General features: G+C 63.0%; 213 protein-coding genes and 2 riboswitches (1 of these 215 cut by a window edge). Of the genes, 102 read left to right on the top strand and 111 right to left on the bottom strand.

All coding sequences use genetic code 11. The annotated features are described in order from the left end of the window. Nucleotides 1-55 precede the first annotated feature (55 nt). The 3 genes from EL191_RS08175 to EL191_RS08165 form a co-directional block, all read right to left on the bottom strand. Nucleotides 56-289 carry an anti-sigma factor family protein gene (locus EL191_RS08175; protein ID WP_041977963.1) on the bottom strand — a complete coding sequence of 78 codons (234 nt, stop codon included), beginning with the start codon at nt 287-289 and terminating at the stop codon, nt 56-58. Next, complete coding sequence (locus EL191_RS08170) at nt 283-885, bottom strand: RNA polymerase sigma factor (protein ID WP_041977961.1); 603 nt, start codon at nt 883-885, stop codon at nt 283-285. The genes EL191_RS08175 and EL191_RS08170 overlap by 7 nt, the downstream gene beginning before the upstream one ends. A 72-nt stretch (nt 886-957) precedes the next feature. Continuing rightward, complete coding sequence (locus tag EL191_RS08165; protein WP_041978189.1) at nt 958-2079, bottom strand: beta-ketoacyl-ACP synthase III; 1122 nt, start codon at nt 2077-2079, stop codon at nt 958-960. Nucleotides 2080-2316: 237 nt separating this feature from the next. Here EL191_RS08165 and EL191_RS08160 point away from each other — a divergent pair, with 237 nt between their 5' ends. Then, entirely contained in the window at nt 2317-3927 is a 1611-nt protein-coding gene (locus EL191_RS08160; protein ID WP_041977959.1) for an FMN-binding glutamate synthase family protein, read from the top strand. Here EL191_RS08160 and EL191_RS08155 read toward each other — a convergent pair. Then, on the bottom strand, nt 3924-4961 hold the full coding sequence (locus tag EL191_RS08155) for an AAA family ATPase (protein ID WP_041977957.1): 1038 nt from the start codon (nt 4959-4961) through the stop codon (nt 3924-3926). The two genes, EL191_RS08160 and EL191_RS08155, sit on opposite strands and share 4 nt — an antisense overlap. Nucleotide 4962: 1 nt before the next feature. Next, nucleotides 4963-5529, bottom strand: coding sequence for a nicotinamide riboside transporter PnuC (gene pnuC / locus EL191_RS08150; protein WP_013714744.1), 567 nt, complete (start codon nt 5527-5529; stop codon nt 4963-4965). 140 nt (nt 5530-5669) lie between these two features. On the opposite strand from pnuC, the gene EL191_RS08145 reads away from it, so the two are divergent. Further along, entirely contained in the window at nt 5670-6422 is a 753-nt protein-coding gene (locus EL191_RS08145) for a tetratricopeptide repeat protein (RefSeq protein ID WP_013714743.1), read from the top strand. An 11-nt stretch (nt 6423-6433) separates the two neighbouring features. Here the strand turns inward: EL191_RS08145 and EL191_RS08140 are convergent, their stop codons facing one another. Continuing rightward, entirely contained in the window at nt 6434-7717 is a 1284-nt protein-coding gene (locus EL191_RS08140) for an FAD-dependent oxidoreductase (protein WP_041977955.1), read from the bottom strand. Between the two features lie 144 nt (nt 7718-7861). On the opposite strand from EL191_RS08140, the gene lepB (EL191_RS08135) reads away from it, so the two are divergent. Next, complete coding sequence (gene lepB, locus EL191_RS08135; RefSeq protein WP_017361553.1) at nt 7862-8431, top strand: signal peptidase I; 570 nt, start codon at nt 7862-7864, stop codon at nt 8429-8431. Between the two features lie 25 nt (nt 8432-8456). Here the strand turns inward: lepB (EL191_RS08135) and EL191_RS08130 are convergent, their stop codons facing one another. Further along, the gene (locus EL191_RS08130; RefSeq protein WP_013714740.1) at nt 8457-8882 is read right to left on the bottom strand and encodes a PQQ-binding-like beta-propeller repeat protein; all 426 of its coding nucleotides are present in this window, start codon (nt 8880-8882) and stop codon (nt 8457-8459) included. A gap of 185 nt (nt 8883-9067) precedes the next feature. Here EL191_RS08130 and EL191_RS08125 point away from each other — a divergent pair, with 185 nt between their 5' ends. Beyond that, the gene (locus tag EL191_RS08125) at nt 9068-9334 is read left to right on the top strand and encodes a DUF2790 domain-containing protein (protein WP_013714739.1); all 267 of its coding nucleotides are present in this window, start codon (nt 9068-9070) and stop codon (nt 9332-9334) included. A gap of 125 nt (nt 9335-9459) precedes the next feature. Here the strand turns inward: EL191_RS08125 and EL191_RS08120 are convergent, their stop codons facing one another. After that, nucleotides 9460-9897 (bottom strand): HIT family protein, encoded by a 438-nt coding sequence (locus EL191_RS08120; protein WP_041977952.1) that lies wholly within the window; start codon nt 9895-9897, stop codon nt 9460-9462. A gap of 176 nt (nt 9898-10073) precedes the next feature. Here EL191_RS08120 and EL191_RS08115 point away from each other — a divergent pair, with 176 nt between their 5' ends. Beyond that, complete coding sequence (locus EL191_RS08115) at nt 10074-10775, top strand: glutathione S-transferase N-terminal domain-containing protein (protein ID WP_013714737.1); 702 nt, start codon at nt 10074-10076, stop codon at nt 10773-10775. 43 nt (nt 10776-10818) lie between these two features. On the opposite strand, the gene EL191_RS08110 is transcribed toward EL191_RS08115, so the two are convergent. Both EL191_RS08110 and EL191_RS08105 read right to left on the bottom strand, forming a co-directional pair. Continuing rightward, nucleotides 10819-12123 carry an NTP/NDP exchange transporter gene (locus tag EL191_RS08110; protein ID WP_041977949.1) on the bottom strand — a complete coding sequence of 435 codons (1305 nt, stop codon included), beginning with the start codon at nt 12121-12123 and terminating at the stop codon, nt 10819-10821. 46 nt (nt 12124-12169) lie between these two features. Beyond that, a complete protein-coding gene (locus tag EL191_RS08105; RefSeq protein ID WP_041977946.1) occupies nt 12170-13219 on the bottom strand; it encodes an SDR family oxidoreductase in 1050 nt (349 codons plus the stop codon). 293 nt (nt 13220-13512) lie between these two features. On the opposite strand from EL191_RS08105, the gene EL191_RS08100 reads away from it, so the two are divergent. The 3 genes from EL191_RS08100 (at nt 13513) to EL191_RS08090 (ending at nt 16335) form a co-directional block, all read left to right on the top strand. Next, nucleotides 13513-14436, top strand: a complete 924-nt coding sequence (locus EL191_RS08100; protein WP_041977943.1) for a LysR family transcriptional regulator — start codon at nt 13513-13515, stop codon at nt 14434-14436. Between the two features lie 76 nt (nt 14437-14512). Then, the gene (locus EL191_RS08095) at nt 14513-15712 is read left to right on the top strand and encodes an MFS transporter (RefSeq protein WP_041977941.1); all 1200 of its coding nucleotides are present in this window, start codon (nt 14513-14515) and stop codon (nt 15710-15712) included. 65 nt (nt 15713-15777) lie between these two features. Further along, nucleotides 15778-16335, top strand: coding sequence for a COG3904 family protein (locus EL191_RS08090; protein WP_041977939.1), 558 nt, complete (start codon nt 15778-15780; stop codon nt 16333-16335). A 325-nt stretch (nt 16336-16660) separates the two neighbouring features. Here the strand turns inward: EL191_RS08090 and EL191_RS08085 are convergent, their stop codons facing one another. Both EL191_RS08085 and EL191_RS08080 read right to left on the bottom strand, forming a co-directional pair. Continuing rightward, a complete protein-coding gene (locus EL191_RS08085; RefSeq protein ID WP_041977936.1) occupies nt 16661-17962 on the bottom strand; it encodes an SLC13 family permease in 1302 nt (433 codons plus the stop codon). A 40-nt stretch (nt 17963-18002) separates the two neighbouring features. Then, nucleotides 18003-18824: an amidohydrolase family protein gene (locus EL191_RS08080; protein ID WP_174447348.1), complete on the bottom strand. Its 822-nt coding sequence runs from the start codon at nt 18822-18824 to the stop codon at nt 18003-18005. Nucleotides 18825-19003: 179 nt separating this feature from the next. Here EL191_RS08080 and EL191_RS08075 point away from each other — a divergent pair, with 179 nt between their 5' ends. After that, nucleotides 19004-19741: a GntR family transcriptional regulator gene (locus EL191_RS08075; RefSeq protein ID WP_013714729.1), complete on the top strand. Its 738-nt coding sequence runs from the start codon at nt 19004-19006 to the stop codon at nt 19739-19741. 66 nt (nt 19742-19807) lie between these two features. Here the strand turns inward: EL191_RS08075 and EL191_RS08070 are convergent, their stop codons facing one another. From EL191_RS08070 to EL191_RS08050, 5 genes are all read right to left on the bottom strand, one after another. Then, entirely contained in the window at nt 19808-21118 is a 1311-nt protein-coding gene (locus tag EL191_RS08070; RefSeq protein ID WP_041977932.1) for a CitMHS family transporter, read from the bottom strand. Nucleotides 21119-21277: 159 nt separating this feature from the next. Next, nucleotides 21278-22021, bottom strand: coding sequence for an SDR family NAD(P)-dependent oxidoreductase (locus tag EL191_RS08065; protein ID WP_041977930.1), 744 nt, complete (start codon nt 22019-22021; stop codon nt 21278-21280). A 60-nt stretch (nt 22022-22081) separates the two neighbouring features. After that, complete coding sequence (locus tag EL191_RS08060) at nt 22082-22429, bottom strand: hypothetical protein (protein ID WP_017361564.1); 348 nt, start codon at nt 22427-22429, stop codon at nt 22082-22084. A 176-nt stretch (nt 22430-22605) separates the two neighbouring features. Beyond that, nucleotides 22606-23130: a DUF3087 domain-containing protein gene (locus EL191_RS08055; protein WP_026041972.1), complete on the bottom strand. Its 525-nt coding sequence runs from the start codon at nt 23128-23130 to the stop codon at nt 22606-22608. 111 nt (nt 23131-23241) lie between these two features. Next, nucleotides 23242-24063: an AraC family transcriptional regulator gene (locus tag EL191_RS08050; RefSeq protein ID WP_174447352.1), complete on the bottom strand. Its 822-nt coding sequence runs from the start codon at nt 24061-24063 to the stop codon at nt 23242-23244. A 128-nt stretch (nt 24064-24191) separates the two neighbouring features. Between EL191_RS08050 and EL191_RS08045 the strand changes: the two genes are divergently transcribed. The 3 genes from EL191_RS08045 (at nt 24192) to EL191_RS08035 (ending at nt 26822) form a co-directional block, all read left to right on the top strand. Beyond that, nucleotides 24192-24710 (top strand): carboxymuconolactone decarboxylase family protein, encoded by a 519-nt coding sequence (locus EL191_RS08045; protein ID WP_013714723.1) that lies wholly within the window; start codon nt 24192-24194, stop codon nt 24708-24710. 18 nt (nt 24711-24728) lie between these two features. Continuing rightward, a complete protein-coding gene (gene grxC, locus EL191_RS08040; protein ID WP_013714722.1) occupies nt 24729-24983 on the top strand; it encodes a glutaredoxin 3 in 255 nt (84 codons plus the stop codon). Nucleotides 24984-25175: 192 nt separating this feature from the next. Then, nucleotides 25176-26822, top strand: a complete 1647-nt coding sequence (locus EL191_RS08035; protein ID WP_013714721.1) for a methyl-accepting chemotaxis protein — start codon at nt 25176-25178, stop codon at nt 26820-26822. Between the two features lie 3 nt (nt 26823-26825). Here EL191_RS08035 and EL191_RS08030 read toward each other — a convergent pair whose 3' ends face one another. Further along, nucleotides 26826-28274 (bottom strand): alpha/beta hydrolase, encoded by a 1449-nt coding sequence (locus EL191_RS08030; protein WP_013714720.1) that lies wholly within the window; start codon nt 28272-28274, stop codon nt 26826-26828. 151 nt (nt 28275-28425) lie between these two features. Here EL191_RS08030 and EL191_RS08025 point away from each other — a divergent pair, with 151 nt between their 5' ends. The 4 genes from EL191_RS08025 to arsH are packed head-to-tail and all read left to right on the top strand — an operon-like array spanning nt 28426 to nt 31261. Further along, nucleotides 28426-28782: a metalloregulator ArsR/SmtB family transcription factor gene (locus EL191_RS08025; protein WP_041977925.1), complete on the top strand. Its 357-nt coding sequence runs from the start codon at nt 28426-28428 to the stop codon at nt 28780-28782. A gap of 9 nt (nt 28783-28791) precedes the next feature. Continuing rightward, entirely contained in the window at nt 28792-30075 is a 1284-nt protein-coding gene (locus EL191_RS08020; RefSeq protein WP_041977923.1) for an arsenic transporter, read from the top strand. Nucleotides 30076-30090: 15 nt separating this feature from the next. Beyond that, complete coding sequence (locus EL191_RS08015) at nt 30091-30561, top strand: arsenate reductase ArsC (protein ID WP_041977921.1); 471 nt, start codon at nt 30091-30093, stop codon at nt 30559-30561. Nucleotides 30562-30571: 10 nt separating this feature from the next. Next, nucleotides 30572-31261: an arsenical resistance protein ArsH gene (gene arsH / locus EL191_RS08010; RefSeq protein ID WP_013714716.1), complete on the top strand. Its 690-nt coding sequence runs from the start codon at nt 30572-30574 to the stop codon at nt 31259-31261. A 57-nt stretch (nt 31262-31318) separates the two neighbouring features. On the opposite strand, the gene EL191_RS08005 is transcribed toward arsH, so the two are convergent. Beyond that, nucleotides 31319-31681 (bottom strand): hypothetical protein, encoded by a 363-nt coding sequence (locus EL191_RS08005; protein WP_036994515.1) that lies wholly within the window; start codon nt 31679-31681, stop codon nt 31319-31321. Next, nucleotides 31674-32141, bottom strand: a complete 468-nt coding sequence (locus EL191_RS08000) for a hypothetical protein (RefSeq protein ID WP_041977919.1) — start codon at nt 32139-32141, stop codon at nt 31674-31676. Before EL191_RS08000 ends, EL191_RS08005 begins: the two co-directional genes overlap by 8 nt. A gap of 225 nt (nt 32142-32366) precedes the next feature. On the opposite strand from EL191_RS08000, the gene EL191_RS07995 reads away from it, so the two are divergent. Further along, complete coding sequence (locus EL191_RS07995; RefSeq protein ID WP_041977916.1) at nt 32367-32921, top strand: nucleotidyltransferase family protein; 555 nt, start codon at nt 32367-32369, stop codon at nt 32919-32921. 98 nt (nt 32922-33019) lie between these two features. On the opposite strand, the gene cyoE is transcribed toward EL191_RS07995, so the two are convergent. The 8 genes from cyoE to hrpA all read right to left on the bottom strand — a co-directional run bounded on the left by cyoE (nt 33020) and on the right by hrpA (nt 43845). Beyond that, complete coding sequence (gene cyoE / locus EL191_RS07990) at nt 33020-33976, bottom strand: heme o synthase (RefSeq protein ID WP_041977914.1); 957 nt, start codon at nt 33974-33976, stop codon at nt 33020-33022. Then, nucleotides 33976-34311: a cytochrome o ubiquinol oxidase subunit IV gene (cyoD, locus tag EL191_RS07985; RefSeq protein ID WP_041977911.1), complete on the bottom strand. Its 336-nt coding sequence runs from the start codon at nt 34309-34311 to the stop codon at nt 33976-33978. The genes cyoE and cyoD overlap by 1 nt, the downstream gene beginning before the upstream one ends. Beyond that, nucleotides 34312-34938, bottom strand: coding sequence for a cytochrome o ubiquinol oxidase subunit III (cyoC, locus tag EL191_RS07980; protein ID WP_041977907.1), 627 nt, complete (start codon nt 34936-34938; stop codon nt 34312-34314). 2 nt (nt 34939-34940) lie between these two features. Further along, nucleotides 34941-36929: a cytochrome o ubiquinol oxidase subunit I gene (gene cyoB, locus EL191_RS07975; RefSeq protein ID WP_041977904.1), complete on the bottom strand. Its 1989-nt coding sequence runs from the start codon at nt 36927-36929 to the stop codon at nt 34941-34943. Between the two features lie 2 nt (nt 36930-36931). Continuing rightward, nucleotides 36932-37849, bottom strand: a complete 918-nt coding sequence (gene cyoA, locus EL191_RS07970) for a ubiquinol oxidase subunit II (protein WP_041977902.1) — start codon at nt 37847-37849, stop codon at nt 36932-36934. A gap of 1012 nt (nt 37850-38861) precedes the next feature. Continuing rightward, nucleotides 38862-39437, bottom strand: a complete 576-nt coding sequence (locus tag EL191_RS07965) for a DUF6436 domain-containing protein (RefSeq protein ID WP_041977899.1) — start codon at nt 39435-39437, stop codon at nt 38862-38864. Further along, a complete protein-coding gene (locus EL191_RS07960; RefSeq protein ID WP_041977897.1) occupies nt 39434-39703 on the bottom strand; it encodes a hypothetical protein in 270 nt (89 codons plus the stop codon). The genes EL191_RS07965 and EL191_RS07960 overlap by 4 nt, the downstream gene beginning before the upstream one ends. Nucleotides 39704-39801: 98 nt before the next feature. Further along, nucleotides 39802-43845: an ATP-dependent RNA helicase HrpA gene (gene hrpA, locus EL191_RS07955; RefSeq protein WP_041977895.1), complete on the bottom strand. Its 4044-nt coding sequence runs from the start codon at nt 43843-43845 to the stop codon at nt 39802-39804. A gap of 391 nt (nt 43846-44236) precedes the next feature. Here hrpA and EL191_RS07950 point away from each other — a divergent pair, with 391 nt between their 5' ends. Beyond that, the gene (locus EL191_RS07950) at nt 44237-45547 is read left to right on the top strand and encodes a DUF5677 domain-containing protein (RefSeq protein WP_041977892.1); all 1311 of its coding nucleotides are present in this window, start codon (nt 44237-44239) and stop codon (nt 45545-45547) included. Nucleotides 45548-45678: 131 nt separating this feature from the next. Here EL191_RS07950 and EL191_RS07945 read toward each other — a convergent pair whose 3' ends face one another. Beyond that, nucleotides 45679-47832, bottom strand: a complete 2154-nt coding sequence (locus EL191_RS07945) for an AAA family ATPase (protein WP_041977889.1) — start codon at nt 47830-47832, stop codon at nt 45679-45681. An 894-nt stretch (nt 47833-48726) separates the two neighbouring features. Here EL191_RS07945 and EL191_RS07940 point away from each other — a divergent pair. The 3 genes from EL191_RS07940 to EL191_RS07930 all read left to right on the top strand — a co-directional run bounded on the left by EL191_RS07940 (nt 48727) and on the right by EL191_RS07930 (nt 49904). Next, nucleotides 48727-48969, top strand: a complete 243-nt coding sequence (locus EL191_RS07940; RefSeq protein WP_041977887.1) for a hypothetical protein — start codon at nt 48727-48729, stop codon at nt 48967-48969. After that, nucleotides 48962-49264 carry a LasR-specific antiactivator QslA gene (locus EL191_RS07935; protein ID WP_041977884.1) on the top strand — a complete coding sequence of 101 codons (303 nt, stop codon included), beginning with the start codon at nt 48962-48964 and terminating at the stop codon, nt 49262-49264. Before EL191_RS07940 ends, EL191_RS07935 begins: the two co-directional genes overlap by 8 nt. Nucleotides 49265-49454: 190 nt before the next feature. Continuing rightward, nucleotides 49455-49904 carry a carboxymuconolactone decarboxylase family protein gene (locus EL191_RS07930; RefSeq protein ID WP_041977881.1) on the top strand — a complete coding sequence of 150 codons (450 nt, stop codon included), beginning with the start codon at nt 49455-49457 and terminating at the stop codon, nt 49902-49904. A 50-nt stretch (nt 49905-49954) separates the two neighbouring features. Here the strand turns inward: EL191_RS07930 and EL191_RS07925 are convergent, their stop codons facing one another. After that, complete coding sequence (locus EL191_RS07925; RefSeq protein ID WP_041977878.1) at nt 49955-51121, bottom strand: MFS transporter; 1167 nt, start codon at nt 51119-51121, stop codon at nt 49955-49957. Between the two features lie 95 nt (nt 51122-51216). On the opposite strand from EL191_RS07925, the gene EL191_RS07920 reads away from it, so the two are divergent. Both EL191_RS07920 and EL191_RS07915 read left to right on the top strand, forming a co-directional pair. Continuing rightward, nucleotides 51217-52110 (top strand): LysR family transcriptional regulator, encoded by an 894-nt coding sequence (locus tag EL191_RS07920; RefSeq protein WP_041977875.1) that lies wholly within the window; start codon nt 51217-51219, stop codon nt 52108-52110. 263 nt (nt 52111-52373) lie between these two features. Next, nucleotides 52374-53615 (top strand): flavin monoamine oxidase family protein, encoded by a 1242-nt coding sequence (locus tag EL191_RS07915; protein WP_041978187.1) that lies wholly within the window; start codon nt 52374-52376, stop codon nt 53613-53615. Between the two features lie 214 nt (nt 53616-53829). Here the strand turns inward: EL191_RS07915 and EL191_RS07910 are convergent, their stop codons facing one another. The 3 genes from EL191_RS07910 to EL191_RS07900 form a co-directional block, all read right to left on the bottom strand. Beyond that, nucleotides 53830-54564 carry a DUF6683 family protein gene (locus EL191_RS07910; RefSeq protein WP_041977872.1) on the bottom strand — a complete coding sequence of 245 codons (735 nt, stop codon included), beginning with the start codon at nt 54562-54564 and terminating at the stop codon, nt 53830-53832. 266 nt (nt 54565-54830) lie between these two features. Further along, entirely contained in the window at nt 54831-55700 is an 870-nt protein-coding gene (locus EL191_RS07905) for an AraC family transcriptional regulator (RefSeq protein ID WP_041977870.1), read from the bottom strand. A 309-nt stretch (nt 55701-56009) separates the two neighbouring features. Then, entirely contained in the window at nt 56010-56513 is a 504-nt protein-coding gene (locus EL191_RS07900; protein ID WP_041977868.1) for a MarR family winged helix-turn-helix transcriptional regulator, read from the bottom strand. Nucleotides 56514-56598: 85 nt separating this feature from the next. On the opposite strand from EL191_RS07900, the gene EL191_RS07895 reads away from it, so the two are divergent. Together EL191_RS07895 and EL191_RS07890 are read left to right on the top strand one after the other, a co-directional pair. Further along, complete coding sequence (locus EL191_RS07895; protein WP_041977865.1) at nt 56599-57501, top strand: DMT family transporter; 903 nt, start codon at nt 56599-56601, stop codon at nt 57499-57501. Then, nucleotides 57498-58670 carry a cyanate transporter gene (locus EL191_RS07890; protein ID WP_041977862.1) on the top strand — a complete coding sequence of 391 codons (1173 nt, stop codon included), beginning with the start codon at nt 57498-57500 and terminating at the stop codon, nt 58668-58670. Before EL191_RS07895 ends, EL191_RS07890 begins: the two co-directional genes overlap by 4 nt. Nucleotides 58671-58682: 12 nt before the next feature. On the opposite strand, the gene EL191_RS07885 is transcribed toward EL191_RS07890, so the two are convergent. The 5 genes from EL191_RS07885 to EL191_RS07865 form a co-directional block, all read right to left on the bottom strand. Beyond that, on the bottom strand, nt 58683-60368 hold the full coding sequence (locus tag EL191_RS07885) for a methyl-accepting chemotaxis protein (protein WP_013714695.1): 1686 nt from the start codon (nt 60366-60368) through the stop codon (nt 58683-58685). 272 nt (nt 60369-60640) lie between these two features. Next, entirely contained in the window at nt 60641-61915 is a 1275-nt protein-coding gene (gene glyA / locus EL191_RS07880; protein ID WP_041977861.1) for a serine hydroxymethyltransferase, read from the bottom strand. 19 nt (nt 61916-61934) lie between these two features. Continuing rightward, entirely contained in the window at nt 61935-63116 is a 1182-nt protein-coding gene (locus tag EL191_RS07875) for an aspartate aminotransferase family protein (RefSeq protein WP_041977858.1), read from the bottom strand. A gap of 37 nt (nt 63117-63153) precedes the next feature. Continuing rightward, on the bottom strand, nt 63154-63957 hold the full coding sequence (locus EL191_RS07870) for a YggS family pyridoxal phosphate-dependent enzyme (RefSeq protein WP_041977856.1): 804 nt from the start codon (nt 63955-63957) through the stop codon (nt 63154-63156). After that, a complete protein-coding gene (locus EL191_RS07865) occupies nt 63957-65198 on the bottom strand; it encodes a benzoate/H(+) symporter BenE family transporter (RefSeq protein WP_041977854.1) in 1242 nt (413 codons plus the stop codon). Before EL191_RS07865 ends, EL191_RS07870 begins: the two co-directional genes overlap by 1 nt. A gap of 107 nt (nt 65199-65305) precedes the next feature. Between EL191_RS07865 and pdxR the strand changes: the two genes are divergently transcribed. Beyond that, nucleotides 65306-66787 (top strand): MocR-like pyridoxine biosynthesis transcription factor PdxR, encoded by a 1482-nt coding sequence (pdxR, locus tag EL191_RS07860; protein WP_041977850.1) that lies wholly within the window; start codon nt 65306-65308, stop codon nt 66785-66787. Nucleotides 66788-66887: 100 nt separating this feature from the next. Here pdxR and fadD1 read toward each other — a convergent pair whose 3' ends face one another. Together fadD1 and fadD2 are read right to left on the bottom strand one after the other, a co-directional pair. Beyond that, entirely contained in the window at nt 66888-68576 is a 1689-nt protein-coding gene (gene fadD1 / locus EL191_RS07855) for a long-chain-fatty-acid--CoA ligase FadD1 (RefSeq protein ID WP_041977847.1), read from the bottom strand. Nucleotides 68577-68966: 390 nt separating this feature from the next. Then, the gene (fadD2, locus tag EL191_RS07850) at nt 68967-70655 is read right to left on the bottom strand and encodes a long-chain-fatty-acid--CoA ligase FadD2 (RefSeq protein WP_041977845.1); all 1689 of its coding nucleotides are present in this window, start codon (nt 70653-70655) and stop codon (nt 68967-68969) included. A gap of 217 nt (nt 70656-70872) precedes the next feature. Between fadD2 and EL191_RS07845 the strand changes: the two genes are divergently transcribed. The 5 genes from EL191_RS07845 to codA all read left to right on the top strand — a co-directional run bounded on the left by EL191_RS07845 (nt 70873) and on the right by codA (nt 76239). Further along, nucleotides 70873-71823, top strand: a complete 951-nt coding sequence (locus EL191_RS07845; RefSeq protein WP_041977843.1) for an alpha/beta hydrolase — start codon at nt 70873-70875, stop codon at nt 71821-71823. Continuing rightward, the gene (locus tag EL191_RS07840) at nt 71820-72290 is read left to right on the top strand and encodes a MaoC family dehydratase (RefSeq protein ID WP_013714686.1); all 471 of its coding nucleotides are present in this window, start codon (nt 71820-71822) and stop codon (nt 72288-72290) included. Before EL191_RS07845 ends, EL191_RS07840 begins: the two co-directional genes overlap by 4 nt. A 210-nt stretch (nt 72291-72500) precedes the next feature. Continuing rightward, complete coding sequence (gene codB / locus EL191_RS07835; protein ID WP_041977840.1) at nt 72501-73772, top strand: cytosine permease; 1272 nt, start codon at nt 72501-72503, stop codon at nt 73770-73772. Next, nucleotides 73769-74992 (top strand): PucR family transcriptional regulator, encoded by a 1224-nt coding sequence (locus EL191_RS07830; RefSeq protein ID WP_041977838.1) that lies wholly within the window; start codon nt 73769-73771, stop codon nt 74990-74992. The genes codB and EL191_RS07830 overlap by 4 nt, the downstream gene beginning before the upstream one ends. An 11-nt stretch (nt 74993-75003) precedes the next feature. Next, nucleotides 75004-76239, top strand: a complete 1236-nt coding sequence (gene codA / locus EL191_RS07825; RefSeq protein ID WP_041977836.1) for a cytosine deaminase — start codon at nt 75004-75006, stop codon at nt 76237-76239. A 270-nt stretch (nt 76240-76509) separates the two neighbouring features. On the opposite strand, the gene EL191_RS07820 is transcribed toward codA, so the two are convergent. From EL191_RS07820 to EL191_RS07800, 7 genes are all read right to left on the bottom strand, one after another. Next, nucleotides 76510-77361 (bottom strand): efflux RND transporter periplasmic adaptor subunit, encoded by an 852-nt coding sequence (locus EL191_RS07820; protein ID WP_041977834.1) that lies wholly within the window; start codon nt 77359-77361, stop codon nt 76510-76512. Nucleotides 77362-77372: 11 nt separating this feature from the next. Next, on the bottom strand, nt 77373-77576 hold the full coding sequence (locus EL191_RS07815; RefSeq protein ID WP_041977832.1) for a DUF1656 domain-containing protein: 204 nt from the start codon (nt 77574-77576) through the stop codon (nt 77373-77375). A gap of 75 nt (nt 77577-77651) precedes the next feature. After that, complete coding sequence (locus tag EL191_RS07810) at nt 77652-79694, bottom strand: FUSC family protein (RefSeq protein WP_232005514.1); 2043 nt, start codon at nt 79692-79694, stop codon at nt 77652-77654. Nucleotides 79695-79920: 226 nt separating this feature from the next. Next, the gene (gene ccoM, locus EL191_RS24695; RefSeq protein WP_017361612.1) at nt 79921-80037 is read right to left on the bottom strand and encodes a cytochrome c oxidase subunit CcoM; all 117 of its coding nucleotides are present in this window, start codon (nt 80035-80037) and stop codon (nt 79921-79923) included. 200 nt (nt 80038-80237) lie between these two features. Then, a complete protein-coding gene (locus tag EL191_RS24395; RefSeq protein ID WP_013714679.1) occupies nt 80238-80399 on the bottom strand; it encodes a hypothetical protein in 162 nt (53 codons plus the stop codon). Then, nucleotides 80396-80995: an alpha-ketoglutarate-dependent dioxygenase AlkB family protein gene (locus tag EL191_RS07805; protein ID WP_013714678.1), complete on the bottom strand. Its 600-nt coding sequence runs from the start codon at nt 80993-80995 to the stop codon at nt 80396-80398. The genes EL191_RS24395 and EL191_RS07805 overlap by 4 nt, the downstream gene beginning before the upstream one ends. Before the next feature lie 34 nt (nt 80996-81029). Continuing rightward, entirely contained in the window at nt 81030-81323 is a 294-nt protein-coding gene (locus EL191_RS07800) for a hypothetical protein (RefSeq protein ID WP_041977829.1), read from the bottom strand. Nucleotides 81324-81485: 162 nt separating this feature from the next. Between EL191_RS07800 and rapA the strand changes: the two genes are divergently transcribed. Next, nucleotides 81486-84329, top strand: a complete 2844-nt coding sequence (rapA, locus tag EL191_RS07795) for an RNA polymerase-associated protein RapA (RefSeq protein ID WP_041977827.1) — start codon at nt 81486-81488, stop codon at nt 84327-84329. Nucleotides 84330-84403: 74 nt separating this feature from the next. Here rapA and EL191_RS07790 read toward each other — a convergent pair whose 3' ends face one another. Further along, nucleotides 84404-85639 carry an RNA polymerase sigma factor gene (locus EL191_RS07790; RefSeq protein WP_041977825.1) on the bottom strand — a complete coding sequence of 412 codons (1236 nt, stop codon included), beginning with the start codon at nt 85637-85639 and terminating at the stop codon, nt 84404-84406. A gap of 152 nt (nt 85640-85791) precedes the next feature. On the opposite strand from EL191_RS07790, the gene EL191_RS07785 reads away from it, so the two are divergent. From EL191_RS07785 to cmoB, 3 genes are read left to right on the top strand one after another with little or no spacing between them, the layout of a single operon-like run. Further along, nucleotides 85792-86433: a lysoplasmalogenase gene (locus EL191_RS07785; protein ID WP_041977823.1), complete on the top strand. Its 642-nt coding sequence runs from the start codon at nt 85792-85794 to the stop codon at nt 86431-86433. 57 nt (nt 86434-86490) lie between these two features. Beyond that, nucleotides 86491-87234 carry a carboxy-S-adenosyl-L-methionine synthase CmoA gene (cmoA, locus tag EL191_RS07780; protein WP_041977821.1) on the top strand — a complete coding sequence of 248 codons (744 nt, stop codon included), beginning with the start codon at nt 86491-86493 and terminating at the stop codon, nt 87232-87234. Continuing rightward, a complete protein-coding gene (gene cmoB / locus EL191_RS07775) occupies nt 87231-88199 on the top strand; it encodes a tRNA 5-methoxyuridine(34)/uridine 5-oxyacetic acid(34) synthase CmoB (RefSeq protein WP_041977818.1) in 969 nt (322 codons plus the stop codon). The genes cmoA and cmoB overlap by 4 nt, the downstream gene beginning before the upstream one ends. A 280-nt stretch (nt 88200-88479) precedes the next feature. On the opposite strand, the gene EL191_RS07770 is transcribed toward cmoB, so the two are convergent. Next, nucleotides 88480-88746: a hypothetical protein gene (locus EL191_RS07770; RefSeq protein WP_041977815.1), complete on the bottom strand. Its 267-nt coding sequence runs from the start codon at nt 88744-88746 to the stop codon at nt 88480-88482. A gap of 115 nt (nt 88747-88861) precedes the next feature. Between EL191_RS07770 and EL191_RS07765 the strand changes: the two genes are divergently transcribed. Continuing rightward, complete coding sequence (locus EL191_RS07765) at nt 88862-89746, top strand: LysR substrate-binding domain-containing protein (RefSeq protein ID WP_041977813.1); 885 nt, start codon at nt 88862-88864, stop codon at nt 89744-89746. Nucleotides 89747-89825: 79 nt separating this feature from the next. Here the strand turns inward: EL191_RS07765 and pdxJ are convergent, their stop codons facing one another. From pdxJ to rpoE, 12 genes are all read right to left on the bottom strand, one after another. Continuing rightward, entirely contained in the window at nt 89826-90572 is a 747-nt protein-coding gene (pdxJ, locus tag EL191_RS07760; protein WP_041977810.1) for a pyridoxine 5'-phosphate synthase, read from the bottom strand. Continuing rightward, entirely contained in the window at nt 90565-91254 is a 690-nt protein-coding gene (recO, locus tag EL191_RS07755) for a DNA repair protein RecO (protein WP_041977807.1), read from the bottom strand. Before recO ends, pdxJ begins: the two co-directional genes overlap by 8 nt. A gap of 57 nt (nt 91255-91311) precedes the next feature. Next, nucleotides 91312-92211, bottom strand: coding sequence for a GTPase Era (gene era, locus EL191_RS07750; RefSeq protein ID WP_041977805.1), 900 nt, complete (start codon nt 92209-92211; stop codon nt 91312-91314). Next, nucleotides 92204-92893, bottom strand: a complete 690-nt coding sequence (rnc, locus tag EL191_RS07745; RefSeq protein ID WP_013714666.1) for a ribonuclease III — start codon at nt 92891-92893, stop codon at nt 92204-92206. The genes era and rnc overlap by 8 nt, the downstream gene beginning before the upstream one ends. Further along, on the bottom strand, nt 92890-93267 hold the full coding sequence (locus EL191_RS07740) for a DUF4845 domain-containing protein (protein ID WP_013714665.1): 378 nt from the start codon (nt 93265-93267) through the stop codon (nt 92890-92892). The genes rnc and EL191_RS07740 overlap by 4 nt, the downstream gene beginning before the upstream one ends. 91 nt (nt 93268-93358) lie before the next feature. Further along, nucleotides 93359-94213, bottom strand: coding sequence for a signal peptidase I (gene lepB, locus EL191_RS07735; RefSeq protein ID WP_013714664.1), 855 nt, complete (start codon nt 94211-94213; stop codon nt 93359-93361). Nucleotides 94214-94219: 6 nt separating this feature from the next. Beyond that, nucleotides 94220-96019 carry a translation elongation factor 4 gene (gene lepA, locus EL191_RS07730; RefSeq protein WP_013714663.1) on the bottom strand — a complete coding sequence of 600 codons (1800 nt, stop codon included), beginning with the start codon at nt 96017-96019 and terminating at the stop codon, nt 94220-94222. 150 nt (nt 96020-96169) lie between these two features. Further along, on the bottom strand, nt 96170-97594 hold the full coding sequence (locus EL191_RS07725) for a DegQ family serine endoprotease (RefSeq protein ID WP_041977802.1): 1425 nt from the start codon (nt 97592-97594) through the stop codon (nt 96170-96172). A gap of 35 nt (nt 97595-97629) precedes the next feature. Continuing rightward, complete coding sequence (locus EL191_RS07720) at nt 97630-98085, bottom strand: SoxR reducing system RseC family protein (protein ID WP_013714661.1); 456 nt, start codon at nt 98083-98085, stop codon at nt 97630-97632. Then, nucleotides 98082-99029: a MucB/RseB C-terminal domain-containing protein gene (locus tag EL191_RS07715; protein WP_017361623.1), complete on the bottom strand. Its 948-nt coding sequence runs from the start codon at nt 99027-99029 to the stop codon at nt 98082-98084. Before EL191_RS07715 ends, EL191_RS07720 begins: the two co-directional genes overlap by 4 nt. A gap of 16 nt (nt 99030-99045) precedes the next feature. After that, on the bottom strand, nt 99046-99618 hold the full coding sequence (locus EL191_RS07710) for a sigma-E factor negative regulatory protein (RefSeq protein WP_013714659.1): 573 nt from the start codon (nt 99616-99618) through the stop codon (nt 99046-99048). A gap of 30 nt (nt 99619-99648) precedes the next feature. Further along, entirely contained in the window at nt 99649-100230 is a 582-nt protein-coding gene (rpoE, locus tag EL191_RS07705; protein WP_003245473.1) for an RNA polymerase sigma factor RpoE, read from the bottom strand. A 548-nt stretch (nt 100231-100778) separates the two neighbouring features. Here rpoE and nadB point away from each other — a divergent pair. Then, complete coding sequence (gene nadB, locus EL191_RS07700; RefSeq protein ID WP_013714658.1) at nt 100779-102410, top strand: L-aspartate oxidase; 1632 nt, start codon at nt 100779-100781, stop codon at nt 102408-102410. Here nadB and EL191_RS07695 read toward each other — a convergent pair. Both EL191_RS07695 and EL191_RS07690 read right to left on the bottom strand, forming a co-directional pair. Beyond that, nucleotides 102364-102831 carry a protein YgfX gene (locus tag EL191_RS07695; protein ID WP_013714657.1) on the bottom strand — a complete coding sequence of 156 codons (468 nt, stop codon included), beginning with the start codon at nt 102829-102831 and terminating at the stop codon, nt 102364-102366. The genes nadB and EL191_RS07695 overlap by 47 nt on opposite strands. Continuing rightward, on the bottom strand, nt 102815-103069 hold the full coding sequence (locus EL191_RS07690) for an FAD assembly factor SdhE (protein WP_013714656.1): 255 nt from the start codon (nt 103067-103069) through the stop codon (nt 102815-102817). The genes EL191_RS07695 and EL191_RS07690 overlap by 17 nt, the downstream gene beginning before the upstream one ends. Nucleotides 103070-103214: 145 nt before the next feature. Here EL191_RS07690 and ygfZ point away from each other — a divergent pair, with 145 nt between their 5' ends. The 3 genes from ygfZ to EL191_RS07675 all read left to right on the top strand — a co-directional run bounded on the left by ygfZ (nt 103215) and on the right by EL191_RS07675 (nt 105932). Next, nucleotides 103215-104156 (top strand): CAF17-like 4Fe-4S cluster assembly/insertion protein YgfZ, encoded by a 942-nt coding sequence (gene ygfZ, locus EL191_RS07685; protein ID WP_041977799.1) that lies wholly within the window; start codon nt 103215-103217, stop codon nt 104154-104156. Between the two features lie 46 nt (nt 104157-104202). After that, complete coding sequence (locus EL191_RS07680) at nt 104203-105039, top strand: HDOD domain-containing protein (protein WP_013714654.1); 837 nt, start codon at nt 104203-104205, stop codon at nt 105037-105039. A 137-nt stretch (nt 105040-105176) separates the two neighbouring features. Continuing rightward, nucleotides 105177-105932, top strand: coding sequence for a substrate-binding periplasmic protein (locus EL191_RS07675; RefSeq protein WP_041977798.1), 756 nt, complete (start codon nt 105177-105179; stop codon nt 105930-105932). Here EL191_RS07675 and EL191_RS07670 read toward each other — a convergent pair. Both EL191_RS07670 and EL191_RS07665 read right to left on the bottom strand, forming a co-directional pair. Further along, nucleotides 105915-107312, bottom strand: coding sequence for a sensor histidine kinase (locus EL191_RS07670; protein WP_041977796.1), 1398 nt, complete (start codon nt 107310-107312; stop codon nt 105915-105917). The genes EL191_RS07675 and EL191_RS07670 overlap by 18 nt on opposite strands. Then, nucleotides 107309-108001 (bottom strand): response regulator, encoded by a 693-nt coding sequence (locus tag EL191_RS07665; RefSeq protein ID WP_013714651.1) that lies wholly within the window; start codon nt 107999-108001, stop codon nt 107309-107311. The genes EL191_RS07670 and EL191_RS07665 overlap by 4 nt, the downstream gene beginning before the upstream one ends. A 246-nt stretch (nt 108002-108247) precedes the next feature. Here EL191_RS07665 and EL191_RS07660 point away from each other — a divergent pair, with 246 nt between their 5' ends. From EL191_RS07660 to EL191_RS07640, 5 genes are all read left to right on the top strand, one after another. Beyond that, nucleotides 108248-109513: an OprD family porin gene (locus EL191_RS07660; RefSeq protein ID WP_041978180.1), complete on the top strand. Its 1266-nt coding sequence runs from the start codon at nt 108248-108250 to the stop codon at nt 109511-109513. 32 nt (nt 109514-109545) lie between these two features. Beyond that, nucleotides 109546-110526 (top strand): Bug family tripartite tricarboxylate transporter substrate binding protein, encoded by a 981-nt coding sequence (locus tag EL191_RS07655; RefSeq protein ID WP_013714649.1) that lies wholly within the window; start codon nt 109546-109548, stop codon nt 110524-110526. Nucleotides 110527-110616: 90 nt separating this feature from the next. After that, on the top strand, nt 110617-111060 hold the full coding sequence (locus EL191_RS07650; protein WP_017361630.1) for a tripartite tricarboxylate transporter TctB family protein: 444 nt from the start codon (nt 110617-110619) through the stop codon (nt 111058-111060). 1 nt (nt 111061) lies between these two features. After that, entirely contained in the window at nt 111062-112582 is a 1521-nt protein-coding gene (locus EL191_RS07645; RefSeq protein WP_013714647.1) for a tripartite tricarboxylate transporter permease, read from the top strand. Continuing rightward, nucleotides 112566-113588 carry an AbrB family transcriptional regulator gene (locus EL191_RS07640; protein ID WP_041977794.1) on the top strand — a complete coding sequence of 341 codons (1023 nt, stop codon included), beginning with the start codon at nt 112566-112568 and terminating at the stop codon, nt 113586-113588. The genes EL191_RS07645 and EL191_RS07640 overlap by 17 nt, the downstream gene beginning before the upstream one ends. A 148-nt stretch (nt 113589-113736) precedes the next feature. Here EL191_RS07640 and EL191_RS07635 read toward each other — a convergent pair whose 3' ends face one another. After that, complete coding sequence (locus tag EL191_RS07635) at nt 113737-114618, bottom strand: RluA family pseudouridine synthase (protein WP_041977792.1); 882 nt, start codon at nt 114616-114618, stop codon at nt 113737-113739. Nucleotides 114619-114744: 126 nt separating this feature from the next. Here EL191_RS07635 and EL191_RS07630 point away from each other — a divergent pair, with 126 nt between their 5' ends. The 3 genes from EL191_RS07630 (at nt 114745) to EL191_RS07620 (ending at nt 118518) form a co-directional block, all read left to right on the top strand. Further along, a complete protein-coding gene (locus tag EL191_RS07630) occupies nt 114745-115416 on the top strand; it encodes a COG3650 family protein (RefSeq protein ID WP_041977789.1) in 672 nt (223 codons plus the stop codon). A 208-nt stretch (nt 115417-115624) separates the two neighbouring features. After that, nucleotides 115625-116752, top strand: coding sequence for an MFS transporter (locus EL191_RS07625; RefSeq protein ID WP_013714643.1), 1128 nt, complete (start codon nt 115625-115627; stop codon nt 116750-116752). Nucleotides 116753-116913: 161 nt separating this feature from the next. Beyond that, nucleotides 116914-118518, top strand: coding sequence for an NAD(P)/FAD-dependent oxidoreductase (locus EL191_RS07620; RefSeq protein WP_017361635.1), 1605 nt, complete (start codon nt 116914-116916; stop codon nt 118516-118518). Nucleotides 118519-118521: 3 nt separating this feature from the next. Here the strand turns inward: EL191_RS07620 and EL191_RS07615 are convergent, their stop codons facing one another. The 13 genes from EL191_RS07615 to EL191_RS07555 all read right to left on the bottom strand — a co-directional run bounded on the left by EL191_RS07615 (nt 118522) and on the right by EL191_RS07555 (nt 130635). Beyond that, a complete protein-coding gene (locus EL191_RS07615; protein WP_041977785.1) occupies nt 118522-118935 on the bottom strand; it encodes a hypothetical protein in 414 nt (137 codons plus the stop codon). Continuing rightward, complete coding sequence (locus EL191_RS07610) at nt 118932-119444, bottom strand: GNAT family N-acetyltransferase (protein WP_041977783.1); 513 nt, start codon at nt 119442-119444, stop codon at nt 118932-118934. The genes EL191_RS07615 and EL191_RS07610 overlap by 4 nt, the downstream gene beginning before the upstream one ends. A gap of 98 nt (nt 119445-119542) precedes the next feature. Continuing rightward, complete coding sequence (locus EL191_RS07605; protein ID WP_041978177.1) at nt 119543-119881, bottom strand: Na+/H+ antiporter subunit G; 339 nt, start codon at nt 119879-119881, stop codon at nt 119543-119545. Between the two features lie 12 nt (nt 119882-119893). Then, nucleotides 119894-120163: a K+/H+ antiporter subunit F gene (locus tag EL191_RS07600; RefSeq protein WP_013714638.1), complete on the bottom strand. Its 270-nt coding sequence runs from the start codon at nt 120161-120163 to the stop codon at nt 119894-119896. Beyond that, the gene (locus EL191_RS07595) at nt 120148-120645 is read right to left on the bottom strand and encodes a Na+/H+ antiporter subunit E (RefSeq protein WP_013714637.1); all 498 of its coding nucleotides are present in this window, start codon (nt 120643-120645) and stop codon (nt 120148-120150) included. The genes EL191_RS07600 and EL191_RS07595 overlap by 16 nt, the downstream gene beginning before the upstream one ends. Then, complete coding sequence (locus tag EL191_RS07590; RefSeq protein WP_041977779.1) at nt 120642-122153, bottom strand: monovalent cation/H+ antiporter subunit D; 1512 nt, start codon at nt 122151-122153, stop codon at nt 120642-120644. The genes EL191_RS07595 and EL191_RS07590 overlap by 4 nt, the downstream gene beginning before the upstream one ends. After that, nucleotides 122150-122479 carry a Na+/H+ antiporter subunit C gene (locus tag EL191_RS07585; RefSeq protein ID WP_013714635.1) on the bottom strand — a complete coding sequence of 110 codons (330 nt, stop codon included), beginning with the start codon at nt 122477-122479 and terminating at the stop codon, nt 122150-122152. The genes EL191_RS07590 and EL191_RS07585 overlap by 4 nt, the downstream gene beginning before the upstream one ends. 1 nt (nt 122480) lies before the next feature. Further along, the gene (locus tag EL191_RS07580; RefSeq protein ID WP_041977777.1) at nt 122481-125273 is read right to left on the bottom strand and encodes a monovalent cation/H+ antiporter subunit A; all 2793 of its coding nucleotides are present in this window, start codon (nt 125271-125273) and stop codon (nt 122481-122483) included. Between the two features lie 294 nt (nt 125274-125567). Continuing rightward, nucleotides 125568-126029, bottom strand: coding sequence for an outer membrane lipoprotein (locus tag EL191_RS07575; protein WP_013714633.1), 462 nt, complete (start codon nt 126027-126029; stop codon nt 125568-125570). Nucleotides 126030-126143: 114 nt separating this feature from the next. Then, nucleotides 126144-127277, bottom strand: a complete 1134-nt coding sequence (locus EL191_RS07570) for a glycerate kinase (protein WP_041977775.1) — start codon at nt 127275-127277, stop codon at nt 126144-126146. Between the two features lie 56 nt (nt 127278-127333). Beyond that, nucleotides 127334-128701: a GntP family permease gene (locus tag EL191_RS07565; RefSeq protein WP_013714631.1), complete on the bottom strand. Its 1368-nt coding sequence runs from the start codon at nt 128699-128701 to the stop codon at nt 127334-127336. A 180-nt stretch (nt 128702-128881) separates the two neighbouring features. Beyond that, nucleotides 128882-130012: a sugar diacid recognition domain-containing protein gene (locus EL191_RS07560; RefSeq protein ID WP_013714630.1), complete on the bottom strand. Its 1131-nt coding sequence runs from the start codon at nt 130010-130012 to the stop codon at nt 128882-128884. A 95-nt stretch (nt 130013-130107) separates the two neighbouring features. Then, nucleotides 130108-130635 (bottom strand): ProQ/FinO family protein, encoded by a 528-nt coding sequence (locus EL191_RS07555; protein WP_013714629.1) that lies wholly within the window; start codon nt 130633-130635, stop codon nt 130108-130110. A 369-nt stretch (nt 130636-131004) separates the two neighbouring features. On the opposite strand from EL191_RS07555, the gene EL191_RS07550 reads away from it, so the two are divergent. Then, nucleotides 131005-131490, top strand: a complete 486-nt coding sequence (locus tag EL191_RS07550) for a hypothetical protein (RefSeq protein WP_041977773.1) — start codon at nt 131005-131007, stop codon at nt 131488-131490. Between the two features lie 268 nt (nt 131491-131758). Here the strand turns inward: EL191_RS07550 and pdxH are convergent, their stop codons facing one another. The 3 genes from pdxH to EL191_RS07535 all read right to left on the bottom strand — a co-directional run bounded on the left by pdxH (nt 131759) and on the right by EL191_RS07535 (nt 134368). Next, nucleotides 131759-132406 (bottom strand): pyridoxamine 5'-phosphate oxidase, encoded by a 648-nt coding sequence (pdxH, locus tag EL191_RS07545; RefSeq protein WP_017361645.1) that lies wholly within the window; start codon nt 132404-132406, stop codon nt 131759-131761. A gap of 81 nt (nt 132407-132487) precedes the next feature. Next, nucleotides 132488-133141, bottom strand: coding sequence for an OmpA family protein (locus EL191_RS07540; RefSeq protein ID WP_013714626.1), 654 nt, complete (start codon nt 133139-133141; stop codon nt 132488-132490). A gap of 81 nt (nt 133142-133222) precedes the next feature. Next, the gene (locus EL191_RS07535; protein ID WP_041977770.1) at nt 133223-134368 is read right to left on the bottom strand and encodes an EstA family serine hydrolase; all 1146 of its coding nucleotides are present in this window, start codon (nt 134366-134368) and stop codon (nt 133223-133225) included. Between the two features lie 239 nt (nt 134369-134607). Between EL191_RS07535 and mbhE the strand changes: the two genes are divergently transcribed. Genes mbhE through mnhG form a run of 6 tightly spaced genes read left to right on the top strand, consistent with a single transcriptional unit; the run spans nt 134608 to nt 140362 of the window. Next, complete coding sequence (mbhE, locus tag EL191_RS07530) at nt 134608-137328, top strand: hydrogen gas-evolving membrane-bound hydrogenase subunit E (protein WP_041977768.1); 2721 nt, start codon at nt 134608-134610, stop codon at nt 137326-137328. Then, nucleotides 137328-137726: a Na+/H+ antiporter subunit C gene (locus EL191_RS07525; protein WP_013714623.1), complete on the top strand. Its 399-nt coding sequence runs from the start codon at nt 137328-137330 to the stop codon at nt 137724-137726. Before mbhE ends, EL191_RS07525 begins: the two co-directional genes overlap by 1 nt. Continuing rightward, on the top strand, nt 137723-139219 hold the full coding sequence (locus EL191_RS07520) for a proton-conducting transporter transmembrane domain-containing protein (protein WP_041977766.1): 1497 nt from the start codon (nt 137723-137725) through the stop codon (nt 139217-139219). The genes EL191_RS07525 and EL191_RS07520 overlap by 4 nt, the downstream gene beginning before the upstream one ends. Continuing rightward, nucleotides 139219-139716, top strand: coding sequence for a Na+/H+ antiporter subunit E (locus EL191_RS07515; RefSeq protein WP_013714621.1), 498 nt, complete (start codon nt 139219-139221; stop codon nt 139714-139716). Before EL191_RS07520 ends, EL191_RS07515 begins: the two co-directional genes overlap by 1 nt. Further along, nucleotides 139713-140024, top strand: coding sequence for a monovalent cation/H+ antiporter complex subunit F (locus EL191_RS07510; RefSeq protein WP_041977764.1), 312 nt, complete (start codon nt 139713-139715; stop codon nt 140022-140024). The genes EL191_RS07515 and EL191_RS07510 overlap by 4 nt, the downstream gene beginning before the upstream one ends. Further along, on the top strand, nt 140021-140362 hold the full coding sequence (gene mnhG, locus EL191_RS07505) for a monovalent cation/H(+) antiporter subunit G (RefSeq protein ID WP_041977761.1): 342 nt from the start codon (nt 140021-140023) through the stop codon (nt 140360-140362). The genes EL191_RS07510 and mnhG overlap by 4 nt, the downstream gene beginning before the upstream one ends. Before the next feature lie 5 nt (nt 140363-140367). Here mnhG and dinG read toward each other — a convergent pair whose 3' ends face one another. Beyond that, the gene (gene dinG, locus EL191_RS07500; protein WP_041977758.1) at nt 140368-142512 is read right to left on the bottom strand and encodes an ATP-dependent DNA helicase DinG; all 2145 of its coding nucleotides are present in this window, start codon (nt 142510-142512) and stop codon (nt 140368-140370) included. Between the two features lie 139 nt (nt 142513-142651). Here dinG and EL191_RS07495 point away from each other — a divergent pair, with 139 nt between their 5' ends. After that, complete coding sequence (locus EL191_RS07495) at nt 142652-143116, top strand: CopD family protein (RefSeq protein ID WP_013714617.1); 465 nt, start codon at nt 142652-142654, stop codon at nt 143114-143116. A gap of 51 nt (nt 143117-143167) precedes the next feature. Here the strand turns inward: EL191_RS07495 and EL191_RS07490 are convergent, their stop codons facing one another. The 3 genes from EL191_RS07490 to EL191_RS24735 form a co-directional block, all read right to left on the bottom strand. Continuing rightward, nucleotides 143168-143929 carry a hypothetical protein gene (locus tag EL191_RS07490; protein WP_041977756.1) on the bottom strand — a complete coding sequence of 254 codons (762 nt, stop codon included), beginning with the start codon at nt 143927-143929 and terminating at the stop codon, nt 143168-143170. Next, nucleotides 143922-144227: a DUF1145 domain-containing protein gene (locus tag EL191_RS07485; RefSeq protein WP_013714615.1), complete on the bottom strand. Its 306-nt coding sequence runs from the start codon at nt 144225-144227 to the stop codon at nt 143922-143924. The genes EL191_RS07490 and EL191_RS07485 overlap by 8 nt, the downstream gene beginning before the upstream one ends. Nucleotides 144228-144442: 215 nt before the next feature. Continuing rightward, nucleotides 144443-145075: an OmpA family protein gene (locus EL191_RS24735; RefSeq protein WP_013714614.1), complete on the bottom strand. Its 633-nt coding sequence runs from the start codon at nt 145073-145075 to the stop codon at nt 144443-144445. Nucleotides 145076-145238: 163 nt separating this feature from the next. Here EL191_RS24735 and EL191_RS07475 point away from each other — a divergent pair, with 163 nt between their 5' ends. The 3 genes from EL191_RS07475 to EL191_RS07465 all read left to right on the top strand — a co-directional run bounded on the left by EL191_RS07475 (nt 145239) and on the right by EL191_RS07465 (nt 147406). After that, nucleotides 145239-145736, top strand: coding sequence for a DUF6231 family protein (locus EL191_RS07475; protein WP_017361656.1), 498 nt, complete (start codon nt 145239-145241; stop codon nt 145734-145736). A 4-nt stretch (nt 145737-145740) separates the two neighbouring features. Then, nucleotides 145741-146223: a YchJ family protein gene (locus EL191_RS07470; RefSeq protein ID WP_041977754.1), complete on the top strand. Its 483-nt coding sequence runs from the start codon at nt 145741-145743 to the stop codon at nt 146221-146223. Between the two features lie 67 nt (nt 146224-146290). Beyond that, nucleotides 146291-147406 carry a hypothetical protein gene (locus EL191_RS07465; RefSeq protein WP_041977752.1) on the top strand — a complete coding sequence of 372 codons (1116 nt, stop codon included), beginning with the start codon at nt 146291-146293 and terminating at the stop codon, nt 147404-147406. Nucleotides 147407-147470: 64 nt separating this feature from the next. Here the strand turns inward: EL191_RS07465 and EL191_RS07460 are convergent, their stop codons facing one another. After that, complete coding sequence (locus EL191_RS07460) at nt 147471-148031, bottom strand: hypothetical protein (protein WP_017361659.1); 561 nt, start codon at nt 148029-148031, stop codon at nt 147471-147473. A 192-nt stretch (nt 148032-148223) separates the two neighbouring features. Here EL191_RS07460 and EL191_RS07455 point away from each other — a divergent pair, with 192 nt between their 5' ends. From EL191_RS07455 to EL191_RS07440, 4 genes are all read left to right on the top strand, one after another. Beyond that, nucleotides 148224-148721 (top strand): LEA type 2 family protein, encoded by a 498-nt coding sequence (locus tag EL191_RS07455; RefSeq protein WP_085982455.1) that lies wholly within the window; start codon nt 148224-148226, stop codon nt 148719-148721. A 17-nt stretch (nt 148722-148738) separates the two neighbouring features. Then, entirely contained in the window at nt 148739-148933 is a 195-nt protein-coding gene (locus EL191_RS07450) for an SEC-C metal-binding domain-containing protein (protein ID WP_013714608.1), read from the top strand. Nucleotides 148934-148940: 7 nt separating this feature from the next. Continuing rightward, the gene (locus EL191_RS07445; protein WP_041977750.1) at nt 148941-149405 is read left to right on the top strand and encodes a DUF2489 domain-containing protein; all 465 of its coding nucleotides are present in this window, start codon (nt 148941-148943) and stop codon (nt 149403-149405) included. 98 nt (nt 149406-149503) lie between these two features. After that, nucleotides 149504-152017, top strand: coding sequence for a penicillin acylase family protein (locus tag EL191_RS07440; protein ID WP_041977748.1), 2514 nt, complete (start codon nt 149504-149506; stop codon nt 152015-152017). 267 nt (nt 152018-152284) lie between these two features. On the opposite strand, the gene EL191_RS07435 is transcribed toward EL191_RS07440, so the two are convergent. Continuing rightward, complete coding sequence (locus tag EL191_RS07435; RefSeq protein ID WP_041977745.1) at nt 152285-152977, bottom strand: NUDIX domain-containing protein; 693 nt, start codon at nt 152975-152977, stop codon at nt 152285-152287. 142 nt (nt 152978-153119) lie between these two features. Between EL191_RS07435 and EL191_RS07430 the strand changes: the two genes are divergently transcribed. Genes EL191_RS07430 through nadE form a run of 3 tightly spaced genes read left to right on the top strand, consistent with a single transcriptional unit; the run spans nt 153120 to nt 155798 of the window. Continuing rightward, nucleotides 153120-153764, top strand: coding sequence for a nicotinamidase (locus tag EL191_RS07430; RefSeq protein ID WP_041977743.1), 645 nt, complete (start codon nt 153120-153122; stop codon nt 153762-153764). Then, entirely contained in the window at nt 153761-154960 is a 1200-nt protein-coding gene (pncB, locus tag EL191_RS07425; RefSeq protein WP_017361665.1) for a nicotinate phosphoribosyltransferase, read from the top strand. The genes EL191_RS07430 and pncB overlap by 4 nt, the downstream gene beginning before the upstream one ends. 10 nt (nt 154961-154970) lie before the next feature. Beyond that, nucleotides 154971-155798 carry an ammonia-dependent NAD(+) synthetase gene (gene nadE, locus EL191_RS07420; RefSeq protein WP_041977741.1) on the top strand — a complete coding sequence of 276 codons (828 nt, stop codon included), beginning with the start codon at nt 154971-154973 and terminating at the stop codon, nt 155796-155798. Nucleotides 155799-155854: 56 nt separating this feature from the next. Here nadE and EL191_RS07415 read toward each other — a convergent pair whose 3' ends face one another. The 3 genes from EL191_RS07415 to dcd all read right to left on the bottom strand — a co-directional run bounded on the left by EL191_RS07415 (nt 155855) and on the right by dcd (nt 157356). After that, nucleotides 155855-156088 (bottom strand): hypothetical protein, encoded by a 234-nt coding sequence (locus EL191_RS07415; RefSeq protein ID WP_013714601.1) that lies wholly within the window; start codon nt 156086-156088, stop codon nt 155855-155857. Nucleotides 156089-156155: 67 nt separating this feature from the next. Beyond that, a complete protein-coding gene (locus EL191_RS07410) occupies nt 156156-156578 on the bottom strand; it encodes a hypothetical protein (protein WP_041978174.1) in 423 nt (140 codons plus the stop codon). Nucleotides 156579-156789: 211 nt separating this feature from the next. After that, on the bottom strand, nt 156790-157356 hold the full coding sequence (dcd, locus tag EL191_RS07405) for a dCTP deaminase (protein WP_013714599.1): 567 nt from the start codon (nt 157354-157356) through the stop codon (nt 156790-156792). Nucleotides 157357-157658: 302 nt separating this feature from the next. Between dcd and EL191_RS07400 the strand changes: the two genes are divergently transcribed. Then, a complete protein-coding gene (locus EL191_RS07400) occupies nt 157659-157868 on the top strand; it encodes a cold-shock protein (protein ID WP_013714598.1) in 210 nt (69 codons plus the stop codon). A gap of 301 nt (nt 157869-158169) precedes the next feature. Here the strand turns inward: EL191_RS07400 and apbC are convergent, their stop codons facing one another. After that, nucleotides 158170-159258: an iron-sulfur cluster carrier protein ApbC gene (gene apbC, locus EL191_RS07395; RefSeq protein WP_013714597.1), complete on the bottom strand. Its 1089-nt coding sequence runs from the start codon at nt 159256-159258 to the stop codon at nt 158170-158172. 160 nt (nt 159259-159418) lie between these two features. Between apbC and metG the strand changes: the two genes are divergently transcribed. The 10 genes from metG to EL191_RS07345 all read left to right on the top strand — a co-directional run bounded on the left by metG (nt 159419) and on the right by EL191_RS07345 (nt 169562). Further along, a complete protein-coding gene (gene metG, locus EL191_RS07390) occupies nt 159419-161455 on the top strand; it encodes a methionine--tRNA ligase (protein WP_026041981.1) in 2037 nt (678 codons plus the stop codon). A 21-nt stretch (nt 161456-161476) separates the two neighbouring features. Continuing rightward, nucleotides 161477-162244, top strand: a complete 768-nt coding sequence (locus tag EL191_RS07385) for a DUF4349 domain-containing protein (RefSeq protein WP_041977739.1) — start codon at nt 161477-161479, stop codon at nt 162242-162244. 123 nt (nt 162245-162367) lie between these two features. Further along, nucleotides 162368-162952 carry an electron transport complex subunit RsxA gene (gene rsxA, locus EL191_RS07380; protein ID WP_013714594.1) on the top strand — a complete coding sequence of 195 codons (585 nt, stop codon included), beginning with the start codon at nt 162368-162370 and terminating at the stop codon, nt 162950-162952. Then, nucleotides 162949-163524, top strand: a complete 576-nt coding sequence (gene rsxB, locus EL191_RS07375) for an electron transport complex subunit RsxB (RefSeq protein ID WP_017361671.1) — start codon at nt 162949-162951, stop codon at nt 163522-163524. Before rsxA ends, rsxB begins: the two co-directional genes overlap by 4 nt. Further along, a complete protein-coding gene (gene rsxC / locus EL191_RS07370) occupies nt 163521-165965 on the top strand; it encodes an electron transport complex subunit RsxC (protein ID WP_041977736.1) in 2445 nt (814 codons plus the stop codon). Before rsxB ends, rsxC begins: the two co-directional genes overlap by 4 nt. A 297-nt stretch (nt 165966-166262) precedes the next feature. Beyond that, a complete protein-coding gene (locus tag EL191_RS07365) occupies nt 166263-167294 on the top strand; it encodes an RnfABCDGE type electron transport complex subunit D (RefSeq protein ID WP_013714591.1) in 1032 nt (343 codons plus the stop codon). A 2-nt stretch (nt 167295-167296) separates the two neighbouring features. Next, the gene (rsxG, locus tag EL191_RS07360; protein ID WP_041977734.1) at nt 167297-167932 is read left to right on the top strand and encodes an electron transport complex subunit RsxG; all 636 of its coding nucleotides are present in this window, start codon (nt 167297-167299) and stop codon (nt 167930-167932) included. Further along, nucleotides 167929-168636: an electron transport complex subunit E gene (locus tag EL191_RS07355; protein ID WP_041977732.1), complete on the top strand. Its 708-nt coding sequence runs from the start codon at nt 167929-167931 to the stop codon at nt 168634-168636. The genes rsxG and EL191_RS07355 overlap by 4 nt, the downstream gene beginning before the upstream one ends. Next, nucleotides 168633-169271, top strand: a complete 639-nt coding sequence (gene nth / locus EL191_RS07350; RefSeq protein WP_013714588.1) for an endonuclease III — start codon at nt 168633-168635, stop codon at nt 169269-169271. Before EL191_RS07355 ends, nth begins: the two co-directional genes overlap by 4 nt. A gap of 111 nt (nt 169272-169382) precedes the next feature. Beyond that, nucleotides 169383-169562: a PA3496 family putative envelope integrity protein gene (locus EL191_RS07345; RefSeq protein ID WP_003245600.1), complete on the top strand. Its 180-nt coding sequence runs from the start codon at nt 169383-169385 to the stop codon at nt 169560-169562. Between the two features lie 56 nt (nt 169563-169618). Here the strand turns inward: EL191_RS07345 and gloA are convergent, their stop codons facing one another. From gloA to EL191_RS07325, 3 genes are all read right to left on the bottom strand, one after another. Continuing rightward, nucleotides 169619-170011, bottom strand: coding sequence for a lactoylglutathione lyase (gloA, locus tag EL191_RS07340; protein ID WP_017361675.1), 393 nt, complete (start codon nt 170009-170011; stop codon nt 169619-169621). A gap of 214 nt (nt 170012-170225) precedes the next feature. Further along, nucleotides 170226-171443 (bottom strand): argininosuccinate synthase, encoded by a 1218-nt coding sequence (locus tag EL191_RS07330; protein WP_041977727.1) that lies wholly within the window; start codon nt 171441-171443, stop codon nt 170226-170228. A gap of 106 nt (nt 171444-171549) precedes the next feature. Continuing rightward, nucleotides 171550-172491 carry a flagellar protein MotY gene (locus EL191_RS07325; RefSeq protein ID WP_041977724.1) on the bottom strand — a complete coding sequence of 314 codons (942 nt, stop codon included), beginning with the start codon at nt 172489-172491 and terminating at the stop codon, nt 171550-171552. 152 nt (nt 172492-172643) lie between these two features. Here EL191_RS07325 and pyrC point away from each other — a divergent pair, with 152 nt between their 5' ends. The 3 genes from pyrC to EL191_RS07310 all read left to right on the top strand — a co-directional run bounded on the left by pyrC (nt 172644) and on the right by EL191_RS07310 (nt 175501). After that, complete coding sequence (gene pyrC / locus EL191_RS07320; protein ID WP_041977721.1) at nt 172644-173690, top strand: dihydroorotase; 1047 nt, start codon at nt 172644-172646, stop codon at nt 173688-173690. Next, nucleotides 173687-174361 (top strand): ribonuclease T, encoded by a 675-nt coding sequence (rnt, locus tag EL191_RS07315; protein ID WP_013714583.1) that lies wholly within the window; start codon nt 173687-173689, stop codon nt 174359-174361. The genes pyrC and rnt overlap by 4 nt, the downstream gene beginning before the upstream one ends. A 921-nt stretch (nt 174362-175282) precedes the next feature. Further along, the gene (locus EL191_RS07310; protein ID WP_013714582.1) at nt 175283-175501 is read left to right on the top strand and encodes a bacterioferritin-associated ferredoxin; all 219 of its coding nucleotides are present in this window, start codon (nt 175283-175285) and stop codon (nt 175499-175501) included. Nucleotides 175502-175571: 70 nt separating this feature from the next. Here the strand turns inward: EL191_RS07310 and EL191_RS07305 are convergent, their stop codons facing one another. Both EL191_RS07305 and EL191_RS07300 read right to left on the bottom strand, forming a co-directional pair. Continuing rightward, entirely contained in the window at nt 175572-175943 is a 372-nt protein-coding gene (locus tag EL191_RS07305) for a DUF5064 family protein (RefSeq protein ID WP_013714581.1), read from the bottom strand. 95 nt (nt 175944-176038) lie between these two features. Next, on the bottom strand, nt 176039-176356 hold the full coding sequence (locus tag EL191_RS07300; RefSeq protein ID WP_041977719.1) for a DUF2288 domain-containing protein: 318 nt from the start codon (nt 176354-176356) through the stop codon (nt 176039-176041). Between the two features lie 295 nt (nt 176357-176651). Between EL191_RS07300 and EL191_RS07295 the strand changes: the two genes are divergently transcribed. The 6 genes from EL191_RS07295 (at nt 176652) to EL191_RS07270 (ending at nt 182633) form a co-directional block, all read left to right on the top strand. After that, nucleotides 176652-177770, top strand: coding sequence for a branched-chain amino acid ABC transporter substrate-binding protein (locus EL191_RS07295; protein ID WP_013714579.1), 1119 nt, complete (start codon nt 176652-176654; stop codon nt 177768-177770). 193 nt (nt 177771-177963) lie between these two features. Next, nucleotides 177964-178887, top strand: coding sequence for a high-affinity branched-chain amino acid ABC transporter permease LivH (gene livH / locus EL191_RS07290; RefSeq protein ID WP_041977716.1), 924 nt, complete (start codon nt 177964-177966; stop codon nt 178885-178887). Next, the gene (locus EL191_RS07285; RefSeq protein ID WP_017361681.1) at nt 178884-180143 is read left to right on the top strand and encodes a high-affinity branched-chain amino acid ABC transporter permease LivM; all 1260 of its coding nucleotides are present in this window, start codon (nt 178884-178886) and stop codon (nt 180141-180143) included. Before livH ends, EL191_RS07285 begins: the two co-directional genes overlap by 4 nt. Further along, nucleotides 180140-180907, top strand: coding sequence for a high-affinity branched-chain amino acid ABC transporter ATP-binding protein LivG (gene livG, locus EL191_RS07280; protein ID WP_013714576.1), 768 nt, complete (start codon nt 180140-180142; stop codon nt 180905-180907). Before EL191_RS07285 ends, livG begins: the two co-directional genes overlap by 4 nt. Nucleotides 180908-180910: 3 nt before the next feature. Further along, entirely contained in the window at nt 180911-181612 is a 702-nt protein-coding gene (locus EL191_RS07275; protein ID WP_013714575.1) for an ABC transporter ATP-binding protein, read from the top strand. A 160-nt stretch (nt 181613-181772) separates the two neighbouring features. Then, complete coding sequence (locus EL191_RS07270) at nt 181773-182633, top strand: DUF6279 family lipoprotein (protein ID WP_013714574.1); 861 nt, start codon at nt 181773-181775, stop codon at nt 182631-182633. A 9-nt stretch (nt 182634-182642) separates the two neighbouring features. Here EL191_RS07270 and ung read toward each other — a convergent pair whose 3' ends face one another. Further along, the gene (ung, locus tag EL191_RS07265) at nt 182643-183332 is read right to left on the bottom strand and encodes a uracil-DNA glycosylase (RefSeq protein ID WP_013714573.1); all 690 of its coding nucleotides are present in this window, start codon (nt 183330-183332) and stop codon (nt 182643-182645) included. A gap of 140 nt (nt 183333-183472) precedes the next feature. Here ung and EL191_RS07260 point away from each other — a divergent pair, with 140 nt between their 5' ends. Further along, the gene (locus EL191_RS07260; RefSeq protein WP_017361684.1) at nt 183473-184285 is read left to right on the top strand and encodes an HDOD domain-containing protein; all 813 of its coding nucleotides are present in this window, start codon (nt 183473-183475) and stop codon (nt 184283-184285) included. Between the two features lie 8 nt (nt 184286-184293). Here the strand turns inward: EL191_RS07260 and EL191_RS07255 are convergent, their stop codons facing one another. Next, the gene (locus EL191_RS07255; protein WP_017361685.1) at nt 184294-185175 is read right to left on the bottom strand and encodes an AraC family transcriptional regulator; all 882 of its coding nucleotides are present in this window, start codon (nt 185173-185175) and stop codon (nt 184294-184296) included. Between the two features lie 124 nt (nt 185176-185299). On the opposite strand from EL191_RS07255, the gene EL191_RS07250 reads away from it, so the two are divergent. The 6 genes from EL191_RS07250 (at nt 185300) to mmsB (ending at nt 192350) form a co-directional block, all read left to right on the top strand. Beyond that, a complete protein-coding gene (locus tag EL191_RS07250) occupies nt 185300-186796 on the top strand; it encodes a CoA-acylating methylmalonate-semialdehyde dehydrogenase (protein ID WP_041977713.1) in 1497 nt (498 codons plus the stop codon). A gap of 93 nt (nt 186797-186889) precedes the next feature. Beyond that, on the top strand, nt 186890-188137 hold the full coding sequence (locus EL191_RS07245; protein WP_013714569.1) for a substrate-binding protein: 1248 nt from the start codon (nt 186890-186892) through the stop codon (nt 188135-188137). A 6-nt stretch (nt 188138-188143) separates the two neighbouring features. After that, nucleotides 188144-189307, top strand: coding sequence for an acyl-CoA dehydrogenase family protein (locus EL191_RS07240; RefSeq protein ID WP_041977710.1), 1164 nt, complete (start codon nt 188144-188146; stop codon nt 189305-189307). 53 nt (nt 189308-189360) lie between these two features. After that, nucleotides 189361-190179, top strand: coding sequence for an enoyl-CoA hydratase (locus tag EL191_RS07235; protein ID WP_013714567.1), 819 nt, complete (start codon nt 189361-189363; stop codon nt 190177-190179). Nucleotides 190180-190232: 53 nt separating this feature from the next. Further along, nucleotides 190233-191336 carry an enoyl-CoA hydratase/isomerase family protein gene (locus EL191_RS07230; protein WP_041978171.1) on the top strand — a complete coding sequence of 368 codons (1104 nt, stop codon included), beginning with the start codon at nt 190233-190235 and terminating at the stop codon, nt 191334-191336. A 132-nt stretch (nt 191337-191468) separates the two neighbouring features. Then, nucleotides 191469-192350 (top strand): 3-hydroxyisobutyrate dehydrogenase, encoded by an 882-nt coding sequence (gene mmsB / locus EL191_RS07225; protein ID WP_013714565.1) that lies wholly within the window; start codon nt 191469-191471, stop codon nt 192348-192350. Between the two features lie 158 nt (nt 192351-192508). Here the strand turns inward: mmsB and EL191_RS07220 are convergent, their stop codons facing one another. The 3 genes from EL191_RS07220 to EL191_RS07210 all read right to left on the bottom strand — a co-directional run bounded on the left by EL191_RS07220 (nt 192509) and on the right by EL191_RS07210 (nt 197477). After that, complete coding sequence (locus EL191_RS07220) at nt 192509-193846, bottom strand: HlyD family type I secretion periplasmic adaptor subunit (RefSeq protein ID WP_013714564.1); 1338 nt, start codon at nt 193844-193846, stop codon at nt 192509-192511. Between the two features lie 10 nt (nt 193847-193856). Further along, nucleotides 193857-196013 (bottom strand): type I secretion system permease/ATPase, encoded by a 2157-nt coding sequence (locus EL191_RS07215; RefSeq protein ID WP_013714563.1) that lies wholly within the window; start codon nt 196011-196013, stop codon nt 193857-193859. A gap of 111 nt (nt 196014-196124) precedes the next feature. Beyond that, the gene (locus EL191_RS07210; RefSeq protein ID WP_041977705.1) at nt 196125-197477 is read right to left on the bottom strand and encodes a TolC family outer membrane protein; all 1353 of its coding nucleotides are present in this window, start codon (nt 197475-197477) and stop codon (nt 196125-196127) included. A 338-nt stretch (nt 197478-197815) separates the two neighbouring features. Here EL191_RS07210 and EL191_RS07205 point away from each other — a divergent pair, with 338 nt between their 5' ends. Together EL191_RS07205 and EL191_RS07200 are read left to right on the top strand one after the other, a co-directional pair. Further along, nucleotides 197816-212248, top strand: a complete 14433-nt coding sequence (locus EL191_RS07205; RefSeq protein WP_126403469.1) for a retention module-containing protein — start codon at nt 197816-197818, stop codon at nt 212246-212248. Nucleotides 212249-212376: 128 nt separating this feature from the next. After that, complete coding sequence (locus EL191_RS07200; RefSeq protein WP_013714560.1) at nt 212377-212718, top strand: hypothetical protein; 342 nt, start codon at nt 212377-212379, stop codon at nt 212716-212718. 46 nt (nt 212719-212764) lie between these two features. Here the strand turns inward: EL191_RS07200 and lapD are convergent, their stop codons facing one another. The 4 genes from lapD to EL191_RS07180 all read right to left on the bottom strand — a co-directional run bounded on the left by lapD (nt 212765) and on the right by EL191_RS07180 (nt 217688). Continuing rightward, nucleotides 212765-214732, bottom strand: coding sequence for a cyclic di-GMP receptor LapD (gene lapD, locus EL191_RS07195; RefSeq protein ID WP_041977692.1), 1968 nt, complete (start codon nt 214730-214732; stop codon nt 212765-212767). Between the two features lie 8 nt (nt 214733-214740). Beyond that, complete coding sequence (gene lapG, locus EL191_RS07190) at nt 214741-215367, bottom strand: cysteine protease LapG (RefSeq protein WP_232005531.1); 627 nt, start codon at nt 215365-215367, stop codon at nt 214741-214743. A 206-nt stretch (nt 215368-215573) separates the two neighbouring features. Continuing rightward, the gene (locus tag EL191_RS07185) at nt 215574-215819 is read right to left on the bottom strand and encodes a DUF1145 domain-containing protein (protein WP_041977687.1); all 246 of its coding nucleotides are present in this window, start codon (nt 215817-215819) and stop codon (nt 215574-215576) included. Nucleotides 215820-215900: 81 nt separating this feature from the next. Next, nucleotides 215901-217688 carry an alkyl/aryl-sulfatase gene (locus tag EL191_RS07180; protein WP_041977684.1) on the bottom strand — a complete coding sequence of 596 codons (1788 nt, stop codon included), beginning with the start codon at nt 217686-217688 and terminating at the stop codon, nt 215901-215903. Nucleotides 217689-217784: 96 nt separating this feature from the next. Between EL191_RS07180 and EL191_RS07175 the strand changes: the two genes are divergently transcribed. Continuing rightward, nucleotides 217785-218705, top strand: a complete 921-nt coding sequence (locus EL191_RS07175; protein WP_017361693.1) for a LysR family transcriptional regulator — start codon at nt 217785-217787, stop codon at nt 218703-218705. A gap of 9 nt (nt 218706-218714) precedes the next feature. On the opposite strand, the gene EL191_RS07170 is transcribed toward EL191_RS07175, so the two are convergent. From EL191_RS07170 to EL191_RS07165, 3 genes are all read right to left on the bottom strand, one after another. After that, nucleotides 218715-219152, bottom strand: a complete 438-nt coding sequence (locus tag EL191_RS07170; protein ID WP_041977681.1) for a hypothetical protein — start codon at nt 219150-219152, stop codon at nt 218715-218717. A 75-nt stretch (nt 219153-219227) separates the two neighbouring features. Next, nucleotides 219228-219380, bottom strand: coding sequence for a hypothetical protein (locus tag EL191_RS24535; protein ID WP_017361695.1), 153 nt, complete (start codon nt 219378-219380; stop codon nt 219228-219230). After that, nucleotides 219380-219640, bottom strand: coding sequence for a hypothetical protein (locus EL191_RS07165; RefSeq protein WP_232005513.1), 261 nt, complete (start codon nt 219638-219640; stop codon nt 219380-219382). Before EL191_RS07165 ends, EL191_RS24535 begins: the two co-directional genes overlap by 1 nt. Before the next feature lie 281 nt (nt 219641-219921). Beyond that, nucleotides 219922-220022, top strand: a riboswitch (guanidine-I (ykkC/yxkD leader). Nucleotides 220023-220207: 185 nt separating this feature from the next. On the opposite strand from EL191_RS07165, the gene EL191_RS07160 reads away from it, so the two are divergent. Continuing rightward, nucleotides 220208-221023 (top strand): ABC transporter permease, encoded by an 816-nt coding sequence (locus EL191_RS07160; protein ID WP_041977679.1) that lies wholly within the window; start codon nt 220208-220210, stop codon nt 221021-221023. Between the two features lie 41 nt (nt 221024-221064). Then, nucleotides 221065-221880, top strand: coding sequence for an ABC transporter ATP-binding protein (locus EL191_RS07155; protein ID WP_041977696.1), 816 nt, complete (start codon nt 221065-221067; stop codon nt 221878-221880). A gap of 244 nt (nt 221881-222124) precedes the next feature. Here EL191_RS07155 and EL191_RS07150 read toward each other — a convergent pair whose 3' ends face one another. Continuing rightward, the gene (locus EL191_RS07150) at nt 222125-223057 is read right to left on the bottom strand and encodes a hypothetical protein (protein ID WP_041977677.1); all 933 of its coding nucleotides are present in this window, start codon (nt 223055-223057) and stop codon (nt 222125-222127) included. Continuing rightward, complete coding sequence (locus EL191_RS07145; RefSeq protein WP_041977674.1) at nt 223054-224079, bottom strand: isopenicillin N synthase family dioxygenase; 1026 nt, start codon at nt 224077-224079, stop codon at nt 223054-223056. The genes EL191_RS07150 and EL191_RS07145 overlap by 4 nt, the downstream gene beginning before the upstream one ends. Before the next feature lie 333 nt (nt 224080-224412). Then, nucleotides 224413-224510, top strand: a riboswitch (guanidine-I (ykkC/yxkD leader). A 68-nt stretch (nt 224511-224578) separates the two neighbouring features. Between EL191_RS07145 and EL191_RS07140 the strand changes: the two genes are divergently transcribed. The 4 genes from EL191_RS07140 to uca all read left to right on the top strand — a co-directional run. Beyond that, entirely contained in the window at nt 224579-225646 is a 1068-nt protein-coding gene (locus EL191_RS07140) for a putative urea ABC transporter substrate-binding protein (RefSeq protein ID WP_041977672.1), read from the top strand. Nucleotides 225647-225725: 79 nt separating this feature from the next. Next, nucleotides 225726-226454, top strand: a complete 729-nt coding sequence (locus EL191_RS07135) for an urea amidolyase associated protein UAAP1 (protein WP_041977670.1) — start codon at nt 225726-225728, stop codon at nt 226452-226454. A gap of 10 nt (nt 226455-226464) precedes the next feature. Continuing rightward, on the top strand, nt 226465-227100 hold the full coding sequence (locus EL191_RS07130; RefSeq protein ID WP_041977668.1) for an urea amidolyase associated protein UAAP2: 636 nt from the start codon (nt 226465-226467) through the stop codon (nt 227098-227100). Nucleotides 227101-227311: 211 nt separating this feature from the next. Continuing rightward, nucleotides 227312-229640, top strand: partial view of an urea carboxylase gene (gene uca / locus EL191_RS07125; RefSeq protein WP_126403468.1) — the 5' portion only. Its footprint extends 1355 nt past the window's final position; only the first 2329 of its 3684 coding nucleotides appear in the window; it begins with the start codon at nt 227312-227314; its stop codon lies beyond the right edge, outside the window.

Here is a 229640-nt window from a genome sequence, read left to right as displayed (position 1 = left end):
CTACGCAGTGACTTGCCAGGAGGGCGACGCCGAGCCATCCCAGCAAGCACACGGCTCACCCCTGATTACGCCGGTCTTGCGCCAGGCGCTCGGCCAGGGCGTCGAGTTCGGGTAACTCCTCATCCGGCATCTGCCGGATCACCGCCTGGGTCAGTTTCATCTGGCGGATAAAACGTCGGCAGTTGCCGCACATGGCCAGGTGCGCGCGTACGGCCAGGCGCTGGCGCAGGGTCAGTTGGCCGTCGAGATAATCGCTGGAGTGAGCGACCAGTTCCTTGCAGGTCAGCATTGGCCTGTCTCCTCGAAATGTTCCAGGGTGGCGAAGACTTTCAGGCGTGCCCGGTGCAGCAGCACACGGGCATTGGAGAGGGAGATGTCGAGAAGATTACAGATCGCCTCCAACTCCAGCCCCTGACGCTCACGCAGCACCAGCACGCTGGCCTGCAGCTCGGACAGGCTGGCCAGCGTGTGTTCCAGACACTGGCGCAGTTCGTCCTCGGTGAGCAGGGCTTCGGGGCTGTCCTGATGCCAGGCATGGGGTGCCAGCAGCCAGTGGCCGTCATCGGCGAAGCGCTCGTCACCCACCGTGCCGTGGGGCGCGGGCAGGTCGTCAAGCAGCAGCTCGCGGCGGTTGTGTTTGAGGCGGGTCTTGGCGGTGTTGGCGGTGATGGTCAGCAGCCAGGTCTTGAGGCTGGCGCGGCCTTGAAAACCTGCCAGGCTGCGCACCACGGCGAGCCAGGCATCCTGCACCACCTCGTCGGCGTGGCGGCTACCGACGATGGCGTAGGCCACCGCGCGCATCGCGCCCTGGTAACGCGCGACCAGCTCGCGGTAGGCCTTCTGCTCACCGGCGAGCAGGCGGCCCAAGAGATCGGAATCGGACATAGCACTCCCATAGGTGATGCCTGCGCACAGGTGTGAACACTCCCGTGCGTCTCAGGCATTCCTACAGAGAGTTCAACGCTTGCGCAAAATTACACTGCCGATCGAATAACCGGCGCCAAAGGAGCTTAGAACACCCAGGCTGCCCGCCGGCAGGTCGTCCTGATTCTTGTGCAGGGCGATCACCGAGCCGGCCGAGCTGGTGTTGGCGTAGGTGTCGAGAATCACCGGCGCCTCGTGCGGCTCGGCGTCGCGGCCTAGCAGCTTGCGCGCGATCAGCAGGTTCATGTTGAGGTTGGCCTGGTGCAGCCAGAAGCGCTTCACATCTGCGACGTTGAGCTGGTTTTCCGCCAGGTGTGCGGCGATCAGCTCGGCGACCATCGGGCAGACATCCTTGAACACCTTGCGGCCTTCCTGGACGAACAGCTTGTCGCGCGCGCCCACGCCCTCTTCCGCCGCGCGGTTGAGGAAGCCGAAGTTGTTGCGGATGTTGTTGGAGAACTGGGTCAGCAGCTTGGTGCCAACTACATCGAACTCGTGCTTGGAGGTGGCCTGGTCGGCACGCTCGATGATCACCGCAGTGGCGGCGTCACCGAAGATGAAGTGGCTGTCGCGGTCACGGAAGTTGAGGTGGCCGGTGCAGATTTCCGGGTTGACCATCAGGATGGCGCGGGCCTGGCCAGTCTGGATCGCGGTGGTTGCAGCCTGGATACCGAAGGTGGCCGAGGAGCAGGCCACGTTCATGTCGTAGCCCCAGCCCTGAATGCCCAGCGCAGCCTGCACTTCGATGGCCACCGCCGGGTAGGCGCGCTGCAGATTCGAGCAAGCGACGATCACCCCGTCGATATCGGCGACGGTCTTACCGGCACGCTCCAGCGCCTGCTTGGCGGCGCCGACAGCCATCTCGCAGAGGATGCCCCACTGCTCGTTATCACGTTCGGGAATGCGCGGCACCATGCGCTGCGGGTCGAGGATGCCGTCCTTGTCAATGACGAAGCGGCTCTTGATGCCGGAGGCCTTCTCGATGAAACCACTGCTGGATTCGCTCAGCGCCTCGACCTCGCCACGGGCGATGGCCTCGGCGTTGTCGGCGTTGAACTGCTGCACGTAGGCATTGAAGGACGCCACCAGCTCGTCGTTGGAAATGCTGTTGGCCGGGGTATACAGGCCGGTACCACTGATCACGACGTTATGCACGGTCATTCCTCTTCTTGGCCGCTGGCGGCCTCAGGCAGTAGGCCGGCGACAATGGCACCGGCCGAAAATCGGGGGACTAGGGCCAAGCTCTGACGATGGTTGGCTCCGGGCCACTGAGTGTGCCACAGGGCAATGGGGTTCGTCCTCAGCCCTCACGAGTGTCTATATGGACAGAACATGACCCGATATAGCCGTTTGGTCTAAAGTCTTATCTCGATCTACCTACCTGGAGCTTGAATGAACCTTTCTCTGCTCAGCCGCTATGCATTTTTTGCGTTCTGCGTGCTGTTCACCCTGGCCAGCCTGCCCTTCCTCGCTCATGAATGGATATGGCCGTTCACCCTGCTCGGCGTCGTGCTCAGCCTGATCGGTATCGGCGATCTGTTGCAGACCCGCCATGCGGTGCGCCGCAACTACCCGATCCTGGGCAATATCCGCTATCTGGTCGAAGGCATCCGCCCGGAGATTCGCCAGTACCTGCTCGAAGGCGATGCCGAACAGCTGCCCTTCTCCCGCGCCCAGCGCTCGCTGGTCTACGCCCGCGCCAAGAACGAAGGTTCGGACAAACCCTTCGGCACCCTGAGCGACGTGTACCAGAACGGTTTCGAGTTCATCAGCCATTCCATGCGCCCGGCGCCGCTGACCGACCCGTGCAGTTTCCGCGTGGAGATCGGCGGGCCGCAATGCAGCCAGCCGTACTCGGCCTCTCTGTTCAACATCTCGGCGATGAGCTTTGGCTCACTCAGTGCCAATGCGATTCGCGCCCTCAACGAAGGGGCGAAGCTCGGCGAGTTCTACCATGACACCGGAGAGGGCAGCATCAGCCCTTACCATCGCGAGCACGGCGGAGATCTGGTGTGGGAACTGGGCAGCGGCTACTTCGGCTGCCGCGCCTCGGACGGCCGCTTCGACCCCGAGCGTTTCGCCGCGCAGGCAGCCAGCCCGCAGGTGAAGATGATCGAGATCAAGCTCAGCCAGGGCGCCAAGCCGGGCCACGGCGGCATCCTGCCCAAGCACAAGGTCACCGAGGAAATCGCCAACACCCGTGGCGTGCCCATGGGCGAGGACTGCATCTCGCCGTCACGCCATAGCGCCTTCTCCACGCCGACCGAGCTGCTGCAGTTCATCGCCCAGTTGCGTGAGCTTTCAGGCGGCAAGCCGGTGGGGTTCAAGTTCTGCCTGGGTCACCCCTGGGAGTTCATGGGTATCGTCAAGGCCATGCTGGAGACTGGCATCCTGCCAGACTTCATAGTCGTTGATGGCAAGGAAGGCGGTACCGGCGCAGCGCCGCTGGAGTTCACCGATCACCTCGGCGTGCCGCTGCGCGAAGGGCTGCTGTTCGTGCACAACACCCTGGTCGGCAGCAACCTGCGCGACAAGATCAAACTCGGCGCCAGCGGCAAGATCGTCAGTGCCTTCGATATCGCCCGGGTATTGGCCATCGGCGCCGACTGGGCCAATTCGGCGCGCGGCTTCATGTTCGCCATCGGCTGCATCCAGTCGCAGTCGTGCCACACCAACAAGTGCCCGACCGGTGTGGCGACCCAGGACCCACTGCGCCAGCGCGCACTGGTGGTCGAGGACAAGGCCCAGCGCGTCTACAACTTCCACCGCAACACGCTCAAGGCACTGGCCGAGATGCTCGCCGCCGCCGGCCTCGATCATCCGTCGCAGATCGACGCCAAGCATCTGGTGCAGCGCATGTCGGCGACCGAAATCAAATTGTTCGCCCAGCAGCATGTGTTCCTCGCACCGGGGGAACTGCTCAGCGGTGAGATCAGCGGCGAGTTCTACCAGCGCATGTGGCAGATGGCCCGCGCCGACAGTTTCGAGCCGGCACCGGCTTAAAACCGGCGACGGGCCAGATAACTCCGCACCTGATCGACGCGCTGCTGCAGCGAGCCGGTCAGGCGGGTGAAGCCCCAGCCGCGCCTCAGCAGTTCCTGCTCGTACCACTGGTTCTGCCGGCGGCGAAAGGTCTCGTCCTGGCGGGTGCCGTCCTGCACGAAGGGGAAGTCATCGGCGCACAGGAACAGGTGGTGATAACGCCGCTCGGCCAACTGTTCCAGCTCGGTCTCGGCCCGGCCGAACAGCTCGCGACAGTAGAACAGCGTGGTCAGCGGCGTGGTGTCGCAAACCAGGTAGCGCCGGCACTGCCCGGCCAACGCCTGCTCACGTGCGACCTGGGTACGGCCGATGCGCAGCAGATCGTCATAGGCGAGCACACCGCCCTGCTCTTCCCAGAGTTCGCGGCCGTATTCCGCGGCATGTCGCGTGTCCAGTGCCTCGCCCAGCGCCAGGGCGAGGCTGCTCTTGCCGGTGGACTCGCCGCCGAGCAGGGCGATGCGCTCGACGAAATCGCCGTAAACCGCAGGCGCCAGGTAGTGACGCAGGCCATGGATATCGGCGCGCAGGCGTGTAGCCGAGATAGGCACCTGCTGGCGCGCCCGGTCCACTTCGACATGCGCCACAGGCCGCTGGAAGCACGCCGTCAGGTGCGCAGCGAAACCGTCGCCATAGGCCTCGCTGGTGAATACCGCATCCACCGGTTGGCCCAGCACGGCGAGGCAGAACGCGGCGACGAATTCGCGCTGCGCGGCATCCGCCTCGGACTCGTGGGGCAGTTCCGGCAGCCTCAGACCTGCCTGCCGTTGGGCAATCACCCATTCGGGCGTCACCACCCAGCTGCGCAGTTCGGGAAAGCGCAGCCGCAACCAGTTCGCCCGCCGTTCAGGCTCACAACCTGCCAGTTCGGGGCGCGCCCAACTGAGCAGCACCACTTGCTCGCACTGGGCCTGAGCCTGCTGGATCAGCCATTCATGACCCAGATGCAACGGCGCGAACTTGCCCACCACCAGACCAACGGCGAATCGCTTGCTCATGTCAGGCCATCTCAGCCTTCAGTTCCCAGCGCCAGCGGTACAGGCCATACCAGGCATTGCACCAGAACAGCAGGTAGATGAAGGCGGTCAGGTACAACTCACGCGAGGCGAACAGCGGCACCGCGAGGGTGTTGACCAGCAGCCAGCCGTACCAGGTTTCCAGCTTGCGGCGCATCAGCAGTAGCTGCGCCAGTACGCTGAAGGTCAGCACCAGCGAGTCGATGAAGGGCGCGTAGGCATCGGTGAAGTAATGCAGCAAGGCCCCATAGGCCAGTGCCACCAATACCGCCAAGGCGAGCGCCAGGGACAACCCTGGCCAGGCCGTACGGCTGATCGGCATGGCGTCGCCGCCACGGCCACGCATCCAGCTCCACCAGCCGATCAGACTGGTCAGGATGAAGAAGCCCTGCAGGGTCACGTCGGCATACAGCTGCACGCTGAAGAACAGCCAGCCGAACAGCACGCAACCGACCAGCCCGACCGCCCAGGTATGCACCGAGTTGCGCGCCGCCAGCAGCACCGAAACCAGGTAGAAAAGGTTGGCGAATATCTCCAGCGACGATGGCATGCACGCATCCTTATGGACATGGAATCAGCCGCGCAGCCTATCACGTGACGCATGCCACAGCCGTGCATGGCTCACCTGACAAGCAGGCCGATCCGTGCTCTCATGGGCGCCCTTCGCACTCCAAAGGACTGGACCGCACCATGCCCCTGCTCGCCCTCCTCGTCATCGCCTGCCAAGTCACCTGCGGCCTGCATGTGGTTCGCAGTGGCCAGGATCGCTACTGGCTGTACCTGATCATCGCCCTGCCGGGCCTTGGCTGCCTGATCTACTTTCTCGGCATCATGCTGCCTGAGCTGCTCGGCAGTCGCCGCGGGCGTAGCACGCTCAACCGCCTGCACGACAGCATCGACCCGCAGCGCCATCTGCGCACCCTGCGCGATGAGCTGGAAATCCGCGACACGCGCGATACCCGCGTCAACCTGGCCGACGAGCTGCTGCGCATGGGGCAGGCCGAAGAAGCGGCCCAGCACTATCAGGCGGCTCTGCGGGGTATCCACAGCGATGCCCCGGACATCCTCCTCGGCCTGGCCAGGGCGCGTTTCGCCCTGGGCGATTTCGCCGGTTGCCAGGCAAGCCTCGACCAACTGATCGCCCACAATCCCGACTTCCGCTCCACCGAGGGTCACCTGCTGTATGCCCGTGCGCTGGAAGGCCAGGGCAACGACCTCAAGGCCGAGGAGGAATACCGCACGCTTGGCAGCTACAGCGCCAGCCCGGAAGCCAATTACCGCTATGCCCTGCTGCTGCGCCGGCTGGGGCGCCAGCGCGAAGCCATCGAACTGTTGCAACAGATCCATACCCACGCCCGCCGCTCCGCCCGGCATTACCGGGTTCTGCACAAGGAGTGGCTGGATCTGAGCCAGAAGGCGCTGCTCGACCTGCAGCGCAGTTGAACGGCGTCAGGTTATTCCCACGCCTCCCGCTCCCCCGTCCAGGCATGCAGCTCGCGCTTCTGCGCGCCGGACCATAGCCAGCCGCTGCGCGCACCGACCAGGGTGCTGACCGCATGCCGGCGCCCGAAGCGGTTATGCCGGGCGAGCATCAGGGCAATATCGCGCAGCACGGCGAGGGTGTTACTGTTGGACTGGAACAGCGGCGTCAACAGCCGGCTGGCCTGGCGGTAGTAACGCAGATGGTCACGCCGAGCTTCGCCATAGCGGGCGAAGATGGCGCTCCAGTCGAGCGCATGCTGTTGTTCGTCACCCGCATTGCCGAGCGCATCGGCGAGCGCGGCGGCATCCACCAGCGCCATGTTGGCACCCTGGCCCAATTGCGGGCTCATGGCGTGGGCACAGTCTCCGATGGCCAGGACGCGACCATCGCTCCAGTGCTGCATGCGCACGTCGGCATAGGCCGCCAGGGTTAATTGCGCGGGATCATCGATCTGCTGCAGATAGGCCTCCGACGCTTCGCCAGCCAGGTTGCGCACACGGGTTTTCCAGGCATCCAGGCCACTCGTTCGCCAACTCTCGTGCTCACTGAGCGGCAGGCTCCAGAACAGGCTGGTCAGAGGCAGATCGCGTGCCTGATGGGTGCAACCGGTGGGCATCAGCCCGAACATTTCCCGGCAGCCGCGATACCACTGGCGCAGCTCGCCGCTCTCGGTCGATGCCGCAGTCGGCAACATGCTCCACAGAGCGCCCCAGGGATAAGGCCGCGCCCATTGGCGCACCTGCATCTGCGCGCGCAGGGTCGAACGCGTACCATCGGCCAGGATCAGCGCGGCGAAATCCCCCAGAGGTTGCTCAACACCCTCTTCGTCCTGATGCAGCAGGCGGACATGACCGCCTGCCTGTTCGAAACGGCTGACGCTCACCCCGGTTTGCACCTGCACGCCAATGCGCTGCGCCGCATTGAGCAGCGCCGTCATCAACACACCGCGATGAATGCCAAGGCCAAAGCTGCCGGGCTGCCAGTCGTGATAGCGGGTATCGAGGATCACCCGCCCCTGGCAGCTGGTACCGAACAGTCGGCTGACCGGTGCGCCGAGTGCGGTGCATTCGGCCAGCAGGCCCAGGCGCTGCAAGACGGCCAGGCCGGAAGGCTGCAAGAGGATACCGGCGCCCACTGGTTGCAGCCGTTCGACCCGCTCCAGCAGTCGCACCGCATAGCCCTGACGGGCAAGGAATATGGCAGTGGCGAGGCCGGCGGTCCCCGCTCCTACTATTGCGATTGGCAATCCATTCACAACTACTCTCCCTCTTCGACACGGCGATTCTAAACGCGATACCCCCGGGCTGCGCTTGATCCGGTACGCACTTGAACGACATGGCTTGCAGGCGCGTCGCTCGCTCACCTATGGTGTCGCACTCCATCGGTACAAGGATCGACCATGCGCTGGAATTTCTGGACAGGCTTCATCGCGCTAGCCCTGCTGATACTCGGCTTCTATCTGCTCAATCCGCTGGGCCCAGCCACTCTCGATCCGCGGGCACGCATCGCGGGCTACGTGCCCTACCAGGTGCCGGCCAACTCGATGGCACCTACCCTGCAAACCGGTGACTACATTCTCAGCAATGTCTGGGCCTATGTCGGCAGCGAGCCGGAACGTGGTGATGTGGTGGTCTTCGTGAGCCCGGTAAATGACATCGTCTACGTCAAGCGCATCATCGGCGTTCCCGGCGACCGCCTGGCGATGCGTGATCATCGTGTCTACATAAACGGCCAGTTGCTGGACGAGCCCTACCTCCAGCCTGCCCCAGCCCAAAACGTGCCGGATCGGAACTATGGCGACCTAAGCGAAACACCTATCGCCGATGGCGAGTTGTTCATGCTCGGCGACAATCGCCACAACTCCGCTGACAGCCGACTCTGGGGCAGCGTGCCGCGAACCAACCTGATCGGTCGCGTCGAGCGCATCTGGTGGGCCGAGGACCCGCAGCGAACAGGCAAAGTGCACTGATAAACATCCTCAGCCAGCCCGATGTTCAGGGTTTGTCCGGGCGGATATCGAATCCGCCCTTGTTCTGGCTGACGATGCGCAGGTGCTGGACTTCCCCGCTTTTCACCGGCACCGCCACTTCGCGCAGCAGGCGGCCCATGCCACACAGGGTGTCGTCCATACGATCAGGGGTGATGCCGACCACGCGGGTGCCCGGGCGTACCTGGAAGGTTGCGACCTCACCGACGCCGATGCGCGCGGCGACCTTGCGATCCACTTCGATGGCCACGTAGCAGCCGCCGCCCATCATGCCGAAATCGCGGTTGACCACGATCTGCGCGCCATTTTCCTGCGCCTCCTGAAAGGCCAGCAGGCGGTCCTCCGGTACCGGCTTGATATCCTCGGGGTTACCTCGAAACGACGAACAGCCAGCCAGCAACACCAAGGGTAGAGCGATGAGGATCGAACGCATGAAGCCCTCCATGGGCAGATGAGTGCCGGCTGAGTATTGGGCTTGGCGCGCCTGTGAGCAAGGTATCGATGGCAGCGATTTTCGCTAGCAGAAGCATCGATTTCTGCAATGAAGGGCGCAGTGTTTTCATCTCTTCCGAACCCGGCGCCAACCTTTCCAGGCGCCACAGATCGGAGATACGCAAGATGAAATTCGCAGCCTTCAACGCCACCCTCCTCGCCGTTCTGGCCCCCTTGGCCATCGCCAGCGAGAAAGCACCTGCCACTCCCAAGGTCGAAGTGCAGGAATACCAGTACGGCATGCAGCTGGATATCGACCAGGTCCTGCAGCGCACCGACAACAGCCGCAAGAGCGGTGTGGTACCGAGCGTTCTGGTCTACCGCGACAGCCAGGGTGAAGTGCACGCCGTGCGGTTCATGGAGTGGGGCGGGCTGAGCAGCCAGAACGGCTAAGCATCCGTTGAACGCCTGCTGCGCGTCGGCTGCCAGGCGATACTTCGCTTCAGCCCACCGACCAGTCAACCGAAACGAACTACAGCAGTGCCCCGGTCGTATCACGCGACCGGGGCACTGTCGCTTCAGCCTTGCAGACGTTTGACCAGGCGTGCCTGCAGCGCTTCCAGCTCGGCCGGATCGGCCTTGTTGGCCGCGTGAATGCCCAGGCCTTCCCCCTCGAAGCGCGGGATCACATGCATGTGGATATGAAACACCGTCTGCCCGGCAGGGGCGCCATTGAACTGCGCAACCTGCACGCCAGCCGGCTGCAGTTCGTCGACCACCGCCTGGGCGACCTTCTTCACCACGGCCATGACCTTGGCCAGGCTGGTTTCGTCGATTTCCAGGATATTGCGGGCGGCTGCGCGCTTGGGAATGACCAGGCTGTGGCCCTTGGACTGTGGAAACAGATCGAGGAACGCCAGCACATCGTCGTCCTCGTAGAGTTTGTAGCAAGGCAGGTCGCCACGAATGATCTGGGCGAAGATGTTCTGGGAATCGTAGGTACCGTGCAGGCTCATGCCGATGGGCTCCGTGCCGGGTGGATGAAAACCCGCACCATACCGCCTCGGTCGCGCACAGGGAACCAGGCAGGATCGCCCGAGTCGATGACTACTAGCAGCTGGATCGATTTCCTGCGTACCTGCCACTCGTGTTCTGATCGCCACTTCTTCGACCCATTCGACCTGGAATTCACATGACTGACCTCAGCCCGTTCCATATCACCCGCAAATGGCCCGCGCAGCATCCCGAGCGCCTGCAGCTCTATTCGCTGCCCACGCCCAACGGCGTCAAGGTCTCGATCATGCTGGAGGAGATCGGCCTGCCCTATGAGCCGCACCTGGTCAGCTTCGACAGCAACGACCAGTTCAGCCCCGAGTTCCTCTCACTGGCGCCGAACAACAAGATTCCGGCGATCCTCGATCCCGACGGACCGAATGGCCACCCGCTGCCGCTGTTCGAGTCAGGGGCGATTCTGATCTACCTGGCGGAGAAGACCGGCAAACTGCTGCCACAGGACGCCGCAGCCCGCTACGAGACCATTCAATGGCTGATGTGGCAGATGGGCGGCCTGGGGCCGATGTTCGGCCAGCTCGGCTTCTTCCACAAATTTGCCGGCAGCCAGTACGAAGACAAGCGCCCGCGTGATCGCTACGTCGCCGAATCCGCTCGCTTGCTCGGCGTGCTCGACCAGCACCTGCAGGGGCGTAACTGGATTGCCGGCGAGTACAGCATCGCCGACATCGCCGTGTTCCCCTGGATTCGCAACCTGGTGGGTTTCTACGAGGCCGGTGATCTGGTGCAGTTCGAGCGCTTCGCCAACGTGCGCCGTGTACTCGATGCCTTCCTCGCTCGCCCGGCCGTGCAGCGTGGCCTGAATATCCCCGCGCGCGGCTGACCACCTTGCGGGAGCCGTGCCAGCGGCTCCCGCATAACCCAGTCTATGTCACCCGCTTCTGCTCGGCTGCCTTGCGATCCGCCTGGGTTCCCAGGTACCAGCCGAGCAGCCCCCACAGCGCCGCGCTGGCCGCGCCCACCAGCGCCACCAGCCAGGCGCCCTGGGCGAGCATGTCCAGCAGGCTCTTGAGCCAACCACTGATGGCATCGCCGGCGCGATAGACCACGGTGTCGATAAAGTTCTTCGCCTTGTATTTGCTCTCGGCGTCCAGCGGCGCGAAGAGCATCTCCCGCCCTGGCCGCACGAAGGCGTACTCACCGATACGGCGCACGATCATCAGTGCCGCCAGCATGGCGAAAGTCGGCATCAACGCCAGGCCGAGGAAACCGACGCATACCAGCAGCGGCACACAGGCCAGCAACACGCGCACACCCAGACGCCGCGCGATACGCCCGGTGATGAACAGCTGGGAGACCAGCGCACCGGCCTGCACCACGAAGTCGATCACACCGAACACCCGCACCTGTGCGGCGCGATCCGGGAACAGCTCGGCCACCAGGCGGGCCTGCTCGAAGTAGAGAAAGGTACTGGCAGTGGCCAGCAGGATCACGAACCCGGCGATGCCCAGCAGGTACGGCGAAGTCAGCACACGCATCAGGCCACTAAAGGGATTGCCCGGCACCGGCCGCCGTGGGCTTTCCGCCCGCACGGCACCGGCACGCCCTGCGCCGCCCAGCTCGCGCCAGCGCATCAGCACCTGCTTGAGCGACAGCGCCACGGCCAGCAGCACCGCAGCCAGCAGGATCAGCCCGCTCTGCCCTAGCGTGCTCACCAACAGGGCACTCAGCGCCGGGCCGACCAGGCCGCCGACACTGGCACCGGCGGCAATGAAGGCGAACAGGCGCTTGGCCTGTTCGCTGTCGAACACGTCGGCCATTAGGCTCCAGGCCACCGAGACGACGAACAGGTTGTAGACCGAAATCCACACGTAGAAGCTGCGCGCCAGCCACACGCTTTCATCCGCACGGAAGAAAAACAGGGCGAACAGCGCCAGGTTCAGGGTGAAGAAGCCATACACCCAATCGATGAAATGGATCCGCGGCACCCGCGAACTCAACCAGGCGAACAGCGGCACCGCGATCAGCATCACCACGAAGGTGGCAGTGAACAGCCACTGCAGGTTTTCCACGCCGGAGACGATGCCCATGGCCTCGCGGATCGGCCGCAGCATGAAGTAGCCCGAGAACAGACAGAAGAACAAGGCAAAACCGGCCAGAGCCGGCCACAGCTCGTTGCGCTGCGCATTGATGGCCACGGCCACGCGCTGCGCCATCGTTGACGATGACATGGCAAATTCCTCGAAGGGGCGCGCCTGCACGGCGCGCCGGCATGGCTCAGCCGTACTTCACGCCCGTCAGGCGCTCGGCTACCGACCACAGGCGCGTCGCATCATCGGCGTCCACCGCAGCCTCCGGCACCTTGGCCAGACCCAGCGGGCCGCGCTTTTCCTCTTCGCCGGTGGGGCCGTAGTAGCGGCCGCCCTCGGCCTCGGCAGCCGTTGCCGCGAACAGCGACGACAGCGCGCCCTGCGCCGCCGAGTGATAGACATCGCGATCCTTCGCCCACTGCTGAGCGAACTCACTTTGCAGTCCTGGCCCGCGCTCGACCAGTTCGGTGACGGCCACACCCGGATGCGCAGCCACGCTGCGCACGCCCCAGTCATTGGCCTGGCCGCGCCGTTGCAGCTCAAACGCCATCATCAGGCAGGCCAGCTTCGACTGGGCGTAGGCAGCATAAGGGTTGTAGTCGCGCTCGGACTGCAGGTCATCGAAGTTGATACGGCCGCGATTCGCCGCAATGCTCGACAACGTCACCACCCGCGGGTCGGACGACTTGAGCAGCGATGGCAGGAGCAGGCCGGTCAGGGCGAAATGACCGAGAAAGTTGGTCGCCAGCTGCATCTCGAAACCATCGCGAGACTCGCCGCGCTGCGGCGGCGCCATGATCGCCGCGTTGTTGATCAGCACATCCAGCACCTCGCCCTCGGCATTCAGGCGCTGGGCCAGGCTGCGCACCGAGGCCAGGTCGGCCAGGTCCAATTGTTCGAAGCGCAGACGCGCATCCGGCACCTGGGCTCGAATACGTTCGATACTCTCGGCGCCGCGCTGTCCATTACGCGCGGCGATGATCACCTGCGCACCGGCCCGGCTCAGCGCCAGGGCATCCTCGAAACCCATACCACTGGTACCGCCGGTGACCAGCATGCGCTTGCCGCTCAACGACGGCATGTCGCTCACCTGCCAGCCCGGAGCGCTACTGGCCCAGGCGAAGGTCGGCACACCACCCAACACACCTTGCAAGGCAAGACTGCCGCCTACCACGCCAAACAGTTTCAGGGCATCACGACGCGTATGGCCTCGCCCCACAGCATGCTTCTTGTCCATCGGCTGATTCCTCGTGTCCGTTGACTCGATGCGCCAGAGCAGGCGCAGTTACAGGACATAGGGTGCGGGCAGAGAGCGCGTACGATAAGCCGTCCAAAGCCGAACAGCGCATACGCCCAGGCGGACAGTTACCTGGTGTTTCAAAGGTGCGAAGCGTAGCCCGGATGCAATCCGGGGCCGTTGGTATGCCTTCCCGGATTTCATCCGGGCTACATCCCTGCTTCCCCCCAGGATTGGCAAAGCGGGCGCTGCGCCGCATTATCGGACCTCCGTCATTTCCCAGCCGGACGCCCATGCGCCAACCGAATCTGTCCGATATCGCCCTGTTCGCCGCCGTGGTCGAGGCCGGTGGTTTTCGTGCCGCCGCGCAGCGTCGCGGCACATCGGCGTCGTCACTCAGCGACTGCATACGCCGCCTGGAAAAGGAGCTGGGCGTGCGCCTGCTCAATCGCACCACGCGCGGCCTGACGCCGACGGAGATCGGTGCGCGCCTGCTGCAGCGGCTGCGCCCGGCGTTGGACGAGATCAACACCGCACTCAATGATCTGCAGGAAGACCCGGAGCATCCGGTCGGCTCGCTGCGCCTGCATGTGCCCGGCGTAATCGCCCGGCACATCCTGCCGGCCTTGCTCGATGGCTTCCTTGCGCGTTACCCCGGCATCGCGCTGGAGGTGAACATGGACAACACCTTCATCGACGTCATCGGCGCCGGTTACGACGCCGGCATTCGCTACGAGGAAAGCCTGGCCAAGGACATGATCGCCATCCCCATCGGGCCGCGTCGGCAGTGCTTCATGGCCGTCGCCGCGCCCAGCTATCTGCAGCGCCACGGTACGCCACAGCATCCCGGCGAACTGAACGAGCACCGCCTGCTCGGCTACCGCTTCGCCAGTGGCAAGCTCGGAGTCTGGGAATTCGAGCAGGATGGACGCACCTTGCGCATCGCCCCGGAGGGCAGATTGGTCAGCTCATCGCAGGATCTGCTGATCGCCGCGGCCTGCGCCGGCCACGGCATTCTCTATACCTTCGAGGAGTACATCGCGGCGCATCTTGCCAGCGGCCAGTTGCAACCCATCCTGCACGACTGGTGGCAACACTTCGAGGGGCCCTATCTCTACTACCACAGCAGGCGCAACGTGCCGGCGCCGCTACGCGCCTTCGTCGACTACGTGAAAGCCCTGAACAACGCCGACCATTCGTCTCAAAGCCCGACATAGAGCGGTCGCCAATACCCAAGCAAGGCGCTGGGAGATTATAATTCCGCGCTTGCTTTCCCCCCCTTCCAGGTCACTCATGAACACGTCTTCCCCCAGCGCTGCGACGCATCTGTCGCCGGGCGCGATCCTTCTCATTCAACTCGCCCTGGCCCTCGGCGGCTTCGCCATCGGCACCGGCGAGTTCGCCATCATGGGCCTGATGCCCAATGTCGCCGCCGACCTTGGCGTCAGCGAGCCGCAAGTCGGCCACGTGATCAGCGCCTACGCCCTCGGCGTGGTGGTCGGTGCACCGGTGCTGGCCCTGCTCGGTGCGCGCCTGCCACGGCGCATCCTGCTTCTGCTGCTGATGGGCTGCTTCGCCCTCGGCAACTTCGCCAGCGCCCTGGCGCCGAGCTACGAGCCGCTGCTGATCTTCCGCTTCATCGCCGGCCTGCCACACGGCGCGTACTTCGGCATTGCCATGCTGGTGGCGGCGTCCATGGCTCCGCCGCACAAGCGCGCCAAGGCGGTGAGCCGGGTACTGGCCGGCCTGACCGTGGCCATCCTGATCGGCAACCCGCTGGCCACCTGGCTCGGCCAGTTCATGAGCTGGCGCTACGCCTTCGCCCTGGTCGGCATCATCGCCATCACCACCATCGCCATGGTGGCGATCTTCCTCCCGGCCGACCCGCACGAGCAGCGCAGCAGCCCCTCGGGCGAGCTGCGCGCCTTCAACCGCGCGCCGATCTGGCTGGCGCTGGGCATCGGCTCGATCGGCTTCGCCGGAATGTTCTGCGTGTTCAGCTACATGGCGCCGACCCTGCTTCACGTCACCCAGGTCAGCCCTGGCTGGATTCCCCTGGCCATGGGCGTGTTCGGTGCCGGCTGCATCGTCGGCAACAGCGCCGGCGGCTGGCTGTTCGACCGCCTGCGCCTGCGCGCCGTGGCCTGGATTCTGGCCTGGAGCACACTGGTACTGCTGGTCTTCCCCTTCGCCGCGCACAGCCTGTGGACGATCCTGCCGGCGATCTTCGCCCTTGGCACCATGATCGCCCTCGGCCCGGCACTGCAGACCCATCTGATGGACGTCGCCACTGGCGCGCAAACCCTGGCGGCCGCCTCCAACCATGCCGCCTTCAACATCGCCAACGCCCTCGGCCCCTGGCTCGGTGGCATGGCCATCAGCGCCGGCATGGGCTGGACGGTGACCGGCTATATCGGCGCCGCCACCGCCATCGGCGGCCTGCTGTTGTTCGTCTGGGCGTGGCAGGTGCAGCAGAGAAACGCAGCGATCTGAACAGGTGCGTGAGGTGACTCGGGCAAGGTATCTTCTACCTCCCGAGCCACCAACGAACCCGCCCGATGATTGTTCAGCGTTTACGCTTCGCCCTGATCGCGACCACCTTGTTCACCGCCCTGAACGCCCACGCACAGGTGGAAGTCGAAGCCAATGCCGGCATGCTGGCGGCAAAGATTTCCGAAGAGATCGTTCCAGGCGACTACGAAAAACTGCTGCAGGGTTTGCGTGCCAATCCAGGCCAGCACAAACGCAAGATCGTCCTGCTCGACAGCATCGGCGGCAGCGCGCCGGAGGCCATTCGCATGGGTCGCCTGCTGCGCGAAACCGGCTTCGAGGCGCTGATCCCTTCCGGCGGCATGTGCCAGGGCAGTTGCATCTACTTGCTGGCGGCTGGCAACAAACGCACGGTCAATGGCCACGTTGCCCTGCGCCGCCCACCCTTCCCTGCTGGCGACTCGGCACTGGCTCAGGCTGCCCATGGCCGCCAACCGTTCAGCCCGGCCAAGTACTTTCGTGACATGGGCGTCGATGTGCGCCTGGCGGAAGACATCTACCAGGTCGCACCTGGCAGCCTGCGCCTGCTGAGCCAGGACGATTTGCGACGCTATCGGCTGAAATAGCGATACGAACTTGCGGGGAAAAAGCCCGGCATCGCGCGATGCCGGCTTTTTTAGGTTCTTCGCATTCTCGGGATACGCATGACGCCAGGCTGGCAAGCTTGTGTGCGTATCGCTTACTGACTCAGCACTATCCGTTACCGCATGCGCTGAGTGTTTGGGTTGCGCCCCTTACGGGCGCCACACCTTGACTCGCCCGTAAGGGGCGAAACCCAGCAGATCAGACGGCGTGTTAATGGAGAGTGCCAAGTCCTAGACAGCTAGCACCTTATTGCCAGTCCAGTGTCACCTCGCACTTCCCCCAAACTATGCGAAAAACCTTTTTCCATCAGAACAGGAACGTCAGCGCCAGGTTGAACAGCATGGCGGCGACGAAACCAATAGGTGCGGCACGCAGCAGCAGCTGCGAGAACAGGGTCGAGCGCACCTTGTCATCGGTGCAGGAACCCAGCAGCAGGCTGCCACCGGAGGAGAACGGCGAGATCGAGGTGGCCTGGGCACCGACCACGATGGCGATGAAAAGGATCATCGGATCGATCGACATCGACGCCGACAGCGGCAGCACCATGGGGAACAGTGCCGGCGTCACCACCCCCAGGGTACTGGCGAAGATCGACATCAGCGCCGCCACCACGCCGAAGGCCACCGGGATCATCAACGGCGGGATATTGCCGCCGATCCAGGACGCCAGGGCGTCGATGGTGCCGGCCTTGATCGCGACGGTAATCAGCATGCCGACACCGCAGATCATGATCAGCGTGGCCCAGGGCACCGAGGCGATGGCCTTGCGCTCGTCACCCAGCTTGAGCAGCAGGGCGATCACCGAGAACACGCTGGCGATCAGGCCGATGTCCACCTTGCTGTTGATGAACTTGATCGTGGCATTGTCCGGGAAGGCCAGCAGCGCCAGCGGTGCAGCAAGCACCAGCACCATCATCAGCACGGTCAGCAGCAGGGTCAGCTTCTGCTCGCGGTTGAAGGCCTCCGGCAGGTCGGCGGCGAGCACCGCATTCTTCAGGTTGCGGCCATGGCCGCCGAGGAAGACGAACGCGGAAATCACCAGCACCGGGATGATCGCCGTGCTCGCGAAGATCGCCAGGGCATTCACGAAGGCTTCGCTCTCGGGCATGCCGGCGCCGGTCATCAGGCCGCGGAAGATGATGCCACTCTGGCTGGAGACGAAGTTCGCCCCGGCCAGCGCACCATAGTTCACTGCCATGCCTCCGAGAATCAGGCTCATACCGGTGCGCTGGCACAGCAGCAGGGTCAGCGGCGCCATGAAGGCCAGCACGGTGTAGTAACCGGCGCCCATGGCAGCGATCACCCCCGAGGTCAGCAAAATGGCATAGGGCAGCAGGTGCGGCACGCCACGACAGCGATACAGCAGATGCCCAGCGAGTTTTTCCAGGGTGCCGTTGACGGTAGCGAAGCTATAGAACAGGCAAACCGAGAAGATCACGAAGAAGATCTTCAGCGGCCACATGTTGATGATGTCGCCCGGGCTCATGCCCATGCCGAAGCAGCCCAGCAGATAGGCGAAGGCGATGGCGAACAGGCCGATGTTGATCTTGGTGGTGTAACCCAGCGCGACGGCGAGGACGATCGCGGCGACGACGAGCAAGCTCATCATGATGGTTTGACTCCTTTTGTTGTTCTGATGTGAGCAGTGGTTACGCCGAGGCGAAACCGAACAGGGTTGCGGGGTTGTCCACCAGAACGCGACGGCGCTCCTCGGGATTGGGCAGCAGAGCCTCGAGCAGCGCGAACTGCTGATCGTAGCGGGTCTGCGACTCGAACTGGGTGTTGGGCCAATCGCTGCCCCAGAGGAAGCGACCAACGCCGCCACAGGCCTCGCGCAGACGCGCCTCGATGGCCCGGGCGCGGGCCAGGTCGGATTGGCTGCGGTAGGCAGCGGACAGCTTGATCCACACCGGAGCCTGGCCCAGCAGATCGAAGAAGGCGTGGTGCTGCGCAGCATCCAGTTGCACACTCGGCGCTGGCAGGCCGAAGTGATCGATCACCACGGTGACGCCGGACTCGAGAATCGCCGGCACGATCAGCGCCAGGTCATCGAAACCGCGCTGAATCTCCACCTGCCAACCGCGTTGCGCCAGACGTCGGAACAAACCATTCCAGGCCGCGCCGGTGTAATCCTCCAGCGCCTTGCCGATCAGGTTCAGGCGCACGCCCACCACGCCGGCAGCGGCCAATTCGTCCAGCTCGGCATCGCTGACCTGCGCCTCCACCACCGCAACACCGCGCAAACGCTCAGGGAAGCGTTGCAACGCCTCGACCATGTAGTGGTTGTCGGTGCCGAGAAAGCTCGGCTGGATAAGTACGCCATGGGACAGGCCGCAGGCGTCCAGGTGGTTCAGGTATTGCTCCACGGTGGCGTCATAGCTGGGGCTGTAGCGGCGGCCGGGAACCATGGGCAGGTTCTGGCGAAAGATGTGCGCGTGAGTGTCGATGCCGGCGATTGCGGCATAAGGCATGGGCGTCACGAAGCAATACCTCTGTCGATTCTTGTACGAGCCGCCGGTACTAGCGACTGCTTCTTGTAATTCATATATTCATATATATGTTTATATGACTGTATCTACAGAGATCGAGTGCTGTCAATCTACAGGCCGGTGGTAAAGTGACGGCCGGTCGACTTTTGGATGTGAGGTTTATGAGCACCACGGCTCTCGGACAGGACGAACGCCTGCCGCTGTACCAGCGGTTACGGGACGAAATGCTGGGCAAGATCGCCGCGGGCGAATGGCTGCCCGGCGAAGCCATCCCTACCGAAGCGGAGCTGACCCGCCAGTACGGCGTGGCCGTGGGAACGGTGCGCAAGGCGGTGGAAACCCTGGTTGCAGAAGGCCTGCTGCTGCGTGCCCAGGGGCGCGGCACCTTCGTGCGGCGGCCGAACTTCGATGGCTCGCTGTTTCGCTTCTTCCGCCAGGTCAGCGCCAGCGGCCAGTCGCAGGTGCCGCAAAGCCGCATCCTCGAATGCCGCCTCGAACCGGCTGATGCGGCAGCACGCCAGGCACTGCAGCTGGCTGAGGGCGAGCGCTGTGTATTCCTCCAGCGCCTGCGCCTGGTCGACGGCCGCCCGCTGTTTCACGAGCGCATCTGGCTGCCCGCCTCACGCTTCGGCGCCCTGCTGGAGCTCGCGCCGGACGATTTTCCACAGTTGCTCTACCCCTTCTACGAGCAGCACTGTGGTCAGCGCATCGCGTCAGCGAAGGAAACCCTGACGGTTTCCGCCGTCGACGCCGAGCTTGCGGCCATGCTCGATGTGGCTGAAGCCAGCCCGAGCGTGGTGATCGAACGAACCGCACAGGGCTATGACCGCACCCCGCTGGAATATCGCCTGTCGCGCGCGGCCGCGGAAAACTTCCGCTACCAGGTGGAAATCAGCTAAACGCCTCTATCCAGATGCAACACGCCCGGGCAAGCCCGGGCGTGTGCGGTACATGCTGGGCGTGGTCTAGAACAACCCGAGCGCCCAGGCCGCACCGAACAGCACCAGCGAGAAACCCCACATCCACCACAGCGAGTAGCGGATGTGCCGGCCCAGATCCAGCCCGGCCAGGCCCAGTGCCAGCCACAGCGCCGGCGAGAATGGACTGATGAAGGTGCCGATGATGTTGCCGATGGTCAGCGCATAGACCACGCTGGCCGGCTCGACGCCCTGGGCACCGACCACCTCCAGCGTTACCGGCAGCAGACCGAAGTAGTAGGCGTCGGTGCTCAGCATCAGCTCCATCGGCAGGCCGAACAGGCCGAGCACGATGTGCATCTGCCCTACCAGCGGCGCCGGCAGTACCTGCGCCAGGTCCTGGGCAATGGACGTGAGCATGCCGGTGCCGGTGAAGATACCGAGCATCGAACCTGCCGCCAGGATGATCATGCCCATGCTCAGCGCCGCCGGGGCGTGGGCGGAGATACGCTGCATCTGCGCCTTGCCACCGGGGTAGTTGATCAGCAGCGCCAGGCACAGGCCGATCATGAAGATGTAGCCGGCCGGCAGCACGCCTGAGAACAGCGATACCAGCACCGCCAGGAACAGTGCGGAGTTGGCCCAGAGCAGACGCGGGCGCTCCAACTCGCGCTCCTCGGCGCTTGGCTCATGCAAGTCAGTACTGGTTTCCACCAGTACACCTTCATCCCCGCTCCTGCCGGCGGCGATGCGACGTTGCTCACGCCAGCCCAGCAGCGCCGCCAGGGCCACCAGCAGCACCACACCGATGCCCTGCACGGCAATCAGCGGACGCCACAGTTCGGTAACCTCGATGCCGGTCACGGCCGAGGCACGGCCCAGCGGACCGGCCCAGGGCAGCATGTTGAAGATACCGGCGCCGATCGCCAGCAACAGCAGCATCAGGTACGGGCTCATGCGCAACTGCTTGTACAGCGGCAGCAAGGCGGGAACGGTAAGCAGGAAGGTGGTGGCACCAGCGCCGTCGAGGTGCGCCAGCATGCCGATCACCGCCGTGGCGACGGTTACCGCGATTACATTGCCGCGGGTCAGGCGCACCATGCCATTGATCAGGGGCCTAAACAGGCCTGTGTCCTGCAGCACGCCGAAAAAGGTGATGGCAAACACGAACATAGTGGCAATCGCCGTCACGCGGCCGATGCCATCGGTGAAGAAACCGGAAATCGCCTCCGGGCCAGAACCCGCAGCCAGGGCGCCCAGCAGCGGCACCACGATCAATGGCAGAACAGGCGACATGCGCCCGATAAGCAGCAGCACAACCAGGCTGCAGATGGTCAACAGGCCAATCAGGGTCAACAAACCGCTTTCTCCTCTTTTTCTTGTAAAGCACGCGAAAGGCGCGTGCGGAGGCTAAGAGGCGAACCTTTCAAAAACCTTTAAGCCTTGACCACGAGTCAGGGCAAATGTCAGGGGATATGTCGCGCCATCGGGGCGGCAGGCATGCCGCCCCGACCTTGCTCACTGCAGGGTGTAGCCCTTGTCGACCACCCAATCCTGGCCGTAGACGCCACGTGCACCGTTGCTCAGCTGGAACAGCACCACTTCGGCGATTGCCAGCGGATCGAGAAATTCACCATCGACCAGGCGCTTGTTCACTTCACTGGCGACACCCGCCAACATCTCCTCGGCCAGGCCCAGGCTGTTCCAGATCGGCGTTGCCGTCGGCCCCGGCGAAACCAGATTGAGCCGCAGTCCTTCGCCGGCATGCTCCAGCGCCAGGCTGCGTACCAATGCCGAGAGCGCCGCCTTGCTGGCGATGTAGCCACCGAGCCCGGCAAAACCGAGCTGGCGCAGGAACGTGCTGATGAACACCACCGAAGCCGGTCGTGCCAGATGCGGCTTGAGCACCTCGAAGGTATTCACCGCACCGGCGCCATTGACCCGCCACTGCTGCTCGAATGCCTGCATGTCGCAGCCCGGCGCCAACCGTGCAATCCCGGCATTGGGCACCAAGTAATCGACGGCGCCGAGTCGCCCTGCCCGCTCGGCCAGCGCGTGCAGGGCATCGATATCAGTCACATCGCCTGCGCACCAGTGCAGTTGCTCGGGGTTGCGAGCCTGCAGCGCCTCCAGTGCGCCAAGGCGTCGCGAGAACGCCAAAACCTGCACACCGCGCTGCAACAACAGATCACATACGGCCAGCCCGATACCCGAGCTGGCGCCCGTCACGACCGCGAGACGGCCCTGAAAATTCGTACTCATGAAGTTCCTCGAAGCGAAAGACGTGGATGCGATGGCTGAAAAAGCCACAGGTCAATGGATTTACTGCGCCAGCAGACGGATGCCGTTCATCTCGACCTGTTGGCCCACCTCGAAACGCTCTCCGGGTGAGCGCACCCACTGCTCACGGCCATCGGCATGACGCACGACATAGGCAGTACCGCTGTTGCCGCTGGCAGCCTGAACCTGAGCACCGGTCCAGACTCCGGCAGCCGCACCGACCAATGCACCGACCGGACCGCCCGCAGCGGCGCCCAGCATCAGCCCGGACAGACCGCCGAAACCGGCACCGACCGAGTTTTCATCACGCTCGGCGAGCACTTCGGCAGCCTGCAGAACGCTGCTGGCCAGAAGGCTGAGGGAAAGAGTGAGCAAGGCAATGGATTTCATCTGATTTCTCCTGTAATGGGCATTGCACCCGGAGACAGTCAGATTTTGTGCCAGATATTTTCTATATAAAAAACAAATAGATAGAAAAGCACAGGTACTAATGACAGCAAACTTTACAAGTCACAATGACAGCAAAAAGGTCATTGTGACTTAGCCCGCAGAAATGATGACGGGGTTCAGCTAAAGGCCTTCACCCGCTCCAACCAGACCGGATCGAGCCGCGTCTGCTCGATATCCAGCCCTCGCTGCTCCATCGCATCGCGGTGGTCGTCGATCTCGCGCACCATCTGGCTCAGCTCGCTGGAGTTGCCGTCGAGCTGGTGCATCTGGGTTACCCCCAAATGATAGAAACGCAGCAACTTCATCGCGCCGTCATCCCCCTGCGCCACACCTGCCTTGACGTGATGCATGACATTGGTGATGCGCATCAGGCTGCGCTTGAGCCGCCAACCGTAAACGGCAGGCGCCATGAACGGCCGCGACCATAATTGCTGGCGTACCAGAGCGATGGTCAATACGAGGCCCGCCACCACGCCGAGCAGATTCCACTTGAAGTTGTCGCCACCGGGCGTACCGAACACCTGCGTACTCAGCGTGGCGCAGAGCATGGCCAGTGCCACGAAGATAACGGCGATCACCGCCGTACTGCGGCGTGTCTGCTGGCGGTAATAGGCGGGGTCGATGGCTTGGATTTCGAACATGGCGCGACTCTCGAAGCAGGCAGCGTGGGGCGCCACCATGCACTATCGGGGCACTGGGGTCGAGCCCGATCAACAGCACGATTGCCGCAGATCAAAGCTGCCGCGTGATACTCAACCGCCCTGCTTCAGCCACTCACTGGGGCTCGTTCCCACCTTGCGGCGAAACGCGCGCGCCAGCGCCGAAGGGCTTTCGTAACCGACCTCATCGGCGATCAGCGCCATGGGCCGGCCTTCTCGCAAGCGCTTCTGCGCCAGGCTGACACGCCAGCCCACCAGATAATCGGCCGGCGTAGCGCCCACCACCTGGTGAAAATGCGCAGCGAAACTGGCCCGCGACATACCTGCCAGCGCCGCCAATTCGGCCACCGACCAGCCGTGCTGCGGTTTCTCGTGCAGCTGATTGAGCGCGCGGGCCAGGCGCGGTTCGGCCAGGCCGGCCATCATCCCCGAGGCCAGCTCGCGGCTGTTCATCAGATGGCGCAGCAACTGGATTACCATCAGCTCGAACAGGCGGTTGAGCACCAGTTCGCGCCCGCAATCCTCCCCCGCCGCTTCGGCGAACAGCCAGTCCAGGCAGCCGCTCAGGCTTGGCAGTTCACGCAGAGGTTTGACGATGGCGCCGGGCAATGCCCGCGACAGCGGATTGTCGATGCCGCCATCGAAGGCCAGGGTGGCGCAGACCAGCTCGGCGCCGTCGGCCTCGCTGGCTGTCATCTGATGCAGACGCGGCCTGGCCAACAGCATCAGGCTCGGCTCTTCCAGGCGCATCTCACGGCCATCGCCCTCACGAAAGCTCATGCACCCGGCACGCAGCAGGTGGATGTAACCATGCGGCTCATGCTCGCCATGGCTGCTGGTTCCGCAAAACCCACCGCGGTGAAAGGTGCTGGCGTGCAAGTTGAAGTGATGCAACAGGCTGGACAGGCGATCCATGGTCATTTCGCACTCTTGGACGATCTGTCGCATAACATCGACGATCTGAATCCGAAAGGCCAGCTCGTTTCACTAATCTGGCTCCAGGCTTGAACGACAAGCTTCCCACCCAAGACTGGAGAATCACCATGACTCGCATCGCCGCACTGCCCTTCGAACAAACCGCTGCCAGCGCCCAGGCGCAACTGGAAGGTATCCGCAAGGGCCTCGGTTTCATCCCCAACACCTTCGCTACCCTGGCCAATGCCCCGGCCGCGCTGAGCGGCTACCTGGCGCTGTCCCAGGCCCTCGGCAAGGGCACGCTGAATGCCAAGGCGCGCGAAGTGGTGGCGCTGGCCAGCTCGCAGGTCAACGGCTGCGAATACTGCCTGGCAGCGCACACCCTGTTCGCCGGCAAGGCCGGTTTGAGCGAGGCGGACATTCGCAGCGCCCGCGACGGCGAGTTCGATGCCGTGGCGCGCCTGACCCGGCAGATCATCGACAGCAGCGGCCGCATCAGCGATGCGCAGTTGCAGGCTGCACGCGAGGCCGGGCTGAGTGACACCGCCATCGTCGAGGTCGTAGCCAACGTCGCCCTGATGACCCTGACCAATTACCTCAACAACCTGGCCGAAACCGTTGTCGACTTTCCACCAGTAGCCGTCTGACGACGCCGGAGGTTCATCATGCAAGCCGTCACCCTCTACACCACCGCGTACTGCCCTTACTGCATCAACGCCAAGGCGCTGCTGACACGCAAGGGCGTGACCTACGAGGAAATCGACGTGAGTCGCTCGCCCGAGCGGATGGCGGAGATGCTACAGCGCAGCAAGCGCCGCAGCGTGCCGCAGATCTTCATCGGCGAGCAGCATGTCGGTGGCTTCGATGATCTCGCCGCACTGGAGCGTGGCGGCAAGCTGGATGCATTGCTGCAAGCCTGAATGTTGACGGCCGGCCTCATGGCCGGCCACCTACCTGCAGGTCGCCGGCGCAACTGCCGGCCTACTCCTTTTCGCCAAAGCGCTCGCCTCTGCCCTCATGCTGCGGGCCCTCGCGGCCGATACAAGAGCGGCAACATCAGCCCGGTAGGCTGAACGTCGCCCCTGCGCCCTATCTCGAAATGGAGTCACCCCATGCGTCTCGACGCCCTCTCTTTGAAAACCCGCCTGATCATTGCGGTAGCGATCCCCTGCATCGCCCTGCTACTGGTGGCGCTGACCAGCCTGAGCAGCATGTCCAGCATGCACCGGGACACGGAGGTCCTCTATCTCAATACGGCCGCACCGATGCGCGCCATGGCCGAGGTGGCCTCACGCATCCCGCGCATGCGCGTCGGTCTCGACATGATGCTCCTGCAGGAAACCCCGCTGCGCGACGAACGCGGCGTGAAATCCCGCGTGCAGGATGCGCGCAACGAGGACATCCCGGAAATGCGCGAAGCCATGCGCCAGGCCGTGGCAGCGCAGGTCAACCCGGAGCGCAAGGCGCAGGCGCAGCAACTGCTCGACCAGTTCGAAGCCATGGTCAGCAACGAGCTGAACCCGATGCTCGCTGCCTTCGATGCGGGCGACATGGCCAAGGCGCAGCAGATCTACCGCGACCAGTACGCCAAGACCTACGGTGTGATGCGCCAGGGCGCCAACGACCTGCTCGATGCCCTGCTCAAGCAGGCCGAGCAGCAAAATCTGCACAGTGCACAAAGCTACGATGAAGGCCTGACCCGCCAGATCGCCATCATCGCTACCGGCCTGCTGGTGTCGATCATCATCTCCTGGCTGATCGTCATCCAGCTGCGCCGCCGCGTCGCCGTGCTACAAAACAGCCTCGGCCAGGCCGCCGACAACCTGGCGCTGGACACCCGCATCGACCTGCCCGGCCAGGACGAGCTGAGCGAGATCGCGCGCAGTTTCAACCAGTTCATCGACAAGGTGCACGGCGCCATGCGCCAGCTCGCCGACAACTCGCGCCAGCTCTCGGGCATGGCGCGCGACGTCGCCGAGCGCGCACGCCTGACCCAGAGCAACTGCACCGCCCAGAGCGACCGCACGGTGCAGGTAGCGACCGCGATCAACGAACTGGGCTCGACCGTTAACGAGATCGCGCGCAACGCCGAGAATGCCGCAGAAGTCGCCCGCGAAGCGACCCAGCACGCCAGCGACGGCAGCGCCGTGGTCAGCCAGGCACAGCAGCAGGTCGATGCCCTCAACGGCGAACTGGAGCAGGCCGCCAAAGTGATCGAGGCACTGGCCGCGCAGACAGACGCCATCAGCACCACGCTCAACACCATTCGCAGTATTTCCGAACAGACCAACCTGCTCGCCCTCAACGCTGCCATCGAGGCTGCGCGTGCTGGCGAACAGGGCCGTGGTTTCGCTGTGGTGGCGGACGAGGTTCGTACCCTGGCCAGCCGTTCCGGCGCCTCCACCGAGGAAATCCAGCAGGTCATCAACCGTCTGCAGAACGAATCACGCTCGGCGGTCGAAGCCATGGCCAAGGGCCAACGGCAGAGCGCGCTGGTGGTGGAGTACGCGAGCAAGGCGTCGGCGGCGCTGGAGCAGATCAACAGCCATATCGGCCAGATCAGCGACCAGAACATCCAGGTCGCCACCGCCACCGAGGAGCAGTCCAGCGTGGTGGAAGACATCAACCGCAATATCGTCGACATCAACGAGCTGACCGTCGGCACCACCCATATCGCCGACCAGCTCAACCAGGCCAGCAGCGACCTGCAGGCGCTGTCGACGCAACTGGACGGGCTGGTAGGTCGCTTCCGCCTCTGAGGTTCAGCGCAGATCCTCGTCGATGCGCTGCAGCAGGTAATCGTAGAAGGGGTTGGACGTCGCCCGCTGCAGGCTGTCCAACCCCACCACCAGCACGCCGTGCTCACCGCGCGGCGCCAGCGTACCCAGCGCCACGCCGTAGTTCTCGTCCGGAGTGGGATCACTGCCATACAGCGGGTCGTTGGGCGGGAACGGCAAGGCCACATGCGACAGCGAGAACAGCTGGCTCGGATAATCCACGCCCAGCGACTGACGCTGCATCTGCTGGCTGCCTGCGGCGATGCGCCTGGTCTCGACCTCCCTCCCCTGCTCGGCGGCCACACCAACCACGGTCAGGTCAAAATCACGCTCGACGGGTGGGAGCAGTTGCTCCAGCAACCCGCTCATATCGTTTCGCAACAGCGAGCCAGCCGCCCGCGAGCGATTGATGTCGAAGATGACCAGTTCGCTGCCGTTGGCCGGCAGACGCTCGAACAGTTGGTGCACCACGGCCGGTGTACTCACGGTGCTGTCGGCCAGCGACTGGAAGGCCAGTACCGGTGGCAGTCGCGACAGACGACCATCGGCCTCGGCAGCGTCGAAGGCGTTCTGCACCTCACGGGTCAGCTCGTAGGTCTGCCGCGCCGCGTGCACCGGGAAGGAGTTGTACTTGAACGGGTTGAACTCCGGCAGCACGTTCATCCAGGCCGACTTGGCGAACGCCGGCAGCACCGCGGGCAGGGCCGCCAGCCCGGCGTAACGGGCGTAGCTGGTGACGCCGATCATCGGCGAGATCAGCACCAGGCGTTGCGGCATGGCCAGGCGCTCATCTTCCAACGCCGCCAGGCTGTAGCGCAGCGCCAACGCCCCGCCATTGGAATAGCCGACCATATACAGCGGCCCGTCCGGCACCTGGCGCCGCGCTTCGCGTACAGCCAGGCGCGTGGTAGCCAGCCATTGCTCCCAATGCGCAGCGGTAAGCGCCGCCGGAACCGTGCCATGACCAGGCATGCGCGGCACCACGGCGAGCAGGCCCTGCTCGCTCAGGTGCTGGGCGATGTGGCGAAGGCTGTAGGGCGAGTCGGTCAGGCCGTGCAGCAACACCACCACACCGCGCGCGGTTCCCGGTGGCGGCAGGATGAAGGAACGGTTCCAGTCGCGCGGCAGATTGCCGGGGTAAACCGGGCTGTCGCTGGCGTAACGGCTGTACGGCGCCGCGCCGGAAGCCGTGACCGGCTCGATCAGCTCACGCTGCAGGCGCTCGAACAAGGCTGCCTCGGCGCTCAGGTAGGCCTGCCAGTCGCTCGCGTCCAGCTCGTCTGCGTCCAGCTCCTGCGGCACCAGGCGGTGCCAGGGTTCCAGTTCGGGCAACGACGATAGCCCGGCGATACGAATGCCGAGCAAGGCCACCACGATCAACAACAGCACTACCAGCGTCCAGGCCATCACGTTGCGCATGCGCGGTAAACGCATCCAGCGCCTCCCTCGAAATCTCTGGCCGGGAAAAACCGTCCCGGCGTTCGGCTTGGGGACTGTAGTGCAAAGCCGCCCCGAATCACCACCAGCTTGCCTAAAACATATGGATTTCCGTATATTCGCCAACCCGCATATAGGGACTTACCCAATGTCCGACCACCTCTCCCCGCCCGCGTTGTTCAAATCCCTGGCCGACGAAACCCGCGCCCGCGCCGTGCTGCTAATCGCCGAGCAGGGCGAGCTGTGCGTATGCGAGCTGGTCTGCGCGCTGGGCGACAGCCAACCGAAGATTTCCCGCCACCTGGCGCAACTGCGCGCCAGCGGCCTACTGCAGGATCGTCGCCAGGGCCAATGGGTGTACTACCGCCTGGCGCCCGATCTGCCGCAATGGGTGCGCGACGTGCTGGCCGCCACCCTGGCCGCCAACCGCACCTGGCTGGAGCAGGACACCAGCCGCCTCGCCAATATGGGCGACCGCCCTGCCCGCCTCGCCACCTGCTGCTGAGAACACCGCATGCTGATCGCCGTTGCCATCTTCCTGTTCACCCTGATCCTGGTCATCTGGCAACCCAGAGGCCTCGGCGTTGGCTGGAGCGCCTCGCTCGGCGCCGTGCTGGCCCTGGCCGCCGGCGTGGTCAGCCTGGCCGACATCCCTACCGTGTGGAATATCGTGTGGAACGCCACGGCGACCTTTATCGCCGTGATCATCATCAGCCTGCTGCTCGATGAAGCCGGCTTCTTCGAGTGGGCGGCGCTGCACGTGGCGCGCTGGGCGAGCGGCAGCGGCGCGCGCCTGTTCGCCTTCAGCATCCTGCTCGGTGCGGCGGTGTCGGCGCTGTTCGCCAATGACGGCGCGGCGCTGATCCTCACCCCTATCGTGATTTCCATGCTGCTGGCGCTGCGTTTCTCGCCGGCTTCGACCCTGGCCTTCGTCATGGCCGCCGGCTTTATCGCCGACACCGCCAGCCTGCCGCTGGTGGTGTCGAACCTGGTCAACATCGTCTCGGCTGACTACTTCGGTATCGGCTTCGGCGCCTACGCCGCAGTGATGGTGCCGGTGAACCTGGTCAGCGTCGCCGCCACCCTGCTGGTGCTGTGGCTGTTCTTCCACCGCGACATTCCGGCGCGCTACGAGGTGGAGGCGTTGCAGGCGCCGAGCCAGGCGATCCGCGACCTCAGCACCTTCAAGGTCGGTTGGGCGGTGCTGCTGGCGTTGCTGGTCGGGCTGTTCGCCCTGGAGCCACTGGGCATCCCCATTAGCGCGGTGGCCGCAGCCTGCGCCGCCCTGCTGTTCGCGGTCGCCGCGCGTGGCAAGCGCATCGCCACCGGCAAGGTGCTACGCGAGGCGCCCTGGCAGGTGGTGATCTTCTCCCTCGGCATGTACCTGGTGGTCTACGGCCTGAGTAATGCCGGCCTGACCGCCGAACTGACGCGCCTGCTCGACGCCTTCGCCGGCTACGGCATCTGGGGCGCGGCGCTGGGCACCGGCCTGCTCAGCGCGCTGCTGTCGTCCTTGATGAACAACATGCCCAGCGTGCTGATCGGCGCGCTGGCCATCGACGCCAGCCAGGCCAGCGGCGCAGTGCGTGAGGCGATGATCTACGCCAACGTGATCGGCTGCGACCTGGGGCCGAAGATCACCCCCATCGGCAGCCTGGCCACCCTGCTCTGGCTGCACGTACTGGCACGCAAGGGAATCCGCGTGACCTGGGGTTACTACTTCAAGGTCGGCATATTGCTCACCCTGCCGGTGCTGCTGCTCACCCTTTCGGCCCTGGCCCTGCGCCTGAGCCTCTGATCTGGAGTCATCACGATGAAAGTCCTGTTCATGTGCACGGCCAACAGCTGCCGCAGCATCCTCTCCGAAGCCATGTTCAACCACCTGGCGCCCAGCGAGCACCAGGCGGTGAGCTCGGGCAGCTTCCCGCGCGGTGAGGTGCTGCCGCGCACCCTGCTGACCCTGCGTGAAGTCGGCATCGCCACCGACGGCCTGAGCAGCAAGGGCAACGACGCCTTCGAAGGCTGCCCGCCGGATATCGTTATCACCGTCTGCGACAAGGCGGCCGGCGAAGCCTGCCCAGTGCACTTCGGCCCGTCGCTGAAAGCCCACTGGGGCCTGGAAGATCCGTCCCACGTGGAAGGCGACGAGGCCAACATCGACGCCGCGTTCCAGGCCACCCTGGCGCATATCGAACGACGCTGCCGCGCCTTCCTCGCCCTGCCCCTGGCGGACATGAGCCGCGACGAGTTGCAGCAGGCGCTCAACCGTATCGGCCAGGAGTGAGGACACACGCATGAACGACGACCTGCCCAATCTCGACCTAGGCCTGTTGCCAGCCCAACCCAGCGACGCGGCCCCGGCGCCGCGCATCCTGCTGCTGTACGGCTCCACCCGGCCGCGCTCGTTCAGCCGCCTGCTGGTGCAGGAAGCGGCGCGCCTGCTGCAGCACCTGGGTTGCGAGACGCGCATCTTCGATCCGTCCGGCCTGCCCCTGCCGGACGATGCCCCGGTCGAGCATCCAAAGGTGCAGGAGCTGCGCGAGCTGATGCAGTGGTCGGAAGGCCAGGTGTGGTGCTCGCCGGAACGCCACGGTGCCCTGTCGGCGGTGTTCAAGGCGCAGATCGACTGGGTGCCGCTGGCCATGGGCGCGGTGCGCCCGACCCAGGGCAAGACCCTGGCGGTGATGCAGGTCTGCGGCGGCTCGCAGTCGTTCAACGTGGTCAATCAGTTGCGCGTACTCGGCCGCTGGATGCGCATGTTCACCATCCCCAACCAGTCGTCGGTACCCAAGGCCTTTCTCGAATTCGGCGATGACGACCGCATGCAGCCGTCGCCGTACTACGACCGCCTGGTGGACGTGATGGAAGAGCTGGTGCGCTTCACCTGGCTACTGCGCGACCACCCCGAGCTGGTGGACCGCTACTCCGAACGCAAGGAATCGGCCGAGGCGCTGTCGCAGCGGGTCAATCAGCGCAGCATCTGAAAACGCTTGAGCCGCGGCAATCGCGGCTCAAGCCGCTCCCACGGACTTGCAGGCTGATCAGGCAGCCGCGACGTAGAGCGGCGAGGCCGCCAGGTACAGCGCCACCAGTAGCACGCCCAGGATCAGCGCATTGAGTTGAATTCGCCGGACCTTGCTCAGGCCGGCAAACTCCTTGGCGACGCTCAACACGAAGATGGCGCCTACCACGAGCATGGCCGGCATGGAGACCAGCGTGTCGGCCAGCCAGCTGTTCATCAGTCGCTCGCTGCTCGGGTAGAACTCCTGACTGATGGCCATGTAGCTGGGCCTGGCGCTGACCATGCCCCAGTAGGCGGCCAAGGTGATCAACTGCAGCAGGAGCAATGCCAGATTGCACAGCGTCTTCAAGCGCGGAAAACGGCCTCGATCACGGTTAGCCACAGAGCATGCTCCCATTCTGGGTCTGCCCCATCATATCCTTGATCACCCCACGCACCTTGGTGTCGGCCAACTGCCCGCCACTCGACTCGACCTTCACGCGGCTCAGCGAAAAGCTGGCCTCGTTGTCGGCGTCATATAGGGTGAAGGTGACGTCCACGCTGCCACTGAACAGCAACGTCCCCTTGAGCTCGATTTCCCCCAGCTTGCCGACCAGCGATGAACGGCTGCACAGCCAGGCGTGCTTGCCCGCGTCGATCTTCATCCAGGAGGTATCGATATGGCCTGCGATCAGCGTGCCGCTGTTACCACCGATCTCAGGCCCGGTAGCGATACCGAATACCTGCGGTTTCTCGGCGCTCGAACGCCTGATCTGGATGTAGACGCCACTGAACAGGTTGAAGCCAATGCTGGTCTTGGGGATGGCCGCGCCGACGCCGCTGGCCAGGATCTTCATTTCCATTACATGTTCCTTATGTAGAGGTGAATCAGCCGCTGAGCTTGGAGCAATGCGGCCCGCCTTGCCATGAACAAGCACACAAACAGGCACTCCCGAGCGGCTAAGCGCTTGAGACCTTTCGCGCGGGTATTGGTGCCATACGCTCAACAAACTGCGTTATCTGGAAACACCTCCAAAGCCTCATCAACAGAGCAGGCAGCCAACGAACATGGCTGATAGGCTGGGCGCATGAACTTCGTTGCTCGCCTCCAGACCCTGATTGCCAACGACCCTCGGCGCCTTCGCATCCTGCAGCAGGTGCGCGGGCTCGACTTGCCCGATTGCTGGGTAGCCGCCGGTTTCGTGCGCAGCGCAGTCTGGGATCACCTGCACCAATACACGCCCTCGCCGCTACCAGAAGATATCGACGTGATCTGGTTCGACCGCAGCCAGCTCTGCCCTGCTCGCGATGCTGAGCTGGAGACGATCCTGCGCCAACAGGACGAATCGCTGCAGTGGTCGGTGAAGAATCAGGCACGCATGCATCTGCGCAATGATGATGCGCCTTACGCCTCGGCGACCGAGGCGATGCGGTACTGGCCGGAGACCGCGACTGCGGTCGCCGTCAGGCTCGATGGCCAGGACAGGCTGGAGGTCGCTGCACCGCTGGGCCTCGATGACCTGTTCGACCTCGTGGTGCGACCGGCGGGGAGATTCAAGGATGAAAAGCAGCCGATTTACCAGCAAAGACTGCGCGACAAGAACTGGCTGGCGACTTGGCCGAAGCTTAAGGTGCTGCCTTAGGGTGGATGTAAAGAGCGACCGCCAACCTGCGACAGAAACCCGTGAGAGGCGCTTCAGCGGCGACAGTCGCGGCTGAAGCCCCTCCCACGGAGCCAGGATCAGATACCCGCCACCACCGCGCAGATACCCTGCGCGCTGCCGGCGAACTGGCTGCACAGGTGATTGATGGAAGTCACCAATACCTGCTCGGGCGAGGAGATGAAATCCACCGACATCATCACACTGAGCATGGTGATGCTGATGATGGAGAAGGTGAACAGCTTGCGCGCCCACACGCGATCATCGACGGCCTTGTAGCCCGACACGCCCATCCACAGCCAGTAGGCACCGCTCAGCGCGGCGACCACGAAGTAGCTGTAGCCGGCGTAGCCGCTGAGCGTCAGCATCAGGGTCGCGACCACGAAGGCAGCGATGTACAGCACGATCTGCCGCTTGGCAGCCGAGATCCCCTTGATGACGGGCAGCACCGGGATGTTCGCGGCCTGGTAGTCATTGAAACGGAAGATGGCGATGGCATAGGAATGCGGCATCTGCCACAGGCTGAAGATCAACAACAGGATGGCGGCGCCAGCGTCGAACTCGTTGCTCACCGCGCAGTAGCCGACCACGGGCGGAGCCGCCCCGGACAGGCTGCCGACCAGGGTGCCGTACACCGAGCCACGCTTGAGCCACAGGCTGTAGAGGCCGACGTAGACCACGAAGCCCATCAGCACCAGCATCACGGCCAGGGTATTGGTGGCGGCATACAGCAACGCCACCCCCGCTACCCCGAGCACGCAGGCATAGACGATGGCGTGCGCAGGTGAAACCAGCCCCTGCGCCAGGACGCGATTACGCGTGCGCTCCATCTTCTGGTCGATGTCCCTATCGATGTAGTTGTTGAACACGCAGCCTGAGGCGATCACCAGGGAAACCCCCAGCGCTGTCGCTAAGTACAGCGCCATATCGATATCGCCACGCGAAGCCAGGAAGAAACCGCCCGTCACGGAAATCAGATTCCCGAAGACGATGCCCGGCTTGGCGAGGTTGAGGTACTGCTTCAGGAGCGCCAGCATCAGTTGATCATCATGTGATAGTGCATGCTCCACATGATCCAGACCGACAGGCCGACCACGAACGCGATGATCAGCACGGTGAAGATCATCGAAACGACGTTCCAGCGGCCTTCTGCGTCGGTCTTCATGTGCAGGAAGTACACGAGGTGGACGAGCACCTGCGCCAGGCCGAAGAGCACCACGGTGATCAGGGTCGCGCCACGGCTCAGGCCCAGCACTTCAGGGTGCATGACCAGCATGAAAGGGATCACGGTGAGGATCACCGACAGGATGAAACCGGTCAGGTAGTCCTTGAAGCCCACGGCATGGGCGGCGTGATGGTCTTGGTGAGCCATTTACAGCACCCCCATCAGGTAGACGACGGTAAACACGCAGATCCACACCACGTCGAGGAAGTGCCAGAACAGGCTGAGCAGCCCCACGCGGGTCTTGTTGGTGTCGGTCAGGCCACGGCTGCCGACCTGGAACATCAGCACCAGCATCCACAGCAGACCGGCACTGACGTGCAGGCCGTGGGTGCCGACCAGGGTGAAGAACGCCGACCAGTAGGCGCTGACCTGCGGCCCGGCACCTTCATGGATCAGGTGGCGGAACTCGTACAGCTCGATGCTGATGAAGGCCGCACCGAACAGGAAGGTGATGCCCAGCCAGCGCAGCACCGCGCCCTTGTCGCCACGGTAGGTGGCGAGCATGGCCATGCCGTAGGTGATGCTGGAGAACAGCAGCGCGAAGGTTTCCACCAGCACCAGGTGCAGGCCCGGGCTGAGCATTTCCTTGGCGGTGGGGCCACCCGCGAAGGAGTTGCTGAGTACCGCGAAGGTGGCGAACACCGTGGCGAAGATCAGCAAGTCGGTCATCAGGTAGACCCAGAAGCCGAACAGCTTGATACCACTGGTGTCGTGGTGGTGCTCATGGCAGTGGCCATGAGCGTCATGTGGAAAATGGGGTTCGTAAGCGGTCATGGTTAGGCCTGTACGACTGCGTTGGCTTTGGTTTGGTGGTGCGCCTGCTCGATCCGCGCGATCTCTTCGGGCTGCACGTAGTAGTCGATGTCTTCGTCGTAGGAACGCACGATGAAGCTGACCACGGCGCCGACCAGGCCGGCGATGGCGAGCCACCAGATGTGCCAGATCATGGCGAAGCCGAAGGCGATGACGAACGCCGACACCACCAGGCCGTTGCCGGTGTTCTTCGGCATGTGGATCGGCTCGTAGTGCTCTGGCGCAGGCATCAGCTCGACACCGTTCTTCTTCGCCTCATAGAAGGCGTCGATCTTGTCCGCCGTCGGGATGACCGCGAAGTTGTAGAACGGTGGCGGCGAGGACGTCGCCCACTCCAGGGTGCGGCCGTCCCAGGGGTCGCCGCTCACGTCGACGTTTTCCTTGCGCTTGATGTAGCTGGTGACGAACTGCACCACGGTGAAGACGATGCCGATACCGATCAGCACTGCGCCGACCACGGCCACCTGCACCCACGGCACCCAGGCCGGGTTGTCGAAGTGGTTGAGGCGACGGGTCATGCCCATGAAGCCCAGCACGTACAGCGGCATGAAGGCGAAGTAGAAGCCGATCAGCCAGCACCAGAAGGAGTAGCGGCCGAAGCGGTCGAGCAACTTGAAGCCGAAGGCTTTCGGGAACCAGTAGATGATGCCGGCCAGGTAGCCGAACACCGCACCGCCGATGATCACGTTGTGGAAGTGGGCGATCAAAAACAGGCTGTTGTGCAGCACGAAGTCCGCCGCCGGCACCGCCATCAGTACACCGGTCATGCCGCCGATGGAGAAGGTCACGAGGAAGCCCAGGGTCATCCAGGTCATGGCGTTCAGTTGCAGACGGCCACGGAAGATGGTGAACAGCCAGGTGAAGATCTTCACCCCGGTGGGGATGGCGATGATCGACGTCATGATGCCGAAGAAGGCGTTGACGCTGGCCCCCGAGCCCATGGTGAAGAAGTGGTGCAGCCACACCACGAACGACAGCACGCCGATGGCCGCGGTCGCCCAGACCATCGAGGCATAACCGAACAGGGTCTTGCGCGAGAAGGTCGCCACCACTTCGGAGAACACGCCGAACGCCGGCAGGATGAGGATGTACACCTCCGGGTGACCCCAGATCCAGAACAGGTTGGCGTACATCATCGGGTTGCCGCCCAGTTCATTGGTGAAGAAGTGGAAATCCAGGTAGCGGTCCAGCGACAGCATCGCCAGGGTCGCGGTCAGCGGCGGGAAGGCGCCGCAGATCAGCACGCAGGTCACCAGAATGGTCCAGGTGAAGATCGGCATCTTCATCAGGCTCATGCCCGGTGCACGCATCTTGAGGATGGTGGCGATGAAGTTGACCCCGGTCAGCGTCGTCCCCAAGCCTGATAACTGCATGCTCCAGATGTAGTAATCCATCCCCACACCCGGACTGAACTTGATCCCCGATAACGGCGGATAAGCCACCCAGCCGGTCTTGGCGAACTCGCCCAGGCCCAGCGACAGATTGATCAGCAGCGCGCCGCCGACGAACAGCCAGAAGCTCAGCGAATTCAGGTAGGGGAAGGCCACGTCACGCGCGCCGATCTGCAGCGGCACGACGATGTTCATCAGGCCGGTGACCAAGGGCATGGCCACGAAGATCAGCATGATGATGCCGTGCGCGGTGAAGATCTGGTCGTAGTGCTCGGGCGGCAGGTAGCCCTGCCCGTCACCGTGGGCCATCGCCAGGTGGGTACGCATCATGATCGCGTCGGCGAAGCCACGCACCAGCATGACCAGCGCGACGAGGATGTACATCACGCCGATTTTCTTGTGGTCCACCGAGGTAAGCCACTCGCTCCACAGGTAGCCCCACTTCTTGAAGTAGGTCACCGCCGCGAACAACGCCAGACCACCCAGCGCCACGACGGCCAGGGTGATCATGATGATGGGCTCGTGGTACGGAATCGCATCCAGAGTCAGTTTTCCAAACATATTCACTCCTGCACCTCCGCTGCTTCGTGCATGGCCGTGCTGTGGGAATCTTTCAGGGTCACGTACTGCCCGATCACCTTGTTGAACAGGTTCGGTTCGACCTGGCCGAAGTAACGGATCGGGTAGACCGGGTAGCGGTGGTTGACCATTTCGCCGGGCTCGCCCACCTGCTTGAAGGTGGCGAAGTCCATGACCTCGGGCGATTGCTTGACCTTGTCGACCCACTGCGCGAACGCGTCGTCGCTGACCGAGTGGGTGGTGAAGCGCATGGCCGAAAAGCCTTCGCCGCTGAAGTTGCCGGACTGGCCGAAGAACTCGCCCTGTTCGTTGGCGATCAGGTTGAGCTGGGTGCGCTGGCCGCCCATGGCGTAGATCATCCCGCCGAGCTGCGGGATCGACAGCGCGTTCATCACCGTGTCGGAGGTGATGTGGAAGGTCACCGGCGTCTTCTCCGGAATCACCAGCTCATTGACCACGGCCACGCCCTGGTCCGGGTAGATGAACAGCCATTTCCAGTCGAGCGAGACGACTTCGATGTTCAGCGCCGGCTTGTCCGATTCGATCGGGCGATAGGGGTCGAGCGAATGCGAGGTTTGCCAGATGATGACCGCCAGAACGGCGACGATGATCAGGGGAACGCCCCAGACGACCAGTTCGATCTTGTGCGAATGTGCCCAGTCGGGCATGTAGGTGGCCTTCTCGTTCGACTCGCGATAACGCCAGCCAAACAGGAAGGTCATGATGATCACGGGTACCACCACGATCAGCATGAGTCCGATGGAGATCAGGATCAGATTGCCCTGCTCGACACCGATCTGCCCTTTCGAGTTGAACAGTGCCCAGTCACATCCACCGAGCGCCGAGAAGGCAATCGCCATCACCAGCCAGCGCACACAACGATGGTATTTCTCTTCTTTCATGTCACGACCTTCAACTGAGTGAGCCCCACAGTCGGCTTCAGTTGCCGTGCGGCCCATCGAGTAAAAGGCCGGCAGCGAGAACTCAGAGCTTGAGCATCCGTGCAAGCGAAGCGGTAAACCGTGGGAAGCGCGGATGTTGCAGGCTATGACCGCCTCGCACAATTAGTTAGCAGCCTACTTAAGGGGCGTTTTTCCGCACTCGCTCGACATATTTCGCAACATATACGCAAAGATTTGAAACACTTTGCCGGGAGAAGCCGGCAAAGAAGCAAAGGGGTGCGACAAAAGATCACAGCCCCGGTTTAGAGCTTTTTGTCAGCAAATTGACAGGAATCAATGACACGAAAGATGCTGCCCGCCAGCAGCTCGCCAGGCCTTGACATTGAGAAAACTTCAAGAATTCAAAATGTGCAGGTGAGAAACGTCAGCTTTGCGACGGGCTGAGCGCAGAGAGGGGTCAAGTAGAGGCGAAAGACGGCTGGTGTTGTAGCCCGGATGCAATCCGGGGCAATCGAGCGCGGCCAAAAGCATCGCGGCTGAAGCCGCTCCCACGGGATTGCTGAACGTCTGCAGGCGCCATGCACCTGTAGGAGCGGCTTCAGCCGCGATAGCTCTGCCTAACCCACACGCAACCCGGAACGATTGGATATGTGCCCCGGATTGCATCCGGGCTACGCAATTGCGGCCGACTAGGGGGCTTTTGTGGGAGGGCTTTTGTGGGAGGGGCTTTAGCCGCGACAAACATCGCGGCTAAAGCCCCTCCCACAGGCACAGGCACAGGCACAGGCACAGCGTTGTAGCCCGGATGCAATCCGGGGCAATTGAGCGCAGCCAAAAGCATCGCGGCTGAAGCCGCTCCCACGGGACTGCTGAACGTCTGCAGGCGCCATGCACCTGTAGGAGCGGCTTCAGCCGCGATAGCTTCACCTAAACCCACACGCAACCCGGGACGATTCGATATATGCCCCGGCTTGCGCGGCCGGCAAAGGCGTCTGTGGGACGGGCTACGCCACTACTTCCAGGCGCAATAACACCCCACCGCCAACCCGCTGGCCAGGGAAACATGGCGCCCCTGGGTCAGCGCATCGAGCACCGGCTCGACGAAGCTGTTGCTGGAGTTGCACACCAACCCTTCGCTGTAAGGCCCGGCATAGGCCAGCTTGCCGTCGCGATCCCAGATCGCCAGGGCCGGGCTGGCTGGCAGCGATTCCATACCCTCGATGCCCGGCAAGGGCTTCATCCGCCCACGCAGAAACGGCGCAATCTCGCCCTTACTGCCCGGCTTCTGCACGCTGTAGAACTCGACATCGGCGTTACGGTGCAGGCCGATCAGGTAGCGCAGGTGCGCGTCGGTTTCCCCGTTGCAGGGGCAGTCCGGGTCCCAGAAGTGCACCACGCGGATCGGCCCGGGGCCGGCCAGCTCAGGCGGCAGCTTCAATTCACCCTGACCGAAGATCACCGTCTGCTCGGCATAGGGCCGCAAATACGCCGCGCCGCTGAGCCACCAGATCAACACGATTGTCGCCAACACCACGACAAAGAAGCCCAGCACAAAGTGCTTGAGCGTCAGGCGGCTGAACACACTCATGGTTTTTCGCCGAACTTACGCAGGAACTGCTTCTCCATTTCCTGGCAACTTTCCACAGTGAAGGCACGCTCACTGTCGGCGCCCTTGCTGCGCTCCCAGCAGGCGACGATGGCCGCGCGCTCACCCGCTTCAATCTCGCCACCCTGCGGGCGGGTGACGAAGTAGATAAAACCGGCAACCAACGAAATGACAAACAGCAGCCCCACCACAAACAGCCCCAGGCAGCCACGGCGGCTCAGCCCAGCGCTTTCATCTTTTGCGCTCATGTCTCACTTCAACCTTCACAGTGGAACCACTTCGAATCGGACGCCAGGCGCCCTACCCTGCCGCGCCGGCCCGGGCAGTACAGCCCAGGCCACGCCGATCACGCTTCAACCAGCGTCCACTGCTTGCTCAGGCGCTTGTCCGATACCGCCATCTTCGTACCCAGTTGCTGGGCGAACAGCGACACGCGGTACTCCTCCAGCATCCAGCGATACAGCGTGAGCTGCGCATCGCGCTTGCCTTCCTGGGCATGTTTGGCAGCACGCGCCTTGTACTGTTCCCAGTAGCCGGTGAGCTCGCCCGTCCATACGCGGTCACGCTGCACCTGCGCACCGACCTTGTCCAGACGCTGTTCGATGGCCTTCAGATAACGCGGGATTTCCTTGAGCCACTCGCCCGGCGTCTCGCGCACGAATCCGGCGTACACCAGATTGGCCAGTTGCTGCTTGATGTCGTTCAGCGCCATGGCCTGGGCCAGATCGATCTTGCCCTTGAAGCGCTTCTGCAGGTCATGGTGCAGCTTGAGGATTTCCAGCACCTGGCGGGCGATACGTTCGGCATGCGCCGTCCAGTCGCCACGCTTGCGCTCGGCCAGCTGCGCCAGGGCCGCGCCATCGCGCGGCAGCGTGGCCTCACCCTCGAGGATGCAGGCATCCAGGCTGGCCAGCAGAATGTCCTCCACCAGCGCCTCGACGCGGCCGATATCGCGATAGAGCAGGCCCAGCTCGGTCAGCCCCGGCAGCTTGCCGCGCAGGAACTTGGCCTGCTCGGCCAGTTGCTGCAACAGCAGACGCTGCAGCGCACGGCGGTGCTGGAAGTCGGCCTCGGCCTGGGTCGGGAAGCGCCCTTCCTTGACCACGCCCGCCTCCTCCACCAACGCTGGGTAGACGGTCATGGAAAGCCCGGCAATCTTCTGCTGCGCCTTCTCGGCCACTTCGGCGAATGCCTTGGCCTCCACCGCTTTCGGCTTGTCGCTCTGCTGCGGGATGGCCAAGGCAGCCTGGCTGGCCTCGGCGAAACGCGCGGTCAGCTCGGCCAGGTCACGACCTTCGCCGAGGAACTTGCCGCGCGCATCCACCACCTCGATATTCATCTTCAGGTGGTTTTCGATGCTTTCAGCCGCTTCCGCCCAGGCCTCGTCGGACACTCGCGCGCCGGTCATGCGCAGCAGCTCGGCGCCGAGCGCCTGCGGCAACGAACCCTGGCCGAACACCAGCTTGTCCAGCGCGGCGCCGACGAAGTCCGGCACCGGCACGAAGTTCTTGCGCAGCGCCTTGGGCAGGCCACGCACCAGCGCCACGCACTTGACTTCCAGCAGGCCCGGCACCAGCCATTCCAGGCGCTCGGGCTGCAGTTGCGGCAACAGCGGTGCCGGCACGCGCAGGGTCACGCCGTCACGCGGGTGGTTGGGCTCGAAGTGGTAGGACAGCGGCAGTTGCAGCTCACCGATGCGTAGGGTGTCCGGGTACTGCGCGGAGGTGACTTCCCTGGCGTCACGGGCCAGGGCGTCCTCCTCACGCATGATCAGCAGTTGCGGATCGGCCGCGCTGCCCTTCTTGTACCAGCTCTCGAAACTGGCGGCCTGGTAGATGTCCTGCGGGATGCGCGCGTCGTAGTAGGCGAACAGGGTTTCCTCGTCGGCGAGGATGTCGCGGCGGCGCGACTTGGCCTCCAGCTCGTCGAGGCGTTCGAGCAACTGGCGGTTGGCGGTCAGGCAGCGCACGCGGCTGTTGATCTCGCCACGCACCAGCCCCTCGCGAATGAACATCTCGCGGGAAACCTGCGGGTCGATGGGGCCGTAATGCACCGGGCGGCGACCGACGATGATCATGCCGTAAAGGGTGACCTGCTCGAACGCCACCACCTGGCCGCGCTTCTTCTCCCAATGCGGTTCAAGATGGTTCTTCTTCACCAGATGCGCCGCCAGCGGCTCGATCCAGTCCGGCTCGATCTTGGCCACCATACGGGCGAACAGCTTGGTGGTTTCCACCAGCTCGGCGGCCATCACCCAGTTGGGCTTCTTGCGCCCGATCACGCTGGAGGGGTGAATCCAGAAACGTCGCTGGCGCGCGCCAAGGTAGTCGCCCTCCTCGGTCTTCTGGCCGATCTGGCTGAGCAGGCCGGCAAGAATCGCCTTGTGCACGGCGGCGTAGTTCTTCGCCCGCACCGCCGCCTCGCTGGCCTCGGCCTGCTGGCGGGCGATGGCGTTGACGCGGGTGTCCTTGGTCGGCTGCGGCTCGCCTTTGTGGGAGCCGGCTTGCCGGCGATCCGTCTGACCATCATCGCCCGCAAGCGGGCTCCTACGGGAAGCATTGCCACTCAACTGCAGATCACGGGCGATCAGCACCAGTTGCCGGTGCGCATCGCGCCATTCGCGCAGGCGCATGTAGTTGAGGAAGTTCTTCTTGCACCAGGTACGCAGCGGGTTGCTGCCCAGCTCCTGGCGTTTCTCCTCGAAGCCGCGCCACAGGTTGATCAGCGCGGCGAAGTCCGAGTCCACATCCTTCCACTGCGCGTGCGCCTGGTCGGCGGCCTGCTGGCGATCCATCGGTCGCTCGCGCGGGTCCTGCACCGACAGCGCGGCAGCGACGATAAGGATCTCCTCCAGGCTGCCCTGCTTGGCGCCTTCCAGCACCATGCGCCCCAGGCGCGGGTCGATGGGCAGGCGCGCCAGTTGCCGGCCGATGGGCGTGAGCTGGCTTTCGCGGTTGACCGCCGACAGCTCCTGCAACAGGTTGAAGCCGTCGCTGATAGCCTTGCCGTCTGGCGGCTCGATAAAGGGGAAGTCCTCGATGCTGCCCAGGCGCAGGTGCAGCATCTGCAGGATCACCGCCGCCAAGTTGGTGCGCAGAATCTCCGGGTCGGTGAATTCAGGGCGACCGAGAAAATCCTCCTCGCTGTACAGGCGGATGCAGATGCCCGGCTCGACCCGCCCGCAACGGCCCTTGCGCTGGTTGGCGCTGGCCTGCGACACCGGCTCGATGGGCAGGCGCTGCACCTTGGCGCGGTAGCTGTAGCGGCTGATGCGCGCCGTGCCGCTGTCGATCACATAGCGGATGCCCGGCACGGTCAGCGAGGTTTCGGCGACGTTGGTGGCCAGCACGATCTTGCGCCCCGGCATGGGCGCGAAAATTTTCTGCTGCTCGGCCGGCGTCAGCCGCGCATACAAAGGCAGCACCTCGGTAAAGCGCAGGTTGGCCTTGCGCAGCACCTCGGCGGCCTCGCGAATCTCGCGCTCACCGGGCAGGAACACCAGCACATCGCCGGGGCGCTTGCCCACGCTGCGCTCGTGCTCGGCGATCTCGTCCAGCGCGGCGAGAATGCCCTGGTCGATGGACAGGTCATCGAGCAGACGCTCGCCCTCCTCGTCCACCTCCGCCGCCAGCGGGCGATACCAGGTTTCCACCGGATAGGTGCGGCCAGATACCTCGATGATCGGCGCGTCGTTGAAATGCTTACTGAACCGCTCCAGATCGATGGTCGCCGAAGTGATGATCAGCTTCAGATCCGGGCGACGCGGCAGCAGGGTCTTCAGATAGCCGAGCAGGAAGTCGATATTGAGGCTACGTTCGTGGGCCTCGTCGACGATGATCGTGTCGTACTTTTCCAGAAAGCGGTCATGCTGCGTCTCGGCGAGCAGGATGCCGTCGGTCATCAGCTTGATCAGCGTGCCGTCCTTGCTCTGATCCTCGAAACGCACCTGATAACCGACCAGCTCGCCTAGCGGCGTACCGATCTCCTCGGCTACCCGCGTCGCCACACTGCGCGCCGCCAGCCGGCGCGGCTGGGTATGGCCAATCAGCCCATGCACGCCCCGGCCAATCTCCAGACAGATCTTCGGCAACTGCGTGGTCTTGCCCGACCCCGTCTCACCGGCGATCACCACCACCTGGCTTTTCTCCAGCGCGGCCTTGATCTCATCACGCTTGGCGGCAATCGGCAGCGCATCGTCGTAGCGCATCGCCGGGATGCTGCTACGCCGCGCCGCCACCTTGTCGCTGGACGCCTGAAAACGCGCCAGCCACTGCGCCAGCTTGGTCTCATCGGGCTGCTTCTGCAGCTCATGCAACTGCCGGCGCAAACGATGGCGCTCGGCGATCATGACGTGGTCGATGTTGTTCTGCAGCGTGGCGAGGTCAGTCATCTGGATCGGGGCAATCAGGGCAAAGGCGGGATTGTCGCAGATTACGGCTTATGGCGGGCAGGCTATACCGCAGTTGAACAGTGCGAGATTAAGGCGTAGGGGAACGGCGGGTTTCGGCCAAAAGCAGACAGTCGCTATGCTCGTCAGTATCTTGCGTATCCATTTCACTGCGACTTAGCAGTGGCCCTCAGAATTGGGATACCGAATCGCACCAATCGATCAATAGCCGCTTACGGGCTGACCTGCTAAAGAACAAAGGATACAAACTTCTGTCCTTGTTAGGTTTCTGCATCCCCATTGAGGACAGCCTGATTCGTTTAGCGGCAAGGCCAGTTCATAGCTGGGTACACTCAAAATATTGCTCAGCCTACTAGGAGCCGCAGTGAAAAAAATGCTTTCGATTCAGAAAACGCTTGATCGTTGCATTGCGCAGTCCACCTCCATGGAAAAACTGCTTCCATTAGCGCTGGCCAGGGCTGCAGAACGGCGAAAAATTAGTCTTACGGAGGAAGAAATCCGAAACTTGACGGCCGCGCTCCTTAATGCAGAAGGAGAGAAAATCCAAATCGACATAAACCCTCCATGTGCATTTGGAGACAATGAGAAAGAAATTCAAGCGACGATACAGGGACTTATCGATGAGCTGAGGGATTCAATCAAGGATGTATGGGAAAACGTGACTGAGGCGATTTCGCAAGCCGTCCCCAATGCACTTTCAAGCGTGGCTGAATTTATCGGCGATCGCATCTCAGAACAGGCTATTGAGCACTCGCTTTACCTAAGAAAAGCACATTCAGAACGAGCAGAAAAAGTTCAACGCATGTGGGGGAAACCTATTGAACAATTAGATCTTCTGAGGCATATCGTTCTGGAGTGGAATCATACTGCTGTTCTACATCGCAAGGGGGCCTACTCCAAGCCAAATACCTCATTTGCATTGAGCAAGCTTGTCGCTCGAGCATATGAGGTCGTTGGCGAAATTATTACACTGGCAAGAGCTGGATACGCTGACGGCGCATTGGCAAGGTGGCGTTCACTTCATGAGATCTGTGTCATCACAATGTTCTTGGCCACTCGATCCGACAAGTGTGCTCAGATGTATCTATCCCATCATTGGGTAGAAGAGCTGCGACTTCTTGATACTGACAGGGCTAGCGGCACAGCTAGAGCGACAAATGCCTATAACGATCGATATATATACGACTTGCGCAGACAGAAGGACGCGATGGTCGCCAAGTTCGGAGCCGCCTTTTCTAAGGACTTCGGGTGGGCATCGGTAGAGCTTGGCCGCGCCAAGACCACATTCAGAGATTTGGAGAGTCATGTCGGGCTGGAAACTTTGCGGCGTGGCTACCAAGAGGCAAACAGCACAGTCCACGGCGGCGCTCTTGCTACTCTCACTCGGGTTAGTCTTGGGCCAGGCAACGTTGATGGTGCCGTGATCCCCCCAGCCTATGGTTGTGAGGTAGCGGCAAACTACACTACTGCGTCTTTATCGATGATGATTGCAGAACTCTGCCTGGAAACAGAGGATGCTGACCTGCTCACCATGAACATAATCATTATAAACTCTGCATCTAAGATCCGAGAGCTAATTAGACAGGCACAGAGAGAAGCCTCTGGGGACAACCCGCGAGCGCGGATACTGCTGCGAAAGGCGGCGCAGCGAAAACTTCGTAGGAAACCACGTCGCGCCATCTGAAGTTAGTGGCTTGCAGTTGAGCTGTCGACCTTTGTGTAAATCACACCTGTTAGATATTCGAATGAAAGAGAAGAAATTAGGCTTACTCATCGACTCCAACTCCAGCTGAACCAGTGCACACCTAAATCCAGCTAGGTCATCATCTTATCGAAATGAGCTTCAAAATTGGTTTTAATGAAAACATCTTTAAACCGCTCGATAAAGACTTTCGGATCAATCTCTCCAAAGTCAGTCAGATTAACCGAGTCCGCATGAGACTCTCGGTTTACGTACCTGTAGAGTGCTCGGAACTGAGGATTCTCGTCACTCAGTTCCAGCAAGGCTTGGCGTAGGCTGTCTTTCTGATGTACGAAGGTAAAGTAATGCTCCAGAATGTTTCGCATGATATTAGGAATAACATTCGGAGAGACCGAGCCGTTGAGTGCGTCCTTGAGCGCCTGCCAGAACGCTTGGTAGTCATTTTGAATTTCGTTCTCCCTCATGGGTACCACATTGCTGTAATCGGCTTTGGTGATACGGAATAGAGCGAGTGCGTCTTCCTTATCGTCCTTCAGCAATTTATGCATCTCATGGAAGAAAAACAGGTTGTGAGTCAGGATGATGACCTGCTTGAAGCGTGTTTTAGGGTGAAGCACCAGGCGGCGAATCAGCGAGGCGATGTCGTAAACATAGTTGTGGGACAAGCTCGAAATAGGGTCATCAATCACAATGATGCGTTCACTTTTGAGGCCGCTACCTACAGCGTTCAGTTCTCCATTACAAACTTCTAGGAAATAAAGAAACGAAATCAGTGTTTTCTCTCCCTCACTCAATGTCTTGAATACCCCATCACTCTGCCCCGGGCGATGCAGGCGGTATTGAGGTACTGTACCCTCCTCCTTGATCAGCTCGAACCCCCTCAAACCCAAGGTTTGAAGCCACTGGTTAATGTTCTCCACAGACTGATCAACGTTTGTGGTCTCAGCACGAGACGCCGTGATGATGTCACGCTGGGCGGCTATTTCGGCGCGTATCTGCACAACCCCATCTTTGGCGGTCTGCCGCTTTTGCGTCAGTAGATGATCCTCCGCATCAAACGCTGCAAAATAGGGCTCGCACTCATTTCTAAACCAGTTCCAGAATCGATCTTTGATGCTGTTCAGATGGGCCTGTTTGTGTTTGATCTTGGCATTAAATTCATCGACTTTCTTCTGCTCAACGTCTATTGCATCGTTAAGGGATGTAATCAGTACATCGGTAGCATCTAGGGTGGTAACCGCTGAAGGACTGGCCACCTTGGCCGCTATGGCCTGAATATTTTTCTGAAGAACAGTCCGTAGGTTAGCCACATGAATCTGAACCGACTCTACGTCGTAAATCGGGATCTCGCTTTGGCGAAGAAGCTGCTCAGCAGCGGCTGTGTACTGCTGTTGGAGAAGGGTAAGTGCCGTCAGTCGCTTTTCATAGGTCTGGTCAAAAACCTTACGTATCTCAGAGTAGAAATTTCCCGGCAGTGGCTGCTGGCACAAGGGGCACTGATCTTTTGAGTGCAATTCGAATCTTAGTGCGTGCTTAACCCAATCTGAGCTACCCAACTCTTGGATCAGTGCCGACAGATATGAGTCGCCCTTACCGGCGATTACTTCTGCCAGGATCGGATCGGCTTCTATTCCCCTTCCCTCAAACCTTAACCGGGGAATACCTGGAAGCTCCACATCACTCGCACCTTGCAACTGGGCAGCCTCGGCAAGGAGTTCCTCAACCGTATCGGCGGTGCTAACCAATGCAATCTGAGAAGCTGCCTCAATCAATCGGTCTTTGGTGTTTAGTCGGCTGAAACAATATTCAAGTGCACTGTTGTCAAAGCGACCCTTTAGCTTCCAGACATTGTCCTTAAGCCTGGCTCTGGCCGCCTCTTGTGCAGCTTTTGCTTGGCTGCCATCCGCCATATGAGCATTGTGAGTGGCAGTGAGCGAGCTGATGGCTTGTTCAGCCGCAGTTATCGCCTTGTCCGCTTCAATATTGCCCTCGTTGAGGGTAAATACACCGGGTTGGGAAGAAGCCTCATGAAAGTTTTTCTCCATGAAGATGTGGTTATAAACCAAAATTTCGCGATCAGTTTTGACTGGATCGAGCTGGCATAGATTGAACCGAGCGTCGGTAGGATTCTGCAGATAGCTACTGATGGTGGTTTTGCCGGTGCCGTTTTGGCCGTAGAAAATATTCACACGCTTCAAAGACGCGATGGTAACGACGGATGTCGGAGAATAGCTGGAGACGTTGCGCAACAGGATTCTGTTGATCATGAGCTGTCCTTAGCTGGAGGGGCATATGTGCTCAAGCCTATTTGCAAATTGGTCGCTTGCAAAGTGCCAGGATCACCCGAGGCGCTGACGAAACCCTGATTTACTTGCCGTACCTGAGCCTTAGACTACTGGCCCGTCAAGGTCACTTTTCATAACACTTGAGACGCTGGTAGCATTATGCCTGCAGCTACCACCTAGGAATCTCCCTCCTGCCCCACGCATAAGCTTGCTTTGCATATGTCGTGTAAAGGCTGTCAGCGGCCCGCTGAGATCAGATGGAGAAAACGCCATGAAAGATGGAAAAGTTGTTCTGGTTCGCCAGTATGACCGTTTCCGGCTTGGGCAGTGGGAAACCGTGTGCCAGCACATGCGCTCCCTTCCGCGCCGGTAATTGAACGTTCCCTTGGTGGTAGCTGCACCTTCGAGATCTGAGGCCGTTTGCGCGCGTCCTGAGAGACTCCGCTCAGTTAGATAGCATGGCGCAATGCATGCTGCATGGTTCGCTTCTGGCCGATATCTGCTACTCCGCACCTTGCCCTGTCCTCCCCCCCGCGCTACAGTCCGCCTCGTCACGGTCAATCCCGTGACCGGGTGTGGTAACCCGTTTTGTCCGGGCGCGGTAGCGCCATAGTCGAGAGCAGGCGCTTTTTTTGTGCCTGCTGTTTTCTCGTGCATTTATGGCGGGCCGTGTGAGGCAGGCTTCGGCCTGGCCGGTTCCCTCGGACGCCGGTTTACCACCCTTGCACGGTCCGCCTCCATTCCGTGTGGTAACGGGTGGAACGCGGCTCCTTAAACGTTCGAGGAGCATAAGGAAAATGCACTATCCCCCTTTTACCCAAGGGCTCCGCCCTGGGCTGCTGGCTGTCGTGTCGACTTCCGTTTTGGAGGCGCTGCATGACCAAGTCTGAATCCGTCGTTATCCCCTTCCCCACGCAACGCAATCCCTTGCACAGCCATGTGGCCGACGAGTGCCCATTGCAGGCAGCAGCCGAGTACCGCGCGGCTTTGCTGACCAAGCTGTTGCGGCGGATGCCGGAGCCTGAGTTGGCCAGCACCACCAACGCGCTGCTGAGCGAGTTGATCGTGCTCTACCGCCGAGCCATCGCCCAGGCAGCCGGGAGGGCCGAGCATGATTGAACTGCAACGCTATCTCACCCATCTGCCCGGTCATGACGGGCAACCGCCTGCCGAATTTGGCTGGAACGCAGATTGCCAGGCGAGCTTCGGCCACGGTGTGCAAACAGCTCAGGCCTGGCTGGACGACGCCAACAGCGGCTGGCTCTGGGCCAATCTGCTGCTGGAGCGCCAGCTGTATCCGCCGGGTGCACAGCGCCATGCCTTCGAGCTGGGTTTTCTCAGCCGCATCCACCAGCGGTTGTGTTCGCCGTTGGGCGGCGAGCATCAGGCCTTGCGGACGGAATTGCGGCTGTAACAAATCAGGCGAGGGCATGCCCTCGCCTCTTCATGATCGTTCCCACGCTCTAGCGCATCAAAAGCCACAACGGCCACGCCGCAAAGTGGACCACTCATTAAGCCCTTAATTGGATCAATACCTTGATCCTCTTAGTTGTCTTAATTGAGCAGACCTTACCGACTCCACCATCCATAAAGGGTACTGCTCTATGACTCGTCTTAATTGGTTTGAGGCTTCACCCGGTGCAGCAAAAGCGCTGGGAGGGCTGCACCATTACGTCACCACCGGAACGAACCTGCCGCCTCAGCTCATCCATCTCGTGTTCTTGCGGGCATCGCAAATCAATGGATGCGCGCACTGCATCGATATCCATTCGCGAGATCTGATCAAGGGAGGTATGTCAGTAGAAAAGCTCGTTCTGGTGCCGGTCTGGCATGAGGCCGCGCATCTGTTTTCCGAGCAGGAACGTTCCGCCTTGGCCTGGACGGAAGAAGTGACCCTGGTCGGCGAAACGCATGTTTCCGATGAGGCTTATGCCGCGGCATCGTCTGCATTCACTCCGAAAGACCTGGTCGACCTTACGGCGGCTATCGCAGCCATGAACGCGTTCAATCGCATGGGTGTCAGCTTTCGCTTGAGCCCTGCTGCGAAGGCCTAAACCAGAAAGGGGTGGAGTCGTTCAATCCGCCCCTTCCCAGTTGTTCCCTCTCAGGCCACCGCAGCCGTCACCGCCCTGGAGCGCCAGACAAACCCTAGCACCATCAGCAGCCCCAGCCCGGCCATCGCAGCGCCGGCCAAGGAGATCGCCGGGTAGCCCAGCCCCGCCTTGATCACCGCTCCACCCAGTGCCGCGCCAATCGCGTTACCGAGGTTGAACGCGCCGATATTCACCGCCGAGGCCAGGTTGGGTGCGGCCTTGGCGGCTTCCATCACGCGCATCTGTAACGGCGGCACGATGGCGAAGCTGGCGATGCCCCAGATCAGGATGGCCACCGCGGCCGGTAGTGGCCAACGCATCAGCACGGTGAAGGCGAGCAAGACCAGGATCAGCGCACTCAGCGAGACGATCAGGGTGCGATCGACGGAGCGATCCGCCGCCTTGCCACCCCACACGTTGCCCAGCGTCAGGCCGATGCCGTACAGCACCAGCATGGCGGTGATGAAGGCGGTGGACGCCTGGGTCTCGCTGCTGAGGATCGGTGCGATATAGGTGAACACGGTGAACATCGCGCTGGAGCCGATCACGGTCAGGGCCAGGGCCGCCAGCACCGGGCCACGGCCCAGCACGCGGATTTCCGCCAGCACGCCGTCGCTCTTCGGCAGCGGCACGTTGGGCAGCGCGAACCACAGCGCGAGCATGGCCAATACGCCCAGGCCGGTAATGCCCGCAAAAGCCGTACGCCAGCCGAACACCTCACCGAACCAGGTCGCCAACGGCACGCCGCCAATGGTCGCCAATGTCAGACCCATGAACATCGCCGCCACCGCCCCGGCGCGTTTGTCCGGCGCGACCACACTGGCGGCGACGATGGAACCAACGCCGAAGAAGGCGCCGTGGTTCAACGAGGTCACCACCCGCGCGATCAGCAGGCTGTAGTAGTCGGTGGCCAGGGCCGACATCAGGTTGCCCAGGGTGAAGATGGCCATCAGCCCGATCAGCAGGTAGCGCCGGGGAATCTTGCCGGTGGTCAGGGTCATCAGTGGCGCGCCGAGCAGCACGCCCAAGGCGTAGGCGCTGACCAGCAGGCCGGCAGCGGGAATGGAAACGCCGAGATCGCTGGCGATGCCCGGCAACATGCCCATGGGGGCGAACTCGGTGACACCGATGCCAAAGGCACCGATGGCGAGTGCAACGAGTGGTGGATTGATACGCATGGGAAGTCTCCTCATCTATGCCGCGAATGCTAGGATCCAAACCTTGGCGGCGGTAGATGGCATTTCTGGCAAACACCTTTGCTTACGGAGCACAAATGGACTTCAACGGCCGATCAGGCGAAATGCTCGTTTTCGCCAGCGTGGCGGAGCAAGGCAGCCTATCGGCCGCCGCGCGCGTACTAGGGCTGACACCTTCGGCAGTCAGCCGCATCATCGCGCGCACCGAGCAGCGCCTTGGCACCCGTCTGCTGCTGCGCACCACCCGCGCGATCACCTTCACCGCCGAGGGCGAGGCGTACCTGCGCGGCGCGCGGCGCATCCTTGCCGATATGGCGGAAGTCGAAGAAGCTATCGCCGATCAGGGCGTGCCACGGGGGCGCTTGCGCGTCAGCGCTGCGCTCGGCCATGGCCGAATGACCATCGTGCCGCTGGTGGCGGCCTTCAGCGCGCGTTACCCGAACATCACCGTTGACCTCAGCCTGGGCGACGAAGTGGTCGACATTCTCGGCGGCCAGGCGGACGTGGCCGTGCGCTTCGGCCATCTGCCGGACAGCCCGTTGACCGCACGAAAAGTCGGCGAAACCGGCCAGGTGGTGGTGGCCTCCCCCGATTACCTAGAGCGCCATGGCACACCGCAGCAGCCGGAAGACCTGCTGCAGCACAACTGCCTGCGCTTCAACTTCCGCCGTGCCGAACCCAACTGGCCATTCATCCGCGATGGCCAGGCGTTCTCGCTCAAGGTCTGCGGGAATATCGAATGCAGCAGCGGCGAGGCGCTGGCGCAATTCGCCCGTGTTGGCGCCGGCATCGCGCGCATCGGCGAGTTCACCGTGGCCGAGGACATCCAGCGCGGTGATCTGGTGCCGCTGCTGCAAGCCTTCAACCCCGGCGACAGGGAACCGATTCATGCGGTGTTCGTCGGCGGCTCAGCGATGCCGGCGCGGGTGCGGGTGTTTGTGGATTTCCTGGTGGAACATCACCGGATGTGAGTGGGCGGCAATTGACCGGAGAACCTCGCTGTTTCCGAGCTATTGCGCCCCTTGTCAACGGCCGTTTACCGTCAGGAAATAAAGATAGACATAGGCCCGCATGAGGCGCTCGAGACCATCAGCATGGTGACCTGCTTCTGAGGAAGCAGACTATCGATCATGACGACGGCGAAGTGCCGCCGCTCACCTGGCGCCAGGACGGCTCCCAATTGAAAACGAGTCAACGGAAGAAGGTTACGTTCATGAACAAGTCGAGTGTTGAGATGGAGTCTTCCATCTACCACCCCACCGCCTGGCACGTTACCCACTGGAGTGAAGATGCCTACAGCCTGGGTGCATACAGCACCTTGCTGCCCGGCGGCCGGCCGGAACATCGGGGTGTACTGGGCGAGTGCCTGGACGGGCGGCTTGTCATCGCTGGCGAAGCCTGCAATCCCGAGGCGCCAGCCATGACCCACGGTGCCTGGGACGACGGTATTCGCGCGGCCCGCCTCGCCGTCCAGGCCGGAGCCCGACGAGTGATTGTCATAGGCGCGGGCTGTGCCGGCCTAGGAGCCGCCCGCCACTTGCGAGCCAGCGGCGTCGACTGCGTCGTGATCGAAGCGCGGGAACGCATTGGCGGCCGCACCCACAGCCTGCAACTGGGCTCGGTGACCGTAGACGTCGGCGCAGCTTGGTTGCAGCAATTCTCGGCCAATGCCTTGGCCCGCGAAGCGGAACATCTCGGGATGAACATGGTGGAGACCGACTTCAGTCAACCGTTGTCGGCTGCCAGCGACGGGCCGGTTCACGGTATCAATGAAGCCTGGCAGGCGTTGCGCCAGGGTATCGACCGCAGCCGCCCGCTGAGCGAAGGCATCGGGTGCTACTTGGCCAGCCTGGACCCGGCCCACGCCAGGGCAACACGTTATGCGATCGACGGCAACCTGATTATCGAGGCCTGCCTGCCGCTTGCAGAGCTTTCGGTGGACTCCCTCGACGAAGAAGGTGTCGGTAACGATGATCGCTTTCTACCCGGCGGCTACAGCCAGATCATCGAGCACCTGGCCTCCGGCCTCGACATCCGCCTAGGCCAGCCCGTCACTCGGATCGACTGGCAGAACAGTGAGCTGCGCATCAATGAGGAGCGCGGTGACTTCTGCATCTGCACCGTGCCGCTCGGCGTACTCAAGACCCTGTGCTTCCTCCCCGAACTTCCGCCGGCCCAACAGGACGCCCTGGCCCACCTGGGTATGGGCAAACTCGAGAAGGTCGTGCTGCAGTTCGACCAGCGCTGGTGGCCACGTTCGCCGACAGGCTATCTGCGTTGGTACGACACGCCTGCAAGCTGGGTCGAATGGCTGGATCTGACCGATGCACTCGGCAAGCCAACCATAGCCGGGCTCATCGCGGCGGATGCGGTGGAGCGTGAATTCGCCGGCCACAGCGACAAGGAAATTGCCCTGGCCGCTCGAGACACCTTGAAAGCATGGGCCACGGCCGTCGAGGCCTCACATCGAGGCTAACGAAAGCAAGCATTGGCGTGCGTAGCCGAAGGCTGAACCGGAACTTAGGCCGCTCGCAGCGCCAGCCAGCAGTCCGCCAGCCAAGGTCAGAGGCATACTGCCTCGCGAACGGATCGCCGCCCTACGACCATGCCCTCTCCCTGGCGAAGCAGAGCACCACGGGTTCGCGCCCACGCAGGAGCATGGGAGCCATCGATTCATCAATTGTCCGGCATCAACGCTCGGTGAAACCGTTCGCGGTCACTGCATAGGCACGCATGTCATTGCCGGTGATCGCCTTCAGGTCACGCCACACCGCATCAGCCAGATCCTGTGTCGGCCGAGATGACGATGCGCGCACGCGCGCCTCCTCAAGCCATAGCGCAGTTATTATCAGGCGCATCTCGGATTCCTGCTGTCGCTCAGCGTCACTCTGACGAGCCAGGGGAGAGCTCTGTAGCCCACTGGCGGTCTGCCGGAAAATGGCTGCCGTTTGTGCTTGCGAAAGCGAGCGCCCATTGGCGAGTTCCCAGCCGACGGCCAGGAACAGCGCCGTAGCCCCAGTGAGAGAATCCTCCGGCAGGCCACGCTTTTCCAGCTCCTGACGGTAAATGGCGCGGGTGCCTGCCGTTCTCACCAGGTAAGACGGATCCTCCATCTGGAATCGAACCGAAACCATGCCGGACAGCCGTTGTGCGACGCCCTCTTCGATCTGGCTGGTCAAATCGCTTGAGCGCTCAAAGAACAGTGCGGCAGCGTCTCCCGAGCGCGCCTGGCCAGAAGTTCCAGGCCCATCAGAATCGGCTTCGTCGGTACCCTGCGTGGTCGCTTCCTGCGCATGCCGAAGCGCCGACTGGCCCAGAATACCGTTGCCCCAGATATCGATATTGATCCACTCCTGTGCCGTAGCGGAACAGGCCAGAAACATGGCACCCAAGGCGATGGTGTGAACCCCTAGAAAGAAACGCATGATATTTCTCCAGTGCCTGCCTGCCCGATTCTCGTGTGCAAGGGAACTCACCGAGTACGCTGCAAGCCAGTAGGGTGGCCTCACGAGCGAAGCGAGTAGCCCGCCAGGCCATGCCAAGCCTGGCAGCATGAGGATCGTTCAAAACGCCTCAGGACGCCAGCGAACAGCCCGCCGGGCCATGCCAAACCAGGCACCTCGGCGCACCAGCGAAACGCCAACGGCGTACTGCTTCGCGAACGGATCGCCGCCCGGTACACCCCAGGCCCCTAACGCAGCGGCACATAGATATCCGTTTGCCATTGATCCTTGGGCGTCTCGGGGTAAACGCTCAGGTATTCAAAGAACAGTGGCTGGTCGCGCAGTTCCTCGCCGCTGTTCGGCAGCCAATCGCGGTAGATCGGATAGATCGTTTCGCCGATATGATCCGGGGAGCCCGCATGCCGAACCACGGCATAACGTCCGCCCGGTATGGTCAGCTCGCGAACGTTGAATTCGTTCGCGGCCACGGCCTGTCGAATCTCGCCACAAATGGCGAAGCGAAACTCGTGCGCTGGCGTGGTATCGGGGTTGCCGTATGGAATGCCAAAAGAACGACTCGATGCTACCGGCGATTGCCCGCTTTGCATGCGCCACAGGATGAAGGTGTTGACGCTCTGATCGACCCGTTCGGGTGGGCCACAGTGCTCCAATGCAGCGACGCGGACGGGAGAGAAATCGACGATTTGTACGTGCATGACGACAGTCCTTGAAAAGTGAGGGATGGCGAATACCGTATTCCACACATGCCAATTGGGCGCCTTTCTGAATTCGCTGGGCGACATGCCAAACGCTCGCCTGAACGCCCGGCTGAACGCTTCAGGACTTTCGAAACCAGCCTGGAGCGCGGCGTTCAATACCGAGAGCTCGGCCCGAGCCACCAGCCCATGCGCAGCGCGCCGCAGTCGCATCAGTTGCACATAGCGTGAAACCGGTACGCCAATGAATGCGCCGAACTGCCGATGGAAGTGAAAGGGCGAAAAGCTGGCCACCTGACTCAGCGCCTTGACCGACAGATCGCCATCGAGGTTGGCCTCAATGTAGGCGAGTACAGCCTCGAAACGCTGTGTGTAAGCAGAGGAAGATGACCGAACGGACACAGTGCAGAAACTCCAGGAATACGGTGAGCGCTAGCCTATGCAATGGCGCCGTGCCGGCGCCTAGCCGCATTTGCTCAGTTGGGCCTGTTGATCGTTCCCACTTGCTGCACACCGAGTACGGCGCAGCCCCGATGACCGGAGGCAATCCAGTAGGGCGGCCTCACGAGCGCAGCGAGTAGCCCGCCGAGCGATGCCAAGCCAGGCAGCACGAGCATCGTTCAGAACTCCAACGGCGTAATGCTTCGAGAACGGATCGCCGCCCGATCCGCCCTCCGCCCCTGCCGTCGCGAGCACGGGCACCTTCGTCAATCACTCAGCGCCCTGCTGCGCCAGCCCCGCCAACAGCTTGCCATGCAATTGATGCAACGCCCGCTGCTCATCGGCGGTCAACCCTGAGAGCACACGCTGCAGGTTGGCCACATGGGCGTCGAGCATGCCGTCGATCAACTCGAAGCCGGCCGGCGTCAGCGCCACCAGCACACCACGGCGGTCGCTGGGGTGCTTGCGCCGCTCGATCAGCCCGGCCTTTTCCAGACGGTCGATACGGCTGGTCATGCCGCCCGAGGAAATCATCGCGCTCTCGTACAGGGCAGTAGGCATCAACGCGTAGGGCTCGCCCGAGCGCCGCAGGGTAGCGAGCAGGTCGAACTCGCCGGCCTGCAGCCCGTGTTCGGCGAAGAACGGCAGCAGATGGTCGCGGCTGATCACTTGACTCAACTCGCCCAGGCGGCCGATCACCGCCATGGAATAACCATCCAGGTCGGGCCGCTGTCGCTGCCACTGTTCGGCGGCCAATTGTGCGCGGTCTTGCATATCGCCCTCGATTTATCTTGCTATCAAGATACCTTTCAAAAAGAATGTTGCCATCGTAGCGTATTCACACCAAGGAGGCACGTGCATGTCGGGCACTCAATATCGGCCATTTCTGGCCGTTTCGCTGCTGTTCACCATTGGTACGCTGATGGGCTTGACCAGCAATCTGGTCAAGCTGGCCAGTGGCAGCGGATGGCAGCCGATGGCCTTCCTGCTCTGGAGTCTGCTCGGTGGTGGTCTGCTGCTGTTGCTGTTCGCCTGGCTGCGAGGAGAACGGCCCGGCATGAGCCTGCCTCAGCAACGCTACTACCTGGCCTCCGGCCTGCTCAGCATCGCGGTGCCCAATGCCCTGCTGTTCAGCTCCATCGGCCATGTCGGCGCCGGCTTCGCCTCGATGTGCCTGGCCTTCCCACCGCTGATCACCTACCTGCTGGCCCTGGCCCTGCGCATGGAGGGGTTGAGCCGCATCCGTCTGCTGGGCATCTGCATCGGCCTGGCCGGCAGCCTGCTGCTGGCGCTGGGCAAGATCAACAGCGGCGACAGCCCGATGCTGTGGGTGCTGGGCGCGCTGAGCGTGCCGGTGTTCCTGGCACTGGGCAATATCTACCGCGCCCGCTACTGGCCGAGTGGCGCCAGCCCGCTGTCACTGGCCCCCGGCATGCTGCTCGGCGGCGCGCTGCTGCTGGTTCCTACCGCCCTGCTCGGCGTCGACTTCGCGCCGCATCTGGACAATGCCAAGGCTGTTGGCCTGCTGGCGGGGCAGATGCTGTTGTTCGCTGCGGTGTATGCGCTGTTCTTCATCCTGCAGAACCTGGCCGGCACCGTGTTTCTTAGCCAGATCGGCTCGGTGGCAGCGATCACCGGCGCCGCCATTGCCATTGGCCTGCTCGGTGAACAAGGCAGCCTGAGCATGCTGCTGGCCGCGCTGTGCATCGTCGGCGGTGTGCTGCTGGTGGCCTGGCGCAGCGCGCAGGAGGCCCAGGCATGAAGCGCGAGAATCTGTTGCTGATCGCCATCATCCTGCTCGGTCTGAACCTGCGCCCGGTACTGGCAGCCATCGGCCCGCTACTCGACCGCATCCAGCTCGATACCGGCCTGGATCATGTCGGCGCCAGCCTGCTGACCAGCCTGCCCGTGGTCATCATGGGGCTGGGGGCGCTGGCCTCCGGCCCGCTGCGTCGACGCCTTGGCGACAGCGCGGGCATTTTCCTCGGCACCCTGCTGATCGCCTTCGCCTGCCTGCTGCGTGGCCTGCTGCCCGACGGCAATACGCTGATCATCAGCGCCTTGCTCGCCGGTGCCGGCATCGCCTTCGTTCAGGCGCTGTTGCCTGGCCTGATCAAGTCGCGCTTCGCCGCAGACAGTGGCCGCCTGATCGGTTTCTACAGCTGCGCGATCATGGCCGGTGCCGCTTTCGGTGCAGCGTTCACGCCCTGGCTGGCGCAGTCGGTGGGCTGGTCCTGGGCACTGGCGGGCTGGGCACTGCCGGCCCTGCTCGGCGCGGCGCTATGGCGTCGTGCAGCGCCGGCCAAGCCGGCAGCTGCACCAATCGCCACACCACCGCTCGCGCCCTGGCGCTGGCCCAGGGCCTGGCTGCTGATGAGCTTCTTCGGCATTGGCACGGCCGGCTATACCCTGGTGCTGGCCTGGCTACCACCCTATTACACGGCTCTGGGCTGGAGCGCTCAGGCCAGTGGCCTGCTGCTGGCGGCGCTGACGCTGTGCGAGGTGGTCGCCGGCCTGCTGCTCTCAAGCCTGCTGTCTCGCTTCCCGGATAGACGCCCCTTGCTGGCGCTGGTGCTGCTGTCGCTTCTCGCCGGCCTGATAGTCCTGCAGCTGGCGCCGCAGACACTGGTGGTACTCGTCGCCCTGCTGCTGGGTGTCGGGATCGGCGGTCTGTTCCCGCTGTCGCTGGTCGTCGCCCAGGATCACCTGGAAGACCCGCAGCAGACGGGCGAGCTGCTGGCCTTCGTCCAGGGTGGCGGCTACCTGATTGCAGCGTGCGCGCCGGTGCTGGCGGGCGTGCTGCGCCGCTACAGCACGGACCTGAGCCTGAGCTGGCAGCTGATGGCACTGGCAACCGTGCTGCTGATGGCCATGGCCGTGCGCTTCAGCCCCAATCACCAACGCCGCCCCCTGGGCGTCGCGACGGACTGAAGCGCTCGATACTCAGACGCGGAACTGGCCGACCAGCCCCTGCAGACGCCCACCCAGGCCGTCGAGGTCGCGAGCGGCCTGCGCACCCTGCGCCGCGTCGCTGGCGACTTCGTCCACCGCGACGGCGATCTGATGCACGCTGCGGTTGATCTCTTCGGCCACGGCCGTCTGCTCTTCGGCAGCGCTGGCGATCTGCGCGTTCATCGAGTTGATGGTGCCGATCAACACCGCGATGCTGTCCAGCGCCTCGCCGGCATGGCTGGCCTGCTCACGGGTGCTGTCACCCATCTGGCTGGCACGCTGCATAGCCGCCACCGCCTCGCTGGTCGCATTCTGCAGACGATCGATCATGCCCTGGATCTCGCCCGTGCTCTGCTGAGTGCGGCTGGCCAGGGCGCGCACTTCATCTGCGACCACGGCGAAACCACGCCCAGCCTCGCCCGCGCGCGCTGCCTCGATGGCGGCATTGAGGGCCAGCAGGTTGGTCTGGTCGGCGATCGCGCGGATCACCTCCAGCACACTGACGATGCCCTGTACATCACGGCGCAGGCTGTCCAGTGACTCACTGCTGCTGCGCACCTCCCCCACCAGATCATGGATGTGGGCGATGCTGCCATCGACCACCCGCTTGGCCTCGTGCCCCTGCTGGTCCGTCTCACGCGCAGCCTCGGCGGCGCGCTGGGCACTCTGCGCCACCTCATGGGCCGCAGCGGACATCTCGTTGATGGCAGTGGCGACCTGATCGGTCTCATGGCGCTGCCCGGCCATGGCCTGTTCGGAACGCTGGGCCTGGCTGGATACGCCGCCGACCAGACCGAACAGCTGATCGGTGGTCACCGACACCTGCTGCACCAGTGCATGAATCTTGGCGACGAAGGCATTGAAGGAGGTTGCCAGTTCCCCCAGCTCGTCCTGGCTGGTGACCGGCAGGCGCTGGGTCAGGTCCCCCTCCCCGGCAGCCATGTCATCGAGCTTGCTCTTGATCAGCTGCACCGGCTTGGTGATCGATGCCGCCAGCGGCAGGGACAACAGGGCCAGCACCAGCAGCAGACCAATGGCAGAGCCCGCCATGACCATCAGCAGACGGTCGACGCTCTCCTGAAACTGCGCACGCGCAGCCTGGACGTCGCGCTCCACGCCGTCGAGATTGACCGAGGTGCCAAAGACCATCTTCCACTTGGGCAGGTGATGCGAATAACCGACCTTGGGCACCAACACCTTGCCGTCGCCGAGGACGAAGCTGTAGTCGACGTAATGGCTGCCATCGGTGCCGGCTCGCACCAGCTCACGAATGGCGTAGATACCGTTGGGGTCGCGGTAGCCGCTGAAATCCTCGCCGATGCGGTCATTGGTATTGCCCTGCAGCACGCGACGGACGTTGCTGTCGTAGCCCCAGAAGTAACCATCCGCGCCATAAGACAGCCGCTTCAGCACCTCGACAGCCTGGGCGCGCGCGGCCATGTCACCGTCGGCGGACGCCTGGTACAGCGGGGCAATAGCATTGAGCGCCAGCTCGACGTATTGCTTGATCTCGGCCTTGCGGTCCGCCACCAGCTTGGCCCGGGTCTGGGCCTCCTGATGATCGGCCAGGTTACCGAGAACGACGAAAGCGATGGAGCTGAGCAACAGGGTCAACAGGCAGATAGGCCCCAAAGCCAGCAGCAGCACTTTGGAACGCAGACGCAGAGAGAGGATCATTGGCAGTACACCTTTACCGGCGCTTTGATGTTATCAAGCCGGCATATTGCCAATCTGCTGACCGCAAAAGAACAGAGAAAAGCAAAAACTGGTATGACCATTTGCCGCGTCTATGATCGGCCTGTCTACCAGACGATCCAGGCAATTTCCGCCAGCGCCCGACCGCTCCGATTGCGCAATGCGGCTGGCGAGCGATACCGAGCACGAGCGCCTGGCGGCAAGGAGATGCCGCCAGGCGCCCTATCGAAAGTTGCCTGGGAGCGGCCTGGTGGCTAGCGGCGGTAAACCGGAAAGCGCCGGCACAGCTCGGTCACCTGCTCACGCACCCGATCACGCACCGCCACCTGCGTTTCGCCATCTGCCACCAGAGCATCCAGCACGTCACACAGCCAGCCGGCCAGGCGCTCGCATTCGGCGATGCCGAAGCCTCGCGTGGTCACGGCCGGCGTGCCAATGCGCAGCCCCGAGGTCACGAATGGCGAGCGCGGGTCGTTGGGCACGGAGTTCTTGTTGGCGGTGATGTGCGCGTCGCTCAGGGCGGCATCCGCCTCCTTGCCGGTGTAAGGCCGGTCGGACAGGTCGATCAGCATCAGGTGGTTGTCGGTGCCGCCCGAGACGATGCGATAACCACGCTGCTGCAGCACCGCAGCCATGGCCCGGGCATTGCTCAATACCTGGCGTTGATAGGTCTTGAACTCGGGTTGCAGCGCTTCCTTGAAGGCGATCGCCTTGGCGGCGATCACATGCATCAGCGGGCCGCCCTGGATGCCGGGGAATACCGCGGAATCGAGCCGCTTGTAGAAGTCCTCGCCCTGCCCCTTGGCCAGGATGATGCCGCCACGTGGGCCGCGCAGGGTCTTGTGGGTGGTGCTGGTGACAACATGAGCATGGGGCAGCGGGCTGGGGTATTCACCCGCCGCCACCAGGCCGGCGACATGCGCCATGTCCACCCAGAAAATGGCACCCACCTTGTCGGCGATGGCACGCATGCGCGCCCAGTCCTTGTGCCGCGAATAGGCGGAGAAGCCGCCAATCAGCATCTTCGGCCGGGTCTCCAGGGCGATGCGCTCCATCTCGTCGTAGTCGATCAGGCCGGTTTCCGGGTCCAGGCCATAGGGCACGATGCGGTAATGCCGCCCGGAGAAATTGGACGGGTTGCCGTGGGTAAGGTGGCCACCCTGCGCCAGGTTCATGCCCATCACGGTGTCGCCCGGATTGGTCAGCGCCAGGAATACCGCAGCATTGGCCTGGGCCCCGGCGTGCGGCTGGACGTTGGCGTAGTCGCAATCGAACAACGCCTTGAGTCGTTCGATGGCCAGACGCTCGGCCACGTCCACATGCTCGCAGCCGCTGTAGTAGCGCTTGCCGGGGTAACCTTCGGCGTACTTGTTGGTGAATACCGAGTGCTGGATCGCCATTACCAGCGGGCTGGCGTAGTTCTCGGAGGCGATCAGTTCGACGTGATCCTCCTGGCGGCCTTCTTCGAGGCGCACGGCCTCGGCCAGTTCGGGGTCGAAATCGGCCAGGCTCAGGGCGGCGTCATACATGGGGTCATTTCCTCGTGGGTCAGTTCGCAGGTTTCAGTAGCTGGGTAATGCGCTGGGCGATGTCGTCGATCTGCGCTTCGCTGCAGATCAGCGCCGGCAGCAGGCGGATGGTGCTGTCACGGGTCACGGTGATCAGCAGGCGTTGTTCGCTCAGTGCACGCCCCACCAGTTCCTTGCAGGGGCGGCTCAACTCGATGCCGACCATCAGGCCCCGGCCACGAATGGCGATGACCTCGGGGTGATCGCCCAGCGCCTGCTGCAAACGCCCGAGCAGACGCTCGCCGAGCACGGCGGCGCGCATTGGCAGTTCGTCGCGCTGCATGATGTCGAGCACGCTGCAGGCCACCCGACAGGCCAGCGGGTTGCCGCCGAAGGTGGAGCCGTGCAACCCCGGAGAGAACAGGTCGGCGGCCTCACCGCGCGCCACGCAGGCGCCGATGGGCAGGCCATTGCCCAGGGCCTTGGCCAGGGTCATCACGTCGGCCGTGATGCCCGCATGCTGGTGGCCGAACCAGGCGCCGGTACGGCCCATGCCGGCCTGGATCTCGTCGAGCATCAGCAGCCAGCCATGCCGGTCGCACAGGGCCCGCAGTTCGCGCAGGTAGGCGATGCTGGCGACGCGGATGCCGCCCTCGCCCTGCACCGGCTCGAGCAGCACCGCGACGATGTCCGGGTGCTGTTCGGCGGCCTGGCGCACGGCCTCGATATCGTCGTAGGGCACGCGCACGAAGCCATCGAGCAAGGGCTCGAAGCCGGCCTGCTTCGCCGGGTTGCCCGAGGCGGACAGCGTGCCGATGGTGCGCCCATGGAAGCCGTTATCCATCACCAGCACGGTGGGCCTGGCGACGCCCTTGCGTTGGCCATGCAGGCGCGCCAGCTTGAGGGCCGCCTCGTTGGCCTCGGCGCCCGAGTTGCAGAAGAACGCCCGCTGCATCCCGGTGAGCGCGCAGAGGCGCTCGCCCAGACGCTCCTGCCAGTCGATGCGAAAGACGTTGGAGGTGTGCAGCAGCATCCCGGCCTGCTCGGCGATGACCGCAGTGATCTCCGGGTGCGCATGGCCGAGGCTGGTGACCGCCACGCCGGCGATGGCATCGAGGTACTCCACGCCTTGCTCGTCCCACAGCAGCGCACCGCTGCCACGAACGAAGGACAGCGGTTGGCGGGCATAGGCACGCATCAGATGGGAATGAGCGGTGGACATGGATCGAACCTCACGGCAGCAGTGGAAAGGATCAGGGTTATTCAGCGGGCACGGCGCCCGGCCAGTAGTGGCTATCCGGCAATGACCGCGCACCGAAGATCGCCTGGCCGACGCGCACCACCGTGGCGCCCTCTTCGATGGCGATCTCGAAATCCCCGGACATGCCCATCGACAGCGCCTCCGGCTCGACGCCAGACGGCGCGTCCTGGCGCAGTCGGTCACGCAGCTCACGCAGGCGCACGAAGCACTGGCGCACCCGCTCAGCCTCGCTGGAGAACAGCGCCAGGGTCATCAGCCCGCGCACCCGCAGTGCGGAGAACGCCGGCAGTGCCTGGACGAACGCCGCCACATCCTCGGGTGCGAGGCCGTACTTGCTGGCCTCGCCGGAGGTATTGACCTGCACGAACACGTCCAGCGCACGGCCTTCGACCTGCAGGCGGCGATCCAGCGCCTCGGCCAGGCGCAGGCTGTCCAGGGCCTGGAATTCCGTGGCGAAACGCGCTACCAGCTTGGCCTTGTTGGTCTGCAGGTGGCCGATCACCGACCACTGCAGGTCGCCCAGGTCCTGCATGGACAGCCACTTGCCATGGGCTTCCTGCACCTTGTTTTCGCCGAGCATCCGGCAGCCGGCGGCATAGGCCAGACGCAGGCTGGCCTCGGGCTTGGTCTTGCTCACCGGCAGCAGGCGCACCGAGGCCGGGTCACGGCCGACGCGCTGGCAGGCCGCCTCGATGCGGCGCTGCACCTCGGCCAGGTTGTGGCGAAAATCCTCCACCGAGGCGGCCTCGGGATAACGCCCGTGGTGGTCGTGACGGGTGGCGGTGGAATGATCGGCCGGCATCAGTTCACCCCCTTGTTCACCGGCAGTTCCGCCGCGCCGGCCTGCGCCGGGCGTGGCGACCAGCGCCCATTGAGCACGGCATAGGCCAGCAACCCGATCACCAGCCCCCAGAACGCACCACCGATGCCCAGCAGGTTGATATTGGCAGCCGCCGCCAGGAAGGTGATCAGCGAGGCCTCGCGGGTTCGTGCATCGGCCATGGCGCTGGCCAGGCTGCCGCCAATGGTGCCGAGCAACGCCAGGCCGGCCAGCGTAGCGATGAAGGTCGCCGGAAAGGCCATGAACACTGCCGCCAGGGTGACGCCGAAGATGCCCACCAGGATGTACAGCGCCCCGGCGGCGATCCCGGCGATCCAGCGCTTGGAGGGGTCTTCGTGGGCCTCGCGCCCGGTGCAGATGGCAGCGGTGATGGCGGCGAGGTTGAAGGCATGCGAGCCGAACGGCGCCATCAGCAGCGAGCCAAGCCCGGTCAGGGTGACGATGGGGTTGGCGCTGGTGCTGAAGCCATCGTTGCGCAACACCAGCATGCCGGGCATGTACTGCCCGGTCAGGGTGATCAGGAACAGCGGCAGCGCCACGCTCAGCAGTGCATTGAGGGAAAACGCAGGCGCGGTGAACACCGGCGCCGCCAGTGCCAGGCTGACGCTGGAGAGGTCGACCCGCGTCTGCAGCAGCAGGAAGGCCAGGCCCAGCAGCAGGATGCCGACCACCGCATAGCGTGCACTCAAGCGCTTGAACGCCAGGTAGCTGACGATCAGCACCCCGGCCAGCAGCGGGTCGAGGCTGACGCTGGCGAAGGCGCCGATGCCGAACTGCAACAGGATGCCCGCCAGCAACCCGGCCGCCACCCCGTTCGGAATCAGGCGGATGACCCGCTCGAACCAGCCGGACAACCCCAGCAGGACGAAGGCCGCCGCCGAGATCAGGTACGCGCCGACGGCCTCGGCATAGGGCGTGGTGGCCAGTGCCGTCACCAGAAATGCCGCCGCCGGCGTCGACCAGGCAGTGATGATCGGCGCGCGCGCCATCCAGCTCAGGACGATACCGGTCACCCCCACGCCAATGGACACCGACCACACCCAGGAGGCCGTCAGCTCCGGGCTGAGCCCGGCCACCCTGGCCGCCTGGAACACCAGGATGAAGGTGCCGCCATAGTTGACGATGACCGAGATCAGCCCCGCCACGATGGGGTGGGTGAGGTCGCCCGGACGGAGGGAGGAGAACGAGGAATGCGCGGACATGGCCTGACAAGGGCTCCTGATGGAATGGGAGAAGGCTTGCGAGGCAACGTTATAAGCCTAGAATGGCCTGATTTATCAGGCCACTTTCGCATAGGAATACAGACCAATTGTTCAAGCATGCCCAACTCGAATCCGTCAAAGCCTGGATCGACGACCCGGCCCATGGCGCCCAGCCCCTGCATCTGCGCGTGCAGCGGGCGATTCGCCAGTTGATCCTCGATGGCGTGCTCGACGCGGGCAAATCCCTGCCGGCCTCACGCGCCCTGGCCAAGTCCCTGGCGGTATCGCGCGATACGGTGGAGGCGGCCTACAGCCAACTGCATGCCGAGGGCTTCATCGAGCGCCGCGTCGGCAGCGGCAGTTTCGTCTCCGAGCGCACGCAGCGCCTGCCGGGGCGCGGCAAGGCCCGGGCACGCGCGCCGCAGTCGGCGACGCCGCGTCTGAGCCAGCGCGGCAACGCCCTGTTCCACAACGGCGGCGTGCGGGATTTCCTCATGCCGCGCCCCTTCGCCCCCGGCGTACCGGAAACCCGCAGTTTTCCGCTGCCGACCTGGGAGCGCCTGCAACGCCAGGTGCTCAAGGAACAGGGCCATCGCGCCCTGCTGCACAGCCCGCCACAGGGCATGGAGGCGCTACGCCGCGCCATCGCCGACTACATCAACCTCGAACGCGGTGCCAACGCCACGGCGGAACGGGTGCTGATCCTCACCAGCTCGCAACAGGCACTGACCCTGTGCGCCACGGTGCTGCTCGATGCCGGCGAGCGCATCCTCATCGAAGACCCGGCCTACCACGGCGCACGCAAGGCCTTCGAGGCCGCCGGCCTGCATTGCATGCCCGTGCCGCTGGATGAACATGGCATGCAGGTGGAGCGCCTGAATCAGGCGGGCGAATCCGCCAGAGCCGTGTTCCTCACTCCGTCGCACCAGTTTCCGACGGGCGCGACGCTGGCGCTGGATCGCCGCCTGGCCATCATCGAGTGGGCGCAGCGCCAGCAGGGCTGGATCATCGAGGACGACTACGACAGCGAATTCCACTACGACGGCAAACCCAAGGCCTGCGTGCAGGGGCTCGACCCCTACGAACGCACGATCTACATCGGCACCTTCACCAAGTCCCTGTTTCCCGGCCTGCGCATCGGCTACATGGTGCTGCCGCAGGCGCTGGTCGCGCCGATGACCGTGGCCCGCACCCTGCTCGACGGGCACAGCGCGCCGATCCCGCAACTCACCCTGGCGCGCTTCATCGAGGGTGGCCATTTCGGCGCGCATATCCGCACCATGCGCGCCGTCTACGCCGAACGCCGCGACGTGTTGGCGCGACTGGTGCGCGAGCATCTGAGCGACTTCGTGCAGCCACGGGTGCCGAGCGGCGGCATGCAGATGCCCTGCGTGTTCATCCGCGACATCGACGAAGACGAGCTGGTGGCTGCCGCCAGACAGGCCGGCATCGACCTGCTGGGGCTGAGCGCTCTGCACGCCACCGAGCAGCGCACCGCCGGCATCCTGATGGGCTTCGCCGCGCACGCCCCGCACGAACTGGAGCCTGCGGTGAAAAAGCTGGCCGGCCTGCTGCGCGCCAGGCAATAAAAAACCCGCCGTAGCGGGTCATTTCAGTCGATGGATGCGCGCTTGGCTCCCCTCTCCCGCTTGCGGGAGAGGGGCTGGGGGACGTTTCAACGGGCCCGAATCACTTCTTGCCCAGTTTCTTCAGCTCTTCGTCACGCAGTTCGCGGCGCAGGATCTTGCCGACGTTGGTGGTCGGCAGCACGTCGCGGAACTCGACAGCCTTGGGCACCTTGTAGCCGGTGAGGTTGGCGCGCATGTGCTCCATCACCTGCTCCTTGGTCACGCTCTCGCCCGGCTTGACCACCACGAACACCTTGATCGCCTCGCCGGATTTCTCGTCCGGCACACCGATGGCAGCGCACTGCAGCACGCCCGGCAGGGTCGCCAGCACGTCTTCCAGCTCGTTCGGGTAGACGTTGAAGCCGGACACCAGAATCATGTCCTTCTTGCGGTCGACGATGCGCAGGTAGCCGTCTTCCTGGATCAGGCCGATATCGCCGGTCTTCAGCCAGCCATCGGCATCGAGGATTTCATCGGTGGCTTCCTGGCGCTGCCAGTAGCCCTTCATCACCTGCGGGCCTTTCACGCACAGCTCGCCGATTTCGCCGATGGCCAGCTCCTGGCCGTCGTCATTGATGATGCGGCACAGGGTCGATGGCACCGGAATGCCGATGGTGCCGAGCTGGATGGCGCTGAACGGGTTGACCGTGGCCACCGGGCTGGTCTCGGTCATGCCGAAGCCTTCGCAGATGGCGCAACCGGTGACGTCCTTCCAGCGCTCGGCCGTGGCCAGCTGCAGGGCCATGCCGCCGGAGACGGTGAGTTTCAGGCTGGAGAAGTCCAGCTTGCGGAAGTCCTCGTTGTTGCACAGGGCAACGAACAGGGTATTGAGGCCGACGAAGCCGGTGAAGCGGTACTTGGCCAGGTCCTTGATCACCGACGGCAGGTCGCGCGGGTTGGTCAGCAGAATGTTGTGGCCGCCGATCAGCATCATCGCCATGCAGTGAAAGGTGAAGGCGTAGATGTGATAGAGCGGCAGCGGCGCGATCAGCACCTCGCAACCTTCATTGAGGTTGGCGCCCATCAGCTCCTTGACCTGCAGCATGTTGGCCACGAGGTTGCGATGGGTAAGCATCGCGCCCTTGGCCACGCCGGTGGTGCCACCGGTGTACTGCAGCACGGCGATATCGGCGTTGCTCGGGTTGGCTTCGCTGAAGCTCTGGCCGCGGCCCTTGGCCAGGGCGTCGTTGAGTTTGACGGCGTGCGGCAGGTTGTAGGCCGGCACCATCTTCTTCACGTGCTTGATCACGAAGTTGACCAGCAGACGCTTGAAGGTCGGCAGCATGTCGCCGACTTCGGTGACGATCACCGTCTTCACCCCGGTCTTGGGCACGACCTGCTCGGCCAGGTGGGCCATGTTGGCCAGGCAGATCAGCGCCTTGGCGCCGGAGTCGTTGAACTGGTGCTCCATTTCCCGTGCGGTGTACAGCGGGTTGGTGTTGACCACCACTAGGCCGGCGCGCATGGCACCGAAGACCACGACGGGATACTGCAGGACGTTGGGCAACTGCACGGCGATGCGGTCGCCGGGCTTGAGATCGGTGTGCTTCTGCAGGTAGGCGGCGAAGTCACCGGAGAGCTTGTAGATCTCGCCGTAGGTCAGGGTCTTGCCCAGGTTGCTGAAAGCAGGCTTGTCGGCGAAGCGTTGGCAGGACTCTTTCAATACCGCGAGGATGTTCGGGTACTGGTCGGGATTGATTTCGGCAGCAACCCCAACGGGATACTTGTCCTTCCAGAAGTTTTCGGTCATGGAAGCCCACTCCTAAGCAACAGCTGATCTTCACCGCGCGCAGGCGGTTGTTTGTTGTGTGTTTAGCTCGCTTTACCGCTGGCCCACGGCCCGGAAGCGCGCCGAGAGTAGCAGCTTTGCCAGAGGCCCACCAGCACCAAGCATGGCCTACGCAGTCGCAAAAGTGACCAAAAAAGACCAACAAGTCACGACCTGTATTTTCCGCCGATAATCCGCGAAAAGCCTCTAGCTCGCATATTGCAGCGTTTGGAGCCTAGCGCGTAAGTGTGACCGATGCAGTGCGGTAGCGCATGCAACAGGTATTGGCGGTTACGAAATCACAACAATTGGACTGCCGATGGCAGCGGGAGGCGGGAAGCCCCTTCTCTACCGCGAGAAGGGGCTCTGGAGTCAGGCGATATCGCGCAGCTCGCGGCGCAGGATCTTGCCGACTGGGGTCATTGGCAGCGAATCCTTGAACACGATGTGCTTGGGCACCTTGTAGCCGGTGAAGTTTTCCTTGCAGTAGGCCTTGAGCTCTTCCGCGGTGACACCGCCGTCACGCGGCACCACGAACAGTTTGACCGCCTCCCCGGACTTCTCGTCCGGCACGCCAATGGCCGCGCAGCTGGCGACTTTCGGATGCGCCATGACCACATCCTCGATCTCGTTGGGATACACGTTGAAACCCGAGACGATGATCATGTCCTTCTTGCGGTCGACAATGCGCACGAAACCGTCCGGGTCGATCACGGCAATGTCGCCGGTCTTGAACCAGCCTTCGGCATCGAGCACTTCGGCGGTGGCTTCCTCGCGCTGCCAGTAACCCTTCATCACCTGCGGGCCCTTGATGCACAGCTCCCCGCGTTCGCCGGCCGGCAGTTCGTTGCCGTCATCATCGATCACCTTGAACGCCGTGCCCGGCACCGGAATGCCGACCGTACCCAGGCGCGCCTTGTCGCCGTAGGGGTTGGTGCTGGCCACCGGTGATGTCTCGGTCAGGCCGTAGCCTTCGACCACGGTGCAGCCGGTCATCTGCTGCCAGCGCTCGGCAGTCGCCTTGACCAGCGCGGTACCACCGGAGTTGGTGACCTTGAGGTGGGAGAAGTCCAGGTTCTTGAACTCGGGGTGATCCATCAGCGCGACGAACAGGGTGTTCAGGCCCAGCAGCGCGGAGAACTTCCACTTGCCCAGCTCCTTGACGAAGCCGGGGATGTCGCGCGGGTTGGTGATCAGCACGTTGTGGTTGCCGTTGACCATCATGCACATGCAGTTCGCGGTGAAGGCATAGATGTGATACAGCGGCAGCGGCGCGATCATGATCTCCTGGCCCTGCTTCATCAACGGCGTGCCGTCCGGGCCGAGCTGCGACAGGCAGGCATCGACCTGCAGCATGTTGGCCACCAGGTTGCCGTGGGTGAGCATGGCGCCCTTGGCCACGCCAGTGGTGCCGCCGGTGTACTGCAGCACAGCGATGTCGTCGTGGCTGGCCTTGACCGGCGCCAGCGCCTGGCCCTGCCCCTGCTTGAGCACATGCTTGAAGGGAATGGCCTGGGGCAGATGGTAGTCCGGCACCATCTTCTTGACCTTCTTCACCACGGTGTTGACCAGCCAGCCCTTGAGGCTTGGCAGCAGGTCGCCCATCTTGGCTTCGATCAGGTACTCGATCTCGGTATCCGGCAGTACTTCCTGCACCAGCTTGCCGAACATGTTCAGGTACACCAGCGCACGCACACCGGCATCCTTGAACTGGTGGCGCATCTCACGGGCGGTGTACAGCGGGTTGGTGTTGACCACGATCAGCCCGGCGCGCATGGCGCCGAACACCGCGATGGGATATTGCAGCACGTTGGGCATCTGCACCGCGATGCGATCACCCGGCTTGAGGTCGGTTTGCTTTTGCAGGTAGGCGGCGAAGGCCGCGGAGAGGCGATCCAGCTCGGCATAGGTCAGCGTGACGCCGAGATTGCTGAAGGCCGGTCGGTCGGCGAAGCGCTTGCACGAGCGCTCGAACACTTCGATCACCGACTTGTAGCTGGACAGGTCGATATCGTTGGGCACGCCAGGGGCGCGTTTGTCGTTCCAGAAATCAGGTTGCATTGTTCTTGTCCTCTTCCCCTGAAGTGATCTGACTGCCCGGAAAGTAGCAGCTTAGAGCCGAGCCGCAAATAGCTCGAAGGCGTCATTGATGGGCTGAATTTCGCAATAAATGTTGTGATTCGTAACCGATCTTTACCACTTCGAAGAAAACCGCAGTGCTTTGCCTGGTGACGGCCAAGGTGCACAATGCCGCCAATCTCCGGCACAAGGATTCGCCATGCGCCACAACGCCTTTCCCCTGGCCACCCAGGACGGTCTTCACCTGCACGTCAACCACTGGCATGGTGATCAGCCGCCGCGCGCGGTGGTCATGCTGTCCCACGGCATGGCCGAGCACAGCCTGCGCTATGCACGCCTGGCCGAAAGCCTGGTAGCCGCCGGCTTCGATCTCTATGCGCTGGACCAGCGCGGCCACGGCCAGAGCGCCGCTCAAGGCGTGCTCGGCCACTACGCCGACGAAGGTGGCTGGGACAAGGTGGTCGGCGACCTGGCCTCGCTCAATCACCATATCCGCCAGCGCTACCCACAGGCGCCGATCTTCCTGTTCGGCCACAGCATGGGCAGCTACATCGGCATGGCCTACCTGCTGGGGCACAGTTGCAGCTTGCAGGGCGCCGTACTCTCGGGCTCCAACTACCAGCCCGTGGCACTGTACAAGACTGCCCGGCTGATCGCCGGCTTCGAGCGCTGGCGTCTGGGTCCCAAGGGGCGCAGCAAGGTGATCGATTACCTGTCCTTTGGCTCGTTCAACAAGGCCTTCAAGCCCAACCGCACGGCCTTCGACTGGCTCAGCCGCGATGCAGCGGAAGTGGATAAATACGTGACCGATCCGCTGTGCGGTTTCGTCTGCACCACGCAGTTGTGGTGCGACCTGCTCGATGGCCTGCAATACATCACCCCGGTCGAGAACCTGGCGCAGATCGATGCCAACCTGCCGTTGCTGGTGATCGGCGGCTCACGCGACCCGGTCAGCGACGGCAAGCGCCTGGGTGACCTGGCGGGCGCCCTGCGCGAAGCCGGCGTGCGCGACGTGCAACTGAAGATTTATCCCGAGGCCCGTCATGAGTTGCTCAACGAGAGCAATCGCGACGAGGTCACCGCCCACCTGATCGATTGGCTGCAGCAGGCGCTGAGCCATGGTCGAAGCCCAATCAAGGAGTGTCCATGACCCAGGTAACCAACATCCCCTACGAGGCCCTCGAAATCGGCCAGCAGGCGAGTTTCGAGAAACAGGTTGAAGAGCGCGACGTGCAACTGTTCGCCGCCGTCTCCGGCGACAACAATCCGGTGCACCTGGACGCCGCCTTCGCCGCCGAGACCATGTTCAAGGAGCGCATCGCCCACGGCATGTTCACCGGCGCGCTGATCAGCGCCGCCATCGCCTGCAACCTGCCTGGCCCAGGCACCATCTACCTCGGCCAGCAGCTCAAGTTCACCCGCCCGGTAAAACTCGGCGACACCCTCACCGTGAAGCTGGAAGTGCTGGAAAAACTGCCGAAGAACCGCGTGCGCATCGCCACCCGCGTGTTCAACCAGGATGGCAAGCAGGTAGTGGACGGCGAAGCCGAAGTGCTCGCCCCCAGCGCCGAGCAGACCGTAACCATGCCGCCGATGCCGCAGGTCACCGTCAACTGAGGCGCTGCAAGCTGGTGCGTGGCTACAGTGCTGCGCACCACTTTTGTTCTACACTCACAAATCTTGAGCGACCTTGCACTGCCATAAGTGCGTTTCTTTGTGCATATTGTACAAGCCCCTTTGATCACCTTGCCAAGCAGACTGCTGCACTGCTTTCTGGCACGTCCCCTGCTATCGCCAAGGCCTCACCCTCTTACCGGAGCCAGGTCCATGAGCCATGCCACCCCCGATAGCGATTACCCCCTGAGCGAGGTGCCCAACGGCGCGCGCAAGGGGCTGTTCTCCACCGCCATCCTGCTGTTCGGTTTCACCTTCTTCACCGCCACTATGTTCGCCGGTGGCAAGATCGGCATGGCCTTCGACTTCACCACCCTGCTCTGGGCCGCGGTGATCGGTAACCTGTTGCTCGGTCTGTACGCCGCGGTGCTGGGCCTGATTGCCTGCCGCAGCGGCCTGAACTCGGTGCTGATGGGCCGTTTCTGCTTCGGCGAAGTGGGCAGCAAGCTGTCCGACATGCTCCTGGGTTTCACCCAGATCGGCTGGTACGCCTGGGGCACGGCGACCATCGCCATCATCCTGGTGAAGATCCTTGGCCTGCCCGAAAGCCTGACCATCCCGCTGATGGTGCTGTTCGGCTTCGGTTTCTGCCTCACCGCCTTCGTCGGCTACAAGGGCCTGGATCTGCTCTCGCGCGTCGCCGTGCCGGCCATGCTGGTGCTGCTGGTGGTGTCGCTGTGGATCGCTACCCGTGATATCGGCGGGTTGAGCGGGCTGCTGGCGGTCGAGCCCAAGGAGAGCATGAGCCTGAGCGTGGCCATTACCCTGGTGTTCGGCACCTTCGTCAGCGGCGCCACCCAGGCCACCAACTGGACGCGTTTCGCCAGGAGCGGCCGCGTCGCGGTGCTGGCCAGCATGGTCGGCTTCTTCATCGGCAACGGCCTGATGATCGTCGCCGGCGCTTACGGCGCCATCGTCTACCAACAGCCGGACGTGGTCGAGGTGCTGGTGCTGCAGGGGCTGTCCATGGCCGCCGTGGTCATGCTGTTCCTCAATCTGTGGACCACCCAGGACAACACCATCTACAACTTCGCCGCCGCCGGCTGCAACCTGCTGCGCACCGGCAAGCGCAAGACCGTGACCCTGGTCGGCGCCGGCATCGGCACCCTGCTGGCCATCGGCGGCATGTACGAGATGCTGATCCCCTTCCTGATTCTGCTCGGTTCGATCATCCCGCCGATTGGCGGTGTGATCATGGCTGACTTCTTCTACGGCCACCGCGCGCGCTACCCGAAACTGGCCGAGGTGCGCCTGCCAGCGTTCAACTGGGTCGGCCTGGGCGCCTACCTGATCGGTGCGCTGAGCGCCTACTTCTCGCCCTGGGTCGCGCCGCTGGTGGGCATCGCCGTGGCTGCCCTGGCCTACGTCATGCTGTTCGAACTGAACAAAGCCCTGGTCGGCCGTCAGCAGGTCGCCGGCGCGTGAGCCTGACCGTCGCTGACGTGCTCGCCCTGCCCGATCTGGCCAGCATGCAGCTGCGTGCCGGCCAGGCCGGGCGCGAGAATGCCGTGCGCTGGCCCTACGTGGCGGAGAACGAAGGCATCGCCGACTGGGTGATGGGTGGCGAGCTGATCTTCGTCACCGGCATCAACCACCCACGTGACGAAGCCAACCTGCTGCGCCTGGTGCGCGAGGGCCATGAGCGCGTGGTCGCCGGTATGGTCATCCTGACTGGCGCGGAGTTCATACAGGCCATCCCGCCCAGCGTCATCGCCGAGGCCGAGCGCCTGAACCTACCGCTGATCGAGCAGCCCTACGCGCTGAAGATGGTGGTGGTCACCCAGGCCATCGGCACCGCACTGGTGCAAGCGCAGCAGCTCGGTCGCTCGCGCCAGCATGTGCTGGAACAGGTGCTCGACGGCGATTACCAGTCACTCGAGGTGCTGCTGCAACGCGGCGACAGCCTCGGCCTGGCCCTGCATGTACCGCGTCAGGTGGCGCTACTGCGCCTCGACGGCAGCGAGCAACTGTTCGGTGACCTGCCAGATGAAGACGCCGAACGTCAGCTACAGACTCGCCAACAACTGCTGCAACGGCGCCTGGAGCAGAGCCTGGGCGAACTCGGTGACGCGCTGCCGCTGGTCAGCCAGGGCCGCCACTGGATTGCCCTGCTGCCCTGCCACGATGCCCACGCCGAAACACGTAACCGCCAGGCCATGACCACGCTGCTCGACGAACTGCGCCCGCAACTCGGCCCGCTACGCCTGTTCCTCGGCCTGGGCAGCGCAGGCTGCGATGCACCGCGTTTCGCCCAGGGCCTGGGTGAAGCACGCCAGGCCTTGAGCGTGGCGCAACGTTTTCCCGAGCGCCTGGGCCTGTGCAGTTTCAATGAGCTGGGCGTGCTGGAACTGCTCGGCGCGATCCGCGACCGCAGCCTGCTCGATCGCTTCGTCGAGCGCGTGGTCGGCCCGCTGATTGGCGACGACTCGCGTCACCAGCCGGTGCTGATGCCGACCCTGGAAGCCTGGTTCCAGGAAAACGGCAACCTGGCCCTGGCTGCGCAACGCCTGAACGTTCACCGCAACACCCTGAGCTACCGTCTACAGCGCATCGAAGCGCTGACCGGCTGCTCATTCGAAGATCCGCACGACCGCCTGAACATCAGCGTTGCGCTGTTGATCCGGCGCCTGTCGTCGCCTGCCTGAGAGGAAACCTGATGATCATCCACAATGCCCGCCTGCGCGGCCGCGACGGCCTGCACCGCATCACCCTGGACGGCGAACGCATCGCCGCCATCGACGCCCAGCACGCCTTGCACCCCATCGCCGAGGGCGATCTGGACGCAACCGGCAATCTCGTGGTGCCGCCCTTCGTCGAGCCGCACATCCACCTCGACGCCACCCTCACCGCTGGTGAGCCGGCCTGGAACATGAGCGGCACCCTGTTCGAGGGCATCGAGCGCTGGGCCGAGCGCAAGGCGCTGGTCACCCATGAAGACACCAAGACCCGCGCCAGGAAGACCATCGACATGCTGGTCGACCACGGCATCCAGCACGTGCGTACCCACGTCGACGTCACCGACCCAACCCTGGCCGCGCTCAAGGCCATGCTCGAAGTGCGCGAGGAAACCCGCCACCTGATCGACCTGCAGATCGTCGCCTTCCCTCAGGAGGGCATCGAGTCCTACGCCAACGGGCGCGCGTTGATGGAGCAAGCCATCGAGCTGGGCGCCGATGTGGTTGGCGGCATCCCACACTTCGAGAACACCCGTGACCAGGGCGTGTCGTCGATCAAGTTCCTCATGGACTTGGCCGAGCGCACAGGCTGCCTGGTGGACGTGCACTGCGACGAGACCGACGACCCGCAGTCGCGTTTTCTCGAAGTGCTGGCCGAGGAAGCCCGCGTGCGTGGCATGGGCGCGCGCGTCACCGCCAGCCACACCACCGCCATGGGCTCTTACGACAACGCCTACTGCTCCAAGCTGTTCCGCCTGCTGAAGATGAGCGGCATCAGCTTCATCTCCTGCCCCACCGAGAGCATCCATCTGCAGGGCCGCTTCGACACCTACCCGAAACGCCGGGGCCTGACCCGCGTGGCGGAGATCGACCGCGCCGGGATGAACGTGTGCTTTGGCCAGGATTCCATCGTCGACCCCTGGTACCCGCTGGGCAACGGCAACATCCTGCGCATCCTCGAAGCCGGCCTGCACATCTGCCACATGCTCGGTTATGAAGACCTCAAGCGCAGCCTGGATCTGATCACCGACAACTCGGCGCGCGCGCTGAACCTGGGTGAAGGGTATGGCCTGGAAGTGGGGCGCCCAGCCAACCTGCTGATCCTGTCGGCGCCGGACGATTACGAGATGGTACGCAGCCAGGGCCACGCGCTGGTGTCGGTGCGCCACGGCAAGGTGTTGATGCGCCGTACCCCGGCACAGATCGAACGCGCCTGACGCTCAGATGTGTTGATGGTACCCACGCTCTGCGTGGGCACCTGCACCTGGGGCGCTCCGCGTCCCGCTTGGCGATCCCTGAACCGCAGCGGACGCAGAGCGTCCTAGACTGAGCTACCACGCGGAGCGTGGGAGCGATCAATCTCCCATAAACGGCAGAAGGGCAAACACGATAATCCTCATGCGAACAGCGACCGTGGGAGCGGCTTCAGCCGCGATTACCCTAGAAGAGCTCGCGGCTGAAGCCGCTCCTACAACTGCGAAAACGCCCTACTCCACCCGCACGCTGGCAGTCATGCCGGCGCTCAGCACCATGCCTTCGGGCACCTGATCGAGCTTGATGCGCACCGGAATGCGCTGCGCCAGACGCACCCAGTTGAACGTCGGTTCGACGTCGGCCAGCAGTTGCCCGTCCGGGCTGGCGTTGCGGTCGGTGATACCGCGACTGATGCTTTCCACCTCACCGCGAATCTGCTGATCACCGCCCATCAGCCAGACCTCCACCAGCGCGCCAACCTTTATTCGCGGCAGCTTGGTCTCCTCGAAATACGCCTGCACGTAGAAAGAGTTGGTATCGACCAGCGCCATCACTGCCTGCCCGGCGTTCACGTAGTTACCTTGCGCCAGCACCAGGTTGGTGATCTGTCCATCGCGCGGTGCGTGCACCTCGCTGCGTGCGAGGTTCAGCTCGGCCACACGCAGCTCAGCCTGCGCCTCGCGATATTCGCTGCGCGCCATTTCGGCGTTGATCTGCGCGTTTTCCAGCAGCTCGGCACTGATCGCTTGGGCACCCAGGCGCGAGCGGCGCGAAGCCTCATGCTCACGCAGGCTCAGTTGCTGGCGGCGAATGTCCACCACCGCCTTGGCTTTCTCCACCGCCGCCTGGTAGCGGTCGCGATCTATGGTCATCAGCAGATCGCCCGCCTTGACCTGCTGGTTGTCGTGCACCTTGAGCTCGACTACCCAGCCAGACACGTCCGGGGCGATGGTCACCACATCGGCGCGCACACGGGCGTCGCGCGTCCAGGGCGAGTACATGTAGTGCTGCCAGATCCAGGAGCCGGCGAAAATCGCTGCCGCCACCATGGCCAGGGTGATGCCGACGCGGATGGTCGAACGCATGCTTTCTCTCCTCAATGCGCCAGGACGGCAATTACCGCCGCCAGCACGCAGACATACAAGGCACAATCGAACAGGGCTTCATGCCAGATCCAGCGCGACAGCCCGATGCGCTGCAAGCTCAGGCGCAACACGCCGGTCAGCAACAGCGCCAATACCGCGTACGCCGCCATCGGGCTAAGTAATACGCCGCCCAGCGACCATTCATGTAAGCCCATGGGCTTCTCCTCTCAGAACCTGTCCACGATCTGCTGCGCGTCGGCCCTGCTGCGTTAAAAACAGGCTCGGACTGCTCATTTACAGCTCGTAAACTCCGCGTCCTCGCCTGCTTTTGCCTTGCAGGGCTCTAGCTCGCTAGATCCTGCACAGGCTCTGAAGTAACACCAATGGCGCCAGCCGTTCTGCAGTTGCAACAGCGCCGCCTCGGCCAGGCGTTTGTCGATGCTGGGCGAGCAGGCGCGCAGGGCCTCCTGCAGCTCAGCCACCGCTGCGTCCAGAACGTCTTCACGGCCCGGTGCAGGACCGCGCTCCAGCGCGTCCTCCAGGTGCTCAAGAAAGCGCTGCTGCGACCGAGCCAGGCCGGCATCGGCATTGGCCAGGCACTTGCGCAGATGCAACAACTCGTCGCCCAGGTCGAGACCCGCCACGCCATCGTCCCAGCGGCTGCGCGTTTGATCCGGCCGCGCCGGATAGTGCCGCGCCAGCTGGATCAGACGATCAGCCATACGCCCGCCGAACCAGTTTTCGGCACGCCCCAAGTCGCGGCGGGTCAACCGACCGAGGTCGGCCAGGATCGCCTGCATCAGGCGGCGGCCATGCCAGACCGGATTGCGTAGCACTACCAGCTTGAACGCCATCACCGCGCAACCCACGCCTATCAGCATGCCCGGCGCTTCATTGAGGAAGAATTCGACGTTGTAGCCGACACCCGGCGCCGGCAGGCAGAGCACGATGAAATGCAGACAGAAGGAAGTGGATGTGGCGGCCGTCGCCGGCTTGGCCATGCCCAACACACCAAAGAACAGCGGCACGCCCAGCACCATGCAGAGCATCACGAAGCCATCGATCTGCGGCATCAGAATCTGGCCGACGAAAAACGCTACCGGCAGCGCGTAGAAGATACCGCGCAAGAACATCATGCCGATCTGCGGCGCGGCTTCGAGCCGCGCGAACAGGCTGCAGACCACGCAGGCCAGGAGCAACGCACCAGTGGCGTGGGTCCAGCCTGTGGCCAGCCAGAAGGCTGCCAGGGTGAGAAAGGTCAAGGCGCTACGCGAGCCATAAACCAGCGCGCTCTGCCAGTCGTAGTGCCAGGACAGAGCGCGTGGCGCATCGGCCGGCGCCCTGCCCTCCTCGACTGCAAGCAAGGCGCGACTGGCGTCCTCGACGCGCAACAGCAGCACCATCAAGCGCTCCAGACACAGTTGCTGGCCGCTGCTCAATTCTTCGTCCTGCGCCGCCTGGCGCAGTTGCTCGACCAACTCCGGCAAACCTGTCGGTTGCGCCTGTTGCAGGCGCTCATCCACCACCTGCAGCCAGGGCGCAACAGCCTGTGCCTTGGAGCTGCTCAGTTGCCGCCACTGCCGCGCCACACCGCGGGCCAGGCGCAACATGCCGAGCAGATCGCGACTCAGCACCCGCAACGCAATGGCTCGCTGGCGGCCTTGCGCGCCCTCGAACCAGGCATGCTCACGCTGAGCATCGACGGCGACGATACGCGCCAGCACCTCCAGCAGCCCCTGGCGGGAGCCGGCCTCACCGGCCAGCGCCTGGCGCGATGCGGCGACGCCGGCCTGCCAGGCGTCTCGCGCCTGTTGCGCCAGTTGCCGCTCGACTCGCTGCGGCCAGAGCAAAGCGCTGCTCAGGGTGGCGCAGATGATGCCCAGGCAGATTTCCGTGCAGCGGGCGATGGCTTCGTCGAACACCACGTGTGGCTTGCCGATGGCCGGCAAGGCGATGATCGCGACCGTGTAGCCGGCCAGCACGAAGGAGTATGACCAGGCGCTGCGCAACATGGTCGAGGATGCCGTGCAAAGCGCCAGCCACAAGGCGAACGCCAGCACGAACAACAGCGGCGCCTGGGCGAACAGCCCCATCATCACCACTGCCATGAAGGTGCCAACCAGCGTGCCGAGCAGTCGTGCCAGGCCCTTTTGCACCACCATGCCGGATAGCGGCTGGGCAACGATGAACGCGGTCATAAGTGCCCACTGCGGCTGCTCCAGGCCAAAACGCAGTGCGCACCACAATGCCAGACCACCGCCGAGCAGGGTCTTGATGGCGAATTGAACGGCTTGCGGGCTTGGTGCAAGGAACACCAGCAAGGAGTCACGCACGATGGCTACCTGAAGAAATCTCAGCTCTGAACATAGCTGTAGCGATTGGGTTCCGCCTCCGTGCGAAACTCAATTATTAGCTAGCTAACTATATCTGTCCAGAGGCGTGAGTACCTGCTACTCCAGGGTGCCTAACGAATCCGTGCTCTCGCCTGGGATGGCGAGCCAAAAAAAAGGGCGACCGAAGTCGCCCGAATTGCCTTGCGTGCCCAGTGAACTGGAAGGATCAGCTCTGCTTGCGCTTGTGAGCATCCTTCCAGATGAAGTAACCAACACCCCCGAAGAACGCGACCATCAGAAGAACGGTGCCGACTCCGGCGAGAACTACTGTATCGACGAACATGGCTGTCTCCTTTTGCGCCTGTCTGTCTGGGATGGCTTCACGTTATCAGCGCTGGCGGCGGGAAAATTGACCTGGATCAATGGCTGGCGAGCAGGCGCGACCAGGCCAAGGGGAATACTGACCCAGGTCAAGAAATCGAGGGGGTACGAGGCGGGAAGCACGGCCTGACGGCCGCGCATAACGAACAAGTGGCGGGAGCTTCAGCGTTTCTTGGGTTTGTTCTTGGACTTCTTCCTGGCCTTGCCCAGTGGCAAAACCTGCTCGAAGACCTGGCGCATCTCATTTAGGCGCTTGTCATTGAGATCGTGGATACGCTTGTCGCGCTCGGCGGCGAAATCAATCAGCTTGTCATCATTGCTCATAGCGGAAACCGGATCAGGCGAAAGGTCAGATTCAGGCGCGGCGCGCAGGCTTGTCGCGTCTTCGCCACTTGATGCTGCCAATGATGCTGGGTCGGCCCGCGCATGACCAGTAGTGAGGCGTGCTCCAGCGTCAGCGAGTGTTCGATGCGCGTGCTACCAACGCGGCGTAGATCGAAACGACGGCTGCCGCCCAGGTTGAGCGAAGCAATCAGCGGATCACGGCCCAACTCCGGCTCGGCATCGCTGTGCCAGCCCATGGAGTCCTGGCCGTCACGGTAGTAGTTGAGCAGCACGGCATTGAGCGGCTGCATGACCTCTTTCGCGACCCGCTGGCGAATCTCGTCCAGCAGGGGCGTCCAGGGCAACGGCTCATGCAGCTTGCCGGAATAGCGATAACGCGCCTCCGGCTCGCCATACCAGGCGGTGAGCCGTGGCGTGCGGTGATAGCGCCCGTGAATGAAGAGCTCTGGCTGTTGCCAAGGGGTTTGCTCGATCAGGGCCTGGAACCAGCTGTCGGCAAGAGCGGTGTCGACCCAGCCGGGCAGGTAGTCCAGCTCGGCATCGGCAAGTGCGGGCAAGGGGTCGGCGAATAGCATGACGATCTACATGAACGAGAATGAAAGGAGTGCCTTAAACTTCAACGTCTACCCACAGCCCCTGTCGCGGAAGATCGCCCAGCGCCTGCTCCACCTCTTCCGGCTCGGCCTCGGCCAGCTGTTCAGGGGTGTAGACACGCCGTTGGCGACGGCGCTGCTCATCGCGCAGCAGCTCCTCGGTTTCCTGTGGATGACGCTTGTCGAGGCTCAGCGCACTTTCCTTGGCGCTGCCCTCGGCCGGGGTCACCGGAGGAATCTCGGGCTTGGGCTTGATCACGTCTTGCGTGGCCGTGACCGGCACCAGGCTATGGGGGATAGGCGGTAGCACGTTTCAGCACCTCCTTTGGTCAGGCTGTCGGCCCCGTCATCCGCGACTTTAGCCTGTGCTCGCTACACTTTCGACTGACGGACGCAATGATAGTGCCACGACCGCTTTGGCCACGGCTCGGCATCCGTTACCATAGCCGGCTTTTTCACACGGGAGACAGGCATGGCGCAGTATCAACCGGGGCAACGCTGGATCAGTGACAGCGAAGCGGAATTGGGTTTGGGAACCATCCTCGCCGAGGACGGCCGCCTACTCACCGTGCTCTACCCGGCCACCGGCGAAACCCGCCAATACGCTACGCGCAATGCCCCACTGACCCGTGTGCGCTTCGCTCCGGGTGACGAGATCACCCATTTCGAAGGCTGGAAGCTCACCGTGCAGGAAGTCGAGGACGTCGACGGTCTGCTGGTCTACCACGGTCTCAATGCTCAGCACCAGCCGGTCACCATGCCGGAAACCCAGCTGTCGAACTTCATCCAGTTCCGCCTGGCCAGCGACCGTCTGTTCGCTGGCCAGATAGACCCACTGGCCTGGTTCGCCCTGCGCTATCACAGCCTGGAGCATAACAGCCGCCTGCTGCAGTCGTCGTTGTGGGGCCTGGGCGGCGCCCGCGCCCAGCCGATCGCCCACCAATTGCATATCGCCCGTGAAGTGGCCGACCGCATCGCCCCGCGCGTACTGCTGGCCGACGAAGTCGGCCTGGGCAAGACCATCGAAGCAGGCCTGGTGATCCATCGCCAGTTGCTCTCCGGCCGCGCCAGCCGCGTGCTGATCCTGGTTCCGGAAAACCTGCAGCACCAGTGGCTGGTGGAGATGCGCCGTCGCTTCAACCTCGATGTAGCCCTGTTCGACGCCGAGCGCTTCATGGAGAGCGACGCCAGCAACCCCTTCGAGGACTGCCAGTTGGCGCTGGTCGCCCTGGAGTGGCTGAAGGACGACGAGAAAGCCCAGGACGCGCTGTTCGCTGCCGGCTGGGACCTGCTGGTGGTCGACGAAGCCCACCACCTGGTCTGGCACCCGGAACAGGCCAGCGCCGAATATTCGCTGGTCGAGCAACTGGCCGAGGTCATCCCCGGCGTGCTGCTGCTCACCGCCACCCCGGAACAGCTCGGCCAGGACAGTCACTTCGCCCGCCTGCGTCTGCTCGACCCTGCCCGTTTCCACGACCTGGAAGCCTTCCGCGCCGAAAGCAGCCAGTACCGCCCGGTTGCCGAGGCCGTGCAGGAGTTGCTCGACCAGGGCAAGCTCAGCGCCCAGGCCCGCGACGCCATCGGCAGTTTCCTCGGCGATGAGGGCCGCGAGCTGCTCGATGCCGTAGATAGCGGCGATGATGATGCCCGCGCCCGCCTGGTGCGCGAGCTGCTGGACCGCCATGGCACCGGCCGCCTGCTGTTCCGCAACACCCGCGCCGCCGTGCAGGGCTTCCCCGAGCGCGAACTGCACCCCTACCCGCTGCCGAGCCCGGACGAGTACCTGGAGCTGCCACTGGGCGAGCATGCCGAGCTGTACCCGGAAGTCAGCTACCAGGCGCAGGAAGAAGTCGACGACGAGCAGCGCTGGTGGCGCATCGATCCGCGCGTCGAGTGGCTGATCGACACCCTGAAGATGCTGAAAAAATTCAAGGTGCTGGTGATCTGCGCCCACGCCGAAACCGCACTGGACCTGGAAGACGCCCTGCGCGTGCGCTCCGGCATCCCGGCCACGGTGTTCCATGAGGGCATGAGCATCCTCGAGCGCGACCGCGCTGCCGCCTACTTCGCCGACGAAGAGTTCGGCGCCCAGGTACTGATCTGCTCGGAAATCGGCTCCGAAGGCCGCAACTTCCAGTTCGCCCATCACCTGGTGTTGTTCGACCTGCCGGCGCACCCGGACCTGCTCGAACAGCGCATCGGTCGTCTCGACCGTATCGGCCAGAAACACCGCATCCAGCTGCACGTGCCGTACCTGGAGAACAGCCCGCAGGAGCGCCTGTTCCAGTGGTACCATCAGGCGCTGAATGCCTTCCTGGCCACCTGCCCCACCGGCAACGCCCTGCAGCACCAGTTCGGCCCACGCCTGCTGCCGCTGCTGGAAAACGGCGACGACGGCCAGTGGCAACAACTGGTGGAGGAAGCCACCGCCGAGCGCATTCGCCTCGAGGGCGAGCTGCACAGCGGTCGCGACCGCCTGCTGGAGCTGAACTCCGGCGGTGCCGGTGAAGGCGAAGCACTGGTCGAGGCGATCCTCGAGCAGGATGACCAGTTCACCCTGCCGATCTACATGGAAGAGCTGTTCAACGCCTTCGGCATCGACAGCGAAGACCACTCCGACAATGCCCTGATCCTGCGTCCCAGCGAGAAGATGCTGGACGCCAGCTTCCCGCTGGGCGACGACGAGGCGGTGACCATCACCTACGACCGCGAGCAGGCGCTGGCCCGCGAGGACATGCAGTTCCTCACCTGGGAACACCCCATGGTGCAGGGCGGCATGGACCTGGTGCTGTCCGGCTCGATGGGCAACACCGCAGTCGCGCTGATCAAGAACAAGGCGCTCAAACCCGGTACCGTGCTGCTGGAGCTGCTCTACGTCAGCGAAGTGGTCGGCCCGCGCAAGCTGCAGCTCGGCCGCTTCCTGCCGCCGGCTGCGCTGCGCTGCCTGCTCGACGCCAATGGCAACGACCTTGCACCCAAGGTCGGTTTCGAGACCCTCAACGATCAGCTTGAAAGCGTGCCGCGCGCCAGCGCCAACAAGTTTGTCCAGGCCCAGCGCGACGTACTGGCCAAGCAGATCAACGACGCCGAAGCCAAGGTCATGCCGCGCCATGTCGAACGCGTCGCCGAGGCCAAACGCCGCCTGATCGCCGAACTGGACGAAGAACTGGCGCGCCTGGTCGCCCTGCGCGCGGTCAACCCAAGCGTGCGCGACAGCGAGATCGACGCCCTGCGTGAGCAGCGCGAACAGAGTCTGGCGATGTTCGACAAGGCTGCCCTGCGCCTGGAAGCGATTCGCGTGCTGGTCGCGGGCTAAGTACGCCCGCTCCGTAGGGTGCGCCGTGCGCACCGAGCGTATGCACCGAAGAGTTTCGGTGCGTACAGCACACTCTACGGGTCACCTAGCTCCTCCAGCCTTCTCTGCAGAAACTGCCGATCCGGTCCTTGCTGCGCCAGCGCCAGGGCCTGGCGGTAGGCTGCAATCGCCTGCTCTCGGCGGCCCAAGCGGCGCAGCAGATCGGCCCGCGCCGCATGGGCCAGGTGGTAACCGTCCAGTTCACCCGCAGCCAGAAGACGGTCGATCTCCAACAGCCCAGCCTGCTCGCCATCGCGCATGGCCAGCGCCACGGCGCGGTTGAGTTCGATCACTGGCGACGGACTCAGGCGCAGCAGCTCGTCATACAGGCCGACGATCTGCACCCAATCGGTGTCTTCCAGACTGGCCGCCTCGGCATGCACCGCGGCAATCGCCGCCTGCAGGCTGTATGGGCCGAAACGCCGCGAGTGCAGCGCCTGTAGCACCAACGCCTCGCCCTCGGCGATCAATTCGCGATTCCACAGGCTGCGATCCTGGGCTTCCAGCAAAATCACCTCGCCATCTACACCGCTGCGCGCAGCGCGGCGCGACTCGTGCAGCAGCATCAACGCCAGCAGCCCCTCCACTTCCGGCTCGGGCAGCAACTCCAGCAGCAGGCGGCCCAGCCGAATCGCCTCGTCGGACAGCTGGCTGCGGGTCAGCGAATCACCGGAACTGGCGAAATAACCTTCGTTGAACACCAGGTAGATCACCCGTAACACCGCATCCAGACGCTCAGGCAGCTCGCTGCGCCCCGGCACCTCGTAAGGAATGCGCGCATCGCGAATCTTCGCCTTGGCCCGCACAATGCGCTGGGCCAGGGTCGACGGGCTGGAGAGGAAGGCGCGGGCGATCTCCTCGGTGGTCAGGTCGCACACCTCGCGCAACGTCAGCGCCACCTGGGCATCGCTGGCCAGCGCCGGGTGGCAGCAGGTGAAGATCAGGCGCAGGCGATCATCTTCAAGCAGCTCGCCCTCGCAGGCGCCATTCTCGTCAGGCAATTCGGCCTGCTCATCCAGCGGTTGAAAGCGGCGCTGCCGGCGCAGGTTGTCGATGGCCTTGAAGCGCCCAGCGGACACCAGCCAGGCGTGCGGATTGTCCGGTAGCCCGTCACGCGGCCACTGCTCGACTGCGCTGCGAAACGCCTCGTGCAGCGCCTCCTCGGCCAGGTCAAAGTCGCCGAGCAGGCGAATCAGGGTCGCCAGTACCCGGCGCGATTCCTCGCGGTATAGGCGTTCGATCAGTTCGCTGACCGGTGGCGATATCGACATGCGCTTCTCCTGAACGAACACCTACGTTGCACAATCCAGCGGAGGACGTCGAGTGGCGGCACGATCCGCCCCTCGATTTGGCATCCCTTGCATTGGCAGCCTTTCGACCACTGGGCATAGTCGCGCATTCCAATAATGAAGGGAGTCATGTCATGCACTGGTTGCTGCTCGGTCTGTTGGGTGCTGCGCTGTTTCTCTACGGCCGGATCACCGGCGATACACAGCTCAGCCTGCTGAGCAAAGGCATACCCGTGATCGCCCTGCTTCTGTGGTTGCGCCAGGCGCCGGCCGGCACCTATCGCCGCTGGATCACCGTTGGCCTGCTGTTTTCCCTGGCCGGCGACCTCCTGCTGGACTGGCCTGGCGATCTGTTCGTGTTCGGCCTTGGCGCCTTCCTGGTCGGCCACCTGGCCTACCTGCGCGCCTACTGCTCCGACAGCCGGCGGCCTGCCTTCGCGGCCCTGCTGCTGGCACTGATTGCCGGCGGTGCGATGTTCGCCGTGCTGGCCAGCAGCGGGCTCGGCGAGTTGCTGATTCCGGTGGCCTGCTATGCCACGGCGATCAGCCTGATGCTCTGGCGCGCCCTGGCCCGCATTGGCCACCCGGATCTGCAGCCGCGCTCCACCTGGCTGGCCGCCGGTGGCGCGACGCTGTTCGTGCTCTCCGACAGCCTGATCGGTATCGACCGCTTCGTCGCCAGTTTCGACGCGGCGCCTTACGCCATCATCCTCACCTACTGGCTCGGCCAGTGGGGCATTGCCGCTTCGGCGTTCCAGCGCAGCAACAACGCCTGACTGTTGCGCCACACTTGGCTAAAATGCCGGCCTTTCCCGCTAGCCGTTGCGACTGCCGTGAGCCAAGAACCCGATCGTCTATTTTCCCAGCCCCTGTCCGCGGTGCCCGACTTCGTCTTCAACGAGGATGTGGTGCGAGTCTTCCCGGACATGATCAAGCGCTCGGTGCCGGGCTACCCGACCATCGTCGAAAACATTGGCGTGCTAGCGGGTCAGTTCGCTCAGCCCCACACCACCCTGTACGACCTCGGCGCTTCGCTCGGCGCGGTGACCCAGGCGCTACGCCGCCATGTGCGTGTCGATGGTTGCAAGGTAATCGCCGTGGACAACTCACCGGCCATGGTCGAGCGCTGCCGCGAATACCTCCACGCCCAGGACGCCATGTTCCAGGAATTGTTACCGGTGGAGGTGATAGAGGCCGACATTCTCGCCCTTGAGCTGCAAACGGCCTCGCTGGTCACACTCAACTTCACCCTGCAGTTCATCCCGCCAGCGCAGCGCCTGGAGTTGCTCACCCGCGTTCACCAGGCCCTGCTGCCCGGTGGCGCGCTGATCCTCTCGGAGAAGTTGCGTTTCGAGGACGCCGCCGAGCATGAGCTGCTCACCGAGCTGCATGTCGCCTTCAAACGTGCCAACGGCTACAGCGAGCTGGAAATCGCGCAGAAGCGCAGCGCCATCGAGAAGGTGATGCTGCCCGATAGCCTCGAGCAGCATCGCGAACGCCTGCTGGCTGCCGGTTTCAGCAAGGTAGTGCCCTGGTTCCAGTGCCTTAACTTCGCCTCGCTGGTAGCCCTGCCATGATGCGCGATCTGGATCTGGACGCCCTGCAAGCACAGCTTGCTGGTACTCCGTTGCAAGACTGGACATGCGAGCTGCCCAGCCAGCTCGATGCCAAGCTGGCCATCGGTCACGGCGACCTGGCGCGCTGGTACGGCGCCGTGCAGGCATTGCCTGAATTACCGGTGAGTGAGGTGGAGCTGCTGCAGCGCTTCTCCTTCGGCGGCGCTTGTGACGAGGCCACGCGCACGCAGCTGAAAACGGCCCTGCAGGGGCTGATCCCCTGGCGCAAGGGTCCGTTCGAATTGTTCGGCGTGCATATCGACACCGAATGGCGCTCGGACTGGAAGTGGCAGCGCGTCGCCCCGCATCTGGATCTGGCCGGCAAGCGCATCCTCGACGTCGGCTGCGGCAACGGCTACTACATGTGGCGCATGCTTGGTGCGGGTGCCGACAGCGTGGTCGGCATCGACCCCAACTGGCTGTTCCTCTGCCAGTTCCTGGCGATGAAGCGCTATCTGCCAGAGCAACCGGTATGGCACCTGCCGCTGGCGTTCGAGGAACTGCCGGCCAAGCTGCAGGGCTTCGACACGGTATTCTCCATGGGCGTGCTCTACCACCGTCGCTCGCCCATCGACCATCTACTCGACCTCAAGGATGCGCTGGTCAAAGGCGGTGAACTGGTGCTGGAAACCCTGGTGGTAGAAGGCGATGCCGAGCAGGTGCTGGTGCCCGAGGATCGCTATGCGCAGATGCGCAACGTCTGGTTCCTGCCCTCGGTACCGGCACTGGAGCGCTGGCTACGCCGCGCCGGTTTCGAGGACGTACGCTGCGTCGACGTCAGCACCACCTCGGTGGAGGAGCAACGCGCCACCGAGTGGATGCGCTTCCAATCACTGCCCGAATTCCTCGACCCAGCCGACCACAGCCGCACCGTCGAAGGCCTGCCGGCACCGACCCGCGCCGTGCTGATCGCGCACAAGCCTTAGGGCAGACAGGTACGCCGGCCGCTCGTAGCGAAGCGCACAGTCAGCCAGCCCATACCGGACCCAGCACCACATCCACGCCCAATACGCCCCCACCAACGGCGTACTGCTTCGCGAGTACGCCCTACGGCCTGCCATGCGCTCCCTTAATACCAGCCCTAGGCCTGAGTTCGTAGGGTGGACTCAGGAGCGCCAGCGAACAGTCCGCCACCAACACCCGACACTCCAGCAGCGTACCGCCTCGCAAAGGGGTCGCCGCTCGGTACGTCCTACACGCTCGACCTCAACAGTCACCGCGTAACCAACGCGCACGCCGCTGGGCGATCAAACGCAGCGGCTCACCAGCGCCCTGCTCCACCACACCACGGGCGCTACCCAGACGAATAGCCCCCTCGGTGTCCTGCGCCAATAGACGACGCATGCGCCGACGCCAGAACCAGGCACCAATCCAGTCGACGATTGCGTTCTGCAGATCCAGCGGCCACATGGCCGGCATGTAGAACTCGGGCATGGGCGGGCGGGGTTTGTCGCAACGATTTGAACCTTTCATCACCTTTCCTCCTGTCGCTACCGACTAATGCCGGGCTTGCGATCAGGATGAAACGCCCCTATCGTTCAAACAAACGACAAATATCAAATTCAATATTAAGTAATTTTTAACGATCATGAACGCCACCGCTCCGACCGCCCTGCCGCTTCTGGAAAGCGATGTGTTGCGCACCTTCGTCGCCATCGCCGACAGCGGCAGCTTTACCCGCACCGCCGCCCAGGTGTTTCGCAGCACGGCTGCCGTGAGCCTGCAAATCAAGCGCCTGGAGGAAACCCTCGGTCAGCGCCTGTTCATCCGCGAAGCCAGGCGCGTGCAACTCACCACCGAGGGCGAGGTACTGCTGGGCTATGCCAGGCGCCTGCTCAAACTCAATGAGGAGGCCGTGGCCCGTTTTCTTACCCCGACGCTGACCGGTCGCGTACGCTTTGGCACGCCGAACGATATCGGTGACCGTGTGCTACCTGGCGTACTCATGCTGTTCGCCCGCAGCCACCCGGGTGTGGAAGTCGAGGTCAACGTGGGACGCAGCGTGGAACTGGTGGCCAAGCTGGATGCCGGCGAACTGGATCTGACCCTGATCAATGCCGGCAATGACGGCCTGGACGACACGCGCGGTGAAGTGATCTATTCCGAAGAACTGGTTTGGGCCGGACGCGATGGCGGCCTGGCCATACAACGCTCACCGCTACCGCTGGCACTGGCCAACCCAGGCTGCGCCTGGCGCCGGACCGCCCTCGATGCACTGGATCGCCAGGGTCTGAGCTACCGCATCGCCTATTCCTGCGAACAGTGTGCCGGCCAGGAAGCAGCGATGACCGCCGACCTGGCCATCGCGCCCTTCCCGCGCAGCCTGGTCAAGCCACCGTTGCGGCGGCTCGGCGCGGAACAGGGGCTGCCCGCGCTGGGTGAGTACCACATCAAGTTGATTCGTGGTCATCAGAGTAATGACGCCATCGAGGCGCTTGCCACACAGATGACTCAGGCGTTCGCGCAGGGCTGAGAGCACCGCGCTGTGGGAGGCGCTTCAGCGGCGATGCGTCACAGGAAAGTCGCGGCTGAAGCCCCTCCCACAGAGTCCACTAGCCGCGGTAGGCCGCCGCCACGATCAACGCCTTCATCTCGGCAACCGCCTGCTTGAAGCCGACGAACAGCGCATGGGCGACGATGGCGTGGCCAATGTTCAGTTCGTTGATGCCGGGAATCGCGGCCACGGCCTCGGCGTTGTGGTAATGCAAACCGTGACCGGCATTGACGATCAGCCCGTGGTTGAGGCCGCAGATCACGCCATCGCGAATACGCGACAGTTCATGAGCCGCCTCCTCTGCCGTGTGGGCATCGGCATAACGTCCGGTGTGCAATTCGATGGCTGGCGCGCCGACGCGCATGGCGGCCTCGATCTGCCGCTCCTCGGCGTCGATGAACAGCGACACCTCGCAACCGGCCAGCGTCAGACGCTCCACCGCCGCGGCAATGCGGGCTTCCTGACCTGCTACGTCCAGGCCACCTTCGGTAGTCAGCTCCTGGCGGGTCTCCGGTACCAGGCAGACATGCGCCGGGCGAATCTGCTCGGCAAAACCGAGCATGAAGTCGGTGACGCCCATCTCGAAGTTCATCCGCGTCTGCAGCACGTCAGCCAGCACGCGCACATCGCGATCCTGGATGTGCCGACGGTCTTCGCGCAGGTGCACGGTGATGCCGTCGGCACCAGCTTCCTCGGCGTCCAGCGCGGCCTTGACCGGGTCCGGGTAGCGCGTACCGCGAGCCTGGCGCAGGGTGGCGACGTGGTCGATGTTCACGCCGAGCAGAATACGATTGGCCTCAGTCACGCTTGGACTCCTTGAGCGTCATGAAAAGTTCGCGGCTGACCAGTGGCCTGCCACCAAGATGAGGGGCCAGCGCCTGGCGCATCAGGCGCTTGGCGGCAGCGAGCGCGCCCGGTGTCTGCCAGTCGGCTTCAGCCATGGCCAGCAGCTCGCGCCCCAGAAACACGCCAGGCTGCAGTTGTACCACCGGCACCAAGCCGATGTCCTGCTGCCAGCGATACAGCGCGGCGGGGTCGATGGCCTGGTCGTGCTGGTCGCGATCCAGGGCGAAACCATAGCCCAGCTCGTCCAGCAGGCGCCATTCGAATGCGCGCAGCAGCGGCTCCAACGGCCGGCCGGCAGCCAGCGCCTGCAGGGTCAGGCCGTAGTGTTCGAGCATCGCTGGGTGTGGGTCTTCGGCCGGCAGCAGGCGAATAAGCAATTCGTTGAGGTAGAGCCCGGAGAACAGCGCCTCGCCGGTCAGCAGCAGCGGGATGCCGGCGCTTTCCAGACGGCCGACACTCTTCAGCTCGCCGCGCCCGCGCAGTTCCAGCTCCAGTGGGGCAAATGGTCGGGCAATGCTGCCGACCTTGCCGCGTGCCGCACGCAGCACTGCGCGGATACGGCCCTGGACGGTGAAGAAGTCCACCAAGGCGCTGCTTTCCTTGTACGGGCGGCTATGCAGAACGTAGGCGGCAGAAGTCATGTAAGTAACCGCCAGAATGCGCCACGCGCAACACCGAGGATGCGCATGGCACCGCGATCAATCCAGGTAACCCAGCGAACGCAGGGCGCGTTCATCGTCGGACCAGCCACCTTTGACCTTGACCCAGAGGTTGAGCATCACCTTGGAGTCGAACATGGTTTCCATGTCCTTGCGCGCATCCTGACCGATACGTTTGATGCGCTCGCCCTTGTCACCGATGATGATCTTCTTCTGTCCGTCACGCTCCACCAGAATCAGACCGTGGATATGCAGAATGCGGCCCTCCTGCTTGAACTCCTCGATCTCCACGGTGATCTGGTACGGCAGCTCGGCACCGAGCTGACGCATGATCTTCTCGCGGATCAGCTCGGCCGCCAGGAAGCGGCTGGAGCGGTCGGTGATCTGGTCTTCCGGGTAGAAATGTTCGGACTCCGGCAGGCGCTCACCCACCAGCTTTTCCAGCGTGTCGAGGTTCTGGCCCTGCAGCGCGGAGATCGGCACGATCTCGGCCTGCGGCAGTTGCTCGGCCAGCCAGTTCAAATGCGGCAGCAGCTCGCTCTTGTCTTCCAGGCGATCGGCCTTGTTCACCGCCAGCAGGATCGGGCATTTGACGTGCTGCACCTTCTCCAGCACCAACTGATCCTCGTCGGTCCAGCGCGTGCGGTCGACCACGAACACCACCACGTCGACATCCTTCAGCGCGGTGGACGCACTGCGGTTCATGTAGCGGTTGAGCGCCTTGTCGTTGTGCTTGTGCAGGCCGGGCGTATCGACGTAGACGGCCTGGATATCGCCCTCGGTCTTGATCCCGAGCATGTTGTGGCGAGTGGTCTGCGGCTTGCGCGAGGTGATCGCCAGCTTCTGTCCGAGGATGTGGTTGAGCAGCGTCGACTTGCCCACGTTGGGCCGGCCGACGATGGCGACGTAGCCGCAGCGAGTCACAGGTACATCAGTCATTGCCATTCTCCACCCCGAGGGCGATCAGCGCCGCAGCCGCAGCGACCTGCTCGGCTATACGCCGGCTGCCGCCCTGGCCCAGGGTCTTTTCATTGAGCAGGGCCACCTGGCACTCGACCATGAAGGTACGGCAGTGCGGCTCGCCCTGAACGTCCACCACCTCGTAACGAGGTAGCTCGCAGGCACGCGATTGCAGGAACTCCTGCAGGCGCGTTTTCGGATCCTTGTTGGTGTCGACCAGGGTCAGGCCGTCCAGCTCACCGGTCAGCCAGTCCAGCACGCGCTCGCGCGCCGCCTCCATCCCGGCGTCCAGGTAGATGGCGCCGATCAGCGCCTCCAGGGCATCAGCCAGGATCGACTCACGGCGGAAACCGCCGCTCTTCAGCTCACCGGAACCCAGGCGCAGGTATTCGCCCAGTTCGAAACCGCGGGCCAGTACGGCCAGCGTCTCGCCCTTGACCAGGCGTGCGCGCAAACGCGACAACTGCCCTTCGCGGGCCTGCGGGAAGCGCTCGAACAACGCCTCACCGGCTACGAAATTGAGAATGGCATCACCGAGAAATTCCAGCCGCTCATTGTTGCGGCCGGCGAAACTGCGATGGGTCAGGGCCAGGACCATCAGGTCCTGATCCTTGAAGCTATAGCCGAGCTTGCGCTCGAGGCGGGACAGATTGGGACTCACGGCATCCGTACACGAAATTCTTTGTCGAAATTCACCACCAGATCGAGGTTCTCGATCAGCGGCTCGCGTTTTTCATACTTGAGGTGGACCTGGAACTCGTTGTTCTCCACCTTGACCTGCAGAGCGTCGCGCATGTTCAGGTCACGAATGTTATTGACCTGCATGCCCTTGCTGACGTGGTTGTAAAACTCGTTGATGGTCCGCACGTCGGCCGCTTTATCGGTTTCCACCGACGTGATGATTTTCTCCATGGACATATAGTCCATGTAATGCGGCAGCACCTTGAACGCCGTACTGGCGAAGAATGCCACCACGGCCAGAACCACCAGCCAACCCAGAATGGAAAGCCCCTGCTGCGAGCGCGCGAATTTCATGTATATCCCCAGAAGATTCGGTCTTGTTGGAATGCCGATACGGCAAGACTAGTTATAGCCTGGCGCGCTGTATTGAACAGCGCGCCAGTGCTCAATGAATCAGGCCGACCCGAGAGAAGTTGGGCAGATTGCTGGTCTTGGGTTCCGGCCAGCTCATCCAGATGGCGAAGGCCTTGCCGACGATATGGTCGTCAGGGACCATGCCCCAAAGCTCCTGAGGAATATGACGATCGCGCCAGTAACGGCTGTCGTTGGAGTTGTCACGGTTGTCGCCCATCATGAAGTAGTGCCCTTCCGGCACCACCCATTGGCCGCCGGGCTCGCGGCGCATGCGGGTCATTTCCTTGCGGATGGTGTGTTCGACCTGGCCCAGACGCTCCTGGTAGAGCATCGCACCACCCAGGCTGCCCGGCTCCTCACCGATCAGCTTTTCGGCCACCGGCTCGCCATTGATCAGCAGACGCTTGCCCTGGGTGTACTCGATGCGATCACCCGGCAGTCCCACCACGCGCTTGATGTAGTTGATGGTCGGGTCGCTGGGATAGCGGAACACCATCACATCGCCGCGCTGCGGGTTATCCACCTCGATGATCTTCTCGTCGATCACCGGCAGACGAATGCCGTAGGCGAACTTGTTGACCAGGATGAAATCGCCCACTTCCAGGGTCGGCTTCATCGACCCGGAAGGAATCTGGAACGGTTCCACCAGAAACGAGCGCAGCACCAGCACGATGGCCAGCACCGGGAAGAAGGATTTGCCGTACTCGACCAGCAAGGGCTCCTTGCTCAGACGTTCCAGCACCCTGTCGTCAGGATCGTCGACCCGCCCCTGGTACGCCGCAATCGCCGCACGGCGGCGCGGAGCCAGCAGAATCAGATCGATCAGGGCCAGGAAGCCGCAGACGGCGACCGCGATAACCAACAGGAGCGGGAAATTGATCGACATAGAGCCTTAGCTATCCAACCTGAGCACAGCGAGGAAGGCTTCCTGTGGGATCTCCACGTTACCAACCTGCTTCATGCGTTTCTTACCGGCCTTCTGCTTCTCGAGCAGCTTCTTCTTACGGCTCACGTCGCCACCGTAACATTTGGCCAGTACGTTCTTTCTGAGCGCCTTGACAGTGGTCCGCGCGATGATCTGACCGCCGATGGCTGCCTGGATCGCCACATCGAACATCTGCCGAGGAATCAGTTCCTTCATCTTCTCGGTCAAGGCACGGCCCTTGTAGGCCGCGTTGTCGCGGTGAACGATCAAGGCCAGAGCATCGACCTTGTCGCCGTTGATCAGTACGTCCAGCTTGACCAGGTTGGCAGACTGGTAGCGGTCGAAATGATAGTCCAGCGACGCATAACCACGGCTGGTCGACTTCAGACGGTCGAAGAAGTCCAGCACCACTTCGTTCATCGGCAGGTCGTAGCGAACCTGAACTTGCGACCCGAGGAATTGCATGTCGCGCTGCACGCCACGCTTCTCGATGCACAGGGTGATGACGTTACCCAGGTGCTCCTGCGGCACCAGGATGGTCGCGGTGACGATCGGCTCGCGGAAGTCGGCCACTGCCGAAACGTCCGGCAACTTGGACGGGTTGTCCACGGTGATGGTTTCACCCGTCTTGAGCTCGATCTCGTAGATTACGCTCGGCGCGGTGGTGATCAGGTCCAGATCGTACTCGCGCTCCAGGCGCTCCTGGATGATCTCCATGTGGAGCATGCCAAGGAAGCCGCAGCGGAAACCGAAGCCCAGTGCATCGGAGCTTTCCGGCGCGTATTGCAGCGACGAATCGTTGAGGGTCAGCTTCTGCAGGGCATCGCGGAAGTCCTCGAAATCGTCGGAGCTGACCGGGAACAGACCGGCGTATACCTGCGGCTGGATCTTCTTGAAGCCCGGCAGTACTTCGACCTCTGGGGTCGAGGACAGGGTCAGGGTGTCACCAACCGGCGCACCATGAATGTCCTTGATGCTGGCGATGATGAAGCCCACTTCACCGGCCTTAAGATCAGCAGTAGCGGTGTGTTTCGGGGTGAATACACCGACGCTGTCGACCAGGTGCACCTTGCCGGTGGACTTGACCAGAATCTTGTCGCCCTTCTTCACGCGGCCCTGGCGCACGCGCACCAGCGAGACCACGCCCAGATAATTGTCGAACCAGGAATCGATGATCAGCGCCTGCAGCGGCGCATCGATCTCACCCTCGGGCGCAGGGATGGTTTGCACCAGACGCTCAAGCACCTCGTCCACGCCCATGCCGCTCTTGGCGCTACAGGCCACGGCGTCGGTAGCGTCGATGCCGATGATCTTCTCGATCTCGTCCTTGACGCGGTCCGGGTCAGCCTGGGGCAGGTCCATCTTGTTCAACACGGGCATCACTTCCAGCCCCTGCTCGATGGCGGTGTAGCAGTTGGCGACCGACTGTGCCTCGACGCCCTGACCGGCGTCCACCACCAGCAACGCACCCTCGCATGCAGCCAGCGAGCGTGAGACTTCGTAGGTGAAGTCCACGTGGCCGGGCGTATCGATGAAGTTCAGCTGGTAGGTCTTGCCGTCCTTCGCCTTGTAGTGAAGGGTGACGCTGTGGGCCTTGATGGTGATGCCGCGCTCACGCTCCAGATCCATGGAGTCCAGTACCTGAGCCTCCATTTCACGCGCAGCGAGGCCGCCGCACATCTGGATGAAACGGTCAGCCAGGGTGGACTTGCCGTGGTCAATGTGGGCAATGATGGAAAAATTGCGGATATGACTCAGGTCACTCACGGATCAACACTCGAAGAAGGCACAGGCAAGACGCTTGCCGAAAATAGCCGCGGATTGTACCTGATCCCTCATAACCGCGTCACGTCTGCACAGTACAGGGCAGACACGAAGAAGGGCGCTCGAAAGCGCCCTTCTTCAGTATTGGCCGGATTACTCAGCCAGCTTGAACGTGATGAAGCTGGCACGCCCCTGACGCAGAACACGCATGGACACCGAACGGTTCTTCGGCAATTCCTGCGCCACCTGGGTGAAGGTGCTGGTGGAATCGATAGCCTGATTATTCAGGTGAGTGATCACATCGCCCGGACGCAGACCAATCATGGCAGCCGGACCATTGAGCACTTCCTTGACCACGACACCGCCCTTCAGATCGAGGCCTTTCTTCTGCTCGGCAGTCAGCTCGACCACCGTCACGCCCAAGCGGTTGTTGCTGCGCTCGGCACCCTGCGCCGAACCCGACGAGGCCAGCTCCTGGCCTTCTTCAGGCAGCGTACCGACCGTGACGTCGAGCTTCTTGCGCGAACCGTCACGCACCACGTCCAATTCGGCCTTTTCGCCGGGCTTTAATCCGCCGACCAGATGCGGCAGGTCGGCCGACATGATGATCGGCTTGCCATTGAGGCTGAGAATCACGTCGCCCACCAGCAGGCCGCCCTTGTCCGCAGGACCGTCTTCCAGCACCTGCGCAACCAGCGCGCCAGCCGGTTTCTCCAAGCCGAAGGATTCAGCCAGGTCCTTGTTCACTTCCTGGATCACCACACCGAGCCAGCCGCGAGTGACCTTGCCGTCTGTTTTGAGCTGATCAGCGACCTGCATGGCCACTTCCATCGGAATGGCGAAGGAGAGCCCCATGAAACCGCCGGAGCGAGTGAAGATCTGCGAGTTGATACCCACGACCTCGCCTTGCAGGTTGAACAGCGGGCCGCCGGAATTACCCGGGTTGATCGCCACATCGGTCTGGATGAACGGCACGTAGCTGTCGCTCGGCAGGTTACGCCCCTTGGCACTGACGATACCGGCGGTCACCGAGTGGTCGAAACCGAACGGAGAACCGATGGCCAGTACCCACTCACCAACCTTGAGGTCGTCGGCCTTGCCCAGACGCACCACCGGTAGATCCTTGCCCTCGACCTTGAGCAACGCAACGTCACTGCGCGGATCGGCACCAATCAGCTTGGCCTCCAGCTCGCTACGATCGGACAGACGCACGATGATCTCGTCAGCATCGGCGACCACGTGATTGTTGGTCATGATGTAGCCGTCAGGCGAAATGATGAAACCGGAGCCCAGCGACTGCGCCTCACGCTGACGACCGCCCGGGTTGCGCGGTACCTGCGGGATGCTGCGCTCGAAGAATTCACGGAACATCGGCGGCAGCCCTTCGAGGTCGGGCAGACCTGGCTGGCCGGCAACGGCGCGCTCGGGCATCTTCTGTCGGGTACTGATGTTGACTACAGCAGGCGAGGCCTCCTCCACCAGATCGGTAAAGTCGGGCAGGCTGGCCTGAGCCAAAAAGCTCTGCCCCCAGAGCAACGCAACCGCCAGCAGCGGTGCAATGGACTTGAGTTTTCTCATCGAACTACGACTCCCCATGTAAAACTCGGACACACTCAACCCGCTGCTGGCACAGGCACCAGCAGCGCACGTAGGACAACGGGCTGTAATAAGGGGTTCTCGGCCACGCGAGCAGCGCGCCAGCGAACCATCAGCCAACTGGCGAACAGACCGATCAGGCTGACGAGGATCACCAGCGGCTCGGACAAGCCCAGGCCATCCGCCAGCAGCGCAGCGGCGAACAAGCCTAGAAGCGGAAACAGATAAACCAGTAGAGAACTGCGCACCAGCAGATCCTCGCGCACGCCGATGATCACGGTGTCGCCAATCGCCAGATGCATTTGACTGAGAGCACGAACATAACCACGCTGCCGCCCCACACCCAGGCGATCCATCAGGCCCTGACCGCAGGCGGTATTGGCCGAGCAACTCGAGCAGGTGCTCTTGCGCAGGGTCTCGACCCAGACAGCGCCGGGCTCGAGCGCCACTACACGCCCCTGCTCTTCGATCATTGGCTAGCCTGTTCAGGCACTCCGGCGCGCATGGACAGAGCGACTCGCTCCGCAGTCCCCAGAGGAATTTCACCTACCACGGTGACCATCATGTCACCGGAATCGGTGCTCATCCGACGCGAAACGGCGACGGTCGGCCCCAACTGACTGCGCGCATCTTCGACCACACTGCCGTTCAAAGGCTCGAGGAAAACCGAGAAGCGTGCCAGGCCATCGCCGTACATCAGGTAGGCAACAGCATCATCGGAGGCCGGATCACGCCGCAGTTGCGCGGTCGTAAGGGTGAAGCCTGGCGGCAGCCAGTCCGAACGCCAGCGGCCTTCGGCCATGCTGTCGGCAGCACGAAAACGCACCGGACGACAGTCCGAACTCGGCTGCATGGCATTTTCAACGGGCGCAGAGGTGTCCAGTTGAGCGAACTGGAAGCGCTCCAGAAGCTGGCCGCGCTCGTTCAGCAGCAGGGACTTGAGTGGCAAACCGGTTTCCCGATCGAGGTACAGCTCGAAGCCGTAACGATGCTGATCCTTGGGCTCCAGCACCAAAACATCGGCGGCACGGTTGGCGATGCGCGCCTGACCGGCGACACGAATGTCATACCAATTACTCAGTTGCTCGGCATCCAGCTGGCGAGCAGGCCAAGCCTGCCCTTCGCTAACCTGGTCAGCCAGTGCGCCGGTAACGCACTGCGCCTGACCATCGACCTTGAGCACTTCCTGCGCAGGGCCGTCGAGTTGTAGAAGGCGCTCGCGAACTTGCCCCCCCTCCTCCACCCGATGCCATACGGCGTGGGTGGAAAAACTACCATTACGTTCATAGATGAACGTGCCCTGAAAACTTTGCTGGCGCTCTGCCGTAGCGAGGCGCCCGAGCAAGTCCTGTACCTCGGAGGCCTGCACTGGCAATGCCAGCAGACCACCGATCAGGCAGAGGGGAATAGCGCGCATGTGACTCCTTAGGCGCTTAGCGGTTTTCCAGACTCGCAGCACGAGCATAAGGCAGAGCGGTTTCACCGGTGCCCATCACGGCTTCCTGCGCATGCTGGCGCAGGTAGTTCGGCAGACGCTGCTCATGCCAGCTGGCAGTGCCAGCCTGGGCAGGTTCGCCGGCTTCTTCGCTGCTGTTGTAGCCGGCGAGCAATGCAGGACCTTGCACCTGCGGTACAGAAAGTACCGGAGAGGCCTCCTGCTGGGCCACTTGAGCGCCAGTCAGGTCGTCCTGATTGTAGAAGCGCACCCCGGCCAGCACGGCAACGGTCACCGATGCTGCCACGGCCACTCGCCCGACGCTACGCCAGATCGGCGTCTTGCGCGCCGGAATGGCTTCGTCGGCCAATGCCGCGGAAACCGCAGAAGCGATGTCCAGTTGCGGTACCAGCAACTCACGGTGCATGGCTGCACGTGCGACCTGGTAACGCGACCAGGTGCCACGCAGCTCGCCATCTTCGCTGGCTGCGAGCACACGCCGCAGTTCCAGTTCGTCCGCTTCGTTATCCATCACCGCGGACAGCGATTCCTGCAGGGTTTCACGACTCATGGTGTTCCTCTCTTGGCTGTCGCCGCTGCCTTAGGCTTCCTGCAACAGAGGTTGCAGGGACTTATCAATTGCCTCACGTGCACGGAAGATCCGCGAACGTACCGTACCTACCGGACACTGCATGACACTGGCAATGTCCTCGTAACTCAGACCTTCGAATTCACGCAAAGTCAGAGCCGTGCGCAAATCGTCTGGTAGCTGGGCGATGGTTCGATGCACGGTGGCTTCGATCTCGTCGCGCAGCAATGCCCGTTCCGGCGACTCGATGTCCTTGAGGGCATGGTCGCCGTCATAGAACTCCGCGTCATCGCTACTGACATCACTATCTGGCGGCCGCCGACCGCGGGATACCAGATAATTCTTCGCCGTGTTGATGGCGATGCGGTACAGCCATGTATAGAACGCACTGTCACCGCGAAAGTTTCCAAGCGCTCGATAGGCTTTTACGAACGCCTCCTGAGCGACATCCTGAGCCTCGTGAGTGTCGTGCACGAATCGCACGATCAAACCGAGGATCTTGTGCTGATACTTCAGCACCAACAGATCGAAGGCACGCTTGTCACCACGCTGCACTCGCTCGACCAGCTGCTGATCATCTTCCTGGGTTAGCATGCACGCTCCTCATTAGGCTTGGAGGAGGCTTGCGCCCGTAAGCAAATCAGCTTGCCAAGATAGACTCGGGTCTTACGCAAAAGTTCTCCCCTCCAAGCAAGCTTCCCGCAGAGTTTTCTTTTCTCTGCCTGGAATGGCGCCAGCGAAACCTTTCCGCTGGCGCGAATAATCTTATCGCCGCTCATTTCCACACCCTCCGCTGACTTCAGATGCAGGCACGCGCAAGCGCTCTCCCTTATATGGGCGACTCTCTATGGAACCTTAAAGACTAAAAAAGTTCCTGAGCACCGCGGTCGGTCATAAGAGCCCAATCAGTATCCACACGCTGGAGCATCACAGGTGATAGCCAGCGCAGACGCGGAATTACAGCTGCAGATCAGCTGTTCTCGTTTCCGTCGCCCTTCGGGCGCTCAGTAGCATGTCACTGTCCGAGGTTGGCTTCGATGCAGCCGGGTCGACGCGCAGCGGATACCGATGTGGTTCTGGCTGGCTATTGTGCCGATGCCCCTCTCTATATACTAGGGCTCGCTTTCACGCGGAACTCGAACATGAGCCACCACTTCCAGCACGATGTTCTGGTCATCGGCAGCGGCGCTGCCGGCTTGACCCTCGCCCTCACCCTCCCCACTCACTTGCGCATCGCGGTCTTGAGCAAAGGCAACCTGGCCAATGGCTCGACCTACTGGGCGCAAGGTGGCGTGGCAGCAGTGCTGGACGACACCGACACGGTCGAATCCCACGTCGCCGACACCCTCGATGCCGGTGCCGGACTATGCCGCGAGGACGCCGTGCGCTTCACGGTAGAACACAGCCGTGAAGCCATCCAGTGGCTTATCGATCAAGGCGTGCCCTTTACCCGTGACGATGAAACGGCGCGCGAGGACGGCGGATTCGAGTTTCACCTGACCCGCGAGGGCGGCCATAGTCATCGGCGCATCATCCACGCCGCCGATGCCACCGGCGCAGCGATCTTCAATACGCTGCTGGAGCAGGCCCGGCAGCGCCCGAACATCGAACTGCTGGAACAACGCGTTGCCGTAGACCTCATCACCGAGCGCAAGCTCGGCCTGGATGGCGATCGCTGCCTGGGCGCCTACGTGCTGGATCGTGCCTGCGGCGAAGTGGACACCTTCAGCGCACGCTTCGTGATTCTTGCCACCGGCGGCGCCGCCAAGGTCTATCTCTATACCAGCAACCCGGACGGTGCCTGTGGCGACGGCATTGCCATGGCCTGGCGTGCCGGCTGCCGCGTCGGCAACCTGGAGTTCAACCAGTTCCACCCCACCTGCCTGTATCACCCGCAGGCCAAGAGCTTCCTGGTCACCGAAGCGGTGCGCGGCGAGGGCGGATTACTCAAGCTACCCAATGGCGAACGCTTCATGCAGCGTTTCGATGAGCGCGCCGAGCTGGCACCGCGCGACATCGTCGCGCGCGCCATCGACCACGAAATGAAGCGCCTGGGGATCGACTGCGTCTACCTGGACATCAGCCACAAGCCAGCCGAATTCATCAAGAGTCATTTCCCCACCGTCTACGAACGCTGCCTGGGCTTTGGCATCGACATCACCAAGCAGGCCATCCCGGTCGTACCTGCGGCGCATTACACCTGCGGTGGCGTAGTGGTCGACCAACATGGACGCACCGATGTGCCTGGGCTTTACGCCATCGGCGAGACCAGCTTCACCGGCCTGCATGGCGCCAACCGCATGGCCAGCAACTCGCTGCTCGAATGCTTCGTCTACGCCCGCTCGGCCTGCGCGGATATCGCTCGGCAACTGGATGCCATCGACATGCCCGCCGACCTGCCTTGCTGGGATGCCAGCCAGGTGACCGACTCGGACGAGGACGTGATCATTGCCCACAACTGGGACGAGTTGCGCCGCTTCATGTGGGACTATGTCGGCATCGTACGAACCAACAAGCGCCTGCAACGCGCACAGCACCGAGTGCGCCTGCTGCTGGACGAGATCGACGAGTTCTACTCCAACTACAAGGTCAGTCGCGACCTGATCGAGCTGCGTAACCTCGCACTGGTCGCCGAACTGATGATCCGCTCAGCCATGCAACGCCATGAAAGCCGCGGCCTGCACTACACCCTCGATTACCCCGAGCAACTGGCCGAGGCCAGGGACACTATTCTGGTGCCGACACCCCAGGCTCAGCCCAGCGTCGCCGACTGAACTTCAAACGCAAGCGCAGCCGTCGATGTTGTTCGGGCGCCAGCGCGTCACGCGCGATACACAGCCCACGACCTATACGCTGCCCCGGCACGCGATAACGCAGCACCACAGCTAGCGGTAACGCCAGGCTGTCGGGGCGCAACTGAACTGCGTGCCAGCCGTTGGCGGCACTGTATAGATGCCAGCCGAGCGCATCACGACGCAAGCCGGTAATGGCCTGCGGTGCCGTCAGCAGAATGTGCCGCGGCAACACCCAGGCTGCGTGCGCCAGGCATGGCAGAGGTGAAAGCAGTTTCAACCAGAGAGGAATGTCGGCCAGCCAGGGCGCCAGCAGAGCCAGCGCCAGGACCGACAGGTAGAGCCTCAACAACCAGCGGGATGGTTGCCAGCGGCTCTCGAAGACGTCACTTGGGTTGGACACGATCCAGGATCATGCGCACGATGTGGCGCAGGTCGGCATCCTCGGGCTCGCCGCGCTGCATGAACCAGCCGAACATGTCCTGATCCTCGCACTCCAGCAGTTTGCGGTAGCGGGCCTGGTTCTCGGCATCCAGGGTCGGGTATACCTCCTGGACGAAAGGCACCAGCAGTACGTCCAGTTCCAGCATGCCACGACGGCTATGCCAGAACAGGCGATTCAGTTCACTTTGCTCAACCATGCAACGGACTCCTCGAACGAGGGCGGCAGTATAACGGCGAATTGTCTCGCTGTTCACCGAGACACGGCGCAATTGCGCTGACAAGGCCCTACCACGCCCACTATGATGACGCCCCTGACCTTTATCCAGCGATTCGATTTGCACCATGGCCGATAGCGCTTACTTCACCCTCCTTGATCACGAAGGCCTGCTAGCCGTGCGCGGCGCGGACGCGGCCAAGTTTCTGCAGGGCCAGGTGACCTGCAACCTCAATTACCTGAGTGCCAGCCAATCCAGCCTCGGCGCCCGCTGCACGCCCAAGGGCCGCATGCTGTCGAGCTTCCGTATCGTCCCGGTGGACGACGGCTATCTGCTGGCCATGGCCCGCGAACTGATCGAGTCACAGCAGGCCGACCTGCAAAAATATGCGGTGTTCTCCAAATCCAAGCTCAGCGATGAAAGCGCCGCCTGGGTCCGTTTTGGCCTGGCCGGCGGCGACGCCGTGCTCGGCGAGCTTGGCCTGCAGCTGGGCACTGCCAGCGACTCCATCACCAGTGCTGGATCATTAATTGCCGTGCGCCTGAGCGATGGCCGTGCCGAGCTGTGGGCTCCGGCCGCCGAAACAGAGCAACTGCAAGGCCGCCTGGCCGCCGCACTGCCGCAAGCACCACTGAACGACTGGTTGCTGGCCCAGGTACGTGCTGGCGTAGGCCAGGTGTTCGGTGCCACGCGCGAGCTTTTCATCCCGCAGATGATCAATCTGCAGGCCTTGGGCGGCGTGAGCTTCAAGAAAGGCTGCTACACCGGCCAGGAGATCGTCGCGCGCATGCAGTATCTGGGCAAACTCAAGCGACGCCTGCATCGGCTACGCCTGGTCGGCTCCGAGCTGCCGGCCGTCGGCATCGAATTGTTCTCCCCGGTCCACGGCTCCAGCGTCGGTGAAGTGGTACTGGCGGCCCAGGCCGGCGACGCCATCGAGTTGCTCGCCGTGTTGCAGGAAGATGCCGTGAACGACGGCCGTATTCATCTCGGCAGCAGCGAAGGCCCGACGCTGACCCTGCTCGACCTGCCTTATCAGCTGGATGCCGACAAGGAAATCCAGCACTGACTAAACTTCCCTGGCGCCGTATCGGATCGCCTAAGAGAGCCACTTCATGAGCAAGCTTGCTGAAAAAGTCCAACAGGAACTGATCCACGCCATCGAGAACGATGAGCTGGTACTGCCCACCCTACCCGAGGTGGCGCTGAAGGTTCGCGAAGCGGCCGAAGACCCGGACGTGGGCATCCCGCAGATCAGCAAGGTGATTGGCAACGACGCCGCCCTAACCGCGCGCATCATCAAGGTGGTCAACAGCCCGCTGCTGCGCAGCAACAAGGAAATCACCGATCTGCAGATGGCGGTCAGCCGCCTGGGCATCAACTACACCTGCAACCTGGCCACCGGCCTGGCCATGGAGCAGATGTTCCAAGCCACCAGTGACGTGGTCGACCGCAAGATGCGCGAGGTGTGGAACAAGAGCACCGAGATTGCCGGCATCTGCCACGTGTTGTGCCGCCACTACACCCGCCTGATGCCGGACCAGGCCACCCTCGCCGGCCTGGTCCACCAGATTGGCGTGCTGCCGATCCTCACCTATGCCGAAGAGCACAACGAGCTACTGGCCGACTCCATCAGCCTCAATCACGTGATCGAGCAGATCCATCCGATCATTGGCGACAAGATCCTGCGCACCTGGGAATTTCCCGAGCCTATCGCCATCGTGCCCAGCCAGTACCTGGACTTCAGCCGCGACTCGGCCAAGGTCGATTACGTCGACATCGTCCAGGTCGCCACCCTGCAGAGCTACCTGGGCAGCGAGCACCCTTACACCCAACTGGACTGGAGCAAGGTACCGGCTTTCGCCAAGCTCGGCCTCGACCCGCAGGTCGACATGCAGGCCGACGAAGACATGTCCGCTGCGATGGAAGCCGCGATGAGCATGCTGCAATAAAAGCGACTCGCCAGGATGGCAAAAAATGTCGGGAACCATTTTTGACGTCGCTGCGCGACGGCCCGAAAGGTGACCTACAGGGATGTAGGTTACTAAACGCGTCTACACTCGAACCCTTCGCCTGAGGAAGTAGAGCCATGCGTTACGCATTCGTCCTGCTGGTTCTGTTGTTCGGCAGCGTCCAGGCTGTCGAACGGGTGCGTCTTACCAACGGCGAATGGCCGCCCTACCTCGGCGAAACCCTACCCCACCATGGCGTAGCCTCGCGCATCGTCGCCGAGGCGTTCGCGCTTCAGGGCGTCGAGGTGCAATGGGAATTTCATCCCTGGGCACGCTCACTGAAGATGGCCGAGCAAGGCCAGCGCGACGGCAGCGCCGTCTGGCTGTACAACCCGGAACGTGAACAGCGCTTCCATATCAGCGAACCGGTCGTCGAGAGCGGTTACTACCTGCTTCACCTCAAGGACCGGGCCTTCGACTGGGCCAACATCGAAGACCTGCGCGACCTGCGCATTGCCGGCACCCGCGGTTATGACTATGGCGAAGCCTTCCAGCGAGCAGAAGCTGCTGGCAAGTTCGAGGTGATGCGCCTGAACAGTGATGAACAGGGACTACGCCAATTACTCGCCGGACGCATCGATCTGTTTCCGGTGGACAAGGTGGTTGGTTTCGACCTGCTCTATCAGAAATTCAGCGCAGCCGAACGCCAGCGTCTGAGCTTTCATCACAAGCCGCTGCGCAGCGACAGCCTGCATCTGCTGCTGTCACGCGAGGTGGCCGGCAATGCCGAGCTGATGCAGCGTTTCAATCGCGGGCTTGCTCAGCTACGCGACAGCGGCAAGATTTCCCGATACCTGCTGGAGATCCAGCAGCCGCTAAGCCTCGGTCACTGACAGGGGAAACTCGATACGCACCCGCAGACCGTGCGGCCGTGCCTGATGCAGACTGATCCTGGCCTGATGGGCGCGACAGATCTCACCCACGATGGCCAGCCCGAGCCCCGCACCATTGCCCAGATTGCTGCGCCTGTAGAAGCGCTCGAAGACTTTCTCGTGCTCGGACTCGGGAATCCCCGGACCGTCATCCTCGACCTCCAGCACGGCAGGAGCCAGGGTGCGGATGATCAGGTTGCCACCGGCCGGCGTATGCGCCAGCGCGTTGTCGAGCAGGTTGTTCAGCAACTCGTTGAGCAACGTCAGGTCACCATCGATCCACACCGCCTGGTCAGCCTCCAGCGCCAGCGCGACACCACGGGCATGAGCCAGTGGCGCCATCGCCAGCCCCAGCTCACGAGCCAGTTGGCTGAGATCGATACGCTGCGCGCCGCCCTCGGTAATGGCTCGCGCGCCACTCTCGATACGCGCCAGCGACAGTAGCTGATTGGCCAGCAAGGTCAGGCGGTCGCCCTGCTGCGCCACCTGCTCCAGTGTGCTGCGCCATTCCTCCGGCTGCTCGGCGCGCAGGCCCAGGGTAATACGCGCCTTGAGCGCCGCCAGCGGCGTTCGCAATTCATGTGCGGCATCGGCAATGAACTGCGACTGGCGCTCGAACAGTCCCTGCAGACGCTGGTTGAACTGGTTCAGTGTTTCCACCAGCGGCAGCACCTCACGTGGCAGCCCGCCGTCCGGCAGCGGCTGCAGGTCATCGCTGGCCCGCTCAGCCACTTCCCGACGCAGCGCTTCCAGCGGCCGCAACGCCAGATTCACCGCCAACCACACCAGCAGCAGCGCGCTGACCGACAGCAACCCCATGCGCCACAAGGTACCGATCAACAGTTCGCGGGCCATGCGCTCGCGTGCACCCTGGGTTTCCGCCACGCGGATTTCGGCGATACCGTTTAGCTGCGGCTCGCTGACTGGCTGCAGAAAGCTGACCACGCGTACGCCCTGATTGCGGTATTCGGCATCGTAGAAATGCGCCAGCGCCGGATAATCATCGGTACGCGGCGTACCCGATGGCGGCGGCGGCAGATCCTCGTAGCCGGAAACCTGATTGCCCTGCAGATCGAGCACCTGGTAGTAGATGCGCCCAGCGCTATCGTAGGCGAAGGTATCCAGTGCCACATAAGGGATGTTGGCACGCAAACGACCGTCCTCCGCGTAGAGACCGTCAGCGACCGCGCGCGCCGATGCAAGCAGCGTGCGGTCATAGGCGGTATCGGCTGCACGGCGCGCGCTCCAGTAGGCGCTGACGCTACTCAGCAACAGGATCAGCGACAGCAGCAGCGCCAGACGCCGCAACAGACGTCCGCGCAGGCTGACGCCACGACTCATGCCTCGACCGCCTCCAGCAGGTAGCCGAGACCGCGGAAGGTGACGATGCGCACGGCGCTGCCCTCGAGCTTCTTGCGCAGGCGATGGATGTAGATCTCGATGGCATCCGGGCTGGCATCCTCGTCCAGGCCGAATACCTGCGCCGCCAGTTGTTCCTTGCTCATCACCCGCCCCGGCCTGGCGATCATCGCCTCCAGCACAGCCTGTTCACGGGCCGTGAGACTAAGAGCCTCGCCCTCGAGGCTGAAACGGCGGGCGCCCAGGTCGTAGACCAGATCGCCACAGCGCTGCAATTGCTCACCACCGAGCACGCTACGCCGCAGCAACGCCTTGACCCGCGCCTCCAGTTCGGTGAGTTCGAAAGGTTTGGCCAGGTAGTCATCAGCACCGAGATTGAGGCCATGGACGCGATCCTTGACCTCGCCACGCGCGGTCAACATCAGTACCGGCAGGGTCTGGCCACGGTCACGCAGGCGCGCAAGCACGGCAAATCCGTCCAGGCGTGGCAGGCCTATATCGAGAATCGCCAGCGCGTAGTCCTCGCTGGACAGTGCCAGATCAGCAGCGACGCCATCATGCAGCACATCCACCGTCCAGCCGGCACCTTTCAGCGCCTGGGCCACGCTCTCCGCCAATTGCGGATGGTCTTCGACCAGCAGAATCCGCACCGCCACCTCCAGCTGCAGCATCGTCAAAGGCGCGCAGTTTAGCGCCGCTACGGCTGCTGTGAATTGCTCAAATGCCAAAGCGGCAAACGAAACGGTATCCAGGCGACCTTGCCTGACCTTAATTGACCACGCCGGAAAAACTTTTTTCCATGAAAGCCTAGTGAAAGCTTGCCCACATAGCATCGTTAAAAGGTGGCTCGATCCACCTGCTCAAGCGACCTGACAGTGGTGTCAGGTGGCGACAAGAACAAAAACGGAGACCACATGATGCTCGCAGCCTCACGCCAGGCACTGCCGCCTGTACGCCTGCTTTGCCTGGCAATCGCCGCCACCGGCGCTGCCCCCCTCGCCAACGCCGCCTTCATCGAAGACAGCACCGCCAGCCTCACTGCCACCAACATCTACCTCAATCGGGATTTCCGCGAAAATCCGGGTCAGAACAAGCGTGAAGAATGGGGCCAGGGCTTTCGCCTGGACCTGCAGTCAGGCTACACCGAAGGCACTGTTGGCTTCGGTGTAGACGCCATGGGCCTGCTCGGTATCAAGCTCGATTCAGGCCGCGGTCGCACCGGTACCGACCTGCTGCCCGTTCACGACGATGGCCGCTCCGCTGACGAATTCAGCCGCCTGGGCCTGACGGCCAAGGTCAAGGTCTCCGCAACCGAACTGCGTTACGGCTCGCACGTGCCGGAACTGCCTGTAGTCAAGGCCAGCGACAGCCGCCTGCTGCCGCAGGTGTTCGAAGGTGGTCTGCTGACCTCTTCCGAGCTCGAAGGCCTGACCTTCACGGGCGGCCGCCTGGACAAGGTCATCGACCGCGCCTCCACCAACGAGGAGGACATGGTGCTCAACAGCAAGAACCGCCGCTTCGCCGGTGGCGTCAGCGCTGATCACCTGGACCTGGCCGGCTTCGACTACAAGTTCGCTCCCGGCTTCACCGGTCGTTACTACTTCGCCGATCTGGACGACATCTATCGCCAGCATTTTCTCGGCCTGCTGAGCAGCCACAAGGTCGGTGCCGGCACGCTCAGCAGCGACCTGCGCCTGATCTACAGCAGCGACAGCGGCGCGGCCAAGGCCGGCAAGGTCGACAACCGCGCCATCAACGCCATGGTCAGCTACGGCCTGGGTAACCACAAGTTCGGCCTGGGCTTCCAGGACATGAGCGGCGATACCGGCTTCGCCTACATCGATGGCAGCGATCCGTTCCTCATCAACTTCGTGCAGATCAACGACTTCGCCAACGCCGACGAGCGTTCCTGGCAGGCTCGCTACGATTACAACTTCGCCGGCCTGGGCGTTCCCGGCCTGACCTTCATGACCCGCTACATCCGCGGTGACGACGCACGCATCGCCGGCTCCGACGACCGTGGCGGCGAGTGGGAACGCGATATCGAATTCAAGTACGTGGTACAGAGCGGGCCGCTCAAGGACCTCTACGTACGCGTACGCAACGCCAGCTTCCGCTCCGACTTCGCCCGCGACGCGGACGAGAACCGTGTCATCGTCGGCTACACGCTGCCGATTTGGTAAACAACAACAAGACTCACGAGGAATCATTCATCATGAAATCCGTACTGACCCGCGCCGCACTGGCAACTGCCTGTCTGGCCTTTGCCGGCCAACTGCTGGCTGCCGAACCCAAGCGCCCCGAATGCATCGCTCCGGCCAAACCCGGCGGCGGCTTCGACCTGACCTGCAAACTGGCCCAGAGCGGCCTGAAAGACGAAGGCCTGCTCAAGGCGCCGATGCGCGTCACCTACATGCCGGGCGGCGTTGGCGCCGTGGCCTACAACGCCGTGGTCGCCCAGCGCGCCAAGGACCCGGGCACCATCACCGCCTTCTCCAGCGGTTCGCTGCTCAACCTGGCACAGGGCAAGTTCGGTCGTTATGACGAGAACGCCGTACGCTGGCTAGCCGCGGTCGGTACCGACTACGGCGCGATCACCGTGCGTGCCGACTCCCCGTACAAGAATCTCGATGACCTGGTTCAGGCCCTGAAGAAAGATCCGTCCAGCATCGTCTTCGGCGCCGGCGCCACCATCGGCGGCCAGGACTGGATGCAGACCGCGCTGATCGCCCGTCTGGCCGGGATCGAGCCGAAGAACCTGCGCTATGTTGCCTTCGAAGGCGGCGGTGAAACCCTCACCGCCATGCTCGGCGGCCATGTACAGGTCACCAGCAGCGGCCTGGGTGAAGTCACCCCGCAACTGGAAGCGAAGAAAGTGCGCATCCTCGCCGTGCTCTCCGACGAGCGTCTGCCGGGCAAGCTGGCCGACATCCCCACTGCCAAGGAGCAGGGCTACGACATCAGCTGGCCGGTAATCCGCGGCTTCTACATGGGCCCGGAAGTCAGCGACGAGCAGTTCAACTGGTGGAAACAGCAGTTCGACACCCTGCTGGCCAGCGAAGAGTTCGCCAAGCTGCGCGAACAACGCGACCTGTTGCCATTGTCGGTTACCGGTGATGACCTCGATACCCTGGTGCACAAGCAGGTTGCCGAGTACAAGGCCCTGGCCGGTGAATTCGGCCTGATGCAGGAATAAGTGCATCGACAGGTTCGGCGTCGCCCAACGCCGAACCTGTAGTTGAGCGCCTCGCCGCTCGATCCTGTCCCAACGCAAGAGACCACTGCTATGTACGTTCGCCTGTTCGCTGCGATCTGGCTGCTGTTGTGCGCCTTTCTCGCAGTCATCGCCTGGGGTTTCCAGGCACCCTTCGCCTACGACCCTGTCGGCCCGAGGGCCTATCCGCTGCTGCTGCTGGTACTGATGGCTGCTGGTGCCGCCTGGCTGATCTTCAAGCCGGGTCCGCAGACCGAGGCGCTCAGCCGCCAGGCGCTGCAGCGTGCAGGCCTGTGCATCCTGACCCTGTTGGCCTATGCCCTGCTCTTCGAACCCCTGGGCTTCGTCCTGAGTACCGCACTGGCTACCTTCGTTCTGGGCTTGCTGTTCACGGGTCGTGTGCTGCCGTGCCTGATTAGCGGCGTCCTGATGGGTGTGCTGCTGTATGCATTGTTCGATTATGCGCTAGACGTTCCGCTGCCACTGGGCGTGTTCGAAGCGTTGGTGGAGAGCTGAGATGGAAACATTACATTTTCTGATGCAGGGCTTTGACGTCGCCACCCGGCCGACCAACCTGCTGGTTGCCCTGTTCGGTGCCTTCGTTGGCACCATCGTCGGTCTGCTGCCGGGCCTGGGCCCGATCAACGGTGTCGCCCTGCTGCTGCCCTTGGCCTTCGCCCTTGGCCTGCCGCCGGAAACTGCACTGATTCTGCTCGCCGCCGTCTATCTGGGCTGCGAGTATGGCGGCCGTATTTCCGCCATTCTGCTCAACGTACCCGGCGATGCTGCCGCGGTGATGACCACCCTCGACGGCTACCCGCTGGCACGTCAGGGCAAGGCTGGCATCGCCCTGTCGCTGTCGGCAGTGAGCTCCTTCACCGGCAGCATGATCGCCACCTGCGGTGTGGTGCTGTTCGCGCCGATCCTGGCGAAATGGGCAGTGGCCTTCGGCCCGGCCGAATACTTCGTACTGATGATCTTCGCGATTGCCTGCCTCGGCGGCATGGTCGGCGACAAGCCGGTCAAGACCTTGCTCTCGGCCCTGATCGGCCTGGCACTGGCCACAGTCGGGGTCGACTCCACTACCGGGGTCTACCGCTTCACCTTCGACAGCGTCAGCCTGTCCGACGGTATCCAGTTCGTCATCGTGGTGATCGGCTTCTTCAGTGTCAGCGAAATTCTGCTGATGCTGGAAAACACCCACAACGGCCAGAAGGCCGTGAAGGCCAGCGGCCGTGTGCTGTTCAACTTCAAGGAATACTGCTTCACCTTCTGGACCATGATTCGCAGCTCGGTCGCCGGCTTCGTCATTGGCGTACTGCCGGGCGCCGGTGCGACCATCGCCAGCGCCATGACCTACATGACCGAGAAGCGCCTGGCTGGTGACAGCGGCAAGTTCGGCGACGGTGACCTGCGCGGCGTTGCGGCGCCTGAGTCGGCCAACAACGCTTCGGCCTGCGGCTCGCTGATCCCGATGCTGACCCTCGGCGTGCCGGGTTCGGGCACCACTGCCGTGATGATCGGTGCACTGACCCTGTACAACATCACGCCCGGCCCGCTGCTGTTCGAACAGCAGCCCGACGTTGTCTGGGGTCTGATCGCCTCGCTGTTCATCGGCAACATCATCCTGCTGGTGATGAACATTCCGCTGGTCGGCCTGTTCTCGCGCATGCTCAGCGTGCCGAACTGGGTGCTGGTGCCCGCCATCACCGTGATCAGCATGGTCGGTGTCTACGCGGTACACAGCACCACCTTCGACCTGGTATTGATGATCGCGCTTGGCGTGTTTGGCTACATCCTGCGCAAGCTGGATTTCCCACTCTCGGCCGTGATTCTCGGCTTCGTACTGGGTGAGATGATGGAGGACAACCTGCGTCGCGCGCTGTCGATCTCCGCTGGTGATCTGGGCATCCTCTGGGGCAGCCCGATCACCCTGGTACTGTGGGCGCTGGTAGCGCTGATGCTGGCCCTGCCGGGCATCCGCTGGATGCGTCGACGCAAGCAGATCAAGGCTGGGGCTGATGCCACTGCCGCGTGATCTTTGGGTAACGCCGCTAGCCGGAATGGTCGGCGGTTACCTGGCCAGCCTCGCCGGCTGGCCTTTGCCGTGGATGGTCGGTTCCTTGCTGGCGGTCATCGCCGTGCGCTGTCTGGCCGACCGCGCCTTCAGTGAACTGCCGGGCGGGCGCAAGGCCGGCCAGTGGCTGGTGGCGAGCGGTATCGGCCTGCATTTCACCAGCGATGTGCTGGAACAGATGCTCAGCCATCTGCCGGTCATCGTCATGGGCGCTCTCGGCACGCTTCTGCTCAGCCTGATCGGTATCGCCATCCTGCGCCGTGCCGGCGTTGACCGCGCGACCGCCTTCTTCGCCAGCATGCCCGGCGGTGCCAGCGAGATGGTCAACCTGGCCCTGCGTCACAACGCGCAACCCGCACGTGTCGCTGCGGCGCATAGCCTGCGCCTGCTGCTGGTGGTGCTGCTGATTCCGGCTTTGTTCACCTGGGGTCTGCCCGACGTCAGCGCACCACCTCGCGCCCACGTGGACTGGACCTGGCTGATCGGTCTGCTCGCTGCTGGTGCTGTGCTGGCGGTACTCTGGGGCCGCCTGAAACAACCCAACCCCTGGATGCTGGGTCCACTGGTCGCCTGCGCCGTGGCCAGTGCCAGCTTCGACCTGCATCTGGGCCTGCCGCAAGGCATGGGCCAGCTTGGCCAATGGCTGATCGGTAGCGCCCTGGGCTGTCATTTCGACCGCGCCTTCTTCCGCAACGCGCCGGGTTTTCTCGCCCGCGTGCTGCTATTCACTCTACTGGCCATGCTGGCTGCTGCCGCACTCGGCGAGGCGCTAGGCTGGTTGGCAGGTGAGGACCACCTGTCGCTGATGCTGGGCATGATGCCTGGCGGCATCACCGAGCTATGCCTGACCGCCGAGGCCTTGCAGTTGTCGGTGGCGCTGGTCACTGCCCTGCAGGTACTACGGCTGTTCCTGGTGATGTTCCTCGCCGAACCCTTATTCAAGCTCTGGTGCAAGAGCCACGCTTAGCCCGCCTGGTGCGGGCTTTTTTTATGCTTCCCAAAATGTACTCTGGGAGGCGCTTTCGGCTCTGGCATCCTGCTTCGCTCTAACTCCTGCATCCATGCAGTCGTAGCGGCGCAAAGCTCGCGGCTGAAGCCCCTCCCACGAGCGGAAGCTACCACTGCAGCTGCAATTCGCTCTGGTACTCCCGCACTTGACCACTTACCGGATCAGCAAAGAGTAAGCCGCGCGCCAGTAGTTTGAGCGGCTTGCTGTAGTCATCCGGCTGATTACGCGACTCCCGCAACTGCGGATAGAAATCGTCGCCGACGATAGGCGCGCCGAGCCCGGCCAGATGCACGCGCAGTTGATGCTTGCGCCCCGTCACCGGCGACAGGCCGTAACGCCACAGGTCGCCGCGACGCTCCAGCACCTCGATGCGCGTTTCGCTGTTGGCCTCGCCCGCGACTTCCTGCATGCGAAAGAACGGCTCACCCTCGACCATGCGCGAACGGTGCAGGTAGGGAAACTGCAACTGAGGTAGCGCCGGAGCAATGGCTTCGTAGCGTTTTTCCACCGCACGCTGGCGAAACAGTGCTTGATACTGGCCGCGACTGGCTGGATTGACCGAGAACAACACCAGACCGGCGGTGAGCCTGTCGATGCGATGGATCGGTACCAGGTCTGGATTGCCGGTGCGCTTGATCAGCCGCGCCAGCAGCGTCTGCTCGACGTATTCACCGGCCGGCATCACCGGCAGAAAATGCGGCTTGTCGGCAACCAACAGGTGCTCGTCCTGCCATAGCACCTGCTCGTCGAAGGGAATTGGCGTCTCGTTCGGAACTTCACGGAAATAGCGCACCTTGAGCCCGACCCGATAGGGATGCGTGGCATCGATGGGCGCACCGGCCGCATCCAGTACCCGACCGCGTGCCATACGCTGCAGCCAGGTGGTGCGATCAATGGCGGGAAAGTGATCGCACAGGCAGTCGAGTATCGTGGCCCAGTCGCCCTGTGGCAGATGAAGAGTACTGGGACGCATAACGGGGCTGGGCATTACAGACGCTGCTCGATCGGGTTCTGACGGGCGAATTAGGCCGTACTCGCAGGGCCCAGTCAAAGCAAACGGCTTGAGCCGAGGTCTCGCTGTGGCTATGGTGGCCGCTCGTATCTGGAGAGACCCATGTCCATCACCCGCTCCCTGCTTACCAGCGTCGCCCTACTTCCGCTTCTGGCCGCCTGCCAGGTCTATACCGGCAAATCGGAAGGCCCACCGCCGGCGACTCGCCTGCAAGGTCAAATTCAGGTCGAAAATGGTCAGCTGGTTTTCATGCCCTGTCAGGAACAGCGACGCTTCGTGCTGGTCGATGGCGATGGCACCGGTATCGAGCGGGAAGTCACGCAACTCGGCAGCGATGGCCAGGCCAGCCTGTTCGCCGACCTCGGCGGCCACCTTGGAGGCAGCCAGGGCAAAGGCAACGATGGTCGCTTCGAGGTCAGCCAGATCTATCGCCTGCAAGGGGAAGGACACGGCTGCGACGACCTCAACTTCAAACGTCTGGCCCTGCGCGCCAGCGGCAACGAGCCGTTTTGGCAAGTGGAGGTCGGCAGCAAGGGCCTGGTACTCAACCGCCCAGATCATGAGCCGCTGGCCCTGCCCTATCTGGAAGAACAGATGCCGGACGGCCGCCTCAACTTCAGCAGCGAAGCCAATGGTCAGCGCCTTGACCTGTGGGTCGCCCCGCAGCGTTGCGTCGATGGCATGAGCGGCGCGGTCAATCAGCTCAATGCCGAATTGCGCCTCGATGGTCAGGTGCTGCGTGGCTGCGCGCACTTCGGCGCCCTGCGTAACTGAACTCGCATGAACGGCGCACGGCACCGCCAAGCCGTGCGAGTGCCCCATCGGACTTCGGGCGAGACACCTCGCCCGTCTGACACCCGCTTCGCAGGGCCGCTCATCTGAACCCTGGCGCGAGACGAACACCAAGGATTTCTGCATGCCTCATCCCGCCTCAACGGCCCCCGACCAATCCGGCGTCTCACCCGCCGCGTGGTGGGCCGTCGTGTCACTCGCCCTTGGCGCCTTCGGGCTGGTGACCGCAGAGTTCCTGCCGATCAGCCTGCTCACCCCCATGGCGACCGAGCTGGGCGCCTCCAACGGCGTCGTAGGCCAGGCCATTACCGCTACGGCGGTGGTCGCGGCATTTGCCGGCCCATTCGTGGTGCTGGGTTCCGGCCGCCTTGATCGGCAGAAGATCGTCTGGGGCTTGATGGTGGTGCTGGTGCTTTCCAGCATCCTCTCGGCCTACGCCGAGACCGTCAGCGTCCTGCTGATTGCACGCGGCATGCTGGGCTTCGCCCTTGGCAGCTTCTGGGCCATGATGACCGCACTGGCCCTGCGCCTGGTGCCGCCCGACAAGGTGCCGAAGGCCATCTCGATCATCCTCATGGGCATTTCCTTCGCCACGGTGTTCGCCGCCCCGCTGGGGGCCTTCCTCGGCGACCTGTGGGGCTGGCGCATGACCTTCCTCGCTGCATCCGGCATTGGCGTGGCGGCGCTGGCAATCCAGATGCTGACCTTGCCCAGACTGCCGGCGGCCGCTGCACCGGGGTTGGCTTCGTTCAGGACAGCCTTGTCGCGTCGCGCGGTAGTAATCGGCCTCGTCACGGGGTTGCTGGTCATTTCCGGGCACTTCGCCGCGCTGACCTTCATCCGCCCCTTTCTCGAAGAGGTGCCGCGCCTGGACGTCGCCACCGTGTCTCTGACCTTGCTGGCATTCGGTGTCTGCGGTTTTTTCGGCAACCTGATCGGAGGCGTAGTTGCCGCGCGCAGCCCAGCCTGGGCCGTGGCCAGTTGCTCGCTGCTGATCACCATCGTGGCGCTCGCATTGGTGCTATTCGGCACCGAGGTGAACATCGCGTTCGTGGCAACCGCGCTTTGGGGCTTCGCCTTTGGCGCCTTCCCGGTGTCGATATCGGTTTGGAATGCGCGGGCAGCTGCCGATCACGCCGAAAGCGCGGGCGCACTGCTGTCCTCGACCTTCCAGGTGGCCATTGCCGCAGGGGCGGTGCTGGGCGGACTGATTATCGACGGCTTCGGCGCAAAGGCGGTGATTCTCTATGCCGCTGTGGCAACCCTGGCCGGCGCTGCCCTGATGTTCGCACGCGGCCGTGCCCTGGAGGAACGCTGAGCACGACGGCTCGGTTCGGCGGTGCTTGTGAATGGCCTACTCTCAACCGTGCGCCGCAAGCGTGGTGAACGGCGCCGCGGCCCCTTTCGTACCCTGAATCCCGTACAATCGCGGCCCTTCTTCACCTTGCCGGATCACCACCGGCCAACCAGGACACTGCCATGCTTCGCCTGACCGAACTGAAACTGCCCCTAGACCATGCTGACGAGGCCCTGCGCCCGGCCATCGTGCAACGCCTGGGCATTGCCGATACCGACCTGCTGACCTTCAGCGTGTTCAAGCGCAGCTACGATGCGCGCAAGAAGTACGGCGACATGCCGTTCATCTACACCATCGACTGCGAAGTAAAAGACGAAGCAGCGCTGCTGGCGCGCCTGAATGACGATAAGCATGTCGGCCCGGCACCGGACATCGCCTACAAGCCGGTAGGCCAGGCCGAGACGCCGCTGGACGAACGCCCTATCGTGGTCGGTTTCGGCCCCTGCGGCATCTTCGCCGCGCTGATCCTGGCCCAGGCCGGTCTGCGTCCCATCGTCCTGGAACGCGGCAAGGAAGTGCGCCAGCGCACCAAGGACACCTGGGGCCTGTGGCGCAAGAACGTGCTCGACCCAACCTCCAACGTCCAGTTCGGCGAAGGCGGTGCGGGCACATTCTCCGACGGCAAGCTGTACAGTCAGATCAAGGATCCCAACCATTACGGGCGCAAGGTACTGGAAGAGTTCGTCAAGGCCGGCGCGCCGGACGAGATCCTCTACGTCAGCAAGCCACATATCGGCACCTTCCGCCTGACCGGCGTGGTCGCCACCATGCGCGAGGAAATCAAGGCTCTCGGCGGCGAGGTGCGCTTCCAGCAACGCGTCAACGACCTGCTCATCGAAGACGGCCAGCTCACCGGCGTGGTGCTGGAGAATGGTGAGCAACTGCTCAGCCGTCATGTCGTGCTGGCCCTCGGCCACAGCGCGCGCGACACCTTCCGCATGCTCCATGCCCGTGGCGTGTACCTGGAAGCCAAGCCCTTCTCGGTGGGTTTCCGCATCGAACACCCGCAGTCGCTGATCGACCGCGCGCGCCTGGGCAAATATGCCGGCCATCCGAAACTGGGCGCTGCCGACTACAAACTGGTGCACCACGCCAGCAACGGCCGCTCGGTCTACAGCTTCTGCATGTGCCCGGGCGGCACCGTGGTCGCCGCCACCTCCGAGCCGGAGCGCGTGGTCACCAACGGCATGAGCCAGTACTCACGCAACGAGCGCAACGCCAACGCCGGCATCGTCGTCGGCATCACCCCCGAGCAGGACTACCCAGGCGGCCCGCTGGCCGGCGTTGAGCTGCAGGAACGTCTGGAGTCGCGCGCCTACGTGCTCGGCGGACGCAACTACGAGGCGCCGGGGCAACTGGTGGGCGACTTCATCAAGGGCAAGCCGTCCACCGCTCTGGGCGAGGTACAGCCGTCCTACAAGCCAGGGGTGAAGCTGGGTGATCTGGCGCCGTCGCTGCCGGACTTCGCCATCGAAGCCATCCGCGAGGCACTGCCGGCCTTCGGCAGGCAGATCAAGGGCTTCGATCTGGCCGATGCGGTGCTCACCGGCATCGAGACACGTACCTCCTCGCCAGTGCGGATCACCCGTGGCGACGACCTGCAAAGCCTGAACCTCAAGGGCCTGTATCCAGCCGGCGAAGGCGCAGGTTATGCCGGTGGCATTCTTTCGGCCGGGGTCGACGGCATCCGTGTGGCCGAGGCTGTGATCAAGGGCATGTTGGGTTGAATTCTAAGCGGCGCAGTCCGGCCGGGCGTCATCGACCTGGCCGGGCCTTCTGAAGCGAAGCAGCAGCACCAGCAATGGCATCGCCAGCACCAACGTACCGCCCCCAACCACCAGCAGGCTGCGATATGGCATGCTGGCGAAGGCATTGGCCCAGAATGCCGTCCAAAGCAGCATGCAACTGCCAAAACCGATCAGACCGCTACGCCGGCTACGGCAACCGAGCATCCAGGCAGCATTGCCCAGCGCAAGAGCGCCGAAGAGATACAACGAGTGGTTTAGTTGTAGGCCATAACTGATATCGCGGCGAACGCTGCCGAAAATCTGTCGATAGGCCTCGAAAGCGCTGTGGTAAAGCACAAACGCCAGCAGAATCTGCACGCCAACCAGCAAAGCCACGGCCAGCAGTCGCGGGATCATTGCCTGACCCGCAGACAGCACAGCGTCGAACGCCCCGAACCATGGGGGCGCCGGGCTGGGTCGGCATAGGTCAGCAGCTCACTGAAGCCGGCCTTGCGCATCATCCCCGCCGATGCGGCATTCTCCTCGTGGCGATCGATATAGACGTCGCACACGTTCCGACGCCATAAGTCCTGCACCGCCTCCGTGAGCAGATGAGCACCAATTCCGAGACCCGCGCAGTCGCGGTGCACTACCGCCTCACAGATATAGCCATGCACCTGCCCGGCACGCGCCGCAGGTTGATGATCCGCGAAATCCTGCGTCAGGCGATAGCTGACGAACCCCAATAGTAACCCTTGCTCCTCGGCCAATACCGCCAGCGTCGCGTTCGTCGCAATACCCTGCAGGTGCTGGCGAACCTCGACCTCGGGCAGATGATTCCAGGGGTTGGGCCCGTGCTCGAGAATCAGCGCGCAAAGCGCTTCGATATCCTCGGCAACAGCCTGACGAATGACCAGCTCGCTCATGCTCCCAACTCCCCTGAACTTGATTTCAGGGCGCAGTCTAGGGCGGGCAATTGCCTGGCGACAGTGACAGCCAGGCACGAGAAATACCTGACAGTGACTCAGTGATCATCGTCCCACGGCTGGCCGCGGGTCTTCTCGGTCAGCTCGACCTTCTGCTGCATCGCCGCCTTGGACAGGATGTGCGCACTGACCGGCGCAGTGAGGAACAGGAACAGCGTGATCAGCAGCTCATGCAAGCTGAGGCTGCCGGTGTGGTGAGCGAAGAACAACATCGAGGCGATCAGCGTACCGCCGACTCCCAGCGTGGTGGCCTTGGTCGGACCATGCAGACGGGTAAAGAAATCCGGCAGGCGATACAGCCCGATGGCACCGACCAGGGCGAACAGACTGCCCAGGATCAGGCAGGCGCAAATCAACAGTTCCAGCCAGAACGGCATGGTCATTCCCCCTTAATCGATGATGTCGCCGTGCAGCAGGTGTTTACCCACCGCGACCGTGCCGACGAAACCCATCACTGCGATCAGCAGTGCAGCTTCGAAGAACAGATCCGACGCCAGCCAGATACCGAACAGCACGATCAGCGCCAGCGCGTTGATGTACAGGGTATCCAGGGCCAGAACGCGATCCACCACGCTAGGTCCTTCGACCAGGCGCGCGACATTGAGCAGCATGGCCAGCGTGAGGATGCCCATGCACAGAAAGACTACGTTCTCGAGCATTCGAAAATCTCCAGCAGCGGCTTCTCGTAGCGACTCTTGACCTCGGCGATCAGCTCGTCGCGATCCGGCACGTTGAGCCCGTGCAGCAGCAGTGTCTTGTGGTCGGAGCTGAGGCCGGCAGAGACAGTGCCAGGCGTCAGCGAGATGATGCAGGCCAGGGTCGACAGGACGAACTCGTCTTCTATCTCCACCGGTACCTCGACGAATGCCGGCTCAAGGCGCGACTTCGGGCCGAGCACCAGCTTAACCACCTGCAGGTTGGCCACCACGATGTCGTAGAACACCTTGCCGATGAACAGCAGCAGCCCGATGGGCTTGCGCACCCTCGGCACGGTTAGCAGGAAGTCGCCGCACAGGTGCACGATCGACCACCCCAGAAATAGCCCGAGCAGGATATGCCCCAGGTTGAGGGTGTTGACCAGCAGCAGCCAAAGCACCGCCAGCACCAGCATCATCCGCGGGTGGGGGAACAAACGCCTCATGCCGCACCTCCGGCAATGATCGACAGATAGGGTTGCAGATCGAGCAATTGCGCCGCAGCCGCCTCCAGATACGCCAGGATCGGCTTGGCCGCGATCAGCAGCAGCGGGCTGGCCAGCAACAGGCCCAGCGCCGCCAGCAGGCTGATACGATCCGCCGGCTCGGCCTTGGACGGTGACGCGTCCGCGCCATGGCCCAGCCAGAACAGGCTGGTACCGGCGCGACTCAGCGCCACCAGGGTCAACAGACCGCCGATCAGCACTACCGGCCATAGGCTCCAGGCCTGCCAACCCGGCTCGGCCGCTCGCAGCAGCAACATCTTGCCGAGGAAGCCAGAGAATGGCGGCAGCCCGGCCACGGAAATGGATGCGAAGAAGAACATGCAACCCAGCACCAGCGGCTGGCGCAGCACGCGCTCCTGCTGCAGATCACCGCCGGCGCTGTCGCGCTGGGCGACTACCAGCCCGGCCAGCAGGAACAATGCTCCGCTGATCAGCGTGCTGTGCAGCATGTAGTAGAGCGCCGCACTCAGCGCCGCGGCATTGCCGATGGCGAAGCCGGCCAGCAGAGTGCCCACCGAAATCACCACCAGATAAGCCAGCAACGCCTGCAGCTGTCGCGCACCCAGGGCGCCGATCACGCCAAAGGCAATGGTCGGCAGTGCCAGCCACCAAAGCAGTTCATGACCGAGATTGGCCAGCGGCCCGGCCTGCTCGCCGAATATCAGGGTGAACACACGGACGATGGCGTAGAAGCCAACCTTGGTCATGATCGCGAACAAGGCGGCCACCGAGGCGGGCGCCGAAGCGTAGGCACGCGGCAGCCAGAAGCACAGCGGCAACACCGCGGCCTTGAGACCGAAGACGATCAGCAGCAGATAGGCCGCAGCCCTGATCAACGGTGCATCGGCGACATTGGCACTGGCTACGCGCGCCGCCAGGTCCGGCATGTTCAGGGTGCCGGTCAGGCCGTACAACAGGCTGACACCGATCAGGAAGAACGACGAGCCCAACAGGTTGAGCACCACGTAGTGCACACCCGCCTTGACCTGATTGGCACGATTGCCATGCAGCAACAACGCATAGGAAGAGATCAGCAGGATCTCGAAGAATACGAACAGGTTGAACAGGTCAGCGGTGAGGAACGCACCGTTGATGCCGAGCAGTTGGAACTGGAACAGCGCATGGAAATTCGGCCCACGCTCGTCGTCGCCACGACAGGCGTAGATCAGCGCCAGGCTGGCCAGGAGCGCGGTAACCAATAGCAGTGCAGCATTAAAGCGGTCGAGCAGCAGCATGATGCCGAACGGCGCCACCCAGTTACCCAGGGCATAGACCTGCAACTGCCCTGCCCCGGCCAGCACGACCAGGTACAGACACACCGGCAGCAACGCCACGCAGCCCACCAGGGAGATGCCCCGTTTGACCTCGCGCGACCAGCCGTGACCGACCAGCAGCAGCGCGCCGAAGAACAGCGGCAGGAGAATAGGGAGGATGATGGCGTGACTCATGCGCGCGGCTCCTCGCCATCGACGTGATCGGTTTTCAGCTCGCCCAGCCCGCGCAGGGCCAGCACCACGACGAAGGCGGTCATGGCAAAGCCGATGACGATTGCGGTCAGCACCAGCGCCTGCGGCAGCGGGTCACCGTACTCGGCGCTCTTGCCGATCACCGCCGGCACGCCCGTACCGAGGCGCCCCATGGCGAAGATGAACAAATTGACCGCATAGGAGATCAGGGTAAGCCCCATCACCACCGGGAAGATCCGCGCGCGCAGCAGCAGGTACACGCCGCTGGCCGTCAGCACCCCGAGGGTGATTGCGAATAATGCCTCCATATCAGATGACCTCCTTGCACGACTCGTCCTGACTGACATGGCCGATGTTGGAAAGAATCAGCAGGGTCGCGCCGACGACCGCCAGGAATACCCCGAGATCGAAGAGGATCGCGGTCGCCAGCTCGATTTCGCCGATCAGCGGAATATGGAAATGACCGAACGCCGAGGTCAGGAACGGCGAGCCGAACGCCCAACTGCCCAGGCCGGTCAGCCCGGCGATCAGCACGCCCCAGCCGGCGGTGGCGTGATAGCTGAACTTCAGGCGCTCCTGGGTCCAGGTCACACCGTGGGAGATGTACTGCAGGATCAACGCCACCGAGGTGATCAGGCCAGCGATGAAGCCGCCGCCCGGCAGGTTGTGACCACGCAGGAAGATGAACGCCGAAATCAGCAGTGCCATTGGCAGCATGGCCCGCGCCAGGTTGTCGAGGATCATCGGGTGGGCATCGGTCGACCAGGGTCGGCCGTTCTTGTCATGAGTCGGATGCGGCAGGTGCAGGCCATGCAGCAGCGCGTAGATGCCGATGGCGGCGATTGCCAGCACGGTGATCTCGCCGAGGGTATCGAAGCCGCGGAAGTCCACCAATATCACGTTGACCACATTGGTACCGCCACCACCAGAGACGCTGTTCTCGAGGAAGAACGACGAGATGCTCTGATAAGGCCGAGTCAGCACGGCATAGGTCAGCATCGCCACCATGGTGCCGCTGCCCAGGGCCAGGACCAGGTCACGCAGGCCGCGCAGGCTGCTGGATTCGGCCGGGGTACGATCAGTCATGAAATACAGGGTCAGCATCAGCAGAATGATGGTCACCACCTCGACCGACAGCTGGGTCAGCGCCAGATCCGGAGCGGAGAAGCGGGCGAAGGCCAGTGCCACCATCAGGCCGGCACCACTGAGGATCATCAGGGCTACCAGACGACGACGATGGAAGAACACGGTGAGCACCGCGGTCACCATCAGGATCAGCATGCCGGATGCGGTCAGCGGATCGATCGGCGTCATGGCCACGCTGCCAGTCAGCTGCTCCAGCGGAGACAGGGCGACCACCATCAGGGTCAGGGCACTGCCGAGCATCCACGCCAGGTAGCGTTGCAGCGAGCCACTTTCCAACATCTTGGTGATGCGCACGGACAGACGGGTGGCGTACCGCACCACCTGATCGAAGGCATCCTTGGCATCCAGATTGGGCAAGCCTTCGTACCAGCGGAACAGTGGCTTACGGCAGGCGTAGACGAGGATACCGCCGAACAGCGCGATGAAACTCATTATCAGCGGCAGATTGAAGCCGTGCCAGACGGCCAGGCTGTACTCGGGCAACTCACCGCCCAGCGTCGAGGCAGCAGCGGCCGCCAGCAGCGGCGCCACTGTGTAAGCCGGCACCACACCCACCAGCAGGCAGAGGAACACCAGAATTTCCACCGGCACCTTCATGTAGCGTGGCGGCTCGTGCGGCGGATACTTGGGCAGGTCGACCGGCTTGCCGTTGAAGAATACGTCGTGGATGAAACGCAGCGAATAGGCCACCGAGAACACGCCAGCCAGGGTGGCGGCTGCTGGAATCACCCAATTGAAACCACCCAGCAGATGCTGGTGCAGGGTTTCGGTGAAGAACATTTCCTTGCTCAAAAAACCGTTGAGCAGCGGCACGCCAGCCATGGCCGAAGCTGCCACCATCGCCAGTACGGCCGTATGCGGCATGAACTTCCACAAGCCGTTGATGCGCCGCATGTCGCGGCTACCGGTTTCGTGGTCGATGATGCCCGCCGCCATGAACAGCGAGGCCTTGAAGGTGGCGTGGTTGATGATGTGGAACACTGCCGCTACCGCAGCCAGGCGGGTATCCAAGCCGAACAGCAGGGTGATCAGGCCCAGGTGGCTGATGGTCGAATAAGCCAGCAGGCCTTTGAGGTCATGCTGGAACAGCGCCATGCATGCGCCTACCAGCAGCGTGGCCAGGCCGGTCATGCTGACCATGTAGAACCACCACTCGGAACCGGCCAGTGCCGGGTACAGGCGCGCCAGCAGGAACACCCCGGCCTTGACCATGGTCGCCGAGTGCAGATAGGCCGATACCGGCGTCGGCGCCGCCATGGCGTGCGGCAGCCAGAAGTGGAACGGGAATTGCGCCGATTTGGTGAACACACCCAGCAGCACCAGCACCAGCGCCACCGGATACAACTCGTGCGCACGGATGGCATAGCCGGCGGCCAGCACCTGCGACAGCTCGAAGCTGCCGGCGATATGGCCGATCAGAAGAATGCCGGCGAGCAGCGCCAGACCACCGCCGCCGGTGATCGCCAACGCCATGCGCGCACCTTTGCGCGCCTCGGAACGCGAGCCCCAGAAGCCGATCAGCAGGAACGACGACAGGCTGGTCAGCTCCCAGAACATCAGCATCAGCAGCAGGTTTTCCGACAGCACCACTCCGAGCATGGCGCCCATGAACAGCAGCAGGAACGCGAAGAAACGTCCCATCGGCTCGGTCTTGGCCAGGTAATAACGGGCGTAGAGGATGACCAGCAGGCCGATGCCGAGAATCAGCAGGGCGAACAGGAAGCCCAGGCCATCGAGGCGCAAGCTGAAGTTCAGGCCCAGGTGCGGCAGCCACTCCAGCTTGACCCGCAGCACCTCACCGGCGAACACCGCCGATTGGTGGTTGAACAGCAGCACCAGCGCCACCACGGGCGCGAGAGCCGCAGCCGCAGCACAGGCCGAGCGTCCAAGCCGCTCGGTGAGTACCGGCAGAAATAAACCAAGAAATGGCAAGGCGACAATCAGCGCAAGCGCCATCGGAAAAACCCCTTATGCAGGCACGTCAGGTCGTGCGATCCAGCTACGAGAACTGGAGTCGCAACTCCCTGACGGTGATATTCCATGCACCACAACGGATCAGCTAAGTCGTTGTCGGCACAAGCATAACGGCCGATTATCCATAACTATCAACGCAACGTCATGCATTGAATTATCGTTGAACACACTTGGTTACACGCATGTCGATTCAGCGCTGCGACGACCGCCCACCACTATAGCCGGACACAAAAAAGCCGGAGCAGCCTTGACTGCTCCGGCTCATATCTACAGCGATCAGTGCGTGACGCGACTGGTGCCGTTGACGGTCATGATGCGCACGCGCTCGCCGACACGGAACACCTGGTTCGGTTCGACTTCCTGCACGTAGGCGCGCATGGTGCCATCGTCCTCGCGCACGGTGATTTCAACACCCTGAGTGCGCGTCAGGCCTTCTTCGGCCGCGGCACCGAGTAGGCCACCGGCAACGGCACCAACAACGGCCATCACCGCGCTGCCACGCCCGCCACCCAGGCCGCTGCCACCGATACCACCGACCACGGCGCCGGCACCAGCGCCGATCGGCGTCTTGGTACCTTCGATCTTCACCGGGCGCAGCGACTCGATGGTGCCCATGCGTACCGTTTGCACCGCTCGGGCCTCGTCGCGGCTGTAGGTGTCGCCGGTCAGGCTGGACTGGCAGCCGCCAAGGGCCAGCAGCGCGGCCAGCGAGGTGATGAGCAGAGTGGGTTTACGCATAGCAATTCCTCCAGAGGTATCCTGATCCATTAGACGCCGGGCGCGCGTAACTGTCACGGCTGAGTCTTAACAATTGTTAACTCAGACAGACCGAGTTCAGCTAGGTTCGTCCTGTCAGGATCGGGCGAGGCGCCAGAGCCGCGCGATATCCGTGGCGCGTGCCTGCAATTCGCCTGCCGCGCCAGCCATCGCCTGCTCCAGCGACAGCGGTCCCGGCGCCAGGCTGAACGCTGCCTCGATACCCGCCTCGTACAACGCCTGATAGTTTTCGCCCAGGCTACCGGACAAGGCGATAACCGGCACCCCGGCCGCGCGCGCCACACGTGCCACACCCACAGGGGTCTTGCCATGCAGGGTCTGGGCATCCATGCGCCCTTCCCCGGTAATCACCAGGTCTGCATTCTCCACCGCCGCGGCGAGGCCGGACAGTTCAGCTACCAGCTCGATACCGGGCCGGAAACTCGCCTTGAGAAAAGCCCGCGCAGCGAAACCGAGCCCGCCAGCGGCACCGACACCTGGAAACTCGGCGTGATCCTCACCTAGCGTGGCGGCGGCAATGCGGGCGAAGCGGCCAAGCGCGGTGTCGAGCTCGGCGACATGTTCAGGCGTCGCGCCCTTCTGTGGACCGAATACGGCAGAAGCGCCGCGCGGCCCGCACAGGGGATTGTCGACATCGGCGGCGACTTCGATCTGCACCTTGAGCAGGCGTGCATCGAGGCTGCTCAGGTCGAGCTGATCGAGGCTCGCCAACGCTGCACCGCCTGGCGACAGCTGGTTTCCCTGGGCATCGAGAAAACGCACGCCCAGCGCTTGCAGCAGTCCGAGACCGGCATCGTTGGTGGCGCTGCCGCCCAGGCCCAGAATGATTCGGGTGGCGCCGGCGTCCAGCGCCTCGCGGATCAACTCACCCGTGCCGAAGCTGCAAGCCAGGCGAGCATCGCGCTGCTCCCGCGGCACCCAATGCAGGCCGCTGGCCGCAGCCATCTCGATGACCGCAGTGCCCTGCCCCAGCCAGCCCCAATGCGCCTTGACCGGTGCGCCCATGGGGCCGCGCACTTCGTGTTCACGGCGCTCGCCGCCAACGGCTGCCAACAGCGCATCGACCGTACCCTCGCCACCGTCGGCCATCGGCCGCAGCAGACATTCGGCGCCAGGGAACACCTGCTGCCAGCCGCGTGCGATGGCAGCAGCCACGTCGGGTGCGCTAAGACTCTCCTTGAAGGAGTCGGGAGCGATGACGATTTTCATGATAGGAACCTCGAAAGGAGGCAGGCGACCGTCTGGTCGCCTGCCGGTATAGCGGATTACAGCAGAACCAGGCTCAGCAGCCAGACAGCGGCCATACCAGCGATACCCTGGATCAGCGTCGCCATGGTCTGGGCACGATAGGCGGTAGCCACCTTCATGCGGCTGAACTGGGTCACGACCCAGAAGAAGCTGTCGTTGGCGTGGGAAACGGTCATCGCACCCGCACCAATGGCCATCACGGTCAGTACGCGCCCCATCTCGCTGTCGAGGCCCAGGTTGCCCAGCAGCGGCGCGACCATCGCCGAGGTGGTGACCAGCGCCACGGTGGAAGAACCCTGCGCACTCTTCAGCGCAGCAGCCACCAGGAACGGCATGAACAGACCGATACCCAGCGCCGACAGGGTGTCACCGAGGTAACCAGTCAAGGCGGTAGCCTTGAGGATGGCACCGAAGGCGCCGCCGGCACCGGTGATCAGCAGGATCGGCGCAGCCTCTTTCAGGCCATGAGCGACATAATCATGGAACTGCTGACGCTTGCCTTCGCCCTTGAGCAGCGAGCAGGCCAGCACCAGACCGACCAACAACGCAGCGACTGGCTGACCGAGGAAGCTCAGCACTTCGAAGAAGGCGCCGGTGCCGAAGGGCTTGCTCGGGAAAGCCGCGACCGAGCCCAGGCAGATCAGTACGATCGGCACGAAGATCGGCGAGAACGCCTGCCAGGCGCTGGGCAGCTTGCCGTAGCGAGCACGCAGTGCGTCGAAGTCGACGTCATCGGCGAGCAACTCGCTCGGAGCCTCTTCCAGCAGCTCCTGATCGTTCTGTTTGAGGAAGCGGTTGGCCCAGAACATACCGGCCACGGCAGTGACAGCTGCCACCAGCAGGCCAACCAGAATCACCAGGCCTAGGGACGTTTCCAGCCCCAGGTTACCAGCCGCGGCGATCGGGCCGGGGGTCGGCGGCACGAAGGTGTGGGTAGCGTAGAGGCCAGTCGCCAAGGCCACGCTCATGGCCACGACGGAAACCTTCATGCGTGCGGCCAGGGCATTTTTCAGCGAGTTGAGAATGACGTAGCCGGAGTCACAGAACACCGGAATCGACACCAGGTAACCAATGATCGACATGGTCAGCGTGGGGAAGCGTTGGCCCAGCAGACGAATCACTGTCTCGGCCATGGTGATCGCGGCGCCGCTACGCTCGAGGATGACCCCGATGATGGTGCCGAGCACGATGACGATACCGATGTAACCGAGAATGCCGCCGAAACCGGCAGTCATGGTCTTGATGATTTCGCCACTGGGCAGCTGATAGGCAAAGCCGGCGATCAGCGCGGCAGCCAGCAGCGCCAGGAAAGGGTGCAGTTTCAAACGGGTAGTGGACAGCACGATGAACGCGATCAGTGCCACCAGAATCAGGACCAGGCCCATGACCAGTCTCCTCATTGTTGTTATGGCGGGCGCATGGCCCGAATGGAAGTGCCGACAGGCGCAACATTGTGGCTCAGCCAGCACCGCCTCGCCCTGTGCGCCAGCACCAAAACAGCCGACACCACGCGCAGCAGGCTGTGCAATCGCACAAAGCCATCTAGCACACCTACTGCGAGTGGATTACCGAGCGCGCGGTTGAACGGTCACTTCCGGCTCCAGCAATCCCAGCCCCAAGGATAGCTGCAGGCGCTGATCCAGCCGGTTGAGATCCAGGCCACTGAGCTCGGCGATACGTTCCAGGCGATAGCGCAAGGTATTGCGATGAATGCCCAGCTCCTGGGCACAGGTCTGCACCTGACCGTCATGTGCGCACCAGGCCTCCAGCGTCGCGCGCAGCGTACCCTGCGGGTCCTGCGCCAGGACCTGGCGCAGGGGCGCCAGCCAGCCCTGTAGCAGCCAGCTGTGGCGTTGGGCATAGAGCAGCGTCGGCAGGCGCAACTCATCCAGTCGCAGCAGGCGACGCTCGGGGAAACGCGCCTGGCCGTATGCTTGCAGATCACGCAGCACCAGACTGGCTTGGCGCAGCTCGGCCAGGTCATGCAAGGGATCACTCAGCGCCAGCGAACGTACGCCCCACTCGCGCTCATCGGCTTGCTGCAGCCAGGCACGATCATCGCGCGTAGCGCTATAGGGCCTGCACCAGAGCAGTTCTTGACGCCCCAACGGCGCTACCAGGTGTTCGCTCTTGCCTCCCAGAGACGCCAACAAACGCGCCTGGCGCGGCAGCGGGTCGCCCTCGCCGTCGAGCTGCAGCAGACACATCTGCCGCGGCCAGGTCAGTTGCAGGCCGAGGCGCTCGGCATCGACCTCGAAGCTGGACAGGCGCAGCTGCGGGTCGAGCAACTGGCGCAACCAGGCCTCCTGCTGATGTCGTTGCCAATGCCGCTCGGCTTGCAGGACGCGGTGTTCGACCAGCATTTCTGCGGCCATGCGCACCAGCTCGGCATAGGGGCGTACGGTCTCGGGCTCGCCAGTGATACCGAGCACACCGATCAGCCGCTCGGCATGCAGCAATGGCAGATTCACTCCGGGTTTGACGCCACGCAGGCAGGCTGCTGCCTGCGCATCGATCTCCACCACGCGTCGATTGGCCAGCACTAGCTGCGCGCCCTCATGGCGGGTATGCAGCCGACTGGGGTCGCCACTGCCGATGATCATGCCCTGCGCATCCATCACGTTGATGTTGTACGGCAGGATAGCCATGGCGCGGTCGACAATATGCTGCGCCAGGGTGGAGTCGAGTTCGAGCATCGGGAACGGCCTCGCGAATGAGGTCGCCATTGTAGGCCGTTGGACAGGCCAATGCGCTGGAGAGCCCGAGCAATCCTCGGGCTACTGCAGACGTTTCACTCGGCGCTTGGTTGCTCGACGCTGCCTACGGCGGTGTCATTCGCCGGCACTTTCGCCTTGGCTTGATTACGCCGCGCTTCCATGCGATGCCGCCTGGCCTGCTGCCGGGCGTGCAACGCCTGCCCGGCTGTCACCACACCAACGGGTTGGCCTTGCAGGTCCAGACGCGGCGCGTTCTCGGTCATCGCAGACCAGTAGCGCCCGCCGCGACACCAGGCGGCAATACCCAGCTTGAGCTGCTCAAGGCTGATGCCGAGCAGCGATAGATGCTGCTCGGCATCCTTGAGAATGCCTTCTTTCAGCGGCACCTTGGGCGCGGGGTTGACCGGGAAAGCCAGAGGGAAATGCTTCTGCAGCCGCCAGATCGCCTCGACAGCCGGATCCTGCTCTCGGGTCTTGGCCTTTTGCGGTTGCTTGCGCTTTTGCGGCTTGGCGCCTTCGCTCTTTGCCTGCTGTACCTGCTCTACCTGCTTTTTCTCGGCTCGCAGGCGGTCACGTAGCTCGGCTAGTTGTTCAAAACCCATCGTTCGGTTCACAGCGTCCTGGTTGGTTCGTGGCGCAAGGGTATCTTATGTGCTCGTTTCGCACAGCCTTATTGGCAACCGGAGTGCTCGACGGTGGGATAACGGGCAGGCTTTAAGGACTGGTGCAGGACCGTTTGGCCAAACGGAACCCAGGCAGCAAAGCAGACGCCCTGCACACGCTGACCGCAACTTGGCTCCTTTTGGCCTGGGCGGTGAGCTTGCTATTCTGGCGCGCGACCGTCAGCGAATACGGGATCACTCGACACAGCTAAGGTAATCGCCCCATTCAAGCCGTAGTCCCAGTCGGGTTAAAAGCGCGAGAGGTGGAACCTCTCCAAGCAAGGCAAATAAATGGCAGGAGAGCCATTCATGAAGACCGAAATAGCTAGCTTTACTGCTGCAACGTTCATCACAACCGCACTGTTAAGCAGCGCTGCTAACGCCACATCCGATGCAGAAAAAATGGCGCAAGCCATGTGCCAGAACTATCCCGTCAGCGAGTCCAAGCTCAACTCGAACATGACGACCCACTTACTTATCGCGTATGACGCCCATAAGTCAGGGGCAATGAATGAGGTTTTTCTAAAGGAAATTGTTGGCCCATCTGCCGCCCGGTACATCATGCATCTCGATCTCGGCAGCAACGCTGGGGGGTTTACCAACTTCCTGAGAACCAAGGGCTACACGGCTGAGGATGCAATTGCCAGATCGAAAGCGGTCAAGGATCAGGGAAGCAGCCATAACGAGTTCGGTTTTGAAAACATAAACTGTCCGATTTTTTACTTCGACAGCCCGGAAAACAAAGCCGCTGCAGAATTCAAGGCTTTGGTTAACGAGTACCTGTCCCAACAATAACCAACTGTCTGCGCCACACCATCAACTGGGCATCCACTGCATGGGTGCCCATCCTCAGCCGGCCGATGCGCTGAACCAGATCGCGACCATATGTGGCCGCGCACCGAACGCACTCATCAGCAATGAATGCCTGATGATGAAATCTCCTGCAGGCAGCCTCCGAATCCGTTTTGGGTCGAAAGCAGCCCCAGACCCAATGGTTTCAAGGGAACAGTTTGCTGAGACCTCGCATCAACCGATCGGGGCGCTGACCACACCCTCCGTCCTGTCAGGGCGCCAGCCGTTCACGAATCCAGGCTTCGCCCTGTAGGCGATAGTTGAGGCGGTCATGCAGGCGACTGGGCCTCCCCTGCCAGAACTCGATGCGTTCGGGCAGCAGACGGTAGCCCCCCCAATGCGGCGGGCAATGTGGCGCCTGGTTGAGGAAACGTTTTTCGGTTTCCGCGAGCAGATCCTCCAGCTCGGCGCGATCACGAATCACCTTGCTCTGCGGTGAGGCCCAGGCACCAATCCGGCTACCCAGCGGGCGAACCTGGTAGTAACCATCGGATTCGGCCGCGGAGACGCGCTCCACAAGCCCCTCGATGCGCACCTGGCGCTCCAGGCTGGGCCAGAAGAAGGTCATGGCAGCAAAGGGACGGGCCGCCAGTTGACGCCCCTTGGCGCTGTCATAGTTGCTAAAGAAGGTGAAACCCCGTTCGTCGAGGCCCTTGAGCAACAGTACGCGACAATGGGGACGGCCTTGTTCGTCGACGGTGGCCAGGGTCATCGCATTGGGCTCGACCGGTAGTTGCTCGGTCTTGACCGCGTCATCGAACCACTGACGGAACAGGGCAAAGGGTTCCAGCGGGGCCTGGGCTTCGCTCAGGCCGTCGCGGGTGTAGTCGCGGCGCATATCGGCCAGGGTTTGGGTCATGGCAGTTCCTCAGGACAGGGCCGGAAACCAATCCGTCTGGTTTCTAGCGCCAGCCCTCGCAGTGTGGAAATGCCTGCAAGCTTACTCCGACTTGCTGACTTTTCCTTGATCTGCGGCAGCTACCTTGGGCGCATCCTTGAGCTCCGACTTGGCCGGCTGGCTGTACTTGGCGATCAGGCCCTGCATGGTGTCGCGCGAGGTCAGGAGGATTTCCACGCGGCGGTTGAGTGCACGACCGGCGGCACTGTCATTGGCGGCGCGCGGCATGTCGGAGCCCAGACCCATGACCTGCAGACGACTCTGCTTCAGGCCGCTGAGACGGAAGATGGAGGTAACGGCGCGCGCGCGCTGCTGGCTCAGGTCGCGGTTCAGCGCCGCATCGCCACTGCTGTCGGCATGACCGAGGACAACCACGGCGATGTCTTCATCGGTTTCCAGCAGCTTGGCGACACGGGTGATCGGGCCGAGGCTGGCTGGCAGAAGCATGTGCGGGCGGTCCGGATTGAAGGAGCCCTGCACCGGCGCGGTTACCACCAACAGATTTTCCCGACGCTCGAACTCGAACTGGCTGCCTTTGACCGCTTCGCGCAGTTTCGGCTCGTACTCGTCGAGCCAGGCGCGAGTTACCTGAGGCGCAGGCATCGCTGCCGGCTTGGCGACTTCCTTCTTTTCCGAACCGGCACAGCCCGCAATCAGCAGGCAGCAGGTAAAGGCAATAATCTTGTTGGCACGCATGTAGCCCCCGAGGTCAAACAGATCTAATGGTCAATTCGTTATGGTTGGTACGGAACGATTGGCGCGAGTTTAGCCGTTCAATCAGATACAGTCCGCAATCTGACGTGCAAGTTTCTGCGCGCGGGGGTCCATCAAGACGAACGGTCCTAGATTGTTGATCACGAAGCCGAATGCAAGGTCCCGCTCCGGGTCGGCAAAGCCGCTGGAACCACCGGCGCCGGGATGGCCGAAGGCTTTTGCCCCCATGCCGTAGGTGGCGTTGCTCACATCAGCCTGATCGAGCATGCAGCCGAGGCCAAACCGCGTACGGGTCAGCAAGGTCTTGTCGTCACCCACGCTGTGCTCACGAGTCATCTCATCAAGCAGGTCGCCATCAAGCAGGCTGCCGTCGAGCAGACCTGCATAGAAGCCCGCCAGGCTGCGCGCATTGCCATGGCCATTGGCGGCCGGCTGTTGCATGCGTCGCCACTCTGGCTTGTTGGTGCTGGTCATGATCGACGGCGGGTTGGTGAATGAGCGTGTGCTCATGGCGCTGGCATCGCTCATCATCACCTTGAGCAGGCGCTGCGCGGCAGCATCGCCGAGATTGCCCTTGCCACGGGCGATATGGGCGACGCGATCGAATTCACTGTCATCCAGGCCAACGTGGAAATCGAGACCCAACGGCTTGGCGATGCGCGCAGCGATGCTTTCGCCTGGCCCGCAGCCTTCGACCCGACGAATCAGTTCACCGATCAGCCAGCCATAGGTAATGGGCGCGTAGCCGTGGCCATCGCCCAGCGGCCACCAGGGCTCTTCAGCCGCCAGCGCGTTGGTCATGGTCTGCCAGTCGTACAGCGCCTCGGCGGGCAACAACTGACGTAGCGCCGGCAGGCCCGCCTGATGGCAGAGCAGATGACGCACGCTGATGCGCGCCTTGCCGGCGGCAGCGAATTCGGGCCAGTAACGCGCCACGGGGGCATCCAGATCGAGCTTGCCTTCGCCTACCAGCTGCAAAGCCACCACCGCCGCGAAGGGCTTGGTGCAGGAAAACAGATTGGCGATGGTGTCGCTGTGCCAGGCCTGCTGGCCATCCTTGTCCATCACCCCGGCCCATAGGTCAATCACTGTTTCACCGCCGATCTTCACGCACAGGGCCGCGCCCCGCTCCTGCGCATCATCGAACAGTGCAGCGAACGCGTCTCTAACCGCCTCGAAGCGCAAGTCGAAATAGCCCTGAATCTGCACGCTGTTCTCCCGTTTCGCTGCTTGGCCAAATACTGCCGATGATGGCAGCCGCCTATCATGCAATGTTCTGAAACTTCATAAAATAGCGATCTTCGATTGGTTTTTCCTATGCTGAAAAAAGCGCGGCCTGATATGACCGATACGCCCTGAAGCCCGTGTCAGACCGGAAAACGCCGGCCGCGAGCAGGTGCATGATCGTCAGGCAGCCATGGATTCGACGCTCGGCACAGGAGAAACAAGTGCTCTACCTACTGTCCCTGATCGCCCTGGCGGCCATCATGGCGCCTGGCCTGACACGCCTGCTGGGTGCTCGTACAGGCTGGCTGCTGATGCTGGCGCCGCTGGTGGCCTTCATCTGGTTCGTTCAACAGATTCCGTTGATCGCCAGCGGCGAAGCAGTCCTGCAGAGCATGAGCTGGATTCCGGCGCTGGGTATCAACCTGAGCCTGCGCCTGGATGGCCTCTCGCTGGTTTTTGCCCTGCTTATCAGCGGCATCGGCAGCCTGATCGTGCTGTACGCAGGCAGTTACCTATCGAGCCACGCGCACCTTGGCCGCTTCCATGCCTACCTGCTGGTGTTCATGTTGGCGATGCTCGGTCTGGTGCTGGCCGATGATTTGGTGGCGATGTTCGTGTTCTGGGAGCTCACCAGCATCGCCTCCTTCCTGTTGATCAGTTTCCAGCATGAGAAAGTCGTATCGCGCAGGGCCGCGCTGCAGGCGCTGCTGATCACCGGCGGCGGTGGCCTGGCGCTGCTGGCGGGCCTTATCCTGCTTGGCGGGGCCACGGGTAACTGGCAGTTCTCCAGCCTCAGCGCCGAACAGATCGAAGGCCATGTGCTGCTACCGGCGATCATTGCCCTGGTGCTGCTCGGCTGCTTCACCAAATCGGCACAGGTGCCCTTCCACCTGTGGCTGCCCAACGCGATGAACGCACCCACGCCAGTGTCCACCTATCTGCACTCGGCGACCATGGTCAAGGCCGGCATCTACCTGCTGGCACGCCTGAACCCGGTGCTCGGCGGCTCCATCGGCTGGGGTACGCTGCTGATCACCTTTGGCGCGGCAACGGCGGTGCTAGGCGCCTTCCTCGCCTTCCGCCAGACCGATATCAAGCGCCTGCTGGCCTACACCACAGTGACAGTGCTGGGCCAACTGACCATGCTGATCGGGACCAATACCAGCTACGGTCTACAAGCGTTCGTGCTCTATCTGGTGGCGCACTCTCTGTATAAAGGTGCGTTGTTCATGGCGGTCGGCGCCATCGATCATGCCACCGGGACCCGCGAGCTAACGCGCCTCGGCGGTTTGATCCGCTACATGCCGCTGACCGGCGCCGCCGTGGCGCTGGCGGCGTTCTCCAACGCCGGCCTGCCGCCGTTCTTCGGTTTCATCGCCAAGGAATTCAAATACACCGGCCTGATCGAGATGGGCCATATCGGCTGGGCGGTGACCCTGGTGATGATTCTCACCAACGCTCTGCTGTTCGCCGCTGCCGGACTGGTGTTCCTGCAGACCTTCCTCGGCAAGTGCGGCGACTATCCACGCCAACCTCATGAAGTCGGTCTGCCGATGTGGCTGGGGCCAATGCTGCTGGCCATCGGCGGCTTCCTGCTCGGTGCCTGGAATGCATGGCCGGAAACCTGGCTGGTGAACAATGCGGTACAAACCGTGGCCCGCGGCCCGGTGGATGTGAATCTGTATCTGTGGGGCGGCATTACCCCTGCCCTGCTCGCCAGCTTGCTGACCGTATCGCTGGGCGCGCTGTTCTATGTGATACGCGACCGGGTGCGGCAGCTGCTGGACAGCGCCAACGCGGCCTGGAACGTCAGCGGCGACCTGATCTGGGATCGCCTGCTCAAACGCGTGTTCCACTTCGCCGGGCTCCTTGCCGCTCGCTTCCAGCACGGCTCGCTACGTCAGCATCTGGTGCTGCTGGCCCTGGCGGTCGGCGGCCTGCTGGCGGTCGGCCTGCTGCCGGCGCTACCGCAGTTGCTGCAGGGCAGCTACAGGCCGATCTCACCACTGGGCCTAGCCGGCTGCCTGCTGGCACTGGGCGGCGGTGTGGCGGCCGCGTTCCTGCCCGGCCGCCTGACCTTGCTGGCCGCCCTCGGCGCCTGCGGCCTGGGCCTGGCACTGGTGTTCATCTCGGTCAATGCCCCGGATGTGGCGATGACCCAGTTGATGGTGGAAACCCTCAGCCTGATCTTCCTCGCCCTGGTGTTTCGCAAGATGCCCACGGTGCCTGCCAGTGGCGCCCGCGCGCCCTGGAAGCGCCGACTGCATGCCAGCGTGGCGATACTCTTCGGCCTCAGCGTGACCGGCGCACTGCTGCTCGCAGTAAGCCTGCCGCTGCCAGGCGACATCGCCCAGTGGTATCAGGCCAACAGCCTGCCCGGTGGGCATGGCCATAACGTGGTCAACGTGATTCTGGTGGACTTCCGCGCCTTCGATACCCTCGGTGAAATTCTCGTGGTCTCACTCTCCGCCCTTGCTGCTGCCAGCCTGCTCGGCACCGGCCGACGCTTCGGCAACGAGCACAGCGGTGAAGATGCCTTCACCTCGCCGCTGCTACGCCAGGGCCTGCGCCCGCTGGCCTGGGTGATGCTGGCCGCCTCCCTGCTGCTGCTGTGGCGCGGGCATAACCTGCCGGGTGGCGGTTTCATCGGCGGCCTGGTCGCGGCCTGTGGCCTGATCCTGCTGGTGCTGACCTATGGCCACGGGCAAATCCGCCGCGTGCTGCCGCTGGCGCCCGCGCAACTGATCGGTATCGGCCTGGGCTGCGCGGCCGGCGCCGGCATTCTTGGCCTGATCGCCGGCAGCGCGTTTCTCACAGGTCTCTGGACCTTCCCCGGCGGACTGCCGCTGGGCACGCCTTTGCTCTTCGATATCGGCGTATTCCTCACCGTGTTTGGCTCCGCCCTGCACATGATCGACAAGCTCACGGGAGTTCGCCACTGATGGAATGGCTCGCTGCAATCACGACCGGAGGCCTGGCGGGTCTGGGCCTGTGGATGCTTCTGGACCGCAATCTCAAGCGCGTCGTGCTGGGTGTGGTGGTATTGGGTAATGCAATCAACCTGGGCGTTCTCACCGCCGGGCGCTTCTTTGGCGAGCGCCCGGCCTTCGTCGAGGCCGGCAATACGGTCGAGGCGGCCAACCCGCTACCGCAGGCATTGGTGCTGACGGCGATCGTCATCGGTTTCAGCCTGTTCATCTTCGCCCTGGCGCTGCTCAAGCGCACCCGCGAACTGCATGGCGACAAGACCACCGACTCGGTCAGCTCGATCACCGAACAACCGGCGCCCGACTGGCACGACAGCGAGCATGAAAGCGACGATGCGGAGGGTCGCCGATGAACCACGCGTTACTCGTTGCGCCGATCCTCGTTCCGCTGTGCAGCCTGCTGCTGGCGATCATTCTGCGTCGCCACCTGCTGGCTGTGCGCGTGCTCAGCCTCAGCGGCGCCGCACTACTGGTAGCGGTGGGCCTGGTTTTGGTCTGGCAGGCCGCGCAGGGCGTAGTGCTGAGCGGCCAGGTCGGCAGCTGGCAGGCTCCGTTCGGCATCAGCCTGGTGATCGACCGGCTTTCAGCGGTGATGATCGCCATCAGCGCTGTGGTAGCCCTGGTCACCCTGCTCTACGGCGTCGCCAAGGACAACGACAGCAAGGTCGGCCGCGACTTCCATATCTTCATACAGGGTCTGCTGACCGGTATCTGCGGCGCCTTCATCACCGCCGACATCTTCAATCTCTATGTCTGGTTCGAGGTGCTACTGATCGCCTCCTTCGCTCTGATGGCGCTCGGCGGTGGCAGCCGCCGGCTGGCCGGTAGCATGACCTATGTAGCGCTGAACCTGTTCGCCACGCTGATCTTCCTGCTCGCCGCCGGCCTGGTCTACGGCGCCAGCGGCACGCTGAACATGGGTGAACTGGCGGTGATCATGCGCAGTGGTGAAGCGCCACCTGGCGTCACGCCGGCGTTGCTGCTGATGCTGCTGTCGTTCGCCATCAAGGCCGCGCTGTTCCCGGTGTTCGGCTGGCTGCCGGCGACCTATCACGTGGCGCTCACCGCCGTGTCGGCGATGTTCGCCGGGCTGCTGACCAAGGTGGGTGTATATGCGCTGATTCGGATGGTGACTCTGCTCTGGCCGGAGCATGGCCTGCCGCATCAACTGCTGCTGTGGGTCGCCTGCGCCACCATGCTGGTGGGCGTGCTCGGCGCGGCGGCGCAGACCGAGGTGCGGCGCATCCTGTCGTTCCATATCGTCAGCCAGGTTGGCTACATGATCCTCGGCCTCGCCCTGGCCACCCCACTGGCGCTGGCTGGTGCGGTGTTCTATTTGATCCACCATATCGTGGTGAAAGCCAACCTGTTCTTCATCGGCGGCCTGGCGGCGCGCATCTGTGGCTCCGAGCGGCTGGCCGACATGGGCGGATTGTATAAGCGCATGCCCTGGCTCGCGCTGCTCTTCGCCATTCCGGCGCTGTCGCTGGCAGGCATACCGCCGTTGTCCGGCTTCTGGGCCAAGTTCCTGCTGGTCAAGGCCAGCCTGGATGCTGCGGCCTGGTGGGCTGCCGGCATCGCGCTGCTGACTGGCGTGTTCACCTTGCTGTCGATGAACAAGATCTGGAACGAAGCGTTTCTCAAGCCCCATCCAGGAGGTGAAGAGGCGCTGCAAACGGTTACCGGCATACGCGCGGCGTGGCTGGGCATGAGTGCCCTGGCGCTGCTGACCGTACTGATCGGTCTGGGCGCCGGCCCGCTGATCGACTATGCCGTGGCGGCCGCCGCGCAGCTCGCCGACCCGCAAGCCTATCTGCAACCCTTCACCGGCGCAGGAGGTGCCTGATGTTGTTTCTCATCCATCTGCTGGCCAGTGCCATACTGGCCTGGAGCCTCGGCGCCGGCCATCTGGGCGGCGGCCTGCTGGCCTTCGCCCTGCTCTACCTGCTGGCGCGCATGCTGGGACTGATGGTCGAGCGCCTGCGCCGTTACGCGCGCAGTCTGGAACATGGCATCAGCTTCTGTCTGTGGTTCATCACCCAGGTGTTTCTCGCCACCTATCACGTCGCCACCCTGGTGCTGGCGCGTCGGGTCGACGTAGAGCCGGCGATACTGGCCTACCCGGTTACCCGCCGTGAGGTGGACAAGGTGACCCTGCTCGGCACCCTGCTGACCCTGACCCCCGGCACCCTGGCCCTGGACTATGACCCTGAGCAGGGCCTGCTCTATATCCACGCCCTGGATGCGCGCCGCCGAGAGGACGTGACCGACACCCTGATCGAGCTGGAGCGCCGCCTGCTGTCCTGGCTCGATGCCGGCAAAGCCGAAGGAGTGATGCCATGACCCTGCACCTGGCCGGCGCCGCCTGGGTACTGCCCCTGGCGGCAGCCCTGCTCGCGCTGAGCGGACTGATCACCTTGTATCGCCTGTTGCGCGGGCCGAGCCGACCGGATCGCGCTGTGGCCATCGATGCCCTGACCCTGCTGGCGGTCGCGGCCATGGCATTGCTGTGCCTGATACGCGGCGAGGCACTGTTCGTCGACGTCGCGGTCTTGCTGGCGCTGGTGTCGTTTCTCGGCACGGCGGCTTTCGCCTTTCTGTTCGATGACGCTCACAGCCAGATGCCGGAAAAACGCGAGGAACGCCCATGAACGAGATCCAGGCCTGGCTGGCCTCGCTGCTGGTGCTCGGCGGTGCACTGATTTCCCTGCTCGGCGCGATCGGCGTACTGCGCCTGCCCGACAGTTACAGCCGCATGCATGCGGCGAGCAAGGCCGGGGTTCTCGGCGCGGTTCTATTACTCGGAGCAGTAGCCCTGGCCAGCAGCGGAGAGCTGGCCCTGGAAGCCTTTCTCGGCCTGCTGATCCTGCTGGCCAGCGCCCCGCTGGCTGCGCACGCCATCGCCCGCGCCGCTCACCGCGCCGGCATTCGGCCGACGCTGGGGCGCCTGGGCGATGAGCTGGAACAGCGCAATAGGGACGGTGAATAAACCGCTTAATCTATCTGCCGGCGAAACGGCGGCAAGGCATTGAGAATGGCCTTGCCGTAACGCTGGGTCACCACACGGCGATCGAGCAGGGTGATGGTGCCGCGGTCGGCCTCGGTACGCAGCAGGCGACCACAGGCCTGCACCAGGCGCAGCGAGGCGTCCGGCACGGCGATTTCCATGAACGGGTTGCCGCCGCGCGCCTCGATCCACTCGGCCAGCGCCGCTTCCACCGGGTCGTCCGGGACGGCAAAGGGAATCTTGGCGATCACCACGTGCTCGCAATAAGCGCCCGGCAGGTCGACGCCCTCGGCGAAACTGGCCAGGCCGAACAGCACACTCTCCTCACCCGAATCGACACGCGCCTTGTGCTTGTTCAGGGTCTCCTGCTTGGATAGGTTGCCCTGGATGAACACACGCTTGCGCCATTCACGGTCAAGGCCATCGAACACGTCCTGCATTTGCTTGCGCGAAGAAAACAGCACCAGCGAGCCGCGACTGCCCGCTACCAGGCCCGGCAGGTCACGAATGATCGCTGCGGTATGCGCCGCCGCCTCACGAGGATCGGCCTTGAGATCCGGTACTCGCAGCAGGCCGGCATCGGCATGATGGAAGGGGCTCGGCACGATAGCGGTGACCGCCACCTTGGGCAGCCCGGCACGCATGCGATAGCGGTCGAAGGTCCCCAGCGCGGTCAGCGTCGCGGATGTCACCAGGCAGCCATGGGCGACATTCCACAGGTTGCGGCGCAGGGTCTCGGCAGCCAGGATCGGGCTGGCGTTGACCTCGATATCGAACAGCGCACCGGTCTCGGCCAAGGTCAGCCAGCGCGCCATCGGCGGGCTTTCTTCTGGGTCTTCAGCGGTGAAGGCCAACCATAGTTCCCAGTTGCCCTTGGCACGCGCCATCAGGCTGCCGAACAGCGGATACCATTCCTCGGCCTGGTGGCTGGCGATGCCCACGGCGCCTTCTCCATCCATGGCCTCCTTGAGCAACTCGGTAACGCTGGTGAACAGGTCGTTGAGCTTGGAGAAACCCTTCTTAAGTTCCAGTCCCAGTTCAGTCAGATGCTCCGGCACCACCCCGCCGGCGAAGCGATGACGGGGCCGTTCGCGCCCTTCCATATCCTCACCGGCCTTGAAGTCGGCAACCTCTTCACAGGCACTGAACATGAACTGCTGCTGGGTCTTCAGCTCACGGGCCAGCTCCGGCACCTGTTCGATCAGGCGGCCGAGATCACCGGGCAACGGATTCTGTGCCAGCAGCTTGGTCAGGTTCTTGTCGATCTGGGTGAGCCAGTCGGCGGTGGAGCGCAGGCGAGTGAAGTGGGCGAAGTGGCCGATGGCCTTGTCCGGCAGGTGATGGCCTTCATCGAAAACATAGATGGTCTCGCGCGGGTCGGGCAGCACGGCGCCGCCGCCAAGCGCGAGATCGGCCAACACCATGTCATGATTGGTGACGATCACGTCGACCTTGCCCATGCCTTCGCGCGCCTTATAGAAGGCACATTGCTGGAAATTCGGGCAATGACGGTTGGTGCACTGGCTGTGATCGGTGGTCAACTGCGCCCAGCGGCTGTCCTCCAGTTCCTCCGGCCAGCTGTCGCGATCACCGTCCCATTTGTTGCCGGCGAGTTTCTCGATCATCGTGGTGAACAGTTTCTGGCCCTGTTCATCGACGTCGATGCGGAAACCTTCCTCCTCGAACAGCTGTGCGGTGGCGCTCTGCGCGGCACCGTCCTGCAGCAAATGATCGAGCTTGGACAGGCACAGGTAACGCCCACGCCCCTTGGCCAGGGCGAAGCTGAAGTTCAGGCCACTGTTGCGCAGCAGATCAGGCAGATCCTTGTGCACGATCTGCTCCTGCAATGCCACGGTAGCGGTGGCAATCACCAGACGCTTGCCGGCAGCCTTGGCCGTGGGGATGGTGGCTAGGCTATAGGCCACGGTCTTGCCGGTACCGGTGCCTGCTTCGACCGCCACCACGGCAGGGTCGCCCAGGCGCTTGCCCTCGTCGTCACTCCGGATGGTGCCGAGCACCTTGGCGATCTCGGCGATCATCAGGCGCTGGCCGTAACGCGGCTTGAGCGACTTGGCCTCGAGAAAGCGCGAATAGGCGCCCTGAATCTGGGTCTTGAGTTCGGTACTGAGCATGGATTCTGAAACGAAAAAGGCTGGATAAATTTTCAGTATTCGCAGAGCGGCCGCTATCATAACGCGCCTATCGATCTGGCGCAGACTCGCATGCCAATCGAATCCCGCGAACTGCCAAACGGCCCAACGGAGACGCCACATGACGCCCTATGCACCGCTCTACGCCTTACATCTGCTTGCCGCTGTCGTCTGGGTCGGGGGCATGTTCTTCGCCTGGATGATCCTGCGGCCTGCCGCAGTGGAAACGCTGGAGCCGCCCGCGCGACTGCGCCTGTGGCTAAGCGTGTTCAAGCGGTTCTTCGTCTGGGTCTGGCTGGCAGTGCTGGCCCTGCCACTGACCGGTGTCGGCATGTTGCACATCAGCTACAGCGGCTTCGACGCAGCACCGCGCTACGTACACATCATGATGGGGCTGTACCTGGTGATGCTCGCCCTGTTCCTGCGAATTCAGGCGCTGCAGTTACCCGAACTGCGGCGAGCCGTGGAGGCTGAGAACTGGCCTGCCGGCGGCGAGGTGCTGGGGCGGATTCGCAGGGTGGTCGGTAGCAACCTGCTGATCGGCCTGGCACTGATGACATTGGTTGCCATGCGCCCGTCATTCTGAGTGACGAGGCGGCCTTCGCTCGCACGATGAGCCAACGAAGGCCGCTATTAGCTAGAAGCGAAAGACCTGTACGGCACCACTGCGGCCTGCCGCACCTTCGCGCCCAGGCTGGCCCGGTTTGCCATCCGCGGCGCCATCTACGCCATAAAGCAGGCAGACCTTGGCCGCACCACCGCGGCCAGGGCGCCCCGCCGAACCCGCAGCGCCACCCGCGCCGCCATCGAGCAATACCTGCATGCGCTCGACCTCCACATAGTGCGGCACCTCCAGCGTTACCTTGCCACCGTCTGCGCCGGCATGACCGTCGGTGCCGTCCTGACCATCGTAGCCGGCGCTGGCCTGGCCCCAGGTGCAGCCGCCCGGCTTGCCATGGGCACCATCGAGCCCGGCATAACCAGGCGTGCCCTGACCACCGCGCACATCCAGCGTCAGCGACTCGAATGTCAGCTTGTGCAGCTTGAGGCTGATCTCACGCCCCGGCGTCGCTGGCCGCGTATAGGTACCGGCGGCGCCCTTGGCGCTGATCCAGGCGCCAGGACCGATATCGGCATCTTCGACAATGAGCCGCAGCGGCTGCTCACCCGGCGCCACACCGATGCGAGCATCACGCCCCATCAGCAGTTCGCCGACGCGCAGCTCGGTCACCGCAGCCGGAATCATGAGAGTCGCCTGGTCCGCCACTTCCAGCCGCTCGAGCTGCAGACTGCTGCTGGCGACGGGCAGACGCATCAAGGTATTGGATGGCACTTTCACCTGTGTAACTGCCGACGCGGCGCCGGCGCACAAGCACAGCAACAGAGCGAGACTACGCATGCGCAGTCTCCTCGATCGTCGCAACAGTGGGAGCATCGGGTTGTTGCACCGCCTTCAGCGGATACAGGTGGAAAATACCGAACAGCAGCACCTGTATACGCTCCAGCCAAGGGTTGGCGCGACCGGCCAGCAGACCGGAGAACAGCCACAACTGCACACCATGCAGCAGCGCCAGGAAGGCCGCGAGAAGATAGACGAGCTGCTCGAACGGAGCCCCCAGGCGCTTGGTCAGCGCCGCACCGAACACCAGCCAGAAGACCAAGGCCAGCGCCTTGCCCATGATCAACAGTGCTTTCATCCCCGCCCTCGTGCTCGATTTTCTAATAGCGCAGCACGTTAACCGGTCGCAGCCTGGACCACCAGAGCGGAAGGCTATTTTCCATGACTTAACGTATCGCCGCCGCTGTCCAGCGTTGGTTGGCTAAGACGGCCCGAGCGTCACATAGAAAAGGCCCGACCGATGGAGAACCGGTCGGGCCCTTGCGGTTGACGCCTTTGTGAAGCGAAGCTGCCTTACGGCTGAGCTTCGACCTCGGCCTCTACGCGACGGTTGATCGCACGGCCATCGGCTGTGGCGTTGTCGGCAACCGGGCGGCTCTCGCCATAACCCACCGCCTGCACACGACCGGACTCGACACCATACTGGTTGACCAGAACGTCACGAACGGCGCTGGCGCGGCGCTCGGACAGACCCTGGTTGTAAGCATCGCTGCCCACGGAGTCGGTATGACCTTCAACCACGGTGCTGGTCTGCGGGTACTGTTTCATGAAGTCAGCCAGGGCTTTGATATCGCCATAGCTTTCCTGCTTGACCTGAGCCTTGTCGAAGTCGAACTTGACGTCCAGCTCGACGCGCACGGCTTCGGCCGGCTCAGCCACGGCGACTTCCTCGACCATGACCTCTTCTTCGACGACGGCAACCTGCTGAGCTTCGGCACCATGTACCCAGCAGTACGCGGCAGCCATACCAGCACCCACCAGTGCACCACCACCCGCCCAGGTAGAGCTTTCGATTGCCCCTAACGCTGCACCACCTACACCGCCTACCGCCGCGCAGGTGGGCCAGTCGGTTTTCTGCAGGCCGGCACAACCGGTCAGCAGGGTACTAGCCAGAATCAGGGGTACTGCGTTCCTTGTGATACTCATACTTTAGGTCTCCAATGTTCATCGGCCCATAACCGACTCGATAGTAGTAAAGACAGGAGTTGTACAATCCGCCAGCTATAGCAGCTTCTGCGGATAATTTTCTCTCACTCTAGGCCTGATACCGACACCACGTTAGTCTTTGCAGACTTTTCGAGGAAGTTCGATGACCGCCAGCCTTAGCACCCGTACTCCACAGCAGGCCATTGCGGCACTGCTTGCCCGCTACACACCCGAGAAACTGCTGTTGCTCGGCGCAAGCGAACTACCCGCAGTCAGCGCCTTTCACAGCGCCCACCCGCAGTGTCAGGTCACCACTGCACCTGCTGCTCCCCTGGCGCCGGAACTGGCCGCACAGCGCTTCGACCTTGCACTGCTGGTCGACTGTCTGGAGCACTTACCCAAGCGCGATGGACTGCAACTACTGGGTGGCATTCGCAACCTCAACGCCAGCCGGGTCGCCGTATTGCTCGACCTCAAGGCAGGTGATTGGCAGGAAACCGACCTGTTCGCCCTGGCCATGCAGGCCAGCGAGCAGTTCCAGCGCGAGGGACAGACCCTGCATCTGTTCACCTATGATCTGCTCGATTACAAGCAAGTTCCCGACTGGTTGAACGCAAAGTTCTGGGCCAATCCACAAAACTTCGGCAAATACTGGTGGTAGAGCGATGAACCCCCTCGATCCCAATTGCCCCTGCGGTAGCGGCAACCCGCTGAGTCAATGCTGCGGCCACTACCACGCAGGCACCCACGCGCCCAGCGCGGAGCTTCTCATGCGCTCGCGCTACAGCGCCTATGTACTGGGCCTGGTGGACTATCTGGTGGCCACTACCCTGCCCATTCAGCAGCAGGCACTCGACCATGAAGCCATGGCTGCCTGGAGCGCCCAGAGCACCTGGCTTGGCCTGGAAGTGGAAGGCAGTGAAGTGTTCGGCGGCCAGCCCGAGCATGCGCAGGTCGTCTTCGTCGCCCACTGGCACGATGGACAGGGTGACCATCGTCACCGCGAATGCTCCGCCTTCGTTCAGGTGGATGGACGCTGGTACTTCCTCGACCCGACAGTGCCGTTGAAGGCTGGACGCAATGATCCGTGCCCCTGCCAGGGCGGTCAGAAGTTCAAGAAGTGCTGCGCGCCTTACCTGAACGGCTGATTGGCGTTAATCGCGCTTTCTGCTTGAGTTGAATCGTCCCTCGAGGACACTCAACAAGGAGAAAGCCATGCACAAGAAAAGTGGTATCGCTCTTATCCTGGCCAGCCTGCTCTTTGGCTGCGCCAACCAGCCCGGCGGGCTGCAAGGGGACACGCTGGACCTGGGGGACAGCCAGCGCGTCAGCCGTCTGTTCGCCTATCCGAACAACTGCAGCGTGATCTGCTACCGCGACTGGACGCTGGAGCAGACGGTGGAACACTATCTGCAGCAGAGCCTGGTGCGCGATGGCTACCCGCAGGCCAGCGTACATGTCACACGCAACGGTGAGCGCGTACAAGCCCACTTCGCCGGCACACCAGCCGAGTACGGCAAATCCCTGCTGCAATTGCTCAATGCCGGCGACCTGGCCTATCAGGGCGCCAGCCAACTCAATCGTGACGGCAAATGGCAGTACAACTGGTATTTCTTCCTGCCGCTGGGCATGGCACTGGAGAACCGCAAGAGCGTCGAACTGCTGCACTTCCCACCGGACTACTCACTAACCCAGGCTCAGGACTACCTGCGTTCGAGCACCACCGACCGCTGGGCCGCCCTGCTCAACTACAACGGCATCGCCCCCGAACAGACGCCGGCCTACCAGACCATCGTCGACATCGCCCCCATCGCCGCCCCGGCCAGTGCCGGCAGCGCCTTAGAAGGCGTATACGGTTACTTCAACGACTACCAACGCCGCATGGTCGATGAGCTCAGTGCCGCCCCGGACAACACCAGCCTGCCGATGGTCGCCTTCGGCAGCCCGGTGCGCAGCTGGATCAAGCAGCAATACGGGGTAAGCCTGCCGGTGCTGGGGCTCGGCCAGATCGACGCAGGCACCGGCCGGCAGGTTTCCGTACTCGGTGCCAATCATCCGAGCTATATCTGGTACGCAGCCGATCCAGCCAACAACAAGGGCAGCGAAGATGCTGCCGACGCGGCGGGGATCAGGGTCATGGGGCAAGACCTGAGCGCGGCCTGCTGGCAAGCCGGCATGGGCCAGCAACCGACGCGCGATGCACAGCAGATGCTTAATAGCTGCACCCAGAAATGGCAGGTGACGGAGAAGCTGCAAACCTGCGAGCTGTTCTTCACCAGCGTGCGCAACCTCAAACCGAAGGAGGCACAAGCCAAGTGCAAGGCGGACTAGCCGCGCTCGATGCAAAAACGCCGTGGCTGCCCGCGCAGCACGGCGTCGCCAAGGCGTGAAGCGGTCAGTCCTGCAGTTTCAGGTGCGAGGTATCCGGCGCAGGGGCCGGATTCGCCGGTTTGGCCTGGCCCATGTCACTGCCCACCGGCGCCAGGCTGAATTGCGACAAGTCCACTGCCGGCGCTGCAGCGTCGGGCCTGGCGTCCTGCAGATCGCTGCCGACCGGCGCGATGCCAAAATCCGGTGCATCCACTTCGCTGAACGCAGCCATGTATTCATCACGTGGCGCGACCTGCAACCGACCAGGCCTGGCCGCAACAGGCGCAGCCACCGAAACTGGCATCGACTCGGCTGGCAGCGGCGGCGGGGGCGCGAGTTCGACTTCCTCGATCAGCACGTCCATGTCGACGACCTCGACACGCGCGCCGGCACGTTCGAGAGTCGTCCGATATTTCTCTGCGGCTGCGGCGTCGAGGTTGTTCTTGATCACGATGCGGCGCCCGGAGAACAACTGGGCGATACGCTGAGCATCGGCCTGGAACAGCTTGGCCAGATTGGCCTTGACCAACTCCGGCTGTGCCCCCGGCACCAGTTGCCCGGAGAAGGCGATCTCGTAGCGACTCATGGTCACACTCCTGTCCAATTCGCCGCTCAGTATGGCGCAGGTTCCCTTGCCCTGACACTGCAGGCTTCTCATCCATGTCATCGCGATTCACCAGCAAGCCAATCGGCGACGCTATCGTCTTGAAAATAATGCTGGTTCACCCGTTGCAGCCAAGCGCTTGCTTGTTACACTGGGCCGCAATGGGGGTGTGAAATGTTTTCTCAGGCGCAAATGATAAGAATTATCAGCCTATTGATGTTTTTCGGCCTGCTTTCAGGCCTGACAGGATGCTCTACCTGGATGACAGGTGGCTTCAAGGACCCGGACGTCCAACTCATCAAAGTTGATGTGATCAAGGCCAGGCTACTTGAACAGGAGTTCAGCCTGCGCTTTCGAATCGACAATCCCAATGGGGTCAGCCTGCCCGTGCGCGGGCTGAACTACAACGTCCACCTTAACGGCATCCAGCTGGCCGAGGGCTACTCCAACGAGTGGTTCACCGTGCCCGCCCACGGTCATCACACCTTCGACGTGCCGGTACGCACCAACCTCTGGCGCCATGTGCGGCAGATCGTCAAGGCACTGGAAAAACCCGACGTCCCGATTCGCTACAGCCTCAAGGGTGAAGTAAAAACAGGCATGTTGTTCGGCCGTAGCGTGCACATGGCGCGCAATGGAGAGATAATTCCCGGCGATTTCATCCCCGAATAACCTGCATGAGTAACACCATGAGCAACGAACCTCACGTCCACGGCCCCGACTGCAACCATGACCACGATCATCACGATCACGGCCATGTGCATGGCCCGCACTGTAACCACGGTCATCAGGAACCGGTACGCAACGCGCTGAAGGATGTCGGCCGCAACGACCCATGCCCCTGCGGCAGCCAGAAAAAATTCAAGAAGTGCCACGGCGCCTGAACCGCGTATGGATGCCCTGCCCCTCATCCTGCTAGTCACCGGCCTGCTGTTGATTGCAGCGCTGGCGGCCTATGCCTGGCACCTTTGGCGCCGTGTATGGGCCAACCAGCGCGCTCGTGAGGAAGCACAGCAGGAGCACCAGCAGCGCATTGGCGGCGACCTGAACATCCTCGCCAGCAGCCTGCTCGACGAGCAACTGCCGCTGATCGAAGGCGCCATTCGCATCAAGGTGTTGCTCGACAACTACGACAGCAACCTGAGCAATGACAGCCGCTGCCAGGTGTTCCACGTGCTCTTCGAAGCAACCGCCGACGTGCCCACCCATGCGGCCTGGAAAGCGTTGGACAAGGCAGAGCGACGCCGCTTCGAAAAGCGCTTCAACGAGCTGGAACTGCAGCATAAGGCCGCCGCACGCGTTGCCGCGCGCTGGTTGCTGGACGAAGGACTGAAAGGGTCTCGGGCAATCGCCTGAGACCTCTTGCCAGGCCACGACGGCCTCATTACCTTGGCGCCTTTGTGGCCGGTTGATGAACACTGGCCTCGCCTGTTCGCACACCAAGGATATTCGCCATGCGCACGCTGGCCTGCCTGACTCTCGTTGCTTCCCTGACCGGCCTTGCCGGCTGCCAGTCTCTGCTCAACAGCCGTTATGCCGACAGCGTACCGCCCACCCGCGGCGTCGAACGCATTCAGGGCGTGGCCGAGAGCGCATCGGTGCGGCGCAACGCCCTTGGCATGCCGCTGATCGAGTCGAGCACTTTCCACGATGCGCTGTTCGCCTTGGGTTATGTACATGCCGGCGACCGCCTCAGCCAGATGGTCGGCATGCGCCTGCTGGCCCAGGGCCGCCTGGCGGAAATGGCTGGGCCCGGCGCTCTGGAGATGGACCGCTTCATGCGTGCAGTGAACCTCAGGAAGAGTGCGGAAATCCTCTATGCCGACGCGTCGCCTCGCCTGAAACGCTTCTTCGAAGTCTATGCACGCGGCGTCAATGCCTACATGTTCCGCTACCGCGACCGCCTGCCGATGGACCTGGCTGAATCCGGCTACCGCCCCGAGTACTGGAAGCCCGAGGATTCGGTGCTGCTGTTCTGCCTGCTGAACTTCGGTCTGGCGGTGAATTTGCAGGAAGAAATCGCTGCACTGACCATGGCCCAGCAAGTGGGCGCCGACAAACTGCCCTGGTTGCTGCCGATCTACCCGGACGAACCGCTGCCCTTCGCCGAGGCGGAGAAACTCGCAGGTCTCGACCTCAAAGGACAGTTGCCAGGTCTGCAAGCGATCTCCCGAACAGCGGCGCAGATCGCCGAGCAACACATGCTCGGCGTTGCCGCCTCGAACAACTGGGCCATCGCGCCGCAACGAACCCGCGGCGGCAAGAGCCTGCTGGCCAACGACACCCACCTGCCGCTGAGCATGCCCTCGTTGTGGAATTTCGTGCAGATCCGTTCGCCCAAGTACCAGGCCGCAGGCGTATCACTCGCGGGCGTACCGGCCGTGGTCGCCGGCTACAACGGCAAGCTCGCCTGGGGCATGACCATGGTCATGGGCGACAATCAGGACATTTATCTGGAGCGCATCAAGCGTGAAGGCAGCCGTCTGATGTACCAGGCGGACGGCAAGTGGCTACCGGTCGCCGAACGTCAGGAAACCTTCTTCATCCGCGGCCAACGACCGGTCCGCGAGACACTGTACGAAACCCGCAATGGCCCGCTGCTCAACACGGTGCTCGGCGAGCGCAAGCACATGTTGCAACCTCTGCCGCTGCAGAGCGGTTATGGCCTGGCGCTGAAGACCACGCAATTCGAGCGTGACAAGAGCCTCGACGCCTTCTTCGACCTATCACGCGCGCAGTCGGTGGACCAAGCCTTCGAGGCGGCGCGCGAGATCCGCGCCATGCCGCTCAATATCGTTTTTGCCGACGCCCAGCACATCGGCTGGCAGGTCACCGGTCGCTACCCGAATCGCCGTGAAGGCCGCGGTCTGCTGCCCTCCCCTGGCTGGGACGAGCGCTATGCCTGGGACGGCTTTGCCGATCCGATGCTGCACCCCTACGATCAGGACCCGCCGCAGGGCTGGCTGGGTACAGCCAACGAACGCAGCGTGCCGCCAGGATATGGCATGCAGCTCTCCAGTTCCTGGTACTACCCTGAGCGGGCCGAACGCATCGCCGAACTGGCCGGCAACGGCCGTCATGATGGCCGCAGCATGATCGCCATGCAGTACGACCAGACGTCCCCCTTCGTCGCCAAGCTGCAGGCCATGTTCAACGACCCGGCCATGCATGACTCGCTGCGCCAGGCCATCGCTGCGCTGCCGGCTGGCCAGCGCGAGCGTGCAGACGAAGCCCTGAAGCGTCTGCTTGCCTTCGACGGCAAGCTCGCCGCCAGCTCGCCCGATGCAGCCATCTACGGCGCCTTCCTGCATGAAAGCGCGCGGCATATCTTCCTCGACGAGCTGGGCCCGGAAAACAGCCCGGCCTGGCAGGCGTTGGTGCAAACCGCCAACACCTCCTACTCGGCCCAGGCCGACCATCTGCTTGGTCGCGCCGACAGCCCGTTCTGGAACGACATCCGTACCCCCGAACAGGAAGACAAACCGACTATCCTGGCACGCAGCCTGGCCGCCAGCATCGAACTGCTGGAAAGCCGCCTGGGCACGGAGCGACGCAACTGGCAATGGGGCAAGCTTCATACCTATGAGTGGGTGACCGACACCACTCGCATGGCGCCCTACATGAGCGCCAGCCAGCGCACCAGCATAAACGCCTTGAAAGGTTACCTGGACCGCGGCCCCTATCCGGCTGGCGGTGACCACAGCACGCTGAACGTTTCGGCCTACGCCTGGGGCCAGGACTTCAATACCTTCCTGATCCCGGCGATGCGCATCGTGGTGGATTTCGCCGCCGACGAGCCGTTGGTCGGCGTCAATAGCTCAGGCCAGTCCGGCAACCCGGCCAGCCCGCACTATGCCGACGGCATCGACTCATGGCTCAAGGGCGGCTACATGAGCTTTCCGTTCAAGTCGGAAAACCTGGACAAGGTCTATGGCAACCAGCGCCTGCTGCTGATGCCGGCTAAATGACGACCGTTCGTCGGGGTGCTCTGAACCATTTCTGCGGCCCCCGACTCTGAGTAATCGACTTACTCCATAGATCATCGTTTTAAGGCGCCTCTGGCGCCTTTTCTTTTGCCTGCAAAAAAAAGATGGCATTTCTACATCACGCAATGAACTTTCTCGCCAGAGCAGGTTCAGAACCTATGCATCGATTGAAATGCTCCCCTGGCGCCTCTGGCGCCTATTTTTTTGCCCGCAGTATTCCCCTGAGTCGCTACGGGTACACGAAGGTTGCTAGGCCAGCAGGTTGCGGTCGAAGACGAACACTTCAGCCGCCAGCGGGCGATGCTCCAAAAGATTTTGTGGCCGCCCCATCTTCGGGTAGTTCTTCTCGCCGGTCTCGCTGATCCAGCCCTGGGTCTTCATCCGTTCCAGCCGTCCGCGCAAGGTGGTGTGCTGTACCGGCTCGCCCAGGCAGGCCTGGAAGGCCCCAAGTGCTTCGGTCACGGTAAAGCGCGGCGCCAGCAGATACAGCGGCAGCGAGCTGTAAACCGACTTGCCTCGCAGACGCTCGGCCGCCAGACGCACCAGTTGCGCGTGGTCGAACGGCAATGCCTGCTGCCCGGAAGTGACGGCGGCCAACTCGACGAACTCCAGATTTTCATCCTGCGGCACGACGTCAGGCGCTAGCAGTGCCAGGTAGCAGGTGCTCAGCGACCAGCCACGCGGATCACGCACGCCGTTGCCCACCGTGGTCACCTGTTCCAGGTACTGCGGTTGCAGACGCGCCTTGTCCGCCAGGGCACGAGCGGCGGCGGCATCCAGGCTGGCATCGGCGCAACGACCATTGACCAGCACGCCTGGTAGCGCCCACTGCCCCATATAGGGCTCGCGCTGGCGACGCAGCAGCAGCACCTGCAACGTCCCCTCCTCGCTCAGGCGGAGTGCGACGATATCCACCCCGGCCAGTACTTCCACTGCACTCATCCTTTCATTCGCCTCCGTCATGGACTTATTTCATCTTGACCAATAATTCGCCTTCTTTCACGCAAGAATTGGTAAAAACGCTTGACTACATATTTCACCAGATGAAATATGTAATCACCCAAGCGCAGTAAGGAGGCGCACCATGAAGATCGCCAGCTTCGACGTCGACGCTCAGAAAGGCTTCACCCCACTTTGCCCAAATGAGCTGCCAGTCCCCGAGGGCGACGCCATCGTCCCGGCACTGAACCAGTTGGCAGCGCGCGCTCAACTGCGCATCGGCAGCAAGGACGCCCACAGCCCGCAAGCCGCCTGGGTGGTGCCGGACCACGCGCAGATGCTGCAAGCGCTGCCGCTGGTCAATGCCGACTTGACCTGGGTCAGCCACTGCGTGCCCGGCACACCCGGCTTCGAACTGCTCGACGGCCTGCCGGCGCCGCTGGAATACGACTTCTTCGTGTGGAAGGGCGTGGAGCCCGACCTGCATCCTTATGGCGCCTGCTACCACGACCTGGCCGAGAAGCGCAGCACGGGCGTGATCGAATTTCTTCGGCAAAATGGCGTCGACCTTGTATTGGTCGGCGGTCTGGCGCTGGACTACTGCGTCAAGACCACCGCCCTGCAACTGCGCCGCGCCGGCTTCGAGGTGATCGTGTATCTGCCGGCCTGCCGAGCCATCGCCAGCGAAACCGCCGAAACTGCCTGTATCGCCATGGGCGAGCACGGCATCACACTTGCCGCCAGCCTGGAACAGCTGGACAGCGTCATAGCCAAGGAGAACCTGCGATGAGCGAGAGCATCTTCGCCGACCGCACCGTGCAAAACCTGCTGGATACCGATTTCTACAAGCTGACCATGATGCAGGCGGTGCTGCACAACTACCCCAACGCCGAGGTGGAATGGGAGTTTCGTTGCCGCAGCAGCGAGGATCTGACGCCTTACCTGGCCGAGATTCGCTACCAGATCGAACGCCTGAGCGAACTCAGCCTGAGCGTCGATCAGCTCGCCTTCCTCGAAAGCATTCCCTTTATCAAGCCGGACTTCATTCGCTTCCTCAGCCTGTTCCGCTTCAACCTGCGCTATGTGCATACCAGCATCGAAGACGGTCAGTTGAACATCCGCCTGCGCGGCCCCTGGTTGCACGTGATCCTTTTCGAGGTGCCGCTGCTGGCCATCGTCAGCGAGGTGCGCAACCGCTATCGCTACCGCGAGGTGCTGCTGGAGCAGGCCGCCGAGCGCCTCTACGAGAAGCTCGACTGGCTCAAGGCCGAGGCTTCGCCGAGCGAGCTGGCAGGTTTTCAACTGGCCGACTTCGGTACCCGCCGGCGCTTCTCCTACCGCGTGCAGGAACAGGCGGTGCATATCCTCAAGCGCGATTTCCCCGGGCGCTTCGTCGGTACCAGCAACGTGCACCTGGCGCGTGAATTCGACCTCAAGCCCATCGGCACCATGGCCCACGAGTGGCTGATGGCGCACCAGCAGCTCGGCCCGCGCCTGATCGACAGCCAGATCGCCGCGCTCGACTGCTGGGTGCGCGAGTATCGTGGCCTGCTGGGTATCGCCCTGACCGACTGCATCACCATGGACGCCTTCCTGGCCGACTTCGACCTGTACTTCGCCAAGCTGTTCGACGGTCTTCGCCACGACTCCGGCGACCCGCTGGTGTGGGCGGAAAAAGCCATCGCCCACTACGAGAAACTGGGCATCGATCCGATGAGCAAGACCCTGGTGTTCTCCGACGGGCTCGACCTGCCCAAATCGCTACGGCTCTACCGTGCACTTTCCGGGCGAATCCACGTAAGCTTCGGGATCGGAACCAACCTGACCTGCGACATCCCCGGCGTCGAGCCGATGAACATCGTGATCAAGATGATCGCCTGCAATGGTCAGCCCGTGGCGAAGATCTCCGACACCCCCGGCAAGACCCAATGCCGCGACGAGAACTTCGTCCATTACCTGAAGCACGTCTTTCGCGTGACCCAGTGAGGAGCCAGACATGAGCAACCGCCAAGCCGAAATCGCCGCCGCCCTCGACGTGGTGCCGCCGTTCGCCGACGACGCTGCGTTGAGCGCCGAGATCGAAAGGCGCAAGACCTTCATCAAGAACACCCTCAAGCAGTCCGGCCTAAAGGTGCTGGTGCTGGGCATCAGCGGTGGCGTGGACTCGACTACGGCCGGGCGCCTGGCCCAACTTTCGGTCGAAGAGCTGCGCGCAGAGACCGGTGACGCCAACTATCGTTTCATTGCCGTACGCCTGCCGCACAACACCCAGCATGACGAGCACGACGCCCAGGCCTCGCTGAACTTCATCCGCGCCGACGAGAACGCCACGGTCAACATTGCCGACAGCGTCAACGGCCTGGTCCAGCAGGTCAGCCACCTGCAACACTTGAGCGCCGCCCGCCGCGACTTCGTGATCGGCAACGTCAAGGCACGCATTCGCATGGTCGCCCAGTTCACCATCGCCAACGCCAACAACGGCCTGGTGATCGGCACCGACCACGCAGCCGAGGCAGTGATGGGCTTCTTCACCAAGTTCGGCGACGGCGCCTGTGACCTCGCTCCGCTGTCGGGCCTGGTGAAGCACCAGGTACGCGCCATCGCTGCGCACCTGGGCGCCCCTGAACATCTGGTGCAGAAGACGCCCACGGCCGACCTGGAGGAACTGCGCCCCGGCAAGCCGGACGAGGAAGCCCACGGTGTCACTTATGCCGAGATCGACGCCTTCCTGCATGGCCAGAAGGTCAGTGACGAGGCCTACGCCACCATCGTGCGCACCTATGACGCCTCGCGTCACAAACGCGAGCTACCGCTGGTACCGTGATTTACACAAGCAAAGAGAAGCCGGGCATTGCCCGGCTTCTTCGTGTGCACATCTGCTCAATGCCACTCACCCGCAATGCGTTCAGCCGGTGAGGCGCCGCGCTCGAATACCTCCCGCGGCCGACACTGGGCCACAGGCGCGGGTGGCGGCTGATCCGGCACCGTCGGTTCACCCGGCTCCTGCGGTGGCACGGGTTTACCTGGCTGATCAGGAATATCGGGCTGCGGCTGGCCGGGAATATCGCCAGCCCGAATCCCGCTGGAGATCAAGGTAAAGGCTGCAACGGACATGGTTCTACCCTCGTTCAGAATGGACTGCAGAGGGGTAGAGTTCTCCAGCAGGTACTAATTCCAACTTTTAGCGGGCCGGCTGGGCCCCGAAATGCACGGTGAGCGATACCAGCACCTGCGGCTCGCCGTCCTCGGCCTGTGCATGAGTGTCGGCCCGGCCGAAGCCGAGCCAGACTGGCTGGCCATGCTTGATCGCCACGGCCGAATTCTGGTCGGCCGAACCCTCCAGATCTGACAGCACCGGCTCCGCCTCTTCACGCGGCATACCAAGGCGCAACCGATCATCCAGCACGAAGCCTTCCAGCCCGGCGCGTGCAGGCACCTCCTGCAACCAGCCCAAGTAAAGATCGCCGGTAAAACGCGGCACCAGCCAGCAACGCACTTCACGCAAACGGTTGCCGTCGAACACCAGCATCAGGCTGTTGCCATACAGCAGACCACGGCGCTCCCCCTGTAGCGGTAACTCCGCACTGGGCTCGCCAAGGGTCATGGCAAAATCCGCTGGCGACGCCGTAGGCGCCAGGCCGAACACATTGCCGCCCGAATACACCTGAAGCTCGGCGCGAGCTGACAGACATGCAAGCAGCAGAGAGAAAAAGACGGTCCGCTTCAATATCGTGTCGATGGTCATGTTCCCTGACTCCGATTTCGCTCATGAAAAAGCCGGGCTTGGCCCGGCTTTCTGGTGCTCCCACGTTTGATCAGGCTTTCGGCAGGGTTACGCCCGTCTGCCCCTGATACTTGCCGCCGCGGTCGCGGTAGGAGACCTCGCAGGCCTCGTCGGACTGCAGGAACAGCATCTGCGCCACGCCTTCGTTGGCGTAGATCTTCGCCGGCAGGTTGGTGGTGTTGGAGAATTCCAGTGTCACGTGACCTTCCCACTCCGGTTCCAGCGGTGTGACGTTGACGATGATGCCGCAGCGCGCGTAGGTGCTCTTGCCCAGGCAAATGGTCAGCACGTCACGCGGAATGCGAAAGTACTCGACGGTACGGGCCAGAGCGAAGGAGTTCGGCGGAATGATGCAGACGTCGCTCTTGATGTCGACGAAGCTCTTCTCGTCGAAATTCTTCGGGTCCACCACGGCGGAGTGAATGTTGGTGAACACCTTGAATTCGTCGGCACAGCGTACGTCGTAGCCGTAGCTGGAAACACCGTAGGAAATAACACGGCTGGCGTCGGCGCCACGCACCTGACGCTCGACGAACGGCTCGATCATGCCGTGTTCCTGGGCCATGCGGCGAATCCACTTGTCCGATTTGATGCTCATGGCGAGGAGTCCTGAATTGGGCTGTTGCGAAAAAAGTGAGCGCATCTTACCGAGCCCAGGGCCATGCTTCAAAGCTTGCCGCATCAGGCGGCGTCGATAATTTGCAAAAAAAGCTGCATCGACTATTCGCACTTGGCGATAAAAACACGTATGGTGTCCCCACTGTGCTGCATGTGTCACCGCGAATCGCTACTAGATGCCTAGATCTCGATCCAAACATCGTCCGACTCCTAGTACTCGTTGCACTCAGTCCCGGCCTGGGCTTTTCCAGGGCTGTTATTACTTTTGTTAGGAGACATCACATGTCCAATCGTCAGACTGGCACCGTTAAGTGGTTCAACGATGAGAAAGGCTACGGCTTCATCACCCCGCAATCCGGTGACGACCTCTTCGTTCACTTCAAAGCCATCCAGAGCGACGGTTTCAAAACCCTGAAGGAAGGCCAGCAGGTTTCCTTCGTGGCTACCCGTGGCCAGAAAGGCATGCAGGCTGAGGAAGTTCAGGTTATCTAACCTGCACTACCCCGCTTGAAAAGAGCCCCGCCTAGTGCGGGGCTTTTTTATGGTTTACTGCACGCCTTTGTAGAGCGGATTTATCCGCGACTCGCGGCTGAAGCGGATGCCGCCCAGCCGTTCCTACAGAAGCGGAATCTGAGTGGGCTTAGCCACGCCAGGACCGAGTCGCCAGCGTTGCCCTCTCCCGCCCTTCGGGGACCCTCGGCTTGGGCATCCTGCATCGCTCTAACTCCTGCATCCATGCAGTCGTCTCCCGCAAACGGGAGAGGGTCATCAGAGGGCCGCTGCGCGGCCGCTATTAGTCCTCGCTGATCTCGATGCTCGGCATCGCCGGCTTGCCCGCCAGGGCGATACGCGCGCCGACCTTGCGCGCCAGATCCTGATAGATCATGGCAATCTGGCTTTCCGGATCGGCAATGGTGGTGGGCTTGCCGTCATCGGCCTGCATGCGGATAGCCATCGACAGCGGCAACGAGGCCAGCAATTCGACGCCGTACTGCGCAGCCAGCTTCTCGCCACCGCCTTCGCCGAACAGGTGCTCGGCATGACCGCAATTGGAGCAGATGTGCACCGCCATGTTCTCCACCACGCCCAACACCGGGATATGCACCTTGCGGAACATCTCCACGCCTTTCTTGGCATCGAGCAGCGCCAGATCCTGCGGCGTGGTGACGATCACGCTGCCGGCCACCGGCACCTTCTGCGCCAGGGTCAGCTGGATGTCGCCGGTGCCTGGCGGCATGTCCACCACCAGGTAATCGAGATCGTTCCAAGCGGTCTGGGTGATCAGTTGCAGCAAGGCGCCGCTGACCATCGGCCCGCGCCAGACCATCGGCGTGTTGTCGTCGGTGAGAAAGGCCATGGACATCACCTGCACGCCATGGGCTTCGAGCGGCACGAACCACTTTTGCTCGCGCACCTCCGGCCGCGTGCCCTCGGCGATACCGAACATGATGCCCTGGCTCGGGCCGTAGATATCGGCATCGAGGATGCCCACGCGCGCGCCCTCGCGGGCCAGCGCCAGCGCCAGGTTGGCCGCCGTGGTGGATTTGCCCACGCCGCCCTTGCCCGAGGCCACGGCGATCACGTTCTTCACCCCGGCCAGCCCCGGTACCTGAGCCTGGCCCTGGTGCGAGTCGATCACACAATCGACCTGCACCCGCGCGCTGTCGACACCATCGAGGTTCTCCAGCGCCATCTGCAGCATCTGCGCCCAGCCGCTCTTGAACAGACCGGCGGCGTAGCCCAGCTCCAGACGCACGGCGACGCGCGCACCCTGGATGTCGACCTCGCGCAGGCAGCCGGCACTGACCGGGTCCTGATCGAGGTGGGGATCGGTGAACTGACGCAGACAGGCTTCGACCGCTTCGCGGGTGACGGCACTCATGCAAGAACTCCAGAAGACAGGCAGAAAAACAGGCCGTCATCATAACAGCAGCCTTCGCATGCAATGCAGCATGCGCTTTTCCTTGCCGCAGGTAGCTTGAAGCTTGTCGCTTCCCTTATAGTTGCCGACTTCCCTCGTTTTACCAGTGCAGCCGATCACCATGACCGAAGCCCGCAAGATTCTCGTTACCAGCGCCCTCCCCTATGCCAACGGCTCCATCCACCTCGGCCATATGCTCGAGTACGTGCAGACCGACATGTGGGTGCGCTACCAGAAACTGCGCGGCAATCAGGCGATCTACGTCTGCGCCGACGACGCCCACGGCTCGGCGATCATGTTGCGCGCCGAGAAAGAAGGCATCACGCCCGAACAATTGATCGATGGCGTACGTGCCGAGCACATGGCCGACTTCGCAGACTTTGGTGTGGACTTCGACAACTACCACTCGACTCACTCCGAGGAAAACCGCGAGCTATCGGCGTCCATCTACCTGGCGCTGCGCGACAAGGGCCATATCGCCACCCGCGCGGTGACCCAGTACTTCGATCCCGAGAAGGGCATGTTCCTCGCCGACCGCTTCATCAAGGGCACCTGTCCGAAATGCGGCACCGAGGACCAGTACGGTGACAACTGCGAGAAATGCGGTGCCACCTATTCGCCGACCGAGCTGAAGAACCCGCGCTCGGCCATCTCCGGCGCCGTGCCGGTGCTCAAGGAGTCGCAGCACTTCTTCTTCAAGCTGCCGGATTTCGAAGCCATGCTCAAGCAGTGGACGCGCTCCGGCGCGTTGCAGGAAGCAGTGGCCAACAAGATCGCCGAGTGGCTCGACGGCGGCCTGCAGGAGTGGGACATCAGCCGCGATGCGCCCTACTTCGGCTTCGAGATTCCCGGCGAGCCGGGCAAATACTTCTACGTCTGGCTGGACGCGCCAATCGGCTACATGGCCAGCTTCAAGAACCTCTGCAGCAAACGCCCGGAGCTGGACTTCGACGCATTCTGGGGCAAGGATTCGAGCGCCGAGCTGTATCACTTCATCGGCAAGGACATCGTCAACTTCCACGCCCTGTTCTGGCCAGCCATGCTCGAAGGCGCGGGCTACCGCAAGCCGACTGCAGTCAACGTGCACGGCTACCTGACCGTCAACGGGCAGAAGATGTCCAAGTCGCGCGGCACCTTCATCAAGGCGCGCACCTACCTGGATCACCTCAACCCGGAATACCTGCGCTACTACTACGCCTCCAAGCTGGGCCGTGGCGTGGACGACCTCGACCTGAACCTCGAGGACTTCGTGCAGAAGGTCAACTCGGACCTGGTCGGCAAAGTGGTCAACATTGCCAGCCGCTGCGCCGGCTTCATCCACAAGGGCAACGCAGGACTGCTGGTTGCAGCCAACCCGGAGCCCGAGCTGTGGGATGCCTTCCAGGCTGCCGCGCCGAGCATCGCCGAGGCCTACGAAGCGCGTGATTTTTCCCGTGCCATGCGCGAAATCATGGCACTGGCCGACCGTGCCAACGCCTGGATCGCCGACAAGGCACCCTGGGCGCTGAACAAGGTCGAGGGCAAGCAGGCCGAGGTGCAGGAAATCTGCGCACTGGGCGTCAACCTGTTCCGTCAGCTGGTGATCATGCTCAAGCCGGTGCTGCCGAAACTGGCCAGTGACGCCGAAGCCTTCCTCAACGTGAAACCGCAAACCTGGGCAGACCTCGCGCTGCCGCTGGCCAACCACCAGTTGAACCCGTTCAACCCGCTGCTGACCCGCATCGAACAACCGAAGATCGAAGCCATGGTCGAAGCCTCCAAGGAAGACCTGGCCGCCGAAGCGCCCAAGCCACAAGGCAACGGAGAACTGAGCAAAGACCCGCTGGCCGCCGAGATCAACTTCGACGCCTTCGCCGCCGTCGACCTGCGCATTGCACTGATCGAAAAATGCGAGTTCGTCGAGGGCGCCGACAAACTGCTGCGCCTGTCACTGGATATCGGTGACGAAAAACGCAACGTGTTCTCCGGCATCAAGTCCGCCTACCCGGACCCGAGCAAGCTTGAAGGTCGCCTGACTCTGTACGTGGCCAACCTGGCACCGCGCAAGATGAAGTTCGGCGTCAGCGAAGGCATGGTCCTGGCTGCCGGCCCCGGTGGTGAGGAAATCTACCTGCTCAGCCCGGACAGCGGCGCCAAGCCGGGCCAACGCGTCAAATAAGCCAAACGCCAGGAGGCACGGATGAAGCCATGGATGGTAGTGACGCTGCTGGCCGCACTGGCCGGTTGCTCCGAGCAATCGGGAGCCCCGCTCGGTGGCGCCCTGCAAGGTGAACGCAACCAGGCTGGCAGCTACCTGGCCTATGAGCATCAAGTCGGCATAGAACTGGCCGCCGAGCAGATCGGCGAACGCATCGCCGCCACTCGCGAAGCCTGCCTGAGCGAACGTTTCGGCGCCTGCAGCCTGATCGCCGCACAGCAAAGTAGCGGCCATGCGCCGCGTGGCGACCTCACTCTGCGTATCGTGCCCGGCGGGGTCGAGGCCATCACCGCCCTGGCCAGCGAGGGCGGTGAGCTGGTCAGCCGCAGCACTCGCGCCGAGGACCTGGCCCAGGCTGTGAGCGATAATCGTCGTCAGCACGAGCAACTGCTGCGCCAGCAACGGACCTTGCAGCAGTTCGAACAACGCGACGATCTGGCCGTGGCCGACCTGCTGGCGCTGGCCCGAGAGCAGGCAGCACTGGAGGTACAACTGCAGGCCATCGCCCAGGAGGCCGCCCAACAGCAACGGCGCCTGGATACCAACCTGCTGACCCTTAGCTTCAGCAGCCCCTACGAGCGCTCGCCCCTGGGGCGTATCGGCGAGGCCTTTTCGCGCCTAACCGACAACCTCGCAGAAGGTACTGCCAACCTCATCGAGTTCATCGGCTATAGCCTGCCCTTCCTTATCGTGCTGTTCCCGGTAGCGCTCGGCCTGCGCAAGCTGTGGAGACGTCTGACCAGCCGTTGACCAAGGCGTGACGAAAGGTCGCCAACAGCAGGCAATTCGCCGCATCCGGCTTGTATGGCCAGGGCCGCTTCCCGATAATAGGCGCCCTTTTCCTAAGGCCTTTGTGCATTCGACGGCAAACCGATGACCGAACTCGTCCTGATCATGGTCAGCGCCATCCTGGTCAACAATTTCGTGCTGGTGCAGTTCCTCGGCCTGTGCCCGTTCATGGGCGTGTCGAAGAAGATCGAAACCGCGATCGGCCTGTCCCTGGCGACCACCTTCGTGCTGACCCTGGCGGCCATGTGCAGCTACCTGGTGCAGCAGTACGTGCTCAAGCCGCTGGACCTGGAATTCCTGCGTACCATCAGTTTCATCCTGGTGATCGCCGTGGTGGTGCAATTCACCGAGATGGTGGTGAACAAGACCAGCCCGCTACTCTATCGCGTGCTGGGCATTTTCCTACCGCTGATCACCACCAACTGCATCGTCCTCGGCGTCGCCCTGCTCAACGCCAACAAGGCCGAATTCACCTTCATCACCGCCACCGTCAACGGCTTCGCTGCCGGCCTGGGCTTCTCCCTGGTACTGGTGCTGTTCGCCGCCATGCGTGAGCGCATCGCCATCGCCGACGTGCCGAAATCCTTCCAGGGCGCGGCCATCGGCATGATCACCGCCGGGTTAATGTCACTGGCGTTCATGGGCTTCTCCGGGCTGATCAAGCTATGAGCCTGGTTCTGGTCGCTGTCCTCGCCCTGCTTGCGCTGTGCCTGATCGCCGGAGCCATCCTCGGTTTCGCCGCCGTGCGCTTCAAGGTCGAGGGCGATCCCATCGCCGAGCAAATCAATGCCCTGCTGCCGCAGACCCAGTGCGGCCAATGCGGCTATCCCGGTTGCAAACCCTACGCCGAGGCCATCGCCGGCGGCGACAAGATCAACAAGTGTCCGCCCGGCGGCGAAGCCACCATCGCCGCCCTGGCCGATCTGCTCGACGTCGAGGCGGAGCCTCTGGACGCGGTGGAAGGCGAAAAGCCGCAGATGGTCGCGTTTATCCGCGAAGCTGAGTGCATTGGCTGCACCAAGTGCATCCAGGCCTGCCCGGTGGATGCCATCGTCGGCGCGGCGCGGCAGATGCATACGGTGATCGTCAGCGAGTGCACCGGCTGCGACCTGTGCGTCGAGCCCTGCCCGGTGGACTGCATCGACATGATCGAAGTCGGTAGCACGGTACAAAGCTGGAAGTGGGACAAGCCGCTGGCACCCGGCCAGTTGATCGCCAGTGACCGGGAGCAGGCGGCATGACGGTGCAGGAAAAGTTCTGGGATATCCCTGGCGGCATCCACCCAGCCGAGCGCAAGGAGCTGTCCAACCGCACACCGATCCAGCAGGCGCCACTGCCCAAACGCCTGGTGTTGCCGCTCGGCCAGCATATTGGCGCAACCGCTGAGCCCTGTGTGGCGGTCGGCCAACGCGTACGTAAGGGCGAGAAGATCGCCAACGCCAACGGTTTCGTCAGTGTGCCGCTGCATGCACCGACTTCCGGCAGCGTCGCCTTTATCGATGAGCAGCCTTATCCGCATGCTTCCGGCATGCTGGCACCGGCCATCGTCATCGACAGCGATGGCCTGGACGAGTGGATCGAACTGACGCCCCCCGCCGACTACCGCAGCCTGGAACCCGCCGAACTGCTGGCATTGATCCGCGAGGCCGGCATCAACGGCCTCGGCGGCGCCGGCTTCCCCACGGCGGTCAAGCTCACCGCACGGCCGACGCAGAAGATCCACACCCTGATCATCAACGGCACCGAGTGCGAACCTTACATCACCGCTGATGACGTGCTGATGCGCGAGCGCGCCGCCGAGCTGGTGGCTGGTATCGAGGTACTGGCCCACCTGATTCAGCCGCAGCAGGTGCTGATCGGCATTGAAGACAACAAACCCGAGGCCATCGCCGCCGTGCGCGCTGCGTGTGTCGGCCGCGATTATCAGGTACGGGTATTCCCAACCAAGTACCCATCCGGCGGCGAGAAACAGCTGATCCAGATTCTCACCGGCGTCGAGGTGCCAAGCGGCGGCCTGCCCGCCGATATCGGCATCCTCTGCCAGAACGTCGGTACCTGCACGGCCATTCACGACGCGGTGGTACTGGGCAAGCCGCTGATTTCGCGCATCACCACTCTGACCGGCGAAGCGCTGGCGCGACCTGGCAATGTCGAGGCTCTGCTGGGCACGCCGGTGGGCGAGCTGCTGGAGTTCGCCGCGCTGGACCCCAGCAAACTCAATCGCCTGATCATGGGCGGCCCAATGATGGGCTTCACCCTGCCCAGTCTCGATGTGCCACTGATCAAGACCAGCAACTGCCTGCTGGCCAGCACCGTCACAGAACTGCCGCCGCCACCGCCGGCCATGCCCTGCATCCGCTGCGGCGAGTGCGCCGAGGCCTGCCCGGCCAGCCTGCTGCCGCAACAACTGCACTTCTTCGCCCTCGGTCAGGAGCACGAGCAGCTCAAGGCGCACAACCTGTTCGACTGCATCGAGTGCGGCGCCTGCGCCTACGTCTGCCCATCGAGCATTCCGCTGGTGCAGTACTACCGTGTGGCCAAGGCGGAGATCCGCGAGCTGGAGCAGAAGCAGCTCAAGGCCGAGCACTCCAAACAGCGTTTCGAGCAGCGCCAGGAACGCCTGCGCCGCGCCGAGGAGCAGAAGGAAGCCGAACGCAAGGCCCGCGCCGAGAAAGCTGCGCGCGCCAAGGCAGCGCAGGCCGAAGCACCACCTGTAGCGGCAGCGGCGCCGGCTGATGAAGCGCTGAAGAAACTCAAGATCGAAGCCAGCATGGCCCAGGTCGCGCTGAAGAAGGCGGAAAAACAGCTGGCCGCTCACGACACGCCGGAACTGCAGGCGCAGGTCAGCGAGCTGCGCGCCGCTGCCGAAGCCGCGCAAAAGGCCCTGGCAGACGCACAGGCAGCTGCCCCTACCTCCGCGCCCAAGCCGGCCGGTGACGAGGCGCTGAAGAAGGCCAAGATCGACGCCGCCATGCTCAAGGCCCAGCTGCGCAAGCTGGAGAAAATTGAGAACCCGGACGACGAGCAGCAGACCGAGATTGCCCGCGTGCGTCAGCAACTGGAAGCAGCCGAGAAGGCCCTGGCCGATCTGGAGAGCCAGACACCCGCCTCCGCGGCCAAACCCGCCGGTGACGAAGCGCTGAAAAAGGCCAAGATCGAAGCCGCCATGCTCAAGGCCCAGCTGCGCAAGCTGGAAAAGATCGAGAACCCGGACGACGACCAGCAGACAGAGATCGCCCGTCTGCGTCAGCAGCTGGAAGAAGCCGAGAAGTCCCTGGCCGACCTGGAGAAGCAGGCGCCCGCCCCCGCCGCCAAACCGGCCGGCGACGAGGCGTTGAAGAAGGCCAAGGTCGAGCTGGCGATGAAACGCGCCGAGCTGAAGAAGGCCGAGAAGGCAGGCAGCGACGAAGCTGCGCTGCAGCCGCTGCGCGATGCCCAGGCCGCCGCCGAGCAAGCCCTGCATGCCGCGGAGGCGGCCTCGGGCAAGCCGGCGCCGGAGCTGGTACGCACCGAACGCCCCGGCGTGGATGCCGAACTGAAAGCCCTGAAAACTGAAGTTGCCTTCGCCCGCGCCGACCTGCGCAAGCTGGAGCGTGACGAGAGCGCTGCTGGCGAGGCGCTGGAACAGGCGCGTAACCGCCTGGCCGAAGCCGAACGCAAGCTGGCCGAATACCAGAGGTAGCGTTCGCCCCGGATTACCTCCAGGGCAGGCAGCACTGCGATTAAAGCCCCTCTCCCACTTGTGGGAGAGAGGTTGGGGAGAGGGCCAGTACGCCGCACCCTCTCCCCGCCCCTCTCCCGTAAACGGGAGAGGGGGAACGAAACCGCCGGCACGCCGGTACAGCGCCCCGGATTGCATCCGGGCTACAAAAGACACCCGTCGCCTCGGGGCACCCGGGCGGCACAGACAACCGTAGCCCGGATGCAATCCGGGAACCGCGCCCGACAAGGCGCCGCGACAGTAACGACCGGAGCGCCGATGGCCCTGCCCCGCATCACATCGCCCCACGCCAAGGGCAGCAACCGAACCCAGCAGGTCATGCTACAGGTGCTGCTGGCCTGCGTGCCGGGCATCCTCGCCCTGACCTGGCTGTTCGGCATCGGCACCCTGTTCAACCTGCTCTGGGCCAGCCTCTGCGCCCTGGGCTTCGAGGCTGCATTGCTGGCGGCACGTAAACGCCCGATCGCCTTCTTCCTCAAGGACTACAGCGCCCTGGTTACCGCCGTGCTGCTGGCCCTGGCCCTGCCGCCCTACTCACCCTGGTGGCTGACGCTGATCGCCTGCGGCTTCGCCATCGGTTTCGGCAAACAACTCTACGGCGGCCTCGGGCAGAACCCGTTCAACCCGGCCATGGTCGGCTACGTGGTGGTGCTGATCTCCTTCCCCGTCGACATGACCAGTTGGCCCACGCCACATGGCGTCGCCGCACTGGACGGCATCAAGCACATCCTCGGTATCGCCAGCCTGCCGGATGGCTGGGCCCAGGCCACCGCGCTGGACGCATTGAAGGTCAATAAGAGCCTGACCATCGACGAGCTGCACGCCAGTAACCCGGCCTTCGGCCATTTCGGCGGTGCCGGCAGCGAGGTGGTCAACCTGGCCTTCCTCGCCGGCGGCCTGTATCTGCTGCACAAGCGCCTGATCACCTGGCATGCGCCAGTGGGCATGCTCGCCGCGCTTTTCGTCATGAGCCTGCTGTTCTGGAACGGCAGCGGCTCGGACTCCAACGGCTCGCCGCTGTTCCACCTGCTCACCGGCGCTACCATGCTCGGCGCTTTCTTCATCGTCACCGACCCGGTATCCGGTGCTACCAGCAATCGCGGACGCTTGGTGTTCGGCATCGGAGTCGGTGTGCTGGTCTACGTGATTCGCACCTGGGGCGGGTACCCGGATGCGGTGGCCTTCGCCGTGTTGCTGATGAACCTGGCGGCGCCGACCATCGACTACTACACCCGGCCGCGCAGCTACGGCCACCGCAAGCCCAATAGCGGCTTCAAGCTGGGAGAATGAGCATGCTGCCGGAAATCAGCCGCTCGATGCTGAAAAACGCCCTGGTGCTTGGCCTGTTCGCCATCGGCACCGTCGGCACCGTCGCCTTGCTGCAACAGGGCACCGCCGAGCGCATCGCCAACGCCGAGCGCGAAGCGCAGGTGCGCGCCCTGGCGGAAATCCTGCCGGCCGGCAGCTACGACAATCATCTGCTGGATGACCGCGTCGAGCTCAACGCCCCCGAGCTGGGTCACCGCAGCCCACAGTCGGCCTATCTGGCGCTCAAGGGTGGCCAGCCCAGCGCGCTGATCCTGCCGGTGACCGCACCGGACGGCTACAGCGGCGCCATCCACCTGCTGGTGGGCATCTTCGCCGATGGCAGCCTGGCTGGCGTACGCGTGCTCAGCCATAAGGAAACCCCTGGCTTGGGCGACAAGATCGAACTGGCCAAGAGCGACTGGATACGCAGCTTCGAGGGCAAATCTCTGAACGCCCCCAACGAAGACGGCTGGGCGGTGAAAAAGGATCGCGGCGACTTCGACCAGTTCGCCGGAGCCACCATCACCCCACGCGCCGTGGTCAAGGCCGTGCATGGCGCCCTGCGCTACTTCGACACGCACCGCGCCCAGTTACTGGGTCTGGCGGAGGACGAACGATGACCAGCTACCGCGAAATCACCCTCAATGGTCTGTGGAAGAACAATCCCGCACTGGTGCAGTTGCTCGGCCTCTGCCCGCTGCTTGGGGTGAGCAACTCCACGGTCAATGCCTTGGGCCTGGCCCTGGCCAGCGCGGTGGTGCTGGTGTGTTCGAACACCGCCGTGTCGCTGGTACGCGGCGTGGTCAACACCGCTGTGCGCCTGCCGGCCTTCGTCATGATCATCGCCGCACTAACCACCTGCATCGAGCTATTGATGCAGGCCTACACCTACGAGCTGTACCAGATCCTCGGCATCTTCATTCCGCTGATCACCACCAACTGCGTGATCCTCGGGCGCGCCGACGGCTTTGCCGCCAAGCACGACCCGGCCCGCGCCGCCTACGACGGCCTGATGATGGGCCTGGGCTTCGGCACCGTGCTGGTGCTGATCGGCGCCATCCGCGAGCTGCTCGGCACTGGCGCACTGTTCGCCAACATGCACCTGCTGTTCGGCCCGATGGCCGCCGACTGGAAACTCACCCTGGTGCACGATTACCGCGGCTTTCTGCTGGCTATACTGCCGCCGGGCGCCTTCATCGTCCTGGGCCTGCTGATCGCCGGCAAGAACCGCATCGACCAGATCGCCGCCGAACGAGCCAAAGCCGCCGCGCCCGAGCTGCCCGCACAAAGCCGCCGCGTTCGCGTTACCGGAGTAATAGAATGAACGCAGCCAAGCGCTTGGAAATCTTCCGCCGCCTGCACGAAGACAACCCCGAGCCGAAGACCGAGCTGGCCTACAGCACGCCGTTCGAGCTGCTGGTGGCGGTGACGCTTTCTGCCCAGGCCACCGACGTCAGCGTCAACAAGGCCACGGCCAAGCTGTTTCCCGTGGCCAATACGCCGGAGGCCATCTACGCCCTCGGCGTCGAGGGACTTTCCGAGTACATCAAGACCATCGGCCTGTACAACAGCAAGGCGAAGAACGTCATCGAGGCCTGCCGCATCCTCATCGAGAAGCACGGCAGCGTCGTGCCGGACAACCGCGAGGATCTCGAGGCACTGCCCGGCGTTGGTCGCAAGACCGCCAATGTGGTGCTCAACACCGCATTTCGCCAGTTGGCCATGGCCGTGGATACGCACATCTTCCGCGTTAGCAACCGAACCGGCATCGCACCGGGCAAGAACGTGGTCGAGGTGGAAAAGAAGCTGCTCAAGTTCGTGCCCAAGGATTATCTGCTCGACGCGCACCACTGGCTGATCCTGCACGGGCGCTACGTCTGCACCGCGCGCAAACCACGCTGCGGTGCCTGCCGCATCGAAGACCTGTGCGAGTACAAGGCGAAAACGTCCGACGATTGATCGACCATAGAATCCAGCGATCTTCTGATTGAAAAAATCTTTTTTACCCGCTCAATTTTTGCCGCTATAAGGTGCGCAAATGGCCCCAGTCACTGGCCTGGAGTGGAATAGATGAGCACTGACAAAGAAGATCTCGAGCTGGACGAAGACTTTGTCGCGGATGAATCGGACGATGCCGAGCCTGCGGTGGAAGTCGCCAAGACCAACCTGACCAAGCGTCGCATCATCGACAACTTCCTCGAAGAGCGGCGCCTGCACAAACAGCTGGCCGAATACGACTTCGATATCTGATTATCGAGCTGCACAGAAGAAGCCCCGCTGATCGCGGGGTTTTTCGTATATCGCGATCAGTCGCGGCAAGACGGTGAGAGTAGCTCGATCTTGTAGCCGTCCGGATCCTCGACGAAGGCCAGGATGCGCGTGCCGTGCTTCATCGGGCCAGGTTCGCGGGTGATCTTGCCACCGCGGCAGCGAATATCCTCGCAGGCCTTGTAGACGTCCTCGACTTCCAGAGCGATATGGCCGTAAGCGGTACCCAGCTCATAGTGCTCGACGCCCCAGTTGTGGGTCAGCTCGATCACACTGTTATGCGCCTCGTCGCCGTAACCGACGAAGGCCAGGGTGAACTGGCCGTCCGGATAATCCTTGCGGCGCAGCAGGGTCATGCCCAACACCTCGGTGTAGAAGGCGATGGATTTGTCCAGATCGCCGACACGCAGCATGGTATGCAGCAGTCTCATCAGGTTTCCCCCTTTCAGAAAGCAGAACCCCGGCACTTGGCCGGGGTCCTTGTGAGGCAAGAAGTTCAGCTTAGCAGGCCGTTGAAAAACGTAGGCGAGGCAGGCAAGACAAGGCAAAAACGGCCGAAAAAGCGCAGTTTACGAGTTGTAAATGAGCATTTTGAGGCCGTTTTTAACGCAGTATTGCCAACGCAGGTAGTTTTTCAACAGTCTGTTAGACCAGCTTGCGGCCCTTGCCTGCAGCAATACGCATGCGCAGGGCGTTGAGCTTGATGAAGCCTGCCGCGTCCTGCTGGTTGTAGGCGCCGCCGTCCTCCTCGAAGGTCGCAATGTTGGCGTCGAACAGCGAATCGTCGGACTTGCGACCGGTGACGATGACGTTGCCCTTGTACAGCTTCAGGCGCACCACACCGTTCACGTTGGCTTGGGAGGCGTCGATCATCTGTTGCAGCATCAGACGCTCCGGGCTCCACCAGAAACCGTTGTAGATCAAGCTGGCGTACTTCGGCATCAGCTCGTCTTTCAGGTGTGCCACTTCGCGATCGAGGGTGATCGACTCGATGGCGCGGTGGGCCTTGAGCATGATGGTGCCGCCGGGGGTTTCGTAGCAGCCGCGGGACTTCATGCCGACGAAACGGTTCTCAACGATGTCCAGACGACCGATGCCGTTCTCGCCGCCTATGCGGTTCAGTTCGGCCAGCACCTGCGCTGGGGTCATGGCCTTGCCGTCGATGGCGACGATGTCACCGGCCTTGTAGGTCAGCTCGATATAGGTGGGGGTGTCCGGCGCCGCTTCCGGCGACTTGGTCCAACGCCACATGTCTTCTTCGTGCTCGGTCCAGGTGTCTTCCAGCACGCCACCCTCGTAGGAGATGTGCAGCAGGTTGGCATCCATGGAGTACGGCGACTTCTTCTTGCCGTGGCGCTCGATCGGGATGGCGTGCTTCTCGGCGTAGTCCATCAGCTTCTCGCGCGACAGCAGGTCCCACTCGCGCCACGGGGCGATGACTTTCACACCCGGTTTCAGTGCATAGGCACCCAGCTCGAAACGCACCTGGTCGTTGCCCTTGCCGGTAGCACCGTGGGAGATGGCGTCAGCGCCGGTCTCGTTGGCGATCTCGATCAGGCGCTTGGCGATCAGCGGACGGGCGATGGAGGTACCCAGCAGGTACTCGCCTTCGTAGACGGTGTTGGCACGGAACATCGGGTAGACGAAATCGCGGACGAATTCTTCGCGCAGGTCGTCGATGTAGATTTCCTTGACGCCCAGGGCCTGGGCCTTGGCACGGGCCGGCTCGACCTCTTCGCCCTGACCGAGGTCAGCGGTGAAGGTCACCACTTCACAGTTATAGGTATCTTGCAGCCACTTGAGGATCACCGAGGTGTCCAGGCCACCGGAATAGGCCAGAACTACCTTTTTGACGTCCGCCATGCCATCACTCCACGGGTTGTACGGTAAAACCGGTGATTCTACTGGCCAAGCGGCTCAATTTACAGGGGTGCGACAGTCGGAGTTGACCAAGCGACGCCAAAGTGGCTCAGGAGGGTCGGCTGCCTGGTGGATCGACCGGCGTGGTGGCGGGAGCGGGAGCACTCTGCTGCGGCACCTCGGGCTGCGGTACACGATCCAGGCGCAAGGTGGCCCGGCGGTTCTTGGCACGATTGGCTTCGTTGTTGTTCGGCACCAGCGGGTAGCGCTCGCCGTGAAAGCGCATGGTGATCTGCTCGACCGGTATGCCGCCGGCAACCAGGTATTCCTGTACGGCCAGAGCACGACGACGCGAGAGGTCACGGTTGGTCAGGCGATTGCCGCTGTTGTCGGCGTGACCGTCGATCTGAAAGCTGTTGATGGTGGGGTCAGCCTTGACGAAGTCGAGGATGATATCGAGCTTGGCCTTGGCCATTGGGTCGAGATCGATGCCTCCACCGGGAAAGCCGATCTGCGCCTGACGAATCTGATCGAAACTAACCGGCAGCAGCTTGGCAGTGCAGGCCTGGTAATCGTCATAGGCCTTGTGAAATTTGACCGGCAGCAACCGTACTTCCAGGTTATCGCCGCCATTGAGGGTGCGATGGCGCACCACCGGGCTACGCCCTTCCAGCAGGCCGGTAAGCAGGCGTGCGCCTTGCTCCTGCGAGCTGTTGAACGGTACTTCGCCGTTGCCGACGCTGACGACGCCCAGGTTGATATCACCGCGCCCCGGCTGCCAGGGCGCCGCTGCCGCCAGCAGGGTTGCCGAGCCGGCGCCCATCCAGCGCTCACGGGCCTTGAGACGGAAGGTGACCTGCTCACCCGCGCGGCGTACGAACTCGCCACTGCCGAAATTGCTGATCGGCTGGCTCAGGCGGCATTCGAATTGATCGCCCTCGACCGTCCACTCCACCTTCTCCAGCCGGGTCTGGAAGCTGATGGCATGCGCCGGCAGGCACAGGGGCATGCCAGCCAACAGGCTGATCAGGAGGAAATTGGGCGCACGCACGACAGGCTCCACGGCGATTCACGGCATTCTCACGGGGTATCGGTCAGGCGCGCGGAAACTTGACCCCTGCGTGCGATTGTCGCGTCGGCGCGAGCGCGAACTGGCGCTTTTCAGTTAACATGCGGCCACGTTTTACCCGCCTGGAAGCCTCCATGTCCGACCGTCTGACTCTTCTGCGTCCCGATGACTGGCACATTCACCTGCGCGATGGCGCGGTGCTGCCACACACCGTCGGCGATGCCGCGCGCACCTTCGGCCGCGCCATCATCATGCCCAACCTGGTACCGCCGGTACGCAACGCCGCCGAGGCCGACGCCTATCGCCAGCGCATTCTCGCTGCGCGCCCGACTGGCAGCCGCTTCGAGCCGCTGATGGTGCTCTACCTCACCGACAACACCAGCCCCGAAGACGTACGCGCAGCCAAGGCCAGCGGCTTCGTGCATGCCGCCAAACTGTACCCGGCAGGCGCCACCACCAACTCCGACTCGGGCGTCACCAGCATCGACAAGATCTTCCCCGCGCTCGAAGCCATGGCCGAAGTCGGCATGCTGCTGCTGGTACACGGCGAAGTGACCCGCGCCGAGATCGACGTGTTCGACCGCGAGAAGACCTTCATCGACGAGCACCTGACCCGCGTGGTCGAACGTTTCCCCACCCTGAAGGTGGTGTTCGAGCACATCACCACCCGTGACGCGGTGCAGTTCGTCGAGTCAGCGTCGGCCAACGTCGGCGCCACCATCACCGCTCATCACCTGCTGTACAACCGCAATCACATGCTGGTCGGCGGTATTCGCCCGCATTTCTATTGCCTGCCGATTCTCAAGCGCAACGTGCACCAGGAAGCCCTGCTCGACGCGGCCATCAGCGGCAACACCAAGTTCTTCCTTGGCACCGACTCGGCGCCGCACGTCAAGCATGCCAAGGAAGCCGCCTGCGGCTGCGCCGGCTGCTACACCGCCTATGCGGCCATCGAGCTGTATGCCGAAGCCTTCGAACAGCGCAACGCGCTGGACAAGCTGGAAGCCTTCGCCAGCCTCCACGGCCCGGACTTCTACGGCATGCCACGCAACAGCGACAGCATCACCCTGGTACGCGAAGAGTGGACCGTACCGGCCAGCCTGCCACTGGGCGACAACAGCGTCGTACCGCTGCGCGCTGGCGAAACCCTGCGCTGGAAGTTGCTGGAGGGTCAGGCGTGAGCGAAGACAGCTACGACGACGAACTCGAACCGAGCCTGCCGTCCGGCCCGCGCACGCCCATGGCGGCGCGCTTTCGCGGCTACCTGCCGGTGGTGGTGGACGTGGAAACCGGCGGCTTCAACAGTGCCACCGACGCCCTGCTGGAAATCGCCGCGACCACCATCGCCATGGACGAGAGCGGCTTTCTCTACCCGGATCACACCCACTTTTTCCGTATCGAGCCCTTCGAAGGCGCCAATATCGAACAAGCTGCGCTGGAATTCACCGGTATCAAGCTCGACCATCCGCTGCGCATGGCGGTGAGCGAGGAGCACGCACTGGGGGAAATCTTCAAGGGCCTGCGCAAGTCGATCAAATCGGCTGGCTGCAAGCGCGCGATTCTGGTCGGGCACAACAGCAGCTTCGACCTGGGCTTTCTCAATGCGGCGGTGGCGCGTTGCGGCATCAAACGCAATCCCTTCCACCCGTTCTCCAGCTTCGACACCGCGACTCTGGCCGGCCTCGCCTACGGCCAGACCGTGCTGGCCAAGGCCTGCCAGGCCGCCGGTATCGAGTTCGACGGCAAGGAGGCGCACTCGGCGCGTTACGACACCGAGAAAACCGCCGAACTGTTCTGCGGCATAGTCAACCGCTGGAAGGAAATGGGCGGCTGGGACGAGTTCGATCAGTGAGCCCCTGCGCGGTGATCGAACCCCATGAGAAAACCGGCGTCTGCCGGTTTTTTTGGTTCATCGCATAGCTTTGGGAACTTGCAGCTTGGCAATTACGTGTTAGCTGTCGATGACTTGGCACTATCCGTTAGCGTGTCGTCTGATCTGATGGGTTTCGCCCCTTACGGGCGACTCACTTTCTTTGCTTGTGCAAAGAAAGTAAGCAAAGAAACACACCCCTGCATACGGCCCCGGCTGCGCCGGGGTTCCCTCGCTCCATCACCGCTCCAGGGGCACGCTGCGAAGGGCCATCCCTGGCCCATCGCAGCTCTCGCGACATCCATGTCGCTCAACCCCTTCCGCGGCGATTCCACTCGGCCTCCTGAAGGGGACTTGGGCGTCGTCTGTGAGATCTTGCTTCAAGAGCAAAAACCAAACGCTACCGACTTTGATCTTCCGGAGATTTCGCAAGCTCGCGCCCCCGTCAGAAGGCCAAGTGGAGGTGTCGCGTAGGGGGATGAGCCGCATGGATGCGGCGAAAGGCTTAATGGGCCAGGGATGGCCCATGTAAGCCGGCCCCCGGAGCGGCGCCGGAGCGAGGGGAGTTGAGCGAAGCGAAACCCGGATGTCGAGGTGCCCTTCTCTTTGGTTACTTTCTCTTGGGCAAGCAAGAGAAAGTGACTCGCCCGTGAGGGGCGAAACCAAGACGAAAGATCGACACGCCAATGATCTTTGTCCGGATATAAATAGCGCAAAAGAGCACACAAACTTGCCAGTCCGGTGTCAAACGTATCCACCTCGCGAAAACGCTCTGCCCGAACCCTAACGGCGGGTGCACCGTTCGTCAGGAGATGCGAGCATTCGCAATCGATCTTTGACAAGCATTCTCATTAACATTAGTATCCGATTCATCGAACAGAACTACCAAGACGAGCCCTGCTTATGTACGTCTGCCTCTGTGAAGGTGTCACTGATACGCAAATCCGCGACGCGGTCTATGAAGGCTGCTGCAGCTACCGTGAAGTGCGCGGCACCCTGGGCATTGCAAGCCAGTGCGGCAAGTGCGCTTGCCTGGCCAAGCAGGTGGTCCGTGAAACCATCGCCGAGGTACAGAGTAGTCAGGCCTCGCTCGCTTACCCCGCAGGTTTCGTCTCAGCCTGATCAATGGCGCGAGAATAAAAAACCGGATTCTGGAATCCGGTTTTTTTTCGCCCTCGGAAAGCACCAAGGTCTACAACAGGCCGTCGCGCTTCAGATGGTCGAAGTTCACTGCCTCGCCCGGCTGGACATGCAGCTTGGCGCGAATATCCTCGAAGATCGCATCGTACTCCTCGTGCGCACGCATGATCGGGCTGTGGTTGGGTGGCAAGCCATGTTTGGCCACCAGGTGGGAGATCACGCTGGCGAAGTTGAAGGCGGTATCGCGATGCATCTCGAAGACCTCCTCGAATGGCTTGCCATCGATCTCGCCGACCAGTCGCCCGTGCAGCATAGGACCCTCCCGCGGGTCCTGGCGCACCTCATAGTAGAAATCGATGCTGTAGTTTGGCAGACCGACCAGACCAGGCGGGCTGCTGCGATGCAGGTGACCGGGTTCGAACATGAGGCTCTCTCCTTTTGCCGTAACACTGCGTGGTGCTCCCTGACGGGAGCGTCCGAAGAGTCTAGTCCGCTATCTGCAGCCCTGCACGCACCCTTTCAGTGCAGGACCGAATCCCCTGCCCTTTCCTGTACCAGCACCCAGGGAGCGACCACCACAGCCCACAGTTGCGGGTCACGCGTAAGGAGGTCCTCGGCACGCGCATCTTCGAACTTGCTCAGCAGGCCCTGGTTCATCCACTGCGCAACACGAGTCTGATCATTCTCGGCCACGGCCTGTGCGACCGCCACCAGGTCCTGGCTGCCCTCGACCCAGAGCAACGCACCACGAGCGAAGAACGGCTGCAGTTCCTGCCAGCGAATCGGCGCTGTCTCGCCGAGCAGCTTGGCATAGAGGGTGCTAGATTGGTCCGTCATGGTGTGTCCCGTTTCGTTGGTTTTAGATGCAGGCGCGCAATGATAGCGTCGGCAACTGCCCTGGCAACCGCACGACGCTCGCCAACGGAACCAGGCCACGCCGTTTTTCTATACATTCCTTGCAATTTAGCGACAACTCCGTGTTTCGCCTCCAGCTGCCGGCTTTTCAAGGCGCAAATCCGCGCTCTACACTGTTCCGGTACAGTTGCCGGGGGCATTACCGGGGTCACAGACCCGGTTCTGCAGCTTCGGCCGCAAGAACTACAACAACGAAAAACATAAGAGTGGAGCACTCATGAACAAGGCTAAGCAGATTTCCAAGCTGTTCGCGGCAATTGCACTGGCGGGGGCGGCCAGCTATTCGATGGCGGCCGACAATATCAAGATCGGCCTGGCCGGTCCGGTAACCGGTGCGGTTGCTCAGTACGGTGATATGCAATTCATCGGCGCCAAGATGGCCATCGAACAGATCAACAAGGCCGGCGGCGTGAATGGCGCCCAGCTCGAAGGTGTGGTCTACGACGACGCGTGTGATCCTAAGCAGGCCGTTGCCGTTGCCAACAAGATCGTCAACGATGGCGTCAAGTTCGTCGTTGGCCACCTGTGCTCCAGCTCCACTCAGCCGGCGTCCGACATCTATGAAGACGAAGGCATCCTGATGATTACCGCGGCGTCGACCAGCCCGGACATCACCTCCCGCGGTTACGAACTGGTCTTCCGCACCATCGGCCTGGACAGCCTGCAAGGCCCGACCGCCGGCAACTTCATCGCCGACCACATCAAGCCGAAGACCGTTGCTGTCATCCATGACAAGCAGCAGTACGGCGAAGGTATCGCCACTGCAGTCAAGCAGACCCTGGAAAGCAAAGGCGTGAAAGTCGCCATGTTCGAGGGCATCAACGCCGGCGACAAGGACTTCTCCGCACTGATCGCCAAGCTCAACCAGGCCGGTGTCGACTTCGTCTACTACGGCGGCTACCACCCGGAGCTGGGCCTGCTGCTGCGCCAGACCAAAGAGCGCGGCCTGAACGTCAAGTTCATGGGTCCGGAAGGCGTGGGTAACAAGGAAATCTCGGCTATCGCCGGCCCGGCCTCCGAAGGCCTGCTGGTGACCCTGCCGAAGTCCTTCGACCAGGATCCGAAGAACAAGGCACTGGTCGAGGCGTTCAAGGCCAAGAACGAAGACCCGAGCGGTCCGTTCGTGTTCCCGGCCTACGCTGCCGTTCAAGTCATCGCCGAAGGCATCGAGAAAGCCGGCGATACCGATACTGCCAAGGTAGCAGCTGCACTGCGCTCCAATAGCTTCGAAACCCCCACCGGCACCCTGGCCTTTGACGAGAAGGGCGACCTGAAGGACTTCAGCTTCGTGGTGTACGAGTGGCACCAGGACGGCACCAAGTCCGAAGCCAAGTAACCCCGCCGAAGAGCTGACTCATGAGCTAGCGTGCTAGCGCCCGCCATTAACCCGACGGGCGCCATGCGTAGCAGCTCATGAACAGGTTCTTAACCCAGAGCCCACTGCTGCAGTGGGCTTTGTTCATTAGAAGAATTCCGGCCTCGCGCTGCGCCACAAGCGCCGCTTTACGCAAGCGCCCAGGAGTTAGGCAATGCCTGATCTTTATCACTATCTACAGCAGCTGCTCAATGGCCTGACCATTGGCAGCACTTATGCCCTGATCGCCATCGGCTACACCATGGTCTACGGCATCATCGGCATGATCAACTTCGCCCACGGCGAGGTTTACATGATTGGCTCGTACGTAGCCTTCACCGTGATCGCCGGCCTTGCCATGTTCGGCATCGACGCCGTCCCCGTGATCATGGTCGCCGCCTTCGCCGCCACCATGATCGTCACCAGTGCCTACGGTTACAGCATCGAACGGGTGGCCTACCGCCCCCTGCGCGGCGGCAACCGTCTCATCCCGCTGATCTCCGCGATCGGTATGTCGATATTCCTGCAGAACGCGGTACTGCTCGCGCAGGACTCCAAGGACAAGGCCATTCCTAACCCGCTACCGGGTAACTTCATCCTCGGTGAAAGCGCCGCCAACAGCGTGGTGGTGTCCTACATGCAGGTGCTGATCTTCATCGTCACCTTCATCACCATGGTCGGCCTCACTCTGTTCATCTCCCGCTCGCGCCTCGGCCGCGCCTGCCGCGCCTGTGCCGAAGACCTGAAGATGGCCAACCTGCTCGGCATCAACACCAATAACATCATCGCCCTGACCTTCGTCATCGGTGCGGCGCTGGCCGCAATCGCCTCGGTGCTGCTGGGCATGAATTATGGCGTGATCAACCCGCACCTGGGCTTCCTCGCCGGCATCAAGGCCTTCACCGCTGCAGTACTTGGCGGTATCGGCAGCATCCCTGGCGCGGTACTCGGTGGCCTACTGCTGGGCGTGGCCGAAGCCTTCGGCGCCGATATCTTCGGTGATCAGTACAAGGACGTGGTGGCGTTCAGCCTGCTGGTGCTGGTGCTGCTGTTCCGTCCCACCGGCATCCTTGGCCGCCCGGAGGTGGAAAAGGTATGAGCCGTAACCTCAAATCCGCGATCTTCAGCGCCTTGCTGGTGCTGATCATCTCCTACCCCGTATTGGGCCTGAAGCTCAGCACCGTCGGTATCAGCCTGCGTGTCGAAGGCGCCACCGCCTTCGAACTCTGGTGCATTGGCGGCGCTGCTACGCTGATCTTCCTCTGGCAATTGCTGCGTGATCGCATCACTCCGGCTTGGGCCAAACGCCCGAGACTACCTAGCGGTTCCGGCCAGCTCGGCAACTTCCTCACCCTGCCCTCCACCCAACGCTGGATCATTCTGGCAATGGTCATGGTGGCCCTGGTATGGCCGTTCTTCGCCAGCCGCGGGGCGGTGGACATCGCCACGCTGATCCTGATCTACGTGATGCTCGGCCTTGGCCTGAACATCGTGGTGGGCCTCGCCGGCCTGCTCGATCTGGGTTACGTCGGCTTCTACGCCGTTGGCGCCTACAGCTACGCGATCCTCGCCCACTACTTCGGCCTGGGCTTCTGGATCTGCCTGCCGCTGGCCGGCATGATGGCGGCGCTGTTCGGCTTCCTGCTCGGTTTCCCGGTGCTGCGCCTGCGCGGTGACTACCTGGCCATCGTCACCCTCGGCTTTGGTGAGATCATCCGCATCCTGCTGCGCAACCTGACCGACCTGACCGGCGGCCCCAATGGCCTGAGCATCGCCAACGAGAACAAGCCGACCCTATTCGGCCTGTCCTTCGAGCGTCGCGTGCCGGCGGACATGCCGACCTTCCACGGCTACTTCGAGATGGCCTACAACTCGCAGTACAAGGTGATATTCCTCTACCTGATCGCCCTGCTGCTGGTGCTGCTGACGCTGTTTCTGGTCAACCGCCTGCTGCGCATGCCAATCGGCCGCGCCTGGGAAGCCTTGCGTGAAGACGAGATTGCCTGCCGCGCGCTGGGCCTGAACCCGACCGTGATCAAGCTCTCGGCCTTCACCATCGGCGCCAGCCTGGCCGGTTTCGCCGGCAGCTTCTTTGCGGCTCGTCAGGGCCTGGTGACCCCGGAGTCGTTCACCTTCATCGAGTCGGCGATGATCCTCGCCATCGTGGTGCTTGGCGGCATGGGCTCGCAGCTCGGCGTGATCCTCGCTGCCATCGTCATGGTGATGCTGCAGGAGATGCGTGAGTTGAGCGAGTACCGCATGCTGATCTTCGGTCTGGTCATGATCTTCATGATGGTCTGGCGCCCGCAAGGGTTGCTGCCGATGCAACGTCCCCACCTGGAGCTGAAGCGATGAGCCGCACGATTCTCGAAGTAAGCGGCCTGTCCATGCGTTTCGGCGGCCTGCTGGCCGTCAACGGGGTGGGCCTGAACGTCAAGGAAAAGCAGGTGGTATCGATGATCGGCCCGAACGGTGCCGGCAAGACCACCGTATTCAACTGCCTGACCGGTTTCTACCAGCCAAGCTCCGGCAGCATCCGCCTCAACGGTGAGGCGATCGAGGGCCTGCCGGGCCACAGGATCGCCCGCAAGGGCGTGGTGCGGACCTTCCAGAACGTGCGTCTGTTCAAGGACATGACCGCGGTTGAGAACCTACTGGTGGCACAACATCGTCACTTGAACACAGGCTACCTGGCCGGTCTGTTCAAGACCCCAGGCTTTCGCCGCAGCGAGCGCGAGGCCATGGAGTACGCAGCCTACTGGCTGGAACAGGTCGACCTGGTCGACTTCGCCAACCGCAGCGCCGGCACCCTGGCCTACGGTCAGCAGCGCCGCCTGGAAATCGCCCGTTGCATGATGACGCGCCCGAGCATCCTGATGCTCGACGAGCCGGCTGCGGGCCTCAACCCGCGCGAAACCGAAGACCTCAAGGCGCTGATCGGCATGTTGCGTGACCAGCACAATGTCACCGTGCTGCTGATCGAGCACGACATGAAGCTGGTGATGACCATTTCCGACCACATCTACGTGATCAACCAGGGCACCCCCCTGGCCGACGGTACGCCGGAGCAGATCCGCAACAACCCGGACGTGATCAAAGCCTATCTGGGGGAGGCGTAATCCATGCTGAGCTTCAACAACGTCTCAACCTTCTACGGCAAGATCCAGGCCCTGCACGATGTCAGCATCGAAGTGCAGAAAGGCGAGATCGTCACCCTGATCGGCGCCAACGGTGCCGGCAAGTCGACCCTGCTGATGACCCTGTGCGGCAACCCGCGCGCCACCAGTGGCAGCATCCGCTACCTGGGTGAAGAACTGGTGGGCATGGACACTCCCGAGATCATGCGCAAGAGCATCGCCATCGTGCCGGAAGGCCGTCGCGTGTTCGCCCGTCTGACCGTCGAGGAAAACCTGGCCATGGGCGGTTTCTTCGGTGACAAAGCGGACAATCAGGAGCAACTGGACAAGGTCCTGCACCTGTTTCCGCGCCTGAAGGAACGCTTCGCTCAGCGCGCCGGCACCATGAGCGGTGGTGAACAGCAGATGCTCGCCATCGGCCGTGCATTGATGAGCAAGCCCAATCTGCTGCTGCTCGACGAGCCGTCGCTGGGTCTGGCGCCGATCATCATCCAGCAGATCTTCGACATCATCGAACAACTGCGCAAGGACGGTGTGACCGTGTTCCTGGTCGAGCAGAACGCCAACCAGGCGCTGAAGCTGGCCGACCGTGGCTATGTGCTGGAGAACGGCCATATCGTCATGCAGGGTAGCGGTGAAGAGCTGCTCAGTGACCCCAAGGTACGCGACGCCTACCTCGGCGGCTAAGCGCAGACCGCGAGATCGGAACCGCCCTTCGGGGCGGTTTCTTTTTATCCGTGCTCCGCAAGCCCGCTTCACAGAAGTCTTAAGCGAATATTTCCGCCCTCTTGCGCCATGTTCGACGCGTATTAGTCTCAAGGGAATCTGTCCTCGCGAGACTGCGTACATGCGCAAATCCCTGCTGCTGCTACTGGTCACCACCTTGCTGCTGAGCGCATGCAGCCGTGTCGGCCTGGCCTACCGCAATCTCGACTGGCTGATTCCCTGGAAGCTCAACGATTACGTGGCGCTAACCAGCGAGCAGAGCGCCTGGCTCAAACCCCAATTGCAGGAGCACCTGGCCTGGCACTGTAGCACCGAGCTGCCGCGTTATCTGGACTGGCTACAGCGCACTCAGCAGGCAATGAGCAACCAGGACAGCGAGCTGATGGCTAGCCAACTGGCCGAATTCGAGCAGGCCATGCAGCGTATCGCCGTGGAAGTCACCCCCAGCGCCATCGAGTTGCTGCGCGGTCTCAGCCCGCGCCAGGTCGATCAGCTATTGGCATCACTGGACGAGCAGAACGCCAAGCTGCGCGAGGAATTCCTCGAGGCGCCGCTGCAGGAGCAGATCGACCGGCGCGCCGAGCGCATGGAGGAGCGTCTGCAACCCTGGTTTGGCGACCTCAATACCGAGCAGCGCGACCGTGTGCAGCGCTGGGCGCACAGCCTGGGTGAACAGAATCAGGTGTGGATGGATAACCGCCTGGCCTGGCAACAGGCGCTGCGTGAAACACTGGAGGTTCGTCGCGGCGATGACTTCGCCGCACGCATGACCGCCCTGCTGCAACAACGCGAACGTTTCTACACCAGCGCCTATCAGGCCAGTTATGAGAAAAATCGCCAGGCCATGGCGGAGATGATCGTCGACCTGGTCACTCAAGCCGACTCGCGCCAGATGGCGCGTGCTGACCAGCGCCTGCAAAGTCTGCACAGCGACCTGGCTGCGCAACAGTGCACGTCTGATCAGTCAGTGGCGCAGCGCTGAAGCGCCTCGTCAAAGCGGTGGCAACTGCCAGTCGATGGGAGTCATACCGTTCTGGCTGAGGAACTGGTTGCAGCGACTGAAATGACCATTGCCGATGAAGCCACGATGCGCGGACAGCGGAGACGGGTGCGGCGAGCGCAGCACTAGGTGCTTGGTCGGGTCGATCAGACGCTGCTTGCTCTGCGCGTGGCTACCCCAGAGCAGGAACACCAGCTTGGGCTGATGTTCACTGACCACTTCGATCACCCGGTCGGTAAAGAACTGCCAGCCCTTGTTCGCGTGCGAGCCGGCATTGGCACGTTCCACGGTCAGGGACGTGTTGAGCAGCAACACGCCCTGGTCGGCCCAACTCTGCAGATAACCGTGGGCCGGGATGTCGATATTGAGATCGCGCTTGAGCTCCTTGTAGATATTCACCAGCGACGGCGGCGTTTGCACGCCCGGCTGCACCGAGAAGCACAAGCCGTGCGCCTGGCCCGGGCCGTGGTAGGGGTCCTGTCCGATGATCACCACCTTGACCTGATCAAGCGGCGTGGAATTGAGCGCATTGAAGATCAGCGGACCCGGCGGGTAGATTTCCTTGCCAGCCGCCTTCTCTGCCCGCAGGAACTCGCGCAGCTCCTTCATGTAGGGCTTGTCGAACTCCTCGCGCAGCGCTTCCTTCCAGCTGGCTTCGAGTTTGATGCGATCTTCGGTCATGCGCTTTTCCTGCCTGGTTTTCCACAAGAGCAGGCACGCTAGAGAAGGGGTTGCCGCAAGTCAAGAAAGGCCAGCCCGGCACGCGTCGAGATGCTTTGCTAGCCTTTCGATCATAGCCACCGTGAACGGACTCGAAGACGATGCCAACCACTGCCGACACCCTGCGCATGGCACTGCTCAATCGCTTCCTGAAGGGCGAGGCCAGAATTCCGCAAATGCCCGAAGCAGCCGTACGCATCAAAAAGCTGCTGGAGGATCCACGCACTTCGCTGGAACAGCTGACCCGCGTGATTAACGGGGATCCGCCGCTGGCCGCGTACCTGATGCAATTCTCCAACACCCCCCTGCTGCGCGGTGATCGTGCGTGCAGCTCGCTGCGCGAACTGCTGGGCCGCCTCGGCACCCGACAGTTGGCCGATCTGGTGCTGGGCTTCAGTCTGCAGAATCTGTTCACCAGCACCGAACCGGCCCTGCAGCAGGCCTTTCGGACTCGCTGGCGCAGCGCACGGGAGCGCGCCGCCTACTGCGCGGTATTGGCGCAGCGCACTGGACTGTCGCTGGACGACGCCATGCTCGGCGGTCTGTTGCAGGACATCGGCAGCCTGCCACTGCTCTCGGAGCTGGAGCACTGGCCGGACGTGCCACGCGATGGCGATACGCTGCACGAACTGTGCGAACGACTGTCGGGGGACCTCGGCGCTCTGATCCTCACGCGCTGGCAGTTGCCTTCAGCGGTCATCGAATCCACCCGCCTCTACGGTCAATGGCAACGCCAGCATGACGGCGTGGCCGACCTGGCGGATCTGGTCCTGCTCGCCAGCGCCCTGCAGGCGAACCGGTCCCAGGACGAGCCGCTGCCGGCGCAGGCAAAGCTCGGTCTGGAACAACCGCTCGCCGAGCTGAGGCAGGAGTTGGCCGGCGAACTGCAACTGTGGAAGCGCCTGCTCGCCTGACGCCCTCGTTACCCCTGGTGCAGTGCCCGGTAATGACTGGGCGCCATGCCCACCACCTTGCGAAACAGCCGTGAGAAGTAATAGGGATCGTCGTAGCCAAGCTGCTCGGCGACCTGGCGCACCTCGATATCTCCGCGGTCGAGCAAGCGGCAGGCCAGGGCCATCTTCAGCTGGATGAAGTCCTGAATCGGTGCATGGCCGGTCAGCGCGCGGTAGGTCTTGGCGAAATGAAAGCGCGACAGCTTGAACTGCGCCGCCAGTTCGTCGAGGTTAAGGCTGCCATGCAGATGCTCGCGCATCACCGCCTGCACCGCCTCGATATCCAGCACTCGCCCGGACTTGAGATTGACCCGCGCCGGCAGCACCGCCAGCGAGCTGAGCATCGCCTGCAGACGGTGCGCGGCATGAATGAAAGGCAAGGCGTTGAGCCCCTGCCGCTGCAGGCCCAGCAATGCCTCGAAGTCGCCAATCAGCCTTGGCTGCAAACCGATACGTCGCAACGGTTGCGTGCCTAGCAGAAGCAGGAAATCCTCACTGAAGCTGCCATCGAAGTGCACCCAATAGATCGTCCAGGGGCTTTGCGCATCGGCACCATAGCTATGCGGCATCGCCTTGGGCAGCAGCAGCAAATCGCCAGCAGTGACATCCAATCGTCCATCCGCTGTTTCCAACCAGCCCCTGCCGGAGCGGCAATAGATCAGCAGATGATCGTCCGGCTGCAGACGCCGCATCTGATGGCCGGCTGCGTCAGGATAAAACCCCATGGCCAGGAGATAGCAGCCCGAGCTAAGCGCATGGCGTGCCAGAAGCCGACGCAGACGCGGCGGTGTGATGAAGCGTTGTCCACCGAGCGGCAGCGGCCAATTTGAGGTTTCCACTCGCTGCCCCATGCCTGACGCCTCCACCAAGACGATTCGAATGACAAGATCGTCCATCTCAAGACCAAGATCGTCAATCCACAAGCAGACATGAAGTGGCTATAAAGGCTCCATACAAGAACAACAGGAGGCGCCCATGCCCCGCACGCTCCCGCAACTGATCGATGGCCAGTGGCTGCAAAGCCAGGCCACGGACCTGATCGAAGTCATCGACCCGGCCACCCAGGAAGTGATCGCCCTCGCCCCCAAGGCCACCACCGAGGAGATCGAAACCGCAGTAGCCAGTGGGCAACAGGCCTTCCTCACCTGGCGCGAGGTGCCGGTGTCGGAACGCGCCCGCCTGATGCTGCGCTACCAGCATCTGCTCAAGGAACACCACGATGAGCTGGCGGAAATTCTCGCGCAGGAAACTGGCAAGACCTTCGCCGATGCCAAGGGCGATGTGTGGCGCGGTATCGAAGTGGCCGAGCACGCCGCCAACATCGCCAGCCTGATGATGGGCGAGACGGTGGAGAACGTCGCCCGCGAGATCGACACCGCCAGCTGGATCCAGCCGCTCGGCGTATGTGTCGGCATCACGCCTTTCAACTTCCCGGCGATGATCCCGCTGTGGATGTTTCCGCTGGCCATCGCCTGCGGCAACGCCTTCATCCTGAAACCGTCCGAACAGGACCCGATGACCCCCAATCGCCTGGCAGAGCTGTTCCTTGAGGCCGGAGCGCCGCCTGGCGTGCTGCAGGTGCTGCATGGCGGGCGTGAGCAGGTCGATGCGCTGCTGGTGCATCCGCTCGTGCGCGCCGTGTCCTTCGTCGGCTCGGTAACGGTGGGCCAGCACGTCTATCGCACCGGCACCCAGCATTTGAAACGGGTGCAGGCCTTCGCTGGCGCCAAGAACCATATGGTGATCATGCCCGACGCGCCGAAAGATCAAGTACTCAGCAACCTGCTCGGTGCCAGTTGCGGCGCCGCAGGCCAGCGCTGCATGGCGATCAGCGTAGCGGTGTTCGTCGGCGATTCGAAACAATGGATCGACGAGCTGGCGACGCAGATGGCCACACTGCGCCCCGGTCACTGGCAGGACACCGGTGCCGCCTACGGCCCGCTGATCAGCCCGCAGGCGCGCCAGCGCGTGTTGCGCCTGATCGACCAAGGCAAGGCCGAAGGCGCCGAGTGCCTGCTCGATGGTTCGCAGTGCGCGGTCGAGGGTTACCCGAACGGCAACTGGGTCGGCCCGACGCTGTTCCGTGACGTGACGACGGAGATGAGCCTGTACCGCGAGGAAATCTTCGGCCCGGTGCTGGTGTGCATGGAGGTCGAGACCCTCGAAGAAGCCATCGCGCTGGTCAATGCCAGCCCCTATGGCAACGGCACCAGTCTGTTCACCCGCTCCGGCGGCGCTGCGCGGCATTTCCAGCATGCGATTGAAGTTGGCCAGGTGGGCATCAACGTGCCGATCCCGGTGCCATTGCCGTTCTTCTCCTTCACCGGCTGGAAGGGCTCGTTCTACGGCGACCTGCACGCTTACGGCAAGCAGGCGGTGCGCTTCTATACCGAGACCAAGACGGTGACCAGCCGCTGGTTCGACGACACGCCGCTGGAGGCCGGGCCGAACATGACCATTCAGCTGAAATGAGAACGGCGTTCTCATTAGACGAAAAGACGATCACGAGAACTGGACAAGCGGCGTAAAAAGGCTCCTTGCAGAACAAAAACAAGGAGAACTGCAATGCGCCAACTGTCTGCCATCCTGGCCCTGTGGGCCGGAATCACCGCCTGTGCGCAGGCTGCCGAGCCCATTACCCTCGGGCTCAACTACCCGCGCACCGGACCATACAAGGAGGAGGGGTTGGCGCAAATGCGTGGAGCCCTGCTGGCCATCGACGAGATCAATGCCCAGGGCGGTGTACTGGGACGGCCCTTGCGCCTATCCAGCAAGGACACCGCCTCGCGTCCGGCCAAAGCGGAGAAGAACGTCGACAAGCTCGCCGCCGAAGGCGCGGTGATGCTCTTCGGCGGCTCTTCGAGTGCAGTCGCCATCGCCGCCGGCAAGCGCGCCAAGGAACACGGCTTGCTGTACTTCGGCACCCTCACCTACTCCAACGACACCACGGGCAAGGACGGCCACCGCTATATGTTCCGCGAGTGCAACAACGCCTGGATGAGCGCCAAGGTACTTGGCCAGTATCTGAGCAAAACCCTGCCGAACAAGCGCTACTTCTACGTCACCGCCGATTACACCTGGGGCCACACCACCGAAGCCTCGCTGCGCCAGGCCACTGCGAGCGACAACGCCGCCCAGCACGCTGGCGTGCACGTCCCCTTCCCCGGCGCGCGTCTGGCCGACTATCAGGACGCCCTGACCCAGGCCGCCGCCAGTAACGCCGATATCCTCGCGCTGGTGCTGTTCGGCGAAGATCTGGTGCGTGCCATGCGCATCGCCAAGGACCTGGGTCTGACCGAACGCATGCAGATCGTTGCCCCCAACCTCACCCAAAGCATGGTCGAACAGGCCGGCCCCAATCTGATGCAGGGCGTGATCGGCACGGAACCATGGACCTGGCGCGTACCGGCGCTGGAAAAATCCGCGCGCGGCGAAGCATTCGTCCAGTCCTTCAAGACCCGCTACGAAATGTACCCGTCCAGCTCTGCCGCGTCGGCCTACAGCATCGTCCAGCAGTGGGCCGATGCTGCCAAACGCGCCAATAGTCTCGATAGCGAAGCGCTGATCAAGGCGCTGGAGGGTCATCGCTACACCCTGCTCAAGGACGAGCAGCAATGGCGCGCCTTCGATCACCAGAACCTGCAGACCGTGTACGCAGTGAAGGTGAAACCGCGCGACGAAGTGCTCAAGGACCCGCTCAAACAGGACTACTTCGAAATCGTCGACCGACTCGACGCCAGCAGCGCGCTACCCAGCCTCACCGAGTGGCAGGCCGAGCGCCGAGCCGGCGGCCAACCCCTGACCTTGCAATGAGATGCCATGGACTTCGAACTCAGTGACGAACAACGCCTGTTCACCGACAGCGCCCGAGCCTTCGCCGCTCGGGAGCTGACGCCCCATGCCGCGGACTGGGACCGTGAACATCACTTCCCTATCGAGGTGATCCGCCGTGCAGCCGAACAGGGCTACCTGGCCCTGTATCTGCGCGAGGAGGATGGCGGCCTCGGGCTCTCGCGACTGTCCAGCTCACTGATATTCGAACAGCTGGCGGCGGGCTGCGTAGCCACCACGGCCTACCTGACCATCCACAACATGGCCACCTGGATGCTTGCCAGCTTCGCCGACCAGGCGCTCAAGGACGCCTGGCTGCCAGGGCTTATCAACGGCCAGTCACTGGCCTCCTACTGCCTGACCGAACCAGACGCCGGCTCGGACGCGGCCAACCTGCGCACCCGCGCGCGACGCGATGGCGGCGACTACGTGATCGATGGCAGCAAGTGCTTTATCTCCGGAGCCGGCAGCACCGACGTCCTGATCGTCATGGCACGTACCGGCGAGGACGGTGCCAAGGGCATCTCCTGCTTGCTGGTTCCGGCCAATGCACCGGGTGTGCGTTATGGGCGCAACGAGGACAAGATGGGCTGGAAGGCGCAACCAACCCGCACCATCACCTTCGAGGGCGTGCGCGTTCCTGCCAGCAACCGTATCGGCCCGGAAGGTGAGGGTTTCGTCTACGCCATGAGAGGCTTGGACGGCGGCCGTCTGAATATCGCCAGTTGTTCGCTCGGTGCCGCCCAGGCGGCGCTTGAACAGAGTCTGCGCTACGTAGAGGAGCGCAAACAGTTCGGCAAGGCACTCAGCCAGTTCCAGGCGCTGCAGTTCAAGCTCGCCGACATGCTCACGGATCTCACCGCCAGCCGGCAGATGGTGCGCCTGGCCGCGCACAAGCTCGACCATGGCCACGGCGAAGCGAGCCTCTACTGCGCGATGGCCAAGCGCTTCGCCACCGACCATTGCTTCGACGTCTGTAACCAGGCCCTGCAACTCCATGGCGGCTACGGCTATCTGAATGACTACCCACTGGAGCGCTGGGTACGCGACGCACGCGTGCACCAGATACTGGAAGGCACCAACGAAATCATGCGGGTGATCATCGCCCGCCGCCTGCTGCTGCAGGGCGGCATGCTCGATCGCCTGCTGTAACCGCTGAATCCCCACCCATCGATGGGAGGGGAAGAAATTGACGAGGAGTCGTTATGAGCACCGCACTGGAAACCTACAAATCCGGCATCTTCGACCTGACCCACAAGCTCACCGTGGAAAAGCACGGCCACACCGCGCTGATCACCATCAACCATCCGCCGGCCAATACCTGGGACCGTGACTCGCTGATCGGCCTCAAACTGGTGGTCGAGCACCTCAACCGTGACGACGAAGTCTACGCCCTGGTGGTGACCGGCCAAGGCCCGAAATTCTTCTCCGCTGGTGCCGACCTGAACATGTTCGCCGACGGCGACAAGGCGCGTGCCCGCGAAATGGCGCGGCGCTTCGGCGAGGCCTTCGAAACCCTGCGCGATTTTCGCGGCGTATCCATCGCCGCGATCAATGGCTACGCCATGGGCGGAGGCCTGGAGTGCGCACTGGCCTGCGACATCCGCATCGCCGAACGCCAGGCGCAGATGGCCCTGCCGGAAGCCGCCGTGGGCCTGTTGCCCTGCGCCGGTGGTACCCAGGCACTGCCCTGGCTGGTCGGAGAAGGCTGGGCCAAGCGCATGATCCTCTGTGGCGAACGCATCGACGCCGACACGGCCCTGCGCATCGGTCTGGTCGAGCAAGTGGTGGACACCGGCGAAGCACGTGGCACGGCCCTGCTGCTCGCCTCCAAGGTCGCACGGCAAAGCCCGGTGGCGGTGCGCACCATCAAGCCGCTGATCGAGGGCGCCCGTCAACGCGGCCCGAACACCTGGTTACCGGAGGAGCGCGAGCGCTTCGTCGATCTGTTCGATGCCGACGACACCCGCGAAGGCGTCAACGCCTTTTTGGAAAAGCGCGACCCGCAGTGGCGTAATAAATAACCCGCGGTTTCGCTCCGCCCGTAGAGTGCGCCGTGCGCACCGAGAGCCCGATGATGAACGTAACCTTCGAAGAACGCCCCAGCCTGCACGGCTACCGCATCGGTATCGCCAGCCTGGACGCCGAGAAGAGCCTCAATGCCTTGTCCCTGCCGATGATCGAGGCGCTCGATGCGCGCCTCAGGGCATGGGCCGAAGACCCGAGCATCGCCTGCGTGATGCTGCGCGGCAACGGTACGAAAGCCTTCTGCGCAGGTGGCGACGTGGTGCGCCTGGTGCAGCAATGCCGCGACCACCCCGGTGAAGTGCCGCCTCTGGCGCGCCAGTTCTTCGCCGACGAATACCGCCTCGATTACCGCATCCACACCTACCCCAAGCCCTTCATCTGCTGGGCCCACGGCCATGTGCTGGGCGGCGGCATGGGCCTGATGCAGGGCGCCGGCATCCGCGTCGTCACCCCGAGCAGTCGTCTGGGGATGCCGGAAATCAATATCGGCCTTTATCCGGATGTCGGCGGCAGCTGGTTCCTCACCCGCCTACCGGGCCGCCTGGGCCTGTTTCTCGGCCTGACCGCCGCCAGCATCAATGCCCGCGATGCGCTGGACCTGAATCTGGCCGATCGCTTCCTTCGCGACGACCAGCAAGACGCCTTGCTCGAAGGCCTGGTGCAGCTGAACTGGCGCGAGCAAGCCGATCTGCAACTGCATAGCCTGTTGCGCGCGCTGGAAAACGAAGCCACGTCCGAGCTACCCGCCGCGCAGTGGCTGCCACGCCGCGAGCGCATCGACGACATGCTGGACGTCGCCGACCTGCCAGCAGCCGTAAAGGCCATTGCTGCCTTGCAGCAGGATGACGACGCTCTGCTGGCACGAGCCGCCAAGACCCTGGCCCATGGCAGCCCGCTGACCGCGCACCTGGTCTGGCAACAGATCCGCCGCGCGCGCCATCTGTCGCTGGCCGAGGTGTTTCGCATGGAGTACGCCATGAGCCTGAACTGCTGCCGCCACCCCGAATTCCCCGAAGGTGTACGCGCCAGGCTGATCGACAAGGACCAGACGCCGCATTGGCACTGGCCGGACGTCGCGACTATTCCGGAGGCGGTGATCGAAGCGCACTTCGCCCCGGCCTGGGACGGCGAGCATCCGTTGGCAGATTTGTAGAAACGTTAGAAGAAACACGTAGCTCGGATGAAATCCGGGAAAACCCGGAACCAGTCCCCGGATTGCATCCAAGCCACAAACAATCGGTGCGCCTGGGCGCCCCTGCGACATTCAACAGGAAGGAGAGCCTCCATGACCCAGATCGCCTTTATCGGCCTCGGCCATATGGGCCTGCCCATGGCCCGCAACCTGCTCAAGGCCGGTTACCCGCTGAAAGTATTCGACCTGGTGCGCAGCACCGTAGAGACCCTGTCTGGCGAAGGCGCAGTAGCGGCCGACAGCGCCGTAGAGGCCATCGACCAGGCACAGGTGGTGATCAGCATGCTGCCTGCCAGCCGCCATGTAGAAAGCCTCTACCTGGGCGAAGAAGGCCTGCTCGCTCGACTACCCGCCGGCACGCTGGTGATCGAGTGTTCGACCATCGCCCCGGAGGCCGCGCGCAAAGTGCACGCCGCAGCCCGTGAGCGTGGCGTCGCCCTGCTCGATGCGCCGGTATCCGGCGGCACTGGCGGCGCAGCGGCCGGCACCCTGACCTTCATGGTCGGAGGGGAAGCCGAAGCGCTGGAGCGAGCCCGGCCGATGCTCGCAGCCATGGGCAAGAACATCTTCCACGCCGGCCCTGACGGCGCCGGCCAGGTGGCCAAGGTGTGCAACAACCAGGTGCTCGCCGTACAGATGATCGCCACCGCCGAGGCCATGGCCATGGGCGTGGCCAACGGCCTGGATCCGGCCGTGCTGGCGGAGATCATGCGGCAGAGTTCGGGCGGCAACTGGACGCTGGAGAAGTACAACCCCTGGCCCGGTGTGATGGAGAGCGCTCCGGCATCCAAGGGTTACAGTGGCGGCTTCATGGCCGAGCTGATGGCCAAGGACCTTGGCCTGGCGCAGGAAACCGCAAGCCACAACGGCAACAGCGCACCGATGGGTGCCCTGGCACTGCAGCTCTACCGCCTGCTGCTCAAGCAGGGCAAGGGCAAGCAGGACTTTTCGGTGGTGCAGCAGCTGTTCGTCTGAGAGCCAGCTCAAAGGCTGCTGCGCGTCGGCCAAACGGCGTTGAAAAGACCTTCGGAATGCTCATTTGGCACTTGTAAACTCCGCTTCCTCAGGTCTTTTCGCCTTGTTTGGCTCCAGCTCGCGAGCCTTTGAACAGTCTCTGAGCGAGTCTGCCAACGTCAACGCTCGCGCAAGGCCTCGGCACGCGCCCGGATGATGGGCTTGAGCAGGTAGCTGAGGATGCTCTTCTTGCCGGTCATGATGTCCACCGAGGCCACCATGCCGGGAATGATCAGCAAGGGATTCTCCTCGCTACCGAGGTGGCTTTTGCGGGTGCGCAGCTTGATCAGGTAGAAGCTGTTGCCGTCCTCGTCAGTGACGGTATCGGCGCCGATCTGTTCGAGATCCGCTTCCAGGCCACCATAGATGGTGAAGTCATAGGCGGTGAACTTGACCATGGCCTTCTGCCCGGGATGGAGGAAGGCGATGTCCTGCGGACGAATGCGTGCCTCCACCAACAGGGTGTCGTCCAGCGGCACGATTTCCACCAAATCGCTGCCGGGCTGGATCACGCCACCGATGGTGTTGACCAGCAGTTGCTTGACGATGCCACGCACCGGCGAAGTGACCAGGGTGCGCTTGACCCGATCCTCCAGTGCCTTGCCGGTGGCATTGGCCTTGGTCAGCTCGGTGCGGGCCTCGTTCAACTGGCCAAGCGCCTCGCTGCGAAAGCGTGAGCGGGTTTCGGCAAGCTTGTTCTCCGCTTCCTTGATCGCCGATTCGGCACGGGGGATGGCCAAGGTCGTGGCGTCCAGCTGCCCACGGGTTTCCACCTCGGCACGGCGCAGGCGTAACACCTCCACGCGCGAAATGGCGCCTTCCGCGACCAGGGGTTCGGAGATGGCGATTTCCTGACGCAGCAACTGCAAGCTGTTGCGGAACTGCGCCTGCTTGGAGATGAACTCCTGCAGCTCCTGGCGCCTTTGCACCATCTGCTGTTCGAGGCCACCCAGTTCGTCATTCAATTGCTGGCGACGGCTTAGGTACAGCGCCTCTTCGCTGGCAGCCTGTTCAGGTGCCAGTGCGCGCAACTCATCCGGGATCAGCAGCGGGCGGTCATCCACCTCGGCGCTCAGGCGCTCGACGCGCAGTTGCATCGAGGTACGGTCGGCCTCGGTCTCACCTACGTTGGACTCGAAACGCGTAGGGTCCAGGCGCAACAGCGGCGCGCCAACCTCGACCACCTGCCCCTCATGGATGAACAACTCGGAAACGATGCCGCCCTCGAGGTTCTGCACCTTCTGCAACTTGGACGAGGGAATCGCCTTGCCCTCGCCGCGAGTCACTTCATCGATTTCGGCGAAATGCGCCCAGACGCCCAGAAAGACGACGAAGCCCAACAGTGTCCAGATGGTCAGGCGCACCACACGTGGTGCGTCCTCCACCAAAGCCTTGTCGACTTCGGGTAGCGGCTCGCCGGACAACTGCTCGCCGCCCTGGAAATACTGACGCAACATAGCGAATGCCTTAAGCGACACTGATCTGCCCCTTCTTCAGTGCTTCCATGACCGACTCCTTGGGACCATCGGCAATGATGCGGCCACGGTCGACGATCAGAAGACGATCGACCAGCGACAGCATGGACGCGCGATGTGTCACCAACAGCAGCGTCTTGTTAGCGATGACTGCACCGATACGCTCCTTCAGGCGCTCTTCGCCCGGATTGTCCATGGAACTGGTCGGTTCATCCAGCAGCAGGATCGGCGGATCAAGCAACAGCGCGCGCGCCAGCGCAACGTTCTGCCGCTGGCCACCGGACAGGTTCTGCCCGCGCTCACCGACCTGCAGTTCATAGCCTTGTGCATGCAGGCGCGCGAACTCATGGACCCCTGCCAACTCCGAGGCCTGCAACACCAACTCGTCCTCGACGTAGCGGGCACCGGCCATCAGGTTTTCGCGCAGGGTGCCGCTGAACAGCTGGATGTCCTGAGGCACGTAGCCGATGTTGTGGCGCAACTCGCTGATGTCCAACTGGCGGATATCGGTACCGTCGATCAGCAGGCTTCCCGAGTCGGCCTGGTACAGGCCGACGATCAACTTGGCCAGCGAACTCTTGCCTGAACCACTGCGGCCGATGATGCCGATCTTCTCGCCCGGCCGAACGATCAGGTTGATCTCGCTGAGCGCGGGGCTCTGCTGGTGCGGATAGGTAAAGCTGACTTGGCGCAACTCCAGGCTGCCCTGCAGCTTGGCACGAACCAGCGGCTGCTCACCCTCGTGGCGCTCCTGCGGCAGATCCATCATCTGGTCGACGTTGATCATGGTCAGGCGCGCTTGCTGGTAGCGGGTGAACAGACCGGAGAGCTGGCTCAGCGGCCCCAGGGCGCGGCCATTGAGCATGTAGCAGGCGATCAGGCCCCCCATGCTCAGGTCACCGGCCATGATCAGGTAGACACCGGCAACGATCATGATCACCCCGGCCAGCTGCTGAATCAGCATGGTGAGGTTCATCGCCAGGCTCGACAGCATCTTGACCCGCAGTTCCAGGCGCCCCAGCGTGCCGATGGTCTGCTCCCAGAGATACTGGCGGTCGCTTTCGGCGTTGTTCACCTTCACCGCATCGAGGCCGGCCAGGGTCTCGATCAGGCTGGACTGACGCTCGGCAGCCAGGGCCATGGTGCGATCCATGGTGGCCACCAGGGGCTTCTGCAGCAGCCAGCTGATGCCCATCGCCAAGGGGAAGGCCAGCAGTGGAATCCACACCAGATGCCCGCCGAGCAGGCCGATCACCAGCAGGATCAACAAGGTGAATGGCAGGTCAATGACGCTGGTCAGCGTCAGCGAAGCCAGAAAATCGCGCAGCGTCTGAAACTCGTGAATGTTCTGAGCGAAGCTGCCGACCCGCTGCGGCCGGAATTTCATGGCCATGCCGACGATGCGTTCGAACAACGTGGCTGAGATGATCAGGTCGGTCTTCTTGCCGGCCAGATCGAGACACAACCCACGCATGGTCTTGAGCAGTAGATCGAAGACATAGGCACCGGAGATACCAATGGCCAGTACCCACAACGTGGCAGCGGCCTGGTTGGGCACCACGCGGTCATAGACGTTCATCACGAACAACGGCGCGCCGAGGCCGATCAGGTTGATCAGCAGGCTGGCCGCCACGGCATCCATGTATAGCCAGCGCGAGCGCTTGAGGGTATCGCGGAACCAGGACTGGGTCCGCGGGATCAGGCTGCCCTGGTCTAGGTCGTACTTGTGCTGCGGCTGGGCAAAGAAGACCTGGCCACTGAAATCCTCGAGCAGTAGGTCGCGGGCGACCTTAACCTCGCCGCCATCGCTTTCGCTGAGCAGCAGGCGAGCGTCGCCCTGTTCGCTCCAGCCCAGCAGCACGGCACAACGCCCCTCCTTGAGCAGCAGCAAGGCAGGGAGTGCGATTTTCGGAATCTGCTCGAGACTTCTGCGCAGCAGGCGCCCCTGCAAACCGGCACGAGCAGCGGCTCGCGGAAGCAACTCTGCCGTCAGGCGTTGCTTGGGCAGTGGCAGGCCACTGGTGAGCATGGCCCGATTGGCCGGCTTGCGGTGCAGGACACAGAGTGAAAGGAGCGAGTCCAGCAGCGGATCATCATGCTGCCCGCGAGGATCGGAGTTGCTTTCGACACGACCGGCTTGTGGATCCACACCAGGACTCTCTTGAGTGATTCTTCGGATACGTCTTCGTACCCCGCAAACTCGAACGCCCGCAAAGGATGCAGAGATCCTCGGCGGGCGATTCGAAGCATAGCGGGTCGATCAGTTGAGGCTGGGGAGCGTCGCCTTGGGTTTGATATCGGACTGAACCACGGTCGCCATCGGCGCCACAACCCCCTGACTCTTCAACAGCTCGCCCATGGTGGCCTTGATGCGGTACTGAGTAAACAACTCGCTGTAGCGCAGATCGCTCAGGCGACGAGAAGCGGTGAACAGTTCGTTCTCGCTATCGAGCAGGTCCAACAGGGTGCGCTCACCGATGCTGAACTGCTTCTGGTACGACTCGCGTACACGGGTGCTGTATTCAACGTACTCACGAGCGATGGGCAACTGCTCACGGGCATTGTTCAGGGCGTTCCAGGACAAGCCCAGGTCTTCGTTCAGGACACGCATGGCGTTGTTACGGATATCCAGCGCCTGGTTGACCTGATAGGACTTGGACTCCAGATCGGCCTTGTGGCTACCACCGGCGAACAGGTTGTAGCGCATGCGCAGCATGGCCTGCCATTCGTTGGAGTGGCCGTCGACACCATCGATGTTGCTATCGGCGTTACGCGACAGCTCCGCATCGAAGCGCGGATAGAACAGCGACTTGGCGGCTTCGTACTGTTTCTCGGTAGCCACTACGTCGGACTCAGCCGAACGCAGGATCGGGCTGTTGGCCATCAGCGTCTGACGCGCATCCTGCAGGCTCCCCGGCAACTGCCCGGGCAGACCAGCTGGCTCGACCAGCTCAGCCGGCTCAAGGCCAACGATGCTGTAGAAGTTGGTACGCGCATCGGCCAGGTTGGTCTGTTCGGTGATCAGGTTGTTGCGTGCCTGGGCAAGACGTGCCTCGGCTTGGTCCTGGTCGGCCAGACGGCCGACACCGCGCTGGCTGCGCAGGCTGATCTGATCGTAGATACGCTCATGACTGCGCAGGTTGTCCTCGGCCAGACGCACCATTTCCTGGCGACGCAGCACGTCGATATAGACCTCGGCAACATCCAGCGCAGTGCGCTCGGAGGTGCCCAGCAGCGCATAGGCACGAGAATTGACTGTAGCTTGCTGACGCCCGACTTCGTTGGAGGTGGCGAAGCCATCGAACACCATCTGGCTCAGACGCAGGCTGGATTCACCGCGATTGAGCGTTTCGAAGCCATGCCGCCCGGCGGCACGGGTCGAGGTGTTATCGGTGCCTTCACGCCCGTAACCAGCCAGCAAATCCACGGAAGGCAGGTAGCCCCCACGTGCTGCATCGAGCTGCTTATCGGCAGACAAACGACTATTCACGCCTGCCTGAATTTCCGGATGTGCGCCCATGGCATGTTGCATGGCTTCTGGGAGGGTCTGGGAGTACGCGGGCAGGCTGATCGCCAAGGCAAGCGGTAGAACGTGGAACAGGCGCAAACGCATAAGCGGGGCTTCCTTAACAAGGGATTTGGGCGTCCTAGAGCGCCCGGACGTTACGACTCGCCAAGGGCACCAATAATGTGAAGCAGATCACATTGAAAAACACCAGACTAAAAGCAAATATCAAAGTGACATCAGCGAGGCGATTGTTTAGGATGCGAGCCAATAGGTCAATACTCTGACGCAAAACACCGAGTCAAAAAATTTACAGCCAAAAAATTGGCGAAATAGTTTCAGACCTTTTACACATCCACTACACACCTTGCCAACCTAGCGCCGGACCATAAGAAGGCCGGAACGACGAAAGGCACGTTGAGAACCATCTCAAGGAGAGTCATACGATGAGCAGTGTCATTGCGACCGTCCAAAGCATTGTTGGCCAGGTCTTCGCCGTTTCTGCCGATGGTGCTCGACGCCTGCTGGTGGAAGGCGACCGACTCTTCAAGGGCGAGGAGGTTCTCACCGGCGACAGTGGCATGGTCACACTGAAATTGGCTGACGGCCGCACCCTGGACCTGGGTCGCGACAGCCAATGGAGTGAGTCGGACGCCCGCCTCGCGGCGCAAGACGCTCAGGCTGCTCAACAGGTCGTCAGCCCTGGCGACGAAGTAGCTCAGCTGCAACAGGCGATCGAGGCGGGGATGGACCCGACGCAGACCCTCGAAGCCACCGCAGCGGGCCCAAGCGCCGCTGGCGGCGGCAGCGGTGGTGCCGGCGGCGGTCACAGCTTCGTGATGCTCGATGCCACGGGCGAAGTGCTTGAAGCCACAGTCGGCTTCGAAACCAGCGGCCTGGGTGATTTTGCTGGCGCAGACGAACAGATTCAGGAAGCACTGCCGAATCAGGCCCCCGAATTTCTCGACGGCAACGGCGCGCCCCAAGGCCCGCTCAGCCTTCAGACCGCCGAAGACACCCCCATCAGCGGCGCCTTCAACACCCGTGATGTGAATGGCGATCTGGTTACACTGACCGTCACCCGCGCACCAACCAACGGCACTCTGGTACTCAACGCCAACGGGACCTGGACCTATACCCCGTCTCAGGATTACAACGGCACCGACAGCTTCGAAGTGACTGCCTCCGATGGCCGCGGCGCTTCCACGCCGCTGACGGTCAACCTCACCATCACCCCGGTCAACGACGCACCGGTCGCCACAGGCACCTACGATGCCACCATCGATGACAGCGCCGCAGCCGACACTTTCGCCGACATCAAGGGCCAACTGACCGCCACCGACGTCGACGATACCGTACTGACCTGGAGCGGCAGCGCCACGGGCGCATATGGTGAACTGACGGTAAACCCCGACGGTAGCTACACCTACGTGGTGGACGCCAAGGCGGTGAACGGCCTGCAGGAAGGTGAGCAGGCCAGTGACAGCTTCGTGGTCACCGTGCGGGACCCCTCCGGTGCCAGCGATACCCGCGTCATCACCATCAATTTCAATGGTGCCAATGACACCCCCATCGCCACTGCCAGCAGCGCCGCAGTCACCGAAGACCAAAGCGTCAACGGCACGCTACAGGCCAGTGATGCCGATAAAGGTGCAGTACTCAGCTACAGCCTGACCGGCAACGCCCCGGCGGGCTTCGTTCTGAATGCGCAAACCGGCGAGTGGTCGCTGGATGCCGGCAACGCCGCTTACCAGTACCTGGCCGAAGGTCAGAAACTGACCCTGACCGTGCCTTTCGAAGTCAGCGACCAGCTTGGTGCGAAAACCAGCAGCACCCTGACCATCACGGTTACAGGGGTGAACGATGCAGCCGTTCTCGGCAGCGCCAACGTGCAACTGACCGAGACCGACGCACCGCTGAGCACTGGCGGCACGCTGGCCATCAGTGATGTCGACAGCCCCAACACCTTCGTTGCCCAGAGCAATGTCGCGGGCACCTACGGCACATTCAACATCGACGCTGCCGGTAACTGGACCTACGTCGCCAACTCAGCCTTCAACGAGCTGAACGTCGGCGACAAGCTGACCGAAACTTTCGAAGTTTCCTCTGCCGACGGCACCAAGACCAGCGTCACCGTCACGATCAACGGCAGTAACGACGCCGCTATTCTCAGCAGCGCCAACGTACAACTGACCGAGACCGACGCACCGCTGAGCACTGGCGGCACGCTGGCCATCAGTGATGTCGACAGCCCCAACACCTTCGTTGCCCAGAGCAATGTCGCGGGCACCTACGGCACATTCAACATCGACGCTGCCGGTAACTGGACCTACGTCGCCAACTCAGCCTTCAACGAGCTGAACGTCGGCGACAAGCTGACCGAGACTTTCGAAGTTTCCTCCGCCGACGGCACCAAGACCAGCGTCACCGTCACGATCAACGGCAGTAACGACGCCGCTATTCTCAGCAGCGCCAACGTACAACTGACCGAGACCGACGCACCGCTGAGCACTGGCGGCACCCTGACCATCAGTGATGTCGACAGCCCCGCCACCTTCGTTGCCCAGAACAACGTTGCCGGCACCTACGGCACATTCAACATCGACGCTGCCGGCAACTGGACCTACCTCGCCAACTCGGCCTTCAACGAGCTGAACGTCGGCCAGTCCTACAGTGAGTCCTTCAAGGTCACCAGCGCGGACGGTACCGAAACCAGCGTCACCGTCACCATCAACGGCACCAACGACGCCGCTGTACTGAGCAGCGCCAATGTTCAGTTGACCGAAACCGATGCCCCGCTTACCGCCAACGGCACCTTAACCATCAGCGATGTCGACAGCCCGGCAACCTTCGTTACCCAGTCCGGTGTCGCCGGTCAGTATGGCACCTTCAGCATCGATGCGGCCGGCAACTGGAGCTTCGTCGCTCACTCCGCCTACAACGAGCTGAACGTCGGCCAGGCCTACAGCGAGTCCTTCGAAGTCGAATCGGCGGATGGCACCAAGACCAGCGTCACCGTCACCATCAACGGAAGCAACGACCGTCCTGTAGGCGTGGCCGACCACGTAACACTGGACGAAGACACCACTGCCACCGGAAATGTCCTGAGCAATGACACCGATGTAGACAACACCAGCCTGACGGTCACCAAATTCAGCCTGACCAACCTGCCCTTCGTCAGCTTCAATGCCGGCGCAACCGCCGACCTGGTCATCGGCAAGCTGACCATCCAGGCCAACGGTGATTTCACCTTCGTCCCGGCCAAGGACTACAACGGCCCGGTGCCGTCCATCACCTACACCCTGAGCGATGGCAGCGCCACCAGCACCGCCACCCTCACCTTCGACATCAAGCCGGTCAACGACGCCCCGGTCAACACCACTCCGGGCGCCCAGACCCTGGCCGAAGACAGCAGCAAGACCTTCAGCCTGCTCAATGGCAACAGCATCGCCGTCAGCGATGTCGATGGCGATCGCCTGACCACCACCCTGAGCGTCGAGCACGGCGTGCTGACCCTCGGCCCGCTGAAAGGCGGCGTGAGCTTCAGCGGCAACGGGACCGGCAGCATTACCCTGGTGGGTTCGCAGGCTGCCATCAATCTGGCCCTGCAAGGCCTGAAGTACGTTCCGGGCAAGGACTATAACGGCCAGGACACCCTGACCATCAACACCACCGACGGCAAGTTGAGCGACAGCGACAGCGTCATCCTCAACATCACCCCAGTGAACGATGCCCCGGTCGCCACGCCCACCACCGCCTCTACCCTTGAGGATGCCCCGGTCATCGGCGGCAAGCTCGCCGCCACCGACGTCGACGGCGACACCCTGACCTACAGCGCCAAGGGCACCCTCCCCGGCGGCTTCACCCTGAATTCCGATGGCACCTGGACCCTGGACCCGAGCCACGCCGACTACCAGCACCTGGCCGAAGGCAAGTCCACCACCCTGACCATCAACTTCACCGCCACCGACGGCAAGCTCTCCGGCAACAGCACGCTGACCATCACCGTCACCGGCGTGAACGACAAGCCGACCATCACCGCCGCCACCGCCGCGGCCACCGAAGGCAACGGCGAGATCAACGGCCAGATCGCCGCCAATGACGTCGACGACGGCGCCGTCCTCAGCTTCAGCACCACCGCCAACGTCGCCGGCCTGACCCTGGGCACCGACGGCAAATGGACCTTCGACGCCAACAATAGCGCCTACGACTACCTGAAAGGTGGCGAGGAGCTGGTCATCACGGTACCGGTCACCGTCACCGACGAGCACGGCGCCAGCGCCGACAGCACGCTGACCATCACCCTCACCGGCACCAACGACGCACCGGTGGCCAACGCCGTCAGCGCCTCGGGCAACGAGGACCAGGCCGCGCGCATCCAGGTCAACCTGTCCGGCAGCGATGTCGACGGCACCATCACCGGCTTCACCATCGGCTCCGTGCCGGCCAACGGCACCCTTTACGCCGGCGCCAACGGCGGCACCGCCCTGAAGGCCGGCGACAGCGTCACCGGTCCGGTGTACTTCGTCCCGAACAAGGACTGGAACGGCACCACCACCTTCGAATACAGCGCCGTCGACAACGACGGTGCTACCTCCGTAGACAAGGCCACCGCGACCATTACCATCGCGCCAGTCAATGATCGCCCTGTTGGAGTCAATGACTCGGTCACCCTCGACGAGGACACCACTGCGACCGGCAACGTCCTGAGCAACGACAAGGACGTGGATGGCGATACCCTGACGGTAACCAAGTTCAGTATCACCGGCCTGCCCTTCGTCAGCGCCAAGGCCGGCGAAACCCTCGATTTGGGCGTGGGTAAGCTGACCATCAAGGCCAATGGCGACTTCACCTTCGTTCCGGCCAAGGACTACAACGGCCCGGTCCCAAGCGTCACCTACACCCTGAGCGATGGCAGTCTCACCAGTACCGCCACGCTGCGTTTCGATATAACCCCAGTGAACGATGCCCCGGTCAACACCACTCCGGGCGCTCAGACACTGAATGAGGACGGCAGCAAGGTCTTCAGCATCTTCGGCAGCAACAGCGTCAGCGTAAGCGACGTGGACGGCGATCGCCTGACCACCACCCTGACTGTCGAGCACGGCGTGCTGACCCTCGGCCCGCTGCTGGGCGGCGTGACCTTCAGCGGCAATGGCACCGGCAGCATCACCCTGTCAGGCACTCAGGCCGCCATCAACGCTGCGCTGCAGGGCCTGAAGTACGTCCCCGCCGCCAACTACAACGGCCAGGACACCCTGACCATCAGCACCAGCGACGGCAAGCTGAGCGACATCGACAGCATCACCCTGAACATCACCCCGGTGAACGACGCCCCGGTGGCTACCCCCACCAGCGACAGCACCGTCGAGGATGCCCCGGCCATCGGTGGCAAGCTCGCCGCCACCGACGTCGACGGCGACGTGCTGACCTTCACCCTGAAGAACGCCGCCCCGGCCGGCTTCAGCCTCAATGCCGACGGCAGCTGGACCTTCGACCCGAGCAACGCCGCGTACCAGGCCCTGGGCGAAGGCGAGAAGCTGGTCATCCAGATCCCCTTCACCGCCACCGACGGCTCGCTCTCCAGCAGCAGCACCCTGACCATCACCGTCACCGGCGTGAACGATGTTCCGACCGTCACGGGCGCCATCACCTATGGCACCAACGAAGACGCGGCCGGCCATGTGATCGACCTGCTGGCCAACGCCAGCGATGCCGACGCCATGGACGTGCTCAACGCCGTCAACATCACCGAAACCAGCGGCAAAGACGCCAGCGGCGTGACCATCCAGGGCAACACCCTGGTGGTCGACCCATCCAAGTACAACTACCTGGCCAAGGGTGAAAGCGTCGTCCTGACCTACGAATACCAGGTCAGCGATGGCAAGGGCGGCCTGGTCACCACCAGCGCCACCGTCACCATCGACGGTGTCAACGACGCACCGGTGGTCAGCAGCGCCATCGTCGTGGATAGCAACGAAGACGCCGCAGCGTTCAACGTCGACCTGCTGGCCAATGCCACGGACGTCGACCTCAGCGACGTGTTGGGTATCAGCAACCTCAAACAGGTCGGCACTCAGGACGCCTCGGGCGTGACCCTCAGCGGTAATGGCCTGCAGGTGAACCCGAACGCCTACAACTACCTCGCTGCTGGCGAGAAGCTGGTGCTCACCTACAGCTATGACGTCGTCGACAACAACGGCGGCGTAACCCCGACCACAGCAACCATTACCATCGAAGGGCGTAACGATGCGCCCGTTCTGGAAAGCACGGTACAGAGCGGCAGCATCACCGAACGCGCCGACGGCGTGCCGGGCGAGAACGCCGGCAGCCTGACCGCGAGCGGCGATATCGGTTTCAGCGATGCCGACCTGAGCAACACCCACACCGTGGGCAGCCAACTGATCAGTGCGAAGGACGGCAAAGGCCTGGATGTCGACGTGCTGGGCAACCTCAGCGCAGCCATCAGTGATGCCGCCCAGGGCGACGGCCAGGGCTCCGTGCACTGGAACTACAGCGTCGCCGCCGGTGCGCTGGACTACCTGGGCGCCGGCGAGACCGTGACCCTGGTGTACCGCGTCACCGTTACCGACAGCAGCGGCGCCTCGGCTTCCCGTGATGTCACCATCACCCTCACCGGCAGCAACGATGCGCCGATCGTGAGCGGCGTTGCCACCACCCTGACCAACGAAGACGAAGCGGCCTACAGCCTCGACCTGCTGCAACACGCTTCCGACGAGGATGCCAACGACATTCTCAGCGTCGATAACCTGCAGCTGGTAGGCGGTGGCAACGACGCGGGCGTCACCTTCGACGCTGCCAGCAACAGCCTGCAGATCGACCCGTCTCAGTACAACTACCTGGCCGCTGGCGAGAAGGTCGTCCTCAACTACAGCTATGAGGTCAGCGACGGCAAGGGCGGCGTTGTCAGTGCCAATGCATCTGTCACCATCGAAGGCCGCAACGATGCACCGGTGGTCACCGACACCAGCGTTACCGTCGCCGAGGAAAGTGTCGGCACTCCGCTGAACATCGCCGCACCGACCGACGTCGACAGCAGCGACGTGCTGACCATCACCGTCACCGGTCTGCCCACCGTAGGCACCGTGACACTGGCCAACGGTACCCCGGTGAGCAACGGTCAGACCCTGACCAGCGCCGAACTGCAAGGGTTGAAATACAACGGCCCGGATGACTACAAGGCCGGCGATCCCGTGGGTAACTTCACCTACAGCGTCAACGACGGCACCACCAGCGTCGAGGGCAAGGTCACCCTGGGCGTGACTCCGGTCAACGACGCGCCGGATGCCAACGACGACTTCGGCGTCATCGCCGGGCTCAAGGGCAACTACTACGGTTACCGTGAAGGTGTAGACGGCGGCAACCTGCAGAACCTCGCCGGCGTAGCGGCCTTCATCGCTAGCCGCACGCCCAGCGCCACCTTCACCGCCACCGAGCTGAACTACGGCAACGGCGTGAGCAATAACCTGGGCAACGACCAGCAACTGCAGAAGTTCCTGGGCGCCGATGCTGCTTCGCTGAACACTGACCCGGCCAACACCTCTGATGCCATCATCGAGATGAACGGTCAGATCAACCTGAATGCCGGCACTTACCAGTTCCGTGTCACCGCGGACGATGGCTACAGCATTCTCGTCGACGGCAAGGTGGTAGCCGAGTTCAACGGCAACCAGAGTCCTACTGCACGCGAATCGGCTACCTTCACCATCACCGAAAGTGGTCCTCACGACATCCAGATCATTTACTGGGACCAAGGCGGTCAGGCCCAACTGAAGGTCGAACTTCGTCCTGAAGGTGGCAGCTACACAGTCGTCGGCGGTGCTCAGCTGAGCCAGGCCGGCAACGACCTGCTGATCACCAATGAAGACCAGCCGCTGACCATCGAGCCCTCTACCCTGCTGGGCAACGATAGCGATGTCGACGGAGACACCCTCAGCATCGTCAGTGTCCAGGATGCCGTCAACGGCAGCGTGGCCCTGGTCAATGGCAAGGTAGTGTTCACTCCCGACGCGAACTTCAACGGCAAAGCCACGTTCACCTACACGATCAGCGATGGTAACGGCAAGTTCGATACAGCCACCGTCACCGTAGGCGTCAAGCCGGTCAATGATGCACCGGTTTCCGCTCCGCAAAGCCTGACCACCGCCGAAGATACTGCGGTCGATGGCAAGATCACCGCCACTGACGTGGACGGCGACACCCTCACCTACAGCATCGCCAGCGGCAACGCTCCGCAGCACGGCACCGTGACTCTGCGCGCCGACGGCACCTTCACCTACGTACCGGGCAAGGACTACAACGGTCAGGACAGCTTCACCGTCACCATCAGTGATGGTAAAGGTGGCACCACCACCAGCGTGATCAGCCTCGACATAACCCCGGTCAACGACCTGCCGGTCACCGCCGACCAGACCAAGGTGACCGACGAGGATCAGAGTGTCAGCGGCCAGATCGTCGCCAGTGACGCGGACGGCGACAAGCTGAGCTATGTGATCCAGTCCGGCGTCGCCCACGGTTCGATCCTGCTCAACACCGTCACCGGCGCCTATACCTACACGCCGAACAAGGATTACAACGGGACAGACAGCTTCACCATCCGGGTCTACGATCCGAAGGGCGGCTACGCCGACTCCGTGGTGAACATCACAATCAACCCGGTGAACGACGCACCGGTTTCAGGACCACAGAGCCTGACCACCGATGAAGATGTCGCAGTTAGCGGCAAGGTCAACGCCATTGACGTGGACGGTGATGCCCTCACCTACAGCATCGCCAACGGCAACGGCCCGCAGCATGGCACCGTCACGCTAAATGCCGACGGCACTTTCAACTACGTACCGAATAAGGACTACAACGGTCAGGACCGTTTCACCGTCACCATCAGTGATGGTAAAGGCGGCACCACCACCAGCGTGATCAGCCTCGACATCACCCCGGTCAACGACCTGCCGGTCACCGCCGACCAAACCAAGGTGACCGACGAGGATCAGAGTGTCAGCGGCCAGATCGCCGCCAGCGACGTCGACGGCGACAAGCTGACCTACACCATCCAGTCGGGCGTCGCCCACGGTTCGATCCTGCTCAACACCGTAACCGGCGCCTATACCTACACGCCGAACAAGGACTTCAACGGGACGGACAGTTTCACCATCCGGGTCTATGATCCGAAGGGCGGCTATGCCGACTCCGTGGTGACGGTCACCGTCAACCCGGTCAACGATGCTCCGGTCGCAAGCCCGTCCAGCATCAGCACCGACGAGGACACCCCGGTCGACGGCAAGATCACTGCTCGTGACGTCGACGGCGACACCCTCACCTACAGCATCGCCAACGGCAACGGCCCGCAGCATGGCACCGTGGTGATGAACGCCGACGGCAGCTATACCTACCAGCCAGCCAAGGACTTCAACGGCAGCGACTCCTTCACCGTCACCATTGATGATGGCAACGGCGGCACCACTACCAGCGTGGTAAGCGTTACCGTCAAGCCGGTCAATGACGCGCCGACTGCCGCTCCATCGAGCATCAGTACCGACGAGGACACCCCAGTCAACGGCAGCGTGGTCGGCAACGATGTCGACGGCGATACCCTCACTTACAGCCTCGCCAACGGCCCGCAGCATGGCAGCCTGGTGCTCAATGCCAACGGCACCTACACCTACCAGCCAGCCAAGGACTTCCACGGCAGCGACTCCTTCACAGTGACCATCGATGATGGCAACGGCGGCACCACTACCAGCGTAGTGACCGTCACCGTCAACCCGGTCAACGATGCTCCGGTCGCCAACGACGACAGCGTCACCACCCTTGAAGACACAGCAGTCACCATCGACGTGCTGGCCAACGACACCGACGTTGACGGCGACAGCCTGCTCATCAGCGGTGCCAGCGCCGGTCACGGCAGCGTGTCCGTCGTCGACGGCAAGCTCGTCTATACCCCAACCGCCAACTACAGCGGAAGCGACACCATCAGCTACAGCATCAGCGACGGCAAAGGCGGCACCAGCACCGCGAGTGTGCAGGTCACTGTCACCCCGGTGGCAGACGCACCGAACCTCAGCATCCAGACTCCGGCAGGCACACCACACGCAACTGGCCTGACACTGCAGAGCTGGAACGGCCTGGCCCTGGGCAGCAGCGGCAACGGTGCCACGCCGGCCACCCTGAAAGCCACCATCGATGCCGCGGGCACACCTGCCAGCAGCACCAGTGCCAATGACGCCCATCTGGATAACGTCAATGCCGGCGTGGCCAACAAGTTCTCCGGGCTGATCTACCTGCAAGCCGGCGAGACCTACACCTTCAGCGGCGTGGGCGACGACAGCGTGCTGGTATCCGTGGGCGGCACCACCGTGGCCAGTGCCACCTGGAGCGGCAACACCGGACAGTTCAGCGGCAGCTTCACCGCCCAACAGAGCGGCTACTACACCCTGGATATCTACCAGCACAACCAGAGCGGCCCGGGTAACCTGGATGTCAATGTCAAGGTCGGCAACGGTCCGGTGCAGGATCTGTCCACCGCCAACGTACTGCTCTACCGCGACACCACCGACCTGACCGGCGACGGCGTGCGCGTCTCGGAACTGCACGGTAGCGATGGCAAGGGCTACTACCAGGTCTATGGCTACAACGAAGGCGACGAGAACAGCAGCATTCCGCTGTCGCACCTCAGCGCCAGCCTGGTGGACACCGATCTGTCGGAAAGTCTCAGCATCTCGATCTCGCAAATCCCGAGCGGCGTCACCATCAGCGACGGGACCCCGGGCCACAGCTTCACCGCCGATGGCACCCACTCGGAAGTGGACATCAGTGGCTGGAACCTGAGCAACCTGAGCCTCACCTCGCCCAACGCTGGCAGCTTCGACCTGAAGGTCACCGCGACTGCCACTGAAGGCGCGAATGGCGACAAGGCCAGCACCAGCCTGACCCTGCCGGTCGTCGTGCATGGCGTGAACGATGCCCCCACCAGCGCCGACAACACCGTCAACACCAACGAAGACACGCCGCATAGCTTCAGCAGTGCCGACTTCGTCTTCAACGATGTCGATGCAGGCGACAGTCTCAAGGCCATCCGCATCAACAGCCTGCCGGCCAGCGGTAACCTGAGCCTGGGCAACGAAGCCGTGACCATCGGCATGATCATTACCGCGGCGCAGATCGCCTCCCTGGTCTACACCCCGGCGGCCAACGCCAGCGGCAACAGCAGCTTCAGCTTCTCGGTGCAGGATCAGAGCGGCGCCTTCTCCACCACGCCGAACACCATGACCATCCAGGTCGCGGCCGTGGACGACGCACCGGGGCTGTCCAACAGCACCGTCAGCTTCGCCGAGAACATTGCCTCCGGCAGCACCATCGCCGACCTCAATGACCGCTTTACCGGCACCGACCAGGACCGTGACGGCGAACCGCTGTTCTACAGCATCACCGGCGGTAACGACGCCGGCCTGTTCGCGATCAACTCGAGCACCGGCGTCATTACCCTGGCCAGCGGCAAGTCGCTGGACTACGAGACCGCTACCCAGCACCAGTTGCAGGTAACGGCCACCGACGGCAAGACTCCGGTCAACGCGACGGTCACCGTCAACGTTACCAACGTCAACGACAACGGCGTGGTAATCAGCGACGCCAACCCGGCCGCCAACACCGTGGTCGAGAACGCCGCCAACGGTGCCACCGTCGGCCTGACCGTGCTGGGCCGAGATGGCGACGTAGGCGCAACCATCACCAAGTACGAGCTAACCGATAACGCGGGCGGCCGTTTCGCCATCAACGCCAGCACTGGCGTGGTTACTGTGGCTGACGGCAGCAAGCTCGACTACGAGAGCGCCACCAGCCACAACATCACCGTCAAGGTGACCAGCTCCGATGGCAGCACCAATACCCAGGTGTTCACCATCAACCTGAGCAACGTCAATGACAATGGCATCACCCTCACCGACGCCAATACAGCCATCAACAGCGTCGCCGAAAATGCCACCAACGGTACCCTTGTCGGCATCACTGCTCTCGGCGTGGACGGCGATGCTGGCACTACCGTGACCTACTCGCTGACCAACAATGCGGGTGGTCGCTTCGCCATCGACGCCACCACGGGTGTAGTGACCGTAGCCGACGGCAGCAAGCTCGACTACGAGAACGCCACCAGCCACAGCATCACTGTGCTCGCCACCAGTTCCGACGGCAGCACCCAGTCAGCGAACTACTCCATCGCCGTGACCAACGTCAACGAAGCCCCCGTGGTGGTCGCTGGCGCTGCGGTCACCGGTAATGAAGACAGCAACTACATTTTCAAATGGAGTGACTTCAAGGTCAGCGATGTGGACGCCAACAGCAGTCTGTCGATCAAGATCGAGAGCCTGCCTGGCGAAGGCAAGCTGCAGGTCAAGTCAGGCAACAACTGGGTCGATGTCAACACCAACGCTACCGTGACCAAGTCAGTGATCGACGGCGGCGGCCTGCGCTTCGTGCCAGATAGCAACGAGTCCGGCCACGACAGCTTCGGCGGCAACGGCATCGGTCTCAACCAGGCCACCTATGCCACCTTCAACTACAGCGGTAGCGACGGTTCCCTCAGCACTGCCAGCAGCACCATGGGCATCGATATCACGCCGGTCGCCGACGTGCCGACGCTCAGCGTCAAGTCGGCTGCAAAGAGCACGCTTTTCACCACCACGTGGGAAAGCGCGCCGGACAGCGACTACACCTCCGAGTCGATCAAAGGCTCGACCTTCGAAAACTGGACGCTGGTCACCACCGGTGACAAGCGCACTGGCGGCACCAATGTCTTCGAGGTCTGGGGTCACAACGACAATATGGAGAATCAGGCCGGCAACCTGGTCACCATCAAGATGCCGGGCACTGGCAACAACGACGCACTGGAACTGAACGACGCTGGTGGCACCATGGCTCAGACGCTGGGCATCACCCGCAACGTCGCGACCGAGGTTGGCAAGGTCTACGACCTGTCCATGGACTACGCCGGCCGCCTGGGCTTCGATACCACCTACACCAAGATCGCGGTCTACCTGGGCAGTACCCTGGTGGGTGAATACGGTTCCAGCAGCAGTCAGACCAGCCTGAACTGGGAGAATATCCACTTCAGCTTCGTCGGCACCGGCAGCACCGAGGCGCTGACCATCAAGCTGGCAGGTACTTCAACCCATGAGTCCGGCCGTGGTGCACTGATCGACAACATCACCCTCTCCTCGTCTCAGGGCGTGGTGGCTGGTGATGGCGGCGTCAACGGCAAGACCAGCATCGCCCTGGCCAACTACATCAGCGGCGCACTGACCGACACCGACGGCTCCGAAAGCCTGCGCTACGATCTCTCCAACCTGCCTGCCGGCGCCAGCATCGTGGTCGGCAACAGCACCCTGGCGGCAGTCAACGGCGTAGTCTCCCTAAGCGCGGCGCAGTTGGCCACCGCCAAGCTGCAGGTCAGCGGCGCGGTGCGCGGCGAGATCGGCCTGGACGTCAAGGCTGTATCGGTCGAGCCCAACGGCAGTACTGAGAGCACCAGCAGCCAGCACCTGACGCTGAAGATCGTCGAGGGAGGTATCAGCCATGACAGCCTGACCACCAACACCATCACAGTGGCCGATACCAGCAGTGCGCTGTCTTCTGGGCTGACAGGCGAATACTGGGGCTACCAGGAAGGCACAAATGGTCCTAACCTTACCAGCCTGTCCCAGGTAGAGGCCTTCATAGAAAGCCGCACGGGTAACACAAGCAGCCTGGTCGGTTCCAATGACAACGCGGCGGCCTCCTCGGTCAACGCAACGTTCATCGCCAATCAGATCAACTACGGTCTGCGCAACAATGGCAATACGGTGTTCAGTGATGATCTGGGTGACAACCGCACCGTCACCAATGGCAACACCATTGGCAGTTCCGGCGACTCTCAAAACAACCTGTACGACTTCCTGACGGCAGCCGGTACTGGCAACGTCTCCAGCCTCAAGGCCGGTGGCGCGAACCTCGGTGATACCTCGGATGCGATCATCCGCGCTCACGGTTTCCTCTCGGTCAATGCCGGTACCTATGACATCCGCATCACAGCGGATGACGGCTACCGCCTGATGATCGGTGGCCAGGATATCGCCAACGTCGACAAGATCCAGTCCACGACCACGGACACCTATAAAGGCGTCAGCATCGCGGGTGGTCTGCAGGCGCTTGAGTTGCTTTACTGGGATCAAGGCGGCGCAGCCAGCCTGAAGGTGGAATTCAAGCTCAGCGGCAGCGCTGACAACACCTACAAGGTGCTAGGCAGCAACGGCCTCAACCTCTATCAGGCACCCGGCGAGGGTCAGGAGCTGGTACAGACCAATACCGGTTGGGCGATACACACCATCGGCACCACCAACGGTGGCGACGCCAGTGACCTGATCAACGGCAGCAAGTACTCCGACATTCTCAATGGCGGCAACGGCCACGATGTGCTCTACGGCAACGGCGGTCACGACCTGCTCAATGGCGGTGACGGCAACGACCTGCTGATCGGCGGGGTCGGCAACGACACGCTGATCGGCGGTGCAGGCGCCGATACCTTCATGTGGAAGTCTGGTGACTTCGGCAATGATGTGATCAAGGACTTCAACGCGGCAGAAGGCGACCGTATCGATATCAGCGACCTGCTGCCCGATACTGCCAACGCCAACAACCTCCTCGATTACCTCAAGGTCGATACCGTGACCAACACGCTGCAGGTCAGCACCACCGGCGATCTGGCCAACAACGTCGATGTGACCATCAAGCTGGAAGGTGTGAACCTGAGTCAGTACGGTGCCACCTCCTCGCAGATCGTCAACTCGCTGGTGGCCGGTGCCGACCCGCTGGTGAAGACCGAACACCACTGAGGTTCCCGACCCTGCCACCGCGCGTCACGCGCGGTGGGAGGGCGTGCCCATCCAACCGATCTTGTCTATGCGTCGTCCGGCGCGTATAGGTGTATGTCCGGTGATCGACGTCTCATCAGGAGGCATCCATGCTTTACGTGCAGCGCGACGACCAGGGCAACCTGATCCGCGTCGAAGCGGCCGAGTTCGAGGGTTTTACCCAGCAGCTCCCCGCCGATGACCAAGACATATTGGCCTGGTATTCCAATCAGGCCATCGAGACCAGCCTGCTGCAGCTGCGTCAGAGCGACCAGGAGATGGTTCGCGTACTGGAAGACCTGATCAGCGTGCTGATCGCCAAGGGCATCATCCGCATTACCGACCTGCCACCGGCCGCGCAGTCCAAGCTGCTCAGCCGCAACCAGGCACGTGAAGCCCTCGGCAGCCTGTCTCGCCTGATCCAGGAGGAAGTGAGCACAGGCCTGATCTGATCCCTGCACGCCTGCGTGCCGACCATCGCCGGCACGCCAGCCCGGCTTAGCTCCTGCTCGGTGCCGGCGGCCACGGCATGGGGGCACCCACCAACTGCCCCTGCACGCCCTGAATGCCCATCTCCCGCAATACCTGCAGTTCCCCGTCGGTTTCCACGCGCTCGGCGATCAGTGGCAGATCGATGCTGTGCGCTGCGCGCTGCATGGCGTCGATGAACAGGCGCTTGTCAGCTTCCTGATCGATGGCGCGGATGTAGCTGCCATCGACCTTCAGATAAGCCAGACCGAGGCGAGCCAGATTGCCGATCATGCTGAAGCGGCCACCGAAGTGCTGCAGGCTGAGACTGAAGCCCAAGCTGCGCAGACGCCGGGTCAGTTGTTCCAGTGCGGCCTGTTCGGGCAACTGATCCTCTTCCAGTTCCAGCACCAGAAGCGCGGCGAATTCGGTATGTCGTTTGAGCAGCTCGAAAGCCTTTTCCAATGACTTGGGCTCACGCAGCAGTGCCCCGGAAAGATTCAGTGCCAGCGGCTGTGCATGGCCAGCCAGGTGCTGCAACACCATCTCAAGCATCAGCAGGTCGAGCCGCGACGACCAGCCAAAACGCTGCAACCAGGGCAGGAAGCGTCCGGCAGGAATAGTCGCCCCCAGCTCGTCGCGAATGCGTGACAGCACCTTGTAGTGCAACACCTGGCCGGGATCGCGGGCACTGACCACCGGCTGGAAATACAGCTCGATCTGACGCCGGCTCAAGGCCTGATCCAGCAGCGAGCGCCAGACATGACGCTCATCCCCGACACTGGCGATCTCATCGCGCGAGGCCAGGGCCCAGCACTGCTCGCTCAGGCCTTCGGCCCTGACCAGCGCCTCGTCAACCAGGCTCAGCAGCTCGCCACACTCGTCACCGGGCCGGAACGGCGCCAGACCGATATGCGCCATCGGCGCCAGGTCGCTGCCGCAGGTCATGGCCAGGCTGGCAAACGCTGTCTCCAGACGCATGGCCAATTGCTCGGCCTCCTCGGCGACCAGCCCCGGCGCCAGCAGCGCGAAATCACCGCCGCGGCTGCGGGCCACCAGACAACCGGCGCCCAACGTCGCGCCTTCGCGCGACAGCAGTTCAGCCACCGCCAGCAGCAACTGATCGGTACGCTGGCCGCCCAGACGCTGGTTGAGGCCAGCCAGATCACGAACCCTGGCCATCAGCAGGTAACCCACATTGGCCTGGTCTTCGGCCCCCAGGCGCACCTGCAGCTGCATCTCGAAGTAGCGACGATTGGCCAGCCCGGTCAGGCTGTCCTTGTAGGCTTCGTCACGCAGTCGCTCGCTGCGCTCGGCCTGTTCCTGGAACAGCGCCTTGAGCTTTTCCACCATCTGATTCATCGCCTCCACCACTCGGCGCAGTTCGGGCGTACGCGGCAGCATGGGCAGGCTGAGGAACTCGCGGCGAGCAATCGCATGAGACTGCTCGACCATGTAATCCAGTGGTTTGAGCTGGCGACGCAGTACGATCGCACCGACCGCGGCGCTGAGCAGGCCACAGAGCAGCAGCCAGCCAAGGCTGCCCAGAGCACTACGCCAGAGCCGGGCGATGGCGAACATGGGATGGCTCTGCACCTCCACCCGCGCCGCCTGCTCCCAGCCGCGACTGACGAGAGCATCGCCGACCTCGGGCTGCAGGCCGATCAGGTCGACGAACCATTGTGGTGCCTCGGTATCCGCCGCACCAGGCACGCCGCTACGCTCGACCAGCGTCTTGCCGCTGGCGATGTCGATCACGCGGATGCTCTGGAAGTAACCGCTGTCGAAGATCGAGCTAACCATCAGCTCCATCATCGCCGGGTCGTCGACATGCGGCGTCAGCGACAGGCCCAGGGCCGTGGCGGCGTCCTGCGCGTGCGAGCGCAACTGATTGACGTACTGCTCGCGGGAGCTTTCCAGGCCGACCATGAAGCTACCGGTGAAGGCGACCACCAGGAACAGGCAGATGGCGATCAGCAATTGTTTAAACAGAGACATCTCGACTCCTATCGACCCGGTTCCACCGGGAAACCCTCGGCGACCATCTTCTTCAACAACTCCTGCCAGCGCGACAGGCGCTTGGCATCTCCCACCTGCTTGCCGCCACCCTTGCCCGCCAGCCACAAACCCTCGGCGTTGAAGGCATATACCGGCAATAGATCCGAGCGCTCGTTGGCAGGGCGAATGACATTGATCAGGTTGTCCAGCACCAGTGGCATGGCATCGGGTGTGGCGTAATAGGTCAGCACCATGTGCGCCTGCTTAAGACGCAGCGCCTTGACGTAGGTAATGCGCAGCTTTTCACTGGCGACACCAGCTTCACGCAGGGTGAAATACTTGGCGATGGCGAAATCCTCGCAGTCGCCCGCGCCCTTGCGCAGGGCCTCGACCGGGGTCGCCCAGTAATCGTTCTGCCGCCAGATTTCGATATCGTCACGAAAGCGCAGACTGGCGTTGAAGAAACGGTTTACCGCCTCCAGCTGAGCGGGTTCATCGAGCGCCGGCAAACGCTCGAGCAAGGCCTGCCATTCATCGATGCGCGCCTTGCCATTGCCGAGAGGCCCGTAAAGCTTCTCGGCACGCTGACTGATCAGGTTGAAATCCCAATCCGCGTGCAACACGCCAGCGAGCATGATCAACAGCAACGGCGCAGCCAGGAGCGACTTGCGCCGGCCCCGCCCAAATCGACCTGCGCCCGCGCAACCTCGAAACATCGGCAATCCGTATCGGGGCTGACTACCCCTGGAACAAGGCGGGAATGGTGCGGGCTGAGCGCCAAAAAGACAATGGCACTTCGCCGTTATCGGTGAAGTGCCAAACTCTTAAATGGCAGTGATGTTCAACGTAGTCCCTGCAAATGCAACAGGCCGAACAGCAGCACCTGCAGACGCTGCCACCCTTGCCTCGGCAAACCCTGCAAGCGCGAACGAAACAGCAGTAGCTCGCCGACATGCGCCAGCAGAACAAGCAACGCAGCCCAGTTGACCCAGCCGCCGAGGGGCGTGGCGAAGGGGTAGAGCAGATTGAGCAGCGCCACCAACCAGAACATAGCCAGGACGCCCTTGGCGAAAGACAGCAGGTTCATCGTCAACCTCCGATTGAATGAACCTGAAGTGTGCCGGGCCATTCAGCAGGAGGGCGCCCTTCTTTCGACTAGCGCTTACCCCTAGCGCAGGGTTAGCCCGAAAGCCTCGTCGCTGAAGTCAAAGCAGCTGAGGAAGCGACGAATTTCCAGCAGGTTACCGTCGACCTTCACATCGCCGAGCAGTGCGCCTTTGACCAAGCCACCTTCGCCGGTCAACAGAGTTTCCATGAAGCGCTTGTCCATGCTCAGGCGTAGAGCCGTGCCTTCGGGAATGCCCTTGTGCAACTGCGCGACACCACGGCGGACCTCCAGTGCCCATTGCTCGTCCACGTCGGGGAAGCTGAAGCCCAGGGTCAGCTCGACATCGCCAGCCTTCTCCGGGTCGATACGGGTCACCCAGTTCTGCAGGAAACTTTGCGGGGTGAAGCTGCGCACCATGTCCGGCGAGAGGAAGACCTTGCGCATTTCCACCGAGCGTTGGCGGATGACATCGCCGTCAAGCTTGCCCTCCAGCTCCATGGCGCTCATCAGGTACCAGTTGCGCCAGTTGATGTTCATGCTGGCGTAGCCCAGCTTGCGGAAGCTGCGTGCCTTGATCTCACGCGCCAGCATGTCTTCGTGGTCGACGCGGATCGCATAGCCGGCCAGCTCCGCCGCCCACTGGTAGTCGCCCTTGAGGTAGGCATTGCCGGCTTCCAGCAACAGTTTCTCGCGGCCACCAGCCAGGGCGATCAGGCGCTCGGCCTGCTGCTTGGGCGGGGTCGGGTCGAGGGCCACCGGATCGCCCTGAAACCAGCCCAGGTAACCGTTGTAGATCTGTCGCACGCTGTGTTTCACCGTGCCGTAGTACTCGCGCAGATAAGGCGTATAGCCGGCCAGGTGCGGCGGCAGTTTGACCTTCTCCACCAACTCGTCCGGCGTCAGGCCCTTGTTCATCCAGCGCACGGTCTGGTCGTGAATGTAGGCGATGCCGTCGCGGGTCATGCGCAGCACTTCCTCGACCTTGTCCTGGCCGCTGACCGGGCGCCCATGCAGCGGCACCATGTACTCGGCCTGGTAGGCACGCAGCTTGTCCAGGCTCTCGACCCACTGCACCGGGTCGCGGAACTTGGTGCCGCGCAGTGTGTGGATGTTCGGCAGCGTCGGGCCCTGGTCGACCTCGGCGCTGATCAGCACGCGGTTGGCCGGCAGGTACAGGGTGATCTCGTCCGGTGCCTCGCTGGGCACATGTAAAAACTGCACATCGAGGCCGGCGATGTTGGTGTCCAGGCGCTCGCCGAAGGTTACGGTCGGCGCGATGAAGGACGACGGCTCGGGCTTGGCCAACGGACCGATGCCACCGTTCATGCCCTCCTGGTCACTGGCCGGCAGGAACGAGCCAAAACTGTACGCCGAGCGCACGCCAAGAATCGGCCCGACCAGCGCCCCCTGCGCCACCACGTTCTGCAACAGGGTCTCGTGGGCGTAGATCTGCACGTCGCCGCGTTCCACCTGCTCGCGACTAACGAAGGCCTGCACACCGTTGATGTGATCCGGGTGGAAGTGGGTGTAGACCACGGCCTTGACCGGCTTGTCGCTGAGCTTGCGGAACTCGGCCATGATCTTGCGCGACTCGCTCACCGACTCGCCGGTGTCGACGATGATCAGCCCCTGCGGCGCCTCGATCATCACCACGTTGCCCAGTTGCCAGCCGACCGCCGAATAGACGTTGTTGGCGACGCGATAGACCTGCTGGGCAAAAACCTTGGTGTGAGCCGCCAGTTCGGCGTTGATGCTGGGTTCGATACGCTCGGCCGGCAGTTCGGCAACGGCGCTCAATGGCAGGGTGGCGGCCAGCAGCAGGCCGCTGAAGCGTGAGAAGGAACTCATGGCATTGACTGTCTTGTTGTTGGAGTGCTGGCAGGTTGGCAAAGGCAGCCTGATAATTCCAATGCATTCGAATAAGTCAGTTAATGCAGGAAGCGCATGAACGATCTCCGTCAGCTCCGCCACTTCGTCGCCCTCGCCGAGCACGCACATTTCGCCCGCGCCGCCGCGGCCGTACACCTCAGCCAGCCAGCACTGAGCCGCAGCATCCAGGCGCTGGAGAGCCAACTCGGCTGCACCCTGGTGGATCGCCACAGCCGTGGCGTCAGCCTCACCGCCCATGGCCGACTGGTACTGGAACATGCGCGTCGCCTGCTGGCCGGCAGCCTGGCGCTGAGCAACGCGGTCAATCAGCTGGGCAATCTGGAGGCTGGCGAATTGCGTCTCGGCGCCGGCCCCTATCCGGCCGCGCGGCTGATTCCGCAGGCGCTGGGGCAGTTGCTGCAACGCTACCCGCGGGTGCAGGTGAAACTGGACATCGCCAACTGGCTGGAACTGCGCGACAGCCTGCTGGACTCGACCATCGAGCTGTTCGTCGCCGATATCCGCGAATTGCAGGACGACGCTCAATTGCGCATCGAACCGCTGCGCGTGCATGAGGGTGTGCTGTTCTGCCGCCCGTCTCACCCCCTGCTGCAGCGTGGCGATCTGCAGCTACGCGACCTGCTCGACTTCCCGCTCGCCGGCACACAGCTGCCACAGGTGGTCGAACGCAGCCTGGGCCTGGCCAGTGGGCGAGCGCAGCCGTTGAGCGTGCAGTGCGACAACTTCCTGGTGCTCAAGCGCCTGGTGGCCGACAGTGATGTACTGAGCATGGCGCCTTGGGACGTGATCGCCGACGAAGTCGACAGCGGCCAACTCGCCCTGCTGCCACTGTTGCCCCAGGGCCTGCACCAGCATTCAGCCTATGGCCTGGTCAGCCGTGCCGGCCACAGCCTGTCGCCGGCGGCTCAGGCCATGGTCGAAGCGATTAGTCGGGTAGATGAGGAAACGCCGCGTACAGGGCACGCGGCGGATTAAGAAGGGGGCTTACCAGCGGCGCTCGCCGCTACGACGTTGTTCATTGTGGCTGCGCCCATTGGAGAAGCGCTGCTGCGTATTGCGGCCAGCGTCCCAGCCACGCGGTATTTGCCCACCACGATGTTCCTGACGACGCTGGTCACGGTGATAGTCATGCCGCGGCTGGTCGTAGCGTTTGTAACCGTCACGGTAACGCTGGTCGTGGCCGTAGTGATGACGTGGCGGCGGTGTCGGCACATAGCGTGGAGGCGCCGGGTAGTAATGCTGACGGCGATCCTCGTAATAGTAGCGTGGCGTCACATAGACAGGCGGCGCGTAGTAATCACGCCGGTAGCCATCGTGGTAACGGTAGGCGTGGCCGCTGTGATAGCCACGGTCGTAGTCATAGACCGCACAACCACTGAGGGAGATGAACAGCAGGGCGGCGAAGAAAAGTCGGTTGGTCATGGAGCCTCCGCAGGGGAAGCAGGAGGAGCAGTCAGCTCCTCGGAAAAGAAACCGGGCAACGAGCCCGGAGCCGAATCAGCAACGGCCTTTCTTGGCCTGCCCAGGCGGACAATGGGGTGGACCACCGGTATCACCAATATCGATACCAATACCCGGCAGCCTGAGGCTGCAACCGGACAGACCAAACACCAAGGTCGTCGCCAGCAAAAGCGCAAACAGGGCTTTCATCAGCAACTGCCCTTCATGCGGTGCCCCGGCGGGCAAAAGGAACCACCGTTGGAATGGCCGTGTCCGCCCAGGTCAACACGAATCACGTCAGGATCGCCGACGCGAGCATGCACGCCCGGTGCACTGAAGCTGCAGCCCCCCAGCCAAAATGCCAATGTCATCACAATCAAACCACGCATGCTGGAATACTCCTCGAATTTCCAATATCCGCTGGACGGTGACGGCCCGAGGCGCAGCACCTTCAGCTGTTTGTAAGACATGCCGCACATACGCCCGTTCCGTGCAGGCAAGTGAGCTGCATCATGAGGCGACGAACAGCATTGGCCCAAGATTCGCTGGCCGCGGACAGAAAGCTCTGAGCCATCTCACGCCCCAGCAAGCAGCACGACATGATCGCAACGCACCAGCACGGCGCAGCGTATCCTCGACGTTCTGCAGACGAGCGCCACCTGGCGCGGTTCGCGGTGCATGGCACGATGTTCGCTAAGAACCACTCGTGCAGGAACAACCCGGTTCGCCGGGATCGCGGCACCACAATTTGCCAATAGCCGGCTAGGGTTCCGGCTCGCCACAGGCGAGCGACTGGTCCGAGAGCTGGCGACCTCCAGCGAGGTTACACGGCGGGACAAAAGCCCGGGAGAACGCGCCCCATCCGTGGGGAACCGCCGCGAACTCCTGTCCGCCCCTGTCAAACTGGAGGTTCATCATGGGTATCCCCCACTCGCATCAGCGGCAGCTAGCCGTCACCCCCAAAGGCCCGAAACCAGCGTGCTTTTGCGCTTGCTAGCTGCGCACGCATTTCGCTCCAGGCCCGACGAGGACTTTCCATGCGCCTGATCAACCGCCACCCGGATCGCAGCGGCCGTTTGCTGCTGATCCTGCTGCCCTTCGCCTTACTGCTGTTCGTCTACTTCAGCGCTTCGACCACCCGCCTGGCCGAAAACCCCAACGACAAGCTGCTGCCCAGCGCCAGCCAGATGGTCGATGCCATCGACCGCCTGGCCTTCACCGAGGACAAACGCAGCGGCCAGTACCTGTTCTGGCAGGACACCGCCTCCAGCCTGCAACGCCTGGGTATGGGCCTGGGCATCGCCGCACTGCTGGGCCTGGTGCTGGGCATCGCCGCCGGCAGCGTGCCGCTGTTCGGCGCACCGCTATCGCCGCTGCTCACGGTGCTGTCGATGATTCCGCCGCTGGCCATCCTGCCGATCCTGTTCATCGTCTTCGGTCTGGGTGAGCTGTCCAAGGTAATGCTGATCGTCATCGGCATCACCCCCTGCATCGCCCGCGATATCGAACAGCGTGCCCGCGAGATTCCCGGCGAACTGCTGATCAAGGCGCAGACGCTCGGTGCCAACTCCTGGACGCTGATCCTGCGCCTGGTACTGCCGCAATTGATGCCACGCCTGCTGATCTCGCTGCGCCTGATGCTCGGTTCGGCCTGGCTGTTTCTGATTGCCGCCGAGGCCATCGCCTCGACCGACGGCCTCGGTTACCGCATCTTCCTGGTCCGTCGCTACATGGCCATGGACGTGATCCTGCCCTACGTCGTGTGGATCACCCTGCTGGCCTGGCTGATGGATCTGGGCCTGCGCCAGGTGCTGCGCCTGTGCTTCCCCTGGCATGAAGGAGGCAAGGCATGACCCTGTACAGCCAACATATCGTCCCACTGAGTGAACCCGTCATGCGCGACTCCAGTACGCCTCCTGCAAGCACAGGGAAACCCGCCTTTATCGAAGCGCGCAACCTGTGGCAGGAATACGGCGATCTGGTCGTGCTCGAACGCCTCAACATCAAGGTCAACGAGGGTGAGTTCTGCACCCTGGTCGGCGCCTCCGGCTGCGGCAAATCCACCTTCCTGCGCATGCTGCTCGGCCAGGAGCGCCCGAGCCGTGGCGAGTTGTTGCTGGGCGGCCAGGCGCTGCCCAACGAACCCGACCCGAGCCGTGGCGTGGTATTCCAGCGCTACTCGGTATTCCCGCACCTGAGCGTGCTGGACAACGTCGCCCTGGGCCTTGAGCTGCCGAACTCGAAGCTGCTGGGCAGACTCTTCGGCGCAGCCAAGCGCGAAGCCCGCGAACGCGCTGCCGAAATTCTCACCAAGGTCGGCCTCGGCCACGCGCTGAACAAATACCCCAGCGCGCTCTCGGGTGGCATGCAGCAACGCCTGGCCATCGCCCAGGCGCTGGTGATGCAACCGCGCATGCTGCTGCTCGACGAACCCTTCGGCGCTCTCGACCCCGGCATCCGCAAGGACATGCACGCGCTGCTGCTGGAGCTATGGAAGGAAACCCGCCTGACCGTATTCATGATCACCCACGACCTGTCCGAAGGCTTCAGCCTCGGCACCCGCCTGCTGGTGTTCGACAAGGTGCGCCAGGACCCGCAGGCGCCCAACGCCTACGGCGCACGCATCACCTACGACATCCCGCTCAACGAGACGCGCCGAGCACAGGTGCAATTGCCCAGCGAATTGGCCGAGCGTATTGCCACCCGCTGATTGAGCGGCAACTTCGATGCGCACAGCGCACCCTACGCAGCGTAAACCGCGCGATAAACCGTAGGGTGCGCCGCGCGCACCAGCTCTGCCGGCACAACATCGCGGCTACGACGGCATGAATGCAGGAGGTAAAGCGAAGCAGGATGCCCGAGCCGAAAGCCCCTCCCACGAATCAATGAGACAAACCGTGGGAGGCGCTTCAGCGGCAAGCCTTTCAGCGGTAAATCAGGTAGCTACCGACCGGCTAGCTCAACACCTCGAGATAGCGCGACAGCGTTTCGCTCTCCGCCGCAAACCAGCGCTGCGCCTCGCCGGTAGTCGGCGTGGCGAGTTCCGCGCGCCAATCCGGCTCCAACGTATCGATGATGAACGTCCGTACCACCGCCCGGCCGTCCGGGCGTTGCAGGTGCTGACAGACGCGCTCTGCTCCCGGTAGCTCGAAGCCCTCCAGCGAAACCATCTGCCCCACCCGTGCCGGCATGGTCGACAACGCCACCTGATAACTCCCCTGCTGATCCGCGTAAGCCAGCGAAGTCTCGCAGTCGAACAACGCGGCCAGAGCCTCACCATCACCTTGCGCCCGTTCGGCGCGCTCACGCAGTTGCATCGTTGACTCGCCAGGCTCTGCTCCCCGGCCATGCCCCCAACCAAGCTGCTCGCCACAGAGAATCAGACCACCACCGCGCTGCAGCACCTCACCGCTTTCGGCGTCGCACTCCTCCAGCAAACGCAGACCGATCAATGGCCCGCTGCTGGCCTGCAAACGCCAGTCCTCGACATAGGCGCCCGTGGTGCCGAACTCGATCATGCAATTGCCGATGCGCTGCAACTGCGCGGGCTCCGGCCAGCGGTTGTGCAGTTGCAGGGATACGCCACCGTGCCAGCTCAGGTAGCCGTTCTCCCAAACGCTATCGGCCACCCAGCCTTCATGGTTGGCAAGCTGGCGCAGTTCGGAGGCGTCGTAGTCCTGCCAGGCCAGTACCGGTAGCGCGGGTGCGTCTGGCAAGCGCAGGTCGATGGTGAAGGTGCGACTTTGCAGCCAGTGCACCTGGGTACGCTCGTCGCTGCGGCCATCGGCAAAGCTGATGGTGCGGCGGCGAAAGTGCCCGAGCATCCAGTCCGGCACGCCGCCCTCGGCGCGTTGTGGGTAACGTGCAGCCAATTCCAGCAGGTTCATACCGTCACCTCCTGGCGGCCCTGACCAAAACTGGACAAACCCGCGGCACCATCGGGCAGTTGCAGCGAACCATCCTCCAGCCGCTCGCGCAGATAGCGGAAGGTCTGCGCGGTCTGGGCAAACAGATGATCGCCACAGTTCACAGGCTCGTACACGCGCTCACCGCGCGCCGGCAGGCCAGCGATCGGCGCAATGCGCGTCGGGTAGTCACAGGCGCAGAACAACGGGAAGGCGAAGCGCTCCTCACTGACCTTGCGCACACGGTGCGAGGTGGCGACGAAGTTGCCGTTGCTGAGCACCTCGAGCATGTCGCCGATATTGATCACGAAGGCGTCCTCCACCAGCGGCACGTCGATCCACTGGCCGTCGCCGTTGAGCACCTGCAAGCCTTCAGCGGTAGGCAACAGAATGGTGAAGCACTCGTAGTCGGTGTGCGCGCCAATGCCTGGGCGGTCGGCCACCGGATCGGGATCGAGTGGGTAATGGATCATGCGCAACTGGCTGGTGGGCTGCCGGGTGATGCCGGCGAAGGTGTCCTCGGCCAGCCCCAGCGCCAGGGCGAAACCACGAAACAGCGTATCGCCCAGCGCCAGCGCCGCGCGGTAGTAAGCGCCGACCTCGCGCTTGAAGTCAGCCGAGTCCGGCCACTGCGTTGGCCCCAGCAGCGGATAGACCTGGGCCGCCGCGGTGTAGTCGTAATTAACGTCGTAGGCTTCCTTGAGGTCCTTGCTGCCGCCGGCGAACTGCTCCTCGCCTTCCGGCACGTAGCCGCTGTGGTTGCTCGACTGACCGATGTAGAAACGCATCTTCTGCTCCAGCGGGCGAGCGAAGAAACTGCGCGCCTGCTGGATCAGCCCGTCGCGCAGCTCACGCGAAATACCGTGCCCGGTAATCTGCAGGAAGCCACCCTCACGAGCGGCGCGGCCCAACTCGTCGGCAACGCGCTGGCGTTCGGCGAGGCTCTCGGCATAAAGACCGGCAACATCAATCAGAGGAATGGACGTGAAGTGGGTATGCGCCATGGCAATCTCCCTTGAACAAGTGAGTTACCTGGTCGTCCAGACGAGCAGCGGGTCGGGTCGTCCCGAGAGCGGCAGCGAGGTCGCCTCTGCAACAGGGTCGATAGCGATTTCCATGCCACCGCCATAACGCCAACAAGCCGTTATCCCGCGAGCAAACTCGCCCCAGAGCAGTGCAACCAATCCCTCGCAAGCACCATCAGGCAGCGCGCAAGCGCCAGCACCTGCCGCCGCAGCGCCCAATCACGGGCCTCGGCGAGCTGGCACGCTATTCGCTATAGCTCGAGTGTGCAGGTTCTAACCGGGATTTCCCGGAATCGCGGCACCACAATTTGCGAAATGGATGACTAGGGTTCCGACTTGCGTGGCAAGTGCTGGTCCGAGAGTCATCGACCTCCAGTGAGGTTACACGGCGGGATAAAAGCCCGGGAGAACGCGCCTTTCGAACGATTCGAAACGTGCCGCGACTCCTGCCCGTACTCAACAAGACTGGAGGTTCCAAATGCGCAAGTACCGTCTGTTCTCCTTCGCCGCGGCCGGTCTGGCCGCGGTACTCAGCTTCAGCGCTCACGCCGAGAAGAAAGACAACTTCAGCGTCTGCTGGACGCTTTACGCCGGCTGGATGCCCTGGGGCCACGCCAGCACCTCCGGCATCATCGACAAGTGGGCGAAGAAATACGGCATCAGCATCGATGTCGTGCAGCTCAACGACTATGTCGAGTCCATCAACCAGTACAGCGTCGGCCAGTTCGACGGCTGCACCATGACCAACATGGACGCCCTGACCATCCCCGCCGCCGGCGGCGTGGACAGCACTGCACTGATCGTCGGTGACTACTCCAACGGCAACGACGGTCTGCTGATCAAGAGCGAAGGCAAGACCCTGGCCGACATCAAGGGCATGCAGGTCAACCTGGTCGAGCTGTCGGTATCCCACTACTTCCTCGCCCGCGCCCTGGAAACCGCAGGCATGAGCGAGCGCGATGTGACCGTGGTGAACACCTCCGACGCCGACATCATCGCCGCCTTTTCCACTCCCAGCGTGCAGGCCGCCGCCACATGGAACCCGATGCTCGCCGAAATCAAGGCCCAGCCGGGCAGCACCGAGGTGTTCGACTCGTCGAAGATCCCCGGTGAAATCCTCGACATGATGGTGGTCAACACCCAGACCCTGAAGGACAACCCGGACTTCGGCAAAGCCCTGGTTGGCGCCTGGTTCGAAATTCTCGAATTGATGCAGGCCGGCACTCCGGAAGCCACCGACGCCCTGACCGAAATGGCCAAGGCCTCCGGCACCGACCTGGCCGGCTATCAGTCGCAACTGGCGACCACCAAGCTGTTCTACACGCCGAAGGAAACTCTGGACTTCATCACCAGCCCGGCTCTGCCGGAGACCATGACCAAGGTCGCCAACTTCAGCTTCGAGCACGGCATCCTTGGTGAAGGCGCCCGTAGCGCCGACGCCATCGGCATGACCTTCGCCGGCGACGTCAGCACCGGCGACAGCGCCAACATCAAGCTGCGCTTCGACCCGAGCTACGTACAAATGGCCGTCGACGGCAAGCTCTGACGGCCTCCCATCCCATCGCAATGATGATCAGGCGCCCCCTGCCGGTGCCTGACGATACGGTTTTGATCCCGAGGTACCCATGACAAATGCCCTCACCCTGCGCCCCACCCTCTATGAGGAAACCGTCCCCGGTGGCGGCCACACCTCCTTCGTGCTCAAGCGCGGCCAACTGCTGCGAATCACCGATATCGAGGGCGGTGCCAACGTCAGCCTGCTGCTGTTCAACGCCCTTGAGAAAAGCGAACGCCTGAACCTGCCCGACACCCTCAAGGGCCAGCACACCGCCAAGCTCACCGCCGGCCACTGCCTGTATTCGGACATGGGCAAGGTGCTGGCGGCGATCACCGCCGATACCTGCGGCTGGCACGACAGCTTCGGCGGCGTGCTGAACGCCGAGGAAGTCGCCGAGAAGTACGGCCAGGGCCGCTACCAGGAACTGCGCAACGGCTTCTTCCGCAACGGCACGGACAACCTGCTGGTGGAAATGGGCAAGTGGAACCTGAACCTGCAGGATCTGCTGATGAACCTCAACCTGTTCAGCCGCGTCGACGTCGATGCCGATGGCTCCTTCGGTTTCCAGCCCGGCAACAGCCAGGCCGGTGACTACGTCGAGCTGTATGCGCCGATGGACACCCTGGTGGTGCTCACCGCCCTGCAGCACCCGATGGACCCCAACCCGCAATACGCGCCCAAGCCGGTGCAGCTCGCCTGGAGCAAGGTCGAGAGCGACGGCATCAGCGTGCTGTGCCGCACCTCGCGCCCGGAGAACGGCCGCGCTTTCCACAACACCGAACGCCAGTACATCTGAGGGTGCCGATATGAGCCTGACCGCAAGCAACCTGCATCCCGAAACCGCTGCCTTCCGCCACACCATCCCCGCGGGCGAGCCCTACCTGTTCGAGGTCAAGGCCGGGCAGACCCTGCGCCTGCACGACCTGGAAGGTAACCAGGCGATCGACACCCTGTTCTTCGCTGCCCGCAACCCGCGCGAGCGCTTCGACCCGCAGCGCACCCTGCGCAAGCAGAACAACGTCTACCTGACCACCGGCACGGTGCTCTACTCCAACCTCGGCAACCCACTGCTGAGCATAGTCGCCGACACCTGCGGCCGGCACGACACCCTGGGCGGTGCCTGCGCGCAGGAGAGCAACAGCGTGCGCTACGCCCTGGACAAGCGCTACATGCACAGTTGCCGCGACAACTTCCTGCGCGCCAGCCTGCACGACGGCCGCCTGAGCAAGCGCGACCTCGGCGCCAACATCAACTTCTTCATGAACGTGCCGGTCACCCCCGAAGGCGGCCTGACCTTCGAGGACGGCATCTCCGCGCCGGGCAAGTACGTGGAGCTCAAGGCCGAGACCGACGTGATCGTGCTGATCTCCAACTGCCCGCAACTGAACAACCCCTGTAACGGCTGGAACCCAACCCCCGCCGAAGTGCTGGTGTGGGATTGATTGTCTCCCCGCTCCCGCTCGCGGGAGAGGGGTCGGGGGAGAGGGCCATGTAGTCAAAGCCCCTCTCCCCAACCCTCTCCCCAAAGGGGCGAGGGAGCTGAAAAGCAGAAGTCCGGATTGCATCCGGGCTACGGAATCTCGACCACGGACGACCGTGGCACATGACGAATGACGGCGGGACGGCCCGCCATGACCTTCGAGGGTCACCCTGATGTTTGAGAAGCTCCTGATCGCCAACCGTGGCGCCATTGCCTGCCGCATCCTGCGCACCCTGCGTGAGCTCGACGTCAAAGGCGTCGCCGTCTACTCCGAAGCCGACGTGGCCAGCCTGCACATCCAGCAGGCCGACGAGGCCTTCTCCCTTGGCGAAGGCCCGGCCGCGCAGACCTATCTGGTGGTCGAGAAAATTCTCGACGTCGCCAAACAGACCAGCGCCAAAGCCATCCACCCGGGCTACGGCTTCCTTTCCGAAAACGCTGCCTTCGCCGAGGCCTGCGAAGCGGCCGGTATCGCCTTCGTCGGCCCGACGCCCGAGCAACTGCGCGTGTTCGGCCTCAAGCACACCGCCCGCGCCCTGGCCAAGCAGCACGGCGTACCGATGCTCGAAGGCACCGAGCTGCTGGAAAGCCTCGATGCCGCACTGGTCGCAGGCGAAGCCGTCGGCTACCCGGTGATGCTGAAAAGCACCGCCGGCGGTGGCGGCATCGGCATGCGCGTCTGCCGCTCGGCGGCGGCACTCGCCGAAGCTTTCGAGGCGGTCAAGCGCCTGGGGCAGAACAACTTCAGCGACAGCGGCGTCTTCATCGAGAAATACATCCAGCGTGCCCGCCATCTGGAAGTGCAGGTATTCGGCGACGGCCAGGGCGAGGTGCTCGCCCTCGGCGTACGCGACTGCTCGGTGCAACGGCGCAACCAGAAGGTGCTGGAAGAAACCCCGGCGCCCAATCTGCCCACCGGCATGGCCGACGAACTCTGCGCCGCCGCCATTAAGCTGGCCAAGGCGGTGAATTATCGCAGCGCCGGCACCGTCGAATTCGTCTACGACAGCGAGGCGATGCGCTTCTACTTCCTCGAAGTGAACACCCGCCTGCAGGTCGAGCACGGCGTCACCGAGCAGGTATGGGGCGTCGACCTGGTGCGCTGGATGATCGAGCTGGCCGCCGGCGACCTGCCGCCACTGAGCGAACTGGCGGCAAAGCTGCATCCCAGCGGCCATGCCATCCAGGCGCGGCTGTACGCCGAAGACCCGGGCCGCGACTTCCAGCCCAGCCCCGGCCTGCTCACCGCGGTGCAATTTCCAGAAGCCGACGGCAAAGCGCTGCGCATCGACACCTGGGTCGAAGCCGGCTGCGAGATCCCGCCCTACTTCGACCCGATGATCGCCAAGCTGATCACCTGGGCGCTAACCCGCGAACAAGCCAGCGCTGCGCTTGACAAGGCCCTGGCCGACTCGGTGCTTTATGGCGTGGAATGCAACCGCGATTACCTGCGCCAGATCCTCAGCGACGCGCCTTTCGCCAGCGGCTCGCCCTGGACCCGCTGCCTGGAGAACCTGACCTACCAGGCCACTACCTTCGAGGTGCTGAGCGCCGGCACCCAGACCACCGTGCAGGACTTTCCTGGCCGTCTCGGCTACTGGGCCGTGGGCGTGCCGCCGTCCGGGCCGATGGACAGCCGCGCCCTGCGCCTGGGCAATCGTCTGCTCGGCAACGACGAAGGCGCCGCTGCGCTGGAAATCACCATGAGCGGCCCGCTGCTGCGCTTCAACACCGATGCGGTGATAGCCGTCACTGGTGCCGAGATTCCCCTGAGCATCGATGGCGTGGAACAGCCGATGAACACCGCGCTGCTGGTCAAAGCCGGCAGCAACCTGACGCTCGGCACCATTGCCGGTGCCGGCGCGCGTAGTTATCTGAGCATTCGTGGCGGCATTCAGGTGCCGGATTACCTGGGCAGCAAAAGCACCTTCACCCTTGGCCAGTTCGGCGGCCATGGCGGCCGCGCCCTGCGCGCCGGGGACGTGCTGCATATTCCGGCGTTGGCGGATCGCCAGGCCGGCAACCAGATGCCTGCGGAGCTATATCCTGCCCTGCCCACGGTGCGCGAAATCCGCGTGATCTACGGCCCCCATGGCGCACCGGAATACTTCACGCCCGCCTATATCGACACCTTCCTCGCCACCGACTGGGAAGTGCATTTCAACTCCAGCCGCACCGGCGTGCGCCTGATCGGCCCGAAACCGGAATGGGTGCGCGACAGCGGCGGCGAGGCCGGCCTGCACCCCTCCAATATCCACGACAACCCCTACGCCATCGGCGCGGTGGATTTTACCGGCGACATGCCGGTGATCCTCGGCCCGGACGGCCCGAGCCTCGGCGGCTTCGTCTGCCCGGTGACCATCATCGAGGCCGATCTCTGGCAGCTCGGCCAGCTCAAGGCCGGCGACAAGGTGCGCTTTGTGCCGGTGGATATCGCCACTGCGCGGGAGTTGGCGCAAAGCAATGCACGTGAATACGCCGAACTCGCGCTTGTCTCCCCTC

Origin of the sequence: Pseudomonas mendocina, from assembly GCF_900636545.1 — a bacterium.
Classification (GTDB): Bacteria; Pseudomonadota; Gammaproteobacteria; order Pseudomonadales; family Pseudomonadaceae; genus Aquipseudomonas; species Aquipseudomonas mendocina.
The sequence above is the reverse complement of the archived record's forward strand: the minus strand, read 5'-3'. Positions and strand labels throughout refer to the sequence as shown.

Coding starts and splice junctions, on each gene's coding strand:
- EL191_RS08175 (WP_041977963.1), bottom strand. CDS start 289: ATGCTGACCTGCAAGGAACTGGTCGCTCACTCCAGCGATTATCTCGAC.
- EL191_RS08170 (WP_041977961.1), bottom strand. CDS start 885: ATGTCCGATTCCGATCTCTTGGGCCGCCTGCTCGCCGGTGAGCAGAAG.
- EL191_RS08160 (WP_041977959.1), top strand. CDS start 2,317: ATGAACCTTTCTCTGCTCAGCCGCTATGCATTTTTTGCGTTCTGCGTG.
- EL191_RS08155 (WP_041977957.1), bottom strand. CDS start 4,961: ATGAGCAAGCGATTCGCCGTTGGTCTGGTGGTGGGCAAGTTCGCGCCG.
- pnuC (WP_013714744.1), bottom strand. CDS start 5,529: ATGCCATCGTCGCTGGAGATATTCGCCAACCTTTTCTACCTGGTTTCG.
- EL191_RS08145 (WP_013714743.1), top strand. CDS start 5,670: ATGCCCCTGCTCGCCCTCCTCGTCATCGCCTGCCAAGTCACCTGCGGC.
- lepB (WP_017361553.1), top strand. CDS start 7,862: ATGCGCTGGAATTTCTGGACAGGCTTCATCGCGCTAGCCCTGCTGATA.
- EL191_RS08130 (WP_013714740.1), bottom strand. CDS start 8,882: ATGCGTTCGATCCTCATCGCTCTACCCTTGGTGTTGCTGGCTGGCTGT.
- EL191_RS08125 (WP_013714739.1), top strand. CDS start 9,068: ATGAAATTCGCAGCCTTCAACGCCACCCTCCTCGCCGTTCTGGCCCCC.
- EL191_RS08120 (WP_041977952.1), bottom strand. CDS start 9,897: ATGAGCCTGCACGGTACCTACGATTCCCAGAACATCTTCGCCCAGATC.
- EL191_RS08115 (WP_013714737.1), top strand. CDS start 10,074: ATGACTGACCTCAGCCCGTTCCATATCACCCGCAAATGGCCCGCGCAG.
- EL191_RS08110 (WP_041977949.1), bottom strand. CDS start 12,123: ATGTCATCGTCAACGATGGCGCAGCGCGTGGCCGTGGCCATCAATGCG.
- EL191_RS08105 (WP_041977946.1), bottom strand. CDS start 13,219: ATGGACAAGAAGCATGCTGTGGGGCGAGGCCATACGCGTCGTGATGCC.
- EL191_RS08100 (WP_041977943.1), top strand. CDS start 13,513: ATGCGCCAACCGAATCTGTCCGATATCGCCCTGTTCGCCGCCGTGGTC.
- EL191_RS08095 (WP_041977941.1), top strand. CDS start 14,513: ATGAACACGTCTTCCCCCAGCGCTGCGACGCATCTGTCGCCGGGCGCG.
- EL191_RS08090 (WP_041977939.1), top strand. CDS start 15,778: ATGATTGTTCAGCGTTTACGCTTCGCCCTGATCGCGACCACCTTGTTC.
- EL191_RS08085 (WP_041977936.1), bottom strand. CDS start 17,962: ATGATGAGCTTGCTCGTCGTCGCCGCGATCGTCCTCGCCGTCGCGCTG.
- EL191_RS08080 (WP_174447348.1), bottom strand. CDS start 18,824: ATGCCTTATGCCGCAATCGCCGGCATCGACACTCACGCGCACATCTTT.
- EL191_RS08075 (WP_013714729.1), top strand. CDS start 19,004: ATGAGCACCACGGCTCTCGGACAGGACGAACGCCTGCCGCTGTACCAG.
- EL191_RS08065 (WP_041977930.1), bottom strand. CDS start 22,021: ATGAGTACGAATTTTCAGGGCCGTCTCGCGGTCGTGACGGGCGCCAGC.
- EL191_RS08060 (WP_017361564.1), bottom strand. CDS start 22,429: ATGAAATCCATTGCCTTGCTCACTCTTTCCCTCAGCCTTCTGGCCAGC.
- EL191_RS08055 (WP_026041972.1), bottom strand. CDS start 23,130: ATGTTCGAAATCCAAGCCATCGACCCCGCCTATTACCGCCAGCAGACA.
- EL191_RS08050 (WP_174447352.1), bottom strand. CDS start 24,063: ATGGATCGCCTGTCCAGCCTGTTGCATCACTTCAACTTGCACGCCAGC.
- EL191_RS08045 (WP_013714723.1), top strand. CDS start 24,192: ATGACTCGCATCGCCGCACTGCCCTTCGAACAAACCGCTGCCAGCGCC.
- grxC (WP_013714722.1), top strand. CDS start 24,729: ATGCAAGCCGTCACCCTCTACACCACCGCGTACTGCCCTTACTGCATC.
- EL191_RS08035 (WP_013714721.1), top strand. CDS start 25,176: ATGCGTCTCGACGCCCTCTCTTTGAAAACCCGCCTGATCATTGCGGTA.
- EL191_RS08030 (WP_013714720.1), bottom strand. CDS start 28,274: ATGCGTTTACCGCGCATGCGCAACGTGATGGCCTGGACGCTGGTAGTG.
- EL191_RS08025 (WP_041977925.1), top strand. CDS start 28,426: ATGTCCGACCACCTCTCCCCGCCCGCGTTGTTCAAATCCCTGGCCGAC.
- EL191_RS08020 (WP_041977923.1), top strand. CDS start 28,792: ATGCTGATCGCCGTTGCCATCTTCCTGTTCACCCTGATCCTGGTCATC.
- EL191_RS08015 (WP_041977921.1), top strand. CDS start 30,091: ATGAAAGTCCTGTTCATGTGCACGGCCAACAGCTGCCGCAGCATCCTC.
- arsH (WP_013714716.1), top strand. CDS start 30,572: ATGAACGACGACCTGCCCAATCTCGACCTAGGCCTGTTGCCAGCCCAA.
- EL191_RS08000 (WP_041977919.1), bottom strand. CDS start 32,141: ATGGAAATGAAGATCCTGGCCAGCGGCGTCGGCGCGGCCATCCCCAAG.
- EL191_RS07995 (WP_041977916.1), top strand. CDS start 32,367: ATGAACTTCGTTGCTCGCCTCCAGACCCTGATTGCCAACGACCCTCGG.
- cyoE (WP_041977914.1), bottom strand. CDS start 33,976: ATGCTGGCGCTCCTGAAGCAGTACCTCAACCTCGCCAAGCCGGGCATC.
- cyoD (WP_041977911.1), bottom strand. CDS start 34,311: ATGGCTCACCAAGACCATCACGCCGCCCATGCCGTGGGCTTCAAGGAC.
- cyoC (WP_041977907.1), bottom strand. CDS start 34,938: ATGACCGCTTACGAACCCCATTTTCCACATGACGCTCATGGCCACTGC.
- cyoB (WP_041977904.1), bottom strand. CDS start 36,929: ATGTTTGGAAAACTGACTCTGGATGCGATTCCGTACCACGAGCCCATC.
- cyoA (WP_041977902.1), bottom strand. CDS start 37,849: ATGAAAGAAGAGAAATACCATCGTTGTGTGCGCTGGCTGGTGATGGCG.
- EL191_RS07965 (WP_041977899.1), bottom strand. CDS start 39,437: ATGAGTGTGTTCAGCCGCCTGACGCTCAAGCACTTTGTGCTGGGCTTC.
- EL191_RS07960 (WP_041977897.1), bottom strand. CDS start 39,703: ATGAGCGCAAAAGATGAAAGCGCTGGGCTGAGCCGCCGTGGCTGCCTG.
- hrpA (WP_041977895.1), bottom strand. CDS start 43,845: ATGACTGACCTCGCCACGCTGCAGAACAACATCGACCACGTCATGATC.
- EL191_RS07950 (WP_041977892.1), top strand. CDS start 44,237: ATGCTTTCGATTCAGAAAACGCTTGATCGTTGCATTGCGCAGTCCACC.
- EL191_RS07945 (WP_041977889.1), bottom strand. CDS start 47,832: ATGATCAACAGAATCCTGTTGCGCAACGTCTCCAGCTATTCTCCGACA.
- EL191_RS07940 (WP_041977887.1), top strand. CDS start 48,727: ATGACCAAGTCTGAATCCGTCGTTATCCCCTTCCCCACGCAACGCAAT.
- EL191_RS07935 (WP_041977884.1), top strand. CDS start 48,962: ATGATTGAACTGCAACGCTATCTCACCCATCTGCCCGGTCATGACGGG.
- EL191_RS07930 (WP_041977881.1), top strand. CDS start 49,455: ATGACTCGTCTTAATTGGTTTGAGGCTTCACCCGGTGCAGCAAAAGCG.
- EL191_RS07925 (WP_041977878.1), bottom strand. CDS start 51,121: ATGCGTATCAATCCACCACTCGTTGCACTCGCCATCGGTGCCTTTGGC.
- EL191_RS07920 (WP_041977875.1), top strand. CDS start 51,217: ATGGACTTCAACGGCCGATCAGGCGAAATGCTCGTTTTCGCCAGCGTG.
- EL191_RS07915 (WP_041978187.1), top strand. CDS start 52,374: ATGGAGTCTTCCATCTACCACCCCACCGCCTGGCACGTTACCCACTGG.
- EL191_RS07910 (WP_041977872.1), bottom strand. CDS start 54,564: ATGCGTTTCTTTCTAGGGGTTCACACCATCGCCTTGGGTGCCATGTTT.
- EL191_RS07900 (WP_041977868.1), bottom strand. CDS start 56,513: ATGCAAGACCGCGCACAATTGGCCGCCGAACAGTGGCAGCGACAGCGG.
- EL191_RS07895 (WP_041977865.1), top strand. CDS start 56,599: ATGTCGGGCACTCAATATCGGCCATTTCTGGCCGTTTCGCTGCTGTTC.
- EL191_RS07890 (WP_041977862.1), top strand. CDS start 57,498: ATGAAGCGCGAGAATCTGTTGCTGATCGCCATCATCCTGCTCGGTCTG.
- EL191_RS07885 (WP_013714695.1), bottom strand. CDS start 60,368: ATGATCCTCTCTCTGCGTCTGCGTTCCAAAGTGCTGCTGCTGGCTTTG.
- glyA (WP_041977861.1), bottom strand. CDS start 61,915: ATGTATGACGCCGCCCTGAGCCTGGCCGATTTCGACCCCGAACTGGCC.
- EL191_RS07875 (WP_041977858.1), bottom strand. CDS start 63,116: ATGTCCACCGCTCATTCCCATCTGATGCGTGCCTATGCCCGCCAACCG.
- EL191_RS07870 (WP_041977856.1), bottom strand. CDS start 63,957: ATGCCGGCCGATCATTCCACCGCCACCCGTCACGACCACCACGGGCGT.
- EL191_RS07865 (WP_041977854.1), bottom strand. CDS start 65,198: ATGTCCGCGCATTCCTCGTTCTCCTCCCTCCGTCCGGGCGACCTCACC.
- fadD1 (WP_041977847.1), bottom strand. CDS start 68,576: ATGACCGAAAACTTCTGGAAGGACAAGTATCCCGTTGGGGTTGCTGCC.
- fadD2 (WP_041977845.1), bottom strand. CDS start 70,655: ATGCAACCTGATTTCTGGAACGACAAACGCGCCCCTGGCGTGCCCAAC.
- EL191_RS07845 (WP_041977843.1), top strand. CDS start 70,873: ATGCGCCACAACGCCTTTCCCCTGGCCACCCAGGACGGTCTTCACCTG.
- EL191_RS07840 (WP_013714686.1), top strand. CDS start 71,820: ATGACCCAGGTAACCAACATCCCCTACGAGGCCCTCGAAATCGGCCAG.
- codB (WP_041977840.1), top strand. CDS start 72,501: ATGAGCCATGCCACCCCCGATAGCGATTACCCCCTGAGCGAGGTGCCC.
- codA (WP_041977836.1), top strand. CDS start 75,004: ATGATCATCCACAATGCCCGCCTGCGCGGCCGCGACGGCCTGCACCGC.
- EL191_RS07820 (WP_041977834.1), bottom strand. CDS start 77,361: ATGCGTTCGACCATCCGCGTCGGCATCACCCTGGCCATGGTGGCGGCA.
- EL191_RS07815 (WP_041977832.1), bottom strand. CDS start 77,576: ATGGGCTTACATGAATGGTCGCTGGGCGGCGTATTACTTAGCCCGATG.
- ccoM (WP_017361612.1), bottom strand. CDS start 80,037: ATGTTCGTCGATACAGTAGTTCTCGCCGGAGTCGGCACCGTTCTTCTG.
- EL191_RS24395 (WP_013714679.1), bottom strand. CDS start 80,399: ATGAGCAATGATGACAAGCTGATTGATTTCGCCGCCGAGCGCGACAAG.
- EL191_RS07805 (WP_013714678.1), bottom strand. CDS start 80,995: ATGCTATTCGCCGACCCCTTGCCCGCACTTGCCGATGCCGAGCTGGAC.
- rapA (WP_041977827.1), top strand. CDS start 81,486: ATGGCGCAGTATCAACCGGGGCAACGCTGGATCAGTGACAGCGAAGCG.
- EL191_RS07790 (WP_041977825.1), bottom strand. CDS start 85,639: ATGTCGATATCGCCACCGGTCAGCGAACTGATCGAACGCCTATACCGC.
- EL191_RS07785 (WP_041977823.1), top strand. CDS start 85,792: ATGCACTGGTTGCTGCTCGGTCTGTTGGGTGCTGCGCTGTTTCTCTAC.
- cmoB (WP_041977818.1), top strand. CDS start 87,231: ATGATGCGCGATCTGGATCTGGACGCCCTGCAAGCACAGCTTGCTGGT.
- EL191_RS07770 (WP_041977815.1), bottom strand. CDS start 88,746: ATGAAAGGTTCAAATCGTTGCGACAAACCCCGCCCGCCCATGCCCGAG.
- EL191_RS07765 (WP_041977813.1), top strand. CDS start 88,862: ATGAACGCCACCGCTCCGACCGCCCTGCCGCTTCTGGAAAGCGATGTG.
- recO (WP_041977807.1), bottom strand. CDS start 91,254: ATGACTTCTGCCGCCTACGTTCTGCATAGCCGCCCGTACAAGGAAAGC.
- era (WP_041977805.1), bottom strand. CDS start 92,211: ATGACTGATGTACCTGTGACTCGCTGCGGCTACGTCGCCATCGTCGGC.
- EL191_RS07740 (WP_013714665.1), bottom strand. CDS start 93,267: ATGAAATTCGCGCGCTCGCAGCAGGGGCTTTCCATTCTGGGTTGGCTG.
- lepB (WP_013714664.1), bottom strand. CDS start 94,213: ATGTCGATCAATTTCCCGCTCCTGTTGGTTATCGCGGTCGCCGTCTGC.
- EL191_RS07725 (WP_041977802.1), bottom strand. CDS start 97,594: ATGAGAAAACTCAAGTCCATTGCACCGCTGCTGGCGGTTGCGTTGCTC.
- EL191_RS07720 (WP_013714661.1), bottom strand. CDS start 98,085: ATGATCGAAGAGCAGGGGCGTGTAGTGGCGCTCGAGCCCGGCGCTGTC.
- EL191_RS07715 (WP_017361623.1), bottom strand. CDS start 99,029: ATGCGCGCTATTCCCCTCTGCCTGATCGGTGGTCTGCTGGCATTGCCA.
- EL191_RS07710 (WP_013714659.1), bottom strand. CDS start 99,618: ATGAGTCGTGAAACCCTGCAGGAATCGCTGTCCGCGGTGATGGATAAC.
- rpoE (WP_003245473.1), bottom strand. CDS start 100,230: ATGCTAACCCAGGAAGATGATCAGCAGCTGGTCGAGCGAGTGCAGCGT.
- nadB (WP_013714658.1), top strand. CDS start 100,779: ATGAGCCACCACTTCCAGCACGATGTTCTGGTCATCGGCAGCGGCGCT.
- EL191_RS07690 (WP_013714656.1), bottom strand. CDS start 103,069: ATGGTTGAGCAAAGTGAACTGAATCGCCTGTTCTGGCATAGCCGTCGT.
- ygfZ (WP_041977799.1), top strand. CDS start 103,215: ATGGCCGATAGCGCTTACTTCACCCTCCTTGATCACGAAGGCCTGCTA.
- EL191_RS07680 (WP_013714654.1), top strand. CDS start 104,203: ATGAGCAAGCTTGCTGAAAAAGTCCAACAGGAACTGATCCACGCCATC.
- EL191_RS07675 (WP_041977798.1), top strand. CDS start 105,177: ATGCGTTACGCATTCGTCCTGCTGGTTCTGTTGTTCGGCAGCGTCCAG.
- EL191_RS07670 (WP_041977796.1), bottom strand. CDS start 107,312: ATGAGTCGTGGCGTCAGCCTGCGCGGACGTCTGTTGCGGCGTCTGGCG.
- EL191_RS07665 (WP_013714651.1), bottom strand. CDS start 108,001: ATGCTGCAGCTGGAGGTGGCGGTGCGGATTCTGCTGGTCGAAGACCAT.
- EL191_RS07660 (WP_041978180.1), top strand. CDS start 108,248: ATGCTCGCAGCCTCACGCCAGGCACTGCCGCCTGTACGCCTGCTTTGC.
- EL191_RS07655 (WP_013714649.1), top strand. CDS start 109,546: ATGAAATCCGTACTGACCCGCGCCGCACTGGCAACTGCCTGTCTGGCC.
- EL191_RS07650 (WP_017361630.1), top strand. CDS start 110,617: ATGTACGTTCGCCTGTTCGCTGCGATCTGGCTGCTGTTGTGCGCCTTT.
- EL191_RS07645 (WP_013714647.1), top strand. CDS start 111,062: ATGGAAACATTACATTTTCTGATGCAGGGCTTTGACGTCGCCACCCGG.
- EL191_RS07640 (WP_041977794.1), top strand. CDS start 112,566: ATGCCACTGCCGCGTGATCTTTGGGTAACGCCGCTAGCCGGAATGGTC.
- EL191_RS07635 (WP_041977792.1), bottom strand. CDS start 114,618: ATGCCCAGCCCCGTTATGCGTCCCAGTACTCTTCATCTGCCACAGGGC.
- EL191_RS07630 (WP_041977789.1), top strand. CDS start 114,745: ATGTCCATCACCCGCTCCCTGCTTACCAGCGTCGCCCTACTTCCGCTT.
- EL191_RS07620 (WP_017361635.1), top strand. CDS start 116,914: ATGCTTCGCCTGACCGAACTGAAACTGCCCCTAGACCATGCTGACGAG.
- EL191_RS07615 (WP_041977785.1), bottom strand. CDS start 118,935: ATGATCCCGCGACTGCTGGCCGTGGCTTTGCTGGTTGGCGTGCAGATT.
- EL191_RS07610 (WP_041977783.1), bottom strand. CDS start 119,444: ATGAGCGAGCTGGTCATTCGTCAGGCTGTTGCCGAGGATATCGAAGCG.
- EL191_RS07605 (WP_041978177.1), bottom strand. CDS start 119,881: ATGCCGTTCTGGCTGGAACTGTTGATTTGCGCCTGCCTGATCCTGGGC.
- EL191_RS07600 (WP_013714638.1), bottom strand. CDS start 120,163: ATGCTCGAGAACGTAGTCTTTCTGTGCATGGGCATCCTCACGCTGGCC.
- EL191_RS07595 (WP_013714637.1), bottom strand. CDS start 120,645: ATGAGGCGTTTGTTCCCCCACCCGCGGATGATGCTGGTGCTGGCGGTG.
- EL191_RS07590 (WP_041977779.1), bottom strand. CDS start 122,153: ATGAGTCACGCCATCATCCTCCCTATTCTCCTGCCGCTGTTCTTCGGC.
- EL191_RS07585 (WP_013714635.1), bottom strand. CDS start 122,479: ATGGAGGCATTATTCGCAATCACCCTCGGGGTGCTGACGGCCAGCGGC.
- EL191_RS07580 (WP_041977777.1), bottom strand. CDS start 125,273: ATGGCGCTTGCGCTGATTGTCGCCTTGCCATTTCTTGGTTTATTTCTG.
- EL191_RS07575 (WP_013714633.1), bottom strand. CDS start 126,029: ATGCGTAAACCCACTCTGCTCATCACCTCGCTGGCCGCGCTGCTGGCC.
- EL191_RS07570 (WP_041977775.1), bottom strand. CDS start 127,277: ATGAAAATCGTCATCGCTCCCGACTCCTTCAAGGAGAGTCTTAGCGCA.
- EL191_RS07565 (WP_013714631.1), bottom strand. CDS start 128,701: ATGGGCCTGGTCCTGATTCTGGTGGCACTGATCGCGTTCATCGTGCTG.
- EL191_RS07560 (WP_013714630.1), bottom strand. CDS start 130,012: ATGCTCGAACTCGACTCCACCCTGGCGCAGCATATTGTCGACCGCGCC.
- EL191_RS07555 (WP_013714629.1), bottom strand. CDS start 130,635: ATGGGTTTTGAACAACTAGCCGAGCTACGTGACCGCCTGCGAGCCGAG.
- EL191_RS07550 (WP_041977773.1), top strand. CDS start 131,005: ATGAAGACCGAAATAGCTAGCTTTACTGCTGCAACGTTCATCACAACC.
- pdxH (WP_017361645.1), bottom strand. CDS start 132,406: ATGACCCAAACCCTGGCCGATATGCGCCGCGACTACACCCGCGACGGC.
- EL191_RS07540 (WP_013714626.1), bottom strand. CDS start 133,141: ATGCGTGCCAACAAGATTATTGCCTTTACCTGCTGCCTGCTGATTGCG.
- EL191_RS07525 (WP_013714623.1), top strand. CDS start 137,328: ATGGAATGGCTCGCTGCAATCACGACCGGAGGCCTGGCGGGTCTGGGC.
- EL191_RS07520 (WP_041977766.1), top strand. CDS start 137,723: ATGAACCACGCGTTACTCGTTGCGCCGATCCTCGTTCCGCTGTGCAGC.
- EL191_RS07515 (WP_013714621.1), top strand. CDS start 139,219: ATGTTGTTTCTCATCCATCTGCTGGCCAGTGCCATACTGGCCTGGAGC.
- EL191_RS07510 (WP_041977764.1), top strand. CDS start 139,713: ATGACCCTGCACCTGGCCGGCGCCGCCTGGGTACTGCCCCTGGCGGCA.
- mnhG (WP_041977761.1), top strand. CDS start 140,021: ATGAACGAGATCCAGGCCTGGCTGGCCTCGCTGCTGGTGCTCGGCGGT.
- dinG (WP_041977758.1), bottom strand. CDS start 142,512: ATGCTCAGTACCGAACTCAAGACCCAGATTCAGGGCGCCTATTCGCGC.
- EL191_RS07495 (WP_013714617.1), top strand. CDS start 142,652: ATGACGCCCTATGCACCGCTCTACGCCTTACATCTGCTTGCCGCTGTC.
- EL191_RS07490 (WP_041977756.1), bottom strand. CDS start 143,929: ATGCGTAGTCTCGCTCTGTTGCTGTGCTTGTGCGCCGGCGCCGCGTCG.
- EL191_RS07485 (WP_013714615.1), bottom strand. CDS start 144,227: ATGAAAGCACTGTTGATCATGGGCAAGGCGCTGGCCTTGGTCTTCTGG.
- EL191_RS24735 (WP_013714614.1), bottom strand. CDS start 145,075: ATGAGTATCACAAGGAACGCAGTACCCCTGATTCTGGCTAGTACCCTG.
- EL191_RS07475 (WP_017361656.1), top strand. CDS start 145,239: ATGACCGCCAGCCTTAGCACCCGTACTCCACAGCAGGCCATTGCGGCA.
- EL191_RS07470 (WP_041977754.1), top strand. CDS start 145,741: ATGAACCCCCTCGATCCCAATTGCCCCTGCGGTAGCGGCAACCCGCTG.
- EL191_RS07465 (WP_041977752.1), top strand. CDS start 146,291: ATGCACAAGAAAAGTGGTATCGCTCTTATCCTGGCCAGCCTGCTCTTT.
- EL191_RS07460 (WP_017361659.1), bottom strand. CDS start 148,031: ATGAGTCGCTACGAGATCGCCTTCTCCGGGCAACTGGTGCCGGGGGCA.
- EL191_RS07455 (WP_085982455.1), top strand. CDS start 148,224: ATGTTTTCTCAGGCGCAAATGATAAGAATTATCAGCCTATTGATGTTT.
- EL191_RS07450 (WP_013714608.1), top strand. CDS start 148,739: ATGAGCAACGAACCTCACGTCCACGGCCCCGACTGCAACCATGACCAC.
- EL191_RS07445 (WP_041977750.1), top strand. CDS start 148,941: ATGGATGCCCTGCCCCTCATCCTGCTAGTCACCGGCCTGCTGTTGATT.
- EL191_RS07440 (WP_041977748.1), top strand. CDS start 149,504: ATGCGCACGCTGGCCTGCCTGACTCTCGTTGCTTCCCTGACCGGCCTT.
- EL191_RS07435 (WP_041977745.1), bottom strand. CDS start 152,977: ATGAGTGCAGTGGAAGTACTGGCCGGGGTGGATATCGTCGCACTCCGC.
- EL191_RS07430 (WP_041977743.1), top strand. CDS start 153,120: ATGAAGATCGCCAGCTTCGACGTCGACGCTCAGAAAGGCTTCACCCCA.
- pncB (WP_017361665.1), top strand. CDS start 153,761: ATGAGCGAGAGCATCTTCGCCGACCGCACCGTGCAAAACCTGCTGGAT.
- nadE (WP_041977741.1), top strand. CDS start 154,971: ATGAGCAACCGCCAAGCCGAAATCGCCGCCGCCCTCGACGTGGTGCCG.
- EL191_RS07415 (WP_013714601.1), bottom strand. CDS start 156,088: ATGTCCGTTGCAGCCTTTACCTTGATCTCCAGCGGGATTCGGGCTGGC.
- EL191_RS07410 (WP_041978174.1), bottom strand. CDS start 156,578: ATGACCCTTGGCGAGCCCAGTGCGGAGTTACCGCTACAGGGGGAGCGC.
- dcd (WP_013714599.1), bottom strand. CDS start 157,356: ATGAGCATCAAATCGGACAAGTGGATTCGCCGCATGGCCCAGGAACAC.
- EL191_RS07400 (WP_013714598.1), top strand. CDS start 157,659: ATGTCCAATCGTCAGACTGGCACCGTTAAGTGGTTCAACGATGAGAAA.
- apbC (WP_013714597.1), bottom strand. CDS start 159,258: ATGAGTGCCGTCACCCGCGAAGCGGTCGAAGCCTGTCTGCGTCAGTTC.
- metG (WP_026041981.1), top strand. CDS start 159,419: ATGACCGAAGCCCGCAAGATTCTCGTTACCAGCGCCCTCCCCTATGCC.
- EL191_RS07385 (WP_041977739.1), top strand. CDS start 161,477: ATGAAGCCATGGATGGTAGTGACGCTGCTGGCCGCACTGGCCGGTTGC.
- rsxA (WP_013714594.1), top strand. CDS start 162,368: ATGACCGAACTCGTCCTGATCATGGTCAGCGCCATCCTGGTCAACAAT.
- rsxB (WP_017361671.1), top strand. CDS start 162,949: ATGAGCCTGGTTCTGGTCGCTGTCCTCGCCCTGCTTGCGCTGTGCCTG.
- rsxC (WP_041977736.1), top strand. CDS start 163,521: ATGACGGTGCAGGAAAAGTTCTGGGATATCCCTGGCGGCATCCACCCA.
- EL191_RS07365 (WP_013714591.1), top strand. CDS start 166,263: ATGGCCCTGCCCCGCATCACATCGCCCCACGCCAAGGGCAGCAACCGA.
- rsxG (WP_041977734.1), top strand. CDS start 167,297: ATGCTGCCGGAAATCAGCCGCTCGATGCTGAAAAACGCCCTGGTGCTT.
- EL191_RS07355 (WP_041977732.1), top strand. CDS start 167,929: ATGACCAGCTACCGCGAAATCACCCTCAATGGTCTGTGGAAGAACAAT.
- nth (WP_013714588.1), top strand. CDS start 168,633: ATGAACGCAGCCAAGCGCTTGGAAATCTTCCGCCGCCTGCACGAAGAC.
- EL191_RS07345 (WP_003245600.1), top strand. CDS start 169,383: ATGAGCACTGACAAAGAAGATCTCGAGCTGGACGAAGACTTTGTCGCG.
- gloA (WP_017361675.1), bottom strand. CDS start 170,011: ATGAGACTGCTGCATACCATGCTGCGTGTCGGCGATCTGGACAAATCC.
- EL191_RS07330 (WP_041977727.1), bottom strand. CDS start 171,443: ATGGCGGACGTCAAAAAGGTAGTTCTGGCCTATTCCGGTGGCCTGGAC.
- pyrC (WP_041977721.1), top strand. CDS start 172,644: ATGTCCGACCGTCTGACTCTTCTGCGTCCCGATGACTGGCACATTCAC.
- EL191_RS07310 (WP_013714582.1), top strand. CDS start 175,283: ATGTACGTCTGCCTCTGTGAAGGTGTCACTGATACGCAAATCCGCGAC.
- EL191_RS07305 (WP_013714581.1), bottom strand. CDS start 175,943: ATGTTCGAACCCGGTCACCTGCATCGCAGCAGCCCGCCTGGTCTGGTC.
- EL191_RS07300 (WP_041977719.1), bottom strand. CDS start 176,356: ATGACGGACCAATCTAGCACCCTCTATGCCAAGCTGCTCGGCGAGACA.
- EL191_RS07295 (WP_013714579.1), top strand. CDS start 176,652: ATGAACAAGGCTAAGCAGATTTCCAAGCTGTTCGCGGCAATTGCACTG.
- livH (WP_041977716.1), top strand. CDS start 177,964: ATGCCTGATCTTTATCACTATCTACAGCAGCTGCTCAATGGCCTGACC.
- EL191_RS07285 (WP_017361681.1), top strand. CDS start 178,884: ATGAGCCGTAACCTCAAATCCGCGATCTTCAGCGCCTTGCTGGTGCTG.
- livG (WP_013714576.1), top strand. CDS start 180,140: ATGAGCCGCACGATTCTCGAAGTAAGCGGCCTGTCCATGCGTTTCGGC.
- EL191_RS07275 (WP_013714575.1), top strand. CDS start 180,911: ATGCTGAGCTTCAACAACGTCTCAACCTTCTACGGCAAGATCCAGGCC.
- EL191_RS07270 (WP_013714574.1), top strand. CDS start 181,773: ATGCGCAAATCCCTGCTGCTGCTACTGGTCACCACCTTGCTGCTGAGC.
- ung (WP_013714573.1), bottom strand. CDS start 183,332: ATGACCGAAGATCGCATCAAACTCGAAGCCAGCTGGAAGGAAGCGCTG.
- EL191_RS07260 (WP_017361684.1), top strand. CDS start 183,473: ATGCCAACCACTGCCGACACCCTGCGCATGGCACTGCTCAATCGCTTC.
- EL191_RS07255 (WP_017361685.1), bottom strand. CDS start 185,175: ATGGGGCAGCGAGTGGAAACCTCAAATTGGCCGCTGCCGCTCGGTGGA.
- EL191_RS07250 (WP_041977713.1), top strand. CDS start 185,300: ATGCCCCGCACGCTCCCGCAACTGATCGATGGCCAGTGGCTGCAAAGC.
- EL191_RS07245 (WP_013714569.1), top strand. CDS start 186,890: ATGCGCCAACTGTCTGCCATCCTGGCCCTGTGGGCCGGAATCACCGCC.
- EL191_RS07240 (WP_041977710.1), top strand. CDS start 188,144: ATGGACTTCGAACTCAGTGACGAACAACGCCTGTTCACCGACAGCGCC.
- EL191_RS07235 (WP_013714567.1), top strand. CDS start 189,361: ATGAGCACCGCACTGGAAACCTACAAATCCGGCATCTTCGACCTGACC.
- EL191_RS07230 (WP_041978171.1), top strand. CDS start 190,233: ATGAACGTAACCTTCGAAGAACGCCCCAGCCTGCACGGCTACCGCATC.
- mmsB (WP_013714565.1), top strand. CDS start 191,469: ATGACCCAGATCGCCTTTATCGGCCTCGGCCATATGGGCCTGCCCATG.
- EL191_RS07220 (WP_013714564.1), bottom strand. CDS start 193,846: ATGTTGCGTCAGTATTTCCAGGGCGGCGAGCAGTTGTCCGGCGAGCCG.
- EL191_RS07210 (WP_041977705.1), bottom strand. CDS start 197,477: ATGCGTTTGCGCCTGTTCCACGTTCTACCGCTTGCCTTGGCGATCAGC.
- EL191_RS07205 (WP_126403469.1), top strand. CDS start 197,816: ATGAGCAGTGTCATTGCGACCGTCCAAAGCATTGTTGGCCAGGTCTTC.
- EL191_RS07200 (WP_013714560.1), top strand. CDS start 212,377: ATGCTTTACGTGCAGCGCGACGACCAGGGCAACCTGATCCGCGTCGAA.
- lapD (WP_041977692.1), bottom strand. CDS start 214,732: ATGTCTCTGTTTAAACAATTGCTGATCGCCATCTGCCTGTTCCTGGTG.
- lapG (WP_232005531.1), bottom strand. CDS start 215,367: ATGCTCGCTGGCGTGTTGCACGCGGATTGGGATTTCAACCTGATCAGT.
- EL191_RS07185 (WP_041977687.1), bottom strand. CDS start 215,819: ATGAACCTGCTGTCTTTCGCCAAGGGCGTCCTGGCTATGTTCTGGTTG.
- EL191_RS07180 (WP_041977684.1), bottom strand. CDS start 217,688: ATGAGTTCCTTCTCACGCTTCAGCGGCCTGCTGCTGGCCGCCACCCTG.
- EL191_RS07175 (WP_017361693.1), top strand. CDS start 217,785: ATGAACGATCTCCGTCAGCTCCGCCACTTCGTCGCCCTCGCCGAGCAC.
- EL191_RS07170 (WP_041977681.1), bottom strand. CDS start 219,152: ATGACCAACCGACTTTTCTTCGCCGCCCTGCTGTTCATCTCCCTCAGT.
- EL191_RS24535 (WP_017361695.1), bottom strand. CDS start 219,380: ATGAAAGCCCTGTTTGCGCTTTTGCTGGCGACGACCTTGGTGTTTGGT.
- EL191_RS07165 (WP_232005513.1), bottom strand. CDS start 219,640: ATGTCTTACAAACAGCTGAAGGTGCTGCGCCTCGGGCCGTCACCGTCC.
- EL191_RS07160 (WP_041977679.1), top strand. CDS start 220,208: ATGCGCCTGATCAACCGCCACCCGGATCGCAGCGGCCGTTTGCTGCTG.
- EL191_RS07155 (WP_041977696.1), top strand. CDS start 221,065: ATGCGCGACTCCAGTACGCCTCCTGCAAGCACAGGGAAACCCGCCTTT.
- EL191_RS07150 (WP_041977677.1), bottom strand. CDS start 223,057: ATGAACCTGCTGGAATTGGCTGCACGTTACCCACAACGCGCCGAGGGC.
- EL191_RS07145 (WP_041977674.1), bottom strand. CDS start 224,079: ATGGCGCATACCCACTTCACGTCCATTCCTCTGATTGATGTTGCCGGT.
- EL191_RS07140 (WP_041977672.1), top strand. CDS start 224,579: ATGCGCAAGTACCGTCTGTTCTCCTTCGCCGCGGCCGGTCTGGCCGCG.
- EL191_RS07135 (WP_041977670.1), top strand. CDS start 225,726: ATGACAAATGCCCTCACCCTGCGCCCCACCCTCTATGAGGAAACCGTC.
- EL191_RS07130 (WP_041977668.1), top strand. CDS start 226,465: ATGAGCCTGACCGCAAGCAACCTGCATCCCGAAACCGCTGCCTTCCGC.